The 228,381-nt window shown below is 59.6% G+C and carries 212 protein-coding genes, 7 pseudogenes and 1 riboswitch (1 of these 220 only partly in view); of the genes and pseudogenes, 114 read left to right on the forward strand and 105 right to left on the reverse strand.

The annotated features are described in order from the left end of the window. Positions 1-999 precede the first annotated feature (999 nt). The 6 genes from FQ182_RS00005 (at position 1,000) to FQ182_RS00030 (ending at position 8,427) form a co-directional block, all read left to right on the forward strand. Positions 1,000-1,485 (forward strand): hypothetical protein, encoded by a 486-nt coding sequence (locus FQ182_RS00005; protein WP_149413479.1) that lies wholly within the window; start codon positions 1,000-1,002, stop codon positions 1,483-1,485. Positions 1,486-1,553: 68 nt separating this feature from the next. Next, positions 1,554-2,888 (forward strand): metallophosphoesterase, encoded by a 1,335-nt coding sequence (locus FQ182_RS00010; protein WP_149413478.1) that lies wholly within the window; start codon positions 1,554-1,556, stop codon positions 2,886-2,888. Positions 2,889-2,897: 9 nt separating this feature from the next. Further along, positions 2,898-3,938, forward strand: coding sequence for a GTPase-associated system all-helical protein GASH (locus FQ182_RS00015; protein WP_149413477.1), 1,041 nt, complete (start codon positions 2,898-2,900; stop codon positions 3,936-3,938). Between the two features lie 204 nt (positions 3,939-4,142). Then, positions 4,143-4,937: a hypothetical protein gene (locus tag FQ182_RS00020; protein WP_149493968.1), complete on the forward strand. Its 795-nt coding sequence runs from the start codon at positions 4,143-4,145 to the stop codon at positions 4,935-4,937. Next, positions 4,934-5,809 carry a hypothetical protein gene (locus tag FQ182_RS00025; protein ID WP_149413475.1) on the forward strand — a complete coding sequence of 292 codons (876 nt, stop codon included), beginning with the start codon at positions 4,934-4,936 and terminating at the stop codon, positions 5,807-5,809. Before FQ182_RS00020 ends, FQ182_RS00025 begins: the two co-directional genes overlap by 4 nt. Then, complete coding sequence (locus FQ182_RS00030; protein WP_149413474.1) at positions 5,806-8,427, forward strand: hypothetical protein; 2,622 nt, start codon at positions 5,806-5,808, stop codon at positions 8,425-8,427. Before FQ182_RS00025 ends, FQ182_RS00030 begins: the two co-directional genes overlap by 4 nt. A 564-nt stretch (positions 8,428-8,991) precedes the next feature. On the opposite strand, the gene FQ182_RS00035 is transcribed toward FQ182_RS00030, so the two are convergent. The 4 genes from FQ182_RS00035 to FQ182_RS00050 all read right to left on the reverse strand — a co-directional run bounded on the left by FQ182_RS00035 (position 8,992) and on the right by FQ182_RS00050 (position 13,406). Continuing rightward, positions 8,992-9,354: a hypothetical protein gene (locus FQ182_RS00035; RefSeq protein ID WP_149413473.1), complete on the reverse strand. Its 363-nt coding sequence runs from the start codon at positions 9,352-9,354 to the stop codon at positions 8,992-8,994. A 565-nt stretch (positions 9,355-9,919) separates the two neighbouring features. Beyond that, a complete protein-coding gene (locus FQ182_RS00040) occupies positions 9,920-11,299 on the reverse strand; it encodes an NAD(P)-binding domain-containing protein (RefSeq protein ID WP_149413472.1) in 1,380 nt (459 codons plus the stop codon). 408 nt (positions 11,300-11,707) lie between these two features. Continuing rightward, the gene (locus FQ182_RS00045; RefSeq protein WP_149413471.1) at positions 11,708-12,970 is read right to left on the reverse strand and encodes an amidase; all 1,263 of its coding nucleotides are present in this window, start codon (positions 12,968-12,970) and stop codon (positions 11,708-11,710) included. Positions 12,971-12,980: 10 nt separating this feature from the next. Next, positions 12,981-13,406 (reverse strand): VOC family protein, encoded by a 426-nt coding sequence (locus FQ182_RS00050; protein ID WP_149413470.1) that lies wholly within the window; start codon positions 13,404-13,406, stop codon positions 12,981-12,983. Positions 13,407-13,519: 113 nt separating this feature from the next. Between FQ182_RS00050 and FQ182_RS00055 the strand changes: the two genes are divergently transcribed. From FQ182_RS00055 to pqqE, 10 genes are all read left to right on the forward strand, one after another. Then, positions 13,520-14,392, forward strand: a complete 873-nt coding sequence (locus FQ182_RS00055; protein ID WP_149413469.1) for a LysR family transcriptional regulator — start codon at positions 13,520-13,522, stop codon at positions 14,390-14,392. Between the two features lie 61 nt (positions 14,393-14,453). After that, the gene (locus FQ182_RS00060; protein ID WP_149413468.1) at positions 14,454-14,915 is read left to right on the forward strand and encodes an Lrp/AsnC family transcriptional regulator; all 462 of its coding nucleotides are present in this window, start codon (positions 14,454-14,456) and stop codon (positions 14,913-14,915) included. Positions 14,916-15,062: 147 nt separating this feature from the next. Continuing rightward, positions 15,063-16,754, forward strand: a complete 1,692-nt coding sequence (locus FQ182_RS00065; protein WP_149413467.1) for an NAD(P)/FAD-dependent oxidoreductase — start codon at positions 15,063-15,065, stop codon at positions 16,752-16,754. A gap of 11 nt (positions 16,755-16,765) precedes the next feature. After that, entirely contained in the window at positions 16,766-17,560 is a 795-nt protein-coding gene (locus FQ182_RS00070; RefSeq protein WP_149413466.1) for a carbon-nitrogen hydrolase family protein, read from the forward strand. Between the two features lie 50 nt (positions 17,561-17,610). After that, a complete protein-coding gene (gene pqqF, locus FQ182_RS00075; RefSeq protein WP_149413465.1) occupies positions 17,611-20,022 on the forward strand; it encodes a pyrroloquinoline quinone biosynthesis protein PqqF in 2,412 nt (803 codons plus the stop codon). A 160-nt stretch (positions 20,023-20,182) separates the two neighbouring features. Continuing rightward, positions 20,183-20,257 carry a pyrroloquinoline quinone precursor peptide PqqA gene (pqqA, locus tag FQ182_RS00080; RefSeq protein ID WP_003194766.1) on the forward strand — a complete coding sequence of 25 codons (75 nt, stop codon included), beginning with the start codon at positions 20,183-20,185 and terminating at the stop codon, positions 20,255-20,257. A gap of 75 nt (positions 20,258-20,332) precedes the next feature. Then, positions 20,333-21,244: a pyrroloquinoline quinone biosynthesis protein PqqB gene (gene pqqB, locus FQ182_RS00085; RefSeq protein WP_149413464.1), complete on the forward strand. Its 912-nt coding sequence runs from the start codon at positions 20,333-20,335 to the stop codon at positions 21,242-21,244. 10 nt (positions 21,245-21,254) lie between these two features. After that, on the forward strand, positions 21,255-22,007 hold the full coding sequence (gene pqqC / locus FQ182_RS00090; protein WP_149413463.1) for a pyrroloquinoline-quinone synthase PqqC: 753 nt from the start codon (positions 21,255-21,257) through the stop codon (positions 22,005-22,007). Continuing rightward, the gene (gene pqqD / locus FQ182_RS00095; protein ID WP_149413462.1) at positions 22,004-22,279 is read left to right on the forward strand and encodes a pyrroloquinoline quinone biosynthesis peptide chaperone PqqD; all 276 of its coding nucleotides are present in this window, start codon (positions 22,004-22,006) and stop codon (positions 22,277-22,279) included. The genes pqqC and pqqD overlap by 4 nt, the downstream gene beginning before the upstream one ends. Next, on the forward strand, positions 22,272-23,411 hold the full coding sequence (gene pqqE / locus FQ182_RS00100; RefSeq protein WP_371923846.1) for a pyrroloquinoline quinone biosynthesis protein PqqE: 1,140 nt from the start codon (positions 22,272-22,274) through the stop codon (positions 23,409-23,411). The genes pqqD and pqqE overlap by 8 nt, the downstream gene beginning before the upstream one ends. A gap of 8 nt (positions 23,412-23,419) precedes the next feature. Here the strand turns inward: pqqE and FQ182_RS00105 are convergent, their stop codons facing one another. The 3 genes from FQ182_RS00105 to FQ182_RS00115 form a co-directional block, all read right to left on the reverse strand. Then, positions 23,420-23,578 (reverse strand): YqaE/Pmp3 family membrane protein, encoded by a 159-nt coding sequence (locus FQ182_RS00105; RefSeq protein WP_003211049.1) that lies wholly within the window; start codon positions 23,576-23,578, stop codon positions 23,420-23,422. A 136-nt stretch (positions 23,579-23,714) separates the two neighbouring features. Then, entirely contained in the window at positions 23,715-23,966 is a 252-nt protein-coding gene (locus tag FQ182_RS00110; RefSeq protein WP_256666236.1) for a DNA-binding transcriptional regulator, read from the reverse strand. 96 nt (positions 23,967-24,062) lie between these two features. Further along, the gene (locus FQ182_RS00115) at positions 24,063-25,343 is read right to left on the reverse strand and encodes an aspartate aminotransferase family protein (RefSeq protein ID WP_149413461.1); all 1,281 of its coding nucleotides are present in this window, start codon (positions 25,341-25,343) and stop codon (positions 24,063-24,065) included. Positions 25,344-25,551: 208 nt separating this feature from the next. Between FQ182_RS00115 and FQ182_RS00120 the strand changes: the two genes are divergently transcribed. Then, the gene (locus FQ182_RS00120) at positions 25,552-26,472 is read left to right on the forward strand and encodes a LysR family transcriptional regulator (protein ID WP_149413460.1); all 921 of its coding nucleotides are present in this window, start codon (positions 25,552-25,554) and stop codon (positions 26,470-26,472) included. Positions 26,473-26,699: 227 nt separating this feature from the next. On the opposite strand, the gene FQ182_RS00125 is transcribed toward FQ182_RS00120, so the two are convergent. The 10 genes from FQ182_RS00125 to bioB all read right to left on the reverse strand — a co-directional run bounded on the left by FQ182_RS00125 (position 26,700) and on the right by bioB (position 38,957). After that, entirely contained in the window at positions 26,700-28,478 is a 1,779-nt protein-coding gene (locus tag FQ182_RS00125) for an acyl-CoA dehydrogenase C-terminal domain-containing protein (RefSeq protein ID WP_149413459.1), read from the reverse strand. A gap of 127 nt (positions 28,479-28,605) precedes the next feature. Then, positions 28,606-30,390 (reverse strand): acyl-CoA dehydrogenase C-terminal domain-containing protein, encoded by a 1,785-nt coding sequence (locus tag FQ182_RS00130; protein WP_149413458.1) that lies wholly within the window; start codon positions 30,388-30,390, stop codon positions 28,606-28,608. A 90-nt stretch (positions 30,391-30,480) separates the two neighbouring features. Next, a complete protein-coding gene (locus FQ182_RS00135; protein WP_149413457.1) occupies positions 30,481-31,770 on the reverse strand; it encodes a diguanylate cyclase in 1,290 nt (429 codons plus the stop codon). A gap of 206 nt (positions 31,771-31,976) precedes the next feature. Next, positions 31,977-33,782, reverse strand: a complete 1,806-nt coding sequence (locus FQ182_RS00140; RefSeq protein WP_149413456.1) for a phenylacyl-CoA dehydrogenase — start codon at positions 33,780-33,782, stop codon at positions 31,977-31,979. A 273-nt stretch (positions 33,783-34,055) separates the two neighbouring features. Next, positions 34,056-34,328, reverse strand: coding sequence for a pyrroloquinoline quinone biosynthesis protein PqqE (locus tag FQ182_RS00145; protein WP_149413455.1), 273 nt, complete (start codon positions 34,326-34,328; stop codon positions 34,056-34,058). Between the two features lie 106 nt (positions 34,329-34,434). Further along, positions 34,435-35,115 carry a dethiobiotin synthase gene (gene bioD / locus FQ182_RS00150; protein ID WP_149413454.1) on the reverse strand — a complete coding sequence of 227 codons (681 nt, stop codon included), beginning with the start codon at positions 35,113-35,115 and terminating at the stop codon, positions 34,435-34,437. Continuing rightward, positions 35,112-35,939, reverse strand: a complete 828-nt coding sequence (gene bioC / locus FQ182_RS00155; protein ID WP_149413453.1) for a malonyl-ACP O-methyltransferase BioC — start codon at positions 35,937-35,939, stop codon at positions 35,112-35,114. The genes bioD and bioC overlap by 4 nt, the downstream gene beginning before the upstream one ends. Continuing rightward, positions 35,932-36,663, reverse strand: coding sequence for an alpha/beta fold hydrolase (locus FQ182_RS00160; protein WP_149413452.1), 732 nt, complete (start codon positions 36,661-36,663; stop codon positions 35,932-35,934). The genes bioC and FQ182_RS00160 overlap by 8 nt, the downstream gene beginning before the upstream one ends. Further along, positions 36,656-37,834: an 8-amino-7-oxononanoate synthase gene (gene bioF, locus FQ182_RS00165; RefSeq protein WP_149413451.1), complete on the reverse strand. Its 1,179-nt coding sequence runs from the start codon at positions 37,832-37,834 to the stop codon at positions 36,656-36,658. The genes FQ182_RS00160 and bioF overlap by 8 nt, the downstream gene beginning before the upstream one ends. A 67-nt stretch (positions 37,835-37,901) precedes the next feature. Beyond that, positions 37,902-38,957, reverse strand: coding sequence for a biotin synthase BioB (gene bioB / locus FQ182_RS00170; RefSeq protein ID WP_149413450.1), 1,056 nt, complete (start codon positions 38,955-38,957; stop codon positions 37,902-37,904). 92 nt (positions 38,958-39,049) lie between these two features. On the opposite strand from bioB, the gene FQ182_RS00175 reads away from it, so the two are divergent. From FQ182_RS00175 to rarD, 5 genes are all read left to right on the forward strand, one after another. Continuing rightward, positions 39,050-39,787 (forward strand): ComF family protein, encoded by a 738-nt coding sequence (locus tag FQ182_RS00175; protein WP_149413449.1) that lies wholly within the window; start codon positions 39,050-39,052, stop codon positions 39,785-39,787. A 65-nt stretch (positions 39,788-39,852) separates the two neighbouring features. Then, positions 39,853-40,617: a TOBE domain-containing protein gene (locus tag FQ182_RS00180; RefSeq protein ID WP_149413448.1), complete on the forward strand. Its 765-nt coding sequence runs from the start codon at positions 39,853-39,855 to the stop codon at positions 40,615-40,617. Between the two features lie 81 nt (positions 40,618-40,698). After that, on the forward strand, positions 40,699-42,597 hold the full coding sequence (locus FQ182_RS00185) for a PhoX family phosphatase (RefSeq protein WP_149413447.1): 1,899 nt from the start codon (positions 40,699-40,701) through the stop codon (positions 42,595-42,597). Positions 42,598-42,845: 248 nt separating this feature from the next. After that, a complete protein-coding gene (locus tag FQ182_RS00190) occupies positions 42,846-43,820 on the forward strand; it encodes a serine/threonine protein kinase (protein WP_133102316.1) in 975 nt (324 codons plus the stop codon). Between the two features lie 201 nt (positions 43,821-44,021). Then, positions 44,022-44,906, forward strand: a complete 885-nt coding sequence (gene rarD, locus FQ182_RS00195) for an EamA family transporter RarD (protein WP_149413446.1) — start codon at positions 44,022-44,024, stop codon at positions 44,904-44,906. Between the two features lie 110 nt (positions 44,907-45,016). Here rarD and FQ182_RS00200 read toward each other — a convergent pair whose 3' ends face one another. Beyond that, complete coding sequence (locus FQ182_RS00200) at positions 45,017-45,535, reverse strand: glycine cleavage system protein R (protein ID WP_149413445.1); 519 nt, start codon at positions 45,533-45,535, stop codon at positions 45,017-45,019. 440 nt (positions 45,536-45,975) lie between these two features. Between FQ182_RS00200 and FQ182_RS00205 the strand changes: the two genes are divergently transcribed. Further along, positions 45,976-48,153, forward strand: a complete 2,178-nt coding sequence (locus FQ182_RS00205; protein WP_149413444.1) for a malate synthase G — start codon at positions 45,976-45,978, stop codon at positions 48,151-48,153. 74 nt (positions 48,154-48,227) lie between these two features. Here the strand turns inward: FQ182_RS00205 and FQ182_RS00210 are convergent, their stop codons facing one another. After that, positions 48,228-48,674 (reverse strand): response regulator, encoded by a 447-nt coding sequence (locus tag FQ182_RS00210; RefSeq protein ID WP_149413443.1) that lies wholly within the window; start codon positions 48,672-48,674, stop codon positions 48,228-48,230. A 256-nt stretch (positions 48,675-48,930) separates the two neighbouring features. Between FQ182_RS00210 and FQ182_RS00215 the strand changes: the two genes are divergently transcribed. From FQ182_RS00215 to FQ182_RS00245, 8 genes and pseudogenes are all read left to right on the forward strand, one after another. Continuing rightward, positions 48,931-50,865, forward strand: a complete 1,935-nt coding sequence (locus FQ182_RS00215; protein WP_306108721.1) for a putative nucleotidyltransferase substrate binding domain-containing protein — start codon at positions 48,931-48,933, stop codon at positions 50,863-50,865. Next, positions 50,862-51,569, forward strand: coding sequence for a PolC-type DNA polymerase III (locus FQ182_RS00220; protein ID WP_149413442.1), 708 nt, complete (start codon positions 50,862-50,864; stop codon positions 51,567-51,569). The genes FQ182_RS00215 and FQ182_RS00220 overlap by 4 nt, the downstream gene beginning before the upstream one ends. Positions 51,570-51,889: 320 nt before the next feature. Continuing rightward, a complete protein-coding gene (locus FQ182_RS00225) occupies positions 51,890-52,408 on the forward strand; it encodes an RNA polymerase sigma factor (RefSeq protein ID WP_149413441.1) in 519 nt (172 codons plus the stop codon). After that, positions 52,405-53,385 (forward strand): FecR domain-containing protein, encoded by a 981-nt coding sequence (locus FQ182_RS00230; protein ID WP_149413440.1) that lies wholly within the window; start codon positions 52,405-52,407, stop codon positions 53,383-53,385. The genes FQ182_RS00225 and FQ182_RS00230 overlap by 4 nt, the downstream gene beginning before the upstream one ends. Positions 53,386-53,598: 213 nt before the next feature. Beyond that, positions 53,599-56,024 (forward strand): annotated as a pseudogene (locus FQ182_RS00235) (TonB-dependent siderophore receptor). A gap of 63 nt (positions 56,025-56,087) precedes the next feature. Next, entirely contained in the window at positions 56,088-57,191 is a 1,104-nt protein-coding gene (locus tag FQ182_RS00240; protein WP_149413439.1) for a PepSY domain-containing protein, read from the forward strand. Continuing rightward, entirely contained in the window at positions 57,188-57,364 is a 177-nt protein-coding gene (locus FQ182_RS29680) for a hypothetical protein (protein WP_178114364.1), read from the forward strand. The genes FQ182_RS00240 and FQ182_RS29680 overlap by 4 nt, the downstream gene beginning before the upstream one ends. Positions 57,365-57,400: 36 nt before the next feature. Beyond that, positions 57,401-58,030, forward strand: coding sequence for a glutathione S-transferase family protein (locus FQ182_RS00245; protein ID WP_149413438.1), 630 nt, complete (start codon positions 57,401-57,403; stop codon positions 58,028-58,030). Positions 58,031-58,119: 89 nt separating this feature from the next. On the opposite strand, the gene creD is transcribed toward FQ182_RS00245, so the two are convergent. The 6 genes from creD to FQ182_RS00275 form a co-directional block, all read right to left on the reverse strand. Beyond that, positions 58,120-59,496, reverse strand: coding sequence for a cell envelope integrity protein CreD (gene creD / locus FQ182_RS00250; RefSeq protein WP_149413437.1), 1,377 nt, complete (start codon positions 59,494-59,496; stop codon positions 58,120-58,122). 99 nt (positions 59,497-59,595) lie between these two features. Then, the gene (locus FQ182_RS00255; protein ID WP_149413436.1) at positions 59,596-60,555 is read right to left on the reverse strand and encodes a C-terminal binding protein; all 960 of its coding nucleotides are present in this window, start codon (positions 60,553-60,555) and stop codon (positions 59,596-59,598) included. 105 nt (positions 60,556-60,660) lie between these two features. After that, positions 60,661-60,960, reverse strand: a complete 300-nt coding sequence (locus tag FQ182_RS00260) for an AzlD family protein (RefSeq protein ID WP_149413435.1) — start codon at positions 60,958-60,960, stop codon at positions 60,661-60,663. After that, on the reverse strand, positions 60,953-61,663 hold the full coding sequence (locus tag FQ182_RS00265; RefSeq protein WP_149413434.1) for an AzlC family ABC transporter permease: 711 nt from the start codon (positions 61,661-61,663) through the stop codon (positions 60,953-60,955). The genes FQ182_RS00260 and FQ182_RS00265 overlap by 8 nt, the downstream gene beginning before the upstream one ends. After that, positions 61,660-62,760 carry a histidinol-phosphate transaminase gene (locus FQ182_RS00270; RefSeq protein WP_178114365.1) on the reverse strand — a complete coding sequence of 367 codons (1,101 nt, stop codon included), beginning with the start codon at positions 62,758-62,760 and terminating at the stop codon, positions 61,660-61,662. The genes FQ182_RS00265 and FQ182_RS00270 overlap by 4 nt, the downstream gene beginning before the upstream one ends. Before the next feature lie 5 nt (positions 62,761-62,765). Beyond that, the gene (locus tag FQ182_RS00275) at positions 62,766-63,956 is read right to left on the reverse strand and encodes a KamA family radical SAM protein (RefSeq protein ID WP_149413432.1); all 1,191 of its coding nucleotides are present in this window, start codon (positions 63,954-63,956) and stop codon (positions 62,766-62,768) included. A 138-nt stretch (positions 63,957-64,094) separates the two neighbouring features. On the opposite strand from FQ182_RS00275, the gene FQ182_RS00280 reads away from it, so the two are divergent. Then, complete coding sequence (locus FQ182_RS00280) at positions 64,095-65,489, forward strand: PLP-dependent aminotransferase family protein (RefSeq protein WP_149413431.1); 1,395 nt, start codon at positions 64,095-64,097, stop codon at positions 65,487-65,489. On the opposite strand, the gene creC is transcribed toward FQ182_RS00280, so the two are convergent. The 4 genes from creC to FQ182_RS00300 all read right to left on the reverse strand — a co-directional run bounded on the left by creC (position 65,484) and on the right by FQ182_RS00300 (position 68,896). Next, complete coding sequence (gene creC, locus FQ182_RS00285) at positions 65,484-66,911, reverse strand: two-component system sensor histidine kinase CreC (protein ID WP_149413430.1); 1,428 nt, start codon at positions 66,909-66,911, stop codon at positions 65,484-65,486. The two genes, FQ182_RS00280 and creC, sit on opposite strands and share 6 nt — an antisense overlap. Next, positions 66,911-67,588 (reverse strand): two-component system response regulator CreB, encoded by a 678-nt coding sequence (gene creB / locus FQ182_RS00290; protein ID WP_149413483.1) that lies wholly within the window; start codon positions 67,586-67,588, stop codon positions 66,911-66,913. Before creB ends, creC begins: the two co-directional genes overlap by 1 nt. 58 nt (positions 67,589-67,646) lie before the next feature. Continuing rightward, positions 67,647-68,147 (reverse strand): ATP-dependent zinc protease, encoded by a 501-nt coding sequence (locus FQ182_RS00295; RefSeq protein WP_149413429.1) that lies wholly within the window; start codon positions 68,145-68,147, stop codon positions 67,647-67,649. Between the two features lie 179 nt (positions 68,148-68,326). Continuing rightward, complete coding sequence (locus FQ182_RS00300) at positions 68,327-68,896, reverse strand: DUF2780 domain-containing protein (RefSeq protein ID WP_149413428.1); 570 nt, start codon at positions 68,894-68,896, stop codon at positions 68,327-68,329. A 313-nt stretch (positions 68,897-69,209) separates the two neighbouring features. Between FQ182_RS00300 and FQ182_RS00305 the strand changes: the two genes are divergently transcribed. Further along, entirely contained in the window at positions 69,210-69,668 is a 459-nt protein-coding gene (locus FQ182_RS00305) for an anti-sigma factor domain-containing protein (RefSeq protein ID WP_149413427.1), read from the forward strand. A 98-nt stretch (positions 69,669-69,766) separates the two neighbouring features. Here FQ182_RS00305 and fdhA read toward each other — a convergent pair whose 3' ends face one another. The 9 genes and pseudogenes from fdhA to FQ182_RS00350 all read right to left on the reverse strand — a co-directional run bounded on the left by fdhA (position 69,767) and on the right by FQ182_RS00350 (position 79,619). Beyond that, a complete protein-coding gene (fdhA, locus tag FQ182_RS00310) occupies positions 69,767-70,966 on the reverse strand; it encodes a formaldehyde dehydrogenase, glutathione-independent (RefSeq protein ID WP_149413426.1) in 1,200 nt (399 codons plus the stop codon). Positions 70,967-71,060: 94 nt separating this feature from the next. Continuing rightward, a complete protein-coding gene (gene purU / locus FQ182_RS00315) occupies positions 71,061-71,918 on the reverse strand; it encodes a formyltetrahydrofolate deformylase (RefSeq protein ID WP_149413425.1) in 858 nt (285 codons plus the stop codon). A 188-nt stretch (positions 71,919-72,106) separates the two neighbouring features. Further along, positions 72,107-72,739 carry a sarcosine oxidase subunit gamma gene (locus FQ182_RS00325; protein ID WP_149413424.1) on the reverse strand — a complete coding sequence of 211 codons (633 nt, stop codon included), beginning with the start codon at positions 72,737-72,739 and terminating at the stop codon, positions 72,107-72,109. A 27-nt stretch (positions 72,740-72,766) separates the two neighbouring features. Next, the gene (locus FQ182_RS00330; RefSeq protein ID WP_149413423.1) at positions 72,767-75,784 is read right to left on the reverse strand and encodes a sarcosine oxidase subunit alpha; all 3,018 of its coding nucleotides are present in this window, start codon (positions 75,782-75,784) and stop codon (positions 72,767-72,769) included. After that, positions 75,781-76,083, reverse strand: coding sequence for a sarcosine oxidase subunit delta (locus tag FQ182_RS00335; RefSeq protein ID WP_149413422.1), 303 nt, complete (start codon positions 76,081-76,083; stop codon positions 75,781-75,783). The genes FQ182_RS00330 and FQ182_RS00335 overlap by 4 nt, the downstream gene beginning before the upstream one ends. 14 nt (positions 76,084-76,097) lie before the next feature. Beyond that, positions 76,098-77,348 (reverse strand): sarcosine oxidase subunit beta, encoded by a 1,251-nt coding sequence (locus FQ182_RS00340; RefSeq protein WP_133102516.1) that lies wholly within the window; start codon positions 77,346-77,348, stop codon positions 76,098-76,100. A 22-nt stretch (positions 77,349-77,370) separates the two neighbouring features. Beyond that, positions 77,371-78,624 (reverse strand): serine hydroxymethyltransferase, encoded by a 1,254-nt coding sequence (gene glyA / locus FQ182_RS00345; protein WP_133102345.1) that lies wholly within the window; start codon positions 78,622-78,624, stop codon positions 77,371-77,373. Between the two features lie 159 nt (positions 78,625-78,783). Further along, positions 78,784-78,873: pseudogene (locus FQ182_RS30640) on the reverse strand (outer membrane lipoprotein carrier protein LolA); the annotation flags it as partial. 17 nt (positions 78,874-78,890) lie between these two features. Further along, positions 78,891-79,619 (reverse strand): TraX family protein, encoded by a 729-nt coding sequence (locus FQ182_RS00350; protein ID WP_149413482.1) that lies wholly within the window; start codon positions 79,617-79,619, stop codon positions 78,891-78,893. Between the two features lie 90 nt (positions 79,620-79,709). Here FQ182_RS00350 and FQ182_RS00355 point away from each other — a divergent pair, with 90 nt between their 5' ends. After that, positions 79,710-80,750, forward strand: coding sequence for a low specificity L-threonine aldolase (locus tag FQ182_RS00355; protein ID WP_149413421.1), 1,041 nt, complete (start codon positions 79,710-79,712; stop codon positions 80,748-80,750). Positions 80,751-80,833: 83 nt separating this feature from the next. On the opposite strand, the gene gbcB is transcribed toward FQ182_RS00355, so the two are convergent. Next, positions 80,834-81,934, reverse strand: coding sequence for a glycine-betaine demethylase subunit GbcB (gbcB, locus tag FQ182_RS00360; RefSeq protein WP_149413420.1), 1,101 nt, complete (start codon positions 81,932-81,934; stop codon positions 80,834-80,836). 283 nt (positions 81,935-82,217) lie between these two features. Here gbcB and gbcA point away from each other — a divergent pair, with 283 nt between their 5' ends. Further along, positions 82,218-83,513, forward strand: coding sequence for a glycine-betaine demethylase subunit GbcA (gene gbcA / locus FQ182_RS00370; RefSeq protein WP_149413481.1), 1,296 nt, complete (start codon positions 82,218-82,220; stop codon positions 83,511-83,513). A gap of 857 nt (positions 83,514-84,370) precedes the next feature. On the opposite strand, the gene FQ182_RS00375 is transcribed toward gbcA, so the two are convergent. The 6 genes from FQ182_RS00375 to FQ182_RS00405 form a co-directional block, all read right to left on the reverse strand. Continuing rightward, the gene (locus FQ182_RS00375) at positions 84,371-85,141 is read right to left on the reverse strand and encodes an electron transfer flavoprotein subunit beta (protein WP_149413419.1); all 771 of its coding nucleotides are present in this window, start codon (positions 85,139-85,141) and stop codon (positions 84,371-84,373) included. A gap of 15 nt (positions 85,142-85,156) precedes the next feature. Further along, positions 85,157-86,377 carry an electron transfer flavoprotein subunit alpha/FixB family protein gene (locus FQ182_RS00380; protein WP_149413418.1) on the reverse strand — a complete coding sequence of 407 codons (1,221 nt, stop codon included), beginning with the start codon at positions 86,375-86,377 and terminating at the stop codon, positions 85,157-85,159. Beyond that, on the reverse strand, positions 86,377-88,320 hold the full coding sequence (gene dgcB / locus FQ182_RS00385) for a dimethylglycine demethylation protein DgcB (RefSeq protein WP_149413417.1): 1,944 nt from the start codon (positions 88,318-88,320) through the stop codon (positions 86,377-86,379). Before dgcB ends, FQ182_RS00380 begins: the two co-directional genes overlap by 1 nt. Positions 88,321-88,528: 208 nt before the next feature. After that, positions 88,529-90,589: a dimethylglycine demethylation protein DgcA gene (gene dgcA, locus FQ182_RS00395; protein ID WP_149413416.1), complete on the reverse strand. Its 2,061-nt coding sequence runs from the start codon at positions 90,587-90,589 to the stop codon at positions 88,529-88,531. A gap of 15 nt (positions 90,590-90,604) precedes the next feature. Beyond that, entirely contained in the window at positions 90,605-91,135 is a 531-nt protein-coding gene (locus FQ182_RS00400; protein WP_149413415.1) for a DUF5943 domain-containing protein, read from the reverse strand. 64 nt (positions 91,136-91,199) lie between these two features. After that, a complete protein-coding gene (locus tag FQ182_RS00405) occupies positions 91,200-92,177 on the reverse strand; it encodes a dipeptidase (RefSeq protein ID WP_133102352.1) in 978 nt (325 codons plus the stop codon). A gap of 221 nt (positions 92,178-92,398) precedes the next feature. Here FQ182_RS00405 and FQ182_RS00410 point away from each other — a divergent pair, with 221 nt between their 5' ends. The 4 genes and pseudogenes from FQ182_RS00410 to FQ182_RS00425 form a co-directional block, all read left to right on the forward strand. Further along, positions 92,399-92,803 carry a lysozyme inhibitor LprI family protein gene (locus FQ182_RS00410; RefSeq protein WP_133102353.1) on the forward strand — a complete coding sequence of 135 codons (405 nt, stop codon included), beginning with the start codon at positions 92,399-92,401 and terminating at the stop codon, positions 92,801-92,803. Positions 92,804-92,821: 18 nt separating this feature from the next. Then, positions 92,822-93,067 (forward strand): hypothetical protein, encoded by a 246-nt coding sequence (locus FQ182_RS00415; protein WP_149413414.1) that lies wholly within the window; start codon positions 92,822-92,824, stop codon positions 93,065-93,067. Between the two features lie 58 nt (positions 93,068-93,125). Next, entirely contained in the window at positions 93,126-93,542 is a 417-nt protein-coding gene (locus FQ182_RS00420) for a DUF3010 family protein (protein ID WP_149413413.1), read from the forward strand. A gap of 189 nt (positions 93,543-93,731) precedes the next feature. Then, positions 93,732-93,842 (forward strand): annotated as a pseudogene (locus FQ182_RS00425) (DUF3010 domain-containing protein); the annotation flags it as partial. Positions 93,843-94,069: 227 nt separating this feature from the next. Here FQ182_RS00425 and FQ182_RS00430 read toward each other — a convergent pair. Further along, positions 94,070-95,014 carry a GlxA family transcriptional regulator gene (locus FQ182_RS00430; protein WP_149413412.1) on the reverse strand — a complete coding sequence of 315 codons (945 nt, stop codon included), beginning with the start codon at positions 95,012-95,014 and terminating at the stop codon, positions 94,070-94,072. Positions 95,015-95,222: 208 nt separating this feature from the next. Here FQ182_RS00430 and choX point away from each other — a divergent pair, with 208 nt between their 5' ends. The 6 genes from choX to FQ182_RS00465 all read left to right on the forward strand — a co-directional run bounded on the left by choX (position 95,223) and on the right by FQ182_RS00465 (position 100,383). Beyond that, positions 95,223-96,167 carry a choline ABC transporter substrate-binding protein gene (choX, locus tag FQ182_RS00435; RefSeq protein WP_149413411.1) on the forward strand — a complete coding sequence of 315 codons (945 nt, stop codon included), beginning with the start codon at positions 95,223-95,225 and terminating at the stop codon, positions 96,165-96,167. A gap of 99 nt (positions 96,168-96,266) precedes the next feature. Continuing rightward, positions 96,267-97,154 carry a 3-keto-5-aminohexanoate cleavage protein gene (locus FQ182_RS00440; protein WP_149413410.1) on the forward strand — a complete coding sequence of 296 codons (888 nt, stop codon included), beginning with the start codon at positions 96,267-96,269 and terminating at the stop codon, positions 97,152-97,154. 73 nt (positions 97,155-97,227) lie between these two features. After that, a complete protein-coding gene (locus FQ182_RS00445; protein ID WP_149413409.1) occupies positions 97,228-98,193 on the forward strand; it encodes an L-carnitine dehydrogenase in 966 nt (321 codons plus the stop codon). A gap of 27 nt (positions 98,194-98,220) precedes the next feature. Continuing rightward, on the forward strand, positions 98,221-98,697 hold the full coding sequence (locus tag FQ182_RS00450) for a thioesterase family protein (protein WP_149413408.1): 477 nt from the start codon (positions 98,221-98,223) through the stop codon (positions 98,695-98,697). Between the two features lie 9 nt (positions 98,698-98,706). Then, positions 98,707-99,867 carry a gamma-butyrobetaine dioxygenase gene (locus tag FQ182_RS00455; RefSeq protein ID WP_149413407.1) on the forward strand — a complete coding sequence of 387 codons (1,161 nt, stop codon included), beginning with the start codon at positions 98,707-98,709 and terminating at the stop codon, positions 99,865-99,867. Between the two features lie 252 nt (positions 99,868-100,119). Then, a complete protein-coding gene (locus FQ182_RS00465; protein ID WP_149413406.1) occupies positions 100,120-100,383 on the forward strand; it encodes a hypothetical protein in 264 nt (87 codons plus the stop codon). A 123-nt stretch (positions 100,384-100,506) separates the two neighbouring features. Here the strand turns inward: FQ182_RS00465 and FQ182_RS00470 are convergent, their stop codons facing one another. The 3 genes and pseudogenes from FQ182_RS00470 to FQ182_RS00475 all read right to left on the reverse strand — a co-directional run bounded on the left by FQ182_RS00470 (position 100,507) and on the right by FQ182_RS00475 (position 103,505). Then, the gene (locus FQ182_RS00470; protein ID WP_133102362.1) at positions 100,507-101,610 is read right to left on the reverse strand and encodes a GlxA family transcriptional regulator; all 1,104 of its coding nucleotides are present in this window, start codon (positions 101,608-101,610) and stop codon (positions 100,507-100,509) included. 429 nt (positions 101,611-102,039) lie between these two features. Further along, positions 102,040-102,135 (reverse strand): annotated as a pseudogene (locus tag FQ182_RS30120) (outer membrane lipoprotein carrier protein LolA); the annotation flags it as partial. Beyond that, positions 102,129-103,505: an L-serine ammonia-lyase gene (locus FQ182_RS00475; protein WP_149413405.1), complete on the reverse strand. Its 1,377-nt coding sequence runs from the start codon at positions 103,503-103,505 to the stop codon at positions 102,129-102,131. The pseudogene FQ182_RS30120 and the gene FQ182_RS00475, both read right to left, overlap by 7 nt. Positions 103,506-103,942: 437 nt before the next feature. Between FQ182_RS00475 and FQ182_RS00480 the strand changes: the two genes are divergently transcribed. The 3 genes from FQ182_RS00480 to choV all read left to right on the forward strand — a co-directional run bounded on the left by FQ182_RS00480 (position 103,943) and on the right by choV (position 106,978). Further along, positions 103,943-104,890, forward strand: coding sequence for a choline ABC transporter substrate-binding protein (locus tag FQ182_RS00480; protein ID WP_149413404.1), 948 nt, complete (start codon positions 103,943-103,945; stop codon positions 104,888-104,890). A gap of 67 nt (positions 104,891-104,957) precedes the next feature. Next, positions 104,958-105,803 carry a choline ABC transporter permease subunit gene (choW, locus tag FQ182_RS00485; protein WP_133102365.1) on the forward strand — a complete coding sequence of 282 codons (846 nt, stop codon included), beginning with the start codon at positions 104,958-104,960 and terminating at the stop codon, positions 105,801-105,803. Beyond that, positions 105,800-106,978 (forward strand): choline ABC transporter ATP-binding protein, encoded by a 1,179-nt coding sequence (gene choV, locus FQ182_RS00490; protein WP_149413403.1) that lies wholly within the window; start codon positions 105,800-105,802, stop codon positions 106,976-106,978. The genes choW and choV overlap by 4 nt, the downstream gene beginning before the upstream one ends. 85 nt (positions 106,979-107,063) lie before the next feature. Here the strand turns inward: choV and betT are convergent, their stop codons facing one another. Then, positions 107,064-109,061, reverse strand: coding sequence for a choline BCCT transporter BetT (gene betT / locus FQ182_RS00495; protein ID WP_149413402.1), 1,998 nt, complete (start codon positions 109,059-109,061; stop codon positions 107,064-107,066). A 438-nt stretch (positions 109,062-109,499) separates the two neighbouring features. Between betT and betI the strand changes: the two genes are divergently transcribed. The 11 genes from betI (at position 109,500) to yccS (ending at position 125,177) form a co-directional block, all read left to right on the forward strand. Then, entirely contained in the window at positions 109,500-110,093 is a 594-nt protein-coding gene (gene betI, locus FQ182_RS00500; RefSeq protein ID WP_149413401.1) for a transcriptional regulator BetI, read from the forward strand. 112 nt (positions 110,094-110,205) lie between these two features. Then, positions 110,206-111,678, forward strand: coding sequence for a betaine-aldehyde dehydrogenase (betB, locus tag FQ182_RS00505; protein ID WP_149493969.1), 1,473 nt, complete (start codon positions 110,206-110,208; stop codon positions 111,676-111,678). A 121-nt stretch (positions 111,679-111,799) separates the two neighbouring features. Further along, complete coding sequence (gene betA / locus FQ182_RS00510; protein WP_149414460.1) at positions 111,800-113,500, forward strand: choline dehydrogenase; 1,701 nt, start codon at positions 111,800-111,802, stop codon at positions 113,498-113,500. Positions 113,501-113,701: 201 nt separating this feature from the next. Beyond that, the gene (locus tag FQ182_RS00515) at positions 113,702-114,397 is read left to right on the forward strand and encodes an RraA family protein (RefSeq protein WP_149414459.1); all 696 of its coding nucleotides are present in this window, start codon (positions 113,702-113,704) and stop codon (positions 114,395-114,397) included. Between the two features lie 123 nt (positions 114,398-114,520). After that, positions 114,521-115,963, forward strand: coding sequence for a TldD/PmbA family protein (locus FQ182_RS00520; protein ID WP_149414458.1), 1,443 nt, complete (start codon positions 114,521-114,523; stop codon positions 115,961-115,963). After that, positions 115,963-117,279, forward strand: a complete 1,317-nt coding sequence (locus FQ182_RS00525) for a TldD/PmbA family protein (RefSeq protein ID WP_149414457.1) — start codon at positions 115,963-115,965, stop codon at positions 117,277-117,279. The genes FQ182_RS00520 and FQ182_RS00525 overlap by 1 nt, the downstream gene beginning before the upstream one ends. Positions 117,280-117,628: 349 nt before the next feature. After that, a complete protein-coding gene (locus FQ182_RS00530) occupies positions 117,629-118,519 on the forward strand; it encodes an alpha/beta fold hydrolase (RefSeq protein WP_149414456.1) in 891 nt (296 codons plus the stop codon). A 35-nt stretch (positions 118,520-118,554) separates the two neighbouring features. Continuing rightward, a complete protein-coding gene (mdtD, locus tag FQ182_RS00535; protein ID WP_149414455.1) occupies positions 118,555-119,961 on the forward strand; it encodes a multidrug transporter subunit MdtD in 1,407 nt (468 codons plus the stop codon). A 187-nt stretch (positions 119,962-120,148) separates the two neighbouring features. After that, positions 120,149-121,486, forward strand: a complete 1,338-nt coding sequence (dbpA, locus tag FQ182_RS00540) for an ATP-dependent RNA helicase DbpA (protein ID WP_256666344.1) — start codon at positions 120,149-120,151, stop codon at positions 121,484-121,486. Positions 121,487-121,663: 177 nt separating this feature from the next. After that, positions 121,664-122,842 (forward strand): NAD(P)/FAD-dependent oxidoreductase, encoded by a 1,179-nt coding sequence (locus FQ182_RS00545; protein WP_149414463.1) that lies wholly within the window; start codon positions 121,664-121,666, stop codon positions 122,840-122,842. 151 nt (positions 122,843-122,993) lie between these two features. Next, on the forward strand, positions 122,994-125,177 hold the full coding sequence (gene yccS / locus FQ182_RS00550; RefSeq protein ID WP_149414454.1) for a YccS family putative transporter: 2,184 nt from the start codon (positions 122,994-122,996) through the stop codon (positions 125,175-125,177). A 4-nt stretch (positions 125,178-125,181) separates the two neighbouring features. Here the strand turns inward: yccS and FQ182_RS00555 are convergent, their stop codons facing one another. Beyond that, a complete protein-coding gene (locus FQ182_RS00555; protein ID WP_149414453.1) occupies positions 125,182-125,919 on the reverse strand; it encodes an ABC transporter substrate-binding protein in 738 nt (245 codons plus the stop codon). A gap of 267 nt (positions 125,920-126,186) precedes the next feature. Here FQ182_RS00555 and FQ182_RS00560 point away from each other — a divergent pair, with 267 nt between their 5' ends. Continuing rightward, entirely contained in the window at positions 126,187-126,639 is a 453-nt protein-coding gene (locus tag FQ182_RS00560; protein WP_149414452.1) for a GNAT family N-acetyltransferase, read from the forward strand. Here the strand turns inward: FQ182_RS00560 and FQ182_RS00565 are convergent. Genes FQ182_RS00565 through FQ182_RS00575 form a run of 3 tightly spaced genes read right to left on the reverse strand, consistent with a single transcriptional unit; the run spans position 126,636 to position 129,620 of the window. Then, the gene (locus tag FQ182_RS00565) at positions 126,636-126,932 is read right to left on the reverse strand and encodes a helix-turn-helix domain-containing protein (protein ID WP_149414451.1); all 297 of its coding nucleotides are present in this window, start codon (positions 126,930-126,932) and stop codon (positions 126,636-126,638) included. The two genes, FQ182_RS00560 and FQ182_RS00565, sit on opposite strands and share 4 nt — an antisense overlap. A 20-nt stretch (positions 126,933-126,952) precedes the next feature. Next, positions 126,953-127,453 (reverse strand): M48 family metallopeptidase, encoded by a 501-nt coding sequence (locus FQ182_RS00570; RefSeq protein ID WP_149414450.1) that lies wholly within the window; start codon positions 127,451-127,453, stop codon positions 126,953-126,955. A gap of 43 nt (positions 127,454-127,496) precedes the next feature. Continuing rightward, positions 127,497-129,620, reverse strand: coding sequence for a bifunctional diguanylate cyclase/phosphodiesterase (locus FQ182_RS00575; protein ID WP_149414449.1), 2,124 nt, complete (start codon positions 129,618-129,620; stop codon positions 127,497-127,499). Positions 129,621-129,929: 309 nt separating this feature from the next. Here FQ182_RS00575 and FQ182_RS00580 point away from each other — a divergent pair, with 309 nt between their 5' ends. Then, positions 129,930-130,595 carry a polysaccharide lyase family 7 protein gene (locus FQ182_RS00580; protein ID WP_149414448.1) on the forward strand — a complete coding sequence of 222 codons (666 nt, stop codon included), beginning with the start codon at positions 129,930-129,932 and terminating at the stop codon, positions 130,593-130,595. A gap of 130 nt (positions 130,596-130,725) precedes the next feature. Further along, positions 130,726-131,955, forward strand: coding sequence for an alanine racemase (gene alr / locus FQ182_RS00585; protein ID WP_149414447.1), 1,230 nt, complete (start codon positions 130,726-130,728; stop codon positions 131,953-131,955). 24 nt (positions 131,956-131,979) lie between these two features. Here the strand turns inward: alr and FQ182_RS00590 are convergent, their stop codons facing one another. From FQ182_RS00590 to tkt, 7 genes are all read right to left on the reverse strand, one after another. After that, positions 131,980-132,663 carry a pentapeptide repeat-containing protein gene (locus tag FQ182_RS00590; RefSeq protein WP_149414446.1) on the reverse strand — a complete coding sequence of 228 codons (684 nt, stop codon included), beginning with the start codon at positions 132,661-132,663 and terminating at the stop codon, positions 131,980-131,982. Positions 132,664-132,837: 174 nt separating this feature from the next. After that, positions 132,838-133,902: a class II fructose-bisphosphate aldolase gene (gene fba, locus FQ182_RS00595; protein WP_029297347.1), complete on the reverse strand. Its 1,065-nt coding sequence runs from the start codon at positions 133,900-133,902 to the stop codon at positions 132,838-132,840. Positions 133,903-134,027: 125 nt separating this feature from the next. Further along, the gene (locus FQ182_RS00600; RefSeq protein WP_149414445.1) at positions 134,028-134,363 is read right to left on the reverse strand and encodes an MliC family protein; all 336 of its coding nucleotides are present in this window, start codon (positions 134,361-134,363) and stop codon (positions 134,028-134,030) included. Between the two features lie 60 nt (positions 134,364-134,423). Further along, on the reverse strand, positions 134,424-134,645 hold the full coding sequence (locus tag FQ182_RS00605) for a hypothetical protein (protein WP_149414444.1): 222 nt from the start codon (positions 134,643-134,645) through the stop codon (positions 134,424-134,426). A gap of 31 nt (positions 134,646-134,676) precedes the next feature. Continuing rightward, a complete protein-coding gene (locus FQ182_RS00610; protein WP_149414443.1) occupies positions 134,677-135,840 on the reverse strand; it encodes a phosphoglycerate kinase in 1,164 nt (387 codons plus the stop codon). A gap of 25 nt (positions 135,841-135,865) precedes the next feature. Then, a complete protein-coding gene (gene epd, locus FQ182_RS00615; protein WP_149414442.1) occupies positions 135,866-136,927 on the reverse strand; it encodes an erythrose-4-phosphate dehydrogenase in 1,062 nt (353 codons plus the stop codon). Between the two features lie 183 nt (positions 136,928-137,110). Beyond that, on the reverse strand, positions 137,111-139,108 hold the full coding sequence (gene tkt / locus FQ182_RS00620) for a transketolase (RefSeq protein WP_133102389.1): 1,998 nt from the start codon (positions 139,106-139,108) through the stop codon (positions 137,111-137,113). Positions 139,109-139,368: 260 nt separating this feature from the next. On the opposite strand from tkt, the gene FQ182_RS00625 reads away from it, so the two are divergent. The 5 genes from FQ182_RS00625 (at position 139,369) to FQ182_RS00645 (ending at position 144,400) form a co-directional block, all read left to right on the forward strand. After that, the gene (locus FQ182_RS00625; RefSeq protein ID WP_149414441.1) at positions 139,369-140,364 is read left to right on the forward strand and encodes a metalloregulator ArsR/SmtB family transcription factor; all 996 of its coding nucleotides are present in this window, start codon (positions 139,369-139,371) and stop codon (positions 140,362-140,364) included. Between the two features lie 19 nt (positions 140,365-140,383). Continuing rightward, on the forward strand, positions 140,384-141,574 hold the full coding sequence (metK, locus tag FQ182_RS00630) for a methionine adenosyltransferase (RefSeq protein WP_133102391.1): 1,191 nt from the start codon (positions 140,384-140,386) through the stop codon (positions 141,572-141,574). Positions 141,575-141,797: 223 nt separating this feature from the next. Then, on the forward strand, positions 141,798-142,145 hold the full coding sequence (locus FQ182_RS00635; RefSeq protein WP_149414440.1) for a DUF1090 family protein: 348 nt from the start codon (positions 141,798-141,800) through the stop codon (positions 142,143-142,145). A gap of 101 nt (positions 142,146-142,246) precedes the next feature. Further along, entirely contained in the window at positions 142,247-143,923 is a 1,677-nt protein-coding gene (gene ligB / locus FQ182_RS00640) for an NAD-dependent DNA ligase LigB (protein ID WP_371923847.1), read from the forward strand. A gap of 81 nt (positions 143,924-144,004) precedes the next feature. After that, positions 144,005-144,400: a DUF1090 domain-containing protein gene (locus FQ182_RS00645; protein WP_149414438.1), complete on the forward strand. Its 396-nt coding sequence runs from the start codon at positions 144,005-144,007 to the stop codon at positions 144,398-144,400. A 30-nt stretch (positions 144,401-144,430) separates the two neighbouring features. Here FQ182_RS00645 and FQ182_RS00650 read toward each other — a convergent pair whose 3' ends face one another. Next, on the reverse strand, positions 144,431-144,880 hold the full coding sequence (locus tag FQ182_RS00650; RefSeq protein WP_149414437.1) for a cytochrome c: 450 nt from the start codon (positions 144,878-144,880) through the stop codon (positions 144,431-144,433). Positions 144,881-145,008: 128 nt separating this feature from the next. On the opposite strand from FQ182_RS00650, the gene FQ182_RS00655 reads away from it, so the two are divergent. Next, on the forward strand, positions 145,009-146,181 hold the full coding sequence (locus FQ182_RS00655) for a murein transglycosylase A (RefSeq protein WP_149414436.1): 1,173 nt from the start codon (positions 145,009-145,011) through the stop codon (positions 146,179-146,181). 60 nt (positions 146,182-146,241) lie between these two features. On the opposite strand, the gene FQ182_RS00660 is transcribed toward FQ182_RS00655, so the two are convergent. From FQ182_RS00660 to FQ182_RS00680, 5 genes and pseudogenes are all read right to left on the reverse strand, one after another. Then, positions 146,242-146,628, reverse strand: coding sequence for an MAPEG family protein (locus tag FQ182_RS00660; RefSeq protein ID WP_149414435.1), 387 nt, complete (start codon positions 146,626-146,628; stop codon positions 146,242-146,244). A gap of 44 nt (positions 146,629-146,672) precedes the next feature. Continuing rightward, positions 146,673-146,762: pseudogene (locus FQ182_RS00665) on the reverse strand (EamA family transporter); the annotation flags it as partial. A gap of 48 nt (positions 146,763-146,810) precedes the next feature. Continuing rightward, positions 146,811-147,650: a formate/nitrite transporter family protein gene (locus FQ182_RS00670; protein ID WP_149414434.1), complete on the reverse strand. Its 840-nt coding sequence runs from the start codon at positions 147,648-147,650 to the stop codon at positions 146,811-146,813. A gap of 56 nt (positions 147,651-147,706) precedes the next feature. Then, positions 147,707-147,925 carry a hypothetical protein gene (locus FQ182_RS00675; RefSeq protein ID WP_149414433.1) on the reverse strand — a complete coding sequence of 73 codons (219 nt, stop codon included), beginning with the start codon at positions 147,923-147,925 and terminating at the stop codon, positions 147,707-147,709. A 97-nt stretch (positions 147,926-148,022) separates the two neighbouring features. Next, complete coding sequence (locus tag FQ182_RS00680; RefSeq protein ID WP_149414432.1) at positions 148,023-148,427, reverse strand: acyl-CoA thioesterase; 405 nt, start codon at positions 148,425-148,427, stop codon at positions 148,023-148,025. Between the two features lie 24 nt (positions 148,428-148,451). Here FQ182_RS00680 and FQ182_RS30125 point away from each other — a divergent pair, with 24 nt between their 5' ends. The 6 genes and pseudogenes from FQ182_RS30125 to FQ182_RS00705 all read left to right on the forward strand — a co-directional run bounded on the left by FQ182_RS30125 (position 148,452) and on the right by FQ182_RS00705 (position 154,673). Beyond that, complete coding sequence (locus tag FQ182_RS30125) at positions 148,452-148,574, forward strand: hypothetical protein (RefSeq protein ID WP_256666342.1); 123 nt, start codon at positions 148,452-148,454, stop codon at positions 148,572-148,574. 51 nt (positions 148,575-148,625) lie between these two features. Next, positions 148,626-148,732, forward strand: a riboswitch (S-adenosyl-L-homocysteine riboswitch). 21 nt (positions 148,733-148,753) lie between these two features. Next, complete coding sequence (locus FQ182_RS00685; protein WP_149414431.1) at positions 148,754-150,163, forward strand: adenosylhomocysteinase; 1,410 nt, start codon at positions 148,754-148,756, stop codon at positions 150,161-150,163. Positions 150,164-150,334: 171 nt separating this feature from the next. Continuing rightward, entirely contained in the window at positions 150,335-151,180 is an 846-nt protein-coding gene (gene metF / locus FQ182_RS00690; protein ID WP_149414430.1) for a methylenetetrahydrofolate reductase [NAD(P)H], read from the forward strand. Between the two features lie 167 nt (positions 151,181-151,347). Beyond that, positions 151,348-151,671, forward strand: a pseudogene (locus tag FQ182_RS00695) (hypothetical protein); the annotation flags it as partial. A gap of 73 nt (positions 151,672-151,744) precedes the next feature. After that, a pseudogene (locus FQ182_RS00700) lies at positions 151,745-152,561 on the forward strand (substrate-binding periplasmic protein). A 222-nt stretch (positions 152,562-152,783) separates the two neighbouring features. Beyond that, entirely contained in the window at positions 152,784-154,673 is a 1,890-nt protein-coding gene (locus FQ182_RS00705) for a DEAD/DEAH box helicase (protein ID WP_149414428.1), read from the forward strand. Between the two features lie 64 nt (positions 154,674-154,737). Here the strand turns inward: FQ182_RS00705 and FQ182_RS00710 are convergent, their stop codons facing one another. Further along, positions 154,738-155,112, reverse strand: coding sequence for a nuclear transport factor 2 family protein (locus FQ182_RS00710; RefSeq protein WP_149414427.1), 375 nt, complete (start codon positions 155,110-155,112; stop codon positions 154,738-154,740). Positions 155,113-155,237: 125 nt separating this feature from the next. Between FQ182_RS00710 and FQ182_RS30645 the strand changes: the two genes are divergently transcribed. Continuing rightward, positions 155,238-155,423 carry a LysR family transcriptional regulator gene (locus tag FQ182_RS30645; protein ID WP_306108719.1) on the forward strand — a complete coding sequence of 62 codons (186 nt, stop codon included), beginning with the start codon at positions 155,238-155,240 and terminating at the stop codon, positions 155,421-155,423. After that, complete coding sequence (locus FQ182_RS00715) at positions 155,410-155,964, forward strand: LysR substrate-binding domain-containing protein (RefSeq protein WP_306108720.1); 555 nt, start codon at positions 155,410-155,412, stop codon at positions 155,962-155,964. Before FQ182_RS30645 ends, FQ182_RS00715 begins: the two co-directional genes overlap by 14 nt. Before the next feature lie 224 nt (positions 155,965-156,188). Here the strand turns inward: FQ182_RS00715 and FQ182_RS00720 are convergent, their stop codons facing one another. After that, entirely contained in the window at positions 156,189-156,785 is a 597-nt protein-coding gene (locus FQ182_RS00720) for a YceI family protein (RefSeq protein ID WP_149414426.1), read from the reverse strand. 32 nt (positions 156,786-156,817) lie between these two features. Beyond that, a complete protein-coding gene (locus FQ182_RS00725) occupies positions 156,818-157,369 on the reverse strand; it encodes a cytochrome b (protein WP_149414425.1) in 552 nt (183 codons plus the stop codon). A gap of 282 nt (positions 157,370-157,651) precedes the next feature. Here FQ182_RS00725 and FQ182_RS00730 point away from each other — a divergent pair, with 282 nt between their 5' ends. Further along, on the forward strand, positions 157,652-159,058 hold the full coding sequence (locus FQ182_RS00730) for an adenosylmethionine--8-amino-7-oxononanoate transaminase (RefSeq protein ID WP_149414424.1): 1,407 nt from the start codon (positions 157,652-157,654) through the stop codon (positions 159,056-159,058). 69 nt (positions 159,059-159,127) lie between these two features. After that, positions 159,128-159,847: a 16S rRNA (uracil(1498)-N(3))-methyltransferase gene (locus tag FQ182_RS00735; RefSeq protein WP_149414423.1), complete on the forward strand. Its 720-nt coding sequence runs from the start codon at positions 159,128-159,130 to the stop codon at positions 159,845-159,847. A gap of 85 nt (positions 159,848-159,932) precedes the next feature. Here the strand turns inward: FQ182_RS00735 and FQ182_RS00740 are convergent, their stop codons facing one another. The 3 genes from FQ182_RS00740 to FQ182_RS00750 are packed head-to-tail and all read right to left on the reverse strand — an operon-like array spanning position 159,933 to position 162,522. Next, positions 159,933-160,835, reverse strand: coding sequence for a transporter substrate-binding domain-containing protein (locus FQ182_RS00740; RefSeq protein ID WP_149414422.1), 903 nt, complete (start codon positions 160,833-160,835; stop codon positions 159,933-159,935). Positions 160,836-160,871: 36 nt separating this feature from the next. After that, the gene (locus tag FQ182_RS00745; protein WP_149414421.1) at positions 160,872-161,225 is read right to left on the reverse strand and encodes a RidA family protein; all 354 of its coding nucleotides are present in this window, start codon (positions 161,223-161,225) and stop codon (positions 160,872-160,874) included. Between the two features lie 10 nt (positions 161,226-161,235). Further along, complete coding sequence (locus FQ182_RS00750; RefSeq protein ID WP_178114372.1) at positions 161,236-162,522, reverse strand: D-amino acid dehydrogenase; 1,287 nt, start codon at positions 162,520-162,522, stop codon at positions 161,236-161,238. Between the two features lie 62 nt (positions 162,523-162,584). On the opposite strand from FQ182_RS00750, the gene FQ182_RS00755 reads away from it, so the two are divergent. Continuing rightward, the gene (locus FQ182_RS00755) at positions 162,585-163,487 is read left to right on the forward strand and encodes a LysR family transcriptional regulator (RefSeq protein ID WP_149414420.1); all 903 of its coding nucleotides are present in this window, start codon (positions 162,585-162,587) and stop codon (positions 163,485-163,487) included. A 5-nt stretch (positions 163,488-163,492) separates the two neighbouring features. Here FQ182_RS00755 and FQ182_RS00760 read toward each other — a convergent pair whose 3' ends face one another. Then, a complete protein-coding gene (locus FQ182_RS00760) occupies positions 163,493-164,110 on the reverse strand; it encodes a hemolysin III family protein (RefSeq protein WP_149414419.1) in 618 nt (205 codons plus the stop codon). A gap of 161 nt (positions 164,111-164,271) precedes the next feature. Between FQ182_RS00760 and FQ182_RS00765 the strand changes: the two genes are divergently transcribed. Beyond that, positions 164,272-165,186, forward strand: coding sequence for a LysR substrate-binding domain-containing protein (locus FQ182_RS00765; protein ID WP_149414418.1), 915 nt, complete (start codon positions 164,272-164,274; stop codon positions 165,184-165,186). A gap of 216 nt (positions 165,187-165,402) precedes the next feature. Here the strand turns inward: FQ182_RS00765 and madM are convergent, their stop codons facing one another. The 15 genes from madM to pilG all read right to left on the reverse strand — a co-directional run bounded on the left by madM (position 165,403) and on the right by pilG (position 182,576). Beyond that, positions 165,403-166,167: a malonate transporter subunit MadM gene (gene madM / locus FQ182_RS00770; protein WP_149412186.1), complete on the reverse strand. Its 765-nt coding sequence runs from the start codon at positions 166,165-166,167 to the stop codon at positions 165,403-165,405. A gap of 5 nt (positions 166,168-166,172) precedes the next feature. Then, positions 166,173-166,565 (reverse strand): malonate transporter subunit MadL, encoded by a 393-nt coding sequence (gene madL / locus FQ182_RS00775; RefSeq protein ID WP_149412187.1) that lies wholly within the window; start codon positions 166,563-166,565, stop codon positions 166,173-166,175. Between the two features lie 67 nt (positions 166,566-166,632). Further along, on the reverse strand, positions 166,633-167,538 hold the full coding sequence (mdcH, locus tag FQ182_RS00780) for a malonate decarboxylase subunit epsilon (RefSeq protein WP_149412188.1): 906 nt from the start codon (positions 167,536-167,538) through the stop codon (positions 166,633-166,635). Beyond that, entirely contained in the window at positions 167,535-168,134 is a 600-nt protein-coding gene (locus FQ182_RS00785) for a malonate decarboxylase holo-ACP synthase (RefSeq protein WP_149412350.1), read from the reverse strand. Before FQ182_RS00785 ends, mdcH begins: the two co-directional genes overlap by 4 nt. A 5-nt stretch (positions 168,135-168,139) precedes the next feature. Beyond that, a complete protein-coding gene (mdcE, locus tag FQ182_RS00790) occupies positions 168,140-168,916 on the reverse strand; it encodes a biotin-independent malonate decarboxylase subunit gamma (RefSeq protein WP_149412189.1) in 777 nt (258 codons plus the stop codon). After that, on the reverse strand, positions 168,913-169,755 hold the full coding sequence (locus FQ182_RS00795; RefSeq protein ID WP_149412190.1) for a biotin-independent malonate decarboxylase subunit beta: 843 nt from the start codon (positions 169,753-169,755) through the stop codon (positions 168,913-168,915). Before FQ182_RS00795 ends, mdcE begins: the two co-directional genes overlap by 4 nt. Continuing rightward, positions 169,748-170,047, reverse strand: a complete 300-nt coding sequence (locus FQ182_RS00800; protein ID WP_149412191.1) for a malonate decarboxylase subunit delta — start codon at positions 170,045-170,047, stop codon at positions 169,748-169,750. Before FQ182_RS00800 ends, FQ182_RS00795 begins: the two co-directional genes overlap by 8 nt. Next, positions 170,047-170,904: a triphosphoribosyl-dephospho-CoA synthase gene (locus tag FQ182_RS00805; protein WP_149412192.1), complete on the reverse strand. Its 858-nt coding sequence runs from the start codon at positions 170,902-170,904 to the stop codon at positions 170,047-170,049. Before FQ182_RS00805 ends, FQ182_RS00800 begins: the two co-directional genes overlap by 1 nt. Then, positions 170,905-172,575: a malonate decarboxylase subunit alpha gene (gene mdcA, locus FQ182_RS00810; protein WP_149412193.1), complete on the reverse strand. Its 1,671-nt coding sequence runs from the start codon at positions 172,573-172,575 to the stop codon at positions 170,905-170,907. Between the two features lie 238 nt (positions 172,576-172,813). After that, complete coding sequence (locus FQ182_RS00815; protein WP_149412194.1) at positions 172,814-173,269, reverse strand: chemotaxis protein CheW; 456 nt, start codon at positions 173,267-173,269, stop codon at positions 172,814-172,816. Next, entirely contained in the window at positions 173,262-179,111 is a 5,850-nt protein-coding gene (locus FQ182_RS00820) for an Hpt domain-containing protein (protein ID WP_149412195.1), read from the reverse strand. The genes FQ182_RS00815 and FQ182_RS00820 overlap by 8 nt, the downstream gene beginning before the upstream one ends. A gap of 42 nt (positions 179,112-179,153) precedes the next feature. Then, a complete protein-coding gene (locus FQ182_RS00825) occupies positions 179,154-181,208 on the reverse strand; it encodes a methyl-accepting chemotaxis protein (RefSeq protein WP_149412196.1) in 2,055 nt (684 codons plus the stop codon). Next, positions 181,205-181,744: a chemotaxis protein CheW gene (locus tag FQ182_RS00830; RefSeq protein ID WP_149412197.1), complete on the reverse strand. Its 540-nt coding sequence runs from the start codon at positions 181,742-181,744 to the stop codon at positions 181,205-181,207. The genes FQ182_RS00825 and FQ182_RS00830 overlap by 4 nt, the downstream gene beginning before the upstream one ends. 12 nt (positions 181,745-181,756) lie before the next feature. Further along, positions 181,757-182,122: a twitching motility response regulator PilH gene (pilH, locus tag FQ182_RS00835; protein WP_149412198.1), complete on the reverse strand. Its 366-nt coding sequence runs from the start codon at positions 182,120-182,122 to the stop codon at positions 181,757-181,759. 46 nt (positions 182,123-182,168) lie between these two features. Beyond that, positions 182,169-182,576: a twitching motility response regulator PilG gene (gene pilG, locus FQ182_RS00840; protein WP_149412199.1), complete on the reverse strand. Its 408-nt coding sequence runs from the start codon at positions 182,574-182,576 to the stop codon at positions 182,169-182,171. A 238-nt stretch (positions 182,577-182,814) separates the two neighbouring features. Between pilG and gshB the strand changes: the two genes are divergently transcribed. From gshB to FQ182_RS00875, 7 genes are all read left to right on the forward strand, one after another. Next, entirely contained in the window at positions 182,815-183,768 is a 954-nt protein-coding gene (gene gshB / locus FQ182_RS00845) for a glutathione synthase (RefSeq protein ID WP_149412200.1), read from the forward strand. A gap of 77 nt (positions 183,769-183,845) precedes the next feature. Next, complete coding sequence (locus FQ182_RS00850; protein WP_149412201.1) at positions 183,846-184,745, forward strand: energy transducer TonB; 900 nt, start codon at positions 183,846-183,848, stop codon at positions 184,743-184,745. Between the two features lie 67 nt (positions 184,746-184,812). Beyond that, positions 184,813-185,382, forward strand: a complete 570-nt coding sequence (locus tag FQ182_RS00855; protein ID WP_149412202.1) for a YqgE/AlgH family protein — start codon at positions 184,813-184,815, stop codon at positions 185,380-185,382. After that, positions 185,382-185,819, forward strand: coding sequence for a Holliday junction resolvase RuvX (gene ruvX, locus FQ182_RS00860; RefSeq protein WP_133102430.1), 438 nt, complete (start codon positions 185,382-185,384; stop codon positions 185,817-185,819). The genes FQ182_RS00855 and ruvX overlap by 1 nt, the downstream gene beginning before the upstream one ends. Before the next feature lie 82 nt (positions 185,820-185,901). Further along, positions 185,902-186,408 (forward strand): bifunctional pyr operon transcriptional regulator/uracil phosphoribosyltransferase PyrR, encoded by a 507-nt coding sequence (gene pyrR / locus FQ182_RS00865; RefSeq protein WP_149412203.1) that lies wholly within the window; start codon positions 185,902-185,904, stop codon positions 186,406-186,408. Between the two features lie 24 nt (positions 186,409-186,432). Further along, positions 186,433-187,437: an aspartate carbamoyltransferase catalytic subunit gene (locus FQ182_RS00870; RefSeq protein ID WP_149412204.1), complete on the forward strand. Its 1,005-nt coding sequence runs from the start codon at positions 186,433-186,435 to the stop codon at positions 187,435-187,437. After that, the gene (locus FQ182_RS00875; RefSeq protein WP_149412205.1) at positions 187,434-188,705 is read left to right on the forward strand and encodes a dihydroorotase; all 1,272 of its coding nucleotides are present in this window, start codon (positions 187,434-187,436) and stop codon (positions 188,703-188,705) included. Before FQ182_RS00870 ends, FQ182_RS00875 begins: the two co-directional genes overlap by 4 nt. Before the next feature lie 122 nt (positions 188,706-188,827). Here the strand turns inward: FQ182_RS00875 and FQ182_RS00880 are convergent, their stop codons facing one another. Next, positions 188,828-189,256 (reverse strand): TM2 domain-containing protein, encoded by a 429-nt coding sequence (locus FQ182_RS00880; RefSeq protein ID WP_149412206.1) that lies wholly within the window; start codon positions 189,254-189,256, stop codon positions 188,828-188,830. Positions 189,257-189,507: 251 nt separating this feature from the next. On the opposite strand from FQ182_RS00880, the gene FQ182_RS00885 reads away from it, so the two are divergent. Beyond that, a complete protein-coding gene (locus FQ182_RS00885) occupies positions 189,508-190,143 on the forward strand; it encodes a C40 family peptidase (RefSeq protein WP_149412207.1) in 636 nt (211 codons plus the stop codon). Between the two features lie 28 nt (positions 190,144-190,171). On the opposite strand, the gene FQ182_RS00890 is transcribed toward FQ182_RS00885, so the two are convergent. After that, positions 190,172-191,206 (reverse strand): type IV pilus twitching motility protein PilT, encoded by a 1,035-nt coding sequence (locus FQ182_RS00890; protein ID WP_149412208.1) that lies wholly within the window; start codon positions 191,204-191,206, stop codon positions 190,172-190,174. A 57-nt stretch (positions 191,207-191,263) separates the two neighbouring features. On the opposite strand from FQ182_RS00890, the gene FQ182_RS00895 reads away from it, so the two are divergent. The 10 genes from FQ182_RS00895 (at position 191,264) to FQ182_RS00945 (ending at position 198,118) form a co-directional block, all read left to right on the forward strand. Beyond that, positions 191,264-191,950, forward strand: a complete 687-nt coding sequence (locus FQ182_RS00895) for a YggS family pyridoxal phosphate-dependent enzyme (protein WP_149412209.1) — start codon at positions 191,264-191,266, stop codon at positions 191,948-191,950. A gap of 33 nt (positions 191,951-191,983) precedes the next feature. Further along, a complete protein-coding gene (proC, locus tag FQ182_RS00900; RefSeq protein ID WP_149412210.1) occupies positions 191,984-192,802 on the forward strand; it encodes a pyrroline-5-carboxylate reductase in 819 nt (272 codons plus the stop codon). A 9-nt stretch (positions 192,803-192,811) separates the two neighbouring features. Continuing rightward, positions 192,812-193,402, forward strand: a complete 591-nt coding sequence (locus FQ182_RS00905; RefSeq protein ID WP_149412211.1) for a YggT family protein — start codon at positions 192,812-192,814, stop codon at positions 193,400-193,402. Continuing rightward, positions 193,402-193,695 (forward strand): DUF167 domain-containing protein, encoded by a 294-nt coding sequence (locus FQ182_RS00910; protein ID WP_133102440.1) that lies wholly within the window; start codon positions 193,402-193,404, stop codon positions 193,693-193,695. Before FQ182_RS00905 ends, FQ182_RS00910 begins: the two co-directional genes overlap by 1 nt. A gap of 62 nt (positions 193,696-193,757) precedes the next feature. Next, complete coding sequence (locus tag FQ182_RS00920; RefSeq protein WP_149412212.1) at positions 193,758-194,897, forward strand: homoserine O-acetyltransferase; 1,140 nt, start codon at positions 193,758-193,760, stop codon at positions 194,895-194,897. Positions 194,898-194,904: 7 nt separating this feature from the next. Then, complete coding sequence (gene metW, locus FQ182_RS00925) at positions 194,905-195,525, forward strand: methionine biosynthesis protein MetW (protein ID WP_133102442.1); 621 nt, start codon at positions 194,905-194,907, stop codon at positions 195,523-195,525. Between the two features lie 24 nt (positions 195,526-195,549). Next, positions 195,550-195,984 (forward strand): DUF4426 domain-containing protein, encoded by a 435-nt coding sequence (locus tag FQ182_RS00930; protein WP_149412213.1) that lies wholly within the window; start codon positions 195,550-195,552, stop codon positions 195,982-195,984. Continuing rightward, positions 195,981-196,577, forward strand: coding sequence for an RdgB/HAM1 family non-canonical purine NTP pyrophosphatase (gene rdgB / locus FQ182_RS00935; protein WP_149412214.1), 597 nt, complete (start codon positions 195,981-195,983; stop codon positions 196,575-196,577). The genes FQ182_RS00930 and rdgB overlap by 4 nt, the downstream gene beginning before the upstream one ends. Next, complete coding sequence (hemW, locus tag FQ182_RS00940; protein WP_149412215.1) at positions 196,574-197,776, forward strand: radical SAM family heme chaperone HemW; 1,203 nt, start codon at positions 196,574-196,576, stop codon at positions 197,774-197,776. Before rdgB ends, hemW begins: the two co-directional genes overlap by 4 nt. Before the next feature lie 18 nt (positions 197,777-197,794). Then, positions 197,795-198,118: a DUF3392 domain-containing protein gene (locus FQ182_RS00945; protein ID WP_133102446.1), complete on the forward strand. Its 324-nt coding sequence runs from the start codon at positions 197,795-197,797 to the stop codon at positions 198,116-198,118. Between the two features lie 79 nt (positions 198,119-198,197). On the opposite strand, the gene trmB is transcribed toward FQ182_RS00945, so the two are convergent. The 4 genes from trmB to FQ182_RS00965 all read right to left on the reverse strand — a co-directional run bounded on the left by trmB (position 198,198) and on the right by FQ182_RS00965 (position 200,468). Further along, positions 198,198-198,923, reverse strand: coding sequence for a tRNA (guanosine(46)-N7)-methyltransferase TrmB (trmB, locus tag FQ182_RS00950; protein ID WP_149412216.1), 726 nt, complete (start codon positions 198,921-198,923; stop codon positions 198,198-198,200). 9 nt (positions 198,924-198,932) lie between these two features. Next, positions 198,933-199,727 carry a thiazole synthase gene (locus FQ182_RS00955; protein WP_149412217.1) on the reverse strand — a complete coding sequence of 265 codons (795 nt, stop codon included), beginning with the start codon at positions 199,725-199,727 and terminating at the stop codon, positions 198,933-198,935. A gap of 68 nt (positions 199,728-199,795) precedes the next feature. Beyond that, positions 199,796-199,996, reverse strand: a complete 201-nt coding sequence (gene thiS / locus FQ182_RS00960; RefSeq protein ID WP_178114366.1) for a sulfur carrier protein ThiS — start codon at positions 199,994-199,996, stop codon at positions 199,796-199,798. A 91-nt stretch (positions 199,997-200,087) separates the two neighbouring features. Continuing rightward, on the reverse strand, positions 200,088-200,468 hold the full coding sequence (locus FQ182_RS00965) for a DUF423 domain-containing protein (protein WP_133102450.1): 381 nt from the start codon (positions 200,466-200,468) through the stop codon (positions 200,088-200,090). Positions 200,469-200,542: 74 nt separating this feature from the next. Here FQ182_RS00965 and mtgA point away from each other — a divergent pair, with 74 nt between their 5' ends. After that, positions 200,543-201,265, forward strand: a complete 723-nt coding sequence (mtgA, locus tag FQ182_RS00970) for a monofunctional biosynthetic peptidoglycan transglycosylase (protein WP_149412219.1) — start codon at positions 200,543-200,545, stop codon at positions 201,263-201,265. 69 nt (positions 201,266-201,334) lie between these two features. Here the strand turns inward: mtgA and rpoH are convergent, their stop codons facing one another. The 4 genes from rpoH to ftsY all read right to left on the reverse strand — a co-directional run bounded on the left by rpoH (position 201,335) and on the right by ftsY (position 205,448). Beyond that, complete coding sequence (gene rpoH, locus FQ182_RS00975; protein ID WP_003176698.1) at positions 201,335-202,189, reverse strand: RNA polymerase sigma factor RpoH; 855 nt, start codon at positions 202,187-202,189, stop codon at positions 201,335-201,337. Between the two features lie 129 nt (positions 202,190-202,318). Further along, positions 202,319-203,344 (reverse strand): permease-like cell division protein FtsX, encoded by a 1,026-nt coding sequence (ftsX, locus tag FQ182_RS00980; protein WP_149412220.1) that lies wholly within the window; start codon positions 203,342-203,344, stop codon positions 202,319-202,321. Beyond that, positions 203,341-204,012, reverse strand: coding sequence for a cell division ATP-binding protein FtsE (gene ftsE / locus FQ182_RS00985; protein WP_149412221.1), 672 nt, complete (start codon positions 204,010-204,012; stop codon positions 203,341-203,343). Before ftsE ends, ftsX begins: the two co-directional genes overlap by 4 nt. Then, entirely contained in the window at positions 204,009-205,448 is a 1,440-nt protein-coding gene (ftsY, locus tag FQ182_RS00990) for a signal recognition particle-docking protein FtsY (protein ID WP_149412222.1), read from the reverse strand. The genes ftsE and ftsY overlap by 4 nt, the downstream gene beginning before the upstream one ends. Positions 205,449-205,801: 353 nt before the next feature. Between ftsY and FQ182_RS00995 the strand changes: the two genes are divergently transcribed. The 4 genes from FQ182_RS00995 to FQ182_RS01010 all read left to right on the forward strand — a co-directional run bounded on the left by FQ182_RS00995 (position 205,802) and on the right by FQ182_RS01010 (position 210,349). Beyond that, complete coding sequence (locus FQ182_RS00995) at positions 205,802-207,157, forward strand: pitrilysin family protein (protein ID WP_133102455.1); 1,356 nt, start codon at positions 205,802-205,804, stop codon at positions 207,155-207,157. Beyond that, positions 207,150-208,640, forward strand: coding sequence for a pitrilysin family protein (locus FQ182_RS01000; RefSeq protein WP_149412223.1), 1,491 nt, complete (start codon positions 207,150-207,152; stop codon positions 208,638-208,640). Before FQ182_RS00995 ends, FQ182_RS01000 begins: the two co-directional genes overlap by 8 nt. Beyond that, a complete protein-coding gene (rsmD, locus tag FQ182_RS01005; protein WP_149412224.1) occupies positions 208,640-209,254 on the forward strand; it encodes a 16S rRNA (guanine(966)-N(2))-methyltransferase RsmD in 615 nt (204 codons plus the stop codon). The genes FQ182_RS01000 and rsmD overlap by 1 nt, the downstream gene beginning before the upstream one ends. A gap of 78 nt (positions 209,255-209,332) precedes the next feature. Beyond that, on the forward strand, positions 209,333-210,349 hold the full coding sequence (locus FQ182_RS01010) for a hydrolase (protein ID WP_149412225.1): 1,017 nt from the start codon (positions 209,333-209,335) through the stop codon (positions 210,347-210,349). Here the strand turns inward: FQ182_RS01010 and FQ182_RS01015 are convergent. Both FQ182_RS01015 and FQ182_RS01020 read right to left on the reverse strand, forming a co-directional pair. Beyond that, the gene (locus FQ182_RS01015; protein ID WP_149412226.1) at positions 210,312-211,166 is read right to left on the reverse strand and encodes a sulfurtransferase; all 855 of its coding nucleotides are present in this window, start codon (positions 211,164-211,166) and stop codon (positions 210,312-210,314) included. The genes FQ182_RS01010 and FQ182_RS01015 overlap by 38 nt on opposite strands. Before the next feature lie 31 nt (positions 211,167-211,197). After that, positions 211,198-211,869, reverse strand: coding sequence for a TetR/AcrR family transcriptional regulator (locus tag FQ182_RS01020; RefSeq protein ID WP_149412227.1), 672 nt, complete (start codon positions 211,867-211,869; stop codon positions 211,198-211,200). 147 nt (positions 211,870-212,016) lie between these two features. Here FQ182_RS01020 and FQ182_RS01025 point away from each other — a divergent pair, with 147 nt between their 5' ends. The 5 genes from FQ182_RS01025 to FQ182_RS01045 all read left to right on the forward strand — a co-directional run bounded on the left by FQ182_RS01025 (position 212,017) and on the right by FQ182_RS01045 (position 216,671). After that, positions 212,017-213,444, forward strand: a complete 1,428-nt coding sequence (locus tag FQ182_RS01025; protein ID WP_149412228.1) for a coniferyl aldehyde dehydrogenase — start codon at positions 212,017-212,019, stop codon at positions 213,442-213,444. A 28-nt stretch (positions 213,445-213,472) separates the two neighbouring features. Beyond that, positions 213,473-214,018, forward strand: coding sequence for a twin-arginine translocation pathway signal protein (locus FQ182_RS01030; RefSeq protein WP_149412229.1), 546 nt, complete (start codon positions 213,473-213,475; stop codon positions 214,016-214,018). Between the two features lie 33 nt (positions 214,019-214,051). Further along, positions 214,052-215,647, forward strand: coding sequence for a GMC family oxidoreductase (locus tag FQ182_RS01035; RefSeq protein WP_149412230.1), 1,596 nt, complete (start codon positions 214,052-214,054; stop codon positions 215,645-215,647). A 114-nt stretch (positions 215,648-215,761) separates the two neighbouring features. After that, a complete protein-coding gene (gene coaD, locus FQ182_RS01040; RefSeq protein ID WP_049711086.1) occupies positions 215,762-216,241 on the forward strand; it encodes a pantetheine-phosphate adenylyltransferase in 480 nt (159 codons plus the stop codon). Positions 216,242-216,422: 181 nt separating this feature from the next. Continuing rightward, a complete protein-coding gene (locus tag FQ182_RS01045; RefSeq protein WP_149412231.1) occupies positions 216,423-216,671 on the forward strand; it encodes a YfhL family 4Fe-4S dicluster ferredoxin in 249 nt (82 codons plus the stop codon). Between the two features lie 32 nt (positions 216,672-216,703). On the opposite strand, the gene mutM is transcribed toward FQ182_RS01045, so the two are convergent. Then, a complete protein-coding gene (mutM, locus tag FQ182_RS01050; protein ID WP_149412232.1) occupies positions 216,704-217,516 on the reverse strand; it encodes a bifunctional DNA-formamidopyrimidine glycosylase/DNA-(apurinic or apyrimidinic site) lyase in 813 nt (270 codons plus the stop codon). A 36-nt stretch (positions 217,517-217,552) separates the two neighbouring features. Beyond that, the gene (locus tag FQ182_RS01055) at positions 217,553-218,419 is read right to left on the reverse strand and encodes an HDOD domain-containing protein (RefSeq protein ID WP_149412233.1); all 867 of its coding nucleotides are present in this window, start codon (positions 218,417-218,419) and stop codon (positions 217,553-217,555) included. Between the two features lie 133 nt (positions 218,420-218,552). On the opposite strand from FQ182_RS01055, the gene FQ182_RS01060 reads away from it, so the two are divergent. The 3 genes from FQ182_RS01060 to ilvD all read left to right on the forward strand — a co-directional run bounded on the left by FQ182_RS01060 (position 218,553) and on the right by ilvD (position 222,574). Continuing rightward, the gene (locus FQ182_RS01060; RefSeq protein WP_133102468.1) at positions 218,553-219,749 is read left to right on the forward strand and encodes a class I SAM-dependent rRNA methyltransferase; all 1,197 of its coding nucleotides are present in this window, start codon (positions 218,553-218,555) and stop codon (positions 219,747-219,749) included. Positions 219,750-219,977: 228 nt separating this feature from the next. Continuing rightward, a complete protein-coding gene (locus tag FQ182_RS01065; RefSeq protein WP_149412234.1) occupies positions 219,978-220,436 on the forward strand; it encodes a transposase in 459 nt (152 codons plus the stop codon). Between the two features lie 296 nt (positions 220,437-220,732). Then, the gene (ilvD, locus tag FQ182_RS01070) at positions 220,733-222,574 is read left to right on the forward strand and encodes a dihydroxy-acid dehydratase (RefSeq protein ID WP_149412235.1); all 1,842 of its coding nucleotides are present in this window, start codon (positions 220,733-220,735) and stop codon (positions 222,572-222,574) included. Between the two features lie 153 nt (positions 222,575-222,727). On the opposite strand, the gene FQ182_RS01075 is transcribed toward ilvD, so the two are convergent. After that, positions 222,728-223,786 carry a haloacid dehalogenase-like hydrolase gene (locus FQ182_RS01075; protein ID WP_149412236.1) on the reverse strand — a complete coding sequence of 353 codons (1,059 nt, stop codon included), beginning with the start codon at positions 223,784-223,786 and terminating at the stop codon, positions 222,728-222,730. A 242-nt stretch (positions 223,787-224,028) separates the two neighbouring features. On the opposite strand from FQ182_RS01075, the gene FQ182_RS01080 reads away from it, so the two are divergent. Next, complete coding sequence (locus tag FQ182_RS01080) at positions 224,029-225,420, forward strand: L-cystine transporter (RefSeq protein ID WP_149412237.1); 1,392 nt, start codon at positions 224,029-224,031, stop codon at positions 225,418-225,420. 54 nt (positions 225,421-225,474) lie between these two features. Here FQ182_RS01080 and FQ182_RS01085 read toward each other — a convergent pair whose 3' ends face one another. Further along, on the reverse strand, positions 225,475-225,987 hold the full coding sequence (locus FQ182_RS01085) for a dihydrofolate reductase (RefSeq protein ID WP_149412238.1): 513 nt from the start codon (positions 225,985-225,987) through the stop codon (positions 225,475-225,477). Positions 225,988-226,089: 102 nt separating this feature from the next. Here FQ182_RS01085 and FQ182_RS01090 point away from each other — a divergent pair, with 102 nt between their 5' ends. Together FQ182_RS01090 and FQ182_RS01095 are read left to right on the forward strand one after the other, a co-directional pair. Next, a complete protein-coding gene (locus tag FQ182_RS01090) occupies positions 226,090-227,469 on the forward strand; it encodes a DUF2868 domain-containing protein (RefSeq protein ID WP_149412239.1) in 1,380 nt (459 codons plus the stop codon). Next, on the forward strand, positions 227,462-228,381 hold the 5' portion of the coding sequence (locus FQ182_RS01095) for a DUF3482 domain-containing protein (RefSeq protein WP_149412240.1). The gene runs 454 nt beyond the window's last position; the window shows 920 of its 1,374 coding nt (coding positions 1-920); it begins with the start codon at positions 227,462-227,464; its stop codon lies off the right edge, out of view. Before FQ182_RS01090 ends, FQ182_RS01095 begins: the two co-directional genes overlap by 8 nt.

Raw genomic sequence — 228,381 nt, forward strand, 5'->3', positions numbered from 1 at the left:
TTGAACATTACAACGAGCAGCATCCGCACAGCGCTTTGAACTATCGCTCACCGAGGGAGTTCAGGCGCTTGGCGGCAGCACCAATTTAACAGGGAGTTGGTGTCCGGTTTTGTAGGGGCAAATCCAGACCATCACCATGAGCCGTATCCACTTCCATCAACCCCCTCAGTTTCGCGGGCGCGAAACTTGAGAAGGAATTCAAATTTTAACTGATCATAAAAACACATCGCGCACAGCCCGCAATTGGAAGCACAAAAACTGTACTTCCAAGCGAGCTGGTGAGAGCCAGAGTGACTTGTCGCGCAGGGTATCACCAGCAACCGTTGATTTTCGCGTCCACGAAAATGTGAGGCGCCTGTACAACGAGAATAGAAAGAGATCACGATGCAAAAAGTCCAAAGCTGCTTAGTCGGGAGGCAAAGAGTGTTCGCCGGTGACTCATTGCGAAAATACCGACGTAGTTGAGGCTCGCTTCAAGCGGTTTTCAATGTCTCAGGCCAAGTGCGATTTGCCTGACTATTTGAACCTGCGCTTTTCCATGTGTCGAAGCACTTCGAGTCTGTCGGTATGTACAAAAGAACACGCAGTGTAATCACCTTCCCATACAGCCGTCGCCCACTCTCCTTCTAGACCCTGCCCCCAAAATGCTCCCCATTCACCGCTCGGCAACTCAAGCAAGAGCCACTCAGGAAAAGGACATCTCCTGGCTAGACTTAAAACGTATTCGTCATGATGCGGTTCACTACTCTTGCCCATTATTTTCGCTACCTGATCTGTGGACACAAAAACCGTGTCTATTTACCAACCTGGCCCCGTGTTTAACAGCGAGACTGAATGTGAATAGCCTAGGGTTTTGAGGACACCTCCACGCAGCAGGGCACATCGCTAACGCTGCGCGCCTCTAAAGCGTCTAGACAGGAATACCCTGCGCGTGACATAACCCCAGCCTACGCTGGCGGCTGGCCAGCATCTCTATAACCTACCTTATGCCTGAAGCTTATGACCTTCGATTATAACGTGATTGCTACCGGCCTAGCGGCTCCAGTCGCCATCCTGCTGGTAAAAACGATTCTTGATTTCAGCCTAGCACATTACTTTGTGAAGTATTTTTCTTGGCTTCCGGTGCGAAGCCTATTCCGCGATCAACCACAATCGCTGGCAGGTAAATGGGAGCAAACCTGGGAGGCAGCCGGCAGCCCCAGCTTTGAGGATGCAACCGATCGGCATAGCTACGCAGAAATCAAACAGTTTGGTCGATACATTTATTCGGAATTCGAAGCCAAAGGCCGGACTTATTGCTTATTTGGAAAAATCAGAGGTGCTTATATTATCGGTGAGTGGTACGACAAAGCCGATAAGCATGCCTATTTCGGCACTGTTCAATTGCAAGTTTTGGGTTCAAAAAACTTAAAAGGTCTATATGTAGGCCACTCACATCGTACCGGAATGGTCGGTTACGATAATTGGGGCTGGAATAGGCATTGAGTAGGCCTCACAAATGTTTCTTCAAAGTTAGCGTGTGCTTTTGTGGAGTCTAAAGCTGGGAGGCTAGGATGGCAATTTCATTTATTCATCTTTCAGACATCCATTTCGGACAAGAAAAAGATGGCTCAGAGCTAATAATACATAACGATGTAAAAGAAGAGCTCATCAGGGATGCAGCTCTTCAAGTTCGTGAGCTTTGTCCTGAAGGCGCTACCGGCATAATTGTGACCGGTGATATCGCGTATGCAGGGAAGACAAATGAATATGATCAGGCTGGCAAGTGGCTCGATAGACTTTCAGAGGCTATCGGATGCCCGAGAACAGCGGTGCAAGTTGTTCCAGGCAACCATGATATAGATCGTGATGCAATTTCATCCGGATGCCGATTAATGCTCGAGCAAATTGTTGAAGTTGGAAAATTAAAACTTGATGAGTTTTTACGCAACGAGCTAGATCGTGAGGTTTTGTACGGCCGCTTCAGCGGATATAGACCTTTTGCTGAAGGATATGATTGCCCTTTAGACCGAAATGGTGGACATGCTAGTTATAGGAGCTTTGAATTAGCACCTTCCAGAACTTTACGATTCATTGGTTTAAATTCAGCATTAATATCCTCACCGGCAGACAAAAAAGGATTTATGCTCCTTGGGGCGCGTCAACATGTCCTTCCCAGAGTTGATGGTGAAGAACTTGTTATTTTAGCTCATCACCCACTTGACTGGCTGCGTGACTCAGACGAAACAATGCAATATGTTAAAAGTCGTGCGCGTGTTTTTATTTCAGGGCATGAACATAATCCAACGGTTAACTTAATTAACATCAAGGACGGGGTTGATTTGCTCATGCTCGCTGCCGGAGCAACAGTACCACCGATAGCAAGTGAAGGATTCAATTACTCATATAATTTATTGATTTTCGACTGGGACGAAGAGTCAGATGGGTTAAAGTTAAAAATCATACCTCGTGCATGGTCCAAGGAAGATACATGCTTTGATTCGGACAGAATCAGTCTAGGAGAAAGTACTTCTAACGTAATCTTAGGGTGTCCGAATTTTCGTCGAAAAGCTGCATCTGGAAACTTGAATCTTCCGGTAGCAATACCTCTAAAAGATGAAATCCCGGATGATGAATTCGATGAGCTAGAGCCTGCTCAGAACATAGCAGTGCAAGAAACCCAGGAATTAACACAATTCCGAATTATTCTCTTGAGATTTTTCCGTGACCTTACATCGGCGCAAAGACTAGCCGTGTTATTTCAGATGGAGGCGCTACCCGCTGAGTGGAGTCAACAGCTAACACATGCTATCGAGCGTCGTATAGTAAATGCAATTGTTAAGCAAGGGCGATTGAGAGCACTTGAAAGCGAAATCGAAAAAATCCAAGCATTACATTCGAATAATTAAGGACCTAAAATGGCAAGTATCGCATCTCACGTAAGAATTTTTGACGCAAATCCTGCAGATGATTTGGTTGCCAAACGAACATCGGCAGTGAAGGAACTCGCTACATTATTTCAAAGAAGTGTAGTTGTCGGTACGACTTTAAATTTCTGCGATGAATTGGTTGAGTCTTTAAATTTAAAAAGTGAGTTAGGTGAGCGCTTAGCTGAAGTCGTCGAAATAGCCATCTCAAATTCGGCCAAAGCGTTTATTGCTGATGGCAAAACTTTAGAGCTTCGAGTCTGCGGAATGCTTGGAGCACTTCAAGCTGTTACTGGTCAGAAGTCTCGGGGATCGGCTGTAACAACTTCCGATATTTTCTCGCTGGGGTTGTGGTGTGGCTTAACATTTCAATCCCCTATTCCTGAGCCAAGATTTGAAGCATTGCGGGTTGAAGTTTTAAAGAACTCTCAAGCGTATGCCTCTGCCAGAGCAGCCTTGAGTCGAGAAAGGGTTCCAGTGCCTAAAGTGCAAATCCAGGTTCCAGATATCTATGATCCTGTCCAGTTAAAGTCAGCATTAAAGGATGGAGTTGAAACTGCTAACTCTGCATTAAGGGCTAACGCGGCAGTTGATAGAGAAGAGATAGATCTTTTGTGGTGGGTTTTGACCGACTGGAGCGACATACTGAACCATAGATTCTCTACTGCTCAAAATCCGACAGCTTCAGCCATTGCAGCAGGCATTGAAGCTGGTTCAATGTTAAGAAGAATGCCAGAAGATACACACAGACACCTTGTTCTAAGGCATGTGAATGGTGCAAAACTCATGAGTCTTAATGAGTTAATCAAAGCGCTCGGCAAGGAGCGCGAATTAATCATATCCGCTATTGAAGACATTGAGCACATAAAAGGTTTTAATAATATTTTCCCGCTAATGAATGCAATTATTAGTGACGATAGCAAGCATCCAAACGCTAAGCAAAAACGTAGTCTGGAGGAGTGGGCAACGCGAGCTCTGCTAGAACGCACTCTTATAAGAATATGCACAAACTTACCCAGTGTAGGTATCTAAATGGCAGAGTGCACACAAGAAAACTGTACGGTAGCAGACACTGGGACTTGCTTATTAAACAACGAGCCTGCTAGCTGCCCTAACTGCAAATCAATAGATAGCATAATTGCATCTGACGGAGATATTGACAAATTAATACAACCTCTTGCAACGCCACTAGAGAGTACGCGTTTTCCACTGAGCTATACATTAAGCGCGGACAAAATGTCGCAAATGATGGGGCAACGGTATTGCCAAGTTATCGGGATAGTTGGTGCTCCTGATGCGGGTAAAACAGCAGCAATTGTAAGCCTTTACTTACTTGCAGCGAATGCAAAGCTGAAGGGTTATACTTATGCGCACAGCTATAGCTTGATGGCTTTAAATGAGATTAGCCAAGGAGCTAGGCGCTGGAATGAAGGTGAGATTCCGGATCAGCTAACCCTTCACACCGAGTTAGGCGATGAGAGATCGGCAGGATTTTTGCACCTTAGGCTGCGCCGGTTGGATCGGGATCATGTAGTGGATTTTTTTCTGCCTGATGTCCCAGGTGAATGGACAACGGCATTAATTGATAGTGCGCGAGCGGATCGACTTGAATTCCTCCAGCGCTCGGATGTTATCTGGATGATGGTTGACGGTAAGACTCTTACTGAGCACTCAACTCGTAGGCAAGCTACGCATCGAACTAAGTTATTGATTCAACGATTAGCGGACCTTCTGACAGATCCACCGCCTATTATTCTCGTGATAACCCGTCATGATGTAAGTACACCTCCTGAGGCCACTATTAGCGCCTTTAAACAAGAAGGATTGGAATGCGGCTTGAAGATCAGTGTCGCGTTTATTGCATCATTTGCTGATGCGGGAACAGTTGAACCAGGATTTGGTATCTCCGAACTTTTAACTGCAAGCCTGGGCGGTAGCGGGGAACCTCCGTGTTACTGGCCAGAAAAAACTAAAGCATTAGAAAACTTGCGTTCAATTATGCGATATACATATCCTGCGGAGGAATCATGAGCGAACACTCCATTATTTTGGTGGGAGGGCCGGACTCCGGCAAAACCAACTTCTTAGCCCCGTTCTGGGAATCCATCCGCTCTAAAAAGGGCGATTTAATTGCTAAAGAGTCACCAAAAAATATTAAGTATATTGAGGAGGCTTTAGCACATTTATTGAAAGGAGAGTTTGCACCACGATCAGAAATGGATTTGGAAGAAACCAACCTCAGCTTTTGCATCCCGGTTACATCAAAGTCTCGCCCTTCGGAATCTACTCATCTTGTGGTTCCGGATATACGTGGTGAAGTCTGGAAAGAGGCAGTTGAGACGTGTGAAATCCCCGAACAGTGGATGACAAATCTTAGAAACGCTTCTGGCGCTTTACTATTCATTCGGATTGGCTCACAGCAGAATGAAGCATCCCTTGATTGGGTGACAGCAGCAGGCCTACTGCGAATGCCGCTGATTGGAGACTCAGTAGGCCATTTGAAGATCCCTGCGCAAGTAGCTACTTGCGAGTTGATTAGGTTTTTGGAGCATAGCTTGGCTGCAGATCTGGATGGGGTAAAACCGACAGTAGCTATACTGATTACCGCTTGGGATTTGCTTGACGAAGAAGCGTCAGCGTTAGGGCCATTGGAATATCTAAAAAAAGAGTATCCTATGGTAGCAGGGAGAATCGACGACATAGAAAGTCTCAATATTGGAGTATTCGGAGTGAGCTCTGTCGGAGGTGATTTTGTCGATGACGACTTCAAACAGCGGTACTTAGAGGACGATTGCGAGTCGTTTGGCTATGTGATTCACGATGTAGATGGTAAAGTTGAACGGATAAAAGATATAACGTTACCTATAGGATGGATGGTGAATCAGTTGAAAAGGGTTGTATGAAAGCCAGCTACCTTGACCACCAAGACCACGCATACCGTGCCGGTCACGAGCTCGTTGCCTCTACGATAAAACTGGCCCGTGAAGATCAGGATGTGGTTGATAGACTTTCTGATATTTCAGGAGGACTAAGGCCTGGAGAAACATTTGCGCCTTATCTCACAACCTATCCACTTCCAAGTCGTGCTTATTATGTCGTTGCTAAGACGTGGCAAGACCTAAAAGCCCCGCGCGCGGGTTGTGTTCATACACGAAGCGTTATCATTCCCATGGATATTTGGAGTACTATCGATAGTTTCGATAGTATTGACTCTCTTTTTATTATCCCTGAGTTCACCTCCGATCCAGAAACGATGAGTAGTCTACCGCTTCCCATCGTGCATGATCCCCGAAGAATCGATATTGTAGAATCGTTGTTCCTTGAAACTCGTCAACCGTTAGTTATATTTGAATCAGAAGAAGCTGATGTAATACTCAGAAGGCTACTGCTCGCGATGTGGCCTGGGATAAGAAGTAGGTTTTCAGCGTGTACGTTCTCCCTATCCCCTCGCAGGCTTGAAGGCCGTGAATTTGATCTTCTGTTCGCACCTAATAACGCCCGTTCTAGATTCGCAGATTGGTCGGGAAGACGTATAAGCACTACTTCTAAAATGGCTGCGAGACATCGATGGTCTGCAGATTTAGCTAATGGTGTTTTTACATTTGAAAAGCCATCTTTAGTTACAAGAGATCCTTTTCAAATATTTACATCAATATCGAACTACAATGAATCGGTGTTACGGCTTTCGCTGCTTTGGAATGAATTATCTGCCAAATCACAAACTAGCCAAAGCGCTGTTTTAGGCATGGTCGACATATTAAATGCACAACCAAAACTAAGTGCTTCAGTGATCAATGAAGCATCTAGCGCGATCATTAGCTCCATCAATAAAATCTCTAGCAATCATGTACCTCAAGACTCATGGAGTTTCTTAAGTACATTAACCGAGAAAATGTCTCATCACATTTTCCCAGAGTCTGTTTACGCAAAAGTTAGCTATTCGGTTGCAACACTTACATCTAACGACACAACATCGGCTATCAATTTTTTAACGTCAGAAGACGCCGACAACAAATCAATTCCGCATGTGCTTTATGGAGCAATAGCGACAGGTTTTGCGATAAGCAACGATGACAACATTTCTGTAAGACTTTCATCATTGCCGAGCCTGACATTACTGGATCTAATGAGTTCCAGCCAGGATTTTGTGAGATTTATATTCAGTTTGGCGTCGCACGAGCCAGAGAGATGGGTAGTAAAAATCAAAGAAGTCTTGCGTCATGGCAACTGTCTTAAGTCAGTACCAATTCGTTTTATTGGCACCATATTCAATCATAAATCGCTTGCGCCTTTGCTTTCAATTTTCCTAGCAGATACAAATGCGGATGAGTTCTTAGTGTTTGTCGATGTGATTGGCGAACAATCTAATTTTGAAATTGTTGAGTTTGATGAAGCTCTAATTTCCGCCGCTAATAGACTGGATGTTATAATTCCACTTCGAGATCTGGCAATTAGGTTTTCTGGGGAATCTGACAGACTGCTTTTAGCTTCAATGTCTGTAAATGCTGAAGACCTTTCTTGGCTTCTTAAGTCAAATATCGGAACCTGCAGAACTTCAACTCTATTAATACTATTACTCGAGAACGCTTCCAGCCATGAGATCAACAAACTTTCCAATGATGGAGCGCTTTACCATTCTATTTTGAACATCATCATTTCAGCGTCCTCAAACCATCAGAGCTTAACATCCAGATTATTTGAAGCTCGATATATTGCTGCTGACGACAGTCTGAACTTTGGTCTTTTAGCGCTTCCTAAGCTAGCAACGATTTATCAAGCCAAGGTTGCCATAAGCATTCTAAAACACTCTTTGATATTTACTAGCATATCCGATACCAGGACTTTTCAAGTAGTTGGCTTTTTAGATTCTACCTTGAAGACACCAGACCTCATTGACATATTTTTCGACTCAAGATCTACAAATGATCGAATAGATGCCAACCTCAAGCTCCTTTCTAGCGCACCTAAAGCTATATGGGACGCAGTAATTGATAGCGTTGATTTAATTACAAGAGCATTAATAAGCCAGCATAGGGTTTCCATTTCAAAAAAATCTTATAAGATCTGGTCGCTAATTATAAGAGATGGATTTATTCGGGATGAACGAAAGGGTTTAGATGCCTCAATGGATGCTCTTGCTTTTTGTCTACAATCATTAAACGATCCGGTAAGCGAATTAATCAAGCAATCTTTTCCTGTAGTATACCGTCAGCTTCTTCGCTCTAAAGGCGATGATGATTTTAAATTTTTGCCATCTCTAAAATTTCTACCAAAATATTTTTTCTCAGACTGGGATCGAGCAAAATCCGCGCGAAAGCATCTTGTAGTCGCGTATATAAAATCGACTTGGCCCGCAATTGATCTTTTAGAAATATCTGTAACCGTTAATATCGAAAAGCAGGTAATGAGATATCTTGACAAAAGCAAGGAGGAGGAGGACTACCTAAGAAGATTAAACTTCTTGCAACTAACAGACAATGAAAAAAATATACTTTATACTTTTGTAAAAAATGCAAGCTGATTTGAAATCATATGGAGATATATAGCGATGTTAATTACTGAATGCAAACTTCAGCTTCTAAATCCCCCTACATTGAACAAATTGTCAAACGCCCTTAATCCTCAAGTTTTAGCTTTTATTTTTCAGGCGCCCCCTGAGAAACAAGGGTAAGGCACCTTAGATCTCCGTGCTGAACAACCAAATGAGCCAGGTATGACCTTGAATTTCCTTGCTATCAGGTAATTCTCCGTAGATCTGATACTGTTTTATCGGGGTGTGCTGGATCATCAATAGTGGTGATGTTACACCGGAGCTGTGCCGTAAAGGTGCATTGCGACTCGTGAAAGGTAAGCGCTCCATAAACTCCACATTCAAAGCACTTTGCTGATCCCGGATGCTGCTCTCCAGACTCCCTCAGGAGCCCGTTCGACCAAATATAAACAAGGGCGAGTCACAATCAAGGTCCTGATAGACCATTGGTCTGGTTGAAACGCCTGTCCGTGTGCAAGGTATTCTGCATGGTGCTTGGCTTGCTATACACTATTGGTAGTTCAGAACAACAGCTTTGAAGCATTGTTATAGGCATCAGGCGGATTGTTCATCCAAACGGTCGTACCTAACGGCACCATCGTGATAAACCACCAGGTTGAAATAGCGATTGAGCAACGCGTGATCCTCAACACCTAAGCAGCTTTCAACGGTTGCCGTAGCCAGTACAAGTTCGATAAGCGCTTTATCAATCGCATCCTCACTGCCGCCTGCTTTGACTACCTTGACCAACTGGCCGCCAAAGACAGGAATTGCTCCTTGCGCGAAATCAATGCCCTTCTCCATTAGAAGAGGCTTTCGTTCGGCGGCTAATTTCAAGATGTACTCACCAGGCAGCTCTCGGGAGCCGTCAAACCATGAGTCACCTTTTTCATCTAGTAGCGTGATCTCGCAACGCATTAGCCATTCCTTTGTAATTTAGTCTTCGAAGACCATTACTATGGACGCATGACTGTGATACGCAAACTTCACGAAGATTTCTATTGAAGAAACCATGCGAGGCTGTATGACTATTTCGCAGCCAGTTTCGAAGGTGCCAACGCTTTCACAGCATGTCGATAATTGGTCAAGGCCGGTACAGTGCCGGTACAGTCATAAGCTATCGCTACTTTCTTAAAGTTACGCCAAACCCGCTGTTCACGCTGCTTTCAGCTAGGTGTACCTATGCTACCCTATGACCGGTTTTACTAAGCTAGTAGCGTTGCTAGGCAACTCATAATCCCTTGGTCGTAGGTTCGAGTCCTACTGGGCCCACCATACTCAAAGCCGCGCATTGCGCGGCTTTTTCGTATCCGTCGTAAAAAACGCTAGACCAGTCCTGCAGTCCAAAGGTAAAAATTCAGGACGCTCCTCGCTTGGGAGAAAGTGCAACACAACACTCTGAAAAACACTTGGCGCAACGGCCGCGGATCGCGGCGGGCTTGCACGGCGACCTCAGGAAGCTCTCAGCCTGGCTGATGACTGCCTAGCGCTGATGTAGTGCATTAACGTCACCTTTGCCTGCGGTTTCGCGCAGGTACTCTCCCATCGAGTCATCGAGCGCCTGCAACCAGCGCGTGTGGTGCGGGACCGCAGCCGTACCGGTGATCACCGAACGATAGGATTTGTCGCGATAGCCCATGATGTCGTGCTTCTTGTCAGCCTTCCACTTGAGGAAAATCCGATTCACTGCGTCGATATCGAAGCTTGGATAGTCGGTCTGCCCAATCAGATGTTTGATGTAGCTGCCCTGAAATTCGTACATGGAGGCAGTGGACTCCAGGCTTTCTTCCTCGGCACGCCAGCGAGCGCTGTCGGCCTTCATGGCCGCCTGTTCGGGTAGGGTAATACGACCGAGCATATAGTCGCGGGCAAACCAGGCCTGGGCATCGAACAGGTTGAAGCTGTACCAAAGGTCCTGCATGCCGAGGTAGATCAATTGCGGGTTGTCCTCCCATATCACCCCTTGATAGAGGTCTGTGGGCCAGAGACGGTTAGCCGTCTGGAGTGTCAGTTCCTCAGACAGGAAGGGGAAGTGGTGCTTGTAGCCTGTGCAGAGAATAATCGCGTCCACCCGCTTGCTCGACCCGTCGACGAAATACACCAAGTCGCCGTCTACCTTGCTCAGTTGCGGACGTTCCTCCCAGTTCTTTGGCCACTTGTAGCCCATCGGCTGCGTGCGATAAGCGCTGGTTATCGAGCGCGCGCCGTACTTGTAGCACTGCGAGCCTATGTCTTCAGCAGAGTAGCTGCTTCCCACGATTAACAGATCCTTGCCCTTGAGCTCCGTTGCTTCGCGAAAATCGTGGGCGTGCAGGATTCGCCCCGAGAAACGGTCGAAGCCCTCGAAAGCAGGCACGTTCGGCGTCGAGAAATGTCCGCTGGCCACGACCACAAAGTCGAATACCTGTGTCACGTTTTGCTGGAGGCTATAGTCGTGGGCGGTGACGGTAAATTGCCGCGTAGCCTTGTCGAAACTGACGTGCTTGACCGCAGTATTGAAGCGAATGTAATCGCGCACACCGGCCTTGCTCACCCGGCCCTGGATGTAATCCCAAAGCACCTCACGGGGCGGGTAAGAGGAAATCGCTCGACCGAAATGCTCATCGAAGCTGTAATCAGCGAACTCCAGGCATTCTTTCGGACCGTTGGACCATAGGTAACGGTACATGCTCCCATGGACCGGCTCGCCGTGCTCATCTAGCCCGGTGCGCCAAGTGTAGTTCCACATTCCGCCCCAGTCGGCCTGCTTCTCGAAGCAAACCACTTCCGGCATGGGGGCGCCTTTGGCATGTGCGGATTGAAAGGCGCGCAGTTGCGCCAGGCCGGAAGGACCGGCACCAATAATAGCGACACGAATAGACATAGGATTCCCTCAACAGATTAAACGCGGCAAAAATAAAACATCCAACCCCAGACGGCTAAAGCCGCAGGCAACGGGAGAAAGAGTTCAGGCGTTAAGCTGCAGGTGGAGGGAACGAGCGCTTGCGTTTAAGAGCCACCAGGACGTCATGTGGCAGAATTGGCTGGTATTGAAACCGTCCCGAGAGCAGGGCAATCGCAGAAGGAAAAGCGGTGATCGGAGGGGATTTCTGGTTAGGCCCATACCCATCACTGCGGGGCGCAGGACGGGGGGCTAAAAAGCGAAAGATACGTGTGTTCTCATGCATGGGGGCTGATTTAGCCTCTTTTCGTTATGAATGCTTTTTAGCTATAAGGGATAAATACGATGATTACAAGAATAAGACAGAGACCTGCATCCCCATAGTGCCCCTCAGCTCGCCAGCGCATCAACAACGCCTTGCGCCGTGATCAGCAACTGCCCATCGCCTCTGAACGCCCCAATCACCTGTAACCCCGCCGGCAACTCTCCCTCCCCACGCGCCAGCGGCAGATTCACCTGCGGAAACCCAAACGCGCCCCAGAACTTGATGAAGTCAGAAGGTCCCGTGGTCTCCAGCCCCACCGGCGCCAGAATCGCGCAGGAAACACTCAACATCGCATCAAACGGCTGGCAGATCTGCGCGAGCTGCGGAGCCAGTTGTGCCAGGCGGGCCTTGGCTGCCGATTCCTGCTCCCAGCTCGTAGCTTTGGCGCGTTTGATCATGGCCAGTGTCGAATCACTGAGCAATTCAGGATGGGCCTGAAACTCCTTGGCCAATGACCGAGCGCCCTCGCAATCGTTGATCAGTTGGTGATCGTCGAATACTCCATCGAACGCCGTGGGTAGCACGACCTCACTTACGGGGTGCCCCTTGCCCGCCAATTGCGCCACCGCCTGCTCAATGGCGCGTGCCACCGGCGGCTGCACATCAGGCCAGCGGGATGTGCGGCAGAACCCAAGCCGTAAAGGGCGGCTCTCGGTTTCGAAGGCCGCAAAACCCGGAATTAACACTCGCGCCACCCGCTCAAGATCGCGCACCGAGCGTCCATACCAACCCACCGTATCGAAACTCGGCGCCAGGGGTTTAACGCCTTCCAGCGAAACCAGCCCCATCGAAGGTTTGAAGGCATACAGCCCGCAATAAGCTGCGGGCTTGAGCAACGAGCCTGCAGTCTGGGTGCCCAACGCCAACGGGAAAAACCCGGCCGCCATCCCCGCCGCAGAACCAGCGCTGGAGCTACCAGGCGTGCGGGACAGATCGAGTGGATTGCGCGTCGGCCCAGTGTGCATGTAGGCAAATTCAGTGGTGTGGGTCTTGCCCATGATGATCGCGCCAGCCTGGCGCAGCAGCGTCACCACATGAGCATCCCGCGACGGACGATTGCCTTGGTAAATCGGCGAATAGAACTCCGTGGGATGATCGGCCGTATCAAAGATGTCCTTGATCCCCACCGGCACTCCCGCCAGCGGACCAGCACAGCCTTCTAGCTGACCGGCCTGCTTGCGCACAGCCTCAGGGTCGAAGGAAACAAAGGCCTGAATGTCCGGCTCGCCGCGGCCTATCTGTGCAAGAAAATGTTCAGCGACAAGGCCAGGCGTCGTAGCGCCAGAGCTCACTGCCTCGGCAATACCGGTTGCGTCGAGGTGGTTCATGGTCGCTCCTTCACTTGGCAAACAACTGCCCAATGTCCCTGAATGCCTTGAACTCCAGCGCATTGCCACAGGGATCAAACAGAAACAGCGTCGCCTGCTCGCCCACCTGCCCCTTGAAGCGGATGTGCGGCTCCAGCACAAACTGCGTACCCCGCGATTGCAACCTTTGCGCCAGGGCGTGCCAATCGTCCCAACCCAGCACCACACCAAAATGCGGGACGGGCACGTCGTGACCATCCACCGCATTGGTGTGAGCGGATTTCTGGCTGGCGGTTTTCGGGTGTTCATGGATGACCAGTTGATGGCCAAAGAAGTTGAAGTCGACCCAGTGCTCGCTGGAGCGGCCCTCCTCCAGGCCAAAGACTTCGCCGTAGAACAGCCGCGCAGCGGACAAGTCGAATACCGGGATTGCCAGGTGAAAGGGTGCAAGGGTCATCAGGTCAAACCTCTATGGGCATTAGGTCTGCCCGAGTTTAGCCTTGCCTTTGGCGATGAAAAGACGATAATTTTTGCGCCGAGCACAAATTATTTTGATCAATCGAGAAGCCGATGCTGCGGGAACTGAAAACCTTTATCGCCGTTACCCGCCATGGCACGTTCGCGGCCGCCGGCATGCATATTGGCCTGACGCAGTCGGCCGTCAGTGCCCAGATCCGCCAGTTGGAACAGGTACTCGGCGTGCAGTTGTTCGACCGCACCGGGCGCCAGGCCAGCCTCAATGCGGCGGGCATCCGGGCCTTGCCGTTAGCCAGGGAGATTCTGGAGACGTTCAACCGCATGGCAGTGCCGGTGGATGCCAACGAGTATCGCGGCGAGTTGAAAGTCGGCGCCATCACCACTGCGCAGACTGGCCTGTTGCCGCAAGCCTTGGTCCGCTTGCGCCAAGCTGCGCCGACGGTGGAGTGCAAATTGGTACCTGGCGTGTCCCTGGAGTTGCTCAGCCGGGTGGACGCTGGGGAGCTGGACTCGGCGATCATCATTCGTCCGCCCTTTGACCTGCCCAAGGAGTTACACGTCCAGGTGCTGCGCAAAGAGCCGTTTGTGTTGATCGTCCCCGGCGACGTCAAAGGCGACGATCCACTTCAACTGCTCAACACTTACCCACACGTAAGGTATGACCGCGCTTCATTTGGCGGCCGGCTGGTCAGCCGCTTTCTGCGCGAGCAAAAGCTGGAGGTGCAAGTAGCGCTGGAGCTGGATGAACTGGAAGCCATCGTCAAAATGGTCGAGTGCGGCTTGGGCATTTCGCTGATCCCCCACGCGGGACTATGGCTGGACCGCGCGCCACAGGTACGCGTCATCCCCTTGGGCGGCCTGATATTTCACCGTGAAATCATCCTGCTGAGCCGCTACAGCCAACGCAACCTGCCGGTACCTCAGCTGTTTGCCCGGTGCCTGATGGCAGACGCCGACGTGACATGAGCCTTCAATGTGCATGAGCCTGTAACATGCCCACCCATTGCTGCCCGCGCCGGAGAACACCTTGCCCGCCACTCGCCCTCCCGTCCTCGATGAAATCGATCGCCAGTTGATCGCCGCCTTGCAGATCAACGCCCGCGAAAGCGTGGCCATGCTCGCTCGACAACTGGGCATCGCCCGCACCACGGTCACCTCGCGCCTGGCACGCCTGGAAAAAACCCAGGTAATTACCGGCTATGGCGTGCGCCTGGGGCAACGGGTAGTGGACGGCGGCCTGCAGGCCTATGTGGGCATTACTGTGCAACCGCGCTCCGGCAAGGAAGTGCTGCGCAGGATCAGCGCCATGGCGCAGGTTCAGCAACTGTGTGCGGTCAGTGGCGAATTCGATTATGTGGCCTGGCTGCGCACTGATTCGCCGGAACAGCTTGATCAACTCCTGGACCAGATCGGCAGTGTCGACGGAGTGGAAAAGACCACCACATCGATCATTCTCAGCAATAAACTGGATCGCGGGCAGCCAACCTGACCATCAATCTCGTCACTCTGACTAAAAACAATCCAATACGACGACACTTTGCGTCTTATTAACGAGCGCTACGCTCCCTAGAATGGCTGCCATCTTTTCCTATACTCAACGGGTCGTGCCCCGTTCGAGTCGCCAGCAAGGTCAGCCATGAACGATTCCCAGAAGAACAATCGCCACCCTGCAAATGGTAAAAAACCCATCACTATCTTCGGGCCGGACTTTCCGTTCGCCTTCGATGACTGGATCGAACACCCGGCAGGCCTGGGCAGCATCCCGGCCGCCAACCACGGCGCCGAAGTGGCAATCGTCGGCGCCGGCATTGCCGGGCTGGTGGCCGCCTATGAGCTGATGAAGCTGGGCCTCAAGCCGGTGGTGTACGAAGCCTCGAAAATGGGTGGGCGCCTGCGCTCCCAAGCCTTTGAAGGCGCCGAAGGCATCATCGCCGAACTGGGCGGCATGCGTTTCCCGGTGTCTTCCACCGCGTTCTATCACTATGTGGACAAGCTGGGCCTTGAGACCAAGCCCTTCCCCAACCCGCTGACGCCGGCCTCCGGCAGCACCGTGATCGACCTGGAAGGCCAGACCCACTACGCACAAAAACTCTCCGACCTTCCTGCACTGTTCCAGGAAGTGGCTGAGGCCTGGGCTGATGCCCTGGAATCTGGCTCACAGTTCGGCGATATCCAGCAAGCCATCCGCGACCGCGATGTGCCGCGTCTCAAAGAGCTGTGGAACACGTTGGTACCGCTGTGGGACGACCGCACATTCTACGAGTTCGTCGCCACTTCCAAGGCGTTCGCCAAGTTGTCGTTCCATCACCGCGAAGTGTTCGGCCAGGTCGGCTTCGGCACCGGCGGCTGGGATTCGGACTTCCCCAACTCGATGCTGGAAATCTTCCGCGTGGTGATGACCAACTGCGACGATCATCAGCACCTGGTGGTAGGCGGCGTCGCGCAAGTGCCCATGGGCATCTGGCGCCATGTGCCAGAGCGCTGCGCCCACTGGCCGGAAGGTACCAGCCTCAGTTCCCTGCACAACGGCGCAGCGCGCACCGGTGTGAAACGCATTGCCCACGCAGCCAACGGCCGCTTTGCCGTCACCGATAACTGGGGCGACACCCGGGAGTACGCGGCGGTGTTGACCACCTGCCAAAGCTGGCTGCTGACTACCCAGATCGAATGCGATGAAACCCTGTTCTCGCAAAAGATGTGGATGGCCCTGGACCGCACTCGCTACATGCAGTCGTCGAAAACCTTCGTGATGGTCGACCGGCCGTTCTGGAAGGACAAGGACCCGCAAACCGGTCGCGACCTGATGAGCATGACCTTGACCGACCGCCTGACTCGCGGCACCTACCTTTTCGACAACGGTGACGACAAGCCGGGGGTGATTTGCCTGTCCTACTCGTGGATGAGCGACGCCCTGAAAATGTTGCCGCAGCCCATCGAAAAACGCGTGAAGCTGGCCCTCGACGCATTGAAAAAAATCTACCCGAAAGTCGATATCGCAGCGCGCATCATTGGCGACCCAATCACCGTTTCCTGGGAAGCCGACCCTCATTTCCTTGGCGCGTTCAAAGGTGCGCTGCCAGGCCACTATCGCTATAACCAGCGGATGTACGCGCACTTCATGCAAAAGGACATGCCTGCCGAACAGCGAGGGATTTTCATCGCCGGCGATGACGTATCCTGGACCCCCGCCTGGGTCGAAGGCGCGGTACAGACTTCGCTGAACGCGGTGTGGGGCATCATGACCCACTTCGGCGGCAGCACCCACGCACAGAACCCGGGGCCGGGCGACGTGTTCGACGAAATCGGGCCAATCGCACTGCCCGAGTGAGGAGCACCACCATGCGTGTCGCCCTGTATCAATGCCCGCCGCTGCCACTGGACGTCGCCGGCAATCTCAAGCGCCTGCATCAAGTGGCGCTGGAAGCCACGGGCGCTGACCTGCTGGTACTGCCGGAAATGTTTCTCAGCGGCTACAACATCGGTGTCGAAGCGGTAGGTGCCCTGGCCGAATCCCAGGATGGCGAATCGGCACAAGCCATCGCCAACCTGGCGAAAATCTGTGGCCTGGCGATTCTCTACGGCTACCCGGAACGGGCTGACGACGGGCAGATCTACAACGCTGTGCAGTTGATTGACGCCAACGGCCAGCGCCTGTGCAATTACCGCAAGACCCACCTGTTCGGTGACCTCGACCACTCGATGTTCAGCGCCGGGGACGATGACTTTCCCATCGTGGAGTTGAACGGCTGGAAGCTGGGTTTCCTGATTTGCTACGACCTGGAGTTCCCGGAAAACGCACGACGCCTGGCCCTCGCCGGTGCCGAGCTGATTCTGGTGCCCACCGCCAACATGGTGCCCTACGACTTCATCGCCGACGTCACCGTGCGCGCTCGCGCCTTTGAAAACCAATGTTACGTGGCTTACGCCAATTACTGCGGGCATGAGGAAGACATTCACTACTGCGGGCAAAGCAGCATCGCCGCACCGGACGGCCAGCGAGTGGCCCAGGCTGGCCTCGACGAAGCCTTGATCGTCGGCACGCTGGACCGGCAGTTGATGCGGGATTCGCAAGCGGCCAATCGCTACCTGCTGGATCGGCGCCCCGAGCTTTACAGCACGCTGAACAAGCGCTGACCCACCAGCTTTACGCTAGCATAAGCACTTCCTACGTTTCGGAAGTGCTCATGCCTGCGCCGACCCACCCTCATTACCTTCAACTGAGCCTGGCCAATGGCTTGCGGGTTTCCCTGCGTCATGCGCCGCGTTTAAAGCGCTGTGCGGCGGCCCTGCGGGTTGCTGCCGGCAGTCATGACGTGCCTTTAGCCTGGCCGGGGCTGGCGCATTTTCTTGAGCACCTGTTGTTTCTCGGTACCCAGCGATTTCCCGCAAACGAAGGGCTGATGACCTACGTGCAACGCCACGGCGGCCAGCTCAACGCAAGTACCCGTGAGCGCACTACCGACTTTTTCTTTGAAGTGCCTGCGCAGGCCTTCGCCGATGCGCTGGAGCGCCTTGGCGATATGCTGGCTCATCCGCGCCTGGCCATGGACGACCAACGACGCGAGCGTGAAGTGCTGCATGCGGAGTTCATCGCTTGGTCTCGGGATGCCACGTCGCAGCAGCAACTGACCTTGCTGGGCGGCATTGCAACGGATCATCCGTTGCGGGCCTTCCATGCGGGTAATCGCTATAGCTTGCCGGTACCGCGTGAGGGTTTTCAGCAGGCGCTGCATGAATTCTACGAAAGCTTTTATCAGGCCGGACAAATGACCTTAAGCCTCGCCGGGCCGCAGTCGCTGGCCGAACTGCAAGCGCTGGCGCAGGGGTTCAGCACCCAACTCAAACCAGGATTGGCGCTACCACAAAGTGCGCCACCGGCATTGATGGCAGGCCATGAGCGCACCTATCTACACCCAGCCAATGACCATCTGCATCAGGTCATTGCTTGCGAAGGGCCCCGCGAAGCGTTGGACTTCCTCTGCACCTGGCTAAACGCCCCGGCCCCGGGTGGACTGCTCGCCGAACTCCAGGCGCGGCAATTGATCACCGCCCTGCACGCCGCCCCGTTGTATCAGTTCAACGGGCAGGCGCTGCTGGATATCGACTTCACCCTGGGTGCCGAAGGGGCGCAACAGACGGGACAAATTGAGGAAGTGCTCCGGGACTGGCTGAGCTTTTTCGCCCGCAGTGACTGGTCGCTGTTGCACGAAGAATACGCTTTGCTAATCGCCCGGCAACAGCAAATCAGTGGTGCCCTGGCGCTAGCCCGCCAAGACAGCGAAGGCCTGGAACCGGGCCTGTCCAAACAAAGCGCCGTTGCACTCAAGTCGCTGCTGGACTCACTGCAACTGGAGCCCAGCCGACACGCCTGGCTGCTCCCGCCGAGCAACCCGTTCCTGCGCCCGGTGGCCAAAGCTGAACAGCCGGGACTGATTCGTGGCCAAACCAGCGCCCATCGTGGCTTGCGCACCTTTGCCCAGGATCGCTCACGGGGTCGGCGGGATCTGTCGGCACTGGCTTTCAGCCAGGCCTTGGCGGACGACAGCAGCGAGGGCGCTCTTTACCTGCGCTGGCGCCTGGATTCACCGCTGCGTGCCAGCCTTTTCCCACGCATGGAAAGCAGTCTGCTCTCGGTACGGGAGAACGCCCGCCAGGCCGGTGTCGAAGTGACCTTCGAGGCAGTGGGCAATGACTGGCTACTGAAGCTGATCGGTCTTCACGAGCCGATGCCAGCGGTGCTGGAACAGCTGTCGCGGGTTCTGACACAGCCCGATGAGCGTGCCTGGCAAATGACACTGCACACCCCGGCCCCCTTGATAGCGATCAGGCAGTTGCTCAAGGTGTTTACCCATTCAGCAGCAGCATCGCTTCCTGTGAGCCTCTCAGACCTGCAAAGCCTATGGTCAACCGCCACCTGGGATGGCCTCGGCACCGGCATTCCCGAAGCCTGCCAGATAGCGATCAAAAGTGTGGCCGGCCGCCTGCCAGGACAGCCCGCAAGCATTGCCCAGCAAGCCGAATCGATCGCCGGCCAGTACTGCTGGCAGACAGTCGCTACCGACTCCAGCGAAGCCGCCTTGCTGCTGTTCTGCCCGACACCCACGCAATCCCTGGCCGATGAAGCCAACTGGCGCCTGCTGGCGTACTTGGCGCAGGCACCGTTCTATCAGCGCCTGCGGGTCGAACTGCAACTGGGCTACGCGGTATTCAGCGGCATCCGACAAATCAACGGACAAACCGGTCTGTTATTTGGCGTGCAATCACCCAGCGTTTGCGTGAAAGAAATACTCGACCATATCCAGACGTTTCTAACGCAACTGCCCACCTGGATCGATGCAAGTGATGATCTGCCCCAGCTCCTCGCGAGCCAATTTTCCCCGCAAGCATTGCCCACAGCCCAGGCGGGCGAACTACTCTGGCAAGCTCACTTGGCAGGCCATCCGTCGGATTACCTGAAACAATTGCACGCTTGCATCCAGACGCGAACGAAACAGGATCTGTTGGACGCTGCCCGACAACTGAATCAGGCCACAGGTGGCTGGCACTGCCTGGCCAGCAGGCCCGGCCCCGGCGAGCCCTGGCAGCCAACGCAATGATCATTACCAACCCTGCAATGAGCTTTCTCCGGCAAACCGGGGCGAGGTCGATGAAAAATTGAGTAACATAGCCACCTAAGCATCTGAACATCTCCGCCTGGAGGTGGACTATATGTATAACTTAGTAGTAATCGTCCCATCCATTCGTAGGAGTATGAACATGACTTGGTCCAAACCTGCTTACACTGATCTGCGTATCGGCTTTGAAGTCACCATGTACTTCGCAAGCCGTTAATACCTTTGTATCGCAGCGCAACGCCTCGGTTCGCCGGGGCGTTTTTATTTTTGAGTCTTGTGTGATGGAGCGGCCATGTTTGTCCAGATTCTAGGTTCCGCCGCTGGCGGTGGTTTCCCGCAGTGGAATTGCAACTGCGTGAACTGCGTGGGCTTTCGTGATGGCAGCCTGCGGGCCCAGGCGCGCACGCAATCGTCCATCGCGATTTCCGATGACGGTGTGAACTGGGTGCTGTGCAACGCCTCGCCGGACATCCGCGCCCAGCTGCAGGGCTTTGCCCCGATGCAGCCCGGCCGCGCCCTGCGGGATACCGGCATCAGCGCGATCATCCTGATGGACAGCCAGATCGACCACACCACCGGCCTGCTCAGCCTGCGGGAAGGTTGCCCGCATCAGGTCTGGTGCACCGATATGGTCCATGAGGACCTGAGCACCGGTTTCCCACTGTTCACCATGCTGACCCACTGGAACGGTGGCCTTAACTGGAACCGTATCGAACTGGACGCCAGCTTTACGATCCCCGCCTGCCCCAACCTGCGCTTCACCCCACTGCCGCTGCGCAGCGCTGCGCCACCCTATTCGCCCCATCGTTTCGACCCGCACCCTGGTGACAACATCGGCTTGATCGTCGAAGACCTGCGCACGGGCGGCAAGCTGTTCTATGCGCCCGGCCTGGGCAAAGTAGATGCGCCGCTGCTGGAGATCATGGCCGCCAGCGACTGCCTGCTGGTAGACGGCACGATGTGGGATGACGACGAAATGCAGCGACGTGGCGTTGGCACGCGCACCGGCCGCGAGATGGGCCACCTGGCGCAGAACGGACCCGGCGGCATGCTGCAAGTGCTGGAGCACTTGCCCAAGCAGCGCAAAGTACTTATCCACATCAACAACACCAACCCGATTCTTGATGAAGATTCGCCTGAGCGGGCCGAGTTGGTAAGGCGCAATGTCGAAGTGGCTTACGACGGCATGAGCATTGAATTGTAGGAGCGACCCAATGACCAACACACCGCTAACCACCGCCGAGTTTGAACAGGCCCTGCGGGCCAAGGGCGCCTTCTACCACATCTACCACCCCTACCACGTGGCGATGTACGAAGGCCGGGCCACCCGCGAGCAGATCCAGGGCTGGGTCGCCAATCGCTTCTATTATCAGGTCAACATTCCCCTCAAGGACGCCGCGATCCTGGCCAATTGCCCGGACCGGGAAATCCGCCGCGAATGGATTCAGCGCCTGCTGGACCACGACGGCGCCCCCGGCGAAGATGGCGGCATCGAAGCCTGGCTGCGCCTGGGCCAGGCTGTTGGCGTGGACCCGGACCAACTGCGCTCCCAGGAACTGGTGCTGCCCGGCGTGCGTTTTGCCGTCGACGCCTACGTCAACTTCGCCCGCCGTGCCAGTTGGCAGGAAGCCGCCAGCAGTTCTCTGACCGAGCTGTTCGCCCCGCAAATCCACCAGTCGCGCCTCGACAGCTGGCCTCAGCATTACCCGTGGATCGACCCTGCCGGCTACGAGTATTTCCGCACGCGTTTGGGCCAGGCCCGGCGTGATGTCGAGCACGGTTTGGCCATCACCTTGCAGCACTACACCACCCGCGACGGCCAGGAGCGCATGCTGGAAATTCTCCAGTTCAAACTGGACATCCTTTGGAGCATGCTCGATGCCATGAGCATGGCCTATGAACTGAACCGTGCGCCTTATCACAGCGTGACCGAGCAACGGGTCTGGCATAAGGGAATCGCACTATGAGTTTCGACCTCAGCAAAAAACCGGCATGGCGTACCGGTTACCGCTTCCAGTACGAACCGGCGCAAAAGGGCCATGTGCTGCTGTACCCCGAAGGCATGATCAAGCTCAATGACAGCGCTGCGCTGATCGGCGGTTTGATCGACGGTGAGCGGGATGTGGCCGCGATCATCAAGGCGCTGGACGCTCAGTTTCCCGGCGTGCCCGAACTCGCTGAAGACATCGAACAATTCATGGAGGTCGCCCGTGCAGAGCACTGGATCGAACTTGCCTGATCTGCCGCCCAAGCCTGAGATCGGTTTGCCACTCTGGCTGCTGGCCGAGCTGACTTATCGCTGCCCGCTGCAATGCCCGTACTGCTCCAATCCGCTTGATTTCGCCGAGCAGGGCAAGGAGCTGAGCACCGAACAGTGGATCAAGGTGTTTCGCGAAGCCCGAGAAATGGGCGCCGCACAACTGGGGTTTTCCGGCGGTGAGCCTCTGGTGCGCCAGGACCTTGCCGAACTAATCAGCGAGGCGCGCAAACTGGGGTTCTACACCAACCTCATCACCTCCGGCATCGGCCTGACCGAGCAGAAGATCAGCGACTTCAAGAAAGCCGGACTGGACCATATCCAGATCAGCTTCCAGGCCAGCGATGAACAGGTGAACAACCTGCTGGCCGGCTCAAAAAAGGCCTTTGCGCAAAAGCTGGAAATGGCCCGTGCAGTGAAAGCCCATGGCTACCCGATGGTGCTGAACTTCGTCACCCATCGCCACAACATCGACAAGATCGACCGCATCATCGAGCTTTGCATCGCTTTGGAAGCCGACTTTGTCGAGCTTGCCACTTGCCAGTTTTATGGCTGGGCCCAACTCAATCGCGTCGGGCTGTTACCGACCCAGGAGCAACTGACGCGCGCCGAGCGCATCACCAACGAATACCGTGCCAAGCTGGAAGCCGAAGGGCATCCGTGCAAGCTGATCTTCGTTACTCCGGATTATTACGAGGAACGGCCAAAGGCTTGTATGAACGGCTGGGGCAGTATTTTTCTGACGGTGACACCGGACGGAACCGCCTTGCCTTGCCATGGCGCCCGGCAGATGCCAGTACAGTTTCCCAACGTGCGCGACCACAGCATGCAGCACATCTGGTACGACTCGTTCGGCTTCAACCGCTTTCGCGGCTATGACTGGATGCCCGAGCCGTGCCGATCATGCGACGAGAAGGAAAAGGACTTCGGTGGCTGTCGCTGCCAGGCGTTCATGCTGACGGGGGATGCAAGCAACGCCGACCCGGTGTGCAGCAAGTCCGAGCACCACGGCATGATCCTTCAGGCCCGCGAGGAAGCCGAACACGCCACCCAGACGATCGAACAATTGGCCTTTCGCAATGAGCGAAACTCACGGCTGATTGCGAAAGGCTGAGTGAGGCTTCAGCGTTTGGCGATGATGTACACCGCATGCACGATGCCCGGGATGTAGCCGCATAAGGTCAGCAGGATATTCAGCCAGAACGCGCCAGCGAAACCCACTTGCAGGAACACACCCAGTGGTGGCAACAGAATGGCAATGATGATACGAATAATGTCCATGGGCTCAACTCCGGAAAATCGGCTCGTGTGAGCCGTACAGCTAATCGACCCTGGGCGTTCGTGAGGGTTCAGTGGGGGCCGGCACTGAACCATCTCCCTCAGGCTCCTCTCACGCCAAAATTTCCAGTCCATGCTTTTACACAATACTCAGCAACTTGAGCGCCATACCGCTGGGCTGCTTCTCACCAGACTCCCACTGTTTGACGGTGGAGGCGCTGGTGTTCAAGTAACGGGCAAACACCGGTTGGCTGACATGGCTGCACTCGCGGATCGGCTTGATTTGCTCAGCCGGGATTTGCGCCGGGACAGGTGCAAGACATGCCTCATCAAATTGACGAAGCGTGGTCTTGCTGATGGCACCTAGTGGTATAGAAATTAAAACATCCATCTATCAAATAAAATCGCGAGACAAAAAAAAGCCCCCAGCCAAAAAAATCAGGCCGGAGGCGTCGCGTATACCGCGAGACGGTTCAGAAATTCTGGATTACACGGCGATGCCCCTGCTGCATTGCAGTTGTGCGGTGCGCACGCGGGCGAAGGCGCGGGCCAGGCGCAGGAGCATTTCGTCGATGTTGCCCTGGCTGACGGTCAGCGCCGGGGTGAAGCGCAGGCAGTCGGATTGCGGGGCGTTGAGGATCAAGCCTTCGTACAGCGCAGCCTTTACCACGGCGTCTGCCGAATCATCCGACAAGCTCATCCCCCAGAGCAGGCCTTGGCCGCGCAGTTCTCCCTGGCCGTAGCGATGGGCCAGGCGAGCGAGGCCTTCGCCAAGGTAGTGGCCAGTTTCGCGCACGTGTTCAAGAAAGCCGCTGTCCAGCACGGTGTCGAGAACGGCGACCCCGGCTGCGGCCATCAGGGCGTTGCCGTGGTGGGTGCCTTCCAGTTCACCGATGTCGAAACAGCAGGCCTTGCCCCGGGCCAGTAAAGCAGCCAAAGGCACACCGCCGCCCAGGCCTTTGCCCAGGGTGATGATGTCGGCGCGTACGCCGTAGCGTTGTTCGGCGAGCAAGGTTCCGCAGCGGCCGATACCAGTCTGCACTTCGTCGAGAATCAGCAGTATCCCCAGTTCCCGGCATAGCCGCTCAACACCCTTGAGGTAATGTTCGGTCGCAGGGATAACGCCGGCCTCGCCCTGGATCGGCTCCAGCATGATCGCCACGGTTTGCGCATCTACCGCAGCATGCAGCGCTGGCAAATCGTTGAACGGTACGTGGCTGAAGCCGGGCAACTGCGGTTCGAAACGGTTTTCACGGGCGTCAGCCGACGCCGACATCGCGGCAAAACTGCGACCGTGGCAACCCTTGCTGGCCGTGATGATGCGGTAGGCTCCACCACGATGCAGCTGGCCCCATTTGCGCGCCAGCTTGATCGCCGCTTCGCAGGCTTCCGCGCCACTGTTGAGCAGATAGGCCTGGTCGCTGCCGGTGCTGTGGCACAGGCGATCTGCGATATTCAACTGGCCACGGTTATGCAGTCCGCTGCCAGGGTTGATCAGCGCCTGAGCCTGATCGGCCAGGGCGTGGACCAGCACCGAGGGGCTGTGGCCGAGGCTGTTGGCCGCGCCGCCCTGGGTGAAGTCCAAATAGGCGCGATCGTTGCTGTCCCACAGCCATGAACCCTGGCCACGAACGAACACCTGAGGCGGGCGGGCAACACTGGGCATCAGGCAATCGCTGGAAAGGTCATCGCGCAGCATCGGGGTGTTCGGGTCCAGTATCAGGTCATCAAGGCTAGGTGCAGGGCGACGCAGGTTAAACAGGTTCATAAATGCAGCCTGCTGGCAACTGGACGTTGGTCTATACCACCCAACAAACTCCGTCCGATGTTTTTTGCCTTGCCTATGTAAACAGCTTCGCCGTAAACGGTATTCATCGCGCGCTCTGGCCCTGTAAGCCCTGTTAATAGGCGTAGACTAGGCGCCTTGGGGGCAGACAGCCATTTCGATTTTCCAGCTTTTTCGATAAGCATTACTTATGGATTTCAAGCAACTGCGTTACTTCGTCGCGGTGTACGAAGAAGGCCATGTAGGCCGTGCGGCGGAGCGCCTGTCGATCTCCCAGCCAGCGCTGTCGCAACAGATCCGCCAACTTGAACAGAACCTCGATGTGAGCCTGTTCGAACGCAGCAGCAAACGCCTGCTGCCGACCCTCGCCGCCCACACCTTATACAACCATGCCCTGCCCTTGCTCGACGGCATGCAACAAGCGGTCGAGGCGCTGCGCCACTTCAAGGGTCAGGCCTTGCGCACCTTGGCCATCGGCGTACTACAAACCGTGCACACCAGTCTGGTGCCACAGATGCTGGAGCGGGTGCGCAAGGCCCAGCCGCATCTGGTGGTGCAGATCTACGAGCTGACCGGCCTTGAGATCGAGCGACGTCTGCTCAACGGTTCGCTGGATATTGGCATCAGTTACCTGCCGCCCCGCCAACCCGGTTTACATGGCGTACTGCTGTACGAAGATGAACTGAAGGTAGTGATTCAGGCCGACCACCCTCTGCGGGAATTCAAGAAGGTTTCCCTGAAGCAGGCGGCCGAATTGCCGATGTTGTTGCTGGGGGAGGAGTTTCAGGTGCGGCAGATCTGGCAGGCGCAACTGGCTAACCAGGGCCGTCGGCCGCAGGTGCAGGCGGAGTTGAATACGATGGTGGGTATTCTCGACAGCTTACCTCACACCAAACTGGCGACAGTGCTGCCCGGCCACTCCCAGGACGAACACAGCAACCCTGCTTTGCTGTGGAAGCCATTGAGTGAGCCACGGGTGCCGTTGAAGGTAGGGTTGGTGTGCCGAGATGTGCAGCGTCAACAGGCGACGCTTGAGCTGTTGCGCACATTGCTGGAGGACGTGATGAATGGCCCGCACGGACCTTCGGGACCACTGGATGGCCAGGCCTGAACTTTTTCACAGGCAAAAGAAAACCCCGCCGAAGCGGGGCTTTGCAGACTGTTTCCCTGACATCCATTTCACTCCGCCTTCCTGGCAGAATCCTACGTGTCCGTGTTGTTGCTTTGCGCTTCCTGCGCGACGTCCATGTGAAGTAGATTAGCCGTGGATCCAATCTGGCGATAGAGGACGAATAGCAGTACGCCATGTAAGAGAATGCTTACACGGCATCGCCTTGATCAGAACTGCGCTTCGTCCAGCAAAAACAGCGATTCACTGCCGGCCTTGACCGAAGCACTGAGGGACTTGATTCGCGGTAACAGGCGGGCGAAGTAAAAACGCGCCGTGCCCAGTTTGCTGGCGTAGAAGTCTTCCTGTGTCTCCTTGCCCAACGCAGCCTTGGCCATCAACGCCCACATGTAGGCGTACGCCATGTAACCGAATGCATGCAGATACTCCACCGACGCCGCGCCGATTTCATTCGGGTTGGACATGGCGCGGTCCAGCAACCAGTTAGTCAACTCATCGAGATCATCCACTGCTGCGTTCAGCGGCTTGGTGAACTCGGCCAGGTTGGCACTGGCGGTCGCGGTGAAATGGCGGATCTCGTCAGCAAACAAGGTGTAGAACGCGCCGCCGTTGCCGACGATCTTGCGCCCCACCAGGTCCAGGGCCTGAATGCCGTTGGCGCCTTCGTAGATCTGAGTGATGCGCACATCGCGCACCAGTTGCTCCTGGCCCCACTCGCGAATGTAGCCGTGGCCGCCGAAGATCTGCTGGCCGTGGACGGTGGTTTCCAGGCCCAGGTCGGTCAGGAAGGCCTTGGACACCGGCGTCAGCAAGGCCACCAGATCGTCCGCGCGTTTGCGGGTGGCCGCATCTTCGCTGAACTTGGCCGTGTCCAGTTGCATCGCCACATAGGTAGAGAATGCACGGCCGCCTTCGTTTGAGGCTTTCATGGTCAGCAGCATCCGTCGCACATCGGGGTGGACGATGATTGGGTCGGCGATTTTATCCTGGGCCTTGGGGCCGGTAGGCGAGCGGCTTTGCACGCGGTCGCGGGCGTATTCGATGGCGTTCTGGTAGGAACGCTCGCCGGACGCCAGGCCTTGGATGCCGACCCCCAGGCGCTCGTAGTTCATCATGGTGAACATTGCCGCCAACCCGCGGTTCGGCTCGCCCACTAGGTAACCAACAGCTTCGTCGAAGTTCATTACACAGGTGGAGGACGCCTGGATGCCCATCTTGTGCTCGATGGAACCGCAGGTCACCGGATTGCGTGCACCAAGGCTGCCATCGGTATTAACCATGAACTTGGGCACAAGGAACAGTGAGATACCCTTGGGACCGGCTGGCGCGTCCGGCAGTTTGGCCAGCACCAGGTGGATGATGTTTTCGGTGAGGTCGTGTTCGCCACCGGTGATAAATATCTTGGTGCCACTGATTTTGTAGGAATCGTCCGCCTGAGGCTCGGCCTTGGTCCGAATAATCCCCAGGTCCGTCCCGGCGTGGGACTCGGTCAGGCACATGGAACCCGCCCACGCGCCGGAGTACATGTTCGGCAGATAGGTAGCTTTCAGTTCGTCACTGGCGTGAGTGTTGATCGACACGCACGCACCGGAAGTCAGCATCGGATACAAGCCGAACGCCAGCCCCGCTGAGTTGATCATTTCCTCGACCTGGGCCGAGACCACCTTGGGCATGCCCATGCCGCCGTAGGCCGGGTCGCCACCAACGCCAACCCAGCCGCCTTCGGCATAGGCCTTATAGGCTTCCTGGAAACCGGCGGGCGTGCTGACCACGCCATTGTCCCAGCGGCAACCTTCCTCGTCGCCAGCACGGCTCAGGGGCGCGATGGTTTTGGCGGTGACTTTGCCGGCTTCCTCAAAGATCGCCTCAACGGTTTCTGCATCTACGGTGTCTGCCAGGGCCGGCAGCTGTGCCCACAGTTTGGCAACCTCGAAAACTTCGTTGAGGACGAAGCGCATATCGCGCAGCGGCGCTTTGTAGTCAGCCATGGCAAACCTCGTGAGAACTTTAAAGTGATTCGGTAGGATCGTTTTTACAGACCCCGAGTGTACCCGAACAACTTTTGCGACACATAGGGTCTACTCATGACTATTAAGTATTTTTTGGTCATTACCGCTATAGCGCAAACAGCTCCGCCGGCAAACTCATCAAACACTCACTCCCCGCCTCCACGGCCGCCCGATGAGCGGTGGTGCGCGGCAGCAGGCGCTTGAAATAGAACTCGCAGGTCGCCAGTTTGCCTCGGGCGTATTCGCTGTCGCCGCTGCCATCGTCCAGTTGCGCCTGGGCCACAAGAGCCATGCGCAGCCACAGGTAGGCAAGGATGATGTAACCGCTGTACATCAAGTAATCCAGGGCCGCCGCGCCGACTTCATCGGGGTTTTTCATGGCGGCCATGCCGACCTTGACTGTCAACTCACCCCATTGCTGGTTCAGCTCATTGAGCTGCGCCACATGAGCCTTGAGCTGCGGATGCTCGGCGTTGGCGGCGCAGAACTTGTGGACGATTTTGGTAAAGCCCCGCAGCAGTTTGCCCTGGCTGCCCAATACCTTGCGCCCCAGCAAATCCAGGGCCTGGATGCCGTTGGTGCCTTCATAGATCGGTGCAATCCGGCAATCACGCACCAGTTGCTCCATGCCCCACTCGCGAATAAAACCGTGGCCGCCAAACACCTGCATACCGTGATTGGTGACCTCCAGGCCGGTTTCAGTCATGAACGCCTTGCAGATCGGCGTAAGGAAAGCCAACAGGTCTTCGGCTTCCTGGCGCTGAGTGGCATCGCGGCTCAAATGCGCGGTGTCGAGCAACTGCGCGGTGAAGTAGGTCAACGCACGGTTGCCTTCGTTGAAGGCTTTCATGGTCAGCAGCATGCGCCGTACATCGGGGTGGACAATGATTGGGTCAGCGGCTTTTTCCGGGGCCTTGGCGCCGGTCAGCGAGCGCATCTGCAAGCGGTCGTTGGCGTACTTGATCGCGCCCTGGAAGCTTGCCTCGCCCAAACACAAGCCCTGCATGCCAGTGCCCAGGCGCGCGTGGTTCATCATGGTGAACATGCAGTTGAGGCCCTTGTTCGCCTCGCCTATCAAAAAGCCCTGGGCGCCGTCGAAGTTCAGCACGCAGGTGGCCGAAGCCTTGATGCCCATCTTGTGTTCAATGGAGCCGCAGCTCACGCCGTTGCGTTCACCTGAATCGGGCAAGAATTTAGGCACGATAAACAGCGAAATACCCTTGGTGCCAGCAGGAGCATCCGGCAGTTTGGCCAGCACCAGGTGGATGATATTTTCACTCATGTCGTGCTCGCCGGCCGAGATGAATATCTTGCTGCCGGTGACCGCGTAGCTGCCGTCGGCCTGGGGCACGGCGCGAGTCTTGATGATCCCCAGGTCGGTACCGCAATGGGCTTCGGTCAGGCACATCGTGCCGGTCCACTGACCAGCAGTGAGTTTGCTCAGATAAGTGTCTTTCTGTTCCTCGGTGCCGTGGGCGCGGATCGCCGACATCGCGCCGTGGGTCAGGCCAGGGTACATGCCCCACGAAGTGTTGCTTGAGCCAATCATCTCGCTGAGCACCAGGCCCAGGGACAACGGCAAGCCTTGGCCACCGTAGGCCGGGTCCGATGCGACGCCGTGCCAGCCACCTTCCACGTATTGGGCAAATGCCTCTTTGAAGCCTTTGGGCGTCGTCACCACACCATTGTCGAAATGGCAGCCTTCTTCATCACCCGAACGATTCAATGGTGCCAGGACGTTTTCGCAGAACTTCGCGCCTTCTTCAAGGATTGCGCTGACCATGTCCGGACTGGCGTCAGTGGCGCCCAGTTCGGCGTAGTGGCCGTGGAAGTCAAAGACGTGATCGATCAGAAAGCGCATGTCGCGCAGGGGAGCTTTATAGTCAGGCATGGTGATGTCTCCGGCAGCAGATGGCTTCACGCTACTGCCGCCCGCAGCCTCGGACAATCACTGTAGAGCCGCTGAATACACCACCATCACTCAACCGGCAGCGCTGCCCATGCGCACTGCGCCCCGGCGGTTCTGCCCCGCCGCCACCACGCAGTTGCGCCCGGCGCCCTTGGCGTTGTACAGCGCCTGGTCGGCGGACTTGAGCACCTCTTCCGGGGTGCGTTGCTCGGCCTGGCGCTCGGCCACACCGATACTCAGTGTCACCGAGACGCTGGTGGCACCGCTGCCCGCTCGACGTTGCCGGCCTTGATGGTTGTCTTGAGGCCTGTCGGGATTACGTAATCTGATGTTGTAGTTGGCGATAATCTGGCGGATTTCCTCTAGATGCGGCAGGCATTCATCCAGGGTCTTGCCGGCGAACACCACTGCAAACTCTTCGCCGCCATAACGATAAGCGCGGCCGCCGCCGCTGACCTTGGACAGCTTGCTGGCGACCAGCCGTAGCACCTGGTCTCCCACGTCGTGGCCGTGGGTGTCGTTAAAGCGCTTGAAGTGATCGACGTCGCCCATCGCCAGTACATAGCTGCGCCCCAGCCGCTGCATGCGCTCGTTTAGGGCGCGGCGGCCTGGCAGGCCGGTCAGCTCATCGCGGAAGGCCATTTGATAGGCCTCGTGGGAGACACCCGCGGCGATCATCAGCATCACCTGGCTGCACATGATGTTCAGGGTAAACGGCAGGATGAAGGTCTGGGGCAGCATCCAAAACAGCCCCAGCAACCCTACCAATTGCGCGGCGTGCAATGGCCGTGGCTGACGCCAGTACTGCACCCCCAACAGGATGAAGGCGAGAAAAAACATTGGGTAAGACAGCTGGATCAAACTCATCCATGTGCCATGCAACGCCGGCCAGCGAATCTCCGCCAGCCAGTTCAATAAAGGCTGCGGATAACTTTGCTCAAGGCCCAGCGCCACGCTGCCAATGGCCAGCAGCACCGCACAGCGCGCGACAAAGTCGCGAAACAAGTGGGTCCTCTCCTGCCACAGTGCATAGATGCCAAACAAAAGCGGCAACAGCAGGCAGCACAGATGAAACACCACCGCGGCGTCATCGCGGACCCAGCCGTTATCGCGGTAGAAATCGGTCTGGGTGTCCAGCAGGAAATAGGCGATGTACACCGTGATCATCAGGAACAACTCACGCTGACGACGGTACACCGCGCAATACGCACCGCCGAGCAGCAACACCAGCGTCGGCAGGACGTTGAACAGAGAGGTGAAGAAGACGTTGAGATCCTTGACGTACGCAGCCGACAACCCCGCCAGCAATAACAGCAGCGACGGTAGGAAATGACTGAAACGTACAGCAGACGCGCGCGGCAAGGGTAAAGCTCCGACCCATAATAAAGGATGGCACAGTGCCTTCACTTGAACACAGTTAAGCACAATCAATGTGACCTGTATCACATTGCCATCACTGTAACGGCAGCAAGCCATAATCCCTGAGCGCGCAACTCAGGTTTTTTATCGCTCAAAAAAAAGCCGCCGCTCCCGAAAGAGTGGCGGCTTCGCAGTGAACCCGATAAGGCTTAGTAGCCCAGGTCGAAGTTCTCTTCTTTCATGTCCATCAGGTTGTTGGCGCCCGACAGCATGGTGGCCACGTGAGTGCGGGTACGCGGCAGGATACGCTGGAAGTAGAAGCGCGCAGTCTGCAGCTTGGCGGTGTAGAAGCCTTCTTCGTTGGTGCCGGCAGCCAGTTTCTCGGCAGCCAGGCGCGCCATGTCGGCCCAGAAGTAAGCCAGGCAGGCGTAACCGGAGTACATCAAGTAGTCCACCGACGCGGCACCGACTTCTTCACGGTCCTTCATGGCTGCCATGCCGACCTTCATGGTCAACTCGCCCCATTCCTTGTTCAGTGCCGCCAACGGCGTCACGAATTCCTGGACGGCTGCGTTGCCTTCGTTGGCCTGGCAGAACTTGTGGACGATCTTGGTGAAACACTTGAGCGCTTCGCCTTGAGTCATCAACACTTTACGGCCGAGCAAGTCCAGAGCCTGGATACCGGTGGTGCCTTCGTACAGCATCGAGATACGGCTGTCGCGAACGTTCTGCTCCATGCCCCACTCGGCGATAAAGCCGTGGCCACCGTAGATTTGTACGCCGTGGTTGGCGGATTCAAAACCGACTTCGGTCATGAACGCCTTGGCAATCGGGGTCATAAAGGCCAGCAGCGCGTCAGCCTGTTTCTTGACTTCGTCGTCGATGCCGTACTTGACCACATCAACCTGCTTGGCGGTGAAGTAAACCATCGCGCGGTTGCCTTCGGCGAACGCTTTCATGGTCAACAGCATGCGGCGCACATCGGGGTGGACGATGATCGGGTCGGCGGCCTTGTCTGGCGCTTTCGGGCCAGTCAGCGAACGCATTTGCAGACGATCACGGGCGTATTTCAGACCACCCTGGAAACCGATTTCGGCGTGGGACAGGCCTTGCAGCGCGGTGCCCAGGCGAGCGGTGTTCATAAAGGTGAACATGCAGTTCAGGCCTTTGTTCGCCGGGCCAATCAGGAAACCGGTGGCCGCGTCGAAGTTCATCACACAGGTGGCGTTACCGTGGATGCCCATTTTGTGCTCCAGGGAGCCACAGGACACGGCGTTGCGCTCACCGAGCGAACCATCGGCGTTCGGCATGAACTTTGGAACGATAAACAGCGAAATACCTTTGGTGCCAGCCGGTGCGTCCGGCAGGCGGGCCAGCACGATGTGGACGATGTTATCGGCCATGTCGTGTTCACCGGCCGAGATGAAGATTTTGGTACCGGAAACTTTGTAGGAGCCGTCGGCCTGAGGTTCGGCCTTGGTGCGCAACATGCCCAGGTCGGTACCGCAATGTGACTCGGTCAGGCACATGGTGCCGGTCCATTCGCCCGACACCAGCTTGGTCAGGTAAGCGTCTTGCTGCTCGGCAGTGCCGTGCTCGGAAATGGTGTTCATCGCGCCATGTGACAGGCCTGGGTACATGCCCCACGACCAGTTGGCTTCGCCGACCATCTCGCTCACTGCCAGGCCCAGGGACTCCGGCAGGCCTTGGCCACCGTGTGCCACGTCATGGGCCAGGCTTGGCCAGCCGCCTTCGACGAATTGCTTGTAGGCTTCTTTGAAACCAGTAGGGGTTTTAACGCCTGACTCGCTCCAGGTGCATCCTTCGATGTCACCTACGCGGTTCAACGGAGCCAGCACTTGCTCACAAAACTTGGCGCCTTCTTCGAGAATGGCGTCAACCATGTCCGGGGTAGCGTCCTGGCAAGCCGGCAGACTCTGATAGTGCGCTTCGTAGCCGAGCAGTTCGTCACGAACGAAGCGAATATCACGCAAGGGGGCCTTGTAGTCAGGCATAGCGATAAACCTCTGCTGATGAATCTAGGATGAACAACCGCGTGGATTTGTTGTAGCGGTCAAACAGTTGTTTGAAACATACGTTTACGACCTATCCTTGTCAAGCGTCCCGCAGATGCCGTTTGTCCTGACGTGGGTCAACTGCAGGCACGGCTAGGCCTGCAGCGAAATGCCGCATGAAGTTTCAAAGTTTTAGAAAGTCAGGAAGGGGAGGCAAGGCAAACGTGTGAGCTGGCTTGCCAGCTCACACAGGAAAGCCGGCATGCACTAAATTCAGGCGTAGGTATCGATCAACGTGCCGAGCATTTCATCGGAAGCCTTGGCGATTTTCACGCCCAGCTCCACTTGGAATTTCCCCTCAGCCATCTCGACCATATTGCTCGCCGAATTCGAGGGATCTGCCGCCCGCAAACGGTCGTTTTGCGCGTCCGAAGGCTGGCTAGTGGCGGCACTGGCAATTTTGCCCGCGGCCTGGTCGACACGGTTCTGCCCGGACTGAATGCTGCTCAGCCCAGAATAAAACGCGCTGCTTCCAGAGATGTCCATGGCGTAAACCTGCCTTTACAGAATCATGAACAGTTATTGAAGCAGACATCCTCGGAAAAGGCCCGTCAAAAACACTAATGGCATAATGCCTTAGCTATAGGCAAAACTAGTCAAGCAGATCCAATTGCAGGTATTCAGCGACGGCTTCAGCGCTGGGGTGCTTGAGTTTCGGCACCCTTCCCAGGCATGGCGCCGGCAGTCGCTCGGCCAGCGTGGCGAGGTTTTCTTCCAGACGAGAGGTCTTGGGGTCGATGATATTGGCCACCCACCCCGCCAGCGGGAGGCCATCACGGGCGATGGCTTCAGCGGTCAGCAGCGCATGATTGATGCAGCCCAGACGCACGCCCACCACCAGGATCACTGGTAGCTGCAACGCCTTCGCCAGATCCGACAGGTTGTCCTGATCCGCCAACGGTACCCGCCAACCGCCCGCCCCCTCTATCAAAGTGAAATCCGCCTGTTTGGCAAGAATCTGCTGCATGGGCGTTAACAAGGACTGCACGGTGAGCGCTACTGCAGCTTCCCGGGCCGCCAGATGCGGTGCGATGGCCGGCTCGAATGCCACCGGATTGACCTCGGCATAGGTCAATGGCAACGAACACTCGTCCAACAAGGCCAGCGCATCAGCATTGCGCAAACCCTTGGGCGTCACTTCACAGCCCGAGGCCACCGGCTTGCCAGCTGCGGTGCTCTTGCCCGCTTGCCGCGCCGCACGCAACAGGCCCGCGGCGATGGTGGTCTTGCCGACGTCGGTATCGGTACCAGTGATGAAATAGGCGGTGCTCATAGAGGTTTCTCCAGTACGGCATACACCACTTGATAGGTCGCCGGCAGCCCTTGGGCCTGGCGAAACTGCTCGTATGCCTCAACCAGTGCAACAATCCGTGCACGGCCGGTCAAGCCACCAGGGCGTCCCGGATTAAGATTGTGCGCACCCAACGCTTTCAATTCATGGGTCAGGCTGCGCACATCCGGGTAGTGCAGCACATGGGGACGTTGCTCCAGGCTCACTACCTGCAACCCGCTGTTGTCGCACAGCTGTTGATAAGTACTGAACGGCCGGAAGCGATTAACGTGAACCAGGCCGTCCGCCGCCCGCCAGCTTTCCCGTAGTTCATCCAGCGTCCCGACGCACAGGCTGGCAAACGCCAGCACGCCACCGGGCTGCAACACTCGCCGGGCTTCGCCGAGCACCGCCGCGAAATCGGCGCACCATTGCACCGCAAGACTGGAAAAAATCAGCCCGCAACTGCTGTCCTGCAACGGCAGGCGTTCGGCATCACCGGCGATGAAATGCTCGGCACCGCCCAAGGGCCGGGCGTGATTGAGCATCCCTTCGGCGATATCCAGCGCCAGGCCTTGGCTGCCGGCAAATGTAGCGGCCAGCGCACGGCTGAAATAACCAGTGCCGCAGCCCAGGTCCAACCAGCGCTGGGGAGAAAACCCCTCGGGCAGACGCCGCAGCAGTTCGCCACCGACCGCACGCTGCAACTCGGCGACGCTGTCATAGCTGGCCGCCGCACGGGAAAAGGATGCTGCAACCTGACGCTTGTCGGGCAAGGTCCCTGGCACTGGAAAAGGGCGCAATAGAGGATGGGATAAATCAGTCATCACCGCACTCATGCAAAAAAGCCTGGATCGCCCCGGCTACGCCATGGGGGTCCTCCAGAAGAAAGGCGTGGCCGACCTGTTCAATCAGACCGATTTCAACATCCGGCAATAACTTCAACAGTTCACTGCCCGCCTCAGCGGGCACCAGGCCATCCAGCCCGGCAAACAAATGCAGTTGCGGACCGCGAAAGGCCTGCAAGGCGTCCCGAGTGTCCAACTGCGTCAACAACTCAAGGCCAGTCATCAGCACCTTGGACGGCGTATTCGGCGCACCGCTGACCAACAAGCGCGCCAGGCCCCGTGGATCTTGCGCGCCCTTGGCACAGAGCAGGCCGAAGCGTTTGAGGGTGACTTGGGAGTCGGCATGGCAACCGGCGAGGAAGGCGTCGAAGGTTTCTGCGGGCATTGCGCTCGGCCAACCGTCATGGGCGACGAAACATGGGTTGCAGGCCAAGGTCAGCAAACCGCAACAGCGGTCACCGCGACGGGCCGCCAGCTCCGAAGCAAGCATGCCACCCAGGGACCAACCGCCGAGCCAGGCGTTATCGGGCAGCGTCGCATCGAGTTCGTCGAGCCACTCGTCGAGGTCACTGGAGCCCAGTTCCGGCAAGGGCTCGATATCGACCCGCAGGCGCTCGTCCAACCCTCGCAACGCGGCGGCCAAAGGTTCCAGCGGCGACACGCCAAGGCCCCAGCCGGGCAGCAATATCAGTCGATCACGCATGGTCGGGCTCCTGGCCTAACAAGCGGAAACACTCTTCCAATGCGCTTAACAATAGCTGCACCTGCGTTTCACTGTGGGCCGCCGACAATGTCACCCGCAAACGGGCACTCCCGGCGGGCACTGTGGGCGGACGAATCGCAGTGACCATCAGCCCTCGCTCACGCAGCATCTGTGACAAGCGCACCGCCCGGCCACTGTCGCCGATCATGATCGGCTGGATCGGCGTGAAGCTGTCCATCAGCTCCAGGCCGATTTGCTGGGCGCCCTGGCGAAACTGGCGGATCAGCGTATTCAGATGCTCGCGTCGCCAGTGTTCTGTGCGCAGCAACTCAAGGCTTTTCAGGGTGGCGCACGCCAGCGCTGGCGGCTGGCTGGTGGTGTAGATGTACGGCCGGGCGAACTGGATCAGGCTTTCGATCAACTCCTCGCTGCCGGCGACAAACGCGCCAGCCGTGCCGAACGCCTTGCCCAGGGTGCCGACCAGCACCGGGACGTCTTCCTGGCTCAGGCCGAAATGCTCGACGATCCCGCCACCATTGGCGCCCAGCGGGCCGAAACCATGGGCGTCATCGACCATCAACCAGGCGCCTTTGGCCCGGGTTTCAAGGGCCAGCGCCGGCAGGTCGGCAAGGTCGCCGTCCATGCTGAACACGCCGTCGGTGACCACCAATGTGTTGCCGGTGGCTTTCTCCAGGCGCCTGGCCAGGCTGACAGCGTCGTTGTGCAGATAACGATTGAAGCGCGCCCCGCTGAGCAAGCCGGCATCCAGTAAGGAGGCGTGGTTGAGGCGGTCTTCCAGAACCGTATCGCCCTGCCCGACCAATGCAGTAACCGCACCGAGGTTAGCCATGTAGCCGGTGGTGAACAGCAGCGCCCGAGGGCGACCGGTGAGGTCGGCCAAGGCTTCTTCCAGTTCATGGTGCGGCGTGCTGTGGCCAATCACCAGGTGGGATGCGCCACCACCCACGCCCCAGCGAGAAGCACCGGCGCGCCAGGCTTCGATCACTTGCGGGTGATTGGCCAGGCCCAGATAGTCGTTGTTGCAGAAGGCGAGCAAAGGCTGGCCATCCACCACCACTTGCGGGCCTTGGGGGCTTTCCAGCAGTGGCCGTTGGCGATAAAGGTGTTCGGCACGACGGGCAGCGAGACGCGCGGCGAGATCGAAAGACATGCAGGCCTCGGGGATATCAGAAATTGAATGTAGCCGCTGCCGCAGCGGCTACAGGGTGAAGCCAGGATCAAACCGCGGCGTTATAAAACTGCTCGCTGCTCTTCTGTTCCACCAGCGCCTGCTCGATGGCCGCCTGGTGTACCTCATCGGCATGCTCCTCGCGAGCTTGCGGCAAGATTCCCAGGCGCGAGAACAACTGCATGTCCTTGTCCGCCTGCGGGTTGGCGGTGGTCAGCAGTTTGTCGCCGTAGAAAATCGAGTTGGCGCCGGCAAAAAACGCCAGGGCCTGCATTTGCTCGTTCATTGCTTCCCGACCAGCCGACAGGCGCACATGGGATTGCGGCATGAGAATGCGCGCCACCGCCAGCATGCGGATAAAGTCGAACGGGTCGATGTCCTCGGCGTTTTCCAGAGGCGTGCCAGCGACTTTGACCAGCATATTGATCGGCACCGACTCCGGATGCTCCGGCAGGTTGGCCAGTTGGATCAGCAGGTTGGCGCGATCATCGAGGGACTCGCCCATGCCGAGGATGCCGCCGGAGCAGATCTTCATCCCTGAATCACGCACGTAGGCCAGGGTTTGCAGGCGCTCACCGTAGGTGCGGGTGGTGATGATGGAGCCATAGAACTCCGGCGAGGTGTCGAGGTTATGGTTGTAATAATCCAGACCGGCCTGGGCCAGTGCTTCAGTCTGGTCCTGGTCGAGGCTGCCGAGGGTCATGCAGGTTTCCAGGCCCATGGCCTTGACGCCTTTGACCATCTGCAACACGTAGGGCATGTCCTTGGCCGACGGGTGTTTCCAGGCCGCGCCCATGCAGAAGCGGGTCGAGCCGATGGCTTTGGCGCGGGCGGCCTCTTCGAGGACTTTCTGCACTTCCATCAGTTTTTCTTTTTCCAGGCCAGTGTTGTAGTGGCCCGACTGCGGACAATATTTGCAATCTTCCGGGCAGGCGCCGGTCTTGATCGACAAAAGGGTAGAAACCTGGACCCGATTGGCATCGAAATGCGCGCGGTGCACGGTCTGCGCCTGGAACAACAAGTCATTGAATGGCTGCACGAAAAGCGCTTTGACTTCGGCTAAAGACCAATCGTGACGCAGGTTGGCAGTGATGCTGGCGCTCATGGGCGATTCCTTGTTTATGCTTTGGCAAGCGCTGCGGGAAAGGTAATACCCACAGGCACGACACGGATGCTCGGCATATTTAAGGAAGAATCATGCACTGTCAACCCAGACTCAAACACGAAGTCTACATCTGGTCGAAAAACAACCAGATCTGTTTAATTTGCGATGAGGCCACTGATACGGCCCATTCGATCTGTAACTTCTGCGAAACCGAACTGCCGTGGCTGATGGATCATTGCGAAGTGTGCGCCCTGCCCCTGCCCATGGCGGGCCTGACCTGCGGCCAATGCCAAAGGCAGCCACCCACGTTTAAACACGTAGCTACGCCCTTTACCTACAGCTTCCCGGTCGACACGCTGATCAGCCGCTTCAAGCACCAGGCCCGATGGCCGCTGGGCCATTTGCTGGCACACCTACTGGGACAATGCCTGCAAGATCGCTATGAAAACGCCGAACTGACACGCCCTGACTGCCTGTTCCCGGTTCCCATGGCCCGTAGACGCCTACGGGAAAGGGGCTATAATCAGGCGGCAATGCTCGCGCGATGGTTGAGCAAGGATTTGGACATTCCCTGCGATGAGCGGGTGTTACTACGCCCACATGAAACCGTGGCACAGCAAGACCTGGACGCGAAGAACCGCAAAAGCAATCTGCTCAAGGCATTTGCACTGGCACCCGGCGCTGCGGTCCAAGGCCTCCATCTGGCCCTGGTGGACGATGTACTGACCACCGGCGCCACCGCCAACAGCCTGGCCCGGCTGTTAATCGACGCTGGCGCGCGGCAGGTCGACGTGTACTGCCTGGCGCGTACGCCAAAACCTGGCACATGACTTGACGCCGGCGCGCCCTGCCCGCAACGTCCTGTGTATTCCATCGAAGCGTGTAACCGTTCGTCATGACTTTACCGACCCTGTTGAGCCAACACATCGTCCGTCGCCCCCAGCGCATTGCCTTGCTGCAGCACATCGCCGAACAGGGCTCCATCACCCGCGCGGCGAAAAGTGCCGGCCTAAGTTACAAAGCCGCCTGGGACGCCATTGATGAGCTGAACAACCTGGCGCAAAAGCCGCTGGTGGAACGCAGCGTCGGCGGCAAGGGCGGTGGTGGCGCGCGGTTATCCACAGAAGGTGAACGGGTGCTGCGTCTCTACCAACGCTTGCAAGCGCTGCAAGCCCAAGTGCTGGATGCCGCTGAAGATGCCAGCGACCTCGACTTGCTCGGCCGCCTGATGCTGCGCACCAGTGCCCGCAATCAGTTGCACGGCAAAATCATCGCCATCGATAGCCATGGCCGCAACGACCTGATCCGCCTGGAGCTGGCCGCTGGGCTCACCCTCGATGCGCAGATTACCCACGACAGTACCCTGCGCCTGGAGCTGGAAATCGGCACCGAGGTAGTGGCGTTGATCAAGGCTGGTTGGCTCGAAGTCGTCGCGGTCGAGGCAGCCACAACACTTGAACACAATTGCATGAGCGGTAATATCGACGCCATTCTCGACGCCGACGATGGCCCCAGCGAAGTGCGCATCGCCCTGCCCAATGGCCAGGTTTTATGCGCGCTGGCGCAACCCGAGCAGCTCAAGGCGTTGGGTGCCGTCAACGGAAAAACCATCCAGGTGCAGTTCGCGCCCAGCAATGTGCTGCTGGGTATCGCGGTGTAACTGACGCCCGTCGCAAAACTGCAACGGTTTCGTCACACCCGTTCCTTATGGTGTTTGCAAAAACCATAAAGGGAGCCTGATATGAACCTATTAGAAGAAAACCAAGCCACTGACCTTGAACAGATGGTCGGCCTTAGTCGCCGCCGCTTTATCGGTGCCGGCGCCCTGTGCGGTGCCGCGATGTTCCTGGGTGGCAACCTGCTGACCCGCAGCGCCCTGGCCGTCAATGCCGCGTCTTCAAGCCCCTTGCTGGGCTTTGCCAGCATCGCCGCCGCTACCAGCGACACCATCACCCTGCCGCCCGGCTACACCTCTTCGGTGCTGATCAGTTGGGGCCAGCCGCTGCATAAGGATGCACCCGCCTTTGACCCAACCGGCAACGGTACCGCCAAAGCCCAGGAGCTGCAGTTCGGCGACAACAACGATGGCATGAGCCTGTTCGCCTTCCCTGGTGACGACCGCAGGGCGCTGATGGCCATCAACAACGAATACACCAACTACCGCTACCTGTTCGCCCACGGTGGCATGCCGCAATCGACCGAAGACGTGCACAAGGCCCTGGCCAGCGAAGGTGTGTCGGTAATCGAGGTGCAGCGCAAAGGCGATACTTGGCAGTTCGTCCAGGACTCGCGCTACAACCGGCGCATCCACGGTAACTCGCCCCTGCGCTTCGGCGGTCCGGCTGCCGGGCACGCCTGGCTGCAAACCGAGGCTGACAAGAGCGGCAAAAAAGTCCTCGGCACGTTCCAGAACTGCGCCAACGGCATGACCCCGTGGGGCACTTACCTGACCTGCGAAGAAAACTTCACCGACTGTTTCGGTAGCAGCAACCCGCAGCAAGCGTTCGACGCCGGGCAGAAACGCTACGGCGTGGTAGCCGCCAGCAAGGACATCAACTGGCATCAGCACGACCCGCGCTTTGATATGGCAAAGAACCCCAACGAACTCAACCGCCATGGCTGGGTGGTGGAAATCGACCCGTTCGACCCACAATCCACACCGGTCAAGCGCACCGCACTGGGTCGCTTCAAGCACGAAAACGCCGCCCTCGCTGAAACACGCGACGGCCATGCCGTGGTTTACATGGGCGACGACGAACGTGGCGAATTTATCTACAAGTTCATCAGCCGCGACAAGATCAATCACAAAAATCCCAAGGCCAATAAAGATCTGCTGGACCACGGCACCTTGTACGTGGCGATTTTCGATGCAGGCGATGGCAATGCAGACCATCCCAAGGGTCAGGGCCAATGGGTCGAACTAACCTTCGGCAAAAACGGCATCGACGCCAGCTCAGGTTTCGCCAGCCAGGCCCAAGTGCTGATCCACGCACGCCTGGCCGCCAGCATCGTGAAGGCCACTCGCATGGATCGCCCGGAATGGATTGTCGTCAGCCCCAGCGACGGCCAGGTCTATTGCACCCTGACCAACAACGCCAAGCGCGGCGAAGACGGCCAACCAGTAGGCGGGCCCAACCCACGGGAGAAAAACGTCTACGGCCAAATCCTGCGCTGGAAGGCCAATGCCGATGACCACGGCGCGCCAAACTTCACCTGGGACTTGTTTGTGGTGGCGGGCAACCCCAGCGTGCATGCCGGCAAGCCCAAGGGCGGCTCGTCCAACATAAACCCGCAGAACATGTTCAACAGCCCCGACGGCCTGGGCTTCGACAAGGCTGGGCGCTTGTGGATTCTCACCGATGGCGACTACAGCAACAGCGGCGACTTTGCCGGCATGGGCAATAACCAGATGTTGTGCGCCGACCCGACGACGGGTGAGATTCGCCGGTTCATGGTCGGGCCGGTGGCATGCGAGGTGACAGGGATCAGCTTTTCGCCAGATCAGAAAACCCTGTTTGTGGGAATTCAGCATCCAGGGGAAACCGGTGGTTCGACGTTCCCAGAGTATTTGCCCAACGGCAAGCCACGGTCGTCGGTGATGGCGATTCGACGGGAGGATGGTGGGATCGTCGGTTCATAAAGAGCCAACACAGTTTTCTGTGGCGAGCGGGCTTGCCCGCGTTGGGCCGCGCAGCAGCCCCAAAACCAGCCACAGTGTTATGTCTGAAAGAATGCGGCGCTAATAAGAAGGGCTGCTTCGCAGCCCAACGCGGGCAAGCCCGCTCGCCACAACAAGCTCACTCACCCAACACAGCCGCCACCTATCCAGGCTGGTGTGCGATACCATACCGGGCCGGACGCGGCGCCCTGCTGCGCGCAGGAGTTCGCATGGCCCACCCGTTTGCAACACTTACCCCTGACTTGGTGCTCGATGCAGTAGAGAGCATCGGTTTTCTCAGTGACGCCCGCATCCTCGCGCTCAACAGTTATGAAAACCGCGTCTATCAGGTCGGCATCGAAGATTCCGAGCCGCTGATCGCCAAGTTCTATCGCCCTCAGCGCTGGACCAACGAAGCGATTCTCGAAGAACACCGCTTCACTTTCGAACTGGCCGAGTGCGAAGTGCCGGTGGTCGCGCCGATGATCCACAACGGCGAAAGCCTGTTCGAACACGCGGGTTTTCGCTTCACTCTGTTTCCCCGTCGCGGCGGCCGTGCGCCAGAGCCGGGCAATCTCGATCAGTTGCACCGCCTAGGGCAGTTGCTCGGTCGTTTACACGCGGTCGGCGCCACCCGCCCTTTCGAACACCGCGAAGCCCTGGGAGTGAAGAACTTCGGTCACGATTCCCTGACTACCTTGCTGGAAGGCAATTTCATTCCCAAGAGCCTGCTGCCCGCCTACGAGTCCGTGGCCCGCGACCTGCTCAAGCGTGTGGAAGAGGTCTACAAGGCCACACCCCACAAGAACATCCGCATGCACGGCGACTGCCACCCCGGCAACATGATGTGCCGCGACGAGATGTTCCACATCGTCGACCTCGATGACTGCCGCATGGGCCCGGCAGTGCAGGACTTGTGGATGATGCTCGCCGGTGATCGCCAGGAGTGCCTGGGGCAGTTGTCGGAATTGATGGACGGCTACCAGGAGTTCCACGACTTCGATCCTCGCGAGCTGGCGCTGATCGAACCCCTGCGCGCCCTGCGCCTGATGCACTACAGCGCCTGGCTGGCACGGCGTTGGGATGACCCGGCGTTCCCCCACAGCTTCCCGTGGTTCGGCAGCGAGCGGTACTGGGGCGACCAGGTGCTGGCATTGCGCGAGCAACTGTCGGCACTCAATGAAGAGCCGTTGAAACTGTTCTAGACGGGCCCGCTCCTCTGTAGGAGCGAGGGGGACGCCTAGTTCTTGCTCGCGAGAAACCCGAGGGCAACGCGTTCATTCAGGATGATCGCGTTATCGTTAACGGTCTTCGCGAGCAAGCCCGCTCTACAGAAAGCAAATCCCATTGCCCGACAAATCTCCTTACAATCACAGCTTTGTTAGCTGCCTAAGCAAGGATTCTGCATGCAAGCCGCCAACCCCCGTCGCGGGTACATATTGGGCCTGACTGCCTACGTCATCTGGGGAATGTTCCCGCTCTACTTCAAAGCAATCGCCAGCGTTCCCGCCGTAGAAATCATCGTGCACCGCGTGCTGTGGTCGGCGCTGTTCGGCGGCTTGCTGTTGATGGTCTGGAAACACCCTGGCTGGTGGCGCGAACTACGGGACAACCCAAAACGGCTGGCAATCCTGGCCTTGAGCGGGTCCTTGATCGCGGGCAACTGGCTGACCTACGTCTGGTCGGTAAACAGCGGCCGCATGCTGGAAGCCAGCCTGGGTTACTACATCAACCCGCTCGTGAATGTGCTGCTGGGCATGTTGCTCCTGGGCGAACGCCTGCGCCGCCTGCAATGGGTCGCCGTCGGGCTCGCCGCATTGGGCGTCGTGCAACAGGTGTGGCAAGTCGGCAGCCTGCCGTGGGTGTCCCTGGTGCTGGCGTTGACCTTTGGCTTCTACGGTTTGATCCGCAAACAAGCGCCGGTCAAGGCATTGCCGGGGCTGGTGGTGGAAACCTGGATGCTAGTGCCTATTGCCGTGGCCTGGTTGCTGCTCAACCCAAGCGCCCACAGCGCACAAATGGAGTTCTGGGGCACGTCCGAAGCCTGGTGGCTGGTGGCCGCCGGCCCAGTGACGCTGATCCCGCTGGTGTGTTTCAACGCTGCCGCGCGGCATTTGCCCTACACCACACTGGGTTTCCTGCAGTACCTGGCGCCAACGCTGGTGCTGTTGCAGGCGGTGCTGTTGTTCGATGAGCACCTGACTTCCAGCAGCCTGGTGGCGTTTCTGTTTATCTGGGCGGGTCTTGCGGTCTACAGCGTCGATGCCTGGCTCAGCCTACGCAAACGCTGATCAAATAACGCACATAACCCTGCAAGCCACAGCCCGACTGGCTTGCAGGGTTTCAACCCAAGGTTATCCACAGGCCCATGCAAGATTTCCATGCATAACCTTGTGGGCAGTTACTCCTCGCTGCGCAACGCCAACTCCACCATCAAATCGTCGGCCAGGGTTTCGAGCGCCACCTGCAACGTCTCCAGAGGCAGGGTCAGGGGCACCGCCAACAAGGCTTCAGCGTGAAACAGCGGATCGCTACTCATCGGGGCGGGGCGTACATCGGTGATCAGGCGTTCCAGGTTGACACCATGCTTGCTCAGTAACGCCGTGATATCACGCACAATGCCCGGTCGATCATTGCCCACCAGCTCCATGGCAATCGGCTTCCACTCGCAGGATTGCGCGATACCGCTTTCAGCGATCAGTACCCGAATGCCGTGGGCCGACAACCCCTGCAGCGCCCCCACCAATTCATCGTAGGCTTCAGCCGGCACACCGACCCGCAGTATCCCGGCAAACTGCCCGGCCATGCGCGCCATGCGACTTTCCAGCCAATTACCACCATGCTCGGCGATGCACTGGGCGACACGTTCAACCTGGCCGGGTTTGTCCGGCGCAATAACGGTGAGTACGAGATGGTCCATGGTGTCAGCCCTCTTGTGTTGGATTAGGTAGGAGCGAACCCGCTTCTACAGGGTGGACACGGATATCAATGAAGACAAATCGTGTACCATTTTTATATTTATATGGAACAATCCAATAGTTTTTTGAGACCATCCCGTACCCCGCTGTGACTGTACGACCAAAGTGGGTCGCTAAACGACGTATTTAGTCTAATTTTCACAACCGCAACTCATCATGTAGTATGCCGCAGCGCGCACTACATAACGTTAGGTCGATGTCTGCCCAAGCGCCGTCATAACCCCGAACACCCCGTCAGCAAGGTTTGCGCCGTTGATTGGAACCACCCAGCCGCCATCTATGGCATGTACTGGTGCCCAGGGTTTGTGGTTTAAATGGCCAGAGGCTTCATTGGTAAATTGAAAAGCTGAAAAGCGAATAGCTGAGCAGAGTGAGGCAAGCAATGACTGAACACGTTCAAGTCGGTGGCCTGCAGGTCGCCAAAGTCCTGTTCGACTTCGTGAATAACGAAGCCATTCCCGGTACCGGCCTCACCGCCGACCAATTCTGGGCGGGCGCCGACAAGGTCATCCATGACCTGGCCCCGAAGAACAAAGCCCTACTCGCCAAACGTGACGATTTCCAAGCGCGGATCGATGCCTGGCACCAGACACACGCCAGCCAGGCCCACGACCCGGTGGCCTACAAAGCCTTTTTGCAAGATATCGGATACCTGCTGCCAGAAGCGGCGGATTTCCAGGCTTCGACCCAAAACGTCGATGACGAAATTGCCCGCATGGCCGGCCCCCAGCTGGTTGTGCCGGTGATGAACGCCCGTTTCGCCCTCAACGCCTCCAATGCGCGCTGGGGTTCGCTGTACGACGCGCTGTATGGCACCGACGCCATCAGCGAAGCCGACGGCGCCGAGAAAGGCCAGGGCTACAACAAGGTCCGTGGCGACAAGGTCATCGCCTTCGCCCGTGCCTTCCTCGACGAAGCCACGCCGTTGACGGCTGGTAGCCACGTTGATGCCATCGGCTACAAGATCATTGACGGCAAGCTCGTCGTCAGCCTCAAGGGCGGCAGCAACAGCGGCCTGCGCAGCGATGCGCAATTGATCGGCTACCAGGGCGATGCCGCCACACCGACCGCAATCCTGCTGAAAAACAACGGCTTGCATTTCGAAATCCAGATCGACGCCAGCACCCCGGTCGGTCAGACCGATGCCGCCGGCGTCAAGGACGTGCTGATGGAAGCCGCCCTGACCACCATCATGGACTGCGAAGACTCCGTCGCCGCCGTCGATGCCGATGACAAAGTGGTGATCTACCGCAACTGGCTCGGCCTGATGAAGGGCGACCTGGCCGAAGAAGTGGCCAAGGGCGGCAAGACCTTCACCCGCACCATGAATGCCGACCGCCGCTACACCGGTGTCGACGGCAACCAAGTGAGCCTGCACGGCCGTTCGCTGTTGTTCGTGCGTAACGTCGGCCACTTGATGACCATCGACGCGATCCTCGACAGCCAAGGCAACGAAGTGCCGGAAGGCATTCTCGACGGCCTGCTCACCAGCCTGGGGGCGATCCACAGCCTCAATAGCAATAACAGCCGCAAGAACAGCCGCACCGGTTCGGTCTACATCGTTAAACCGAAGATGCACGGCCCTGAAGAAGCCGCGTTCACCAACGAGCTGTTTGGCCGCATCGAAGACGTGCTGAAGCTGCCGCGCAACACCCTGAAAGTCGGGATTATGGACGAGGAACGCCGTACCACGGTCAACCTCAAGGCGTGCATCAAGGCGGCCAGCGAACGAGTAGTGTTTATTAACACCGGCTTCCTAGACCGCACGGGCGACGAAATCCACACCTCCATGGAAGCCGGCGCGATGGTGCGCAAGGCGGCGATGAAGACTGAAAAATGGATCGGCGCCTACGAGAACTGGAACGTCGATATCGGCTTGAGTACCGGCCTGCAAGGTCGTGCGCAGATCGGTAAAGGCATGTGGGCCATGCCTGACCTGATGGCCGCCATGCTGGAGCAGAAAATCGCTCACCCGCTGGCTGGCGCCAACACTGCCTGGGTGCCGTCGCCGACGGCTGCTGCGCTGCACGCGCTGCATTACCACAAGGTCGACGTGTTCGCCCGCCAGGCCGAACTGGCCAAGCGCGAGCGCGCGTCGATAGACGACATCCTGACCATTCCATTGGCCAGCAACACCGATTGGTCCGCCTCCGAGGTCCGCAACGAACTGGACAACAACGCCCAGGGCATCCTCGGTTACGTGGTGCGCTGGATCGACCAGGGCGTGGGTTGTTCGAAAGTGCCGGACATCAACGACGTCGGCCTGATGGAGGACCGCGCCACCCTGCGCATCTCCAGCCAGCACATCGCCAACTGGTTGCGCCATGGCATCGTCAATGAAGCCCAGGTTCTGGAAAGCCTAAAGCGTATGGCGCCGGTGGTGGATCGGCAGAACGCCGGTGACGCGCTGTACCGTCCGCTGGCTCCGGATTTCGACAGCAACATTGCGTTTCAAGCAGCGGTTGAGCTGGTGATTGAAGGAACCAAGCAGCCAAATGGGTATACCGAGCCGGTATTGCACCGTCGGCGTCGTGAGTTCAAGGCCAAAAACGGTCTGTGAGTAAACGCTAGAAACAACAAAGCCCTGGTCGAGAGATCAGGGCTTTTTTGTGATGCTGCATTTTGAGTTCGAACCTAAGGCGCCATCCCCAACTCCCGCTTCACCAACTTTGCCAGCTTCACGCTATCAATCGGCTTGAGCAGAAAGTCCACCACACTCAAGTGCATGGCATCAATCACATCGGGGGCCTCGGCATCCCCGGACATGATGATGATCGGCAACGCGGCCCGGGTGGACCCCCGCACCTGGCGAATCAATTCCAACCCGTTACTCGGTGCCATGCGCAGGTCGGTGATCAGCAAACCGATGGAGCTGCTGGATTTCAATAAATCCCACGCGGCCTCGCCACTCTCAGCCGTCATACAGCGAATGCCATCCAGGCCAAGGATCTCCGCCAACAGTTCACGGGAGTCCTTGTCGTCGTCCACGATCAAGACCCGTTGTGGCGGCAAATTAGGCTCCTGCATTACGGCGCTCAGCGCCTCGCGCTCGGCATCACTCAAAATATCGTGGTCGGACATACGTTTCTCGGCAGTTCTGATCAATCTCCCAGCACAGAAGTCAGACATCACCAGAAGGGCGCTCAATGTGCACTTCGTCGGAAAGTTTGCCTAGTGGGCGTTCTACGGAGTTTGGACGATATTCATGTAAGGTTTTTCCCTAGTTGTGGAAGTCACATGTCTTGGTATAGCTACCTAGACTTACGTCCAATGGGCACTCGTAGCGCAGGAGTCGACCATGAAGGACGATAACGACAAAAAAACTGCGGTCATGTTTATGAGTAAAGCTGATGCTTTCACACAAGCGGGGAAAACTGCTGTGTTGCAGAACATCCACGGCACCCTGCAATTTCTGCAACGCTTCCCGCCGTTCAACCAAATGGAAAATGCCCACCTGGCGTTTCTGGTGGAACAGTGCCAATTGCGCTTCTACGGCCCCGGCGAGAGCATTCTCAAACCCTCGGGCGGGCCGGTAGAGCACTTCTATATCGTCAAGCAGGGGCGCGTGATCGGCGAACGGCCGCATTCGGCCAAGAGCGGCACCGAAACCACCTTCGAAATCACCACCGGCGAATGCTTCCCCCTGGCAGCGCTGCTAGGGGAACGGGCAACCCGCACCGAGCACAAGGCCGCCGAAGACACCTTCTGCCTGCAATTAAACAAACCGGCCTTCATCAAGCTGTTCGCACTGTCCAGCCCGTTTCGCGACTTCGCCTTGCGCGGGGTGAGCAGCCTTCTGGATCAGGTCAACCAACAAGTCCAGCAAAAAGCTGTGGAAACCCTCGGCACTCAATACTCGTTAAACACGCGCCTGGGCGAACTGGCCATGCGTCATCCGGTGACGTGCAGCCCACTAACGCCGCTGCGCGAGGCCGTGACGCTGATGCATGAGCAACAGGTCGGCAGTATTGTGGTGGTGAATGAGCACAAGGCGCCCCTGGGAATTTTCACCCTGCGGGACCTGCGCCAGGTGGTGGCCGACGGCACCAGCGATTTCACCCAGGGCATCGAGCGCCATATGACCCAGGCGCCGTTCTTCCTGACCCCGGACCACAGCGCCTTCGATGCGGCCATCGCCATGACTGAAAGGCATATTGCCCACGTGTGCCTGGTCAAGGATCAGCGTTTGTGTGGCGTGGTCTCCGAGCGCGACCTGTTTTCCCTGCAACGGGTCGACCTGGTGCACCTGGCCCGCACCATTCGCAACGCGCCACGGGTGGAAAACCTGGTGGCGATCCGTGGCGAAATCGGCCAGTTGGTGGAACGCATGCTGGCCCACGGCGCGTCGTCGGCCCAAATCACCCACATTATTACGCTGCTCAACGATCACACCGTATGCCGGGTCATCGAACTGACCCTGGCGGACAAGGGCGACCCCGGCGTGGCCTTCAGTTGGCTGTGTTTCGGTAGCGAAGGCCGACGCGAGCAAACGCTGTATACCGACCAGGACAACGGCATTCTGTTTGACGCCAAGGATGCTGCCGAAGCTGCCGAAATTCGCGGCCGCCTGTTGCCACTGGCGCAACAGATCAACCAGAGCCTGGCGCTGTGCGGTTTTACGCTATGCAAGGGCAATATCATGGCCGGCAACCCGGAACTGTGCCTGTCGCGCGGTGAGTGGGCGCGGCGCTTTGCCGGCTTTATTCGCCAAGCAACGCCGGAAAACCTGCTCAAATCCAGCATCTATTTCGACTTGCGGGTGGTCTGGGGCGACGAGACGGGTTGTGATCAACTGCGCCAGGGCATTCTCGACCAGGTGGCGGACAACCGCTTGTTCCAGCGCATGCTGGCCGAGAACGCGTTGCGCCAACGCCCGCCCGTGGGGCGTTTCCGAGATTTTGTGCTGACCCGTAAGGGTAATGACAAAGCCACCCTCGACCTCAAGGTTCAGGGGCTCACGCCTTTTGTCGACGGCGCGCGCCTGCTGGCCTTGGCTAATGGCATCAAAGCCAACAACACCCTGGAGCGCTTGCGCCAACTGGTGGACAAGGAAGTCATCGAACGGCTGGACGGCGCTGCCTACGAAGAGGCCTACCACTTTATCCAGCAAACCCGCATGCAGCAGCACCAACTGCAAACCCGCGAGAATCAGCCTTACTCCAATCGCGTCGACCCCGACAGCCTCAACCACCTCGACCGGCGCATCCTGCGCGAATCACTGCGCCAGGCCCAGCGCCTGCAAAGCAGCCTGACGCTACGGTATCAGCTGTGAGTCTGTTCAGTTGGCTGCGCGCGGCCAAGCCGGGACTGGATGCCGGGCAACACGCCCGTCTGGCGCAATTGCCGCCACCGCAAGCGCTTGGTGAAGGCTCATTGCGCGGGCAACGCTGGGTAGTGCTGGACCTGGAAACCAGCGGCCTGAACCTCAATCGCGATCAGGTACTGTCCATCGGTGCCGTGGTGATCGAAGACGGGGCCATCGACTTTTCCCAGCTGTTCGAACGTACCCTGCAACGGGCCGAAACCAAACTCAGCCCCAGCGTGTTGATCCACGGCCTGGGCCCCAGCGCCATCGCCGCCGGCAGCGACCCAGTCGAGGCGCTGCTGGACTTCATGGCGTTTGTCGGCGACAGCCCGTTGTTAGCGTTTCATGCACCGTTCGATCAACACATGCTGGGGCGGGCGCTCAAGGACAGCCTGGGCTATCGCCTGGCCCATACGTTTCTCGATGTCGCCGACATCGCCCCGTTTTTGTGCCCGCAGGCCAACATCCGCGAGGCCGGGCTGGATGACTGGATCGAGCACTTCAAGCTGCAGGTGGGCGAACGTCATCACGCCAGTGCCGATGCGTTGGCCACGGCGGAGCTGATGTTGATTTTGTTCAGCCGGGCACGGCGGCAGCAAATCGATAGCCCGCTGCTGTTGCAGCAGCGATTGAGCCAATGGAAGCGCCGCAAGCAGGCCCCGTCCTTTTAAGCTTGAACACAAAACCCTGTGGCGAGCGGGCTTGCCCGCGTTGGGGCGCGAAGCGGCCCTAAAACCTGAAATCACGGTTTAACTGGAAAAATGCGCTGGCCTGATTGGGGCTGCTGCGCAGCCCAACGCGGGCAAGCCCGCTCGCCACAGGGTAATGTTAGGCGCTCCATTTCCTTAACTTACCGGCATTAGGCAGAGCGGGCTTGCCACAAAGGGTGTCATAACGCCCCTACCCGACCAACGCCAATTGCACCCACCCTTCACCTCTGACACAATCGCGAATAATTCTCGTTAGTTTAAACTTCTCGATCGGTGTTGCCTTGTCGTCAGCCCAAAGTCCCCACAGTGAGCTTGTTGGCGCGTTATATCGCGACCATCGCGGCTGGCTGTTGGCGTGGCTGCGACGCAATGTGGCCTGCCCCAGCCGTGCCGAAGACCTGAGCCAGGACACCTTCATGCGCCTGCTGAGCCGTGAAGATTTGCGCGAACCCCGCGAACCCCGGGCATTCCTGGTGGCCATCGCCAAAGGCCTGCTGTTCGATTATTTCCGCCGCGCCGCCCTGGAGCAGGCCTACCTCACCGAACTGATGCTGATCCCGGAAAGCGAGCATCCCTCCCCGGAAGAACAGCAACTGATCCTCGAAGACCTCAAGGCCATCGACCGTTTGCTCGGCAAACTCTCCAGCAAGGCCCGCGCCGCCTTCCTCTATAACCGCCTCGATGGCATGGGCCACGCCGAAATCGCCCAGCGCCTGGGGGTCTCCGTGCCGCGCGTGCGGCAATACCTGGCCCAGGGCATCCGCCAGTGCTACATCGCCCTGTATGGCGAGCCGCTGTGAATCAGTTCAGCTCCAAACCAGTATCGGCGCGGGTGCTGGACGCAGCCATCGCCTGGCAACTGTCCCTGGACTCCGGGGACGGCAGTGCCGTGGAGCACGAAGAGTTCAGCAAGTGGCTGGCCAGCAATGAGGAACACGCCCGCGCCTGGCGCCAGCTGGGCATGCTCGATCAGCGTTTCAGCGTGGCATCGGGCCCGGCGCGCTCGGCCTTGTTGCAGTCGCGCGAAAGCATTCGTCGCCAGGTGCGCAAACTCGGCAGCGGCCTGGCCAGTGTGGTGTTGGTGCTGGGCCTTGCGCTGTTCACTGGGCAACGCTACGTGCCGATCAACTATTGGCTGGCCGACCAGCGCACCGCCACCGGCGAGCAGCGCACGCTGAAGCTGGCGGATGGCACCGTGATCAACCTCAACACCCATAGCGCCATTGATGTGCGCTTCGACGAAAAACGCCGGCTGATCGTGTTGCAGGAAGGCGAAATCCTCATCGAAACCGGCCACAACGACGCCCGCCCGTTCATCGTCGAAACCCGCGAGGGCAGCCTGCGGGCCCTGGGCACGCGGTTTATCGTCAAGCGCGAGGACGACGGCACGCGGCTCAGCGTCTTGCAGTCTGCCGTCGCCGCCCAGCCAGAAGCATTGCATCAGGAACAGATTTTCAAGCAAGGCCAGCAAGTGCTGATGCGCAGCGATGGCCTTGGCCCGCTGCTGGCCGTAGCCCCCGGCACCGACGCCTGGACCCGCGGCATGCTGGTGGTGGAAGACGCGCGGCTGGGGGATGTGGTTGAAGAGCTGGGGCGCTATCGCACCGGGCACTTGGGCGTGGACAAGCAAGTGGCAGACCTGCGGATCACCGGCAGCTTCCCGCTGCACGATACGGATCTGGCGTTGAATGCCCTGTTACCAACCTTGCCGGTGCAGATCCAGCAGCGCTCGCCGTGGTGGGTGACGGTAGTGGCCAAAACAGCGAACAACCCATAGTTGTCGAGCTTTAGCGAGGCTACGTCGGCTACATCACCGCCTTCAGATCAGCTCCCAGCACCGAGTCGCACCCGGCGCAGCCTCGCTAAAGCTCGACAGCTTGCTGCTATGGGGGAAAGCCAGATAGAAATTATTTTCATTCAGCCCTATCACTTTTTGAATCTCGCTCGGCACATAGGCAATTGAGAAATACTTTCATTCAGGAGCCGCCCCATGTCCCGCTCGCTAGACACCTTGTTGCGCCCCAGCCTGTTAGCCGTGGCCATTGCCTTCTGCTCCCCGCTGGCCAGCCCTCTGCTGATGGCTGCCGAACAGGCGTCCAGCGTGCGCTCCTACAACCTGCCGGCCGCACCGTTAGCCAGCACCCTGAACCAGATCGCCAGGCCGGCCTGGCGCTGACCCTCAACCCGTCGCTGGCTTCGGGCAAGACCTCGACGCCGGTCAAGGGACAGTACGATGCACAGGGCGCGTTGCGCGAGGCATTGCGTGGGACAGGTTTGCAGTTGGAGCAAAGCAGCGCCGGGACATTCAGTCTGGTAGCGACTCCTGAAGGCGTTGTGTCGCTGCCGGAGACCAACATTACCGGTCAGGCCAACTACGAAAGCGCCTGGGGGCCGGTGGAGGGTTATGTTGCTACTCGCACTGCGGCTGGTACCAAGACTGATACCGCACTAGTCGAAGCACCGCGCTCGATTTCTATCGCCACTCGCGAGCAAATGCAGGACCGCAACGTACAAAACCTTGATGACGCTGTTCGTTACATGCCCGGTATTGTTTCCGCCAGCTACGGCAGTGACACCCGCTACGACTGGATGCGTGTACGTGGCTTCGAACCTACGCAATTCCTCGACGGCCTGCCGCTGCCTAGAGGCGTTTACGCCAACCCGAAATCAGAAACCTGGAACCTCGATCGTATCGCGCTGCTGCGTGGCCCGGCCTCGTCGGTCTACGGCCAGACCCCGCCGGGCGGCCTGCTGGACATGGTCAGCAGGCGTCCCAGCTCTGAGTCGAGCAATGCCATCCAAGTACAGTACGGCAGCGACAACTATCGCCAGATCAACTTCGCCAGCACCGGCAAGATCGATGATGAAGGTCAGTTTCTCTACGGCGTCAGCGGCGTCGTGCGCGATGCCGGCACCCAGGTCGATCACATCGACAACAAGCGCTACAACATCGCCCCTAGCCTGACCTGGAACATCAATACCGACACCAAGCTGACCCTGCTCTCGCAGTTCACCCGCGACGATACCGGCACCACCAGCCAGTTCCTGCCGATTCAGGGCACCAAGATCAAGTCGCCACTTGGCGAGGTGTCACATCACAAGAACCTGGGCGACCCGGACTACGAGTTCTACGACCGCACCTACTACGCACTGGGCTACGCCTTCGAGCATCGCTTCAACGATACCTGGCAGTTCAAGCAGAACCTGCGCTATACCAAATCAGAGCTGTCCTTTCAGCAACTGACCGTGGGCTCCTATGGCTACTCCCCGGCTGATGCTGAGGGCAATATCAGCCGCTCGTCGACCAACGTTGACGAGAACATCGGTCAGTTCGCGGTCGATAACAATTTCCAGGCCGACTTCGCCACCGGTGACATCACCCACACCCTGCTGCTGGGCCTGGATCATCAACGCACAGACACTTCGTATCTGTCGATTTATGGCGACGGCGGGACCACCAACATCTTCAACCCGACCTACGGCCAGCCGATCGTGCGCCCGGCGCGCTCCGATGCGTACTACGACTACAACCAGAAAACCGTGCAGACTGGCCTCTACGTGCAGGACCAGATGGCCCTGGACAAGTGGCGCCTGACCCTGGGTGGTCGTGAAGACTGGGTGCACCAAAGCACCACTTACTTCAACAAGAACGATGCGACCAACACCGACCGCAGCAAGAACTTCAGTGGCAACGCCGCGCTGAGCTATGTGTTCGATTCGGGCTTTGTACCGTATATCTCCTACGCCGAATCGTTCCAGCCAGCGAGCAACGCCAGCGTAGACCCTGTCAAGTCGTATAAGCCCACCGAAGGCAAGCAATGGGAACTGGGGATCAAGTACCAGCCGCCCGGTTCAAACACGCTGCTCAGTGCTGCGGTCTACGACCTGACCCAAAAAAATGTGCTGGTCACCAGCTTCGGGGCGGGTGGTACCACAATCACCGACCAGACCGGCGAAGTGAAGGTCAAGGGCCTGGAACTGGAAGCGGTGTCTGACGTGACCGAGAACCTCAAGGTTATCGCCGCCTACACTCTGGCCAAGTCCGAGGTGCAAAAAGGCCAATACAAAGGCAATCGTCTGCAACTGATGCCAAATCAGCAAGCCTCCTTGTGGACTGACTACACCTGGCATACCGGCGTGCTCGACGGTTTCGGCATTGGCGCTGGTGCCCGCTACACCGGTAATACTTATGGCGACCAGGGCAATACCTGGCTAGGCAAAGCCGATGCATACACGGTGTTCGATGCCGCCGTGCATTACGACCTCGGCCGCCTGGACAACAGCCTCAAAGGTGCATCCTTGAAACTGAACGCCACCAATCTGTTCGACAAGGACTACATTTCCACCTGTGATGGTTCCTACTGCTACTACGGCGATCAACGCAGTGTGGTCGCCAGTGCCACCTATCAGTGGTAGTTGGCTGAGTTAATAACCAAGCCGTCCCAAGGGGGCGGCTTTGGTTTGTCTAAAGGCTATGAAATGAAAAGCAAAACCATCCGCCGCTGGTCCTTCATCCACACCTGGGCCAGCCTCATCTGCACTGTATTCCTGCTGATGCTGGCACTGACCGGCCTGCCGTTGATCTTTCACCACGAGATCGACCACCTGCTAGGCAACGAGCCCGAGTTGCAGCAGATGCCCGCCGACACGCCGCAACTGAACCTGGAACAACTGGTGACGGCGGCGCAGGCCCACCGTCCCGGCGAAGCCATGCAATACCTGGCCTGGGACGAGGATGACAAAAACGGCGTGATCGCCATCATGGCTGCCACCGCCGGTACCGAACCCAACTCGTCCCACACCTTCATGCTCGACGCCCGCACCGGCGAAGCCGTAGAAACGCCGTCAGCCAATGGCGGGCTAACGCTGTTCCTGCTGCGCCTGCACGTCGACATGTTCGCCGGCCTGCCGGGCAAGTTGCTGTTGGCGTTCATGGGCATCCTGTTTGTGCTGGCGATCATCTCCGGCACAGTGTTGTACCTGCCGTTCATGCGCCGGCTGAAGTTCGCCACGGTGCGCCAGGACAAATCAACCCGCCTGCGCTGGCTCGACCTGCACAACCTGATCGGCGTCGTCACCCTGACCTGGGCGCTGGTGGTGGGCGTAACCGGCGTGATCAGCGCCTGCGCCGACCTGATCATCGCTGCCTGGCGCAATGACAGCCTCAGCGCGATGATCGAGCCCTACAAAAATGCCCCGCCGCTGACCTTGCGCGCACCCGCCACGGACCTGCTGAAGATCGCCGAAAACGCCGCACCCGGCATGACGCCTGACTTTATCGCCTTCCCTGGCACGCGCTTTTCCAGCGAGCACCATTACGCGGTGTTCATGAAAGGCAGCACCCACCTGACTTCGCACTTGCTGACACCGGTACTGATCGACGCCAGCACGCTGCAAGTGAGCGCCATCGCCGAACGGCCGTGGTACATGGACGCCATGGGCATGTCCCAACCGCTGCATTTTGGTGACTACGGCGGCATGCCGATGAAAATCCTCTGGGCGGTGCTGGATGTGCTGACCATCATCGTCCTGGGCAGTGGCGTGTACTTATGGCAGGTACGGCGCAAGGCGGCCAAGCCATGAAGCCCCGGCAGTCGAGTTTCTGGAAGGTGTTCAGCGCTCCGCTGGGGATTGGCTTGCTCAGCGCGGCGGGTTTGTTCGCGGCGTTGCTGGGGGATGGCGCTTGGGACTCCTTGAGTTGGATCGGGCTGGGGATACCGGCGGTGATTGGAGCTTGGGCGTTGTTCAAGCGTTGAGATAGGCTAGGCCCTGCCCTATTCCGAGGAATTTCCATGTCCGCCCCAAGCATGACGTTGTTCCACAACCCCGCCTCACCCTTCGCTCGCAAGGTCCGGGTGCTGCTGTACGAGACCGGCCAGCAGGACCGTGTGGCCTTGCAGGCCGTGCTGGTCACACCGGTCAATCCTGCTGCTGAACTGAACCAGGGCAACCCGGTGGGCAAGATCCCGGCCTTGCGCCTGGCCGACGGCAATGTGTTGCACGACAGCCGGGTAATCCTCGATTATTTCGACCACCAGCACGTCGGCAACCCGTTGATCCCCCGCGAAGGCTCGGCCCGCTGGCGGCGTCTGACCCTTGCCTCGATGGCCGACGGGATCATGGATGCCGCCGTGCTGATGCGCTATGAAACCGCCCTGCGCCCGCCGGACAAGCACTGGGACCAGTGGCTGGAAGAGCAGCGCAACAAGATCCGCCGCACCCTCGCTGAACTGGAACGGGACGCCATTGCCGAACTGGCCAGCCATTTCGACGTAGCAGCCATCAGCGTGGCCTGTGCCTTGGGGTACCTGGATTTCCGCCACCCGGATATGCAGTGGCGGTTGGATAACCCAAGGCTGGCAGCCTGGTATGCCGAAGTCAGCCAGCGGCCGTCGATGCTGGAGACCCAGCCGCCGGTTTGACCGGTAATGTCGGTGGCGGGGGAAACAACGTAATAAGCCTCGCCACCAACTGCGCACCCACCCGCTGGTCTTCGCGCAACCCCAATGACCTACTCATGTACCGCCTCCAGATCAAACTCCAGCGGCTCGACCGTTTTGTGTTTGCCCACGCCATACCAGTCCAGTTTGCGCGTCAGCACCATCACCGTGCCCAGCAGGCCGAACAGCAACAGCGAGCCCATCAACAGCGCGTAATCCTCGGCACTCAGCAACCCGTACAACAAGCCATACAACGCCGCCAACCCCGCCGAAAAGCCCAAGCCGTGGGCCAGGCTGCGCAACACATGGCAGACATAAAAACCAATCAACAACACACAGGCACTGGCCGAGATCAGGTACGCCAGGGCAAAACCGATGTGCTCGGAGAGTGACAACAGCAGCAGGTAGAAAAACGCCAGGGCCACGCCCACCAGCGCGTACTGGATCGGGTGCACCGCCAGGCTTTTGAGCACCTCAAAGAGGAAGAAGCCGGCAAAGGTCAGGGCGATAAACAGCAGCGCATATTTGATCGCCCGATCGCTCTTGAGGTACTGGTCCACTGGGTCGATAAAGCTCACGCCAAAGCTGCGGCCGTTGAAGTCTTCACAGCCGCGCTCCGACAGACAACCGCGCAGGGCTTCTTCCAGGTTGGTGGAGAAAAACGAGGTCTGCCAATTGGCGGTGAAGCCTTCGGCGGAGATCTCCCGCTGGGCTGGCAGGAAGTTGCCGATAAAACTCGGATGCGGCCAGTTGGACGCCAGCTTGACCTGGCTGGTCTTGCCCACTGGCACCACTTGCAATTGCTCGGTGCCTTGCAAGCGCAGGTCGAAAGCGAAATCCAGGGGCGCCGGTTTCTTGCTGTCTTGCTGGGGCAACATCACATGCACCCCTTCCCCCAGCCAACCGACCTGGGTGCCCGGTGAAAACTCCAGGCGCTGAGTGCCCAGCTCCAGTTTCAGGGCATTTTCGATACCGCGAATATCGCTGATGCCCACCGCCAGAAATCCCTGGTCAAACTGGTAATCGGCAAAGTTTTCCTTGATGCCCAACTGCTCCGGCAAAACAAAGCGGCCACTGATGCGGTTGTCCGCATGGAACAGCCGCGCCTGATAAATACCCCGTGCCCGCAGTTCGGTTTGCACCTTGGCGTCGAGCTCAAAATGCTCCGGCAGGAAATACAGACGACCGCGCACTTCACGGGTTTCCTCGTAGCGCTTGTTAAGCTTTTCATTGAGCTTCCACTCGCGGACGGTCTTGCGATAAGGCACCACCAGCACCGGGCCACTTAGGCGCTGGCTGTAGCTGGAGCTGCGGGCAATGTCCATCAACACGCCGTCGCGCAGCTGCTGGCGGTCGTTGATGATGCTGTCGATCATCAGCAACGGAATCAGCAACAGCAGGATCAGCAGCGCGATGGCGCCCAGTTTGAATAGCAGGCTGCGGTTCATGGGTTTCTCCCTGTTTGAATGGGGAGAGTTTGTGGCGGGTATGTAGAGGCTTTGTGGAGGTGATGTGGAGAATCTGTGGAGACTCTCCAGCGGGGTCTGTCAGTTGACCACGTTACGGTGGCTACCCTTCTCCAGAATGCTCAACAGCACCTGCGCGGCCTTGGCCCGCAACTCCGCAAGTGCCGCCTCGGAGTAGAACGCAACGTGGGGTGACAGCAGCACATCATCACGGCCGAGGAACTGCTCCGGGATGCCCTGGCGCTCATCCTCGTAAACATCCAGCCCGACGCCGGCCAGCAGGCCGTCGACCACCGCGTCGCGCAAGGCCTGGCCGTCGATGATCGGCCCGCGTGCGGTATTGATCAGATATTTGCCACTGAGGGCCGCCAACTCACGAGGGCCGATCAGGTGATGGGTTTGCTCGTTGAGCGGTGCATGGATGCTTATCAGGTCGACCTTGTGCAACAGCTCGGCGAGGGTTTCACACCGCTGTATACCCAGGGACTTCTCCACGCCGCTGCACACATGGGGATCGAAAAAACTCACCTGACAGCCGAACGCCTTGAAGCGCAACGCCGCCGCCATGCCGATCCGCCCGCACCCGATGATCCCCACCTGCAACTGGCTCAGGCGCGGCAAGGCGCCCACTTCACGCCAGTCCCAACTGCCACGGGACACCACCGTATAACCGCGCGGCAACCGACGCAGCAGCGACAGAGCCATGGCCACCGCATGATCGGCGACCTCTTCGGTGCCGTAGTCCGGCACGTTGGCCACTTCGATATTGCGCTGGCGCGCAGCCACCAAGTCGATATTGTCAAAACCCACTGCCGCACGCACGATGCCCCGGCATTGCTCCAGCCGGTTGATAAACGGCGCTTGCAAAGGCACCAGATGCCAACTGATCAACCCGTCGCACTGCAACGCTGCTTGCGGCAGGTCATCGGCGCTGGCGGTCTGGAACAGCGAGACGGTAGCCCGCCCGCCAAACACCTCTTGTTCGATGTCGGCCTTGGTCACGTAGCGGTTGTGAAGCGAGTCGATGATTCCAATTTTCATGGTCTGTCCTTAGATGACACATTCTTTGAAAGTGCTGATACCTGTGGCAAGCCCGCTCGCCACAATAAGTCCAGAGTTCGTCTGTCTTCAGACGTTGTACTGTCCTTAGATAAGCCAACGAATCGCTGCGCAGGAAAACGTGCCCGCAGCGACGCCGAGCAAGGTGTTTTTGAATTTCCAGACCACCGCCACGGTGATTGCCGCTGCCAGCCAGATCGACACATCGCCGGTGGCCAGTTTCGGGCTGATCAGCGCCGCCAGCAGCGCGGCCGGAAGGTTCTTCAGGAAGCGTTCGGTAAAGCCGTTCAGGCTCGTGCGCTCGGCGGTCACCAGCAAGCCGCCGATACGGGTCAGGTAGGTGACCAGGGCCATGCCGATGATCGCGGCCAGTTCCAGTTCACTCATGGCCGGCCTCCAGTTGCCCGGACTGCGGGAGCGCGGCCACCAGGGCACTGGCGATAATCGCCGCAATCACCACCGACGCCTGGCCGATACCCGGCAATTGCGCGGCGTAGAAAGCAATCACGCCGGAGAGTAGCCAAGTGAAGAAGTCCAGCGAGCGACGCCACAGCAACACCATCAACGACAGGAACATCGCGACAAAGGTGAAGTCCAGGCCAAAGTCCGTCGGCCGTGGGATATGGCTGCCCAATTGCGTGCCCAACAGCGTGCCGCCGACCCAGCCGAAATAGATCAGCAAGCCCGCCTGCACGAAGTAACGCAGGGACGGCGCCGACTGCTTGAATCGATGCTCGGCCAGCGCCCAGGTTTCGTCGATCAGCAACAGGGCGAACGCCGGGATCAACTTGCGTTTGGGCTCGTTGCGAAAGGCCGGTCGCAGCGACAGGCTCATCAGCAAGTGTCGCAGGTTGACCAGTAACGTCGTCATCACAATCGCCACCACCGACAACTGCCCGGACTGCCACTGCTCCACCGCAACAAACTGCGAAGCCCCAGCGAACACCATCAGGCTCATGAAGGTGGCGGCCAGGGGCGACAGCCCGGCCTTGCTGGCCAACACCCCGAACACCAGGCCGAAGACGAAGCCGCTGATGACGATCGGCAAGGCATCCTGCAAGGCGTCGCGAAATTGCAGTTGAGGCTTCATTCCATGGCCCTCTCGAACAATTCCAGCACCCGCTCTTCCAGGGCGGCCTCGCACACTGTGACCCGGATCAAATTGGCGAACGCCGGGTGTGGCGGCCGGTGCACGGCGATCCGATGATCCAGCAAGTGCTCCTGCAAATGCTGCGCAGCAGCATTGGACGGCAACAACAGGCTGACGAAATTGGTTCCGGACGGCAGCACCCGATAACCCGCACGGCGCAAACGCTGGCTGAAGGCATCACGCAACAGGGCGTTATTGACCCGAATGGACTCGGCGTGTGGCCGGTCCGCCAACACGACTAGGGCGGCATGTTGCACCAGGCCGCCGACAGCGTAGTGAATGCGCACCTTGTTCAGCATGTCGATGATGGCCGTATCGGCCAGGGCAAATCCCAGGCGCAACCCGGCCAAGGCGTAAGCCTTGGACAGCGAGCGCACGCGGATGCAGCCTTCCACCGTCCGCTCGCTGTTCATCTGCAGGTCGGGGCAAAAATCCAGGTAGGCCTCGTCCAGCAACAAGATGCATTCCTCGGGCAATGACGCCGCCAGCTCCTCGATGGCCTCGGACGACCACCAACTGCCAGTGGGGTTGTCCGGGTTGGCCAGGTAAACCACCTTGGCCCTGGAGCGCACCGCTTCGAGCAACAAGCCGGGAATGTTCACTGCCAGGCTGGTGTCGGTGCGGTGGTACGGGGTTTCGATCACCTCGCACCCGGCGGCCCTGGCGAAATAAGCGAAGGTCGGATACGTACCGGCGCTGCACACCACGCGATCCCCCGGCACGCACAAGGCCCGCAGGCACAGGGCGAGGACGGCATCGGCGCCGCTGTCCAGGCACAATTGCGCCGGATTAAAACCGTGGGCCGTCGCCAGCGCCTGGCGCAGGGCAAAGGCTTGCGGATCGCCGTACAGCCGCGCGTGCTCACAGAAGTCATCGCCATATTGCTCGCGCAGGGCAGTCAGCGGTGCATCAAGGCATTCGTTGCCGCCCAGGCGCAGGTCGACCTGTATGCCGGTGCGCTGCTGGAAGGCGACCATGCCGGGAAACGGGTTGGGGTTATCCAGGTCCACCAGGTGGCTGGCAAAACGATTGAACATAGTGGTCATTCCGGGAATGTGCAGGATTGGCCCTGCCAATTGGTGTACTGCAGGTACTCACCATCACTGCGCCGCTCAAGGGTCGGCTGGCCGATGATCAAGTCCAGGGGCACCGTGTATTTGCCGGTCTTGTGGGGCAGCACGTATTCCGGCACGGCGATGTTGGACAGCCGGCGTTTCATGCGGCTGACCAGGGCGACGGCGGCGCTGATATCGGTGCGAAAAGCCTGAGAGCCTGGGGAGAACGGCATGAAGTGGTACAGGTAATGGGGCTGGATGCCGTGGCGATAGAGCTTGAGGCACAACTCCGCCATGGTCTCGTAATCGTCATTGATGCCACTGAGCAGCGGGATGTTGGCAAACAGGATCGGGCATACCGAGCGCAGGCGCTTGACCGCCACCAGGAAATCCTCGGTCACTTCACGGGGATGGACTATGTGCAGGCCGATGGCGGTGACGTCGTGGCGACCGAGGATCTCCACCAGTTGCGGGGTGATGCGGTACGGATTGAAGGTCAGCGCGCGGGTGTGCAGGCGAATGATCAGGTTCGGGCGAATGGCCCGCAGGTCACTGAGGTAGCCGTCTAGGTGCTTGTCGGAATGCATCAACGGCTCGCCGCCGCTGAGGATCACTTCGTCGAGTTGCGGGTTCTGGCGGATGTAGTCGAGGGTGTCGAGCCAGTCCTGCTTGCGCATCGAGCTTTTGACGGTTTGTTTTTCCAGGGTGCGCAGCGCTTCGTAGCAAAACTGGCAGTAGGCGTGGCAGACGTTGGCCAGGCGCAGGATGACGCGGTTGTCGTATTTGTGCTGGCAGATCGGTGTGACCATTTCATCGGGCAACTCCCAGTTTTCCGACTCGCCGTCATAGCCCAGCGCCTGGGTGATGGGGCTGCTGTTCCAGTCCGGAATCAGTTGGCGCCAGAACGGATCATTGGCCAGGGGCCGCATGTGCTCATCGACTTTGATCAGCCCCAGGGTGTAGGGCGTTACGGTGAGCTTGCGGTTTTCCAGGTGTTCGCCGATGCGTTGCAGCCAGCCATCCTGCTCCAGGCCAGGGAAGTAACTAAGCAACTCGTCGAGCTTGGTCACCGCATTGCGTTGCTGCCATTTCCAGTCGCCCCAATTGTCCAGGTTGGTCACGGCCAACTGGTGGGTGTGCTGGAGTGCCGATACCCACGGTGACAGGGCCTCAGTCATCTCTATTCCTCCTGAATTAAGCTGAACGTTGCCGCCCAGACTTACGCCAGAAATCCCGATAACCCAAAAACAGTACTGGCCCCACTGTGATAACTGTTAGAAAATTCGCCCTAACACTTCGCGGTACAGGTTACAGGGATGGAACTCATACTAGACCGCTCACCCAATGTTGCCGTTATCGAGCAGCTGGTGGGCGCCATCAAGGACGCAATCGGACGCGGCGAGATCAAGCCCGGGCAACGCTTGCCGTCGATTCGCAAACTCTGCGCCACACACGACCTGAGCTACCACACGGTGGTCAGCGCCTACGAGCGCCTGGAAATCAACGGTTTTATCAGCGCCAGCCAGGGCCGTGGTTTTTTCGTCGAGGCCCAGGCCAGCAAGCCACTGGCTGCGATCCGGCTGGAGCCTCTGGAAGCCGCTGACCAGGATAACCTGAACGCCTTCTGGCGGATTTTCCACGGTGATGCCTACAGCATGAAGCTGGGTTGCGGCTGGCTACCACCAACCTGGCGCGACACCCAGGCCCTGGCGCGGATCGTGCGGCGCACTGCCAACTTCGCCCACAGCTCGCTGATCGAATACGGCGACCCGCTCGGCCACCTGCCGCTGCGCCAGAACCTGGCCCAGCACCTGCACAACAAGTTGGCGCTGACGGTCAATCCTGATCAGGTGCTCACCACACTCGGCGCCACCCAGGCCCTGGATTTGGTGATCCGCAAGCTTATTGAACCGGGCGACTGTGTGCTGGTGGACGACCCGTGCAACAGCAACCTGGTGCAGTTGCTGGCCCTGCGTGGTGCAACCGTGGTCGGTATCCCACGCCTGCCAAACGGCCCGGATATCGAGACGCTGGAAAAGGTTCTGGCCAGTCGCCCGGTCAAGGCGTTCTTCATCAACTCACAATTTCACAACCCCACCGGTTCGTCATTGAGCCCACAGAACGCCTTCCAGATTTTGCAGCTGTCCTATCAGTACGACCTGCTGTTGGTGGAAGACGATGTCTACGGCGACCTGGCCGGTGAACACGGTACGCGCCTGGCGACCCTCGACGGTTTGCGCAAGGTGATTTATATCAGCAGCTTTTCCAAAACCCTGTCCGCCAGTTTGCGGGTGGGCTATCTGGTGGCGCCGACTCACCTGATCGCCGCGCTGGCGGATTTGAAACTGCTGACCAGCGTTGCCGTGCCGAGCTTCTGCGAGCGTTTTCTCAGCGCGATCCTGTCGGATGGGATTTATGAGCGGCACCTGAACCTGGTGCAGCGCAAGTTGCAGACCCACCAGGCGATTGCCCAGGCCAGTTTCCAGCGCTGGGGTTGGGAGATTTTTCATCTGCCTGATGGCGGCTTGTTCCTCTGGGTACGTCACCCCAGGCTGAACCAAATTGACGAGTTTCTGGAGCGCGCCTACAAACACGGCATCCTGCTGGCCCCCGGTCAATTGTTCAGCGCCGATGGCCACAAGAGCAACTGGCTACGGATCAACGTGGCGCACCTGGACCCGACCAAGGCTCAGTGGCTGTTCCAGCTATAAGTCAGCCGGCAGCCACAGCACCACTAACACTCCGCCGGCGACATTGCCGATCTGCAAGCGCCCGCCGTGCAACTGCATCACTTCTTCGACGAAGTTCAGCCCCAGGCCGGTGCTTTTGCGCCCGCTGGCGGGCCGTGGCAGCGAGTAGAAGCGCTCACTCAAGCGCGGCAAGGCGTAGTCGGGGATCGCTTCAGCCTGGTTGAACAGGCTCAGCTCAATCTGCTTGTCCTGGCGCTGAGCGGTGAAGCGCAAGGTGCCGCCGGGCGGGGTGAAATCCAGGGCGTTTTCCAGCAGGTTGCCCAAGGCCTGGCGTAGCAGGAAGGGTTCACCGAACAGTCTGAGGTGCGCCGCAATGCCCTGCTCCACCTGCAAGCCGGCACTTTCGATCCGCGCACATTGTGCCTTGAGCACTTCGTCCACCAACACCGCCAGCGGCAAGGCGCTTTGTTCTTCCAAGCCCTGGCGTTGCTCGACCTGGGCCAGGTTCAGCAAGCGTTCGATCAACTGCTGCAAGCGCGCACTTTCGCTGTCGATATTGCCGACAAACCGCTGCTGCTGGGCCTGGGACATTTCCCCCTGCAACAGCTCCGCCGCGCCGCGAATCGCCGCCAGCGGGCTTTTCAATTCATGGGTCAGGGTATGCACGTAGTGCTCGACGTAGGCCTTGCCTTCCAGTTGGGTGCGCATGTGTTCCACGGCGGTGGACAGTTGTTCCAGCTCACCACCCCGATAATGCGGCAACTCGGCGCGGCGCCCTTCGCTGACCGCCTGGGCGTAGGCCGTCAACCGCCGCAGCGCCGCACTCAGCCACCAGGACAATAACGCCCCGAGCAACAAACCCAGCGCCACCAGCCCGGCGCCGTACCACAGCAAACGGCACTCGGTGCGGTCGACATAGGGTTGCAGCGAGCTGTTGGGCTTGGCCACGGTGACCACACCGATGATCTGCCCGTTATCGCGGATCGGCGCACCCACGTGCATCACCGACGAAGCCGGGTCTTCGGCATCGCTGCGGGTCGAACGGGCACCGTACTCGCCACGCAGGGTCAGGTAGACGTCGTTCCATTTCGAGTAGTCCTGGCCCACCGCTTCGCCACTGGAATCGAGCAGCACGACGCCCTTGGCGTCGGTGACGTAGATGCGATGATTGACCTGGTTTTTCGCCAGGCCCCAGATGGTCGCACCGGGCTGACGGTCGCCGTAAGCCTTGAGCACCGTCGGCCAATGACTCTGCCCGAGGGTGCCCTGCTTGACGTCGTCTCGCAGGATTTCCGCCAGCAGGTTGGCGGTGTCCACCAAGGTTTCTTCAGTGGACTGGCGCACGCCTGGGCGAATTTCCTTCATCACGGTGCTAAGCACAAAGTAGCCGGTCAGGCCGATAAACAACGCATAAACCAGAAAAATCCGCAGTCCCAGGCGCATCAGCTGTGGCTCGGGCTGTAGCTGTAGCCCAGGCCGCGATGGGTCTGGATCGGCTCAGCCTCGGCGGCAACACTACGCAATTTGCTGCGCAGGCTTTTGATATGGCTGTCGATATTGCGCTCATAACCGGCGTCCGCCGGCACGCCCACGGCATCCAGCAATTGCTCGCGGCTGAACACCCGCTCGGGTTGCTCCAGCAGGCAGTTGAGCAAGCGAAATTCATGGCGGGTAAGGTTCAGGAGCTGGCCACCGTAGCTGATTTGCACCCGCTCCTGATCCACCTGGAACCGACTGCCGTTCGCCGATGCCGCGACAGGCGCCACGCGCTTGAGGATCGCCTTCACCCGCGCCGCGACTTCCCGTGGGCTGAAGGGTTTGACCACGTAGTCGTCAGCACCGATCTCCAGGCCCACCACCCGGTCGATCTCGCCGTCGCGGGCACTGAGGAACATCACCGGCACTTCGCTGAAGCGGCGCAATTGTTTGCAGGTTTCAAAGCCGGTGATATCCGGCAGGCCGATGTCCAGGATGATCAAATCGGCCGGGGTCTGGCGCTGATGGTCCAGCGCCGCCTGGCCGAGGGTCAGCCATGTAGTGGTGAAACCTTCGCCTTGCAGGACAAAAATCAGCGTGTCGGCTATCGCCGCTTCGTCTTCGACAATCAGGATATGAGGCATGGCGTCCGAGCACTGGGGAGCAAAGGTGAACGGTGCCGGATGCCTCATCCGGCGTCAATCAGCAGTCGGGTTTGTCGGCGGTATAACGTCGGGCCGGGTTCACGGCGGCACCGAACTCACGCAGGGCCTTGGCGCCGATCAGCAGCGGGTAGTTGAAGCTGCTGCGGTCGGTCAGGTTGACCTCGACGGTGCGCTTGACGTTGCCCAGGCACATTTCCAGGTCGACCACCGGGCGTTTGGCAACGCTGGCATCATCCTTGTCTTCATCCTCGTCGGCACGGCTCTTGATCTTGCTGATGCGCGCGACCTTGTGCTCATAGACCTTGTTGCTGGCGTCCTTGCCGCTGAGGCGGAAACGTACCCAGTCCTCGCCGTCGCGGGTAAAGGTCTCGATGTCCCGGGCCGACAGCGAAGCAGTGAGCGCGCCGGTGTCCATCTTGGCCTTGAAGGTTTCACCGATTTCCGGGAGTTTGATGTACTCGTAGCGCCCGTAGAGGGTGGGCTCGGCGGCCATGACCGGCAGGGCTACGAGGGCTAACAGGGCAAGGATGGCTTTCACGTAGGAGATTTCCTTGGATAGAGTAGGCAGTGGGGTTTAGACAGTAGCCGGGGAATTGGTTCGCTTTACGCAGCATACCCTGCCACTACCCTTGCGTTTCGCCAGACCGTCCAGAACTGGGTCAACCAGCTCTGGATGGAAAAGGATGCGCGTATCCAAGCATTACGCCGCGACAGTCGTTAGCTGCCAGCGCCCCAGATACCGCTCAGGTTTTGCAACAACGAACCGCCGATGCCCTGGTCACCCAGGTACTTGAGGATCACCGGGGCGAACTGGCCAACCATGCCACTGTCCATGCCCAGGGCGCTGAACGCGGTGTTCAGGTCATTGGTGTCTTTCACATTACCCAACACACCTTCCAGGCCTGAGGTCTTGCTGCCGCCGCTCTGGCCGAGCATGCCGCTCAGAGCGCCCAGGCTGCCCAGTGCGTTATTGCCCGAGAGCTTGTCCAGGCCCGGCACACTCTTGCCCAGTTGCGAGTAGTCAGTACCGCTCAGCTGATTCTTGGCCAGACCCAACATGGCGCCGGTACCACCGACAGCCTGCTCCGGGGTCACGTTCAATTGCGAGGTCAGGGCGCCCAGCAAACCGGCGGTTTGTGACGTCGGCGCTGCGGCAGCAGCCTTATCGCCACCCTGCATGCCGGAAATGGCGTTGGCCGCGTCGTTAAGGTTAAAGCCTGCTGCAAACACCGGGCTGGCAGCCAGGGTCAACAGGCAAGACAGGGCAACACCGTGTGAAATCTTCATCGAGACAACCTCTGGATTAGGAGCTGCACCCCCACATACGGGTGAGCCGAAAGCAGGCGTTTGACTGGGCACCCTCAGAATTGTTCCGCGCCGGGCAGTACCTGCAGATTTGTTCAGAATCGAGGCTTTTCGGGAGAATTACGTCAGACAAGGCCAAACGACATCATTGGAGCTAGTATTCATTGGAGCAAAGGCTGGAACCCCTCAGTCATATCAGGGTCAATCCAGTACTGAAAAAGTTCGTAACACCCAAAAGCAAAGAGCCATCATTGGCCGTCGCCCGTAGCACTCAACCACTGTCAGGAACAGCCTAATGACTCAGTCCTCCTCCACCGTGATTGACCACAACCCCTCTTTCTGGACTCGCTCACGTCTATTCGTCGGCGTCTGCGTCGTGGTGATTGCCGGCGTCGGTGGCGCGCTCTACACCCAGGACAGCGTCAAGTCCGCCGCCACCCTGGTCAGCACCACCCAGCAACCGGCCGCGCAAATCATGGCCCACAAGGACTACCTGGAAGTCCACCCGATTGCCTCGACGGCACCGGAACCGGACCGCAGCCTGGAGCTGTGGGCACTTCCCGCTGGCGGCACACCCGTCTCCCTTGGGCTGTTGCCGGAAGATGGCAAGGGCATCATTGGCCTCAACCCGCGCCAGCAGGAAACCATCAGCGGGCCGGTGGAGTTGATGGTGAGTTCGGAAACCAAGGGTGGGTCGGTGAGCAAGCAGCCTACCGGGCCTACGGTGTATCAGGGGGCGTTGGCCATTCGCTGAGCCCCTTTCCACTGGTTGTTCACCGAGTGGGAACGCTCATACAGTTACGTTGATGCAAAAAGGGCGACCCGCGGGTCGCCCTTTTCTTTGCCTTGCGTTTACGCCGCACTAAACAACTTGTGCGGATCAATCACAAACTTCTTCGGCACGCCCGCATCGAACTCGCCATAACCACGTGGCGCGTCATCCAGGCTGATGACTTCCACGCCCACGATGTCGGCAATCTTGATGCGATCCCACATGATCGCCTGCATCAACTGGCGGTTGTACTTCATCACCGGCGTCTGCCCGGTGTGGAAGCTGTGGGACTTGGCCCAACCCAGACCGAAGCGAATGCTCAGGCTGCCCATTTTCGCGGCGGCATCCACGGCCCCTGGATCTTCGGTGACGTACAAGCCGGGGATGCCGATTTTGCCGGCAACACGCACCACGCCCATCAACGAGTTGAGTACGGTGGCCGGGGCTTCGTGCTTGACGCCGTCATGGCCGTGGCCGCGAGCTTCAAAGCCCACCGCGTCCACCGCGCAATCGACTTCCGGCTCGCCCAGCAGTGCGGCGATCTGTTCGTGCAGCGGGGTGTCCTGGGACAGGTCGGCGATTTCGAAACCCTGGGCCTTGGCGTGGGCCAGGCGGACTGGGTTGACGTCGCCGATGATCACCACTGCCGCGCCCAACAGGCGGGCTGAAGCAGCTGCGGCCAGGCCGACAGGGCCGGCACCCGCCACGTAGACGGTGCTGCCTGGGCCGACACCGGCGGTGACTGCGCCGTGATAGCCGGTGGGGAGAATGTCGGAGAGGCAAGTCAGGTCGCGGATTTTCTCCATGGCCCGGTCGCGATCCGGCAGCTTCAGCAGGTTAAAGTCAGCGTATGGCACCAGGGCGTATTCGGCCTGGCCGCCGGTCCAGTCGCCCATGTCGACATAACCATAGGCGCCGCCTGGGCGGGCCGGGTTAACGCTGAGGCAGACACCCGTGTGCATTTCCTTGCAGGAGCGGCAACGGCCGCACGCGACGTTGAACGGTACGGAGACCAGATCGCCGATTTGCAGGTTTTCGACGTCGCGACCTTTTTCAATCACTTCACCCGTGATCTCGTGGCCCAGCACCAGGCCAGTCTGGGCCGTGGTGCGGCCGCGCACCATGTGTTGGTCGGAGCCGCAGATATTGGTGGAGACCACGCGCAGGATGACGGCATGTTCAATCTTCCTGCCACGGGGGTCCTGCATTTTGGGATAGTCGATTTTCTGTACTTCGACCTTGCCGTTGCCGAGATACACGACACCACGATTACCAGACATGCTTTCACCTCGCTGTTGTTGTTATGGAACCGCGTTGCCCAGGCAGGCAGCGCGTTAAATGCTCGGGTACAGATGCTGTTTCTTGTGTTGTTTGTCAGAGCACCACGGTGCGATTGGCGTTCAAGAACACCCGCCGTTCAATGTGATACCCCACCGCCCTGGCCAACGTCTGGCCTTCGATGTCCCGTCCCTTGGCGATCAAGTCTTCCGGGTAGTGACTATGGTCCACCACCTCGACGCCCTGAGCGATGATCGGGCCTTCGTCCAGGTCGTTATTGATGTAGTGCGCGGTGGCGCCCACCAGTTTCACGCCCTTGTTGTAGGCCTGGTGATAAGGCTTGGCGCCCTTGAAACCAGGTAGCAGGGAGTGATGGATGTTGATGGCTTTGCCATCGAGCTTGCGGCACAGCTCCGGTGACAGCACTTGCATGTAGCGAGCAAGAATCACCAGCTCGGCGCCGGACTCTTCGATCACCTGCCACACCTGACGCTCCTGCGACGGCTTGTCATTGGGGTCCAGGGGGAAGTGGTAATAGGGGATCTGGTGCCAGTCGGCCAGGGGCTTGAGGTCGGGGTGGTTGGAGACCACGGCGACCACATCCATGGACAACTGACCGATACGCTGGCGGTAGAGCAAGTCGTTAAGGCAGTGATCGGCCTTGGAGACCATGATCACCACTTTGGGCCGGTAGTTTGGCGCGGTGAGTTCGAAGATCATTCCGAAGGCTTCACCGCGCTCCACCAGGCCATCGCGAAAGCCTTGTTCATCGAAGCCGTCGGGCTGGCGGAACTCCACGCGGATGAAGAAGCGGCCCGAGAGCCGGTCATCGAAGGAGTGGTGTTCGGTGACGTAGCAGCCCTGCTCGAACAGATAGCGGGTCACCGCGTCCACCGTGCCGAGCACGCTGGGGCAATCGGCGGTCAAAATCCATGTATCGGGTACGCGGCTCATACTGGAATCCTCAGGCCTTTGTGGCGAGGGGGCTTGCCCCCGTTGGGCTGCGAAGCAGCCCTGAAATCAACCACGCGGTTCTTTCAGAAAAAATGCAGTGACCTTATTGGGACCGCTGCGCGCTCCAACGGGGGCAAGCCCCCTCGCCACAACAGCCCTCTCACCACAAACGTTATGCAGCCATGTGATCAGGCTTCGACGTTCAAGCCATACTCCGCCGCCGCATCCTGCAACCACAGCCACCAGTAATCCGAGAAGCTGCGACGAATCACCAACTCCCACGTGTCTTCAGCGGTATGGCGGATCACCAATTGCGACTTGGCGAACACCGTGCCAATTGCCTTGCCCACCGGAAAGTTGTCGGGATGCACGTCGTAGCTGGTGGATTTCATCAGCACGTCGCGCACATTCGGGCCGCTAAGCTCCAGAATTTGCTGGCCGCCGCTGACATTGACGATCTGGATATGCAACTCCCCCAATGCGTCACGCAAGCTTTTCTCGGCAGCGAACTCTTCACCGCTCGGCACCACCAGCAACCACTCATCCGGGCCGAGCCATTGCAGGCTGGCTTCACCCTTGACGATCACGGCCAGGGCACCTGGCAATTCGATGCCCAGGGCCTTGTGTACGCCAGCAGCGAAAGCGGCGTCATGGCCATCGCCACGAATGGTCAGGTGGCCGAGGAGTTTCTTTTCGCGGATGGTCACACCGGCGTTCTTGCGACCCTTGCCCACCTGGCTGGCGAGGTCGGCATGGTGCAGCGACGACTCGGCCTTGGCCCCGGTGGTGGGGCGTTGTTGGTATACGTTGACTGCGGTCATATGGAGCACCTGTCTTGAATTCATGCGTCAGATATTCTGACGATCACCCTTGGGATCAAAGAACACCGAAGAAACAATCTGCGCCTCGATCACGCTGCCATCCGCCAGCGGTGCAAAAACCCGCTCGCCGATACGCTTCAAGCCGCCCTTGACCACGCCCATGGCAAACGAATAGCCGAGGGAGTTGTGGGCATAACTTGAGGTGACGTGGCCGACCATCTTCATCGGGACCGCCTGCTTGGTGTCGAACACCAGCTGCGCGCCTTCCGGCAACCACACGTTCGGATCAATCGGCTTCAAACCCACCAGTTGCTTACGCTCTTCACGCACGCAATCTTCACGGTTCATCCCGCGCCAGCCGATCCACGAGAACGGTTTGGTGCGGCCGACACACCAGCCCATGTTCAGGTCGTCGGGGGTCATCGAACCGTCGGTGTCTTGCCCAACGATGATGAAACCCTTCTCGGCCCGCAGCACGTGCATGGTCTCGGTGCCGTACGGGGTCAGGTTGTACTGCTTGCCGGCTTCGACGATCTGCTCCAGCACGCCCATGGCGTAGTCGGCCTGCACGTTGATCTCGTAGGAGAGTTCACCGGTAAACGAGATACGAAACACCCGCGCTGGCACGCCGCCTACCAGGCCTTCCTTCCAGGTCATGAACGGGAAGCCGTCCTTGTCCAGGTCGATGTCAGTGACTTCAGCCAGCAGCTTGCGGCTGTTGGGCCCGGACAGGGTCATGGTCGCCCAGTGGTCGGTGACCGAAGTGAAGTACACCTTGAGGTCTGGCCACTCGGTCTGTTGGTAGATTTCCAGCCATTGCAGCACGCGCGCAGCGCCGCCGGTGGTGGTGGTCATCAGGAAGTGGTTGTCGGCGAGGCAGGCAGTAACGCCGTCATCGAAGACCATACCGTCTTCCTTGCACATCAGGCCGTAGCGGGCCTTACCCACGTCGAGCTTGGTCCAAGCGTTGCTGTAGATGCGGTTGAGGAACTCGCGGGCATCCGGGCCTTGAATGTCGATCTTGCCCAGCGTCGACGCGTCCAGCAGGCCGACGCTATCGCGCACGGCCAGGCATTCGCGTTTCACCGCTGCGTGCAGGTCTTCACCGTTGCGCGGGAAGTACCACGGGCGCTTCCACTGGCCGACGTCTTCAAACTCGGCGCCGTTTTTCACGTGCCAGGCTTGCAGCGCGGTGTAGCGCACCGGTTCAAAGATGTGCCCACAGTGACGGCCTGCTACCGCGCCGAAAGTCACCGGTGTGTAGTTGGGGCGGAACATCGTGGTGCCCATTTGCGCGATGGTCACATTCAGCGAGCGAGCGGCAATCGCCAGACCGTTGACGTTGCCCAGTTTGCCCTGGTCGGTGCCGAAACCCAGTGCGGTGTAGCGTTTTACGTGCTCTACCGACTCGAAACCTTCGCGGGTCGCCAGTTCGATGGCGGCGGCGGTCACATCGGTTTGCAGGTCGACGAATTGCTTCGGCGCCCGTGCGGTGGTTTTCTCATGAGGCACCTGAAACAGCGCCAACGTCGGTTCTTCCAGACGGGTCAGGGCTTTGGGCAACACGCCTTCCACCGGCTGGAAACCCTCTTCGCTGGCTGCGCGCACGCCGCCTTCAAAACCGTCCGCCAGGGAATCACCGAGGCCGTAGACACCGTTGATGCCGCCGACGCACACGCGTTTTTGCGGTGCTTCGCCCGGTACAAAGCCGAGGATATCTTCACGCCAGGTCGGCTTGCCACCCAGGTGCGAGGCCAGGTGAACCACCGGGCTGTAGCCGCCGGAACTGGCCACCAGGTCGCAATCCAGCCACTCGCCGGGGCTGGTAACTTTGTGGGCCTTGACGTCAATCGCCGCCACACGGACGCCAGTAACGTGCTTGCTGCCACGGGCTTCGATCACGGCGCTGCCGGTGAGGATGCGAATACCTTTGGCGCGTGCTTCTTCAACCAACGCGCCGCGTGGGTTGTGGCGAGCGTCGGCCACAGCCACCACTGCAAGGCCGGCATCAAGCCAGTCCAGCGCGACGCGGTAGGCGTGATCGTTGTTGGTGGACAGCACCAGCTTTTTGCCCGGTGCCACGCCGTAACGGCGCACGTAAGTCGAGACTGCACCTGCCAGCATATTGCCCGGCACATCGTTGTTGCCGTAGACCAGCGGACGCTCACAGGCACCCGTCGCCAGTACCACGCGCTTGGCGCGGATGCGGTGGATACGCTGGCGTACCTGGCCAATCGGTGCGCGGTCGCCGAGGTGATCGGTAAGGCGCTCGTGAATGGTCAGGAAGTTATGGTCGTGGTAGCCGTTGACCGTGGCGCGAGGCAGCAGCAGCACGTCCGGCAAGGATTTCAGTTCGGCGATCACGCTGGCAACCCATTCGGCCGCCGGCTTGCCGTCGAGGCTTTCGCGCGAATCCAGCAGCGTGCCGCCGAACTCTTCCTGCTCATCGGCAATGATCACACGGGCACCACTACGGGCGGCGGCCAAGGCAGCAGACAGACCCGCAGGGCCAGCGCCGACAATCAGCACGTCGCAGTGACGGTTCATGTAGTCGTAGGTGTCCGGATCGTTCTCGGTCGGCGAGCGACCAAGACCTGCCGCCTTACGAATGTACTTCTCGTAGGTCATCCAGAACGATTGCGGGTACATGAAGGTTTTGTAGTAGAAACCCGGCGGCATCAGCTTGCCGCCGACCTTGCCGAGAATGCCCATCACGTCGTTATTGACGCTCGGCCAGCCGTTGGTGCTGGTGGCGACCAGGCCTTGGTAAAGCGCCTGTTGCGTGGCACGCACGTTAGGGATTTGCGTGGCTTCGGTAGCGCCAATCTGCAGCACGGCGTTGGGCTCTTCCGCACCGGCAGCGAAGATGCCGCGCGGACGCGAATACTTGAAGCTGCGACCAATGACGTCGACGCCGTTGGCCAGCAGGGCTGCGGCCAGGGTATCGCCTTCAAAGCCTTTATAGCTCTGGCCGTTGAAGGTGAAGCTCAAGACTTTGTTGCGGTCGATCCGGCCACCGTTGGACAGGCGATTGATCTGGCTCATACCTTACCTCCAGAAGCCTTGGCGGTGAATTGCGGCTTGCTGCCAATCTTGTAGGTTTCAAGAATTTCGTAGGTGACGGTGTCGCGGGTGGCGTTGAAATACTGGCGGCAACCGGCGGCGTGAATCCACAACTCATGGTGCAGGCCACGGGGGTTATCGCGAAAGAACATGTAGTCGCCCCACTGCTCGTCGGTGCAGGTATTGGGGTCCAGCGGGCGCGGAATATGCGCTTGGCCGGAGGCGTGGAATTCCTCTTCGGAGCGCAGTTCGCCACAGTGAGGACAGAAGATATGCAACATAGGAATTTCTCCTGTTAGTGGGCGACGGCCGCAGCGCCGTGTTCGTCGATCAGCGCACCGTTGTGGAAACGGTCGATGGAGAATGGAGCCGCCAACGGGTGCATTTCACCCTTGGCGAGGCTGGCGGCAAATACGTTGCCCGAGCCTGGAGTCGCTTTAAAACCACCGGTGCCCCAACCGCAGTTGAAGAACATGTTCGGCACTGGCGTCTTGGAGATGATCGGGCAGGCGTCCGGCGTGGTGTCGACGATGCCGCCCCACTGACGGTTCATGCGCACGCGGGACAACACCGGGAACATCTCGACGATGGCCTGGATGGTGTGTTCGATCACTGGGTACGAACCGCGCTGGCCGTAGCCGTTGTAGCCGTCGATACCGGCGCCAATCACCAGGTCGCCCTTGTCGGACTGGCTGATGTAGCCGTGCACGGCGTTGGACATGATCACGCTGTCGATGATGGGCTTGATCGGCTCCGACACCAGCGCTTGCAGCGGGTGGGATTCGATCGGCAGGCGAAAACCCGCGAGGCCGGCCATGTGCCCGGAGTTACCGGCAGTCACTACGCCAACGCGCTTGGCGCCGATAAAGCCTTTGTTGGTTTCGACGCCAATGCACACACCGTTTTCCTTGCGAAAACCGATCACTTCGGTTTGCTGGATCAGGTCCACGCCGAGGGCATCAGCAGCACGGGCAAAGCCCCAGGCCACGGCATCGTGACGGGCCACGCCGCCGCGACGCTGGACGGTGGCGCCCAGTACCGGATAACGGGTGTTTTTTGAGCAATCGAGGTACGGGATCTCGTCCTCTACCTGTTTGGCATTGAGCAATTCACCGTCGACGCCGTTGAGGCGGTTGGCGCTGACGCGGCGCTCGGAATCACGGATGTCCTGCAAGGTATGGCACAGGTTGTAGACGCCGCGCTGGGAGAACATCACGTTGTAGTTCAGGTCCTGGGACAGGCCTTCCCACAGTTTCATCGCGTGTTCGTACAGGTGCGCCGACTCGTCCCACAGGTAGTTGGAGCGCACGATGGTGGTGTTGCGCGCGGTGTTACCACCGCCCAGCCAGCCTTTCTCGACCACGGCCACGTTGGTGATGCCGTGCTCTTTCGCCAAGTAATAGGCAGTCGCCAGACCATGCCCGCCACCGCCGACGATGACCACGTCGTAGACCTTTTTCGGGGTCGGTGTACGCCACATTTTCTGCCAGTTTTCGTGATGGCTGAGTGAGTGTTTGAAGAGGCCGAAGCCCGAGTAGCGTTGCATAGTCATTACTCCAAAACCGCGCTCAGCGATAAACCGGGAAATCAGCGCACAGGGCGGACACATGCTTGGCGACGTTGGCCTCGACATCGGCGTCGCCGAGGTTGTCGAGAATGTCGCAGATCCAGCCGGCAAGCGTGAGGCACTGGGTCACTTTGAAACCGCGAGTAGTCACCGCCGGGGTGCCGATGCGCAGGCCCGAGGTCACGAACGGCGACTGCGGGTCGTTAGGCACGGCGTTCTTGTTGACGGTGATGTGGGCACGACCGAGGGCGGCGTCCGCCTCTTTGCCGGTAAGGCCCTGACGGATCAGGCTGACCAGAAACAGGTGGTTATCGGTACCGCCGGACACGACATCGTAGCCGCGTTTGATAAACACACCGGCCATGGCCTGGGCGTTGTCGATCACTTGCTGTTGATAGGTCTTGAAGCCGGGCTCCAGGGCTTCCTTGAAGCACACGGCCTTGCCGGCGATCACGTGCATAAGCGGCCCACCCTGGCCACCGGGGAAAACGGCTGAGTTGAATTTCTTTTCCAGCTCTTCGTTGGCTTTGGCGAGGATCAGGCCGCCACGAGGACCGCGTAGGGTCTTGTGGGTGGTGGTGGTGACCACGTCGGCGTAAGGCAGCGGGTTCGGGTACAGGCCAGCAGCGACCAAACCGGCAACGTGGGCCATGTCGACGAACAGGTAGGCGCCCACCTTGTCAGCGATCTGGCGAAAGCGTGGGAAATCTAGGGTCTTCGAATAAGCGGAGAACCCGGCGATGATCATTTTCGGCTGATGCTCGACCGCCAGGCGTTCGACTTCGTCGTAGTTGATCAGCCCGGTGTCGGTATCGATGCCGTACTGCACGGCGTTGTAGAGCTTGCCGGAGAAGCTGACCTTGGCGCCGTGGGTCAAGTGGCCGCCATGGGCCAGGCTCATGCCCAGCACGGTGTCGCCGGCTTGCAGCAGGGCGAGGAACACTGCGGCGTTGGCCTGGCTGCCGGAGTGCGGCTGGACGTTGGCGTAATCGGCGCCGAACAGCTGCTTGGCGCGTTCGATGGCCAGGGCTTCGACCTTGTCCACATGCTCGCAGCCGCCGTAGTAGCGCTTGCCCGGATAACCTTCGGCGTATTTATTGGTCAGGCCGCTGCCCTGGGCTTGCATGACACGCTTGCTGGTGTAGTTCTCTGACGCGATCAGCTCGATATGATCTTCCTGACGCTGCTCCTCGGCATTCATGGCCGCCAGCAGTGCATCGTCATAACCCTGGATCTGGTCTTGCTTGCTGAACATCGCGTCTCTCCCAGCATTTCGTCTTGTTGAGGCCCGTGCACGCGGCAGCGCCCTTTGATGCGATGGTAGGGCTGGTGCAGACAGACCAAATGCCTACGGACGCCACGCAAAGGTGCGTTTACGACATGGGTTGAGCAAATGCTATTGGGGGGGCTGACAAACTGTAGGAGCGAGCTTGCTCGCGAAAAACCTGAGGGCGCCGCGTTCAATCAGGCAGCCCGCGTTATCGTTGACGTTTTTCGCGAGCAAGCTCGCGCCTACAGGGGTCAGGCGATGATCTGACGGACGAGTAATAACAGGAGGAAATGCAACGGATAGAGGGCATACGCCCAGCGCCGCATGGCGGGCGGTGAGACGTGTCCGGCATGTCGCAACAGGACAAGCCCGGCCAATGGCGCAATCAGGCATGTCGCCAATCCCGACAGGGCGACGACATTGCCGCTATTGAGCAGGATCTGCCATTGATTGGCCGCTAGACACACCAGCCCCGGCAGCACGCTGAAATACCAGGGCCGACGAAACACCAATAGCATCGCCAACGGCAGTAACACGCCAAAGAAGCCGAACATCAGTTGCGTCGAGAAAACAGCCGCCAAAACAAGAGCGATCAGCGCCAATCCTCTATCCATGATCGCCTTCTGCTGCCATCCTCGGGCAACCAGCAACCCCAGCGCCAGAGTCGGCAGCACGTTGAGAGTGTCCGCATCGACGATGAACATCCGATACGGCACCTCACTGATCACACTGAACAGCAACAACCAACCCAAGTATCGCCACTGCCCCGTCACCGGCGCATTCCCGACCCTATGCAAATTCACCGCAATCGCCAGGCAGAACCACGGGAACGCCAAGCGCCCTGGCACATACAGTCCATCCAGGTTCAAACCGACATACCGCAGGTGATCCAGCACCATACTCAGCAGCGCCAGCCACTTGAGCAGATCGAGAGCGCCATTGCGGACGCGGCTTACAGGAATCGTTTCAGTACCGTGCATAATTCCCCAAAGACTTTGCATTAACAGTGCGTGCGCACCCTCGACAATCTTGGTTAAAGTGCGCACCAACATCGACCACAGGAATGGGCCATGACCGACAAGAGCCAACAATTCGCCAGCGACAACTATTCCGGCATCTGCCCTGAAGCCTGGGCCGCGATGGAACTGGCCAACCAGGGCCATCAGCGCGCCTATGGCGATGATGAGTGGACCCACCGCGCCGCCGACGGTTTCCGCAAACTATTCGAAACCGACTGCGAAGTATTCTTCGCCTTCAACGGCACGGCGGCCAACTCCCTGGCGCTGTCTTCACTGTGCCAGAGCTACCATAGCGTGATTTGCTCGGAAACCGCCCACGTCGAAACCGACGAATGCGGCGCGCCGGAGTTTTTCTCCAACGGTTCCAAGCTGCTCACCGCCCGCACTGAAAACGGCAAGTTGACGCCTGAGTCGATCCGCGAGATCGCCCTCAAGCGCCAGGATATCCACTATCCAAAACCACGCGTTGTGACCCTCACCCAAGCCACCGAAGTCGGCAGCGTCTACACCCCGGAAGAAATCCGCGCCATCAGCGTCACCTGCAAGGAACTGGGGCTGAACCTGCACATGGACGGCGCGCGCTTCTCCAACGCCTGCGCGTTCCTCGGCTGCTCGCCTGCGGACCTGACCTGGAAAGCCGGCGTCGACGTGCTGTGCTTTGGCGGTACCAAGAACGGCATGGCCGTGGGTGAGGCTATCCTGTTCTTCAACCACAAACTGGCCGAAGACTTCGACTATCGCTGCAAACAGGCTGGGCAACTGGCGTCGAAGATGCGCTTCCTCTCCGCGCCATGGGTCGGCCTGCTGGAAAACGACGCCTGGCTCAAACACGCCCGCCATGCCAACCACTGCGCGCAACTGCTCAGCAGCCTGGTGGCGGACATTCCTGGCGTTGAATTGATGTTCCCGGTGCAGGCCAACGGCGTGTTCCTGCAACTCTCGGAGCCGGCCATCGCCGCGCTGACGGCCAAGGGCTGGCGTTTCTACACCTTTATCGGCAAGGGCGGCGCGCGGTTCATGTGCGCGTGGGATACCGAAGAAGATCGCGTGCGGGAACTGGCGGCGGATATTCGGGAAGTGATGGGCGCCTGAGACGCTGATACACAGGGTAAAACTGGCCTCTGTGGCGAGCGGGCTTGCCTGCTCGCCACAAGTGTTTGTGCACAACTTAGCGTTTAGAACTCGATACGTACGTCGCCTTTTGGCACGCTGCAGCACGACAGGATGTAGCCTTCAGCTTCATCTTCCTCGGTGATCCCGCCGTTGTGCTCCATCTCGACTTCGCCGCCCAGCTTCATCACCTTGCAGGTCCCGCAAATCCCCATGCCGCAAGCTTTGGGGATCAGCAGGCCGAGCTTGGCCGCAGCGGCGTGAACAGTCTCGCCCGGTGCCACGCGTATGCTCTTGCCGGAAGAAATGAACTCCACCTGATGCAGATCCGCCAGGGCGATTTCCGGTGCATCCGCCGCTTGTTCGGCTTGCTCCACCGCGTCGGCCCGGGCTTCCGGTGGCGTCGCACCGAAGGATTCCTCGTGGTAGCGGCTCATGTCGAAGCCGTTGACTTCCAGCAAGCGCTTGACTGCGTTCATGTACGGCGTGGGCCCGCAGCAGAAGACTTCCCGCTCCAGGAAGTCTGGCACCATCAGTTCGAGCATTTTCTGATTCAGGTAACCGCGATAGCCGGCCCAGGGCTCGCCCAATCCGTGTTTTTCGCAAATCAGATGCAGGCTGAAGTTGTCGATCCGCGACGCCATGTGCTCCAGCTCGCGGTGGTAAATGATGTCTTTCGGTGAACGGGCACTGTGGACAAACACCATGTCGACATTGGCGTTGGTGTCGTAATACCAGCGCGCCATGGACATCACCGGGGTGATACCCACGCCACCGCTCAGATACAGCACTTTCGGGTTGGTGAAATCGATGGCGTTGAACAGCCCGACCGGCCCGTGCACCGCCAGCTCCTGGCCTTCGTGCAGGGTATCGTGCAACCAGTTGGAAACCCTGCCGCCCGGTACGCGCTTGATGGTCACCGAAAAGCTGTAGGGCACCGACGGTGAACTGGAAATGGTGTAGGAGCGCATGATCGGCTGGCCGTCGATTTCCAACTCCAGGGTGACGAACTGCCCGGGCTTGAAAAAGAACAGGACCGGCTGGTCGGCCATAAAGCAGAAGGTGCGCACGTCCCAGGTTTCCTGGATGACTTTGACGCAACGGACGATGTGCCGACCATTGGCCCAGGTCTGGGTGGTGACCGGATTCAGGAAGCTGTTGGACATGCTTGTTCTCCTTAGCCGTGTGCTCGGCCTGATGGTGGCGATTCTGCGTAACGCGCGAACCACCCATTTACCTATCTGCGACATTCACATACTTATCGCGACCAGCCCCATACCACGGGGGTTGCACGTCGGGAACAGAGTGGGCCATGTCGCTAATGGATAAGGTTGCGGACAGCGCCGGCCCCACACTCGCTCCACATAAAGACGCTTTCTTTACGCCTTGCGCAGCACTAACCGTAGCCACTTTCGCCGGCCACCCAGAATGGCCATGAGGACACACACGATGGACGTCACCGCAACCTTAAGCTTGGGCGATCCGCTGGAACCCGCACGCAAGGCCACCGCGCACATGTTGCAAGAGCGCGAGCGCACCTTTTCGCTGCCGCAGCCGTTTTACTCTGATGAGCGGCTGTTCGATATCGATATGCAGGAGATCTTCCAGAAAGAGTGGTTGATCGCCGGCATGACCTGCGAAATCCCCAGCAAGGGCAACTACATCACCCTGCAAGTGGGCAAGAACCCGATCATCGTCATTCGCGGCGCCGACGGCGTGGTGCATGCCTTTCACAACGTCTGCCGCCACCGCGGTTCGCGCTTGTGCACCAGCGACAAGGGCAAGGTGGCCAAGCTGGTCTGCCATTACCACCAGTGGACCTATGAGCTGGACGGCCGCCTGCTGTTCGCTGGCACCGAGATGGGCGCCGACTTCGACATGAAGCAGTACGGCCTCAAGCCGGTAAGCGTGAAGACCGCTGGCGGTTATATCTTTATCAGCCTGTCGCAGAACCCACCGGCCATCGACGACTTCCTGTCGACCCTGAGCCATTACATGGAACCCTACGACATGGAAAACACCAAGGTGGCGATTACCACCACCTTGGTCGAAAAAGCCAACTGGAAGCTGGTGTTGGAAAACAACCGCGAGTGCTACCACTGCAACGCCTCGCACCCGGAACTGTTGAAAAGCCTGCTGGAATGGGACGACGTCACCGACCCACGGGCCGACCAAGCGTTCAAGGACCACGTTGCCGCCTCGGCCGCTGCCTGGGATGCCGAGAAGATCCCTTACGCCCACGCCAGCTTCGGCTTGCGTAACCGTATCGTGCGCATGCCGCTGCTCAAGGGCACCGTGTCCATGACCCTCGACGGCAAGCAAGGCTGCAAGAAGCTGATGGGCCGCATCCAGAACCCAGACCTCGGTTCGATGCGCATCCTGCACCTGCCCCACTCGTGGAACCACTGCATGGGCGATCACATCATCGTCTTCACCGTGTGGCCGATCAGTGCCCAGGAAACCATGGTCACCACCAAGTGGATCGTCCACAAGGATGCTGTGGAAGGCGTGGACTACGACGTCGACCGCATGCGCCAGGTGTGGGACGCCACCAACAACCAGGACCGTCGTCTGGCGGAAGAGAACCAACGCGGGATCAACTCCACGGCGTACCAGCCTGGGCCGTATTCCAAGACCTATGAGTTTGGTGTGGTGAACTTTGTGGATTGGTACAGCGAGCGGATGCTGAGCAACCTGGGGGCGGCGCCGGCGCCGTACTTGAAAGGCGTTGCTGTGCACGAATAAAACCGCTTGTAGGAGCGAGCTTGCTCGCGAAGGACTTGAGAGCGCCGCATTCACTCAGGATGCCCGCGTCATCGTTAGCGTCCATCGCGAGCAAGCTTGCTCCTACAGAAGCCCTCGCTGTACAAAAATCAACCGACAGCCTTGAAGCCCTTAACCGCCCCGCCCTCCAGCCATCCCCTAACAACTTATCCACAGAGCCACCCACAGTAATTGTGGGCAACTGCGCTTTTCTCTCGAAATAAACTCAAGAAAATCCGTGACTTATTCAAAGTTATGGATTTTATCCAATATTGATCATTTTTTGATCTAAAGCCTGAGCGCCACGTTTCATATGGCCTACAGAGGAACGCGAACACCTTATCCACAGAAGCGCCAACAGACTTTGGGGGCAACTTTGGTCTATCTGTGGAAAACCGTCCACTGCCTCGAAAAATCGAGGCGTTGAGAGGAGATTCAAGCTGAAATGACGATTTTGATCATATTTTGATCAGATCACTGAAAGCCTTTATCTATAAGGGCTGTAGTGGATAGCAAACATCTTATCCACAGAAGCACCAACAGACTTTGGGGCAACTCTGCGCTGGACATTTTCCTTATCCACAGAAAAACCCAAGGAAAAACCGTCAGTTAGGTTGGTTATTTTTCGTACAGAGGGCTACAGGGCTTGATTTACATGGGGTGCGGACAACCGCGAACAGGTTATCCACAGCTCGGCCAACAGAGATTGTGGGTAACCCCACAAATCTCCTGTAGGAGCGAGCTTGCTCGCGAAGAACGTCAACGATAACGCAGCGTGTCAGGTTTAACGCGCAGGTCTCAGGTTCTTCGCGAGCAAGCTCGCTCCTACAGAGGAGGGCTTAGCGAACGACTCCTTCCTCGATCAGCAGCTTGAGAATGGCTTGGGCGCCGTCTTCGGGGCTGACACCCTTGAGCACCTGCCCACCGCCACCGCTGGCCTTGGCCGTCGCCGCCTTCATGCGATCTGCACCGCTCTTGGCCTTGATCACCTTCAAGCGCTTGGGCCGAGGCTTCGCCGGTTGCAGCACAGCACCTGAGAATAACTCATCGTCCAGCACCTGCACCTCGTGAGCTTCCAGCAACCCGCGCTGGGCCGGGCCATAGGCACTTTGCCGTGGTTTGGGCGCAGCGTTATCCACCGTGGCAAGAAACGGCAAACGCACCTTCAGGCGCCGCCGCTGGCCACGGGGCAGCGCTTGCAGCACATGGGCCACGCCACCGTCGATGGACTCCACCAGGGCCAGGCCGACAATCAGCGGCCAGCCCAGTTGCTCGGCCAGCAGGAACGGCAACATCCCGGAACCTTCACCGGTCTCCGCCTGGCTGCCGGTCAGCACCACCTGGGCGCCAGCATCGCGCAGGTAATCGCTGAGGGCTGGCAGTGTGTCAGCGCCAGCGGGTTGTTCCAGCACATGCAGCTGTTCCAATCCCATGCCCAGGTAGGCGCGCAGGGTGGGTTCCGCAATATCACCGGCATGCAGCACTTGCAGGTTATTCCCAGCCAGCTGCAACCCCAGTTCCACGGCGCGGGCATCCTGTTCAGCCCGGCGTGGCCGGCCTGAAGTCGGGTGGGCGCCGATGGACACCAGGCTGATTACGTTGGTTGTCATGGCCATATCCTTTGCTTAAGCCGCATCGCGCTTGGCGCCGTTGCGGTAGGCCTCGACCGCAACGATCAAGGCTTGCAGAATCGCGGCGCTTTCGCCGATCACCGACAAGTCGGCACGCTTGATCATGTCGCAACCGGGGTCGAGATTGATCGCCACCACCTTGTCGCAGGCACCGATGCCTTGCAGGTGCTGGATCGCCCCGGAGATCCCCACGGCCACGTACACCCGCGCAGTGACCCAAGTGCCGCTGGCGCCAACCTGGCGATCACGGGCCATAAAGCCGTCGTCCACCGCCACCCGCGACGCGCCTTCGGTAGCGCCCAGAGCAGCTGCGGCCTGGTGGAACAGCGCCCAATCCTTGACCCCGTTGCCACCGGAGAAAATAAATTCTGCCTCAGCCATGGGAATCGCTGCCGGGTCCACCGCCACCGCGCCAAGATCTTCGATACGCGGCAAGCTGCGCGCCAGGCTTGCGGATAACTCCACGGGCAATACTTCGTGACGTGTTTCGCTGACGGGTTCGGCGCACTCCACTGCGGCCAAAATCATTCGTGGCAGTGGTCTCGCCAGGTCTTCCTGACCAGCTCCGGCGCGGCCGATACACTCCTGGCCCTTGATCTGCCACACGCGCGTTGCCGGGCGTTCCTTGAGGCTCGCGGCAAACCGTCGGCCCAGTTCACCGCCACCGGTTCGGCTGTCAGGCAGCAACCAATGGCGCGGGTTGAACTGGTTATCCACAGCCCGCAGGCCCTGGACCCTTTGCTCCGGTGAATAACCGTCGAATTCATGACCTTCCAGCACCAGTAGTCGGTCGACACCCGCTGTGGCAAAAGCGTTTTCCTTATGTTCGCCAAACACCACAGCCAACACCGCACCGTCGTTGCCGGCCAACTGCCGGGCCAGGCCCAGCAAGTCGCGGTCGTGGCTGCTCAGGCGGCCGCCGACCATGTCCGGCACCACGTTGATGTAGAACGCAGGTGCAGCCACCTGATGCAGCGGCAATTGCACTTGCACCGCCGCCGAACGCTTGGCCGCGCCGCCTTGCTGGGCGCCACTGCGGTCGATGCGCTTGATGCCGTTGGGGCCGATAAACCCGACGCCATGCACGTTCTTGCGGATGACCCCGTTGGGCCCCATCCAACTGTGTTGTACCGGCTGCATCGCCGCGTGCAGCGGGTGCAGGCGGTTACGGGCGATCCATTCGGCCCGTGGGTCGCGGCGGATAATGTCGCTCATCAATGCACCTCCACGGGTTCGCGCTTGATCGGTGATTTGGCAGGCGCAGCGTCTTCCAGCAAGGCGTCGGCCACCAGCTCGGCGATGTCTTTGATCAATGGGCGAGGTTCGACGACACCTTCAAACATCGCTGTGCACTGTGGACAACCCACGGCCACCAGCTCGGCGCCGGTTTCGCGGATGTCTTCCATGCGCATATCGGGAATCCGCTGTTTGCCGGGAATATCAGTAATCGGCGCACCGCCACCGCCACCGCAGCAGCGCGAACGAAAGCCCGAGCGTTGCATTTCCTTGACCTCGACCCCCAGCGCCCGCAGCACTTGGCGCGGCGCCTCGTACTCGCCGTTGTAGCGGCCCAGATAGCACGGGTCGTGATAGGTCACGCTGTTACCTTTGTGCTGGCCCAGGTTAAGGGCGCCAGCGTCAATCAGCTCGGCCATGTAGGTGCTGTGGTGCTGGACGAGGTAGTTGCCATCGAAGGCGCCGTATTCGTTTTTCAGCACATGAAAACTGTGGGGATCGCAGGTAACGATGCGCTTGAAGCTGTATTTGGCCAGGGTCTGGATATTGCGCGCGGCCAACAACTGGAAGGTCGCTTCATCGCCCAGACGACGGGCCACATCGCCGCTGTCGCGCTCTTCAAGGCCCAGCACCGCGAAGTCGACCTTGGCCGCTTTCAGCACTTTGACAAAGGCGCGCAGGGTGCGCTGGTTGCGCATGTCGAAGGCACCGTCGCCGACCCAAAACAGCACGTCGGTGGTTTTCTTGTCGCTGAGCAGCGGCAGGTTCAAATCCGCCGCCCAATTCATCCGCCCACCAGGGGCAAAGCCCCCAGGGTTGTCGGTGGCAATCAGGTTTTCCAGGACTTCGGCGCCCTTGTTCGGCGTCGCGCCCTTTTCCAGGGTGAGGTAGCGGCGCATGTCGACGATGGCGTCCACGTGCTCGATCATCATCGGGCACTCTTCCACGCAGGCGCGGCAGGTGGTGCAGGACCATAGGGTCTCAGCGTCCACCAGGCCATTGACGATCGGTTGATGGGGGTTGCCGCTGTGTACGCCTACTGGCTTGCCTGGGTACGGGCTGCCGGCGAACTTCGCGTCGGTGCCGCCGGCCAGGCCGACGACCATGTCTTGGATGAGTTTTTTCGGGTTCAACGGTTGGCCGGCGGCGAACGCCGGGCAGGCGGCTTCGCACTTGCCGCACTGCACGCAGGCATCGAAACCCAGCAGCTGGTTCCAGGTGAAATCCTTGGGTTTTTCCACGCCCAGCGGCGCGGTTTTATCGGTCAGATCCAAAGGTTTCAAGCCAGTGGAACGGCCACCGCCAAAGCGCTCGGCGCGACGGTGCCAGGCCAGGTGCAAGGCACCGGCGAAGGCATGTTTCATCGGCCCGCCCCAGGTCATGCCGAAGAACATTTCCGATACGCCCCACAGCACGCCCAGGCCGAGCAGAGCCGCCAGCAGCCAGCCGCCGAAATCGGCAGGCAGAATCCCGGCCACTGGCAGGGTCACCAGGAAGAAGCTCACCGAGAACGCCATCAGGCTTTTCGGCAAGCGCATCCACGGGCCTTTCGACAGGCGCGATGGCGGGTTGCGACGGCGCAGGTAGACAAAGCTCGCGCCGACGAACATCAACACCGAGGCCAGCAACAAGGCGTAGCCGAGGATACGGTTATGCAGGCCGAAACCATGCACCAGGATCGCCAGCAGCGCCGACAGCACAAAGCCCAACGCTGTGGCGACGTGGGTGTTGGCGATGTACTTATCGCGGGCGACCACATGGTGCAGGTCGACCATGTAGCGCTTGGGCATAGCCAGCAGGCCGCCGATCAAGTCGACCTTGGACGAACGGCCGCGTCGCCACATGTTCCCCCGCCGTAGCGCGCCGAGGACGGCAAGGCCCAGGGCAGCAAAGAGCAGGATGGGAAGAAGGGTGTTCAACATGGTGAAGCTCCCAAAGACCTCGGGGTCATGTGCAGGCCGGTGAAAGCCTGCACCTACTTGTGGCGAGGGGGCTTGCCCCCGTTGGGCTGCGAAGCGGCCCCAAATCAGCCAGCGCGGTGTATCAGGAAAACCGCATTGACCGGTTTACGACTGCTTCGCAGCCGAACGGGGGCAAGCCCCCTCGCCACAGGGTGAGCGTGGCAATCCTTTAGAAATCCTTGCACAGGCGCAGGGCATCGTAGATGGCGGCGTGGGTATTACGCTGGGCCACACAGTCACCAATGCGGAACAGCAAGTACCCCTCACCCGCCTCGCTCAGGCACGGTTGCGGCTTGATCGCGAACAAGGCTTCGATGTCCATCTGGCCCTTGTTGCGCGAGCCTGGCTTGAGTGCGTAGTAGATTTCTTCATCCGGGCGCACGCCGTTCTCGACCACCACCTGATCGACCACCCGCTCTTCCTTGGCGCCTGTGTATTCGTTCTCCAGTACCGCCACCAGCTTGTCGCCCTCGCGGTAGACCTTTTCCAGCATCATGTCGCCGGTCATGATCACTTCCTTGGGGTATAGGCTGCGGTAGTAAGTCGGGAACGACGTGCCACCGACGGCCACGCCCGGCTTGATATCGTCAGTGACAATCTCCACCTGGCTGCCCTTGTCGGCCAAGAAGTCCGCCACCGACAGACCGGTGAACTCGCAAATGGTGTCGTACACCAGCACGTTCTTGCCCGGCGCTACCTTGCCATCGAGCACGTCCCAACTGCTGACTACCAAGCCTTCGGCTGCGCCCCAATGTTCGTTCTGCTCCAGAAACGGATGACCGCCAACCGCCAACACCACCACGTCCGGATGCAGGTCGAGGATGGTCGCCGCATCCGCCGCAACGCCCAGGCGCAAGTCGACGTTCAGCCGCGCCAGTTCCAGCTGGAACCAGCGGGTGATCCCGGCAATCTGGTCCCGTTGCGGCGCTTTCGAGGCGGTGGTGATTTGCCCACCGATAAACTCTTTCTTCTCGAACAGGGTTACGTCGTGACCACGTTCAGCGGCAACGCGGGCGGCTTCCATCCCGGCAGGGCCGGCACCGACTACCACCACTTTGCGTTTCACTCCGGTGGATTTTTCGATGATATGCGGCACACCCATGTATTCACGGGAAGTGGCGGCGTTCTGGATGCACAACACGTCCAGGCCCTGATATTGGCGGTCGATGCAGTAGTTGGCGCCGACGCACTGTTTGATCTGGTCGACCTGGCCCATCTTGATCTTGGCGATCAAATGCGGGTCGGCGATGTGGGCGCGGGTCATGCCGACCATGTCCACGTAGCCGCCTTCCAGGATGCGGGTCGCCTGATTCGGGTCCTTGATGTTTTGCGCGTGCAGCACTGGAGCCTTGACCACTTCCTTGATCCCGGCCGCCAAGTGCAGGAATGGCTCCGGTGGATAACTCATGTTGGGGATAACGTTGGCCAGGGTGTTGTGGGTGTCGCAGCCCGAGCCGACCACACCGATAAAGTCGAGCATGCCGGTGTCGTCGTAGTACTTGGCGATCTGTTTCATGTCCTCGTGGGACAGGCCATCCGGGTGAAACTCATCGCCACACAAACGAATGCCGACGCAAAAATCCGGCCCTACTTCAGCGCGCACAGCCTTCAATACTTCAAGGCCGAAGCGCATGCGATTTTCAAAGCTGCCGCCCCATTCGTCGGTGCGCTTGTTAACCCGTGGGCTCCAGAACTGGTCGATCATGTGCTGGTGCACTGCCGACAGCTCCACGCCGTCCAGGCCACCGGCCTTGGCCCGTGCCGCAGCGCTGGCGTAGTTACCGATCACTCGCCAGATTTCTTCCGGCTCGATGGTTTTGCAGGTAGCGCGGTGCACCGGTTCACGGATGCCTGACGGCGACAGCAGCGTCGGCCAATGCTCGCCATCCCAACGCGAGCGACGGCCCATGTGGGTAATCTGGATCATGATCTTGGCGCCATGCTTGTGCATGGCATCGGCCAGGTTCTGGAAGTGCGGGATGATCCGGTCATCGGCCAGGTTCACCGACCTCCACCAGCCTTGTGGGCTGTCGATGGCGACACTGGAAGAACCGCCGCAGATCGCCAGGCCGATCCCGCCCTTGGCTTTCTCTTCGTAATACTTCACATAGCGGTCGGTGGTCATGCCGCCGTCGGTGGCATACACCTCGGCGTGGGCGGTACTGAGCACGCGGTTGCGGATGGTCAGTTTGCCGATCTGGATCGGCGCAAACATTGCTTCGAAAGCCATGGCAGGGTCCTCGACTTACAACGGCTTGACGGTGAACAGGCCGTCGTCGTGGCCCTCTTCGGAGCCGCCGTAGACCTGTTCAGCCACGGTGCGAATTTTGCTGCCGCGCGCTTGCAGGATCTGGTCCATGGCGCCGGCAAACCAGCCGGTGAACATGTAGTCGACCTTGCGCCCGACCTTGCCGTACACGTAGACAAACGCCGAGTGCGCAAGCGTTACGCTGGCGGTGCCCTTGTCGAGATCGATGTCCTGGATCTTGAACAAGCCCCAGCCGCGCTGCGACAGGCGTTTCATGTAATGCTCGAACACCGCAACACCTTCCAGGCCGTGGCATTCAGCTTCTTTTTCACACCAGTGCCAGGCAGATTTGTAGCCGGCCTTGTAGAGGATTTCGGCGTAAGCGTCAGCGCCCAGAACTTCTTCGATGCCCATGTGGTTGTTGACGAAAAAGTGCCGTGGCACGTAGAGCATCGGCAGGGCGTCAGAGGTCCAGACACCGGTTTCGCTGTCGACTTCGATAGGCAATTGAGGGGCGATCTTGGCCATGGAAACTTAACTCCAGAAAATTCGTTGTGTTGTCGTGCTACGGGATCGTTGTTTAGAGGCGGGCTTATTCGCCCCAGACATCCTTGAGGACGCTGACCCAGTTCTCGCCCATGATCTTGCGCACCACGCGCTCAGGATGGCCGCGCTTGAGCAATGTCTCGGTCAGGTTGGGGAACTCGCCCACGGTGCGGATGCCCAGCGGGTTGATGATCTTGCCGAAGCTGGTCAGGCGGCGGGCGTAGCCCTTGTCATGGGTCAGCATTTCAAAGAAATCCTGGCCATGACCCTGGGTGAAGTCGGTGCCAATGCCGATGGCGTCTTCGCCGACGATGTTCATGGTGTATTCGATGGCTTCGGCGTAATCGTCGATGGTCGAATCAATGCCCTTGGCCAGGAACGGCGCAAACATGGTCACGCCAACAAAGCCGCCATGGTCGGCAATGAACTTGAGTTCTTCATCGGACTTGTTGCGCGGGTGCTCTTTAAGGCCCGACGGCAGGCAGTGGGAGTAGCACACCGGTTTTTTCGACTCGAGGATAACCTCTTCGCTGGTCTTGGAGCCGACGTGAGACAGGTCGCACATGATGCCGACGCGGTTCATCTCGGCGACGATCTCACGACCAAAGCCCGACAGGCCGCCGTCGCGCTCGTAGCAGCCGGTGCCCACCAGATTCTGGGTGTTGTAGCACATCTGCACCACGCCAACGCCCAGCTGCTTGAAGATCTCGACGTAGCCGAGTTGGTCTTCAAAGGCATGGGCGTTCTGGAAGCCGAAAATGATGCCGGTCTTGCCCTGTTCCTTGGCGCGGCGGATATCGGCGGTGGTTTTCACCGGGATCACCAGGTCGCTGTTCTCGCGGATCAGGGTCTGGCTGGCGACGATGTTGTTGATCGTGGCCTGGAAGCCTTCCCACACCGAGACTGTGCAGTTGGCGGCGGTCAGGCCGCCCTTGCGCATGTCTTCGAACAGGTCGCGGTTCCACTTGGCAATGATCAGCCCGTCGATAACGATGCTGTCGGCGTGCAGTTCGGCTGGGCTCATCAGGCTGTCCCCTTTTTGGCGATTCATGCGCCGAATCGTCTGCCGGCGCTTTGGGGCCAGCATATGCCCAGGGGCTGACGGAGCCGGGTGCAAAAACGACAGGGGAATTGCCGAAAGCGTCAATCCACGACAAAGGGTGCTATGACATGTCTGACTGGCGACTGTTCTTTGTCTTACGCTTGAGCCAGAATTCCCCGCATCACCTGATATGAGACGGCGCAATGAAATCGATTTTCCTGGCTTTGGCACTCATCGCAACCGGCGTGCAGGCGGCAGAAGACCCCGACAGCACGCCCTGCGACGGCATAGAAAACGACCAGCAAACCCTGGAATGCGCCACCTACAACAAAACCACCGCCGAGCAACTGCTCAAGGACAACTACCAAAGCCTGCTGGAGGAGCGCATGCGTCCTCTGTATGGCAGCGACAAGGCAAAACTGGCCGACATCACCGCCCGCCTTGCCGACGCCCAGCAAAAATGGCAGAAGCTGCGGGACGCCGATTGCGCGGTGGACACCTTCCCGGCCGTGCCTGGGACCAAGGCTTATGCCATTGTGCAGAATGACTGCCTGGCCAGGATGAGCGACCAGCGGTCGGAGTTTTTGGAGTCGATCGGGCAGGAATAAGCAGGATATGCGACCCCCATGAACCCACGCATCTATCTGCTCGCCCTCGCTGCCTTCGTGGCCAGTATCGATGAAAACCTGGTAGGCGGAATTTTGCCGTTATTGTCCAGGGAGCTGGGCGTGGCCTTGGGCGCCGCGCTGGGTGGTGTGGTGATTGCCAAGGACAGACTGGAAATGACGCCGTTGATGGGTGCGCTGATGACGGCACTGGCCCTGGCGGCTGCGTGCCTGAGCCTGATGGCAGCCGCCCGTCGAAAGCTTTGACCCTGATCCCAAGGTGCGCGACCATTCGCGGCCTCTCCACCCTTTCCAAGGCGACTCCATGAACATCTGCGGCATCGAAATCAAAGGCAGCGAAGCCATCATCGCCGTCGCCTCCCTGGACAGCCAAACACTGAACCACATCGCCCTGGCCACCAAAAAAATTGCCCTCGAAGACGACGATGAAGCGGCCAACGTCAAAGCCTTCGCCACCCAAGTGGCCGCTTTTATCCGCGACAACGGCATCACCCGTATCGCCATCAAGAAGCGCAGCAAGAAAGGCGAGTTCGCCGGCGGCCCGACCACCTTCAAGATTGAAGGCATATTTCAGCTGCTGGAAGGCTGCGAGGTAACGTTGCTGTCGCCGCAGACTATCAACGCGCAAAACAAGAAACACGACTTCGCCCTGCCAGCGACCCTGAACAAGTATCAGCATGAAGCGTTTAAAACAGCGTGTTCAGCGCTGGTGAAGAAATAAGCCCCACCGCTATTTAGCGTGGGAGCGTGTTGTGGTGAACGGGCTTTCTGTGGCGAGCGGGCTTGCCCGCGTTGGGCCGCGAAGCGGCCCCAGTAAGAACAGCACATTCTTTCAGACAGAACGAAGGGGCATGTTTCAGGGCTGCTGCGCAGCCCAACGCGGGCAAGCCCGCTCGCCACAGGGAATCGGCAAACCATTAATGCGCAAAACAAGAAACACGATTTCGCCCTGCCAGCGACGCTGAACAAGTATCAGCATGAAGCGTTTAAAGCAGCGTGTTCAGCGCTGGTGAAGAAATAAGTCCCACCGCTATTTAGTGTAGGAGCGTGTTGTGGTGAACCGGCTTGCCACAGAAAACCCGCTGGGCACAACAAGCTCGATCACCACAGGGAATCCGCCAACCATCAAGCGTTGTGTAGATACCTATGCTGCGATAGCTGTGGGCCCGCCGGTGAAGTGTTGACTGTTGCATCGCAATCGCAGGCAAGCCAGTTATGGTCGTCGCTAGAATTGACTATAAATTGCGCTCAAACCACCTCCCGTCGCCGATCCTCTCTCGGACACTTGGCAAATCGCGCCCGGTAACTTCGAGTGAAATACGACGGTGACTCAAAGCCGCAGGCAATGCTCACTTCCAGCACGCTCATGTCCGTTTGGCGCAGCAACTGCCGGGCCTTTTCCAAGCGCAGGCCCAGGTAGAAGTTGCTCGGCGTGTCGTTGAGGTGCAACCGAAACAGCCGCTCCAACTGCCGCCGTGTGACCTTGATCGCCTCCGCCAGCGCCAGCGTGCTCAGCGGCGGCTCGGTGTGCTGTTCCATCTCACCAATCACCTGCACCAGTTTCTTGTTGTTGATGCCGTAGCGCGTGGCGATCTGCATGCGCTGGTGGTCTTTGCGTGGGCGGATGCGACCCAGTACGAACTGCTCGGACACCTGGATCGCCAGCTCCGGACCGTGGGCCTGGCTGATCAGGTCGAGCATCAGGTCGATAGAGGCGGTACCGCCCGCCGAGGTAATGCGTCGGCGGTCGATTTCGAACAGTTCCTGAATCACCGTCAGCTGTGGATAGGACTCCTTGAAGGCGTCGATGGCTTCCCAGTGCAGGGTCAGTCGGTGGCCGTCGAGCAGTCCTGCTTCAGCCAGGACAAAGCTGCCGGTGTCGATGGCGCCAAGGGTCACTCCGTCGTGGTCGAGACGGCGCAGCCAATATTCCAGGGCGGGCGTGGCGAACTTCAGCGGTTCGAAACCGGCCACCACCAGCAGGGTTGAACCCTTCTTCAGCGGTTCCAGCGCCGCGTCGGCATTGACCGACATGCCGTTGCTCGCCAGCACCGCGCCGCCATCCGCGCTCAGCACATGCCAACGGTACAGCTCACCACGAAAGCGATTGGCCACGCGCAACGGTTCGATGGCGGAAATAAAGCCGATGGCGGAGAAACCCGGCATCAGCAGAAAGTAGAAATCCTGGGACATGGAGCGCTCTCGTAGGACGGGCCGCGTGGGCACTGTGATACCCCAGTTCAATGGGGCATTCAAGCGGACAGGTCGCTGCAGTGCAAGAGCTGGTCGCCGCCGTGCGTTTTGTTTGCCCTCAAGCTGCGTAGCTTAAAACTGCACAACCTAGCTGCACGGCGCACAAAGACGCCGGAACCCACAATAACGACCTGCCGAGGGCTGCACCATGAACCGACTGATCAGCCGCTGTGTGCTTACACTCAGCGCCAGCGCCATCTTGAGCACCAACGTCATGGCAGCCGATGCGGCTTCTTGCCAGAACGTGCGCATGGGCGTGGTGAACTGGACCGACGTAATCGCCACCAGCGCCATGACCCAAGTATTGCTCGACGGCCTCGGCTACAAGACCAAACAGACCAGCGCGTCCCAGCAAATCATCTTCGCCGCAATCCGCGATCAGCGCCTGGATATGTTCCTCGGCTACTGGAACCCGCTGATGACCCAGACCATCACCCCGTTTGTCGACGCCAAGCAGGTCAGGGTCCTTGATGCGCCGAGCCTCAAGGACGCCCGCGCCACCCTGGCGGTGCCGACCTACCTGGCCGACAAGGGCCTGAAAACCTTCGCTGATATCGCCAGATTCGAAAAAGAGTTGGGCGCCAAGATCTATGGCATCGAACCCGGTTCAGGTGCCAACACCCAGATCAAGGCGATGATCGCCAAGAACCAGTTTGGCCTGGGCAAATTCCAGCTGGTGGAATCCAGCGAGGCCGGCATGCTTGCCGCAGTGGATCGCGCCGTGCGTCGCAATGAAGCCGTGGTGTTTTTCGGCTGGGCGCCGCACCCGATGAACGTCAACGTCAAGATGACTTACCTCACCGGCAGCGACGACGCCCTGGGCCCGAACGAGGGCACGGCCACAGTGTGGACCGTCACCTCGCCCACCTACGCCCAACAATGCCCCAACGTTAGCCGCCTGCTGAGCAACCTGACGTACACCGCCGAAGACGAGAGCCGGATGATGCAGCCGCTGCTCGATCACAAGGACGCTTTCGAATCGGCCAAGCAGTGGCTCAAGGATCACCCGCAAGACCAGCAGCGCTGGCTGGAAGGGGTGACCACCTTCGACGGCAAACCGGCTGCCGCCAACCTGCAATTGACCAGTAAATAACCTTTTTTGAATCACCGTTTCGCAGCCACCCTTGGCTGCGAACGGCATCACTACACCTTGAAACCACACCTCTAAATCACGCCTGCAAGGACCCGTCTCATGAACCACGACGTCATCATCACCTGCGCTCTCACCGGTGCTGGCGACACGACCGCCAGAAGCCCACATGTGCCGGTCACTCCCAAACAAATCGCGGCTGCGGCCGTGGAAGCCGCCAAGGCCGGCGCCACCGTCGTGCACTGCCACGTGCGTGATCCGCAAACCGGCAAGTTCAGCCGTGACGTGGCGCTGTACCGCGAAGTGATGGAGCGCATTCGCGAGGCGGACGTCGACATCATCGTCAACCTCACCGCCGGCATGGGCGGCGACCTGGAAATCGGTGGCGGCGAGAACCCCATGGAGTTCGGCCCCAACACTGATCTGGTCGGGCCGCTGACACGTCTGGCCCACGTTGAAGCGCTGCTGCCGGAAATCTGCACCCTGGACTGCGGCACCCTGAACTTCGGCGACGGCGACACCATTTACGTCTCCACCCCCGCGCAGTTGCGGGCTGGCGCCAAACGCATTCAAGAGCTGGGCGTGAAGGCCGAGCTGGAAATCTTCGACACCGGACACCTGTGGTTTGCCAAACAGATGATCAAGGAAGGCTTGCTCGATAACCCGCTGTTCCAGCTGTGCCTGGGCATTCCGTGGGGAGCACCGGCGGATACCACCACCATGAAAGCCATGGTCGATAACCTGCCGGCTGACGCGGTGTGGGCCGGGTTTGGTATCGGCCGCATGCAGATGCCAATGGCGGCGCAAGCGGTGCTGCTGGGTGGCAACGTGCGGGTCGGCCTGGAAGACAATCTGTGGCTGGACAAAGGCGTGCTGGCCACCAATGGGCAGTTGGTGGAACGTGCCAGCGAGATCCTCAGCCGACTGGGCGCGCGGGTCATGACCCCGGCAGAAGGCCGAATCAAGATGGGCTTGACCAAGCGCGGCTAATCACGATCACCGCCTCATCCTTTAGGCGTCCCCCTCGCGCCTACAGGAATTGCCCTCTCTTTAGGAAGTTGCCATGCGCTTTATCACCGAAATCAAAACCTTCGCAGCACTGGGCAGCGGTGTCATCGGCAGCGGGTGGGTATCGCGCGCCTTGGCCCACGGCCTCGATGTAGTGGCCTGGGACCCGGCACCCGGCGCCGAAGCAGCCTTGCGCAAACGCGTCGCCAACGCTTGGGGTGCCCTGGAAAAACAAGGCCTGGCACCCGGTGCGTCCCAGGACCGCCTGCGTTTTTTCGCAACCATTGAAGAGTGCGTCAAAGACGCTGACTTCATCCAGGAAAGCGCCCCGGAACGCCTGGAACTGAAGCTGCAATTACACGCCCAGATCAGCGCGGCGGCCAAGCCCAATGCGTTGATCGGCTCCAGCACTTCAGGGCTGTTGCCCAGCGAGTTTTACGAAGGTTCGACCCATCCTGAGCGTTGTGTGGTCGGCCACCCGTTCAACCCGGTGTACCTGCTGCCGCTGGTGGAAGTGGTAGGCGGCAAAAATACCGCGCCAGAAGCGGTGCAGGCCGCGATCAAGGTGTATGAATCCCTCGGCATGCGCCCGCTGCATGTACGCAAGGAAGTTCCAGGCTTTATCGCCGACCGCCTGCTGGAAGCGCTGTGGCGCGAGGCGCTGCACCTGGTCAACGATGGTGTGGCGACTACCGGCGAAATCGACGATGCAATTCGCTTTGGCGCGGGTTTGCGCTGGTCGTTCATGGGGACTTTCCTGACCTACACGCTGGCGGGTGGCGATGCCGGGATGCGCCACTTCATGGCGCAGTTTGGACCGGCGCTGCAGTTGCCGTGGACGTATCTGCCCGCCCCTGAATTGACCGACAAGCTGATTGACGATGTGGTCGATGGCACCCGCGATCAGTTGGGCAACCACAGCATTTCGGCCCTGGAGCGCTATCGTGATGATTGCCTGTTGGCGGTGTTGGAGGCGGTGAGAACCACCAAAGCCAAGCACGGCATGACCTTCAGTGAGTAACCGATCATCTCCCCTGGAACCGATGCCATGCCCGCTCTAACCACCTACACCACAAAAATTCTCCCCGACTGGGTCGACTACAACGACCACCTGCGCGATGCCTTCTACCTGCTGATTTTCAGCTACGCCACCGACGCGCTGATGGACACCCTGGGCCTGGACAGCGACAACCGCGAAGCCAGCGGCAACTCGCTGTTCACCCTGGAACTGCACCTCAACTACCTACACGAAGTGAAGCTGGGCGCCGAGGTTGAAGTTCGCACGCAACTGATCGCCCACGACCGCAAGCGCCTGCACCTCTATCACAGCCTGCATCTGGTGGGAGAAGAGCGGGAACTGGCCGGCAACGAACAAATGCTGCTCCACGTCGATCTCGCTGGGCCGCGTTCGGCACCGTTCACTGAGGCGATATTGGACAAGCTGGCGGCCATCACTGGCGAACAAACCGATCTGGCAAAACCCGCCCTCCTCGGCCGCGTCATTGGCCTGCCACCGGAAAAATAGGGAATCACCATGAACACCGTCGCCGCTGTTGCCGACTTCCGCACTTACCCGCTGATCAGCGCCCTCGCCAATGCTCAGGTGTTGGCCGATCAGGTGCGGGTGCAGTGGGCCGATGGCCGGGGCAGCCCGTTCCATCATCAATGGCTGCGGGACAACTGCCCGTGTCCGACCTGCGTGTACAGCGTGACCCGCGAGCAGCTGCTGGAGATTGTCGATGTCGACGAGAACCTCACGGCCCTAAGCGCACACATTGATCAGGGTTTCCTGCGTGTGGAATGGCACGGCGGCCACAGTAGCCGCTTCGATCCCGGCTGGCTGCGGGCCCATGCCTATGACGATGAATCCCGCGCCGAGCGCCGGGCCGCCAAGCCAACATCCAAGCTGTGGGACAGCCGTTTTGAACTGCCGGTTTTTGAATACGCAGCCTTGATGGAAGACCCGAAGGCACTGCTGCAATGGCTGCTGGCCCTGCGCGACAGCGGCCTGACCCAAGTGCGCGACGTACCTGTCGAACCAGGCTCCCTGGCACTTATCGCCAGGCGCATTTCGTTCATCCGCGAGAGTAATTTCGGCGTGCTGTTCAACGTGCAATCCAAGGCCGATGCCGACAGCAATGCCTACACCTCTTTCAACTTGCCGCTGCACAGCGACTTGCCCACCCGCGAGCTGCAACCGGGGCTGCAATTTCTGCATTGCCTGGTCAATGACGCCAACGGGGGCGAGAGTATTTTTGTCGACGGTTTTGCCATTGCTCGCGCCTTGCGAGAAGAAGATCCCGAAGCGTTTCGTGCACTGTGTGAAATCCCGGTGGAGTTTCGCAACAAGGACCGCCATAGCGACTATCGCCAGCTGGCGCCGATCATTGCGCTGGATGCCCTGGGTGAGGTCGCAGAGATCCGCATGGCCAACTTTCTGCGCGGGCCGTTTGAGACGTCGGTGGAGCAGATGCCGTTGGTGTACCGCGCCTATCGACGGTTTATCGCAATGACGCGCGAGGATCGGTTTCGCCTGGTCAAACGATTGAATCCCGGTGAGTTGTGGTGCTTCGATAATCGCCGCACGTTACATGCGCGCAATGCCTTTGACCCGGCTTCGGGGGCGCGGCATTTCCAGGGCTGCTATATCGATCGCGATGAGTTGTTGTCGCGAATCCTGGTGCTGCAGCGATAAGCAAAAAAAGCCCCGATCAAGCCGTGACAGGATCGGGGCAGAGTGCTTTGTGTGAGCTGCGCATCCCGAGGGTGACCAAACCTTCAAGCTGCTTGCTTGAGTCCAGTGTGCCCATTCCTTGGGCTGGCGAGTTAGCCGAAAACGACCTGTTCATAGGTATCAGAGCCATTCGCGCATTCAGCCCTTGCCGACATCCCGATCGCCTACCAGAATCGACCTCAATCCCCCGCTCCCCTAACAAGGATAAACGTCATGATGCACGCGGATTTGATTGACCAGGACGACCTGCTTGGCCAACTGCGGTCGTTGGGTTTCGAAGTGTCCAGCGGCGCCACCGCCGAGCAGGCCTGCGAATGTGCCGTGCGCGGTTTGAGTGAAGCGCGAGCCAAGGCGCTCAAGGGTATGGTCGAGCAGATGTACACCAGCAGCGCGACGATTTTACCGGCGGTAAGGCAGGCGATTGATAAGCAGTTGTTGCCGGCGCTGGTGCAGTTTCGGCAGAACTCCGGCGCCTGAAAATCACTGTCTCTGTAGGAGCGAGCTTGCTCGCGAAAAACCTGAGGACGACGTGTTCATCCAGGATGCCTGGCGTCATCGTTCACGACCTTCGCGAGCAAGCTCGCTCCTACAGTTAGAGCGTTAGAGCCTTACACTCGCGAAAGTCGACTCATTGCGAGCTTGGCTCAACGCCGACAACGGCCCGGACAGCGGTGACAACACCAACGCCTGCGGGATCGGCATCATTGCCACTTGCTGGGTGGTGTTGGAACCGACGCGCTCATCCCGTGGTGGAATGCCGAAGTATTCGCGGTAGCATTTGGAGAAGTGCGGCGTGGAGACAAACCCGCACACCGACGCCACTTCGATGATCGACATCGGCGTTTGCTTGAGCAACTGTCGTGCACGGATCAGGCGCAACTTGAGGTAGTAGCGCGACGGCGAACAGTGCAGGTATTTCTGGAACAGCCGCTCCAGCTGACGCCGGGAAACGGCGACATACACCGCCAGTTCATCGAGGTCGATGGGCTCTTCCAGATTAGCCTCCATCAGCGCGACGATTTCCTGCAGTTTCGGCTGATTGGTGCCGAGCATGTGCTTGAGCGGTACACGCTGGTGATCCTGCTCATTGCGGATACGTTCGTAGACAAACATCTCGGAGATCGCTGCCGACAATTCACGGCCGTGGTCGCGGCTGATCAGGTGCAGCATCATGTCCAGCGGCGCAGTGCCGCCGGAGCTGGTGAAGCGGTTGCGGTCCAGGGTGAACAGGCGTGTGCTCATGGCCACGCGCGGGAAAGCTTCCTGCATCGACGCCAGGCATTCCCAGTGCACGCTGCAATCAAAGCCATCCAACAGACCTGCGCAAGCCAAAGCCCAACTGCCGGTGCACACCGCACCGAGACGGCGCGACTGGCGCGCCTGGCTTTGCAGCCACGACACATGTTCACGGGTGACGGTGCGCTGGATACCCACGCCGCCGCAGACAATGATGGTGTCCAGGGCCGGGGCTTTGTGCATCGAGGCATCGGGGGTGATTTGCAGACCGTCGCTGGCCCACACATGGTTTCCGTCGACACTCAAGGTCGTCCAGCGGTACAGCTCGCGGCCGGACAATTGGTTGGCCATGCGCAGCGGTTCTACTGCGGAGGCCAGGGAAATCAGCGTGAAATTGTCCAGCAGCAAAAAGCCGATGGATTGAGGCGCACGGTTCTGGGGTTGAGCCCCGGAGTTGAACGACGTCATCGCGGTATCTCCTCACACAAAGCGGGTGATGGCCTCAGGCGAGGCTCTTGTTATTGCACTCTTCTTCCTCGGAAATATTCCCCGGGAGAGAGGCTTTGAGTTGATAGAGCAAATGCCATGCCTAAAGTTGAATGGCTATTCAATAACTCCTGAAAACGACCTACTGACGCGTCTATATAAGCCCGCGCACGGAGTGGGGAATATGACCCGAAAAAAACGCGATCGGAAGCAGGCTCAAGGGGTGTGAGCAGATCGGTAGCACTTGTGGGAAGCGGAAGAAACGACGTAGGAAAAGTCTGTCACCACAAGCACAGGTGACGGGTGGTCAGCGGCGGATTCGTTCGGGAGCTACTTATCTATTTGCGACGCGCTAAAAGGTAGCGTGACGAGAGGGTGTGCTCAATGTAGGAGCGAGGGGGACGCCTAGTTCTTGCTCGCGAAAAACCTGAGAGCGCCGCGTTCATTCAGGATGGGCGCGTTATCGTTCACGACCTTCGCGAGCAAGCTCGCTCCTACAGTCAACATTCAACGGCACTCACCGCCAACCCACCCCGCGAAGTCTCCTTGTACTTGTCATGCATATCCGCGCCGGTATCACGCATGGTGCGGATCACCCGGTCCAGGGAGATAAAGTGCTGACCATCGCCACGCAAGGCCATCTGCGCCGCATTGATCGCTTTCACCGCCGCAATGGCATTGCGCTCGATACACGGCACTTGCACCAGGCCGCCCACCGGGTCGCAGGTCAGGCCCAGATTGTGTTCCAGGCCAATCTCCGCCGCATTGCACAACTGTTCCGGCGTAGCGCCGAGAATCTCCGCCAGCCCGGCCGCCGCCATGGCGCAGGCCGAGCCGACTTCGCCCTGGCAACCGACTTCGGCGCCGGAGATCGATGCATTCTTTTTACACAGAATCCCTACCGCCGCCGCGCTGAGGAAGTAGTCCACCACGTTGGCTTCGGTGACCACCTCGCTGAATTTCATAAAGTAGTGCAATACCGCCGGAATGATCCCCGCCGCGCCGTTGGTCGGTGCCGTGACCATGCGCCCGCCAGCGGCGTTTTCCTCGTTCACGGCCAGGGCGAACAGGTTGACCCACTCCATGGCGCTCAAGGTCGAGCCGATCACGTTGGGCTTGCCCAGCTCCTGCAAACTGCGGTGCAACCTGGCCGCACGCCGCCGCACGTTCAGGCCGCCGGGGAGGATGCCTTCGTGTTTGAGGCCTTGTTCGACACAATCTTGCATCGCACGCCAGAGCTTCATCAGGCCACTGCGAATGTCCTCCTCCGAGCGCCAGACCTTTTCGTTGGCCAACATCAATTCGGCGACCCGCAGGTTGTGGGTCTTGCACAAGCTCAGCAATTGCACGGCGCTGGAAAAATCATAGGGCAGCTCAGTGCGATCCATGTCTGCCACACCACTGGCGGCCTGCGCTTGATCCACCACAAAGCCGCCGCCCACTGAATAGTAGGTGTCGCGGTGCAGCTCAGTGTCATCAGCGAACACCACCAGGGTCATGGCATTGGGGTGGAACGGCAGGTTTTCGTCGATCAGGCGCATGTCCCGCGACCACAGGAACGGCACCGGCAAACGCCCGTCCAGCAGCAAGGTGTTGGTCTCGCGCAGGGTCTCGATGCGCAGGCCAATCAGCGACGGATCAATCGCATCCGGCCACTCGCCCATCAGCCCCATGATCACGGCATTGTCGCTGCCGTGACCGATGCCCGTGGCCGATAAAGAGCCGTAAAGCTGAACTTCAACGCGCCGTACCTGTTCCAACAGACCACGTTCACGCAATCCTTGAACGAATAACGCCGCGGCGCGCATGGGGCCGACGGTGTGAGAACTGGAAGGGCCGATGCCGATCTTGAACAGGTCGAAAACGCTGATAGCCATTACCGTGAAACTCCTCGATGAGCACAGGCCAGGCATAGAAAACACCTGGTGACGGAGCTGCTACGCTCAAGCTGCTTTCCGCCGAGATGGGCGCATCATCAAGCTTTTGTTGCCCCGTTCGGCGTCTCACACCGACGTACCCATGCTTACCAGCGCCGCCCCCGTGCGATCACTCGTTTTGACCGTTTTTTTACGGTGCAGATCGACAAAAAGTGCAGTATTGCCTTGGAAAAATTCTGTAAGCGACGTCACCGACACTGGATACGACCATCCCTGTACTGGATACGACGCCCCCTGTAGGCGTCAGATTTTCACTGGTACATGATCAGTCACGACTCGTTTGCAAGGTACCGTGGCAGAGCTGTGTCGCACGCCCCAACCGCAACACTTATAAAGCGCGGCGAACGCCGCCAGAAAAACACCAGGAGTCCAAACCCATGAAAGGTTCCCCGTCGTTGTTGTTGGCCGCCATGCTGAGTCTGCCCCTTGCGGCACAAGCCGCAGAACCGGCGCAATGCAGTACCGTCAATTTCTCGGATGTCGGCTGGACTGACATCACCGTCACCACCGCCACCACCAGCGTGGTCCTCGAAGCCCTCGGCTACAAAACCCGCACCACGATGATTTCCGTTCCAGTGACCTACAAGTCCCTGGCCGACGGCAAGAATATGGACATCTTCCTCGGCAACTGGATGCCGACCATGGAAAACGACATCAAGCAGTACCGTGATGCCGGCACCGTGGAAACCGTGCGCGCCAACCTGGAAAACGCCAAGTACACCCTGGCGGTGCCCGAGGCGCTGTACAACAAGGGCCTGAAAGACTTCGCCGACATCGTCAAATTCAAGAAAGAACTGGACGGCAAGATCTACGGCATTGAGCCGGGTAACGACGGTAACCGCACCATCCAGAGTCTGATCGACAAAGACGCCTTCGGCTTGAAAACCGCAGGCTTCAAGGTGGTCGAGTCCAGCGAAGCCGGGATGTTGTCCCAGGTAGATCGCGCTCAGCGCCGTGGCACCGACGTGGTGTTCCTGGGCTGGGAGCCGCACCCGATGAACACCCGTTTCAAGATGAAGTACCTCACCGGCGGTGACGATTCCTTCGGCCCCGACTATGGCAAGGCGACCATCTACACCAACACCCGCAAAGGCTACGTCCAGGAATGCAGCAACGTCGGTCAGTTGCTGAAAAACCTGGCGTTCACCCTGGACATGGAAAGCACCCTGATGGGCAACGTCCTGGACGACAAAATGAAACCCGAAGCCGCCGCCAAGGCGTGGCTGAAGAAAAACCCGCAAGTGCTCGACACCTGGCTAGCCGGTGTTACCACCATCGATGGCAAACCAGGTTTGGAGGCCGTAAAAGCCAAGCTCGCCGAGTAACCGCTGACCCCGGGCCGGTACGCTGGCTCGGGATGTTTTCCCTCTTCGCATGTGGACACTCACTACCATGCTGACTGAACAGAAAATCCCCCTTGGCCAGTACATCGCTGCCTTCGTTGAGTGGTTGACGCAAAACGGCGCCGACTACTTCGACGCAATCGCATCGACACTGGAAACGATGATCCACGGCGTGACGTTTGCGCTGACCTGGTTCAATCCGCTGGCATTGATCGGTCTGATTGCGCTGCTTGCTCACTTTATTCAACGCAAATGGGGACTGACGGTTTTCGTCATCCTTTCCTTTCTGCTGATCCTCAACCTGGGGTACTGGCAGGAAACCATGGAGACCTTGGCGCAAGTGTTGTTCGCCACCCTGGTCTGCGTGGTCATCGGTGTGCCGCTGGGCATCGTCGCCGCACACAAACCGATGTTCTATACCCTGATGCGGCCGGTACTCGATCTGATGCAGACCGTACCGACCTTCGTCTACCTCATCCCTACCCTGACCCTCTTCGGGCTGGGTGTGGTGCCCGGCCTGATTTCCACGGTGGTGTTCGCGATTGCCGCGCCCATCCGTCTGACCTACCTGGGTATCCGTGATGTCCCGCAAGAGTTGCTGGACGCTGGCAAAGCCTTTGGCTGCTCACGCCGTCAATTGCTCTCGCGTATTGAACTGCCCCACGCCATGCCGAGCATCGCCGCCGGCATTACCCAATGCATCATGCTGTCGTTGTCGATGGTGGTAATCGCCGCCCTGGTGGGCGCCGACGGCCTCGGCAAACCGGTGGTCAACGCACTGAACACCGCCGACATTGCCCTAGGCTTCGAAGCCGGTCTGGCTATTGTGCTGCTGGCGATCATGCTCGACCGTATCTGCAAACAACCCGACGCCAAAGTAGGGGGTGACGCATGAGCATCATTCGCTTTGATCAGGTCGACGTGGTGTTCTCCAAGGACCCCCGTGAAGCCCTGAAACTGCTTGACCAAGGTATGACCCGCGACCAGATCCTGAAAAAAACCGGGCAAATTGTCGGCGTCGAAAAGGCCAGCCTCGACATCGAGAAAGGCGAGATCTGCGTGCTCATGGGCTTGTCCGGCTCCGGCAAGTCGAGCCTGCTGCGTTGCATCAACGGCTTGAACACCGTCAGCCGCGGGCAACTGTTTGTTGAGCATGAAGGCAAACAGATCGACATTGCGTCTTGCACGCCAGTCGAGCTGAAAATGATGCGCACCAAGCGCATCGCCATGGTCTTCCAGAAATTCGCCCTGATGCCGTGGCTGACGGTGCGCGAAAACATCAGCTTCGGCCTGGAGATGCAGGGCCGACCAGAGAAAGAACGCCGCAAGTTGGTGGACGAGAAGTTGGAGCTGGTGGGCCTGTCCCAGTGGCGCAACAAGAAACCCGATGAGTTGTCCGGCGGCATGCAGCAACGTGTGGGCCTAGCCCGCGCCCTGGCGATGGACGCCGATATCCTGCTGATGGACGAACCCTTCTCCGCCCTCGACCCGCTGATCCGCCAGGGTTTGCAGGATGAACTGCTGGAGCTGCAACGCAAGCTAAGCAAGACCATCGTATTCGTCAGCCATGACCTGGATGAGGCGCTGAAACTGGGCAGCCGCATCGCGATCATGAAAGACGGGCGGATCATCCAGTACAGCGTGCCGGAAGAGATCGTGCTGAACCCGGCGGATGACTATGTGCGCACCTTCGTCGCCCATACCAATCCGCTGAACGTGCTGTGCGGCCGCAGCCTGATGCGCACGCTGGACAACTGCAAGCGGGTCAACGGTTCGGTATGTCTCGATCCTGGCGACGACTCGTGGCTGGACCTGGCCGAAGGCAACACCATCAAGGGCGCACGCCAGAATGGTTCAGTGCTGAACCTGCAGAACTGGGCGCCTGGGCAAGCGGTGGAGGGGTTGGGCCGGGTACCGACGCTGGTGGATTCCAATATTGGTATGCGCGATGCGTTGCAGATTCGCTATCAGACAGGAAACAAGCTGGTGCTGCAGGACAACAACAAGGTGGTGGGGATTTTGGGTGACAGCGAGCTGTACCACGCGCTGTTAGGCAAGAACCTGGGCTGAAAAAAAGGGATCGCAGTGAGCGATCCCTTTTTGTCTTAGGCAGTTTGATCGTTCCCATGCGGGGGAACGATCACTGTCTCAACCTTCAGCTATAGACGCGGCCAAGGAGCTGGCGATGGCTTTCAAACTGATCGAGCACATCCCGGGTAATTTGTTCCGGGGTGAAGCCCATCAGGTCGTATTCCTGGCTGCCGTTGTGCAAATACACCTCGGCGCGGTAGTAGCGCGTGCGCTCTTCCTCACCCTGGAGCGACTCACTCGGCGCCGCCAGGTAGCCATCCAGGCTGACCTCGTAGACAAACGGGTTGCCCTCTTCCATCTCGATCCGCACGCCCATGCAGCACTTGGACTTACCGAGCACGGTCTGCACATCCAGCCCTTGAGCACGCAAGGCCACCGCCGCGTCTTCCAGCGCCGGCGTCACCTTTTTATCCATAAAGCGCTGCACCACGGCTTGGGTTGGTTGCAGGTCGAGGGCAGTCAAGCGCTCGCTGAAACCATGACGACCACGCTCAGCCAGTTGCGCTTGCTCCAGCTCGATCGCCACGTCCTGGCGCATGGCCTTGTGCAGACCGAACATAAACAGAATCAGCACCACCGAGAACGGCAGGCCGGCCAGCACCACCATGGTTTGCATGGCTTCAAAGTTACCGGCGAACAGCAAACCGATGGTCACCAGGGTGATCACCGCCGACCAGAAAATCCGCAGCCAGTGCGGCGCATCTTCGTCAACGTTGCCGCCCTTGCAAGACAGGTTCGCCATCATCACCGCGCCGGAATCCGCCGGGGTCAGGAACAGCACGAAGCCCACAAAAATCGACACACCAATGACGATTTTCGACGCGGGGTAATGCTCAAGCAGTTGGTAGATCGCCATGGACGGTTGTTCCAGGGCAGTTTTGCCCAACTCCACCGCGCCATGGTTAAGCACCAGGTCCAGCGCCGAGTTGCCGAAGATCGACAACCACGCCAGGGTGAAGCCCAACGGGATCAGCAATACGCCGGCCACCAGTTCACGCACGGTACGACCACGGGAAATACGCGCGATAAACATGCCCACGAAGGGTGCCCAGGAAATCCACCAGGCCCAGTAGAACAGGGTCCACAGGCCCATCCAGCGCTCGGACTTCTCGCCATCACCTTCGTATACATACAAGTCGAAGGTTTTCAGCACGATGCCGTTCAGGTAATCGCCGGTGTTCTGCACCAGGCCATTAAGCAAATGCAGGGTCGGGCCGAACAACAGCACGAAAATCAGCAAGCCGCTGAACAGCACAATGTTGAGGTTGGACAGGCGGCGAATGCCGTTTTCCACACCCGACACGGCGGCGATGGTCGCCACGGTGCTCATCACGATGATCACGATCAGCAGGTTGGTGTTGTTGTGCTCCATACCGAACAGGTTTTCCAGCCCCGACGATACTTGCAGCGAGCCAATGCCGAGGTTGGTCACCAGGCCCAGCAAGGTCACGAACATACCAAAACCGTCCACCGCGTGACCGGCAGCGCCTTTGACCCAACGCTCGCCCACCAGCGGGTACAGCGCCGAACGCAAGGCCAGCGGCTGGTTATGACGATAGGCAAAGTACGCCACGGCCAGGCCGACCAAGGCATAGATCGCCCAGCCGTGCAGGCCCCAGTGCAGGAAGGTCAACTGCAACGCCTGCCGTGCGGCCGTGCCAGTGGCGCCAGCGCCTTCAGGCGGATTGAAGTAGTGGTCCAACGGCTCCGAAGCACCGAAGTACAACAGCGAGATGCCGATCCCCGAAGAGAACAGCATGCCGGCCCAAGCGCCATAGCTGAAGTCTGGGGTGTCGTCCTTGCTGCCCAGTTTCAACTTGCCGTAGGACGAAAACGCCAGGCCCACCACAAATACCAGATAGGCGGCGATTACCACCATGTAGTACCAGCCAAAGCTTTTGGACAGCCAGGCCTGGGCTACACCAAGTACCCGGCCGGCCTCTTGCGGGGCGATGATCAAAATGGCAGTCAACAACAAAATCAGCGCGGTAGAGGTGTAGAACACCCAACCGTTGACCCGTACCTTTTCTGGCGGGGTCTTTATAAGAGAGGCAGAACTCATGGCACAGATGCTCCAGGCAGTGCGAGAGAGAAACACAAGGCAGCGCTTTACCCGATCCATCGATTTTTTGGCAGTCGACTGGTGGGTGATATAAAGACACCCCGAAAAACCCTGAACCCCACAAAAGCAACATTGTTGGCTGGCGGCGAAAGCCTTGGGCGAGCTCTTTTCAGTAAAAAAAGCGTCGCGTCATGACCTTAAGCGTCTTGCCCATTCAAACGTTCCGTCTTCGCCAGCTCGCGCTATGCCACGTGGTCGTTTCAGAGGTTTTTTTCAGATGTCTGGTGTCGCGCCTTGTCGGTAAAACACCTACAGGGCGTGACGATTTGTCGCAGATCTTATTCTTTGTTGATTGAACGTTCAATCAAAACAAAATAGACTGGCCCACAAGCCGACGGACGTTTATCGCTCGTCGGCAGGCCTAAGGAGAGGTGCACGATGCCCAAGGTCGGTATGCAACCCATACGCCGCCAGCAGTTGATCGAAGCCACGTTGACGGCCATCGATCAGGTCGGAATGGGAGATGCCAGCATTGCGCTGATCGCCCGCCTGGCCGGCGTCTCGAATGGCATCATCAGTCACTACTTTCAGGACAAGAACGGCCTGATTGCCGCCACGATGCGGTACCTGATGAACGTCTTGATCGAGAATGTCCACGCTCGTCGGCACGCGTTGAAGGATGACAGCCCACGGGCGCACCTGCAGGTGATCATCGAAGGCAACTTCGACGCCAGCCAGGTCAACGGCCCAGCAATGAAAACCTGGCTGGCCTTCTGGGCCTCCAGCATGCACCACCCGTCTTTGCACAGGTTGCAGCGGATCAACGATCACCGCCTGTATTCCAACCTGTGCTGCCAGTTCCGCCGTGCGATGCCACTGCCCGAGGCACGCAGCGCAGCCCGCGGGCTAGCGGCCCTGATCGACGGTTTGTGGTTGCGCGGCGCACTGTCGGGAGACGCTTTCGACACTGAGCAGGCGCAACGGATCGCTTACGAATATATGGATTTCCAATTGGCCAAACAGGTGAGTTAGAGCACACATAATCGCTCAACCCCTGAACTGCTGCTGATCGGTGTTGCCAGAACCTTAATGGCCCCACCTTTTAGTGGTTAACGCCAACCACTTATGCACTTGCGAGGACTTTATGGCCCGTTTCGAACTGCAAAAACTCTACATTGACGGCGGCTACTCCGACGCTGGCAGCGATGCCACCTTCGAAGCCATCAACCCGGCTAACGGTGAAGTTCTCGCCAACGTACAACGCGCCACCAAGGAAGACGTTGAACGTGCCGTGGTCAGCGCCGAAAAGGGCCAGAAAATCTGGGCCGCGATGACTGCCATGGAGCGTTCGCGCATCCTGCGTCGCGCCGTTGAAATCCTGCGCGAGCGCAACGATGAGTTGGCCGCCCTGGAAACCCTGGACACCGGCAAGCCGTACTCCGAAACCCAATACGTCGACATCGTCACCGGCGCCGACGTGCTGGAATACTACGCAGGCCTGGTGCCCGCCATCGAAGGCGAGCAAATCCCGCTGCGTACCACTTCGTTCGTCTACACCCGTCGCGAGCCCCTGGGCGTCGTGGCCGGTATCGGCGCGTGGAACTACCCGATCCAGATCGCCCTGTGGAAGTCCGCGCCAGCCCTGGCCGCCGGTAACGCGATGATCTTCAAACCAAGCGAAGTCACTTCGCTGACCACCCTGAAACTGGCCGAGATCTACACCGCGGCCGGCGTTCCAGACGGCGTGTTCAACGTCCTGACCGGCAGCGGCCGTGAAGTCGGCACTTGGCTGACCGAACACCCGCGCATCGAGAAAATCTCCTTCACTGGCGGCACCGACACCGGCAAGAAGGTCATGGCCAGCGCTTCCAGCTCTTCGCTCAAAGAAGTGACCATGGAACTGGGCGGCAAATCCCCGCTGATTATTTTCGACGACGCCGACCTCGATCGCGCCGCCGACATTGCGATGATGGCCAACTTCTACAGCTCGGGCCAGGTTTGCACCAACGGTACTCGCGTATTCGTTCCGACCGCCCTCAAAGGCGCGTTCGAAGCCAAGATTGCCGAGCGCGTAGCCCGCATCCGCATTGGCAGCCCGCAAGACGAAAACACCAACTTCGGCCCGCTGGTCAGCTTCGCTCATATGGAAAGCGTGCTCGGCTACATTGCCAAAGGTAAGGAAGAAGGCGCGCGCGTACTGTGCGGCGGCGACCGTCTGACCGACGGCGAATTCGCCAAGGGTGCCTACGTTGCCCCAACCGTGTTCACTGACTGCACCGACGAAATGACCATCGTCCGTGAAGAAATCTTCGGCCCGGTGATGAGCATCCTCACCTACGACACCGAAGAAGAAGTGATCCGCCGCGCCAACGACACCGACTTCGGCCTGGCCGCTGGCCTGGTAACCAAGGACCTGAACCGCGCGCACCGCGTGATTCATCAACTGGAAGCCGGTATCTGCTGGATCAACGCCTGGGGCGAGTCCGATGCCAAGATGCCGGTCGGTGGCTACAAACAGTCGGGCGTTGGCCGTGAGAACGGCATCACCTCGCTGAACAACTTCACACGCATCAAATCGGTACAGGTTGAGCTGGGCGACTACGCCTCGGTGTTCTAACCCGCCTGAAGTCTGGGATGCCCTTTGTGGCGAGGGGGCTTGCCCCCGCTGGGCTGCGCAGCAGCCCCATCCCAGGCACCACCATTCAGCAACCTGACCAAATTTAATGAGGGTGCATTCAATGTCCCAAGAATACGACTACATCATCGTGGGTGCCGGCTCCGCCGGTAACACCCTGGCGACCCGTCTTACCGAAGACGAAGGCGTCACCGTCCTGCTGCTGGAAGCAGGCGGCCCGGACTACCGTCTGGATTTCCGTACCCAAATGCCGGCCGCCCTGGCCTTCCCACTGCAGGGCCGCCGCTACAACTGGGCCTACGAAACCGATCCAGAGCCATACATGGACGGCCGCAAGATGGAATGCGGTCGTGGCAAGGGCCTGGGTGGCTCTTCCTTGATCAACGGCATGTGCTACATCCGTGGCAACGCCATGGACTACAACGGCTGGGCGAAAGCCCCAGGGCTGGAAGACTGGTCTTACCTGGACTGCCTGCCGTATTTCCGTAAAGCGGAAACCCGCGACATCGGCCCTAACGACTACCACGGTGGCGAAGGCCCGGTCAGCGTGACCACGCCAAAAGCCGGCAACAACCCACTGTTCGCCGCCATGGTCGAAGCCGGCGTGCAGGCCGGTTACCCGCGTACCGAAGACTTGAACGGTTACCAGCAGGAAGGCTTCGGCCCGATGGACCGTACCGTGACGCCGAACGGCCGTCGCGCCAGCACCGCCCGCGGTTACCTGGACACAGCCAAGAAGCGTTCGACGCTGACCATCGTCACCCATGCTCTGACCGACAAAGTGCTGTTTGAAGGCAAGCGTGCCGTGGGCGTGCGTTACCTGATCGGCGCCGCTGAAGAGCGCGTTGAAGCTCGTGCCCGCAAGGAAGTGCTGGTGTGCAGCGGCGCTATCGCCTCGCCGCAGATCCTGCAACGCTCCGGCGTTGGCCCGGCAAAACTGCTGGAAAGCCTCGACATCCCAGTGGTCCACGACCTGCCAGGCGTCGGCGAAAACCTGCAGGATCATCTGGAAATGTACCTGCAATATTCATGCACCCAGCCAGTCTCGCTGTACCCGTCGCTGCTCTGGTACAACCAGCCGGCCATCGGTGCCGAGTGGCTGTTCAACGGCACAGGTATTGGCGCCAGCAACCAGTTCGAAGCCGGCGGTTTCATCCGTTCGCGCGAAGAATTCGAATGGCCGAACATCCAATACCACTTCCTGCCGGTCGCGATTAACTACAACGGCAGCAACGGTGTGAAAGAGCACGGTTTCCAGGCCCACGTGGGTTCCATGCGTTCGCCGAGCCGTGGCCGCATCCAGCTGAAGTCGAAGAACCCACGGGAATACCCGAGCATCCTCTTCAACTACATGTCCAGCGAACAGGACTGGCAGGAATTTCGTGACGGCATCCGCCTGACCCGTGAAATCATGCAACAGCCAGCACTGGACGCCTTCCGTGGCCGCGAAATCAGCCCCGGCATTGAAGTGCAGACCGACGAGCAACTGGACAAGTTTATCCGGGAGCACGCCGAAACCGCGTTCCACCCGTCCTGCTCATGCAAGATGGGCACCGACGAGATGGCTGTGGTCGATGGCGAAGGTCGCGTACATGGCATGCAGGGCCTGCGTGTGGTCGATGCCTCGATCATGCCGCTGATCACCACCGGCAACCTGAATGCGCCAACGATCATGATCGCCGAGAAAATCGCCGACAAGATTCGTGGCCGCCAGCCGCTGGCGCGCAGCACGGCGGATTACTACGTGGCAGGTGACAAGCCTGCGCGTGGCAAGCCGCTGCGTGAAGTAAGCCGTACTGCGTAATAGCTAATACACCCCTGTGGCGAGGGGACAAGCTCTCTCGCCACAATGGATTACAGCCCTAGCCGCACAGGCTGTAAACCCGTCCCACACCGCACCGCCCTTGATCCCACCCCCCGCGCAGGCCTAATCTATTACCGCGCAAACGTTTCATCTTCCTGCCCTACCGATACGCCGGCACTTGCCTGGCCACGAGGCTTTCTCATGTTTGATGTCGTTTCTTCGAGCAAATGGCCTACCGGCTTCCTGATCAATCCAAACGTTGAACCACTGGACCCAAAATGGCTGAAGGAATTCAGCAAGATCCCGGCCGCTGCCGTCAGCGATTGCCTGGGTCGTAACGTCGGTGGCCTGGGACTCAAGTCCTTCCACGGCAATGCGCCGATGCTCGGCAGTGCACTGACTGTGCGCGTGCGTCCGGGTGACAACCTGATGATTCTCAAAGCCATGCAGATGGCCCGTCCGGGCGATGTGCTGGTGATCGACGGCAGCGCCGACCTGACCCGCGCGGTGTTCGGCGGCATCATGCGCGCCATGGCCCTGAAGGCCGGCATCGTCGGCGTGGTGATCAACGGCGCCCTGCGCGACCTCGACGAATGGCAAACCGGCGAACTGCCGGCCTACGCCATCGGCGGCGTACACCGTGGCCCGAGCACCGACGGCGGCGGCGAAATCAACGTGCCGATCTCTTGCGCTGGCATGCTGGTTGCTCCTGGCGACCTGATGATCGGCGACGGCGACGGCGTGGTCGCAGCTTCGCGAACTGAACTGCCGGAATTGCTGGTGCGCTGCCACGACCTGCTGGCCCGCGAGAAGGCTACACTGGCGGCTATCGAAGCCGGCACCCTGGACTCTGATCGTTTTGACGCCATCCTGCGCGCCAAGGGTTGCCCGGTCTAAAGCCAAAAGCATCGCAGGCAAGCCAGCTCCCACATTCTTGATTTGTGAATACATTCAAATGTGGGAGCTGGGCTTGCCCGCGATGAGGGCCTCAGGGCCTGCGCTGCCCACAAGGAAGGCCCCATGTTCGACAAGCACCCTATCCTCAAAAAACACTTCGCCGCCCTGCGCACTACCGCCGATTTTTTCTCCCTGCGCTACGTGCGCGAATCCGGCCAATACCTGTCGGTGCGCAAAAACGTCGCCGAGCCTCCACACCTGAACCGCGACGAAGGCGCGATGCTCACCGTGCGCCTCAACGGTGTCGAAGCCTACGCCGCGACCAACGATATTTCCCTGCCAGGCCTGCAAGCCGCCCTTGAGCGCGCCGAACAGCAGGCCCGGTTGATCAAGCCCCACGCCCTGCTCGACCTGCGCGACCAGCCAGTGTCCAGCGACGTTGCCGACTACCTGTCGCCCGACCTCGACCAGCCGTTCCCGTCCCTGAGCGATTGCTACCAACTGCTCGGCGCCGAATCCTTTGCGGTACCCAAGGACGAGCGCCTGGTGAACTGGGAAGTCAACCTGGGGCTGACCCACGTCGAACAGATCTACCTCAACAGCGTTGGTGCCGAACTGCGCCAGGCCCAGAGGTTTATTTTTCCGGGCCTGAGCGTCACCGCCTACGACGGCAGCGATAGCCAGACCCGCACCCTGGGCGGCACCAACTTCGGCCAGCAAGGCGGCTTCGATGTGATCAGCCGCTTCGGCCTGATCGGCGCTGCTGCGCAGATCGCCGACCAGGCCCTGCAACTGCTGTTGGCACCTAACACGCCGCAAGGCCCGCGCGACCTGTTGCTGATGCCCGACCAGATGATGTTGCAGATCCACGAATCCATCGGCCACCCGCTGGAACTGGACCGCATCCTCGGCGATGAGCGCAATTACGCTGGCACCAGCTTCGTCAAGGCCAGCGACTTTGGCAGCCTGCAATACGGCTCCAGGCTGCTCAATGTGACCTTCGATCCGGACATTCCCGAACAGCTCGCCAGCTACGGCCATGACGACGACGGAACCGCCGCCAGCAAGCAATTCCTGATCCGCGAAGGCCTGTTGCTCAAACCGTTGGGCGGCGCGCTGTCGCAATACCGCTCGGGCATGGGCGGCGTGGCCAACAGCCGCGCGTGCAGCTGGAACCGCCCGCCTATCGACCGCATGGCTAACCTCAATATCGAGGCGGGCGACCAGACCCAGGCGCAACTGATCGAAGGCATCGAGCACGGCATTCTCATGTCCACCAACCGCTCGTGGTCCATTGATGACGCTCGCAACAAGTTCCAGTTCGGCTGCGAATGGGGCCAGTTGATTGAAAACGGCGAACTCAAGGGTGTGGTAAAGAACCCCAACTACCGGGCCATTTCCGCGCAGTTCTGGCGCAAGCTCAGCGCCGTCGGCGACGCCAGTACCTTCAAGGTCCTGGGTACGCCGAACTGCGGCAAGGGCGAGCCCAACCAGGTAATCCGCGTCGGCCATGCATCTCCGGCGTGTGTGTTCAGCAATGTTGATGTGTTTGGGGGAGACGCCTGATGCAGACCTTCAAGGCCCTGGTCGATTGGCTCAAGCAGGCCATCACCGAAGAGGAACAGTTTCATCTGGGTTACGCGGCGGAATCGTCCGAGTTCGTGCGTTTCAATCACGCCAAGGTGCGTCAGGCCGGACAGGTGCAACAGGCTAGCCTGAACCTGAAACTGATCAATGACGGTCGCCATGCTGACCTGGGTATTACCTTGGCTGGCGAACCGGAGCTGGATCGCCAGCGCCTGGCCGATGGCCTGCAACAGCTGCGCGAGACCTTGGCGCTGGTGCCGCAAGATCCCTATCTTTTGCTCAACCACAACGCCTGGCAAAACAAGGACCAGCAGGCTCGACCGCTGCCAGGGCTGGCTCAGGTACTGGAAGAAATCAACCAGGCTGCACACGGCGTGGATATGGTCGGTTTCTACGCCGCTGGTCCCATTAGCCGCGGTTTTGCCAGTTCCTCGGGCGCCTTCGGTTGGCATCAGGCCAATAGCTTCAACTTCGATTTCAGCCTGTTCCACGCCAACGGCGAAGCCGTGAAGGCCAGCTACGCCGGAAACGACTGGGACAGTGCCGACTTCGCCCGTCGTTTCCAGCAGGCGCGCGAGCAACTGGAGTTTCTTGGCCGCCCGCTGCACACCTTGGCGCCGGGACAATACCGCGCCTATATCGCTCCGGCGGCGCTGGAAGAAATCATCGGCATGCTCACCTGGGGCGGTTTTTCCGCCCAGGCCATCGCCAGCAAAAGCAGCCCGTTGCAGCGCCTGTATAGCGGCGATCAAGCGTTGAGCCCCTTGGTGGGCATCGATGAACAGGTCAGCGATTCACTGAGTTCGGCGTTCTCTCGTGACGGCTATCCCCGCAGCGACGTGAAGCTGATCAGCGCGGGCAAGGCCGAAGGCCGGCTGGTCAACTCCCGTAGCGCCGCCGAGTACGGTTTGAGCGCCAACGGCGCCAGCGACGACGAATCCCCCAGCGCGTTGCAGATGGCCGCAGGTAGCCTGGCCCAGGCCGATATCCTCAAGCAGTTGGGCACCGGCCTGTACATCAGCAACCTGTGGTACCTGAACTACTCCGACCAGCCGGCGGCGCGCCTGACCGGCATGACTCGCTTCGCCACGTTCTGGGTGGAAGACGGCGAGATCAAGGCGCCGGTCAGCACCATGCGTTTTGATGACAGTGTCTACAACCTGCTGGGTTCGCAGCTGGAAGCGCTAACCGCTGATCGGGAACTGCTGCTGTCGGCCAGTACGTATAGCCAGCGCAATACCTCGTCCAACTTGTTACCGGGGGCACTGGTCAAGCGGTTGACCCTGACCCTGTAGACACGCATTCCCAATGCGACAACCATCCAATATGGGAGCCGGGCTTGCCTGCGATGCAGGCGACTGGGTGTATCAATTACACCGCGTGTGAGGTCATCGCAGGCGAGCAAGCTCCCACATTGGATCGCGTTATTCCCTCAAGACCGCATTGCGCCATACGCAAAATATCGCTTCAGACACCTGGCCATCCGACCTGTTGTCGCCTTTGAAAAACCTCGCTATAAAGGCCAGTGGCATCTAGCCACATCCGCGCGGTAAAAAACTCAAACGACCCCTGCGCAGCCCTCAACCCACTTGTCCCCAAGTGATGCATGACCTTGCCCGGGAAAGGGCAAGCTGGAGCGTTGACATGAACCATGGAAGTTTTGTCATTGAAAAGCTGTTCAAACACTACAACGTTCACGTAGAGCCGCTTGGTAACAACCCAGAGAAGAAAACCGTGCTGTTGGTCAATGGCGCGCTGTCCACTACCCGCTCGTTTGCCCGCACCAGCAAATGCCTGGCCGAGCATTTCAATGTGCTGATGTTCGATTTGCCGTTCTCGGGTTATTCGCGCCCTCACAACACCGACCTCGACCTGGTGACCAAGGACGACGAAGTGCAAATCCTCCGGGCCCTGGTGGAGCGCTTTGAGGTCAATCACCTTGTCTCGGCCTCTTGGGGCGGCATCTCCACGCTGTTGACCCTGGCCCACAACCCGCCCTCCATCGAAAGCTCGGTGGTTATGGCCCTGGCGCCCAATCTCAATCAGGCGATGCTCGAATACGTGGAGCGCGTCCGAGTGCTGATCGAGGCCGATGACAAGTCCGCCGTCGGCCATCTGCTCAACGAGACCGTCGGCAAGTTCCTGTCGTCACGGCTCAAGCGCAACAACCACCGTCACCTGTCGAATATGGCCACCACCGAATACCGCCAGGCGCGCTTTCATATCCACCAGGTGCTGCAAATGGGCGATGGCAATTACCTGCCGCAACTGCGCCAGATCGAAACCCCCGTGCACTTTCTCAATGGCACGCTGGACGAATACACGCCGGCCGAAGACGCCCAACTGTTCAAGCAATATGTCGGTCGTAGCAGCTTCGTCACTGCCGAATACACCGGCCATTTGCTCGACCTGGAGTCCCACGACGCTGCCCTGGCGGTGCATCGGGCGCTGATTGATTTCCTGGTGGGCAAGGACGTGGCGCTGTCAGATATCGACGAACCGCCAGTGGGAAAAGGGGCAGCCGATGGCGCATAATCGCCAAAACATAGCCTGCTAACAAAAGGGAACTCATGCCGAATCGCGCCCCTCTCGACGCCAAGACCGCCCGCTGGCTACCCTGGGTGGTAGCGATTGCCTTCTTCATGCAGTCGTTGGATGGGACGATTCTCAACACCGCATTACCCGCCATGGCTCAGGACCTGGCGGAAAACCCGCTGCGCATGCAAGGGGTGGTGATCGCCTACATGCTCACCGTGGCCCTGCTGATCCCAGCCTCGGGCTGGATCGCCGACCGCTTCGGCACCAAAAAAATCTTCTTCGGCGCGATCATGCTGTTCAGCATCGGCTCGTTGCTCTGCGCCCTGTCCAGCACATTGACCATGCTGATAGGCGCCCGCGTGATCCAGGGCTTGGGCGGCGCACTGATGCTGCCGGTCGGGCGACTGGTGGTGCTGCGCGCCTACCCCCGCTCGGAGCTGGTGCGAATCATGGGGTTCATCACCATTCCCGGCCTGCTTGGGCCCTTGCTCGGCCCGACTATGGGCGGCTGGATGGTGCAATACCTGACCTGGCACTGGATCTTCCTGATCAACTTGCCGGTGGGCATGATCGGCTGCTACGCCGTATGGAAGTTTATCCCCGACCTGCGCGGCAGCGAACGCACGCGTTTTGATGGCGTGGGCTTTCTGCTGTTTGGCGCAGCGATGGTGCTGATCACCGTCGCCATGGAAGGCCTGGGGGAATTGCACCTGCCGCACCTGCGGGTGATGTTGCTGCTGTTCGGCGGCCTAGCGTGCCTCGCGGCCTACTGGCTACGGGCCGGGCATATCGATAACCCGTTGTTCTCGCCGGCACTGTTCAAGACCCGCACCTTTGCGGTGGGTATCCTGGGCAACCTGTTTGCGCGCCTGGGCAGCGGTGCCTTGCCGTTTCTGGTGCCGTTGCTGCTGCAGGTGGCGTTGGGCTATTCACCGTCCCAAGCCGGGATGAGCATGCTGCCCCTGGCTGCGGCGGCGATGCTGGCCAAGTCCGTCGCCCGGCCGCTGATCGAGCGCCTGGGTTATCGCGTGGTGCTGACCGGCAACACCCTTGCACTCGGCTTGATGCTCGCAAGCATGGGCCTCGTCACCGAGAACACGCCCTACCCGCTGCTGCTGGGGATGCTGGCAGTGCTGGGGGCGATCAATTCCTTGCAGTTCACCGCAATGAACACCGTCACCCTGATCGACCTCGACGATGCCCAGGCCAGCAGCGGCAACAGTTTGCTCTCGGTGGTGGCGCAATTGTCCCTGAGCCTGGGGGTGGCCTGCGCCGGTGCATTGCTCGGCGGGTTTACTGCCGAAACCGGCAACGATGGCGTAGAAAGCGTGCTCGGCGCGTTCCAGTTGACCTTCCTCACCGTGGGCATCATGGCGATGCTGGCAGCGGCGATCTTCCTGCAGTTGTCGCCGAGGAGCAGCTTCAAGCCGCAAGCTTGAAGCCGCAAGAGAACCGCTCTGAACTTGTCGCTTGCCGCTCACAACTTGCCGCTGCCCGCCGCCCCCTTGTCCGGAACATGCGGGGAATTTCGCGGCGGGCTGCTACACTGCGCGACATTTTGTTTTGCAGGCCAGTCCCGTGACCACCATCGCCACCGCTTTTAATACTTTGCCGCTGTCCGCCGCCATGCTGGCTAACCTCGACTCTCTGGGTTATGTCGAGATGACGCCGATCCAGGCGCAAAGCTTGCCGGTGATCCTCAAGGGGCTGGACCTGATCGCCCAAGCCAAGACCGGCAGCGGCAAGACCGCGGCTTTCGGCATTGGCCTTTTGAACCCGATCAACCCGCGTTATTTTGGCTGCCAGGCCCTGGTGATGTGCCCAACTCGCGAGCTGGCCGACCAGGTTGCCAAGGAAATCCGCCGCCTGGCCCGCGCCGAAGACAACATCAAGGTGTTGACCCTGTGCGGCGGCGTGTCCCTGGGACCACAGATTGCTTCGCTGGAACACGGCGCGCACATCATCGTCGGCACCCCAGGCCGTATCCAGCAGCATCTGCGCAAGGGTTCGCTGGTACTCGACGGGTTGAACACGCTGATCCTCGATGAAGCCGACCGCATGCTCGACATGGGCTTCTACGATGCCATCGAAGACATCATCAGCAAGACCCCGGCCCGTCGCCAAACCCTGCTGTTCTCCGCAACCTACCCGGTGAGCATCAAGCAGCTGGCGTCCAAATTCATGCGCGCGCCGCAGCAAGTGAAAGCCGAAGCTTTCCACTCCGATTCGCAGATTGAGCAGCGCTTCTACGAAATTTCCCCGGAAGAGCGCATGGAAGCAGTGACCAAGGTCCTGGCGCACTTCCGTCCGGCCTCTTGCGTGGCCTTCTGCTTTACCAAGCAGCAAGTGCAGGAAACCGTCGACCACCTGACGTCCAAGGGCATTTCTGCCGTCGGCCTGCATGGCGACCTAGAGCAGCGTGACCGTGACCAAGTGCTGGCGATGTTCGCCAACCGCAGTACTTCGGTATTGGTGGCCACTGACGTCGCCGCCCGTGGCTTGGACATTGACGCGCTGGACATGGTGATCAACGTTGAGCTGGCCCGAGACTCGGAAATTCACATTCACCGTGTAGGCCGTACAGGTCGCGCCGGTGAGACAGGCATTGCTATCAGCCTGGTAGCACCGTCCGAAGCCCACCGCGCCCAGGCCATCGAACAACTGCAAAAAGCTCCACTGAACTGGGACCAACTGAGTAACCTCAAGTCCCAGGGTGGCGCGCCGCTCGTGCCGGTCATGAGCACCCTGTGCATTGGTGCCGGTCGCAAGGACAAGGTTCGTCCGGGCGACATCCTCGGCGCCCTGACCGGTGAAGCCGGGATTCCAGGCGCCCAGGTGGGCAAGATCGCGATCTTTGATTTCCAGGCGTTTGTGGCCGTGGAGCGCGGGGTCGCCAAGCAGGCGTTGCAGCGTTTGAATGACGGCAAGATCAAAGGCCGCTCGTTGCGCGTTCGCATTCTCTAAGAGCGCCGCGTAACCACTGTAGGAACCAGATCAATGTGGGAGCCGGGCTTGCCCGCGATGCAGACGACTCGGTCTAACAGACTGAGTTGATGCCATCGCAGGCAGGTCAGCTCCCACATTTCATTGCATTGCATATCAGGATTTGCAGTGAACCAGAATTTGCATGAGGACTGTATTTTGCGCTCTACCGAAGTCGTGATCATTGGCGCCGGCGCCGCGGGTTTGATGTGTGCACTGACCGCCGCCGGGCGTGGGCGCAAAGTGATGTTGGTCGATCATGCGAACAAGGCCGGCAAAAAAATCCTGATGTCCGGTGGTGGCCGCTGCAACTTCACCAACCTGTACACAGAACCTGCCAACTTCCTCTCCCACAACGCGCACTTCTGCAAGTCTGCCCTGGCCCGCTACACCCAGTGGGACTTCATTGGCATGGTGGCCAAGCACGGCGTGCCGTATCACGAGAAGAAGCTCGGCCAATTGTTCTGCGATAATAAATCCAGCGACATCCTCGGCATGCTGCTCGATGAGTGCGAGCAAGTGGGCGTGAGCCTGCACCTGGACACCTCGATCCAGCAGATCGAAAAACTCGACGCCGGGTATCAATTGCAAACCACCCTGGGCGAGTTGCGCTGCGAATCCCTGGTGATTGCCACGGGCGGGCTGTCGATCCCTACCTTGGGCGCCACCGGCTTCGGTTATCAGGTAGCCAAACAGTTCGGCCATGAACTGCTGCCAACCCGCGCCGGGCTGGTGCCATTCACCATCACCGATCAGCTCAAGGAGTTGTGCGGCGAGTTGTCCGGCACTTCGGTGGATTGCCTGGTGAGCTGTAACGACCAGAGCTTTCGCGAGAACATCCTGTTTACCCATCGCGGCCTGAGCGGGCCAGCGATTTTGCAGATTTCCTCATACTGGGAATCCGGCGATGCCGTGGAAATCAACCTGCTACCTGATCATGACGCCCACGCCTGGCTGCAACAGCAACAGGCCGAACGCCCAAACAGCGAGTTGAAAACCCTGCTGGGTGAGATCTTCACCAAGAAGATGGCCAACCTGTTGGCCGAGCAGTGGTTTATTTCCAAGCCGATGAAGCAGTACACCCACGCCGAACTGGCGGATATCGCGGCGAAGCTGGCAAGCTGGCAATTGGTCCCGGCGGGCACCGAAGGCTATCGCACGGCGGAAGTGACCTTGGGTGGCGTGGACACGCGGGAAGTGTCGTCCAAAACGATGGAGTCCCTGAAAAGCCCTGGGTTGTACTTCATCGGTGAAGTGCTGGATGTGACCGGGCACCTGGGCGGGTTCAATTTCCAGTGGGCGTGGGCATCCGGCTACGCTGCTGCGCAATACGCCTGAGATCCTCTAAAACCGTAGGAGCTGTCGAGTGAAACGAGGGTGTGCGTTTCAAGGCCGGAACATATTTTGCCCTCAGATGTGATCGCCACCCTTGCCGTGGCGTCATTACTGGCTCAATTTAGCGGCATCGTCCCGGAAGACCCCAGACTTCATGTCATCGACCTCGTTCAACCATTCCATGCGGCGCCTTTGGGCGCTGGATAAGTTCAGCTACAGCGTACGGGTATTCATCGCCCTCACCGGCAGCATGGCGCTGTGCTGGTACCAGGATGAGATGACGCTGCTGATCCCGCTGTTCCTGGGAATTATCGCCAGCGCCCTGGCCGAGACTGATGACAGCTGGCAAGGCCGCCTCAATGCGCTGGCGGTGACGCTGGTGTGTTTCAGTATTGCGGCGCTGTCGGTGGAGTTACTCTTCCCCTACCCGTGGTTTTTTGCCATCGCCCTGGCCCTGGCCAGTTTCGCCCTGACCATGCTCGGTGCGCTGGGGGAACGTTACGGCGCTATCGCCTCGGCGACCTTGATTCTGTCGGTCTACACCATGATCGCTGTTGACCAGCGCGGCGGAGCGGTCACCGATTTCTGGCACGAACCCTTGCTGCTGGTGGCCGGTGCCGCTTGGTACGGGGTGCTCTCGGTGCTGTGGCAGGCGCTGTTTTCCAACCAGCCGGTGCAACAGAGCCTGGCGCGGTTGTTCCGCGAACTGGGGCACTACCTCAAGCTCAAGTCGACCCTGTTCGAACCGATCCGCCAACTGGATGTAGAAGCGCGGCGCCTGGAACTGGCCCAGCAAAATGGTCGGGTGGTGGCGGCGCTGAACGCGGCCAAGGAGATCATCCTGCACCGGGTCGGCAATGGCCGACCGGGGTCCAAGGTCAGCCGCTACCTCAAGCTGTACTTCCTGGCACAAGACATCCACGAACGCGCAAGCTCATCACACTACCCCTACAACGCCTTGGCCGAAGCCTTCTTCCACAGTGACGTGCTGTTCCGCTGCCAGCGCCTGCTGCGCCAGCAAGGCAAGGCCTGCCAGGTTCTCGCCGAGTCGATCCAATTGCGCCAGCCCTTCGTCTATGACGCAAGCTTCGCCGAAGCCCTGGGCGACTTGCACGCCTCCCTGGAACACCTGCGTATCCAGAGCAACCCGGCCTGGCGCGGCCTGCTGCGCTCGCTGCGGGCGCTGTCGGCCAACCTGGCGACCCTCGACCGCTTGCTCAGCGACGCCAGCAACCCCGACAGCCTGGCGGATGCCACAGACAGCAACCTGCTGGACCGCTCGCCACGCAACCTCAAGGAAATGTGGACGCGCCTGCGTACCCAACTGACACCGACGTCCTTGTTGTTCCGCCACGCCCTGCGCCTGTCCCTGGCGCTGAGCATCGGCTACTTCATGGTGCATCTGATCCACCCTTCCCAAGGTTACTGGATCATCCTCACCACCCTGTTCGTGTGCCAGCCGAACTACGGCGCCACCCGGCGCAAGCTCGGCCAGCGAATCATCGGCACCGCCATCGGCCTGACCGTGGCCTGGGCGCTGTTCGACCTGTTCCCAAGCCCACTGGTGCAATCGATGTTCGCCATCGCCGCCGGCCTGGTGTTCTTTATCAACCGCACCACCCGCTACACCCTGGCGACGGCGGCGATCACCCTGATGGTGCTGTTCTGCTTCAACCAGGTGGGCGATGGCTACGGGCTGTTCCTGCCGCGACTGTTCGATACCTTGCTCGGCAGCCTGATTGCCGGGTTGGCGGTGTTCCTGTTCCTGCCGGACTGGCAGGGCCGACGCCTGAACAAAGTGCTGGCCAACACCCTGACCTGCAACAGCATCTACCTGCGGCAAATCATGCAGCAATATGGCGCAGGCAAAAGCGACGACCTCGCTTACCGCCTGGCCCGCCGTAACGCCCACAACGCCGATGCGGCACTGTCCACCACCCTGGCCAATATGCTGATGGAGCCGGGGCATTTCCGTAAGGAAGCCGACGTGGGCTTTCGCTTCCTGGTGCTGTCTCACACCTTGCTCAGCTACCTGTCGGGGCTGGGTGCACACCGCGAAACCCAGTTACCGGCCGAGGTGCGCGCACACTTGATCGAAGGCGCTGGCAAAACCCTGGCGGCGAGCATCGACGAGATCGCCACGGGGCTGGCCAACAAACAGCCGATCGCAATTCAGAGCGATACCGAGGAAGCACTGGCGGTTGAGCTGGAACAGATGCCCGATGAGATCGACGAAGGGCAGCGGTTGGTGCAGACGCAGTTGGCGTTGATTTGTCGACAGCTGGGGCCGTTGCGGACGTTGGCAACGCATCTGATCAAGGACACCAGCGCCGCGTGAACCGCTACATCCCGTGCTGCTTCAACAACTTTGCATAACTGCCATCGGCCTTCATCCTGGCAATCTCCCGATCAAACCCGGCAACGATTTGCTTGTGCTGCGGATTTTTCAGGCTGACCAGGATATGCAGGCTGTTTTCACTCAACGGCTTGGGCAGAAACTCCACCGCATTGCGCACCCTGGCTGACTCACGGGCCAGGTAGTAGCGGGCGACAAACTCATCTTCCACCGTCAGCCGAACCCGTTGTGCCGCCAGCATGCGCACGGCCATGGCGAAGTTATGCACAGGGACCTTCTGAAATTGCAGGTCGCGGTCGAAGTCCGCCGAATAGGCATAGCCGCGCACCACGGCGACAGGATAGTCGTGCAGTTGCTGCAGGTTCTGGAACTCGATGGGGTCGTCTCGGCGCTTGAGAAATCGCACCCTGTTAAGCAAATACTCGTCGGAAAACTGCCCCAACTGCGTACGCGCTTCGTCGTACCAGGCGTTGACCAGCACGTCATAGCGCCCGTCACCTACGCCCATCAACGCCCTAGCCCAGGGCACCTGTTCAAAATTACTGGGATAGCCCGCACGGGCCAGCGCGGTGCTGACGATGTCGGTGGCCAATCCGCCATTGACCAGCGTGGCGTCGGTAAACGGCGGCCAGGCATCTGCCACCAGGCGCAAGCGTTCTGCGATGGCCGTCTGAGCCAGCAACAGCAATCCGAGCAAAGCAACGGCACGAGACAATCGCGGCATGCTTGAGGTCCTTGCGCAGCGAGCAAATGCTTACGGGGGATGGCGCCTGGCAGGCAGTGATCCGCATCACGCCCAGGCCCTGACTGTAGCTCATCACTCGCGCTGTACAGCAGATTACACAAAGAAGTCAGCGGCTGGAGCACTCAATGATGGCGATTTGACGCCACTCGAAATATAGCTGGCTTTTCAGGGGTTTGCACAACCCATAAAGACAGTTGCCAGCCACGGGATTACTATCCCAGGCCGGTACTTATTCGAGATATAACAATGACTGTCGATTGGGTCTGCAAACACCACAATGATCTGGGCAAGGAACAGTTGTACGCAATTTTGCGCCTGCGGGTGGAGGTCTTCGTTGTCGAGCAACAGTGCGTTTATCAGGACCTCGACGGCCAGGACCTGGAAGGTGATACCCATCACCTGATGGCCTGGAACGACGATCAATTGGTAGCCTACCTGCGCCTGCTGGACCCGGACCTCCACGGCGGTGACCTGATAATAGGCCGCGTGATCGTCGCACCGAGTGCACGGGGTACCGGTCTTGGTCATCAGATGATGGATGAAGCGCTCAGGCAGGCGCACAAGAACTGGCCTGAAGTACCGATCTATCTGTCGGCCCAGGCGCATTTGCAGGGGTATTACGGGCGGTACGGGTTTGTGGTGGTCGGGGAGGAATATCTTGAAGATGATATTCCTCATATCGGGATGCGCCGGGCCTAGGGGTATCCCAACACTTGCTTGATCGGCGACAGATTTGCCTCGATCCACCGCCGATCAATCGCACCCCAACTGCGAATCCGATAGTGCCCAGCATGATTGCGGGCGCCGTCTTCCTGTTCAAACTCACAGACGATATCCAGATCCGCCAACGCCGCAATCGTATCCTGGGCCGTGCGCCGGGGCATACCCGTCACCTCGGTCAGCGCCGGGACGCTGCTGGCCAACTTGCTGTCGATCAGATACGCCACATACAGGCGGCGATAGAAGCTGCTTTTGGTCTTGCTGACATCCATGCTCGGTAGCCTTTTGGAAGTTAGGTCTTGACCTGCAAATCGCGCCAAGTCAGGTATACCCGCAGGTCAAACTCCACCTGATGGTAGCCGGGCAGCATATGTTCGCAGAGCTTGTAAAATGCCTTGTTGTGGTCCGACTCCTTGAAGTGTGCCAGTTCGTGGACGACGATCATTCGCAAGAACTCGGGCGCTGCGTCCTTGAACAACGAAGCGATGCGGATTTCTTTCTTGGACTTGAGGTTACCGCCCTGCACCCGGGAAATAGTGGTGTGCAGGCCCAGTGCGCGATGGGTCAGGTCCAGGCGGTTGTCGAACAATACTTTGTCGATGGCCGGCGCGTTACGCAGATGGTCCTGCTTCAAGGCCTGCGCATAGCTGTACAAGGCCTTGTCGCTCTGTACACCGTGGCGCTCGGGATAACGCTGGCTCAGGTAGTCGCTCAACTGATCCTTGGCGATCAATTGACGTACTTGGTCTTGCAGGGAAGCCGGGTAGGCCTGGAGGTATTTCAGCGCGGTCATGGCGTCAACAACGGGGATTTGAAAGGTCGCCAGTGTAGCGAATTCAGCGGGGCGCCGCGCGCAAGGCGAAAGGTTGCGGCCAGTCGGCAACCTCTTCGGCCGTCAGCGGTTGAGCCACCAGTGACCCCTGAATAAACTGGCAGCCATTGGCTTTGAGCCATTGGCACTGCTCCTGGGTCTCGACTCCCTCGGCAATCACCAGCAAATCGAAATGCCGGCACAGCTCGATAATACTGCGGGCCATGGCGGCATCCCGTGGCGAGTCCGGTAGGCGGGCAATCAATTGCGGATCGAGTTTCAAGGTATCGAACTCAAGATCACGCAAGTGCGCCAGGGAACAGGCGCCCAAACCAAAATCATCCAGGGCGATACGTACCCCGACCATCCTCAACAACCTGAGTTGCTTGGCCGACTCCTCGGCGTTGTGCATCAAGCTTTCTTCACTGATTTCCACCTCCAACTGCCGCCCTTGCAACCCATGTCGCTCCAGCACCTGCTGCAGTTGAACGGCGAGGTTGGGCATATTGAACTGGCTGCTGCTCAGGCTCACGCTTAGTACCAACTCATCGCTGAACGCCTGGGTCCAGGCCTTTCGCTGGATCGCCACCTGCTGGTAGATCCAGTTACTGAGCTGGCTGATCAGCCGCGCCTCTTCCAGCAACGGCAGAAACAACCCAGGCGGTACGTCGCCAACGCTGGGGTGCTGCCAGCGCAACAGCGCCTCGACCCCACGCAAATGACCATCGCCCAGAGATACCTGCGGCTGGTACACCAGGGTGAACTCCTTGTTGTCGATGGCGGTGCGCACACTGTCTTCGAGCATCAAGCGCGAGCGCGCCCGGCCGTTCATTTCCTGATCGTAATAGCGGTATTGCTGACGCCCTGCGCGCTTGGCTTCATACATGGCGATGTCCGCCGCGCGCAGCAGGCCGTCCAGGTCGGAGCCGCAGTCAGGAAACGTGGCAATGCCAATACTGACGCCGAGCATCACATCCAGCCCCTCGACCTGCTGACAGATCGACACCCGCTCAATCAGCTTCTCGGCGATCTTCGCTGCCTGCTCCGGGAACTCCAGCTCCAGCAGCACGGTGAACTCATCACCGCCCATGCGTCCGAGAATGTCGTATGAACGCAAGCATGCCTTCAATTGCTCCGAGACCCAGCACAGCACCCTGTCACCGGCGTCGTGCCCCAGGGAATCGTTGACCCGCTTGAAGCCGTCCAGGTCCAGATACAGCAAGACCAGGGAGTGCTCGCTGCGCTCACCGCGCAACAGGATGGTCTCCACAGCCTGATGGAACCCGCGCCGATTGAGCAGGCCGGTTAGCGGGTCAGTAACCGCCTGGAACTCCAGTTGCTGGTGCAAATGGCGCACCTCAGACATGTCCAGCACCGTGACCACCATGGCCTTCTGCTCGGCGGGCAAGGGTGCGCAAGACATCGCCACCGGTAGTTGCTGACCAGGGGCGGTGCGCAGGATGGCGTCGTGCAGGCGCCAGGTCTCGCCTCGGCGATAGCCGGCGTACAGCTCGGAGTCGGACCAGCCGGGCACCTGGGGCTTTTGCAGGAAGCTGAGGAATTCCTTGCCCTGCAACTCATTGACCGAGGCATTGAGCAGACGCGAAATTGCCGGGTTGGCGTAGCTGATCACACCGTCTTCGCCTACCACCAGAATGCCCTCGGCGGCGTTGTCCAGCACCGAGGCATTGAAGGCACGAGCTGACTCCAGGTCATGACTCAAGCGCTGCAGGGCCCGGCGGCCGCTCTGATGCTCCAGCAGGGCCTGGACCTTGGGCTTGAGGATATGGGGGTCGAAGGGTTTGAACAGGTAATCGATCGCGCCGCTGGCATAGCCTTCCAGCACCGCCGCCGGCGATTGCGCATTGGCGCTTAGGAAAATGATCGGTGTCATCCGGGTGCGTTGGCTGCCACGCATCAGTCGGGCGACTTCAAAGCCGTCCATGCCGGGCATCCGTACATCCAGCAGTACCAGGTCGACATCGTGCTCCAGCAACAACTCAAGGGCTTCAAGACCCGAGCCGGCAGTCACGACCTGCCAATCCTCACGCTGCAAAAGCGCGCGCATGCTGATCAGGTTTTCAGGGTAGTCATCGACCACCAAGAGAACTGAAGTGCCTTCGCCGGGCTTGATTGAAGCGCATGCCATGTTGCATCTCTTCCTTGAGGAGCCACTCCGGTCACTTTTGAGAAAAAGCCGGACAAACATTGAGGACTCACTCTAGCCCTGGATCCAATAAAGCAGAAGTGACGACAGTGCCATCATTGCGCCAACGGCCATACAACCGACTAACGGTAAGTGCCCACAGCCCCCGCTTTATGGGGAACATGGCTTTTTGACATTCTACTGACGTCAATAACCCGCCACAAAATCATTAACAATCTATTACCAGGCGCTTATAAAGAATCCGCGAACCCTCGGGCCACGGCCTTCTTCCTCCTATTAAAGGCGTACTCAATGATTGATCTGTCCACCTGGAACCTGAGCATTCCCGTTGGCTCCCCGCCCACCACCATCGACACCCCCAAACTGCTCAGCGGTTTCAAGGACCAATACTTCCAGGCCGAAGACAGCAGCGTGCAGTTCTGGTCCCCGGTCACCGGGACGCGCACCGAAAACGCCATTTACCCTCGCAGTGAACTGCGGGAAACCTACGCCGACGGTCGCCTGCGCAACTGGATGTATCCGGACGCCGACAATTACCTGCGCGCCACCCTGGCCATCAATCAGGTGCCGTCTTCCGGCAAGATCGTCATCGGCCAGATCCACGCCTATGACAGCCAGAAACCGCTGATAAAAGTCGAATACCAGTACAAGGAAAAAACCCAGACCGGCAACATCGTCGCCAAAGTCCGCATGCGCCCGGATGACAGCGAAGGCCGGGTGATCATCGTCGCCGAGAATGTGCCATTGGAGCGTAACTTCACCTACGTCATCCACTTGAACCGCGCAGGCCTGTTGAGCGTCGAAGCCGCCAACGGCCAATGGAACGAACGCATCGGTGCCGCCTGGGGGAAAAAGCCGCTGTACTTCAAGGCCGGGGTCTACGTGCAAGACAACAGCGGCGAGAGCAAGGAAGGCGGCAAAGTGACCTTTGCCAAGCTGGATATCGATCACGACTAACACTCTGATCATTCTCACGACGCTTTAGGACAGAACCGCGACCCAGGGTCTCGACTTTTTTGTAGGACGATCCGAGTATGGCGCCGCACACGCGCAATACCCCCTACAAGAAAGTCATGGAGACTCGCCAATGCCATTTACTCGCACATTGCTCGCCCTCTCACTGGGCATGGTTCTGCTGCAAAACCCAACCTTCGCCGCCCCGCCACTGTCGATGACCGACGGGGTGGCGCAGGTCAATATCCAGGACAGCAACGCCTGGGTCGAAATCAACAAAGCCGCCTTCGAACACAACATCCGCACCCTGCAAACCACTCTCGCCGACAAGTCGAAAATCTGCGCCGTGCTCAAGGCTGATGCCTACGGCCATGGCATTGGTTTGCTGATGCCGTCGGTGATCAAGCTGGGTGTGCCCTGCGTCGGCATCGCCAGCAACGAAGAAGCCCGCGTGGTACGCGAAAGCGGCTTCAAGGGCCAACTGATCCGCGTACGCACAGCCGCCTTGAGCGAGCTGGAAGCGGCACTGCCCTATAACGTCGAAGAGTTGGTGGGCAATCTGGATTTCGCGGTGCGCGCCAGCCTGATCGCCGAACACCACGGCCGCCCACTGGTGGTCCACCTGGGCCTGAACTCCAGCGGTATGAGCCGCAACGGCGTGGAAATGACCACCGCCCAAGGCCGCCGCGATGCCGTCGCCATCACCAAAGTGCCGAACCTTGAAGTGAAGGCGATCATGACCCACTTCGCCGTTGAAGACGCCGCCGACGTACGCACCGGCCTCAAGTCCTTCAACGAACAGGCCAACTGGCTGATCAACGTCGCCCAACTGGACCGCAGCAAAATCACCCTGCACGCCGCCAACTCCTTCGCCACCCTGGAAGTGCCCGAGTCGCGCCTGGACATGGTTCGCCCAGGCGGCCTGCTGTTTGGCGACACCGTACCGGCGTTTACCGAATACAAGCGGGTGATGCAGTTCAAGTCCCATGTGGCGTCGGTCAACAGCTACCCAAAGGGCAACACCGTTGGCTATGACCGCACCTACACCCTGGCGCGGGATTCGAAACTGGCTAACATTACCGTGGGTTATTCCGATGGCTATCGCCGCGCGTTCACCAACAAAGGCATCGTGCTGATCAATGGCCATCGCGTGCCGGTGGTGGGCAAAGTGTCGATGAATACGTTGATGGTCGATGTCACCGATGTGCCGACCGTAAAGAGTGGGGATGAGGTGGTGTTGTTTGGCAAGCAGGGCAATGCGCAGATTGCCCAAGCGGAAGTCGAGGACATCAACGGGGCATTGTTGGCAGACTTGTATACGGTTTGGGGTAACTCCAACCCGAAAGTCCTAGTCGACAAATAACCTTTAAAGGGGACGCCCATTACCTCAAGCGACGGACAAGCCCAACTCGGATAACAACATCGACGCCTGGGCTTTGGAAATCACGGCGCCTTTGAAAAGTTTGGCATCACTGAGCCTGAACCCACTCAAGTCCGCACCCCGCAGGTCGGCACCGGCGAAATTGGCGCCGTTGATACGGGTATGGGCCAGGCTGCAGTCGATCAATTCGGCTTTACGAAAATCTGCGTCCGACAGGTCACTGTCGGAGAAATCCAGGGTATCGAGGGTGGTTCGGGCAAAGGACAGCCCGGACAAAAAAGCACTGTTGAGCAGCGTCTCAGTGAACGTCAAACCCAGGGAGGCGCAATGGGTGAAGTTGGCACCGGTCAGCTTGCAGTTGGAGAAACTGGCCTGAGACAGCTTGCTGCGCTGCCAGCGAGTGTTGTTCAGGTCGCACCCGGTGAACACCGCTTCCAGCAGATTGGCCGCCTCGAAAACCGCGTGGGCTGCCCGGCAACTTTTCCACTGCGTGCCCTCAAGCCGCGCCCCGAGAAAGCACGTCTGGACCAGGATACAGCGCTCAAACACCCAATGATCCAGCACCAAGCGCGACAAGTCGGTACCGCTCAAGTCGACACCGATCAAGCGCAATGGCCCGCCGTGGGCGCCCATCAAGGCTTCCAGCTCCTCGCGTTGCAAGGTGCCTCCTTCGATATCGGTATGCTGCATGGGGCCTCCGGGCAATGGCCGAACCAAATTGAGGCGCGAGTTTAACCCGACGCTGCCTATCGACATATATTTAAGGGGACGGATCTATTTAGCAGTTAAATCGATCGCCCTTTCAATGAATAACTCGGCAAAAAAAACCCGCATCACTGCGGGTTTTTTATAAACGCTTGAGGCTTAGTTAACCTTAGCGTTCAACTCACCTTTCAAATACCGCTGGTACATCGCTTCCAGGGAGACCGGCTTGATCTTCGAAGCATTGCCCGCAGTACCAAACGCTTCATAACGCGCGATACACACATCACGCATTGCGGTCACGGTAGCGCCGAAGAATTTACGCGGATCAAACTCGCTCGGGTTGGTCGCCATCAGGCGACGCATCGCACCGGTGGATGCCAGACGCAGGTCGGTGTCGATGTTGACCTTGCGCACGCCGTGCTTGATGCCTTCGACGATTTCTTCAACCGGTACGCCGTAGGTTTCTTTGATGTCGCCGCCGTACTGGTTGATGATCGCCAGCCACTCTTGCGGTACCGAGGAAGAACCGTGCATCACCAGGTGGGTGTTGGGGATGCGTTTGTGGATTTCCTTGATGCGGTCGATGGCCAGCACGTCACCGGTCGGTGGCTTGGTGAACTTGTAGGCGCCGTGGCTGGTGCCGATGGCGATAGCCAGGGCGTCGACTTGGGTGCGCTTGACGAAGTCGGCGGCTTCTTCCGGGTCGGTCAGCATTTGGCTGTGATCCAACACGCCTTCAGCGCCGATGCCGTCTTCTTCGCCGGCCATGCCGGTTTCCAACGAACCCAGGCAGCCCAGCTCACCTTCAACCGATACGCCGCAGGCGTGAGCCAGGGCCACAGTTTGTTGGGTGACACGGACGTTGTAGTCGTAGTCAGTCGGAGTCTTGCCGTCTTCGCCCAGGGAGCCGTCCATCATCACCGAGCTGAAGCCCAGTTGAATGGAGCGCTGGCACACGTCAGGGCTGGTACCGTGGTCCTGGTGCATGCACACCGGGATGTGCGGGAACTCTTCGATGGCGGCAAGGATCAGGTGACGCAGGAACGGGGCACCGGCATATTTGCGGGCGCCGGCCGAAGCCTGGACAATCACTGGAGAGTCAGTCTTGTCAGCGGCTTCCATAATGGCGCGCATCTGCTCAAGGTTGTTGACGTTGAAGGCTGGAACGCCATAGCCGAATTCGGCTGCGTGGTCCAACATCTGGCGCATGCTGATAAGTGCCATTGTGAGTCTCTCTCCCGGTCGAGGGTCGTTAATCGTGCAAGCCTGCCGTAGCGGCGGCTGCTATTCAAGTTATTGCAGATCGGGGGTTTGAAGGCCGATTTGCTGAATCGTTATTGCACTAAGGCTTACGGCGCTTTGCAGCCGCGGCCGATCAAGTCGTCGGTGGCAACCCAGTAAACCAGGCCTTCCTCACCTTTTGTGTGAAACGCCAACTGGTCATTGCTGTACAGCACGCCCGAAGCCGCCACATCCTGCTTGAGGCGATAAACCCGGTCCGAACCGCCAAGGCGTATATCCACCTGGCTGTGGGCCTGATCGGTAAACCGCCAAACCACTTGTGCCTGGCTGTCGCAGGTCCAGGTGGTCCATTTGTCCTGTTGCGGTTCTGCCTTGTTGAACATGTTCAGGTTGGCGCAACCAGCCAATAAGGCCAGTGCTGCCAGGGCGAAAACGCCTTTCATTGCCAATCCTCGAACGGCGACCGGAGGCCGCCACTGCTGTCGGTTAGTGAATCAGACCCGTCAAGGGCAGCCCTGTTCCTTACCTTTGGGCGGGGAATCGTACTTCTCCAGCCCATCCGGCCCGATACGCTTGCTGATCACCGGCAGGGTTTCAGCTTGCCAGTCGGCCTGGTAGCAGCCTTTGTCCGGTACGGCTTTCCCGGTTTCGGGCACCGCAGGCGGCGCGCTGCTACACCCGGCCAACAAGCCTGCGGCGATTACCAGCGCTATCGACTTGACCATGGGAATACTCCTTTTCTCAGGTCTTCAGGCCTCAGCCCTTGGCCCGGCTTTCCAGCACTTCGACAGCTGGTAATACCTTGCCTTCGACGAACTCAAGGAAAGCACCACCACCGGTAGAAATGTAGGAGATCTGGTCAGTAACGCCATATTTATCGATGGCCGCCAAGGTATCGCCACCGCCCGCAATGGAGAACGCCGAGCTTTCAGCAATGGCCTTGGCCAGCACCTTGGTGCCGTTACCGAACTGATCGAACTCGAACACACCTACCGGGCCGTTCCACAAAATAGTGCGGGACGACTTCAGCAGCTCGGCGAAGTTGGCAGCCGTTTGTGGGCCAATATCCAGGATCATGTCGTCAGCAGCGACGTCAGCGATCAGTTTGACGGTGGCTTCTGCGCTTTCAGAGAACTCCTTGGCCACCACCACATCCACTGGCAGCGGTACGCTGACCTTGGCGGCGATGGCGCGGGCGGTGTCCAGCAGGTCCGGCTCGTACAGCGATTTACCGACCGGGTGACCGGCAGCAGCGAGGAAGGTGTTGGCGATGCCGCCGCCGACGATCAACTGGTTGCAGATCTGGCTCAGGCTGTTGAGCACGTCGAGCTTGGTCGAGACCTTGGAGCCAGCAACGATGGCGGCCATTGGTTGAGCCGGCGCACCGAGGGCTTTGCCCAAGGCGTCCAGTTCAGCAGCCAGCAACGGGCCAGCCGCAGCGACTTTGGCGAACTTGGCCACGCCGTGGGTAGAACCCTCGGCGCGGTGAGCGGTACCAAAGGCGTCCATCACGAACACGTCGCACAGGGCAGCGTATTGTTGGGCCAGTTCGTCGCTGTTCTTTTTCTCGCCCTTGTTAAAACGCACGTTTTCGAACAGCACAATGTCGCCGGCCTTGACGTCGACGCCACCCAGGTAATCAGCCACCAGCGGCACGTCGCGGCCCAGGGCCTTGCTCAGGTACTCGGCGACAGGCTTGAGGCTGTTTTCGGCAGAGAACGCACCTTCGGTCGGACGACCCAGGTGGGAGCAGACCATTACGGCCGCGCCTTTTTCCAGGGCCAGCTTGATGGTCGGCAGCGAAGCCAGGATTCGCGCATCGCTGGTGACAACACCGTCCTTGACTGGGACGTTGAGGTCTTCGCGGATCAGTACGCGCTTACCTTGCAGATCGAGATCGGTCATCTTCAACACGGTCATGGGTCGCAGTTCCTGTGTTACTGAATTAGAGAGCAGGTTTAGGTAATGGAGAAGCTGTTTGCAGGTAATGCTCTGCAACGTCCAGCATTCGGTTGGCAAAACCCCATTCGTTGTCAAACCAGGCCAGGATGTTAACCAGCCTTGGGCCGGAAACGCGGGTCTGGCTGGCATCAACGATGGCCGAATGCGGATCATGGTTAAAATCACAACTGGCGTGGGGCAACTCGGTGTAGGCCAAAAGTCCTTTGAGCGGGCCACTGGTAGAGGCCTCGCGCAGAATCCTGTTGACCTCGTCGGCGTCGGTGTCGCTGACGGTTTGCATGGTGATGTCCAGGCAGGACACGTTCACCGTCGGCACCCGAACTGCTTTGGCCTGGATTCGCCCGGCAAGTTCCGGCAGCAGGCGTTCGATGCCTCTTGCCAGACCGGTGGACACCGGAATCACTGACTGGAACGCCGAACGCGTGCGACGCAGGTCTTCGTGATGGTAGGCATCGATCACCGGCTGATCATTCATCGCCGAGTGAATAGTGGTGATCGACACGTATTCCAGCCCGATGGCCTGATCCAGCAGGCGCAACAACGGCACGCCGCAGTTGGTGGTGCAGGAGGCGTTGGACACCAGCAACTCGGCGCCGGTCAGGCAATCCTGGTTGACGCCGTAGACGATGGTGGCGTCGACATCCGCCTCGCTGGCCATCGGCTGGGAAAACAGCACACGCGGCGCACCGGCGTCGAGGAAACGCTGGCCATCGGTGCGAGTGTGGTAGGCACCGGAACATTCCAGCACCAGGTCAACGCCCAGCGACGCCCAGTCGATGCCCTCGGGGGTGGCACTGCGCAGGACCTTCACGCAGTCGCCATTAATATGCAGACAATCGCCGTCGACCCGCACTTCGCCGGGGAACCGACCGTGGGTGGAGTCAAAGCGTGTCAGGTATTCGATGCTGGCCATGTCGGCCAGATCGTTGATCGCAACAATTTCAAACCCGGCAGCCGGCCCTCGCTCGAACAGAGCACGCAAGACGCAACGACCAATCCGGCCGTAGCCGTTGAGTGCAACTTTGTAGGGGCGCGGTTGGGACATGGGGTTCTCGATGGCGGACAACTTCTTATGAGCGACACAAAACCATTGTAAGAGCGAGCTTGCTCGCGATGAACTTGAGGACAACGCGTTTATCCAGACAGCCAGCGTTATCGTTAACGACCATCGCGAGCAAGCTCGCTCCTACAAGGGATGCGGTGACCATCGGCCACCGCGTTCGCGCTTTTAGTCTTCCAGCAGCTCTTCAGCCTGACCCAGGATGTTTTCCAGGGTGAAGCCGAACTCTTCGAACAACGCTGGCGCTGGCGCCGACTCACCGTAGGTAGTCATGCCAATGACGCGGCCTTCCAGGCCCACGTACTTGTACCAGTAGTCGGCGTGAGCCGCTTCGATGGCGATACGGGCGCTGACCTGCAACGGCAGTACCGATTGTTTGTAGTCGGCATCCTGGGCTTCAAAGACGCTGGTGCATGGCATCGAAACCACGCGCACGTTGCGGCCCTGTTCGGTCAGTTTGTCGTAGGCTTGAACCGTCAGACCCACTTCTGAACCGGTAGAGATCAGGATCAGCTCCGGCTCGCCGATGCAGTCCTTGAGCACGTAGCCACCACGGCTGATGCCTTCGATCTGCGCCGCATCACGGGTTTGGTGCTGCAGGTTCTGACGGGAGAAGATCAGCGCCGAAGGACCGTCCTTGCGCTCGATAGCGTGCTTCCAGGCCACGGCCGATTCGACCGCATCCGATGGACGCCAGGTGTCCAGGTTCGGCGTGGTGCGCAGGCTGGTCATTTGCTCGACCGGCTGGTGCGTCGGGCCGTCTTCGCCCAGACCGATGGAGTCGTGGGTGTAGACGAAGATCACACGTTTCTTCATCAGCGAAGCCATGCGTACCGCGTTGCGGGCGTATTCCATGAACATCAGGAAGGTCGCGCCGTAAGGCACCAGGCCGCCGTGCAGGGCAACGCCGTTCATGATGGCGCTCATGCCGAACTCGCGAACGCCGTAGTACATGTAGTTGCCGCTGGCGTCTTCAGCCGAGACACCTTTGCAACCTTTCCACAGAGTCAGGTTGGAACCGGCCAGGTCAGCCGAGCCGCCGAGGAACTCAGGCAGCAGCGGACCAAAGGCATTCAGGGCGTTTTGGCTGGCTTTGCGGCTGGCAATGGTTTCGCCCTTGGCGGCGACTTCGGCGATGTAGGCCGACGCTTTTTCAGCGAAGTCAGCTGGCAGGTCACCGGCCAGGCGACGCACCAGTTCGCTGGCCAACTCAGGGAATTGAGCAGAGTAGGCAGCAAAACGCTGGTCCCACTCAGCTTCGGCAGCACGGCCGGTTTCCTTGGCGTCCCACTCGGCATAGATATCAGCCGGGATTTCGAACGGGCCGTGGTTCCACTTCAGCGCAGCGCGGGTCAGCGCGATTTCCGCGTCACCCAGTGGAGCGCCGTGGCAGTCTTCCTTGCCTTGTTTGTTCGGCGAGCCGAAGCCGATGGTGGTTTTGCAGCAGATCAGCGTCGGCTGGTCGCTCTTGCGGGCGGTGTCGATGGCGGTCTTGATCTCTTCCGGATCGTGGCCATCAACATTGCGGATCACCTGCCAGTTATAGGCTTCAAAACGCTTTGGCGTGTCGTCGGTGAACCAGCCTTCGACTTCGCCGTCGATGGAGATGCCGTTGTCATCGTAGAAGGCGATCAGTTTGCCCAGGCCCAGGGTACCGGCCAGGGAGCTGACTTCGTGGGAGATGCCTTCCATCATGCAGCCATCACCCAGGAACACATAGGTGTGGTGATCGACAACGTTGTGGCCAGGACGGTTGAACTGCGCCGCTAGGACTTTTTCGGCGAGGGCGAAACCGACCGCGTTAGCCAGGCCTTGGCCCAGGGGCCCGGTGGTGGTTTCAACGCCAGCGGTGTAGCCGTATTCCGGATGGCCCGGGGTGCGGCTGTGGATCTGGCGGAAGTTTTTCAGGTCGTCGATGGACAGATCGTAACCGGTCAGGTGCAGCAACGAGTAGATCAGCATCGAGCCGTGGCCGTTGGACAGGATGAAGCGGTCACGGTCGGCGAACGACGGGTTGCTCGGGTTGTGTTTCAGGTAGTCACGCCAAAGTACCTCGGCGATATCCGCCATGCCCATCGGGGCACCGGGATGGCCGCTGTTGGCTTTTTGCACGGCATCCATGCTGAGGGCACGAATGGCGTTGGCACGCTCACGACGGCTGGGCATCGCTGTTCTCCTGGGGCTTGAATAAAAGAAACGGAAAAAAGGACCGGCATTTTCCCTCAGCCACGGCCTTCGGGGCAATGACAGATAGTCACTTGAGGGGGTTTTTCCTGTGGATTGGCCTGCATTGGCCTGGAGAAACCTTTCACCCCTTCGTCTAAAGGTTACAGAGCCTGCTTATAGCCACCACTTATCGACCAATATCAAAACTTTTTGATATTGGCCTTGCGAGGATTTATCCCCGTCACTAGACTGCTGGCCCTATGAACTTACGCGCGCCTTCCCTTCGTCATGACGACTGCGATGAGCTGGCGGCCTTGTGCAAGGCCGGCGGTGATCCCTTGCGCCTGAATGTGTTGCGCGCGCTGGCCAACGACTCATTCGGCGTGCTGGAACTGGCACAGATCTTCGCCATCGGTCAGTCCGGTATGAGCCACCATCTGAAGGTGCTGGCACAGGCCGACCTCGTGGCCACGCGCCGCGAAGGCAATGCGATTTTTTACCGGCGCGCGCTGCCGCACACCGACCATTTGGGTGGCAAGCTGCATGCCGCGCTCCTGGAAGAAGTGGATAACCTGGCGCTGCCGGCTGACGTACAGTCGCGAATCGGCCAGGTCCACGGGCAACGCGCTGCGGCCAGCCAGGATTTTTTCTCGCGGGTGGCGGAGAAGTTTCGCGCGCAGCAGGACTTGATCGCCGGGCTGGCGCAATACCGCGAAAGCGTGCTGGCACTTCTCGACAAGCTGAGCTTCAGTGATGAGGCCACGGCGCTCGAAGTCGGCCCTGGCGACGGCGGCTTTCTGCCGGAACTGGCGCGCCGCTTCCACCAGGTCACGGCGCTGGACAACAGCCCCGCGATGCTTGAACTGGCGCGCCAGGTGTGTGAACGCGATAACTTGAGCAACGTCAGTCTGCAACTGGCCGATGCCTTGAATAATGTAAGCCTGCGGGCCGACTGCGTGGTGTTGAACATGGTCTTGCACCATTTCGCCGCCCCGGCTGAAGCCCTCAAGCAAATGGCCGGTTTGCTGCAACCCGGCGGCAGCCTGCTAGTGACAGATTTATGCAGCCACAACCAGAGTTGGGCCAGGGAGGCCTGCGGTGATCTCTGGCTGGGCTTTGAACAGGACGATCTGGCCCGTTGGGCCACCGCTGCGGGACTCGTTCCCGGGGAAAGTCTCTATGTAGGCTTACGTAATGGTTTCCAGATTCAGGTCCGCCATTTTCAGCGGCCATCTGGCGACACTCACCATCGGTAAATATCAGGAAAACATCGAGATGAGCGAATACTCCCTTTTCACCTCCGAGTCCGTGTCTGAAGGGCATCCGGACAAAATCGCCGACCAGATTTCTGATGCGGTGCTGGACGCCATCATTACTGAAGACAAGTTCGCCCGTGTGGCGTGCGAGACTCTGGTGAAAACCGGCGTGGCGATCATCGCTGGCGAAGTCACCACCTCGGCCTGGGTCGACCTGGAAGACATCGTTCGCAAGGTGATCCTTGATATCGGCTACAACAGCTCCGACGTGGGCTTCGACGGGGCGACCTGCGGCGTGATGAACATCATCGGCAAGCAGTCGGTGGACATCGCCCAGGGCGTTGACCGCAGCAAGCCGGAAGACCAGGGCGCCGGCGACCAGGGCCTGATGTTCGGCTACGCCAGTAACGAGACCGACGTGCTGATGCCTGCGCCGATCACCTTCTCCCACCAGTTGGTGAAGCGCCAGGCCGAAGCCCGCAAGTCCGGCCAGCTGCCGTGGCTGCGTCCGGATGCCAAGTCCCAGGTGACCTGCCGCTACGAAGGCGGCAAAGTAGTGGGCATCGACGCCGTGGTGCTGTCGACCCAGCACAATCCGGAAGTCTCCTACAAAGACCTGCGCGAAGGCGTGATGGAGCTGATCGTCAAGCACGTGCTGCCTGCCGAACTGCTGCACAAGGACACCCAGTTCCACATCAACCCCACCGGCAACTTCATTATCGGTGGCCCGGTGGGCGATTGCGGCCTGACTGGTCGCAAGATTATCGTCGACACCTACGGCGGCATGGCCCGTCACGGTGGCGGTGCGTTCTCCGGCAAGGACCCATCGAAGGTTGACCGCTCCGCCGCCTATGCCGGTCGTTACGTGGCCAAGAACATCGTTGCCGCCGGTCTGGCCGAGCGTTGCGAGATTCAGGTGTCCTACGCCATTGGTGTCGCCCAGCCGACGTCGATCTCGCTGAACACCTTCGGCACCGGCAAGATCAGCGATGACAAGATCATCAAGCTGGTGCGCGAAGTGTTCGACCTGCGTCCGTACGCGATCACCACCATGCTCGACCTGCTGCACCCGATGTACCAGGAAACTGCGGCCTACGGCCACTTCGGTCGCACCCCTGAACAGAAGACCGTCGGCGACGACACCTTCACCACGTTCACCTGGGAAAAAACCGACCGCGCCAACGACCTGCTTACCGCTGCAGGCCTGTAATCGCTGCCCGTTGTACCCAAGGCCCCACCGGGTTTACTCGGCGGGGCTTTTTGTTGCGCGCTGATTGGCGCGATGACGTTCACATTTGTTCAGCAGGGGCCTTGCAGGCCAAATAATGGCCCACTAGAATCCGCGCCCTCCCGAGCCCTTCACCTACTTGGATATTGCACTGCGCCTGCTCGGGATCCTTTTGTGCGCAGGCAATCGAACATTGAGGTTTTTCATGCGTATTTCCACGCTCGCTCCTGCCGCCCTTCTGCTCAGCCTGTTCGCCCTGCCAGTGCAAGCCGTCGACCTCGGCGCACTGGGCGGTGCTCTGACGCCTCAACTGGGTGGCACTTCTGGCGACTGCGAAAAACAAGGCAAAGACCTGCAAGCCAAGGTCGACGCGGCCAAGACCAATGGCGAAGAATTGAAAGTGAAGGCCATGCAGACCGCACTGGACCAGGTAAACAAAGGTTGCAAAAAAGTCAGCGAGTCCCAGGACAAGCTGGACTCCACCCAACAAAAGCAACAGGCCAAGGCCGACGGCAACGACACAGTGAAAGCCTTGGGTGGTTTGTTCAAGTAAGTAGAAATACCCGGTAAAAAGCCTCGCGCCTGCGGGGCTTTTTTGTGGGTGCTCCGATGCCTTAGGCTGGGCGTCCCTTCGGAGCAAGGATGCTCATGATGATGCCGCGCCTGCTGGTCTGCCTGCTGTTGATCCTCTTCCCCATAACGGCCTGGAGCCAAGACTGTCCTGACTGGCACTCCGACAAGGCCAGGGATGAAATGGCCGCACTGCAACAACAAATCAGCCTTTGGGACGACAGTTACCACCGACTTGGCCAATCCTTGATCAGCGATGAACTCTACGACCAGGCACGTCTGCGCCTTGACCAATGGCGCACCTGCCTTGCACAGAACGCACCGCGCCCCGACAACCCGTTGGCCAGTTCCAGGGGCACTCTGACCCATCCGACACCACACACCGGGCTGGAAAAACTGATCAGTGACCGGGCCGTCGAAGACTGGATCACTACCCGGCACGACCTGTGGATTCAACCCAAAGTCGACGGAGTCGCCGTAACGCTGATCTATCAAAAAGGTCGCCTGGTTCAGGTCATCAGCCGCGGTGACGGGGTTCTCGGGCAAGACTGGTCAGCCTCGGCACGCAAGATCCCTGGCATCGTGCAGCAACTGCCCGAACCCATTGATCTGCTGCTGCAGGGTGAACTCTATTGGCACCTGAACGAACACCTCCAATCCGAACGGGGCGGTATTAATGCCCGCAGTAAAGTCGCCGGGCTGATGAACCGCCAACAGCTGAGCGATACCGATGCCGCCGGTATCGGCCTGTTTGTCTGGGCGTGGCCACATGGGCCGGCCAACTTGAATGAGCAACTGGACACGCTGGAACGATGGGGCTTTACCGACAGCAAGCGTTACAGCCAACCCATCAGTGACCTCGACGACGCTCGTCACTGGCGTACCTTCTGGTACAACAACCCACTGCCGTTCGCCAGCGATGGCGTGGTACTGCACCAAAGCCAGCGCGCACCGGCTAACCGTTGGCAGGCCAGCACACCCTACTGGGCGGCGGCCTGGAAATATCCGGTAATCAAAGCGCTGGCCCAGGTACGCAAGGTGCATTTCAAGATCGGACGCACCGGGCGTATCACGCCTATTCTGGAACTGGACCCGGTGTTGCTCGATGATCGGCAGATCAGGCGCGTCAGCGTCGGCTCGCTGAAGCGCTGGCAAGAACTGGATATCCGCCCCGGTGACCAAGTCGCCATCAGCCTCGCCGGCCAAGTCATTCCCAGGCTCGATCAGGTCATCCTGCGCAGCCAGCCACGAACCCACATCGAGGTGCCAGCGGCCAGCGCCTTCCATCATTTGAGCTGCTGGCAATTGGTCCCTGGTTGTGAGGAACAACTGCTTGCCCGCCTGACCTGGCTCAGTGGCAACCAAGGCCTGGCCCTGCCACATATCGGCCGTGAAACCTGGAATACGCTAATCCAGGCAGGCCTAATCAGCGGTCTGCTCGATTGGTTGAAGCTGGATGAAGCAGAGCTTGCTAACATTGACGGATTCGGTGATCGCAGCAGTGCGCGCCTGCTCGGCAGTTTGCGCAGTGCCCGGCAGCGACCATTCGCACAATGGCTGATGGCTTTGGGTGTTCCGCCCACTGCCCGCAATAACCTGGAAGGTGGCTGGCAAACCCTGGCCGCCAGAAACACTCAAGCCTGGCAGGCTGAAGCTGGAATCGGCCCGGGACGCGCAGCGCAATTGAGCGCTTTTTTTCGCGACCCGCACGTCCTGGCCATGAGTGAAACATTACGCGCTGCCGGGATAGACGGTTTTTAGCCCGGCCCCTGCAGTATTAACCGGTGCCAGCAGAACTCATCCTGCCCACCAGATTGCAACCTTGTTTACCCTGGAGCCCTTATGAAATTTCTTGCACCGTTCGCCCTCTTGACCGTCGCAAGCTTCATGACCACCCCGTTGCTGGCGGCCGAAGAAGCACAGGAACTCACCGGCTGCGCCGCCAAGCGTCAGGCCCTCAGCGCCCAGGTCGAACAGGCCAAGGCCCACGGCAACAGCGAGCAGCAAGCCGGCCTGGAAAAAGCACTGAGCGAAGTCACCGCCCATTGCACCGACGCCGCCCTGAAAAAGGAGCGGGAAAACAAGGTGCTCGACGCCAAGCACGAAGTCAGCCGCCGCCAGGCCGACCTCGACAAGGCCATGAAGAAAGGTGATTCCGAGAGGATCAACAAGCGCAAAGACAAACTCGCCGAATCACGCAAAGAGTTGCAGGAAGCCTTGGACGAATTGGACAAGTAAGGCGCTTACCGCCCCCTTGCCCAGGCAGGCTCAATGATCACGAAACTGTTTATGGCAGGCGCTGCAGGCATCTTCGACTTTCTGCACCGCAGGCCCCAGGTTGCTGGCCTTGTAAGGCTGCACCTGGCTGGCGATCACCAAATCACCGGTGGCCGCTTCAAGGTTTCTGGCCATCTCCTGAAAACGGGCCTGTTTTTGCCAGACATCATCCTTGGCGCTGGTGTGGTCTTCTTCGCGCACGGTTGGGAAATGCTTCCAAGGCTCATGGGACAGACTGTCGAGCTTGACCGCGCCCTCGGCGAATTTCGCGCCGTCAAACGGTATGCGCCCACGCAGCATGCCGCCCAGGTCTTCGCTGGTCTTGAGCATCTGCTTGAAAATGGCCTTGCGCTGGCCCAACGGCGAATTCGGATCAACGCCGCCGCACGCAGACAGTGTCAGGCAGGCCAGCAATACAACGGTCAGTTTTTTAAGAATCATGGTGGCTCAGGGTCACGGGAAACGGCGGCCAGTATCCTCGCCCCGCTCGCAAAGACCAATAGCCCTATTAATAATACGGATTGCTTGAGCGCCAACAGGCTCGGGCAATCGCCTCAGGAATTGCTTGCATGAATGTTACATTGAAACCCTGGAGCCGCCGCCTCGCGTGGACTTTACCGATGATTGCGCTGCTCGCCGGCTGCAACGCCAGCAAGCAGGAGCCAGAAAAACCCCACGCAATTGCCACCTATGTCAGTGCCACCTGGGAAGCCTTGCCGACGGTTTCAGATAGCGATTTGCAGGCAGGATTCGAATCCTGGCGCAGCGCTTGCCAACGTCTCAAGAGCGATCCGATATGGGGCGCGACCTGCGCCTCGGCCGTCAGCGTTCCGGCAACTGCCGTCGCCATTCGCGGTTTTCTTAAAGAACACCTCGACGTCTATGGCTTGCGCTCGGCGGACAACACTCCGCACGGTTTGATCACCGGCTACTACGAACCGGTTTACCCAGGCAGCCTCTCCGAAACCAAAACGGCTCATGTGCCGGTGTTCGGTGTGCCGGACGACCTGATCATCGTCAACCTGGAAAGCATCTACCCGGAACTCAAGGGCAAACGCCTGCGCGGTCGCTTGGAAGGTCGCGTGCTCAAGCCTTATGACGACGCCAGCGCCATCAATCAACAAGGCTCTACTGCCAAGCCCATCGCCTGGCTAACCAACCCGATGGACCTGCAATTCCTGCAAATCCAGGGTTCGGGCCGCATCCAACTGGCCGACGGACGTCAACTGCGCGTGGGTTATGCTGATCAAAACGGCTTCCCATATCGCCCCATCGGCCGCTGGCTGGTGGAACAAGGCGAACTGAAGAAAGAAGACGTGACCATGGGCGCCATCAGCACCTGGGCCAAGGCCCATCCCGAGCGGATTTCGGAGCTCCTGGCGAGCAACCCCAGCTATGTTTTTTTCAGCACTCGCCCCGACAGTAACGAAGGCCCGCGCGGTTCTCTTAATGTGCCGTTGACCGCCGGCTACAGCGTGGCAGTGGATCGCAAGGTAATTCCGTTGGGCAGCCTGTTGTGGCTGTCGACGACACGTCCCGATGGCGCGCCGATCGTACGCCCGGTGGCTGCCCAGGACACTGGCGGCGCGATTACCGGTGAAGTGCGGGCCGACCTGTTCTGGGGTACCGGCGATGCGGCGGGTGAGTTGGCGGGCAATATGAAACAGCAGGGGCAGATCTGGATGCTGTGGCCCAAAGGCGCGGTGCTGCCAAAAGTGCCGGATGCGCCGACTGGGACCTAGCGATCATTGTGGCGAGCGGGCTTGCCCGCTCGCCACATAGAGCCGACCCACAGGCGAGCCTTATATCGATACAAAAAAGAAACTCGCAATCAACCCCACCCCCACAAACCACACCAGCGAACGCAGCATTGCCCAATCCGCCAGGTAGCAAATGATGTAGAGCAATCGGCTGGTAATAAACAACACCGCCAGCACGTTGATAGTCACCAATTCCGCGTTGCCAGCCAGGTGGGCAATGATCACCGCAGCAGCAAACGCCGGGGTCACTTCAAAGCTGTTGAGCTGCGCGCTGTGGGCGCGCTTGGCAAAACCCTCCAGGGTTTCCAGGAAGGCCCGAGGATCGTGGTTCTGACGGGGCCCGAACTTGCCACCGCTGAACTTGGCCACACCGATACACAGGTAAGGCAGAGCGATAGCGATCAACACACACCAGAAAGCGACTGTCATAACTCATTCCTTTGTTAGCGTTTTATTTAGAGTTTCATCACGAACATGCCGAACAACACCACCAGAATCACACTGACTTCCCGCAGCGCAACGGCCTCGGCAATCGAGCCCGATTGCATGGCCCAAAGCACCAGAGCGCGCTGATAAATTGCAGCATGAGTTGCTCATGCGGTATCTGTCTATTACTTAGGCAAACTGCTTTCACTGCGAATCTGCGCATGACTGATCAAGGCAAAAATAAAGCTGCCGCCGATGATGTTGCCGGCCAGGGTCGGCCCGGCAAACACCAGCCAGAAATCCTTCCACGGCAACTCGCCGGCAAACACCAGGTAAGACACTTCCGCCGAGCCAACGACGATGTGGGTGAAGTCCCCCAGGGACATCAGGTAAGTGATCAGGATAATGATCCAGATCTTGGCGCTTTCCATCGACGGAATCATCCACACCATGGTGGCGATCATCCAGCCGGAGACGATGCCCTTGGCAAACATCTGGCTGCTGTCGTTTTCCATGACCTTGCGCCCGATATCGAGGAAAGCCAGGTCAGTCTTGGCATCGAAGATCGGCAGATGCAACATCACGTACGCCACCAGCAAGGTGCCGCACAAGTTGCCCACCAGCACCACCGTCCATAAACGCAGCAGCCGCCCGGCGTTGGCCAGGGTCGGCTTGCTCATCACCGGCAGCACGGCGGTCAGGGTGTTTTCGGTAAACAATTGCTGGCGTGCCAGAATGACCGCCAGAAACCCCGCGCAGTAGCCGAAGCTGGCAATGACCTTGAACCCTTCACCGCCCGGCAGGCGCGAGTTGAGCAAGCCCATGGCCATCAGCGAGAGGCCCATGGTCAGGCCCGCAGCCAATGCTGACCACCAAAGTGCGGCAACGGTACGCTCCAGCTCCTGATCGCCCTGGGTACGGATGATTTCATGCAAAACCGCCGCACGAGGCGGTTGGTTCTTGTCCACGTCCTGCTGTTCTTCCTGCGACAGGTTGGGGGTCTTGCCGTCTTTTTGCGTGGCCATAGTGCTCCTCAATTCAAGGCGTGCCTGTAACTACGACACGCTGGATTCAGGGCTGTTCAGTGGCTGGATAACTTGACCGGCAGGCGCCAGGCCGGGGGCGGCGATAACTCCACCTTGATCCGGCCATCGGGGGCTCGCCATAGGATCATCTTGCGTTCGCCCGCGCCCTCTTCCACGGGCGCAGCCACACCTTCGGATTGCGCCGCAGAGGCCAGGGGGCTTGTGATGATCGGCGCCACAGTAGCGTGGCGTGGCACAGATTCGAGCAGTTTCATACGCGGACTATCCCTACAGGATGCAGTCCTGAATGACGAGAGAGCCTGGGAAATATCCATCCGGACTGATTTGACTAAAAATCAAACCGGCGCTGAGTTATTCGCTGATGCCGTCATCCTGAAACTGATCCTTTACGTACTTGATTTCGGTACGACCGTGGGGGGCCGGCAAACCGTCTTCACCCAGGTTGACGAAAACCATCTTTTCCACCGTCAGGATGCTCTTGCGCGTGATCTTGTTACGCACTTCACAGGTCAGGGTGATGGAGGTGCGACCAAACGCGGTGGCCGTGATGCCCAGTTCGATGATGTCGCCCTGGCGCGAGGCGCTGACAAAGTTGATTTCGGAGATGTACTTGGTCACCACCCGCTGGTTGCCCAACTGGACAATCGCGTAGATGGCAGCTTCTTCGTCGATCCAGCGCAGCAGGCTGCCACCGAACAGGGTGCCGTTGGGGTTGAGGTCTTCGGGTTTTACCCATTTGCGGGTGTGGAAGTTCATGGTCACTCCAAAGCGTCTTGCCAAATGATGGGCAACATCATGGCAGAGCAGCGCAGCAAGCTCTATGAACCATTGCCTATCAACCCCATGAGCGATCTTCATGCTGCCGACAGAAAGGCTTGGGAAGTCAGCCGCAGCCCGCTATAATCCCCACCGTTTCAAAACGGTCATCTTCAGTTGATACCGTTCTCCCGCCACCTGTCCGAGGGGCGCTGCAGCAGGCTCGACCTGTCAGGCTCGGATGGGGCGTTGTCTGGCCTGGTTGTCCTGGCCTGATACTAAACGCACAACGGCGCCCATTCGCACACTACGAATGGAGGCTCTTCATGAGCGCTGTAATCACGCCTGCAGATTTTAACGACTACAAAGTCGCCGACATGTCCCTCGCCGCCTGGGGCCGTCGCGAAACCTTTATCGCCGAATCCGAAATGCCAGCCCTGATGGGTCTGCGCCGAAAGTACGCCGCTGAGCAACCGCTCAAGGGCGCGAAGATTCTCGGCTGCATCCACATGACCATCCAGACTGCCGTGCTGATCGAAACCCTGGTTGCCCTGGGCGCCGAAGTACGCTGGTCGTCCTGCAACATTTTCTCGACTCAGGATCAGGCCGCTGCCGCTATCGCCGCTGCCGGCATTCCGGTTTTCGCCTGGAAAGGCGAGACCGAAGTAGAGTACGAGTGGTGCCTGGAGCAAACCATCCTTAAGGATGGCGCGCCATGGGATGCCAACATGATCCTCGATGACGGCGGCGACCTGACCGAGTTGCTGCACAAGAAATACCCGGCCATCCTCGACCGCGTCCACGGCGTGACCGAAGAAACCACCACCGGCGTACACCGCCTGCTGGACATGCTGGCCAAGGGCGAACTGAAAATCCCGGCCATCAACGTCAACGACTCGGTGACCAAGAGCAAGAACGACAACAAGTACGGCTGCCGTCACAGCCTGAACGACGCGATCAAGCGCGGCACTGACCACCTGCTGTCCGGCAAGCAAGCGCTGGTTATCGGCTACGGTGACGTGGGCAAGGGTTCGTCCCAGTCCCTGCGTCAGGAAGGCATGATCGTCAAGGTTTCCGAAGTTGACCCTATCTGCGCCATGCAAGCCTGCATGGACGGTTTCGAGCTGGTTTCGCCGTTCATCGACGGCATCAACACCGGGACCGAAGCAAGCATCGATAAAGCCCTGCTGGGCAAGATCGACCTGATCGTTACCACCACCGGCAACGTCAATGTTTGCGACTCGAACATGCTCAAGGCCCTGAAGAAGCGTGCCGTGGTCTGCAACATCGGTCACTTCGACAACGAGATCGACACCGCTTTCATGCGCAAGAACTGGGCATGGGAAGAAGTGAAGCCGCAGGTGCACAAGGTTCACCGCACAGGCGCAGCTGGCTTCGATCCACAGAACGACGACTACCTGATCCTGCTGGCCGAAGGCCGTCTGGTGAACCTGGGCAACGCCACCGGCCACCCAAGCCGCATCATGGACGGTTCGTTCGCCAACCAGGTACTAGCGCAAATCCTCCTGTTCGGCCAGAAGTACGCCGACCTGTCGCCTGCCCAGAAGGCCGAGCGCTTGACCGTAGAAGTACTGCCGAAGAAACTCGACGAAGAAGTGGCCCTGGAAATGGTCCGCGGCTTCGGCGGCGTGGTGACTCAACTGACCAAGACCCAGGCCGACTATATCGGCGTGACCGTTGAAGGTCCGTTCAAGCCGCACGCATATCGCTACTAAGTAACCGGCGCCACCTGCTCTACCTGTAGGAGCGAGCTTGCTCGCGAAAAGCCCAAAGGCACCGCGCATATCCTGTTTACACGCGTTATCGTTGCGGTTCTTCGCGAGCAAGCTCGCTCCTACAGTACAGATGGATGCACAGTCGGTTTTCGAGTTCCCAAGGGTATTACCATGTCCCAAGACCGTCGCTACAGCTTCGAGTTCTTCCCCACCAAGACCGATGCTGGGCATGAAAAACTGCTCGCCACTGCCCGTCAGTTGGCCAGCTATAACCCCGATTTCTTCTCCTGCACCTACGGTGCCGGCGGTTCCACCCGTGATCGCACGATCAACACCGTGCTGCAGCTGGAAAGCGAAGTCAAAGTACCGGCCGCCCCGCATTTGTCCTGCGTTGGCGACAGCAAGGCCGACCTGCATAGCCTGCTGACACAATACAAAAGTGCGGGCATCAAGCGCATCGTCGCTCTGCGCGGCGACTTACCGTCCGGCATGGGCATGGCCAGCGGCGAGCTGCGCTACGCCAATGACCTGGTGAGTTTCATCCGCGAAGAGACCGGTGATCACTTCCACATCGAAGTGGCTGCTTACCCGGAAATGCACCCCCAGGCGCGCAACTTCGAAGACGATCTGCGCAACTTCGTGCGCAAGGCCAATGCCGGTGCCGACAGTGCGATCACCCAGTACTTCTTCAACGCCGACAGCTATTTCTACTTCGTCGAGCGTGTACGGGCGTTGGGTGTGAACATTCCAATCGTCCCGGGCATCATGCCAATCACCAACTACAGCAAACTGGCGCGGTTCTCTGACGCCTGCGGCGCGGAAATCCCCCGCTTCATTCGCAAACAACTGGAATCCTATGGCGATGACGTCAAAAGCATCCAGGCGTTCGGCGAGCAGGTCATCAGCGAAATGTGTGAACGTTTGTTGCAAGGTGGCGCGCCAGGGTTGCACTTCTATACCCTGAACCAGGCTGAACCAAGCTTGGCCGTCTGGAACAACCTCAAGCTACCTCGCTAAGGTTCGTTTCAAAGTGCCCTGGCCCTCTTAATACGAGGGCCTTTGCCGTTTTAAATGCCCACGAAAACCTGCAGTCCATGAATACAGCCGCCCCGACTCCGCGCCCGCAACTGGTTTACCTGATATTTGGCTCCGAGACTTACCATCAGGAAGCGGTATTCAGCATCGCCAGCGCCCTGGACGATACGCGCCAGGTCTCCGCTCACCTGCAGCGCTTGATGTACAAGCTGATCACCCTGGTGCTGCCCAAGCATCAGCAGCAGTTCATCCGGGAAATCCTCTACGGCTGCTACGAACACCCCAACGAATTCGACCAGGCCTGTGGCCCGGTTTGGTGGGACAAGGCGCGGCAGAATCAGGAAGAACGCCAAGGCCGTCCTATTGATGCCAGCCTTCTGGAGCACTGGTTCGCCAACCCCGTTGTGCGCCTGATCCTCGACGAGCGCCGCGAAGCCATTTACGAACACCTGATGAAGTCTTCGCCAAAATAAAAATTCAGTATCAGCACCCGCAGATACCTGTTCCAGAGCTTCTATTTAAGCGGAGACAGTCGTAACCTCAGGTATGCCAGCCATTTTCCAGTTGTTGACAGCTGTTCTTCTCACTTGCCTGAGCCTGACCGCCCGAGGCGAGAAACTGCGTATTGTCACCGAACCCTGGGCGCCCTATGTGTACGAGGAAAACGGCAGCATGCGCGGCCTCGACTACGAGACCACGGTAATTGTCTTTCAGCGCCTGGGGATTGATGTGCAATGGCAGTTCCTACCCTGGAAGCGTTGCCTGGCCATGCTCGACCAGGGCCAGGCCGACGGCGCGCTGGACATTTTCCACAGCAACGAACGGGACAATGTGCTGCTGTACCCCAGTGAACCGCTGTCCCGAGTGGAGTTCGTAATGTTCTATGCCAACGAGCGCCCTCACCCGTTCCAGACCCTTGATGACCTGCGCGGCCTGACCATCGGCACTTCGCCGGGCTACCTTTACGGCGCTGAATTCAGCGAATCCACCCTCTTCAACCGCGAACCGGCCCCCAGCCATGAAGCCAACTTCGGCAAATTGGCCCGTGGACGGATCGACTTGCTGATCACCGATCGCCGAGTCGGCCAGCATGCACTCAAGGAATTGGGCCTTGAAGACCAGATCACCCAGGCGCCGAACGTGATCAGCAGCCAACAGCAATTTCTCGCCGTGCGCCGTGGCGCGGGGATGGACTTGCTGGTCCAGCGCTTCGGCGCCGAGCTCAAGCGCTTCAAGCAAGAGCCTGCCTACGCGGCCTTGAGCGCCAAATACGCAGGCGCCAGCGCTGAAACGACCTCATTGCTGCTTCCAGCGCCACCCCCCGGACAAAACCGTTGAGCAGCAGGAAAGCAGCGCATACTGATTGCTCTGTTATACTCCGGCCTTTCCGCCAGGCTTACGCCCGGACGCTTGGGTCTATAAAAGACACCCCGATGCAGCTACTGCGCAGCTTTGCAGCCCGCGCGAGCCGTCGAAGTGCCTGCCAGCCCCAGCAGGACCGGACGGGATTGCGTTCATCTAAACGCCATTCGCGCCAGGCAAGACTATCCCTCTGGGCCAAGCCCTAACTAAAACAGGATTACTCATGTCCTTTGCTTCCCTCGGTCTCTCCGAGGCTTTAGTCCGTGCCATCGAGGCAGCGGGCTATACCGAGCCTACTCCGGTGCAACAGCGGGCCATTCCCGCCGTGTTGCAAGGTCGCGACCTAATGGTTGCGGCACAGACAGGTACTGGTAAAACCGGCGGCTTCGCCCTTCCGATTCTGGAACGGCTGTTTCCCAATGGTCACCCGGACAAATCCCAGCGTCACGGCCCGCGCCAACCGCGCGTATTGGTCCTGACCCCTACCCGCGAACTCGCAGCCCAAGTGCACGAGAGCTTCAAGCTCTATGCCCGCGACTTGAAGTTCGTCAGCGCCTGCATCTTCGGCGGCGTCGGCATGAACCCACAGGTTCAGGCCATGGCCCGTGGTGTCGACGTACTGGTTGCCTGCCCAGGTCGCTTGCTCGACCTGTGCGGCCAAGGCAGCGTCGACCTGTCCCACGTGGAAATCCTCGTGCTGGACGAAGCCGACCGCATGCTCGACATGGGCTTTGTCCATGACGTGAAGAAAGTCCTCGCCCGCCTGCCAGCCAAACGCCAGAACCTGCTGTTCTCGGCGACCTTCTCCAATGACATCACGTCCTTGGCCGGCAAGCTGCTGCACAACCCCGAGCGCATCGAAGTCACGCCGCCGAACACCACCGTCGAGCGTATCGAGCAACGGGTGTTCCGCCTGGCCGCAAGCCACAAGCGTGCGCTGCTGGCCCACTTGATCACCGCCGGCGCCTGGGAACAGGTCCTGGTGTTCACCCGCACCAAGCACGGCGCCAACCGCCTGGCCGAGTACCTGGACAAGCACGGCCTCACCTCCGTCGCCATCCACGGCAACAAGAGCCAGAACGCACGGACCAAAGCCCTGGCCGACTTCAAGGCCGGTGAAGTGCGCATCCTGGTGGCCACCGACATCGCCGCGCGCGGCCTGGACATCGATCAGTTGCCCCACGTGGTCAACTTCGAGCTGCCAAACGTCGACGAAGACTATGTGCACCGTATCGGCCGTACCGGCCGTGCCGGTCGTTCGGGCGAGGCCATTTCCCTGGTCGCGCCGGACGAAGAAAAGCTGCTCAAAAGCATCGAACGCATGACCAAGCAGAAAATTGCCGACGGCAACCTGATGGGCTTCGATGCCAGTGCAGTGGAAGCCGAGAAGCCGGAAGTGCGCGAGCGTCCGGACGTGCGCAACCCACGCAACAACCCACGCGGTCCGAAGGGCGATGGCCCGAACGGCGGCGGTGGCGGCGGTGGTCGCAAGGACAAGGGCAAGGACAAGGGCGCCAAGGAAAAACCTGCAGCCAGCAGCCGCGGCGAACGTCCAGCCCGCGAGCAGAAGCCTCGTGAAAGCACCCCGGCCCGCGAACAGCGCCAGCCGAGCCAACCACCACGTGCTGCCGCTGACCGCGCCCCGGACGAGTTCCTCGACGACGACGTGGATAACTTCGGTAACCGCGCTGACTACGTGCCCCAGGCCAAACCAGCCCAGGGCCGTGGTCGTCGTCCAGGTGCTCCGGCACAGGGTGCAGGCACAGGAACTGGTGCTCCACGCACCGGCCAGCCGCAGGGTCGCCAGAGCACTCCGCGCAGCAGCAACGGCGCAACCACTGGCACCCCGCCAGCCAAGCGCAACGGCCCACGCAACGGTGCTCCCCGTGACGGTCAGGCCCGTCGCGAAGAGGCGCCACGCAACCGCCGGCCAGCTCGTGACGAGCAGCCACAGTCGTCGGAACCGGCTGTGCAAAACCCGCGTGGCGGCCCTGCGCCGAAGATCATCCACAAGGAGTCGAAAAGCGATCGCTCCCTGACACCTGAGCAGCTGGATCAACTGCCAGGCCGTCCTCGTGGTGAAAAACCAGCGCTGCTGACCCGCAACCGCTGAGTTTTCAGCTGTAAAAAAGCGCCCCGACTGGTTCGGGGCGTTTTTGTATCTGGCACTTTTCTTATTAATCGACAGCCGTACCAACCTTATGAAAAAGCTTGGCAAAAATAGTCCAGCGACCGTCCACTTTCATCAGGTTCAAGTAATCCACCATGATGTTATCGAACAGGCGCAGGCGAACCTTGACCATGGCCATTTCCGGTGACATCACATCAATCATCAGCACTTCGTCCAATCGCGCAAACCCACCTTCCTGCGGCGACTTACGGCCCTGGACCATGGCGCGATACTCAGCGAAAGGGCGCACGGTCACTTGCCCATCCTGAGCGGCATACAGCACACAACCCGGATGAAAAACCTGATCGAACGTGTTTAAGTCTTGGGTTTGCAACACATCAAAGTACTCTTTCAACATGCTTTGAATTTCATGACTAACCATACTGGGTCCCCTGATGATTTAACTGTGTGCCATTTCAATAAGTAACATGCAGCCAATTATCAGCAAGGCACCGGACTCGGGTATAGCGGCTATTATTCGTCCTTTATGTGAACGGAATTCACCTATTGAAACTGCCTCCCCTCGCTGCCTTGCGTGCTTTCGAAGCACTCGCCCGATTGGGCAAGGTGAACCTGGCAGCGCTGGAGTTGCATGTCACCCACAGCGCCGTCAGCCATCAAATCCGCTCCCTGGTGGAATACCTCGACGTGGCGCTGGTCGCGCGCTGGGCGTTCATTGGTGTTGACCGATGAAGTCCAGATCTACGCCTATCAAATCCGCCAAGCGCTGGGAGAGATTGCTGGGGTCACCGAAAAGTTTCTGGCGAAGACCAAGCATCCACAACTGACGCTGTCGGTCCTGCCCTCGTATGGCCTTTTTTGGCTATTGCCCAGGCTCAAAGGCTTCATGTGCGCCCACCCCGACTTGCACCTCAAGCTGGCCTCCACCATGGAGTTCGTCAGTTTTGAGCAGGGGCTGGTAGATTGCGCAATCCGCTTCGGCCACGGCCAATGGCCCGACGTGCATTGCGAACCCCTGATGGCGGACTCATTGCTGGTGGTCGCCGCTGCAAACTTCAACGGCGGCGCGCTGCCAATCACCCCGCAGGCCGTACTGGAACAGCCGCTGCTACATGCCAGTGAAAGCTGGCCAGTCTGGCTCAGCGCGGCTGGAATCGAGGGGCAACGCCCTCCCGCCACACTAGAGTTCACCGACTCCACGCTACTGCTTGAGGCCGTCAGGCTGGGATACGGCATTGCGCTGAGACCCGACGTTCGATTGCCCATTCCCTGATAGAGCGCGGGGAGTTGGTCAAACTGACGGATATCGAACCCGTGCATTCATCACGCTACTTTCTGGTCTGGCCCAACGGCAGCAAACGTTCGGCGCAAATATCATCACTGCTTAAGTGGCTCAAAGAGCAGGTCGTGCAGTATCAGGGCAGCCTATAAGCTTACAACTGACAGACAGCAAAACGCCGACCCTGAGGTCGGCGCTTAGGGTTGACGCAGCAAAAATTACTTCGCTTTGACACCTTCAAACGTGATGTACAACTCGACCGCGTCGGAGGACGGGCCCAGATCCTTCTGCTTGCCGAAATCAGAGCGCTTGATGCTGGTGGTACCTTCGAAGCCAGCACGGTATCCGCCCCATGGATCCTTGCCTTCACCCAGGAAAGTAGCCTTGACCACGATCGGCTTGGTCACACCCAGCAAAGTCAGGTCGCCGGCGACATCAGCCGTGTCTTTACCATCAGCATTTTTGCCGGTGGACTTGACGCTGGTGGAGACGAACTTGGCGTCGGCGAACTTGCCAACGTTCAGGAAGTCGGCACTGGCGATGTGCTTGTCACGTTCAGCGTGGTTAGTGAACAGGCTGGCAGTGCGAACATTAAATTCGATCTTGCTGTCTTCAGGCTTCGCAGCGTCGAAGCTGAACTTGCCATCGATATCCTTGAAGGTACCGGTGATGTAGCTGTAGCCCAAGTGGCTGATCTTGAAATCGACGAAGGCGTGCTGGCCTTCCTTGTCGACCACATAATCAGCCGCCATCACCTGACCGGCAGACAGCAAAGCAGAACCGATTGCCAGAGCAGCGAGAGTCTTTTTCAACATGCTTTATATTCCTTGTGAGTCGAGGTTGAACATCAGGCTTTGCGCCCCAGCATACGAACCAGGGTCGCATCACGATCAATAAAGTGGTGTTTCAGTGCAGCCACACCATGCAGGCCAGCGAACACAACCAGTACCCAGGCCAGGTAAAAATGCACCAAGCCGGCTACGTCTGCCTGGTCCGGTAAACCGGAAACCAGCGCAGGAATTTCAAACAGGCCAAACACCGGAATCCCGACACCGTCTGCGGTGGAAATCAGGTAACCGGCAATCATCACGGCAAACAGCCCGAGATAAAGGAAGGCATGACCAAACCTGGCACCCAAGCGGGTCAAGCGGCTGTAGCTGGCCAGTGACGGCGGCGGGGGGCTGATAAAGCGCCACATCACCCGCAACAGCATGATGGCGAACAACGTGATGCCGATGCTCTTGTGCAGGTCCGGCGCGTCTTTGCGCCACATGCTGTAGTAGTCAAGACCGACCATCCACAGCCCAAGAGCGAACAGACCGAACACCACCAAGGCCACGCCCCAGTGGATAACAATACTGACCCAGCCGTAGCGGGCCGATGAATTTCGTAGTTGCATTACCCAAATCCCGTAAGAGCTGCGCCCAAGACTAGCGTTTTACCTATCGAATTAAAGCGGAAAATTTCGCTTTGAAATATCGAGAAATATGATGTTAAGCGTAGGAACAATAAATTAACCGGGGATTAAGGATTATTCAGAAGAAACGTGACAGACCGTCCTGCTACAGGCACCAATTCGATTTTCAAAGCACGCAATGGGTTGTGACACTGCCCGGCATTGCATAGGCTTGCGCGATTGTTTCGCCCGCGCACGTCGCGAGCCGCTTCGAGGAGACTGAAGATGGGATTGAATAACCAGTGGATGCAACGCGATCTTGCGGTGCTGTGGCATCCCTGCACCCAGATGAAAGACCATCAGCAACTTCCGCTGATTCCCATCAAGCGCGGTGAAGGCGTGTGGCTGGAAGACTTCGAAGGCAAGCGCTACCTGGACGCCGTCAGTTCCTGGTGGGTCAACGTGTTCGGCCACGCCAACCCACGCATCAACCAGCGCATCAAGGATCAGGTGGATCAGCTGGAGCATGTGATCCTCGCCGGTTTCAGCCACCAGCCAGTGATCGAGCTGTCCGAGCGCCTGGTGAAGATGACGCCCGAAGGCCTGACCCGTTGCTTCTACGCCGACAATGGTTCGTCGTGCATAGAAGTCGCGCTGAAGATGAGCTTTCACTACTGGCTCAACCGTGGCCAGCCTGCCAAGAAGCGCTTCGTCACCCTGACCAACAGTTACCACGGTGAAACCATCGCGGCGATGTCGGTGGGCGATGTGCCGCTGTTCACCGAAACCTACAAGGCCCTGCTGCTGGACACCATCAAGGTGCCGAGCCCGGACTGCTACCTGCGCCCCGAGGGCATGAGCTGGGAAGAACACTCACGCAACATGTTCCTGGCCATGGAACAAACCCTGGCCGAGAACCATGACAGCGTCGCCGCCGTGATCGTCGAACCGCTGATCCAGGGCGCCGGTGGCATGCGCATGTACCACCCGGTGTACCTCCAGTTGCTGCGCGACGCTTGCGACCGCTACGGCGTACACCTGATCCACGACGAAATTGCCGTCGGCTTCGGACGCACCGGCACTATGTTCGCCTGTGAACAGGCCGGCATCCGCCCGGACTTCCTCTGCCTGTCCAAGGCCCTGACCGGCGGTTATTTGCCGCTGGCGGCCGTGGTCACTACAGAGGATGTCTACAGCGCCTTCTACGACGACTACCCGACTCTGCGTGCCTTCCTGCATTCCCACAGCTACACCGGCAATCCTCTGGCGTGTGCGGCGGCGCTGGCGACCCTGGATATTTTCGAAGAAGACAACGTCATCGAGAACAACAAGGCCCTGGCCCAGCGCATGACCACGGCCACCGCGCACCTGGTGGATCATCCCCACGTCTCGGAAGTGCGTCAGACCGGCATGGTCCTGGCCATCGAGATGGTCCAGGACAAGGCCACCAAGACCGCCTACCCGTGGCAGGAACGCCGTGGGCTCAAGGTCTTCGAACATGCTCTTGAGCGCGGTGCGTTGCTGCGCCCGTTAGGCAGCGTGGTGTATTTCTTGCCGCCTTATGTGATTACCCCGGAGCAGATCGACTTCCTCGCAGAAGTGGCCAGTGAAGGCATTGATATTGCCACCAACAGTAAAGTCAGCGTGGCAGTGCCCAAGGACTTTCACCCAGGGTTTCGTGATCCAGGCTGATTGCCCACCCCCTTGTTGATCGCTCCCACGCTCCGCGTCTGCCCTGCACACTATTTCCAGAGAACAGAAATGAGACTGTCCCGCTTTTTTATCGACGCCCCCCTGAGCATTGGCGACCACGAGTTGCCCGAAGCCCAGGCGCATTACATCAGCCGCGTGTTGCGCATGAACGAAAGCGATCCCGTGCAGTTGTTCGACGGCTCCGGCCAGGAGTTTCTCGGCACGTTGCTGGAAGTCGGTAAAAAACGCGTGGTGGTGCAACTGACCGAAGCCTTCGCCGGGCAGGTCGAATCACCGTTACAGATCCACCTCGGCCAGGGCTTGTCCCGTGGCGAACGGATGGACTGGGCGATCCAGAAAGCCACTGAGCTGGGGGTCAACGAAATCACCCCTATTTTCAGCGAGCGCTGCGAAGTACGCCTCAAGGACGAACGGGCCGACAAGCGCCTTCAGCACTGGCGCCAAGTGGCGAGCAGTGCGTGCGAGCAGTGCGGTCGTTCGCGGGTGCCGGTGATTCATCCACCGCTGTTGCTGGCGGATTGGCTGAAGCAGACCGAGGCGGACTTGAAACTGGTCTTGCACCCGGTGGCCGAACCATTGGTCAGCCATGCCAAGCCTGCAAGCCTGGCGTTTCTGATCGGGCCAGAGGGCGGTTTGACCGATGGGGAAGTGGACACCGCGCAGAATGCCGGATTCCACTCGGCGCGACTGGGGCCGCGAGTGCTGCGCACCGAAACAGCGCCAGTCGTGGCGCTGGCGGTGGCCCAGCAGCTGTGGGGCGATTTCTAAACCAACGCAACTCACCCCATGAAAACCCAATCAAATGTGGAAGCTGGCTTGCCTGCTCCCACATTTTGATCGGGCTACCACTCCATCACTCCACCGGATCACTCACCGGCTTGGCAATAATCGCCTTCAACTCGCTGGTCATCGGAAACTCCAGGTTCAAGCCCTTGGGCGGGATCGGCTGTTCAAACCAGCGCTGGTAAATCCCGTTGATCTCCCCCGAGCTGTACAGACCCGCCAACGTCTCGTTGACCACCGCGAGAAACTGCGGATCGTCCTTGCGCACCATGCAGCTGTAGATTTCCCGCGACTGCTCCTCACCCACCACTACCCACTTATGGGGGTCCTTGGCCTTGGCGCGCTCGCCGTAGAGCAAGGCGTCGTCCATGTAGAACGCCACTGCCCGGCCCGACTGCAGCATCTGGAACGCTTCGCCGTGGTCCTTGGCGCTGATCACCGACATGTTCAGCTTGTGGTCGGCGTTATAGCTCTTGATAAAGCGCTCGTTGGTGGTTCCCGCGGTGGTCACTACGTTCTTGCCTTTGAGGTCAGCGAAGCTGTTGATGCCGCTGTCCCTGGAGGTCAGCAACTGACCCTTCACGTAGATAAAGCCGTAGGAAAACGCCACCTGTTTCTGCCGCTCGGCAGTCACGCCGGTAGAGCCACACTCCAGGTCCACAGTGCCGTTCTGCACCAGCGCGATGCGGGTCTGGGACGTCACCAGGTTGTACTTAACATTGAGTTTGGGCACACCGGTTTTCTGTTGAATGCGCTCGACAATCTTGCTCGCCAGATCCACCGAGTAGCCCATGGGTTTACCGGTGTGATCACCGACGTAGGAAAACGGCACCGAGGCATCGCGATAACCCAGGGTGATGCTCTTGGCGTTGGCGATCTTGCTCAACGTGCCTTGCAAGGGTGCTTCAGTGGCGTGGGCCTGAGCCCCAAGCAACAGCCCCAGGGTGCAGCCGATCAACGTGATTTTTTGCATTGTTATTCTCCGTTGGTTTTCTTGTTATGCAGATCGTTAAGGGCGGCGAGCAGCGATGACGCTGATCTCTACCAGCACGTCAGGACGTGCCAGCTCCGCTTGCAGGGTGGTGCGGGTTGGCGCCTGGCCGGGCGACAGCCAGGCTGACCAGACGTCATTCATCGGCGCAAAACCGTCCTGGATATTCTTCAGGTAAATGGTTGCGTTGAGTAGATGATCCTTGTCGCTGCCAGCGTCGCGCAGCAGCGCATCTATCTTGGCCAGGACTTCCTGGGTTTGCGTCGTCACATCCTGGCCCTCGCCGGGCACCTGGCCGGACAAAAACACCAGGCCCTGAAAGGTCACTGCGCCGGACAGACGGCTGTTGCTGTTGATTCGGGTGATGCTCATCGGTGCATCCTCAGGCGGCGCGGGGAGCGAGGCCCTGCATATCAATGGAAGTCGTGTGTTGGCCGATCAATTCGGCGAGCAATTGGCCGCTGCCACAGGCCAGGGTAAACCCCAGGGCACCATGGCCGAGGTTAAGCCACAGGTTGCGATAGGCACTGGCGCCGATCAGCGGCACGCCGCTGGGCGTGGCCGGACGCATACCGGCCCATTCGATGGCCTGTGCGTAATCACCGGCCAGCGGGAACGTTTCACAGGCCTGGCGCTTGATCAGCGCCAGACGCTTGGGTTCAATACGGGTGTCGAAGCCTACGATATCCACCATCGCCGCCACCCGCAGTTGCTCGCCGATACGGGCGTAGACGATCTTACGGTCGTAATCGGTGATGCTGATATTCGGCGCTTGATGCTGTTCGCCAATCGGCACGCTCAGGCTGTAGCCCTTGAGTGGATACAGCGGCAACGACACGCCAGGCAGAGCCAGCTCGGGGCTGCGATGACCCGCCGCCAGCACCAGGTGTTCGACCGCCAGCACCTCGCCGCCCATCTCGATCGCCTGCACGGCGCCATCCGCGTGACGAATGCCGGTGACTTTACGGCCCAGCATGAACGTGCAACGCCCCGAAGCTTGAAGGCGCGCTGCCAGTTGCTGGCAGAAGCCATGACAGTCCGCCACTTCTTCGTTGGGCGTGTAGATCCCACCAACAAAATCCCCAGCGCCCAGGGTCGGCTCCAGCCGCGCACAATCAGCCGCCGACAACACTTGTTGTTGCAGGCGATCAGTCACTTTGCCCCGCGCATGCTCAAACGTATTGTGGCTGCGAAACGTCACCAGCTTGCCGTTGCGCCGCCAGTCGAAGCCGTCCAGGCCGTCTTCGTCACGCCACTGCTGCAAGGTGCTCTGACTCAAAGACGCCAGGCGTAACAAATGCCCGGCATTGCGCTTGTTGACCGAGGCGCGACAGGCGCCGAGAAAGGACGCCATCCAGCGCCATTGCGCTGGGTCCAGGCGCGGGCGCAGCTTCAATGGCGAGTCACCACGCAGCATCCAGCCGATGGCTTGCAGTGGCACCCCGGCATCCGCCAGGGGGGCGACGTAGCGATAGGACAGTTGGCCGCCGTTGGCAAAGCTGGTTTCGCTGCCAAGGGTTTCCTGTGCTTCGACCACCGTCACGTCCATGCCGGCGCGCACCAGGGCGTAAGCACTCGCCAGGCCGATGACCCCACCGCCAATGATGCAAACCTGCTGAGCCATATCAGTCCTTAGCCGTTGATTGTCAGAGCTGAAGGTTAGGGCCAGGTGACAGACGCCGGACAATGAATAAAGATGGGGCACCCATAAACAAAGGTTATGGATCTTCCATGCGCTTACGCCATATCGAAATCTTCCAGGCGATCCGCCAGACCGGCTCCGTCAGCGCCGCCGCGCAGTTGCTGCACGTCTCGCAACCGGCGGTGAGCAAAGTGTTGCAGCACGCCGAGTTGCAACTGGGCTTCCCGCTGTTTTTGCGCATACGCGGCAAACTGCTGCCCACGCCCGAGGCGCTGGCCCTTGAGCGGGAAGTCGACAAGGTCACCGAAAGCCTGCAAGGCGTGCGGCGCCTGGCGCAGAACCTGCGCCGCGAGCCGGGTCAAAGCCTGCGCATCGGCGCCACACCAGCCCTGGCGTTATCGCTGCTGCCGCCGGCCATTCGCGAGTGGACTCAGCGCTACCCGGACATCGCCTGCGAACTGTCCAGCGCCCACAGCCGCGAGCTGGTGCAGAACCTGTTGATGCGCGAGATGGATGTGGCGCTGACGCTCAAGTCCCCCGATCACCCAGGGTTGAAGGCCCAGGCGTTGGCCCATGGCGTGCTGGTCGCCCTGGCGCCGCGAGGTTACTGGCCCGAGGCAGAACATGGGAAACCCTTGCCACTGATGGCGTTGGCCGATGCGCCGTTGATTGGCCTGTCCAGCGCCGACCCATTGTCGGCGAAACTCGACAGTTACCTGGAAGCCGTCGACCCGCCACCGCGTGTAAGCATCGCAGTGCAGACTTACTCCCTGGCCAGGGCCATGGTCGAGTCCGGTGCAGGGCTGGCGGTGATTGATCCGTTTACGGCCCTGGGTGCGTCAACGTCCACCACCTGCATCCGTCCGCTGGCACCACCACTGCCGATCACCTTGTATGCCCTGACCCGCGCCGATGAACCGCCGCCACATATGCTGGCGAGCCTACTGGAGATTTTCAGCAACCGGGCCCAGGAACAACTCGACCGCCTGTAGGAGCGTCACAGTACATAGCGCATGATTGCCACGAAATGCAGCAAACTCCCGCCAATCACGAACAAATGCCAGATCCCATGGGAGTGCCGCAGACGGTGCTCCAGAGCAAAGAAAATAATACCCACGGTGTACAACACCCCGCCCGACGCCAGCCAGATAAACCCCGCCGTGCCCAACGCCGCAATCAGCGGTTTGACCGCCACCAGCACAATCCAGCCCATCACCGCATAGATCACGATCGACAGAATCCGCGCCTCCGAGCGTGGTTTGATCTCTTGCAGGATGCCAATCACTGCCAGCCCCCAGACAATCCCGAACAGCGTCCAGCCCCACGGCCCGCGCAGGGTCACCAGGCAAAACGGCGTGTAGCTGCCGGCGATCAGCAGGTAGATCGAAAAGTGATCGACCTTCTGCATGATCTCTTTTTTGCGCCCACGCACGCTGTGATAAACCGTTGACGCGCTGTACAGCACCAACAGCGTGAAACCATAAATCGCCACGCTGACAATCTTCCAGGGGCTGCCATCGAGACTTGCAACCACCAACATCCACACCGCGCCAACAAAGGCCGCGACCGCCCCAAGCAAATGGCTCCAGGCGTTAAATCGTTCCCCGTGATACATGTGTCACTGACCTCCAATAGCCTGTGTTGCCAACAAGGCTCATGCCTGGCGAGTGATAGTGCAAGGCCGTTCTGACGTCCGCGCCTCAAGCTGCGCTACATGCCTGGGAGCGCGCATGTTTTAGGGGCACAATCGAGCGCATTCGAACAAGAGTCACGGCCATGCTGATCGACGAAGAACTCACCCTCAAAAAACTGGAAATCTTCCTGGCGTTCATGCGCACCGGCAACCTGGCCCGGGCCGCGGCCGAGTTGCAGACCAGCAACGTTAGCGTGCACCGGGCGATCCACTCCCTGGAAAACGCCCTGCGCTGCCCGCTGTTCAAGCATGAAGGTCGCAACCTCACACCGCTGGAAAGCGCCTATGTGCTGGAGGAACGCGCACAAAAGCTGATCCAGGACGTGGTCGACAGCGTACGCCTGACCCGCGAAGCCGCCGGGTTCTCCGCCGAGCGTTTCAAGCTGGGTTCCCTGTATTCCCTGACGGTGAAGACCGTGCCGCAGCTGATCATGGGCCTGAAAATCCGCCGCAGCGAGCTGAATATCGACCTGATCCTGGGCTCCAATTTCGACCTGCTGTACAAGCTCAAGAACATGGAAGTGGACGCGATCCTGATCTCCCTGGACGACAACGCCTGCGACTCGGACTGTGAGCAAATCGCGTTGTTTTCCGATGACATATTCCTCGCCACGCCTGCCGATTCGCCCTTGGACCGCGAACAGGAAATCGACCTGGCCGATGTGCGCGACGCCACCTTCATCACCCTGACCCAAGGCTTCGCCACTCACCAGGATGGCAATCGGGTGTTCAAGCAGGCTGGCTTCGAGCCCAAGGTGGCGATGCAGGTCAACGACATCTTCACGCTGCTGAGCATGGTCAGTTCAGGGGTGGGGTATGCGCTACTGCCGGGGAGGATTGCGGCGGTGTATGAGAATCGGGTGAAGCTGATTCCGTTGCAGCCGCGCTATCGGTTACAGCAGCGCATCGGCGTGATGTTCTTGAAGGCCAAGGAACGCGACCCGAACTTGCTAGCGCTGCTGGCAGAGTGTCGGATGTATGCCAATCGGCAGACCTGACACCCCACGGGCCGTTGTGGCGAGCGGGCTTATTGTGGCGAGCGGGCTTGCCCGCGTTGGAGTGCGGAGCACTCCCTGGCCGGTCGCTATGATTTATCAGAAAGACCGCAGTGATTGGTTTTAGGGCCGCTTCGCGGCCCAACGCGGGCAAGCCCGCTCGCCACAACAAGGGGGTTTTCCACAACAAGTCGCGCTCATATCACAGCAGTCAGGGCTTTAGCCCACCAACCCGCGCATGATCAGAAACAGCAACGACGGCCCCAGCAAACACCCCAGCGCCGTATAAAAAGCCGCTGTCAGGCAACCGTAAGGCACCAGCTTCGGATCGGTCGCCGCCAACCCGCCGGCCACACCGCTGGAGGTGCCCATCAACCCGCCGAAGATCACCGCGCTACGCGGACTGTTAAGGCCAATCAGGGGAGCTACGAACGGCGTCATCACCATCACCAGAATGGCCTTGATCAACCCAGCGGCAATGGACAACGCCATAACCTCGGAACTGGCACCAATCGCCGCACCGGTCACCGGCCCAACGATATAGGTCACGGCGCCAGCACCGATGGTGGTCAGGCTTACTGCATCGGTGTACCCAAACGCCATGGCCACCCCCACCCCGGCGATAAACGATGAGCCAACGCCGACAAACAGCGCCAACACACCGACGTACCCTGCCCGCTTGAGTTCATCGACACTGACGCCAAACGCCGTGGCGACGATGGCAAAGTCCCGCAGCATCGCCCCGCCCAGCAGGCCGATGCCCGACAGCAACGGGATATCCACCACGCCTTTTGAGCCACCAGTAAAGGCACCGCCGACATAGGACAGGACTAACCCCAGCAAAATGGCGATGGCCGAGCCATGCAGACGGCCCTTGGTGAAGGTGTCGGAGATCCAGTAGGAGACCCACATCGTCAGGCCAATCACCGCAAAACCGCTGATCAGGCCGTAGCCGCTGATCACTTTCATCATGGATTCATACATGGCAATCACCCAGCTTCTTTGGTGGGGACAACGGCACTCGGCTCACGGTTTCCGATGCGCACCAGCACCGGTACCAGGGCAAAGGCCACGACCACGGCAGCGGTTCCGGCAAGAATGGCCATGGGGCCGCCACTGATGGCTCCGTAGACGTTTTGCTGGGCAGCCATGGCCACCACAATCGGAATATAAACCGCCGCCCAGAAGCTCACGCCCTGTTCCGACTTGCCGGTAAACAAGCCGCGCTTGCCCAGATAGCTGCCCAGGCCGATCAACAGCAACATGGCAATCCCCACCCCGCCGACGTTGGCCGGGATGCCCATCCATTTCCCCAGCAGCTCGCCGACAAACAGGCCCGCCAGGGTACACAGCGCCAAAAACGCCACACCGTAAATAATCATGCTGGTTGTCCTCAAAGTGCTTCATCGAAATTGTTGTTTTTGTGCTTCGAAAGCCTCGGGTGCTGCTTTATTGGTGGCGGCGGCCCTCCTCTCGCAACAGGGCCTGCAAGGTGTCCAGACGAGCACCTTCGAAGGCGATCACCGTGCCTTGCTCAAACACTCGCCGCGCCAGGCCGCTGAGCACCGCGCCCGGGGGCAACTCGATCTGCAGGCGTACGCCGCGCTCGTAGGCGCTTTGCACGGTGCCGCGCCAGTCGACGATGCGGCACATGTTGAAAGCCAGGTCGTCGCGCAGGTGTTCGATATCGCGGATCGGCCGGGCACGGGTGCTGCTCAGATAAGTGATGGTTGGGGCTTTCAACGTAACGCTGGCAAATGCCTCGGCCAGGGCGTGGGCCGGTTTTTCCAGCAGCGGGCAATGGGACGGCACGCTGACGGCCAGGCGCTTGGCGACACCCGTGCCTCGTAGCAGTGCCGCGACCGCCTTCATTGCATCATCGCTGCCGGCGATCACGGTTTGATTGTCGGCGTTGATATTGGCCAGGTAGACCGGTGTTTGTGGGCTGTGGACTTGAACGAGGAGTGCTTCGACGGCGGGTAATTGCAGGCCGATGATCGCGGTCATTCCATAGCCCTGTGGATAAGCCTGTTGCATCAACTCACCGCGCAGGCTGACCAGTTTCAACGCGTCGCTAAACGCCAGGGAGCCCGCAATCACCGCTGCCGGGTAGGCGCCGATGGACAGACCCCCGACGTAGTCCGGTGTTTGCTCAAGCATCCGCGCACTGGCGACGCCTGCGATCAACAGGCATAGCTGGACCGCGCGAGTCGAAGACAGCGCCTGGGCCGAATCAAGATTGCGCACCTCTTCGCCCAAGGCGTCGCTCGCCTGCTGCAGCACCACTGCGGGCAAATGCTGGAGCATGCCCGGACGCTGGGCGCCCTGCCCTGGGAACACCAAAAGGCTGCTCATGCCACTGTCTGCCAGGGATCAAGGACCAGATGCGCACCGCTGGCGCTTTTCAACAACACGCGCCGCGACGGACCGGCCCACTCACGCAAGGCGACCGCTCCTTGCGGTGCTTGCAACTGCAGGTCTACCGGGCACACAGCGGTATCCAGTAACGCCAATAGTTCACGGGCGGCATTGCGCTCCAAGGGTTGCGGCATGCGCAGAATCAGGTCCAGATCACTGCGTGCATGCAGCGCTTCAACACTGCTGGCCAATTCAAACCCGGCACTGCCGCTGACGCCCCAATCCAGCCCGAGCTGTTCCAGCAATGGCCGCAGTTGATCGAGCGCCTGCAACGCCGGTAAGTCACGTGGCGACTGCACGCTGCGCAATTGCTCCGGACTTGTCCGGCGCTGAATAGCAGACACCGGCATGACCGCACCATAACGCTGTTCTCGCAACGGCCCGCGCACGCCCACCGACACCTGACCTACAGCGGTCATGGCGCGGCGCACCACCACGGGGTGCCCAGCGCTCAGCGTATCCAACACCCACGACGGCGCATCGACAGCAAGGTGCTCTGGCATCATCCCCCAGAGCAAGTCATGGGGCAGCACACCGTTCACCACTGCTCACGCAACAGCTGACGAACATGGGCGGAAGCGGCGCGATTGCTGGCGCCCAGGCGACCGCTCAAGTTACGACCGCCGGCCTGCACGTCCTTGATCGCCTGCACCAGGCAGTCGCTCACCCGAGCCAGATCGTCCGCCGTCGGCTGCTCGATCTGGCTGACCGACAAGGTCTCCCACAGCAAACCGAGGCTGGCAAAGCTGTCGATGTCATAGGCCATGGGCGGAACGCTGGCAGCCAAGGCTTCCAACTCCTCGACGCTGCGCAGGGTCACCCGCGCCGCCGAGGCCTTGCCCATGGCGTGAACCATCACACCGGGATCGCGCAGGGCGATCAAGCGGTTGGCCTGGTAACCATGAGCGAGAAACGCGCCGGACATGGCCTTGCCCACCAGCAGCGCAATCACCGGATGCCCGGCCAGCCGAGCGCGAGCGTAACTGGCAGCGGCAGCGGCCAGGGCTTGATGGATGCCCAGGGCTTCTTCGCGACGACCGTAGGCCTGGCTAGGCACGTCGACGATGGCGATCAGCGGGCGCTTGTCGCCCGTGTTGATAGCTTCATCGATGGCCTTGGCCAAGCCCCAGCCTTCCAGCAAACCGACTTCACCATTGCGTGCACGGGGGAAGCGGTTTTGCGGGTCGGTGACGACAGCGATGAAGCGCACCTGTTGATCACCGAGCGTGCCATCGGCGACTTTCAGCGAATTCGGCAAACCGTTTACAGGAATGGCGCCGGTGCTCAATGCATTGAACCACTGCAAACCTCTCATGACCTTTCTCCCTGATACAGGTCGCGAACCGTTGCCGGGTCGATTTGCGATTCCGCGTCCAGGCGCGCGAGGCGTTCAAGGTAGTGATCGGCCTGACGGCTGCGTTGAATACTGGGCAAACCTTGCTGCAACAACTCAGTGACTTGTTGCTGAATCTGCGCCACATCGTCCGCTACATAGCGGTCGGCCAGGCCGCTGGCAAAGCGCTGTTCGCCACCGGTCAGGCTCCAGATAAAGGGCCGGTCGCGGGAGTCGTATTCCTCAAGGCCAGCTTCCTGTTCGATCACTTGCGGGCCGTTCAGACCCAGCCGTGCTTCGCGGGTGACTACCAGATAACTGCACAAGCCTGCGGCAATGGACATGCCGCCAAAGCAGCCAACGCTGCCCGCCACCACACCGATCACCGGCTGGTACTGGCGCAGGTCGACAATCGCGGCGTGGATATCGGCAATCGCCGCCAGCCCCAGGTTGGCTTCCTGTAAACGCACGCCACCGGTTTCCAGCAGCAACACGGCGCGAGTGGAAATGCCATTGCGGTTGTCTTCAGCAGCCAGTTCCAGGGCCCCGGCGATTTTCGCCCCGCCCACTTCACCGAGGCTGCCGCCCTGGAAATTGCCTTCGATAGCGGCGATCACCACCGGCAAACCACCGATGCTGCCCTTGGCAATCACCACGCCGTCGTCGGCTTGCGGGACAACGCCCTGGCGAGCCAGCCACGGCGACATCACCCGCTGGAACGGGTCGATCAGTTCACGAAAACTGCCTTGGTCGAGCAAGGCCTTGGCCCGCTGCCGGGCGCCGAGTTCGACGAAGCTGTGTTTGCTGAGCAAGTCATTCATGACCGATCTCCTCGAAGCCTTGCTCCAGGCGTAAGCGCACCACGCCGGGGGTGGCGCCGAAGTCGTGGATATCAATGCTCAGGGCCGGTGGCGTCTGCTCCTGGAAGATCCGTTCGAACAGATGCTGCCAGCGTTGTTCGGCGCCATTGACCGAGGTTTGCACCTGGATCGTCAGGGTGCCCGCCGTGCCCGGCTCCAGCAGCACTTCCAGGTCACCGGAACCGACGCAACCCACCAGCGCACGACCTTTGGCGGGCTGCCCGGCGGGGAATTCAAAGGACAAGGTTTCCATCAAAACGCTCCGTCGCAAGACTCGATGCGGTCGATAAACAGGCAGGCAGCCAACAGGTCGGCGGCGCCGCCTGGGGAGGCATTCAAGACGAGCAGTTGTTGATCCAGTTCATGCAGGCGGCGACGCCCTGCAAGGCTCGCGCTACCACCGGCATCCAGCACGGCTTGGGCGCCTTGCTGCATGGTGTTTAAACCTTCGGTACCGGCGCGGTAGAGCACGCAGGTGTCGACCAGATCGGTCATGATCGCCAGCAACGCGTCGAGGCGGGCGTTCTGTTCGCCGTGCTGTTGCAGGCGGCTTTTTTGCAGTTGCGGCAGGCCGCGTTGCAGGAGCGATGGGAAGCCCAGTTGCGCTTCTTCACGGGCACCGCGAGCGCCGTAGCGTTGGGCGACCAGGGCGCCGTGGCTCAGCGGCTGGGGCGCATGGCGGTCGTTGAGCAAAGCCAGGCGGGCAGCGCGCAAGGTCAGCTCGCTGGCTTGGCTGGATTCAGGTTCCAGCGCGGCAGCGGCCACCAACAACCCCAACGCCCAGATCGCCCCGCGATGCGTGTTCACTCCGTGCGTGGTGGTGAGCATCGACTGTTCACCTTCGCGGCCAATACGCCCAAGGGCTTCGCGCAGGGGTAAACCAACTTCGCCGAACTCGATGGCCGCTTCAGCCATTGCCTTGAACGCCGGCCACAGGGACAACGCCGAGACGTGCATCAGGCCCAGGTGCAAATCACTGTGGGCGCCATTGCCACGGCGGTCCACCAGGGCCGGTTTCGGAGACAGGTCAGCCTCATCGATCAACGCATCTACGGCCAGGTCGGCCAAGTGTTCAGCCAATGTCAGCTTATGCAATTTGAGTGCGTTCATTTACCAGCTCCTGAACTTGGCGGGCGGGTTGTACAAACCACCGGACCACTCCACCAAATCGGCCACGCTTTTCGCCGCGAGCAACTCGCGGGTGGCGTCGGTGCGGCGGATACCGAGGTCTTCGGGCAGCGCAATCAGGCCTTCGCGCCGCATGCGCGCAGTGTCCTTGGGGTTGTGGCGCATACCGATGGCAGTCACCCCGGCGACCGCGGCGATCATCGCCTGGCGCTGTTCCAGGGAGCGGGCCTTGTACAGGTAGGCGATGCCTTCTTCGGTGAGCAAGTGGGTCACGTCGTCGCCGTAGATCATGATCGGCGCCAGGAGCATGCCGCTTTTGCGCGCCACTTCCACCGAGTCCAGCGTTTCAACGAAGGTCGGTTTGCCGCCCTCCTGGAAGGTCTCGACCATTTGTACCACCAACTTCTTGCCGCGTTCGAGCAAGGCTTCGGGGGCGTCATCGTGGCGCATGTCGAGCCAGGCTGGGGTGCCGTGGCGGCGACCGCGCGGGTCATGGCCCATGTTCGGCGCCCCGCCAAAACCGGCGAGGCGACCACGGGTCACGGTAGATGAATGGCCGTCGCCATCCACTTGCAAAGTGGCACCTATAAACAGGTCCACGGCGTATTGGCCGGCCAGTTGACAGAACATCCGGTTGGAACGCATCGAACCATCTCGCCCGGTGAAAAACACATCCGGGCGGGCGGCGATGTAGTTTTCCATGCCCAGTTCGGTGCCGAAGCAATGCACACTTTGCACCCAGCCGCTTTCGATAGCGGGGATCAGGGTTGGGTGCGGGTTGAGGGTCCAGTTACGGCAGATCTTGCCCTTCAGGCCCAGGGATTCACCGTAGGTCGGCAGGATCAACTCGATGGCGGCGGTGTTGAAACCAATGCCGTGGTTCAGGGACTGGACGTTGTGTTTCTCATAGATGCCACGGATCGCCATCATCGCCATCAACACATGCACCGGCTTGATGTGCCGTGGGTCACGGGTGAACAGCGGTTCGATGTAGAAAGGTTTGTCGGCCACCACCACGAAGTCGACCCAACTTGCCGGAATGTCGACACGGGGCAAGTCGCTGACGTCATCCACCAACTGGTTGACCTGGACGATGACAATGCCATCGCTGAAGGCCGCCGGCTCGATCAGCGCCGGGGTGTCTTCGGTACTGGCCCCGGTGTAGATATTGCCGGCGCGGTCGGCCATGAAGCCGGCGGCAAGGACCACGTTGGGAATCAGATCCACCACCAGCCGCGCATAGAGTTCGATGTAGGTATGAATCGCACCGATTTCCAGCAGGCCGTCTTCCAGCAACTGGCTGATGCGCAGGGATTGGGTGCCGGCGAAGGAGAAGTCCAGCTTGCGGGCGATGCCCTTTTCAAACAGGTCCAGGTGCTCGGAGCGGCCGACACTGGGCATGATCATGTGCAAATCGTGGAGCTTGGCCGGGTCGGTCTTGGCCAGCGAGCGAGAGAGAAAATCGGCCTGCTTCTGGTTGTTGCCTTCGAGGACTACGCGGTCGCCGGGGAGGATTAAGGCTTCCAGGGCTTCGATGATTCGCTCGCTGGGGAGGACGGCGCCGTCGGCGAAAGACTTTACCAGCGCCAGCCGCCGCTGCTTCTCATCGCGCCGCCGCGTCCAGCGCGAGCCGGGGGTTATTGTTGTTGTCATGGTCACTCCACGAGGGTTGTGTCGTGGGCTGTACCTTAGGAGTGAATCAGGGGGGTATCAATCAAGCTCGGCGGTGGATTGTTACGGCTGGAGTAACGGTTCTACAGTAAACGCAGGGCTCGAATTCAAAGAAAATCAAATGTGACTCGAAGGGAAGGTTTTGGGGCCGCTTCGCGGTCCAACGGGACCAAGCTCCCTCGCCACTGGGGTAATTAATTGCCCATAAAAAATGTGTAGCTCAGGCTAATCCAGACTCCACCAACAACGCTTCCAACCCCATCAAATCCGGCACCTTTGCCACATGCTCCCCCACCTGCACCGCCGCTAGTTCCAGCGGACACAGCGGCACATCGACATAGCTTAACTGGCTGTCGAGTTTGTAAGAGCGCGGAATCCCCTGAATCACCAGCGCAATAAACTTCAACGTCGGCCGCCCGCCCAAGGTATTGAGCACCACGATCCGCGCTCGCTCCCCCACGACACTGGCGCTACCGCAAGCCGCCTCAAAGCTGATCAACGGCAACTGCCGATCCCGCCACGTAACCTGGCGCAAATACCACGGCGGCGCATCGCTGGCCGGCTCACCACGCTGGAAGTCGATCAGCTCGGCAACCGCAACATTGGGCAGCAGCAAATGGCGGTCGGCTAAAGGCAGCAGCAACCCGGTGAGTTGGCTGGCGCGGTGGTCAAGCATGATTGGGGCTCCAGTAGGCGATGCTTTCCAGCAACACCGACTCTTGGTAAGGCTTGCCGAGGTAGTCGTTGACGCCGATGGCCATGGCGCGATCGCGGTGTTTCTGCCCGGTGCGGGAGGTGATCATGATGATCGGCAGGTCTTTTAGCCGTGGGTCGTTACGTACCTGAAGGGCCACTTCGAAGCCATCCATGCGCGGCATTTCGATGTCCAACAGCATCAGGTCCGGAGTGTGCTCTTCCAGCAGGGCAATGGCGTCAATGCCGTCCTTGGCGGTGAGTACATTCATGCCGTTACGCTCCAGCAGGCGGCTGGTGACTTTGCGCACGGTGACCGAGTCGTCCACCACCAGCACCAGCAGAGGGCGTTTTTGCTGGGGTTCGTTGACCGCCAATTGACTGTCCGTCCTCAGGGATGGCTGCGCCGGTTGCAGCGCGCGAATGTGCGCCAGCAGGTCGATGATCAGCACCACCCGGCCATCGCCGAGAATGGTCGCACCGGACAAGCCCTTGACCCCGGCGAATTGTGGGCCCAGGCCCTTGACCACAATCTCCCGGGTGCCGGCCATGGCGTCCACCTGCACGGCGATGCGCCGCTCGTTGCATTGCACCAGCAGCACCGGCAGTGGCAGGCTCTGGCCCAGTAGTTTCGGCCGGGCGACGGTGTGCAGCAACTCGCCCAGGTAGTACAACTCGTAACGCTGCCCGGCGTATTCATAGACAGGCGGATCGAGCTGGTAATGACCTTCCAGCTCATTGGGCAACACCCGCACCAGGCCTTCGATGGTGTTGAGCGGGATCGCATATTGATCGTCCGCGCACTGCACCATCAACGCCCGGTTGACGGACACGGTGAACGGCAAGCGAATGCGAAAATGCACGCCCTGCCCCGGCGTGGAATCGATGACCATGGAGCCGCCGAGCTGACGCACTTCTTCGTGCACCACGTCCATGCCGACGCCACGCCCGGAAATCTGGGTGATTTTTTCCGCAGTAGAGAACCCCGGTTGCAGGATGAACTGCAAGACATCGCGGTCGCTGATCTCCAGCGCAGGGTCGAGCAAACCGCGCTTGATTGCCTTGCGCCGCACTGCCTCCAGGGGCACACCGGCGCCGTCGTCGCGCATGTCGAAGACGATGTCGCCGCCCTCATGGGTCAGGTCCAGGGTAATCCGGCCTTTTTCCGGTTTGCCCGCCAACAGCCTCGCATCACGGGACTCCAGGCCATGGTCGACGGCGTTGCGCAGCATGTGTTCCAGGGGTGCGACCATGCGCTCCAGCACGTTGCGGTCCATCTCACCTTCGGCATTGCCGACGATAAACTCAACGTCTTTGCTCAGCTCGCCAGCCACTTGCCGCACGATACGCTTGAGCCTTGGCAGCATGCGCTCAAATGGCACCATGCGCGTGCGCATCAGGCCTTCCTGCAATTCGGTATTGATCCGCGCCTGTTGCTGCAACAGGTTCTGTGCATCCTGATTGCGCTGGTCGAGGGTTTCCTTGAGGTCCAGCAGGTCGGAAGCCGATTCGAACAAGGCGCGGGATAATTGTTGCAACTGGGAATGACGGTCCATTTCCAGCGGATCGAATTCTTCATAACCCAAGCGCTCGGCTTCGGCCTGCTGGCGGCTGAGAATCCGCCCCTGGGTTTCGGTATCCAGCCTTCGCAGCTGGTCGCGCATGCGCTCGATGGTGGTTTCCACCTCGTGAAGGGCGCTGCGTGCATCGTTGACTTGCTGCTCGATACGCCCGCGAAAGATCGAGGTTTCGCCGGCCAGGTTGACCAAGTCGTCCAGCAACTCGGCGGAGATTTTCACCATGTCGGCGGCCGGCTCATTGACCGGTACGGCCTCGGCCTTGATTGCTGGCAGCGTCACAGGCACCACCTGATCTGCGGCTGGACGCATCAGGCTTCTGATCCGCTCGATCAGTTGATCCACCGAGCCCACCGGCATGCCCGCCGTCACCGCTTCAACCATCTGCGCCAGGCGGTCGTGACAACCTTGCAGCAGCGCGAACAGTTCCGCGGACGGCGCCAGCAACCCTGCCGACAAGCCTTCGTAGAGAAACTCCAGCTCGTGGGCCAGGTCGCCAATGGGCCCGATCTCGACCATGCGCGCGCCGCCCTTGAGGGTGTGCAGATCGCGCAGCAGGGTTTCCACTTCCTGGCGATTGTGTGGATCAGCCTGCCAGCGCAGCAACGCGGCGCCGGAGCTGTCGAGGATGTCGGCGGCTTCTTCGAGGAAGATCTCCAGCAACTCGGGATCACTGCCAGCCGACTCGACCTCGGGCGCCACGGGCGTCGGCACAAGCCCGGTGTTCTGACGAAGCTCATGCAAATTGCTGATCAGGGCGCTGGAATCACTCAGCGGTTGCTGGTGTTGCAATTGCTCCAACAGCAGCGCCAGTCGCTCGTGGCTGGCCATCAGCACCTGAGCCAGGTCGCCAGAGTAGCTGTAACGACGATCCACCAGCCCTTCGTAAAGGTTTTCCAGCTCCAGAGCCAGGTCGCCCACGGGGCCGATGTCGGCCATGCGCGCGCCGCCCTTGAGGGTGTACATATCTCGTTGCAAGGACGAAAGCGGCGCCATGCTATCGGGGTCCAGCAGCCAACGCTTGAGGGACTGCCCGGCGCTGTCGAGGATATCCACCGCTTCCTCAAGGAATATCTCGACGATTTCGTCGTCCACCGCCGAGTCTTGCCCCAACTGCGCCGTCGCGGCGCCGAGTTCAGAAATACTCAGGGCGCGGCTGCCGTCGCTCTTGATCAGCCCGGTGGCGGATGGATCGAGGCCTTCATCCAGCAGCTCGCGCAAGGCTCGCACCCGTGCCGACGCAGGGCTGACTTCCTGGCCGGCGGCCAGTTGGTCAAGCATGTTGATCAGCGCTTCGTGGGCCTGCTCAGCCTCATGAAAAAATCGCTCGCTGACCGCCAGGCTGCTCTCTTCAACCGCGCCATACAGGTCGAGCAAGGCTTCGCACAACTGGTCCATTGGGTGCAGATCAGCCAGGTGCGCGCCCTCCCCCAACGTCGTCAATTCGTCCAGCAGCGCACTGAGTTCCTGACGCTCGCCGGGATGTTGCTGCCAGCGACGCAGGAGGTTTTCCGCGTCCAGCAAAATGTCCATGCCCTGGGCCAGGAAGTTGGCGATCAGGTGTGGATCGCGCTTGACCCGCAGGTCGGTGCTGGGGGCGTTGAGCAGCGCTTCCAGTTGGCTGTTGAGGCGATTTTGCGTGCGCTCGATCAAGGAAGCGGCGCCGTTGATCGGTGTCAGCGGATCACCCTCCAACTGGCGTAAGCCGCGCTGGAACAAGGCTTCGGCTTCCAGCAGCAATTCGATTTCATCCAGGTCCAGCGCCAGGCGGTGGGCCTTGTACTCGCGAGTCAGGTGATCCAGTGGCCGCGCCAGTTCGGCGATGGGCAACACGCCAGCCATATGGGCGCTGCCCTTGAGCGTATGCAACGCCCGTTGCAGTTCGTCACTGACTTGCAACGGCACATGCTCGGTGGCCTGGTGCAGAAAATGGTTGAGGCTGTCCAGGTGGCTCTGGGCTTCATTGCGGAAGATTTCCAGCAACTGCGGGTCGAAGGCCGTCGCATCCTCTTGCACCGCGCCCGGCAGCTCGACACCGCTGGCCAGCGCATGGGCACGGGCCGCCAGGTGGTCGACATCGTCCCTTTGGCGCTGGGCATCGACGGCGAAATCGGCGATCAACTCCGGCAGCAGTGCCACCACGTCATTGAGGACCGCCTGCACCTGCGGTCCCGGCGCGACACTGCGTTCGAGCACACGATTGAGCAGGTTTTCCAGCGCCCAGGCCAACTCCGCCAACACCAGCGCACGAACCATGCGACCACTGCCTTTCAAGGTGTGGAAGGCACGGCGCATTTCGCTCAAGACGGCCTTGTCTTCCAGGCTCGCCGTACCATTTGGCACATAGCGATGTAGCACCTCAAGCACTTCCCCCGTTTCTTCGAGAAAGACCTCGCGCAACTCATCATCCACCGGTTCTTCCCCGGCAGGCGGTGGCAGCAAGCTACCGGGACGCTGCAGCGCCGGAGGGTTAAGGCGCGAAGTTGGGTTGGCCAGTACCTCGGCCAAGGACTGCACCTGTGGCGGATCGTTGGGCGCGGGCAGTTCCTGGCGCCACGGCAGTTGGGTCTCGGCCGGCGCATAGCCAAGCACCGTCAGACCCTTGGCGGCAACTTCAAGCACCCGCTCGCCGGGGGCGTCATGGTCCTGGAGCATTCGCTCCAGGTAGTACTCCAGGCTGGTGAGCACATCAGCAAAATGGTCGAGCTGCGCCTCTGAAGGCGCGCTTTCGTTGACCATCAATTGCTCTTGGGCGTAATCATTGCAGCCGCGCATCAGGCTCGCCGCGCGCGGCAGCGGGATCATCGCCAGGGCGCCGCGCACCTGGGTCAGCAGCTCTGGCAGGGACTCCAGGCGCTGCTTGTCCCAACCAGCTTCGAGACAGTCAACAATTAGCTCCTTGGCCTGTTTCAGGCACTGGCACGACTCCTTGATGACAAGCTGGTGGATCTGGGTCAGGTCGGTGGTCGGCAGGCGGCTTTCTTCGCGCCTTTCCGGTTCGACGGTGCCCACCATGCCGGCCAATGTTGCTTCGACGTAGAGCAAGGCGCCGGCGACATCCATCAACACCGCATCGTTAGGCTCACGCTGCCCCTGGGCCAGGCCTTGCACCACGGCCAGTTGGTCGATGATCACTTTGCGCGGCTGACCGAAGCCCAGCACCGCCAGGGTGTCGGCAATCTGGCGCAGGGGCGACAGCAGGCTGTCGAGATTAGAGGTGTGTTGGCGGTCGCTGCGCACGAACAAATCCAGACGTTCCTTAACCCGTACCAGCTCTTCGCACAGGGCGCCGAGCACCGAGCCCATGGCATCGCGGTCGGGTCCCGCCAGGCGCGCGCGCTCGGCGTCCACCACGGCACTGTCAGGCAGCGCTTCGTCCAGGCCATAGCGTTCTTTCAGGCTTTGCATGCGCGGCGTCGGACGGGTGACTTTGGCGATGTAGAACAGCAAGCTCTTGAGCAATTCATCGGGCGCCGCCGTGTTGATCCCGGCGATGCCCTGGGCCAGCAGTCGCTTGAGTTCCTTGTCACAGGCCTTGAGCAAACTGCGCAGGGCCGGACTGTTGGCGATGACGCCGGTGAGCATGCCTTCGGCCAGCGCCGAGGTCACTTGCCACAAGGGCAGCAACGGCGCGCCGTGGCACAGGGCTTCGAGCCGGGCGAAGACCCGCGCCATGTCTTCCAGGTTGCTGGGGCCGTGGTCTTCGCGCAACAAACCCGCCAAGGCCTGTTGCAGCATTTGCCGCCACTGGCGCAGCAGCTCGGGAAAATCCTCTGGCGTGCGCTGGGCCAGAGCATCATCGGGCAGCGGCGCAATCACCAGCAGTTGTGGGCTGAACAGGCTGGTTTCCGACAATAGGCTTTCGCCGCGCACGCTGCGCAGATCATTGAGCAGCGGCAACACCACCAGCGGCAGGTCGCGACGGGCGCTGTGCACTCGATCCAGATACAGCGGCAATTGCCCCAGGGCCTGTTGCAACAAGCGGATGCCTTCATCGCGTTGGCTGACGCGTTCAGCCTGCAACGCCAGCGCCAGGTGCTCCACTTCTTCGGCGAGCAGGGCCGCGCCGTAGAATTCGACCATCAGCAAACTGCCATGGACCTGGTGAATGCACTCAAGGCAGCCCGAAATCGCCTCGCGGCTCGAATCGTCGACAAAGGCGTCCAGCGCCGAACGGGCCTGCTTCAGGGTTTCGGCAATTTCGCCCTTGACCCATTCGAGGGCTACGTAGTCGTGCCGGTCAACCATAACGACTCCCGTCAGAATTCATGAATTGCAGTGTCGCTGGCATCAATCTTCATCCACCTGCCGAGCCGGCGGCAAGGTGAACCCCGACACCGAGCGCCGCAACTGACTGGCCATTTTCGCCAGGTTGCCGATGCTTTCGGCCGTGGCCGTAGAGCCCGACGAGGTCTGGCTGGTGATCTGCTGGATCACGTTCATGGTCAGGGATATCTGCCCCGCCGACGAGGTCTGCTGTTGCGCCGCATTGGAAATGCTCTGGATCAGCGCGGCGAGGGTTTTCGACACGCCTTCGATCTCTTCCAGCGCTACCCCAGCGTCCTGGGCCAACCGGGCACCGCGTACCACTTCGGTGGTGGTTTGCTCCATGGAAATAACCGCTTCGTTGGTGTCGGTCTGAATCGCCCGCACCAAGGTTTCGATCTGTCGGGTAGCGGCCGAAGAACGCTCCGCCAGACGCTGTACTTCGTCGGCCACCACCGCGAAACCGCGCCCGGCATCACCGGCCATGCTGGCCTGGATCGCGGCGTTGAGGGCGAGGATGTTGGTCTGCTCGGCGATGTCGTCGATCAGGCTGACGATGTCGCCAATTTCCTGGGACGATTCCCCCAGGCGCTTGATGCGCTTGGCGGTGTCCTGGATCTGTTCGCGGATGTTGTCCATGCCATGGATGGTGTTGTGCACCACCTCGTTGCCCTTGTTGGCGATTTCCACCGAGCGCTCTGCCACGGCCGAGGATTCGGCGGCGTTGGCCGATACTTGATCAATGGACTGGGCCATCTGATTGATCGCCGTGGAAGCTTCGGCGATCTGCTGGGCCTGGTGCTCCGAGGCTTGGGCCAGGTGCATGGCGGTGGCCTGGGTGTCCTGCACCGCGCCGGCGACCTGGCCGGCGGTGAGGTTGATAGTTGCCACCAGGTCGCGCAGTTGATCTACGGAATAGTTGATGGAGTCAGCGATGGTGCCGGTAAAGTCTTCGGTCACCGAGGCCGTGACGGTGAGGTCGCCGTCGGCCAGGTCTTCGATTTCGTCCAGCAAGCGCATGATCGCGTTCTGGTTGCGCTCGTTCTTTTCGGCGGTTTCGCGCAGTTGGCGATTGGTCTCGCGCACCATCACCAAGCCGATCAGGATGATTGAGGCCAGCGCCAGCAAACCCAGCACGTAACCGCCGATGGTGTCGAAGGTGCGACCGTCCGCCAGGTTTTCAAAACCGGTAGCCAGGTGCGAGGCTTCATCGAGCAGGGTTTGCGACAGGCTGAAAATATTGCTCGCCGAGGCGCGTACCTGAAACAGTTGCGGCGAGGTCTCGAGGATTTCATCCACAGAGCCTGAGACGAATTCGAACAGCTCCGCAATTTCTGCCAGGCGGGCACGGGCATCGGGGTCTTGCACTTCGGTGATCTTCAGGCCGGCGTTGCCCTGGAGCATGCCGTTGAGTACCAGGCCAAAACGGTTGGCATCGCGGCCAAAGGCATCGGCGGCCTTGACGGCGGTTTCATCGCCGGCGAGCACGGTGTTGACCGCTCCCAGGATTCGCTCGGCCAGCAACGATTGCCGCTGGGCCACGGCCACCTGGCTGGCTGGCGCGCCGCGTTGCAGGAGAATCTCCACGACCTTTTCCGACTCCAGCTGCAATTGCGGCACGGTTTCAGCCAGGGTCGCGGCCACCTGATGCAAGGACAGCACCGTCTGTTCGCTGGCCAGGATCGCGTCGGTGTTCTTCAGCAGCGCTTCCCAGTCATGCTGCACCGCACGCATCTCGCCGCGTACAGCACTGGGTGCAGCAGGCAAGCCGGTGGCCGGGTCACCCTTTTTGAGGTAACCCCAGCGCAGGGCAAAATCGTTGCGCGCCTCGCTCAGCAGCTTGAACGCGGCGCCCTTGCCGGCTGCGGCTTCGGTGGCGTTCTTACCGATACGCTGGGACAGCACCCGCAACTCGCCGGCATGGCCGATGTACTGCTTGTCGTAGGTGGACTGGGTATTGAGGTAGGCGAAGTTGGCGAACAGCAGCATGATGAAAATGATCAGTGCGATAAACAGCACAATGATCTGCGAACGGCTACGGGAGGCTTCCTGGGGTTTGGCGGGAGTGACGGTGGTCATGCGGCGACATCCATGAAGCCTGGTGCCTGGGCCAGGGCGAAGGGGCTGAAGACCTGCCACAGCTGGTCGCTGCTGAACTGGCCTTGGATAAACGGCGCACTGGCCGCTTCATCCATCGACAGCTCGGCGCGTTCCAGCAGGTCCTGGGCAAAATGCTGCAAGCCGACTACCTCATCTACCAGCAGGCCGACAAAGATATCTTCGTGCTCGATCACCAATACCCGCCTCTGTTTGCGCCGCGCAGACAACCCGTGACCGAAGAACCCGCACAGGTCAATGACCGGCAACAGGCGCCCGCGCAGGTTGGCCACGCCCTTGACCCAAGGCTTGACCCCCGGCATCAAGGTGCAGCGCGGCTCGTGCAGCACTTCGGCGACTTCGCCCATGGGCGCCACGTACCAGTGATCACCCAATCGAAAACCGATCCCGCTCCAGCTGTGCAGCCGGGTTTCCTGGGACGGCAGATCGGCGGCCAACAGGCGGCAGCGGCGGTCGATGTCCAGCAGCAGCTCGAAGGCGGTTTGCGACTCGGTCATGGGAGCGTGCCGTCAGCCGACCAACACTTTGTTCAGGGTGGCGATCAGGGTCTCTTCATCCACCGGCTTGGTCAGGTAATCCTTGGCGCCTTGGCGTGTGCCCCAGACCTTGTCAGTTTCCTGATCCTTGGTGGTAATGATGATCACCGGGATATGGCCGGTTTCCGGGTCCTTGGTCAACTGGCGCGTCGCCTGGAAGCCGTTGAGACCCGGCATGACGATATCCATCAGCACCGCATCTGGCTTTTCCTGGCGGGCAAGCGCTACGCCATCACCACCGTTTACGGCCTTGAGGACCTCGTGACCGTGCTTCTCCAGCATGCCGGTCAGTTTGTACATTTCAGTCGGCGAATCGTCGACGATCAGAATACGTGCCATGGTTTTCCCCACTACATTGGTCGATGCAAGCCCATATGGGCCTGCGTCAATGTGCTTGTTCTACTGCAGCGAAACCCGGCACATACGCCTTGATCGCGCTCAGCAGTTCTTCCTTGCTGAAAGGCTTGGTCAAAAACTGATCAGAGCCGACGATGCGTCCCTTGGCCTTGTCGAACAGACCGTCCTTGGAAGACAGCATGATCACCGGTATCGCCTTGAACGACGGGTGATTCTTGACCAACGCGCAGGTCTGATAGCCATCCAGGCGCGGCATCATGATGTCGACAAAGATAATGTGCGGGTGATGATCAACGATCTTGGCCAAGGCATCGAAACCGTCGATGGCCGTGATGACTTCGCACCCTACGTTCTTCAACAGTGTTTCAGCGGTGCGGCGAATCGTCTTCGAATCGTCGATCACCATCACTTTCAAGGCGTTGGAATGCTGTTCCATATCTGCTCTACCCTCGCCACAGCAAATCGGTTTCGGTGTGCACTGCCTGATGTTGCAAGGGACGAGCGCCAAAACCCTTGCGGTTCAAGGGCCAACACGCCATGGCAGCCTTTTTAGCACAGACTGGGGAGGCAATCTATCAGCCGACCGGCAAGGTGGTTTTTCCTTGACCCGCAACAGCCGCAGCGCCACTCTGACGCCACTTTTATGCGCCCTTATTTGCTAGAGGAAACCCCCCATGAGCGTTCGCGTCGGCATTGTCATGGACCCTATCGCCAGCATCTCCTATAAAAAGGATAGCTCGCTGGCCATGCTGCTGGCCGCCCAGGCCCGCGGCTGGACCCTGTTCTATATGGAACAGCGTGATCTTTATCAGGCCCAAGGGGAAGCTCGGGCACGGATGCGCCCGCTGCAGGTGTTTGCCAACCCTGAGAAGTGGTTCGAACTGGACGCCGAAATTGACAGCCCCCTGAGCGACCTGGACGTGATCCTGATGCGCAAGGACCCGCCGTTCGACATGGAGTTCGTCTACTCCACCTACCTGCTGGAGCAGGCCGAACGTGCCGGTGTGCTGATCGTCAACAAGCCCCAGAGCCTGCGCGACTGCAACGAAAAGCTGTTCGCCACGCTGTTCCCGCAGTGCACGCCGCCCACCGTAGTCAGCCGTCGCGCCGATGTACTGCGTGAGTTTGCCGCCAAGCACGGCGATGTGATCCTTAAACCCCTGGACGGTATGGGCGGCACCTCGATCTTCCGGCATCGAGCCGGCGACCCGAACCTGTCAGTGATCCTGGAAACCCTGACCGCGCTGGGCAGCCAGCAGATCATGGCCCAGGCCTATATCCCGGCGATCAAGGACGGCGACAAGCGCATCCTGATGATCGACGGTGAACCGGTGGACTATTGCCTGGCGCGGATTCCGGCAGCGGGTGAGACCCGTGGCAACCTGGCCGCCGGCGGTCGCGGTGAAGCCCGTCCTTTGACGGACAAGGATCGCTGGATTGCCGCCCAAGTCGGCCCGACCCTGCGCGAAAAAGGCCTGCTGTTTGTTGGCCTTGACGTGATTGGCGAGAACCTCACGGAAATCAACGTCACCAGCCCGACCTGCATTCGTGAAATCGACAATGCCTTTGGCACCAATATCGGTGAAATGCTGATGGCGGCTATCGACCAAAAGCTAAAAACCAAGTGACATAGAACAGCCAGACACAAACCGACATTGCGTTATCATGCCCCACCTGTGAAATGCGCGATGTTGGTTTTCCTGTTATGACGCTCCCCCCCGAACTGCCCCCCGAACTCTCCCGCAGTGGCGTGCGCCCGGCTGATCGGCTCGGATTTACCCTGTTTCTGGCGGCGTTGATTCATTTAGCCCTGATCCTCGGCCTGGGCTTCACCTTCGCCGAACCCAAGCAGATCAGCAAAACCCTGGAAATCACCCTCGCCACCTTCAAAAGCGAAAAGAAGCCGGAAAAGGCTGACTTCCTCGCCCAGGACAATCAGCAAGGCAGCGGCACCCTGGACAAGAAGGCGGTGCCCAAGACCACCGAAGTCGCGCCGTTCCAGGACAACAAGGTCAATAAGGTCACTCCACCGCCGGCCCCCAAGCCTGAGGTCAAGCAGGCCGCGCCGAAGGCCGCCGTTGCCACCGTCGCTCCTAAACCGCAAAAAGCCGTGACCCAGCGCGAAACGGTGAAGACCGAGCCGGCTCCCAGCAAACCAGCTCCAACCTTCGACAGCTCCCAACTCTCCAGCGAAATCTCCAGCCTGGAAGCAGAATTGGCCGCCGAGCAGCAGTTGTACGCCAAGCGCCCACGTATTTATCGCCTGAACGCCGCCTCGACCATGCGCGATAAAGGCGCCTGGTATAAGGACGAATGGCGCAAGAAGGTCGAGCGCATCGGCAACCTGAACTACCCGGACGAAGCCAGGCGCCAGCAGATCTACGGCAATTTGCGCCTGCTGGTGTCGATCAATCGCGACGGCTCTTTATATGAAGTGCTGGTGTTGGAGTCGTCCGGCCAGCCGATGCTGGACCAGGCGGCGCAACGGATTGTCCGTCTGGCAGCACCGTTTGCCCCCTTTACCGGAGACCTCGCGGACATTGATCGACTGGAAATCATCCGCACCTGGCGCTTTGCCAAGGGTGATCGGTTGTCCAGCAATTGACTGCCATGCTGATTTCCTACACATCCTCAGCTTGTCAGTTCGCCCCTCCAACGCCACACTAGCGAACATGAAAAATGTCAGCCCGACCTACCTCAAGCACCAATTCCTGATCGCCATGCCCCATATGGCCGACCCGAACTTTGCGCAGACCTTGACCTATATCGTCGAGCACACGGCCAATGGTGCCATGGGGCTGGTGGTCAATCGCCCACAGCACCTGAGCCTGGCCGACATCCTTGAGCAGTTGCGCCCGGACATTGAGCCGCCAGCCAACAGCCAGGGCGTGCCGATCTACATCGGCGGGCCGGTGCAAACTGACCGGGGGTTCGTGCTGCACCCTACGGGTCCCAAATTCCAGGCCACTGTGGATCTCGACGGGCTGTCCCTGTCCACCTCCCTGGACGTGCTGTTCGCCATCGCCGACGGCGTCGGGCCGCCGCAGAGCCTGATTACTCTGGGTTACGCCGGCTGGGACGCAGGGCAACTGGAAGACGAACTGGCCAACAACGCCTGGCTGACCTGCCCGTTCGATGCTGACATTCTGTTCAATACCGCCAGCGAACTGCGCCTTGAAGCCGCGGCGGCAAGGCTGGGCGTCAATCTCAGCCTATTGACCAGCCAGGCGGGGCACGCCTGATGGCCCTGCGTCTTATCCTCGGTTTTGACTACGGCACCAAACAGATCGGCGTCGCCGTCGGCCAGGTAATCACCGGCCAGGCCCGCGAGCTGTGTACCTTGAAAGCCCAGAACGGCATACCTGACTGGAACCAGGTCGAAGCCCTGATCAAGGAATGGAAACCCGACGCCGTGGTGGTGGGCTTGCCGCTGAACATGGACGGCACCCCGAGCGACATGTGCCTGCGGGCCGAAAAATTCGCCCGGCGCCTCAATGGCCGCTACAACCTGCCCTTCTATACCCACGACGAACGCCTGACCACCTTCGAAGCCAAGGGCGAACGCCTGGCCCGTGGCGGGCAAAAAGGCAGCTACCGCGACAACCCGGTGGACGCCATTGCGGCCGCCCTGCTGCTGCAAGGCTGGCTGGACGAAAATACCGCTTTATTTGAATCCTGACTGACGCGGCTTGCCGCGTCTTCTTACATTTGAGCCCGGACCTTGCCGACACCTTGCCGTGCAAGGCCTTGAAGGAGCCACCATGAGCCTGCCCAATCCCGCCGAACTGATCCGCCAAATGGCGTCAAGCCTTACGGCACACTTGGAACACCGCGCCATCCGCGAGCCGCGCTTTATCGGCATTCGCACCGGCGGCATCTGGGTGGCCCAGGCGTTGCTGGAAGAGTTGGGCAGCGACTCCCCCCTTGGCACCCTGGACGTGTCCTTCTATCGCGACGACTTCAGCCAGAACGGCCTGCACCCGCAAGTGCGCCCTTCGGCCCTGCCCTTCGAGATCGAAGGCCAGCACCTGGTGCTGATCGATGATGTGCTGATGAGCGGCCGCACCATCCGCGCCGCCCTTAACGAACTGTTCGACTACGGCCGCCCGGCCAGCGTGACCCTGGTCTGCCTACTGGACCTGGACGCCGGCGAGTTGCCCATCAGCCCGGACGTGGTCGGCGCCACCCTGTCGCTGGGCGCTCAGCAACGGGTGAAATTGTCCGGCCCTGCGCCGCTCAAACTCGAACTGCAAGAGCTTGCCCTTTAACCCTCCTTGTAAAGAGTCCCCGCGATGACGCCTCCAGATACCAAGCGCCCGCTGCAGCTCAATGCTCAGGGCCAGCTGCGCCACTTTTTGTCCCTCGACGGTTTGCCCCGCAAACTGCTCACCGAAATCCTCGACACCGCCGACTCGTTCCTTGAAGTCGGCGGCCGGGCAGTGAAAAAGGTCCCGCTGCTGCGGGGCAAGACCCTATGCAACGTGTTCTTCGAGAATTCCACCCGCACCCGCACCACCTTTGAACTGGCGGCCCAGCGCTTGTCGGCGGATGTCATCACGCTGAACATCTCCACATCGTCGGCAAGCAAGGGCGAAACCCTGCTCGACACCCTGCGCAACCTCGAAGCCATGGCCGCCGACATGTTCGTCGTGCGTCACGGTGACTCGGGCGCGGCGCACTTCATCGCCGAACACGTGTGCCCGCAGGTGGCGATCATCAACGGCGGCGATGGCCGTCACGCCCACCCAACCCAGGGCATGCTCGACATGCTGACCATCCGTCGACACAAGGGCGGCTTCGAAAATCTCTCGGTGGCCATCGTCGGCGACATCCTGCACTCGCGGGTAGCGCGCTCGAACATGCTGGCCCTGAAAACCCTTGGCTGCCCGGATATCAGGGTGATCGCGCCAAAAACCCTGCTGCCCATTGGCATCGAGCAATATGGCGTTAAGGTCTACACCGACATGGTCGAAGGCCTGAAAGACGTCGATGTGGTGATCATGCTGCGCCTGCAACGCGAACGCATGTCCGGCGGCCTGCTGCCCAGCGAAGGTGAGTTCTACCGCCTGTTCGGCCTGACCAGCGCGCGCCTGGCCGGCGCCAAACCGGATGCCATTGTCATGCACCCTGGCCCGATCAACCGTGGTGTGGAGATTGAGTCGGCAGTGGCCGACGGGCCGCAGTCGGTGATTCTCAACCAGGTCACCTACGGCATCGCCGTACGCATGGCGGTATTGTCCATGGCCATGAGCGGGCAAACCGCACAACGTCAATTCGAGCAGGAGAACGCCCAGTGAAGATCAGCATCCTCGGCGCCCGCGTCATCGATCCCGCCAGTGGCCTGGATCAAGTCAGCGATTTACACCTGGAAGCCGGCAAGATCATTGCCATCGGCGCCGCACCCACCGACTTCAGCGCCGTCGAGACCATCGACGCCAAAGGCTTGGTCGCCGCACCTGGGTTGGTGGATCTGAGTGTCGCCCTGCGCGAGCCGGGTTACAGCCGCAAAGGCAGCATCGCCAGTGAAACCCGCGCAGCCGCCGCCGGTGGCGTCACCAGCCTGTGCTGCCCGCCGCACACCAAGCCGGTGCTGGACACCTCGGCCGTGACCGAGCTGATCCTCGATCGCGCCCGCGAAGCCGGCAACTGCAAGGTCTTCCCCATCGGCGCCCTGAGCAAAGGCCTAGACGGCGAACGGCTGGCCGAGCTGATCGCCCTGCGCGACGCCGGTTGCGTGGCCTTCGGCAATGGCCTGGAGAGCTTTCGCAGCACCCGCACCCTGTGCCGCGCCCTGGAATATGCAGCCACCTTCGACCTGACGGTGATTTTCCACTCCCAAGACCGCGACCTGGCCGAAGGCGGCCTGGCCCACGAAGGCCCCACCGCCAGCTTCCTCGGCCTGGCGGGCATCCCGGAAACCGCAGAAACCGTGGCCTTGGCCCGGGACCTGCTGCTGGTGGAACAAAGCGGCGTGCGGGCGCACTTCAGCCAGTTGACCAGTGCACGGGGCGTGGCACTGATCGCCCAGGCACAAACTCGCGGTTTGCCGGTGACGGCGGATGTGGCGCTGTATCAGCTGATTTTGACGGATGAAGCACTGATCGACTTTTCCAGCCTGTACCACGTACAGCCGCCACTGCGCACTCGTGCTGATCGTGATGGTTTGCGGGCGGCGGTAAAATCCGGGGTGATTTCGGCGATTTCCAGCCATCACCAGCCTCACGAGCGGGATGCCAAGATGGCGCCGTTCGGCGCGACAGAGCCTGGGATCAGCAGTGTTGAATTGCTGCTGCCGTTGGCGATGACGTTGGTGGAGGATGGCTTGCTGGACTTGCCAACGCTGTTGGCGCGCTTGAGCTCAGGCCCTGCGCAAGCGTTGCGCCTGCCGGCGGGTAAGCTGGAAGTGGGTTCGGCGGCGGATCTGGTGCTGTTTGATCCGGCCAGCTCCACGGTTGCCGGGGAGCACTGGCTGTCCAAAGGCGAAAACTGCCCGTTCATCGGTCACAGTTTGCCGGCGAATGTGCGGTACACCTTCATGGATGGGCGGATCAGCTACCAGGCTTGATGACCTACTCGGTCAATGTGGGAGCGCGATAGCGGAGTGTCAGATACCCAAAATATCGACTGACACACTGCTATCGCACCATACGTATCTACATATTTTGAAGACAGAAACCGCTGTAGCTGTTATCGACCGCCAAGCCGCTCGGCATTGCGAATCGAAATCTGCGTATTCAGCGTCCAGAAGTCATACAGCACGCCAATCAGGAACAAACCACCGGTCAGCAGATAAAGGAGACCGGTAAGCCATTTGCCCTGATACATCCTGTGCAAACCAAACACCCCGAGGAACGCCAACAAGATCCAGGCGACATTATATTCAATGGGGCCAGCGGTAAAACGCAGGTCCGCTTCCCGGTCCATGGCCGGAATCAGGAACAGGTCGATCAACCAGCCAATCCCCAACAGGCCCAAGGTGAAAAACCAGATCGTGCCGGTCACCGGTTTGCCGTAATAGAAACGGTGAGCACCCGTAAAGCCCAAAATCCAGAGCAGGTAACCGATCACCTTGCTGTGGGTGTCTTGCTGCGAAACATCCTGTCGATAGGTGTTCATAAATGACCTCTTTTGTCTCGATAGATAAATATTTCTGGTTTCTTTGTGACTTTTTTACAGGCACCCGACGTATGGCAAATGGTATCGTCGCTTCCCTCAAAGCCCTGTACCACCTGACTTGTGTAGGACAATTGCGGCAGTTCGTCGCGCTTTTCCTGAGTTTGACCCCAAGGTTCAGTCGACAGACGGCCTGAGAACGACACAAAAAGCTGTTATAAAGTTGCGCGCAAACCCATATAGAGCCTTGCCTAATGCGACCATTTTTCAAGACATGGCTAACCATTTGCCTATTAATGCCACTGGCCGCCCACGCCACCAATCGTGAGCAACGACTTCCGAACGTTAACGGTTTCACCCCTAAAGTTCATGCCACTACCAGCTCCGCCAAATCGGTAAAGCTGACCGTCAAGCGCCCGACTCAACTGAGCAAGGCCCACGGTAAAGCAACACCCGGCCTGATAGCGGTCAATACCAAGCAAAGCAGTACCGTCTTGAGCCGCGCCGTCAACGTGCTCGGCACTCCTTATCGTTGGGGCGGCAGCAGCCCAAGTAAAGGGTTCGACTGCAGCGGCTTGGTGAAATATGCATTTAATGATGTTGCCGCGGTTGATTTGCCGCGCACCTCCAATGCCATGGCCAATGGCCACGGGCAAAAGGTTGATCGCAAGGACCTGAAACCGGGCGACCTGCTGTTCTTCAAGCTCAAGAGCCGCCAGGTCAATCATGTTGCCATCTACCTGGGCAACGACCGCTTCATCCACGCACCACGCCGTGGCAAGTCGGTCAGCATCGACACGCTGAAAAAACCGTTCTGGGACAAGAACTACGTGATTGCCAAGCGCGTGCTGCCTAAAGAACAAAACAATCTGCGGATTGTGCAGCGCTGATCGGCTTACTGTAGGAGCAAGCTCGCTCCTACAGTTCCCCAGGCACCCTCGCCTTCTCCCGCGCATCCTCGCGGCGGATCAGACCCTGGCTGACCAAAGCCTTCAAGCTCATGTCCAACGTCTTCATTCCCAACGTCCCACCCGTCTGAATCGCCGAATACAGCTGCGCCCCCTTGTCCTCGCGGATCAGGTTACGGATCGCCGGTGTGCCGAGCATGATTTCATGGGCCGCCACCCGTCCGCCGCCGATCTTCTTGATCAACACTTGTGACACCACCGCCTGCAATGACTCCGAGAGCATTGAGCGAACCATGGCCTTTTCCCCGCCCGGAAACACATCCACCACCCGGTCCACGGTTTTCGCCGCCGACGAGGTGTGCAGGGTGCCAAACACCAAATGCCCGGTTTCCGCCGCGGTCAGCGCCAGGCGGATGGTTTCCAGGTCGCGCATCTCGCCCACCAGGATGACGTCAGGGTCTTCGCGCAGTGCCGAGCGCAAGGCTGTCGAAAAGCTATGGGTATCGCGATGCATCTGCCGCTGGTTGATCAGGGCGTTTTTCGGCTGGTGGACAAATTCGATGGGGTCTTCAAGGGTAAGGATGTGTTGATGACGGTGGTTGTTGAGGTAATCGATCATCGCCGCCAGGGTGGTGGATTTCCCGGAGCCGGTAGGGCCGGTGACCAATACCAGCCCCCTGGGTAGATCGGCGATCCGCCGAAACACCTCGCCCAACCCCAGGCTTTCCAGGCTCTGGACCTTTGACGCAATAGTGCGGAACACCGCCCCAACGCCCCGATGCTGCTGAAAGACATTCACCCGAAAGCGCCCCACGTCGGGCAACTCGAAGGCGAAATCCGTTTCAAGAGATATTTCGAAATCCTTTTGCTGGTGTTTGTTGAGTAAAGGGCTGAGCAGATCCGCAACTTGCGTAGAGCTCAGCACCGGCCAGTCGAGCGCACGAACCTCGCCATCGACCCGCACCATCGGCGCCAGCCCGGCCGACAGATGCAGGTCGGACGCGCCCTGGCTGACGCTTGCAGCCAGCAATTGAGTGATATCCATAGGGCTTTCCATTTCCAGTAGAATGCCGCGGACTCCATATCCACGGGCGCATCTTGAATGTCGACGATAGCAGACAACATCGGCCTGGTTAGTGACCGGATCCGCGCGGCGGCCCAGGCCGTACAGCGCGACGAACACAGCATCCACCTGCTGGCCGTCAGCAAGACCAAACCCGCGCAAGCCGTGCGCGAAGCCTATGCCGCCGGGATGTGCGACTTTGGCGAGAACTATCTGCAGGAAGCGCTCGGCAAACAGCTGGAATTAACCGACCTACCCTTGAGTTGGCACTTCATTGGCCCCATTCAATCGAACAAGACTCGTGCGATCGCCGAGAATTTCGCTTGGGTGCATTCCGTGGACCGCCTGAAAATCGCACAACGCCTGTCCGAGCAACGTCCGGCCAACCTACCGCCGCTCAATATCTGCATTCAGGTCAACGTCAGTGGCGAAGACAGTAAATCCGGCTGTACACCCGCAGATTTGCCGGCACTGGCCGAAGCAATAAGCGCCCTGCCACGCTTGAAGCTGCGCGGTTTGATGGCGATTCCCGAACCGTCTGAAGATCGGGCAGCCCAGGACGCCGCGTTCTCAGCTGTACGCGATCTGCAAGCAAGCCTGAACCTGCCACTGGACACACTTTCCATGGGCATGAGCCACGACCTTGAGTCGGCCATCGCCCAAGGCGCCACCTGGGTGCGGATCGGTACCGCCCTGTTTGGCGCCCGCGACTACGGCCAGCCGTGAAATGGCTGACTTCCATCTGAGTAAGGACCTGTCATGAGCAACACGCGTATTGCCTTTGTCGGCGCTGGTAACATGGCGGCCAGCCTGATCGGCGGCCTGCGGGCCAAGGGCCTGGAAGCGGACCGGATTCGCGCTAGCGACCCCGGCGCCGAGACCCGCGCCCGCGTCAGCGCTGAACACGGCATCGAAGTCTTCGCCGACAACGCCGAGGCCATTCAAGGCGTCGACGTGATCGTGTTGGCGGTCAAGCCACAGGCCATGAAAGCCGTGTGCGAAAGCCTGCGCCCGAGCCTCAAACCCCATCAACTGGTGGTGTCCATCGCCGCCGGCATCACGTGTGCCAGCATGAACAACTGGCTCGGGGCCCAGCCGATTGTGCGCTGCATGCCCAATACCCCGGCGCTGCTGCGTCAGGGTGTGAGCGGGTTGTATGCCACCAGCGAAGTTAACGCGGCACAACGTGATCAGGCGCAAGAGCTGTTGTCGGCTGTCGGCATCGCCCTGTGGCTGGAACAAGAGCAACAACTGGACGCCGTCACCGCCGTATCCGGCAGTGGTCCTGCGTACTTCTTCCTGCTGATTGAAGCGATGACCGCCGCCGGCGTGAAGCTTGGCCTGCCTCGGGAAACTGCCGAGCAACTGACCCTTCAAACCGCGCTGGGCGCCGCGCACATGGCGGTGGCGAGTGATGTCGATGCCGCCGAACTGCGCCATCGCGTGACCTCGCCGGGTGGTACCACACAAGCTGCGATCGAATCGTTCCAGGCCGGGGGCTTTGAAGCCCTGGTGGAAAAAGCATTGGGCGCCGCCGCGCACCGCTCGGCCGAGATGGCCGAACAACTAGGTCAATAAGGAGCCAACATGATTGGTTTGAACACCGCAGCCGTCTACGTGCTGCAAACCCTCGGCAGTCTGTACTTGCTGATCGTGCTGTTGCGCTTTGTCCTGCAACTGGTACGGGCAAACTTCTACAACCCACTCTGCCAATTCGCCGTGAAGGCTACGCAGCCGCTGCTCAAGCCATTGCGCCGAGTGATCCCGAGCCTGTTCGGCCTGGACATGTCCTCGCTGGTACTGGCGATTCTGGTGCAGTTGGCGTTGATGGCCCTGACGTTGCTGCTGACCTACGGCACTACCGGCAATTTCCTGCAGTTGGTGGCCTGGTCCCTGATCGGTGTGACCGCGCTGTTTCTGAAGATCTTCTTCTTTGCCCTGATCATCAGTGTGATCCTGTCCTGGGTCGCACCGGGCAGCCATAACCCTGGCGCCGAACTGGTCAACCAGATCTGCGAGCCTGCCCTGGCGCCGTTCCGCAAGATTCTGCCGAACCTGGGCGGCCTGGATATTTCGCCGATCCTCGCCTTCATGACGCTCAAGCTGCTGGATATGCTGGTGATCAACAATCTGGCGGCCATGACCCAAATGCCGGACATCCTGCGCCTGCTTATCTGATGAGCTATTTCCGCTGGGACGGTGACGATCTGATTCTGGATTGTCACCTGCAACCTGCAGCCCGCAGCAACGAGTTCGCGGGCCTGCACGGCGAACGCCTGAAAATCCGCCTCACCGCCCCGCCGGTGGAGGGCAAGGCCAATGCCTACCTGATGGCGTTTCTGGGCAAGGCCTTTGGCATCCCTAAAAGCCAGGTCAGCCTGATCAGCGGAGAGCTGAATCGGCAGAAACGGGTTCGGCTGAAGGCGCCTAAAAAGCTTCCTGACTTACCGGGGTTGGTGCGCCCGGCCTGATCGCTTGCCGCTGAGGCCCCCGCTCTTTAGACTTACGCCTCATTTAAACGAGAGCAGGGTCGATGCCAACTGCCTTTCCCCCCGATTCTGTTGGACTGGTCGTGCCACAAGTGGCGCACTTCAGCGAACCGCTGGCCCTGGCCTGCGGCCGTTCGCTGCCAGCCTACGACCTGATCTACGAAACCTATGGCGAACTGAACGTCACGGCCAGCAACGCCGTGCTGATCTGCCATGCCCTGTCCGGCCACCATCACGCAGCCGGTTTCCACAACGTCGACGAGCGCAAGCCCGGCTGGTGGGACAGCTGCATCGGCCCTGGCAAGCCTATCGACACCAACAAGTTCTTCGTGGTCAGCCTGAACAACCTCGGCGGTTGCAACGGTTCAACCGGCCCCAGCAGCCTCAATCCGGAGACTGGCCGACCGTTCGGCGCCGACTTCCCGGTACTGACCGTGGAAGATTGGGTCCACAGCCAGGCGCGCCTCGCTGATCTGCTGGGCATCGGCCAATGGGCAGCGGTGATCGGCGGCAGCCTGGGGGGCATGCAAGCCCTGCAATGGACCATCACTTATCCGGATCGGGTGCGCCATTGCCTGGCCATTGCCTCAGCGCCCAAGTTGTCGGCGCAGAACATCGCCTTCAACGAAGTGGCACGCCAGGCGATCCTCACCGACCCCGAGTTCCATGGCGGTTCGTTCCAGGAAGCTGGCGTGATCCCCAAGCGCGGGCTGATGCTGGCGCGGATGGTGGGACACATCACTTACCTGTCGGATGACTCCATGGGCGAGAAATTCGGCCGTGGCTTGAAGAGCGAGAAGCTCAACTACGACTTCCACAGCGTCGAGTTCCAGGTCGAAAGTTACTTGCGCTATCAGGGTGAAGAGTTTTCCGGGCGTTTCGACGCCAACACCTACCTGCTGATGACCAAGGCCCTGGACTACTTCGACCCGGCGGCGAACTTCGACGATGACCTGGCGAAAACCTTCGCCAATGCCACATCCAAGTTCTGCGTAATGTCGTTCACCACCGACTGGCGCTTCTCCCCGGCCCGTTCGCGGGAGCTGGTAGATGCACTGATGGCTGCGAAGAAAGACGTCTGCTACCTGGAGATCGACGCACCGCAGGGCCACGACGCCTTCCTGATCCCGATCCCGCGCTACCTGCAAGCGTTCACCCACTACATGAACCGCATAAAACTGTGAGAACGCCATGAGAGCCGACCTGGAAATTATCCAAGACTGGATCCCCGCCGGCAGCCGCGTGCTCGACCTGGGTTGCGGCGATGGCGAACTGCTGAGCTGGCTGCGGGACAACAAGCAAGTCACCGGCTATGGCCTGGAAAACGACCCGGACAACATTGCCCAGTGCGTGGCCAAGGGTATCAACGTCATCGAGCAGGACCTGGACAAGGGGCTGGGCAACTTCGCCAGCAACAGTTTCGATATCGTCGTCATGACTCAGGCCCTGCAAGCCGTGCACTACCCGGACCGGATTCTCGACGAAATGTTGCGGGTAGGCCGCCAGTGCATCATCACCTTCCCCAATTTCGGCCACTGGCGCTGCCGCTGGTACCTGGCCAGCAAGGGCCGGATGCCGGTGTCAGATTTCCTGCCGTACACTTGGTACAACACGCCGAACATCCACTTCTGCACCTTCGAGGATTTCGAAGCGCTGTGCAGTGAGCGCGAAGCCAAAGTCATCAACCGCCTTGCTGTCGACCAACAGCACCGCCACGGGTGGGCCAGTAAGCTATGGCCTAATCTGTTGGGTGAGATCGGGATTTACCGGGTCAGCAGTCCAGGCCTGACAGACCATCAGATTGCCATCTAACAACCCTATTTAAGGAGGACGATCATGAGTCGCCTGGCTGTTTTTCTACTCACCGCGTGCCTAAGCGTCACGGCCATGGCCGCCGATGTTATCAAGGGTGAGCGCAAGGAAGTGTTTGGTGATATCACCGTTCACTACAGCACCTTCAATTCCACCTTTTTGCAACCCGATGTGGCCCAGGCGGTTGAGCTGGTGCGCAGCAAGCAGCAGGGCGTGATCAACGTTTCTGTGATCAAGGGCGGCACTCCGTTAACCGCGCAGGTCAGCGGTACGATCAAAGAGTTGAGCGGCAAGAGCGTGCCTCTGAGCTTCAAGCAGATTACTGAAAGGGGGGCGATTTATTACCTCGCCCAATACCCGGTGCCCCAGCAAGAAATCCGGGTTTTTACCATCAACGTTGAAACCGGCGGCAAAGCCCACGGTTTCAGTTTCAACCAAGAACTGTTTCCGGCCGAATAATGAACCTCACGCAACTCGTACTGGCCAGCCATAACGCCGGCAAACTCAAAGAACTCCAGGCCATGCTCGGCGAGTCGGTGCAACTGCGCTCGATTGGCGAGTTCAGCACCGTCGAGCCGGAAGAGACCGGCCTGTCATTCGTCGAGAACGCCATCCTCAAGGCCCGCAATGCTTCGCGCATCTCGGGCCTGCCGGCCCTGGCAGACGATTCGGGGCTGGCGGTGGACTTTCTTGGCGGTGCGCCGGGCATTTATTCAGCCCGTTATGCCGATGGCCAAGGCGATGCGGCGAACAACGCCAAGCTGCTGGACGTACTCAAGCACGTGCCCGACGCTGAGCGCGGCGCACAGTTCGTCTGTGTGCTGGCCTTGGTGCGTCACGCTGACGACCCGTTGCCGATCCTCTGCGAAGGCCTGTGGCACGGGCGTATCCTGCATACAGCCAGCGGAGCCCACGGTTTTGGTTATGACCCGCTGTTCTGGGTACCAGAGCGCGACTGCTCAAGTGCCGAGCTGAGTCCGGCAGACAAGAACCAGATCAGCCACCGCGCCCGTGCAATGGATTTGCTGCGCCAGCGTCTGGGCCTGAAATGATCCAGAACACCTCTGCGCAGCCACTGATCCTCGGTGGCGCGCAAACACCTCGGGCGGCCCTGCCTCACCTGCCGCCCCTGGCGCTGTACATCCACATCCCGTGGTGCGTGCGTAAATGTCCCTATTGCGACTTCAACTCCCACACCGCCAGCCCCGTGTTGCCGGAAGAAGAGTACGTCGATGCCTTGCTGGCTGACCTTGATCAGGACCTGCACGCCGTTTACGGCCGCGAACTGAGTTCGATCTTCTTCGGCGGCGGCACCCCCAGCCTGTTCAGCGCAACCGCGCTGGGCCGACTGCTCAAGGGCGTGGAACAACGTATCCCGTTTGCCTGCGACATCGAGATTACCCTGGAAGCCAATCCCGGAACCTTCGAGCAAGAGAAGTTCGTGGCTTATCGCAAGCTGGGAATCAATCGACTGTCCATTGGCATCCAGAGCTTCCAGCAGGAAAAACTCAAGGCCCTGGGCCGAATCCACAATGGTGACGAAGCCATACGTGCCGCCGGTATGGCGCGTCAGGCAGGGTTCGACAACTTCAACCTGGACCTGATGCACGGCTTGCCCGATCAGTCCCTGGATGACGCCCTGGACGACCTGCGCCAGGCCATTGCCCTCAAGCCCACACACCTGTCGTGGTATCAACTGACCCTGGAACCCAACACGGTGTTCTGGAACCAGCCGCCGACACTGCCGGAAGACGACACCTTGTGGGATATCCAGGAGGCAGGCCAAGCCCTGCTGGCCGAACACGGTTACGCCCAGTATGAAGTCTCGGCCTACGCCCAGACGGGCCGGCCGGCGCGGCACAACCTCAATTACTGGAGTTTCGGCGACTTTATCGGCATCGGCGCCGGCGCCCACGGCAAGCTCAGCCATCCAGACGGGCGCATCGTGCGCACCTGGAAAACCCGCCTGCCCAAGGACTACCTCAACCCGGCAAAGAACTTCCAGGCCGGCTCGAAAGAACTGACCAATGATGAGTTGCCGTTCGAGTTCCTGATGAACGCCCTGCGCCTCACCGACGGCGTCGAAGCCAGGCTCTACACCGAGCGCACCGGCCTGGACCTGGCCAGCCTCAGTGAAGCCCGCCGCGAGGCAGAACAAAGTGGCTTATTGCAGGTCGAACCGTCACGCCTGGCGGCCACCGACCGCGGGCAACTCTTTCTCAATGACCTGCTGCAGAAGTTTTTGAGCTGATAGCTCTAAGGAAATCGAATGGATTTGGTACTCGACCTGCTCGCCACCGTATCCCGCTGGAGCCGCAGCAACCTGTCGGAAATCTCCCTGGCCCTCGTCGGCTGCCTGCTGGTGGTGTTTGGCGCCGACATCAAGGGCTGGGTCGACGCCCGCATGGGCAGCATCGCAGGCGCGTTGCGCGTACCGCTGATGGCCCTGGTGTGCATGATCGGCAGTGGCGCCGCGTTGATCTACGCCACACCGTGGATTGTTCGGGGGCTGAGCCAGTTCAACAACTACAGCCTGGCGCCAGTGTTGTTGGTGGTGCTGGTGTTGATTGGGGTTGTAGCGGATCGACGCTGACCTCAAACCCAACACAAAAAAAATGTGGGAGCTGGCTTGCCTGCTCCCACATTTGATTGCATTTCAGCTTTCTAGCTGATTAAGACAGCTTCTCGAACTTCATATCCCAAACCCCATGCCCCAGTCGCTCGCCGCGACGCTCGAACTTGGTGATCGGCCGTTCGGTCGGACGCGGGACGCATTTGCCGTCTTCGGCCAGGTTGCGGTAGCCGGGGGCGACGTCCATGACTTCCAGCATGTACTCGGTGTACGGTTCCCAGTCGGTGGCCATATGCAGGATGCCGCCGACCTTGAGCTTGCTGCGTACCAGCTCCGCGAAGGAAGCCTGGACGATGCGGCGCTTGTGGTGACGGCTCTTGTGCCATGGGTCGGGGAAAAATAGCATCAGGCGGTCGAGACTATTGTCAGCGATGCAACGGTTGAGCACTTCAATGGCGTCGCAGTCGTAGACCCGCAGGTTGGTCAGGCCCTGGGTGAGCACGCCGTTGAGCAGCGCACCGACACCCGGACGGTGCACTTCGACACCGATAAAGTCCTGTTCCGGCGAGGCCGCGGCCATTTCCAGCAGGGAGTGGCCCATGCCGAAGCCGATTTCCAGGGAGCGCGGGGCCGAACGGCCAAACACTTGGTCGAAGTCCACCGGCGCGTCGGCCAGGGGCAGGACGAACAGCGGCGTGCCCTGCTCCAGGCCCTTTTGCTGGCCTTCAGTCATGCGCCCAGCGCGCATCACGAAGCTCTTGATGCGGCGGTGCTGGCGCTCTTCGCCTTCTTCCACAGGGTTCGGCGTTTCGTTTGATTCAGTCATCAATGGCTCTTACTTGATCAGACCATCCAGCGGCGAGGAGGCGCTGGCGTAAAGTTTTTTCGGCATACGCCCGGCGAGGTACGCCAGGCGACCGGCGACAATGGCGTGCTTCATGGCTTGCGCCATCATGATCGGTTGCTGCGCGTTGGCGATGGCCGAATTCATCAGCACCGCTTCGCAGCCCAGCTCCATGGCGATGGTGGCGTCGGAGGCGGTACCGACACCGGCGTCCACCAGCACAGGAATCTTGGCTTCTTCGAGGATGATCTGCAGGTTGTAAGGGTTGCAGATCCCCAGGCCAGTGCCGATCAGGCCAGCCAGCGGCATCACGGCGATACAGCCGATTTCCGCCAGTTGACGGGCGATGATCGGGTCATCGCTGGTGTAGACCATCACGTCGAAGCCTTCCTTGACCAGGATTTCAGCGGCCTTGAGGGTTTCGATCACGTTGGGAAACAGGGTTTTCTGGTCGGCCAGGACTTCCAGCTTCACCAGGTTGTGGCCGTCGAGCAGTTCACGGGCCAGGCGGCAAGTGCGCACGGCCTCGATAGCGTCGTAGCAACCGGCGGTGTTCGGCAGGATGGTGTAGCGATCCGGCGGCAGGATATCCAACAGGTTCGGTTCGCCCGGGTTCTGGCCGATATTGGTGCGGCGCACGGCAACCGTGACGATCTCGGCGCCCGAGGCTTCGATGGCCAGGCGGGTTTCTTCCATGTCGCGATACTTGCCGGTGCCTACCAGCAAACGCGACTGGTAGGTACGACCGGCCAGGACGAAGGGCTTGTCGCTACGAACGATGCTCATGGGAAATCCTCTGTTGGGGTGAGGTTCTGCAGAATGCGGGGTGGCGCGCTTACGCGCCGGGCGAACGGCTAGCCGCCGCCGATAGCGTGGACCACTTCGACCTGGTCACCCTCGGTGAGCGCGGTCTCGGCGTGCTGGCTACGCAGGACGATATCCTGATTGAGCTCCACTGCGACGCGGCGTCCGGTCAAGTCCAGACGGGTCAGCAGGGTCGCAACGGTTTCACCGTCGGGCAGTTCAAAGGGTTCGCCGTTCAACTGAATGCGCATGCCGCAGGCCGCCATCGTTTTTAGGGGCCAGCATTCTAGCTCGATCGGCCTTGCCGACCCAAGGCCCTTCGTCAGCTGCAAGCGGCAAGCTTTAAGCCGAGAGTTGCAAGCGCCAGGCAGCCAGGCCAAGGCACAGCCAACCAATCAGGAACGCCAAGCCGCCGAACGGCGTAATGATCCCAAGTTTGCTGATGCCGGTCAGCGTCAGCAGGTACAGGCTGCCGGAGAACAGCAGGATGCCGACGACAAACGACATGCCCGCCCAGGTGACCAGCCGACCGGGAATGTGCGCGGCCAGCAGAGCCACGCCGAACAGTGCCAGGGTATGTACCAGTTGGTAGGTCACGCCGGTGTGGAAAATCGCCAGATAGTCGGCGCTCAGTCGGTTTTTCAGGCCGTGGGCGGCAAACGCACCAAGGGCGACACCGGTGAAACCAAAAAAGGCAGCCAGTAACAGAAAGCCACGCAGCATGAGGAACTCCAGTCAGACTCATTGGGCAGGGTCTGTATAATGGCCCGCTCAAACGGTTCGGCCAAGCCATCTCTATGCTGCGTCTCCTCTTCAGTCGTTTCCTCAAAGCCGTGAAATGGTTTGCCATCGGCAGCGTTTTGCTGGTGCTGCTGTTTCGCGCGGTACCGCCACCGGGAACCGCGTTGATGGTCGAGCGCAAGGTCGAGTCCTGGTTCGACGGCGAACCCATTGACCTGCAGCGCAGCTGGGTGCCGTGGGATGAAATCTCCGAGGATCTGAAAGTAGCGGTGATGGCTGGCGAGGATCAGCGCTTTCCCCAGCATTGGGGCTTTGATTTTGGTGCGATCCAGGCCGCCTTGCTGCATAACGAGCGCGGCGGTTCGCTTCGCGGTGCCAGCACCTTGAGCCAGCAAGTGTCGAAGAACTTGTTCCTGTGGGCCGGGCGCAGTTGGCTGCGCAAGGGGCTGGAGGCGTGGTTTACCGGGCTGATCGAGACTCTTTGGCCCAAGCAGCGAATTCTTGAGGTGTACCTCAACAGCGTGGAGTGGGATGAAGGGGTATTTGGCGCGGAGGCGGCGGCACGGCATCACTTTGGCGTGAGCGCGAAGTCCCTGAGCCGTCAGCAGGCCAGTTATCTGGCGGCGGTGCTGCCTAACCCACGGGTTTGGAGCGCCAGTCATCCGACTGCTTATGTAGCCCGACGGGCCGCCTGGATTCGCCAGCAGATGAGTCAGTTGGGTGGCGACAGTTACCTGAATGAACTGAGCAATTCGCGTAAGGCGCCATGGGCCGACTGATTGTTTCCAGCACCAAAAAAAATGCCCCGATCTTTCGATCGGGGCATTTTTTATGTCTTTCGCAGCGTTTTAAGCGGCGATCGACAGTTTCAGCTTATTCATCGCGCTTTTCTCAAGCTGACGAATCCGCTCGGCCGACACGTTGTACTTCTGCGCCAAGTCGTGCAGCGTGGCTTTTTCTTCTGCCAGCCAGCGCTGGTAGAGGATGTCACGGCTGCGGTCGTCCAGCACTTCCAGTGCTTCGTGCAGGTTGTGGTTGGAGTTATCGCTCCAGTCGGCATCTTCCAGTTGACGTGCCGGGTCATACCGGTGGTCTTCCAGGTAGTTGGCCGGCGATTGGAAGGCGCTGTCGTCGTCCGCTTCCGCGGCCGGGTCAAAGGCCATGTCATGGCCGGTCAAGCGACTTTCCATCTCGCGCACTTCCCGAGGCTCCACACCGAGGCTTTCCGCCACGCGATGGACTTCCTCGTTATTCAGCCACGCCAGGCGTTTCTTCTGGCTGCGCAGGTTGAAGAACAGCTTGCGCTGGGCCTTGGTGGTCGCCACTTTCACGATGCGCCAGTTGCGCAGGATGAACTCGTGGATTTCCGCCTTGATCCAGTGCACGGCAAACGACACCAAACGCACACCCATCTCAGGGTTGAAGCGCTTTACCGCCTTCATCAGGCCGACGTTGCCTTCCTGGATCAGGTCAGCCTGGGCCAGGCCGTAGCCGCTATAGCTACGGGCAATATGTACAACAAAACGCAGGTGGGCGAGCACCATCTGCCGAGCCGCCCCCAAATCCTGCTCATAGTAGAGACTCTCGGCCAGTTCACGCTCCTGCTCGGGCGTCAGCAATGGAATGCTGTTGACCGTGTGCACATAAGCTTCCAGGTTCGCACCCGGGACCAAGGCATAAGCAGGTTGCAAAGAAGTGGTCATACGAAAAAACCTCCGACTCACATAACTCGTGCAGTTCAGCACTGCGAAAATTGACCGGGAACCGTAGGACAAGTTCCCTAAACCGCTGATACGGTCAATACAAACAAAACCACGTTAATCTGACATTAACTACTTCGGTGCCAGCTCACGTAAATGCCGTGCGACCGCAATCCAAGCACCGATATACCCCAACAATACCGCGCCAAGCAAGAGCGACAGACCATCGGCTGCCGGCACGCCGGCCAGCGCAAAATCGCTGCCGTACAAACCAGCCAGGCCGACCACCGCATCGTTCAGCCAATCCAGGCCAAACGCAAGGACGCCCCAGGACAGAATCCCGGCACCAAAGCCATACAACGCCCCCATATACAGAAATGGACGACGCACATAGCTGTCCGTGCCGCCGACCAGTTTAATCACTTCTATCTCTGTGCGACGGTTTTCAATATGAAGACGAATGGTATTACCTATCACCAAAAGTAATGCAGAAACCAAAAGTACCGTCAAACCGAAGACAAACCGGTCACCCAGCTTGAGAATTGCCGCCAGGCGCTCGACCCAGACGAGATCAAGCTGCGCCTGTTGCACCTTGGGCAGCTCGGACAGTTTTTGTCGCAAGGCTTCAAGGGTCGGCTTGTCGACTTCATTAGGCGTCACCAGCACCACGCCCGGCAGCGGATTTTGCGGCAATTCTTTCAATGCCTCACCCAAACCGGTTTGCTGCTGGAACTCTTCCAGAGCCTGATCGCGGCTGATGTACTCGGCATCAGCCACACCCGGCATGTTCTTGATCTGCTCGCGCAGAGCCTCGCCTTCAGCGGGACTGGCGTCCAATTGCAAGTACAGGGAAATCTGCGCCGCCCGCTGCCAGGAACCGCCGAGGCGCTCGACATTATTAAGCAGCAGCGACAAACCCATCGGCAGGCTCAAGGCTACGGCCATCACCAGGCAGGTAAAAAAACTACCCACCGGCTGCTTGCCCAGACGGCGCAGGCTGTCCAGCAGGCTGGCGCGGTGGTTTTCGACCCAGGCATGCAGCAAGGTGCTGAAGTCTGGGCCGTCGTCCTCGTCGTGTTTCTTTTTCTTCTGCGGTTGCGGGTCGGCCGGTTTCGGCGCGACACGTTCGGAAACCTTAGGGCTGCGTGTAGCACTCATACGCCAGCCTCCCCGTCACCGATCAAGCGGCCGCGTTGCAGGGTCAGCATGCGATGGCGCATGCGGGCGATCAGCGCCAGGTCGTGACTGGCGATCAGCACACTGGTGCCCAGGCGGTTGATGTCTTCGAAAACACCCATGATTTCTGCTGCCAGACGTGGGTCGAGGTTACCGGTGGGCTCATCCGCCAGCAGCAAGGCCGGGCGATGGACGATGGCGCGGGCGATGCCGACGCGCTGCTGCTGGCCGGTAGACAGGTCGCCGGGATAAAGATCGGTCTTGTCCGACAGCGCCACACGCTCCAGGGCCGAATCCACACGCTTGACGATTTCCGCCTTGGACAGCCCGAGAATCTGTAACGGCAAGGCAATGTTGTTGAACACCGTGCGATCAAACAGCAACTGGTGATTCTGGAACACCACGCCAATCTGACGGCGCAAGAACGGGATCTGCGAGTTACTGATGGTCGCCAGGTCCTGGCCCGCCAGCAACAGCTTGCCAGTGGTTGGGCGCTCCATGGCCAGCAGCAACCGCAACAAGGTACTTTTGCCAGCACCGGAATGACCGGTGACGAACAAGAATTCGCCGCGACGCACTCTAAAACTCAGCTCATGCAAGCCGACATGCCCGTTAGCGTAGCGTTTACCGACTTGTTCGAAACGAATCATGAACTCTCCCGCTCGGCAAACAGTGCCTGGACAAAGGGTTCGGCTTCAAAAGTTCGCAGATCATCGATGCCTTCACCAACACCGATATAACGAATGGGCAGCCCGAATTGTTTAGCCAGGGCGAAAATCACGCCGCCCTTGGCCGTGCCGTCGAGCTTAGTCAATGCCAGGCCAGTCAGTTGGACCGTCTGATGGAATTGTTTGGCCTGGCTGATGGCGTTCTGGCCAGTACCCGCATCCAGCACCAGCAAAACCTCATGGGGAGCGTCAGCGTCCAGCTTGCCCATGACCCGGCGCACCTTCTTCAACTCTTCCATCAGATTATCTTTGGTGTGCAGGCGACCGGCGGTATCAGCAATCAGCACATCAATGTTGCGGGCCTTGGCAGCCTGCACGGCATCGAAAATCACAGAAGCCGAATCGGCACCGGTGTGCTGGGCGATCACCGGGATCTTGTTGCGCTCACCCCAGACCTGCAGTTGCTCCACGGCGGCGGCGCGGAAGGTGTCACCGGCGGCGAGCATGACTTTCTTGCCTTCCAGTTGCAGCTTCTTCGCCAGCTTGCCGATGGTAGTGGTCTTGCCGGCGCCATTGACGCCCACCACCAGGATCACGAACGGCTTGTTCGGGGTGATGACCAGTGGTTGTTCCACCGGTTTGAGCATAGCGGTCAACTCGGCCTGCAACGACTTGTAGAGCGCATCCGCGTCGGTGAGTTGCTTGCGCGCGACCTTCTGGGTCAGGCTCTGGATGATAACGGCGGTGGCTTCGACGCCCACGTCGGCGGTCAGCAGGCGGGTTTCGATGTCTTCGAGCAGTTCGTCATCAATGATTTTCTTGCCCAGGAACAGGCTAGCCATGCCTTCGCCAATGCTCGCGCTGGTTTTGCTCAGGCCTTGCTTCAGACGGGCGAAGAAGCCGGTTTTGCTGGCTACGGTGACAGCGACTGGCTCCGGATCGGCGGCGAGCTCGATGACAGCTGGCGCCGCGACCACAACTGGGGCGACGACTGGCACAGGGGCAGGCTCGGCGACAACAAGGGCAGGCACTTCAACGACCGGCACCTCTTCAATCACAACCTGAACGGGCTCCAACGCCGGAATCGGCGGCACCACATGTTCAGCCTGCTCGTCTTCGACCAAGGCTACGGGCTCTTCCGCCACCGGCAAGACCAGCCAGGGTTTGTGCTCTGGCTCGGGCTCAGGTTTCGGCACGGCTTCAACAACCGGCTGCAATACCGGCTCAGCCATGGGCAACACCACCGGCACCAGCGTTTCGGCAATCGGCTCGGCTTCTACCGGCTCAGGGATCGGCTCAGGCTGAACTTGCGGCTGTTCGACGGCGGTTTCCTGCGGCTTTTTGCGCAGCCATCCGAACAGGCCTTTTTTCTCGCCAGCCGCAGCTGGGGTCTTCTTGTCGTCGTTGGAACCAAACATGGAGGACGGCTATCTCAAGGTAGCGACGCGCCAAGGTGGCGCTTCGGTAAATAATATTCGATGCGTAACAGACTGTTTTTTAGCCAGCTTGTTCATGCGCAACATTTTGTAAGGCGTAAACACGGCCTCAACAAATCGATTCAATATAGATCTTAAGCAATAAAATCGGCGAAAAAACAAAGATCGTCGGGGAAAACTACCGCCAACTCCATTATTCCTACGACTGAATCCGAAACGGTTTGGATGCCTCGCGCCTTATAGCCGTGGCCGCCAGTAAAACGGATCAGTATCCTAGCACCTCCTCGCCCGCCGACGCTAAGACCAAGCGGGCAGCCCAACAGGTTTAAAAACGAATGAATGCTCTAGCCCGCCGCGCCGCAGGCCTGCTGCTCAGCACAGTTTGTCTGCCCCTTTCAGCCTTGGCTGCCGACCCACAACCCACCCATGAGTTCACCCTGGACAACGGCCTCAAGGTCGTCGTGCGCGAAGACCATCGTGCGCCAGTGGTGGTTTCGCAGGTTTGGTACAAAGTCGGTTCCAGCTATGAAACCCCGGGCCAGACCGGTTTGTCCCACGCCCTGGAACACATGATGTTCAAGGGCAGCTCCAAGACCGGCCCCGGTGAAGCATCGTTGATCCTGCGCGACCTCGGCGCCGAAGAAAACGCCTTCACCAGCGATGACTACACCGCTTATTACCAGGTCCTGGCCCGTGACCGCCTGGGCGTCGCCTTCGAACTGGAAGCCGACCGCATGGCCACCCTGCGCCTGCCGGCCGACGAGTTCAGCCGCGAAATCGAGGTAATCAAGGAGGAGCGCCGCCTGCGCACCGACGACAACCCGATGTCCAAGGCCTACGAGCGCTTCAAGGCGATGGCCTACCCGGCCAGCGGCTACCACACGCCAACCATCGGCTGGATGGCTGACCTGGATCGCATGAAGGTCGAAGAGCTGCGCCACTGGTACCAATCCTGGTACGTGCCGAACAACGCCACCCTGGTGGTGGTCGGCGACGTGACCCCGGATGAAGTTAAAACCCTGGCGCAACGCTATTTCGGCCCAATTCCCAAACGCGACGTGCCACCGGCGAAAATCCCTCTGGAACTGGCCGAGCCTGGCGAGCGCCTGTTGACCATGCATGTGCAGACCCAACTGCCGAGCGTGATCCTCGGGTTCAACGTACCAAGCATCGCCACCGCCGAAGACAAACGCTCGGTCAACGCCCTGCGCCTGATCTCGGCGTTGCTGGACGGCGGCTACAGCGCGCGCATCCCAACACAGTTGGAGCGCGGCGAAGAACTGGTGTCCGGCGCCTCGACCAACTACGACGCCTACACCCGCGGCGACAGCCTGTTCACCCTCAGCGCCACGCCGAACCAGCAGAAGAACAAGACCGTTGCCCAGGCCGAAGCCGGCCTCTGGCGCTTGCTGGATGAGTTGAAGGCCAAACCGCCGACCGCTGAGGAGCTGGAGCGTATCCGCGCCCAAGTGATTGCCGGCGTGGTCTATGAGCGCGACTCCATCACCAGCCAGGCCACGGCCATTGGCTCCCTGGAAACCGTCGGCCTGTCCTGGAAGCTCATGGACACCGAGCTTGCCGAGTTGCAAAGCGTGACCGTCGACGACATCCAGAAAGCCGCCCGCACCTATTTCACCCGCGAACGTCTCAGCGTCGCCCATGTTTTGCCCGAGGAGACCGCTCATGAGTGACCGCAAAAATAGCCGCTTGGTTATTCCCGGCCTGATCGTTGTCACCCTGGTCGCCGCTGTTGCGGTGTATTTCGGCCGCCCGGACGAATCCGTCGCCAGTGAGGCGCTGGAAAAGGCCAAGGCTGCCAACACCCTGCAATCCCTGGCGGAACTGGACGGCAAGAACCCGACCAACCGCCAGCTCAACGTACAGACCTGGAACACCGCCGAAGGCGCCAAGGTGCTGTTCGTCGAAGCCCATGAACTACCGATGTTCGACATTCGCATTCTGTTCGCCGCCGGCAGTAGCCAGGACGGCAATGCACCAGGCCTGGCCCTGCTGACCAACGCCATGCTCAATGAAGGCGTACCGGGCAAGGACGTCGGCCAGATTGCCGCTGGTTTTGAAGGCCTGGGCGCTGATTTCAGCAATGGCGCCTACCGCGACATGGCCCTGGTTTCGTTACGCAGCCTAAGTACTGCCGACAAACGGGATGCCGCGCTGACGCTGTTTGATGACGTGATCGGTAAACCAACCTTCCCTGCTGATTCCCTGGCGCGGATCAAAAACCAGTTGCTGGCCGGCTTCGAATACCAGAAACAGAACCCCGCCAAACTGGCGAGTATCGAGCTGTTCAAGCGCCTGTATGGCGATCATCCCTACGCGCACCCGAGCGAAGGCAACGCCCAGAGCGTTCCTGCCATCACCCTCGCACAACTGCGTGAGTTCCATGCCAAGGCCTACGCCGCCGGCAACGCGGTGATTGCAGTGGTGGGCGACTTGTCCCGTGCCGACGCCGAAGCGATGGCCGCCAAGGTGTCCGCGTCGCTGCCAAAGGGCCCGGCGCTGGCGAAAATCGCTCAACCGGTCGACCCCAAGGCAGGTCTCAGCCACATTGAGTTCCCCTCCAAACAGACACACTTGCTGTTCGCCCAATTGGGCATCGACCGCGCCGACCCGGATTACGCTGCCTTGTCCCTGGGCAACCAGATCCTCGGTGGTGGTGGCTTCGGCACCCGCTTGATGAGTGAAGTGCGCGAGAAACGCGGCCTGACCTACGGCGTTTACTCTGGCTTCTCGCCGATGCAGGTGCGTGGTCCGTTCATGATCAACCTGCAAACCCGCGCCGAAATGAGCGGCGGCACCTTGCGACTGGTCGAGGAAGTCCTCGCCGATTACCTCAAGACCGGCCCGACGCAAAAGGAACTGGACGACGCCAAGCGTGAACTGGCCGGCAGCTTCCCGCTATCCACCGCCAGTAACGCTGATATCGTCGGGCAATTGGGTGCCATGGGGTTCTATAATCTGCCGCTCAACTACCTGGAAGACTTCATGAAGCAGTCCCAGGCCCTGACGGTAGAACAAGTCAAAACCGCGCTGAATAAACACCTGAGCAGCGACAAAATGGTCATCGTCACCGCCGGCCCGACCACCGCGCAAAAGCCACTACCGCCCCCCACTGATAAACCTGCCGAGCAACCGCTCGGGGTTCCGGAGCATTAATGGCTAGTCCATCGCGTCCCAAAAAACCTGTCCACAACGTCCACAACGGTGTGGGCCAACTGCGCATCATCGGCGGAGAGTGGGGCAGCCGCAAGCTGAGCTTCCCCGACGTAGTAGGCCTGCGCCCGACGCCGGACCGCGTGCGCGAAACCTTGTTCAACTGGCTCGCGCCGTATATTGCAGGCGCCAAGGTGCTGGATCCGTTTGCCGGCAGCGGCGCGCTGTTCCTGGAGTCCCTGTCCCGTGGCGCCGCCCTGGGCCAGGCGCTGGACGCCAGTAACGTAGCGGTCGCCAGCCTCAAGGAGCACCTGGGCACCTTGCGCTGCACCACCGGGCAAGTGCAGACCGCCGATGCCCTGCGCTACCTGGAAACCCAGGAAGCTCGTGAGTTCGACGTGGTGTTCCTCGACCCGCCGTTCAACCAGAACCTGCTGCCGACCGTTTGCGCGCTACTGGAAGAGCGTCAGTGGCTGGCCGAGAACGCCTGGATCTACACCGAAAGCGAAACCGCGCCGTCTACCCTCGGCCTGCCCGGCACCTGGCGCCTGCACCGGGAGCAAAGATCCGGGCGGGTGTATTACGCGTTGTGGCAACGTACGGCTGAGAGCGCTTAATACGCACGGTGCGCCCTCTTTTGTGGCGAGGGGGCTTGCCCGCTCGCCGCAACAAGCCCGCTCGGCATAGAGATTTGCATGACCCATTCTCCCGACCGCTTCACCCCAGCCTTCGGCCTCGGCAACCCGCACCTGCAAACGTTGTGGGGGCCGCTGTGGCGCCCGACTACTCATATCGAACGTCAGCGTGAACGGCTGTGGCTAGAGGACGGCGATTTTCTCGACCTCGACTGGCACGGCCCGCACGATCCGCACGCGCCCTTGGTGTTGGTACTGCACGGGCTGACCGGCTCTTCCAATTCGCCCTACGTGGCTGGCCTGCAAAAAGCCCTGGCGTCCCAAGGGTGGGCCAGCGTGGCGCTGAATTGGCGCGGCTGTTCCGGCGAGCCTAATCTGTTGGCCCGCAGTTACCATTCCGGTGCCAGCGAAGATTTGGCCGCCGCCATTACGCACCTGCGAAGCAAGCGCCCGTTAGCACGGTTGTATGCAGTGGGCTATTCCCTGGGTGGCAACGTGCTGCTCAAGCATTTGGGAGAAACCGGCGAAGACTCCGGCCTGCAAGGCGCAGCGGCGGTATCGGTGCCATTTCGCCTGGATCAGTGCGCAGACCGCATTGGCCTGGGATTCTCTCGTGTGTACCAAAAGCATTTCATGCGCGAGATGCTGGCTTACATCCGCGTCAAGGAGCGCCAGTTCCTCCAGGATGGCCGTGAAGAAGGACTGAAAGCCATCGCCGCCCTAGGCTCATTGGAAAAGATGCGCACCTTCTGGGACTTCGATGGCCGGGTCACTGCGCCATTGCATGGCTACCTGAGCGCCGAGGATTATTACCGTCGGGCCTCCAGCCGGTATTTCCTGGGCGCGATCCGCACGCCGACCCTGATTATCCAGGCCGCCGACGATCCCTTCGTATTCGCCCACAGCCTTCCCGAGGCCAGCGAACTGTCGGCTTGCACCGAGTTCGAGTTGCTAGCCAAGGGCGGCCATGTGGGGTTTGTCGATGGCACGCTGAAGCGGCCGGGGTACTACCTAGAGCGGCGGATTCCGGCCTGGCTGCTCAGTCGCCCGTCGCAACAATCCGCTTTGGATCGGTAATCCACTCACTCCACGACCCGGCATACAGCTTGCCCAACGGATAACCCGCCAGGCTCAGGGCGAACAGGTTGTGGCAGGCCGTCACCCCGGAGCCGCAATACGCCACCAGTTCATCCGCAGAGCGCCCATCAAGCTTGTCAGCAAAGCGCTGCTTGAGTTGATCGACCGGCAGAAAGCGGCCATCGCTGCCCAGGTTTTCGTTGAACGCGGCACATTGCGCACCGGGAATGTGCCCGGCCACCGGATCAAGGGGTTCCACATCACCGCGAAAACGCGGCTGGGCGCGGGCGTCGATCAAGGTCAGGCCCGGCTCGCCAAGACGCTTTTGCAGGTGCTCGGCGTCCAGCAGCAAGCGATTGTCAGGCGCACCCGTAAACGTCCCGACTTCAATCACCGGTGCATCCAGGCTCAGCGGTAAACCGGCGGCATGCCAGGCTTTCAGGCCGCCATCGAGGATAAACACGCCATCGCGCTTGCCCAGCCAGGCCAGCAACCACCAACCACGGGCGGCAAATGCACCGGGGCCGTCGTCGTACAGCACCACATCGCTGTCACCATTAACGCCCCAAGCCCGCAACTGCCCGACCAACGTGTCTGGCGCCGGCAGCGGATGGCGCCCGGTCACGCCCTTGGTCACCGGCCCGCTGAAGTCTCGTTCCAAGTCAGCAAAGCTGGCGCCTTCGATATGCCCTTCGGCATAGCTGCAAAGACCGTAATCCGGGTCTTCCAGGGCAAAGCGGCAATCCAGGATCACCAGTGCACCGGTCTTCTGGCGTTCGGCCAGTTGCTGGGGGCTGATCAATTGGGCAAGCGGCATAGTGGACTCCCATGAATAGGTCAGAAAGGTTCTACTTCACGTCTTCCAGTGCCTGGCTCAGCGGCACGTAAAACTCCTTGAACAGTGCATCCACCGCATCCAAAGCCTGCGGCGTGACAAACCCGGCTTCCAGCACCAGCACCTGATACACCCCGCGCTTAATCGCCTCGGCGCTCAGGTGCGCTGAGTTTTCGTTGGTGGTGCACAAAAAACGCACCCAGGAGGTAAGGATGATCCAGGCATTGAGGGTCAGGGCCTCCGTCTGCACCGGGTTCATGTTCAGGATGCCGGCGTCGACAAAACCCTTGTAGATAGCGCCGCCCTGAATCAGGCAACGCTGAGAAAAACGCCGGTAGCCGGTAGCCAGTTCCGGATCGCTTTCCAGCAGATGTTCCAGGTCGCGGTGCAAAAAGCGGTAGCGCCACATGCCGGCCAGCACCGCTTGCAGGTAGAAACGCTTGTCTTCGACGGTCACGGCACGGCCTTGAGGTGGGCGCAGGAAACTGTCGACCAGGGCTTCGTACTCGCGAAACAGCACGGCGATAATCGCCTGCTTATTGGGGAAGTGGTAGTACAGGTTACCCGGAGAAATCTCCATGTGGGCGGCGATATGGTTGGTGCTGACACTGCGCTCGCCTTGCTGGTTGAACAGTTCCAGGCTGGTTTGCACGATGCGCTCGCTGGTCTTTACTCGTGGTGCCATGGGGGATCAGCTTCGATTACCAGTGGTGCGGGCATCTTACGACCTATCCTTGTCTGGATAAATCCAAGTGTTACTGCAATGTTATTTGACAACTTAGAGTAACAACTCTAAAAACTCATTCATTCCAATAAAAAGTCGGGAACTGCCATGTCTGCCAACGTTGCCTACCTGCAAGATTCCCAAGCGCTGGATCAGCTACAGGGGCTGTTCGACATCCAGCGCCGGGCCTACGCCGCCAACCCCATGCCGCCGGCCGCACAACGCCAGCAATGGCTCAAGGCCTTGCGAGATCTGCTCAGCGATGAGCGCCAGGCTCTGATCGACGCCATCAGCAGTGATTTCAGCCATCGCAGCGCCGACGAAACCCTGTTCGCCGAGTTAATGCCCAGCCTGCACGGCATTCATTACGCCAGCAAACACCTCAAGGGCTGGATGAAACCGTCCCGTCGCGCTGTAGGCATTGCCTTCCAGCCCGCCTCGGCCAAGGTTATTTATCAACCGTTGGGCGTGGTCGGGATTATCGTGCCCTGGAACTACCCGTTGTACCTAGCCATCGGCCCGCTTGTCGGCGCTCTGGCGGCCGGTAATCGGGTGATGCTCAAGCTCAGCGAATCCACCCCCGCCACCGGGCAGTTGCTCAAGACCCTGCTGGCGAAGATCTTTCCCGAAGACTTGGTCTGCGTGGTGCTCGGTGAAGCCGAAGTGGGCATTGCGTTTTCCAGGCTGCGTTTCGATCACCTGCTGTTCACTGGCGCCACCAGCATCGGTAAGCATGTAATGCGTGCGGCGGCCGAGCACCTGACGCCTGTCACGCTGGAGCTGGGTGGCAAGTCGCCGGCAATCGTTTCAGCAGATGTACCGCTCAAGGACGCCGCCGAGCGGATCGCCTTCGGCAAGACGTTGAATGCCGGACAAACCTGCGTGGCGCCGGACTACGTACTGGTGCCGGAAGACCGTGTCGACGGTTTCGTCGAAGCCTACAGCAAGGCGGTTCGCGGGTTTTATCCGACCCTGGCCGACAACCCGGACTACACAGCGATCATCAACGAACGGCAATTGGCCCGGCTCAACGGTTACGTCAAGGACGCTACCGACAAGGGCGCGACTCTGATCCCGCTGTATGACCAAGGCCAGGGACGGCGTATGGCCCACAGCCTGCTGCTGAATGTCAGCGACGAGATGACGGTGATGCAGGACGAAATCTTCGGCCCAGTGCTGCCCATCGTCCCGTATCGCGGCCTCGATCAAGCCTTTGCCTACATCAACCAGCGCCCTCGCCCACTGGCTTTGTATTACTTCGGCTACAACAAGACCGAACAGAATCGCGTGCTCCATGAAACCCACTCCGGCGGCGTGTGTCTGAACGACACCCTGTTACATGTGGCCCAGGACGATATGCCTTTTGGCGGCATCGGCCCCTCAGGCATGGGCCATTACCACGGCCACGAAGGTTTCCTGACGTTCAGCAAGGCCAAGGGCGTGTTGGTGAAGCAACGCCTGAACGCGGCGAAATTGATTTATCCGCCCTATGGCAAATCGATCCAGAAGTTGATCCAGAAGCTGTTTGTCCGCTAACAAACCCATCACCGGGATAACAATAAGAATGAACCCTAGCCTGATTGAAACACCTGGGCTGTCGCGGCGCGGCGTCCTGAAAATAGGCCTGTGGGCCAGTGCGTTCCTGGCAACCGCAGGCGCAGGCGCCAGCCTTAGCGGTTGCTCCAGCAGTATCCCGGCCAGCGGCTTTGCCATGTTGCGCAGCAGTGACCTACCGTTTTTACGGGCGGTGATTCCAGTGCTGCTGGAAGGCGTGGCCAGCACCCAGGAAGTGGCAGCTGGAATTGAAGACACGCTGAAAAAACTCGATTACAGCTTGCAACACCTGTCACCGGAGATGTTCAAGCTGACCCAGCAGTTATTTGACGTGCTGGGCATGGCCATCACCCGCGGGCCATTGACCGGCGTGTGGGGCAGTTGGGAAAACGCCAGCAGCGAGCAGATCCGCAACTTCCTGCACCGCTGGGAGAACAGCTACCTGAACCTGCTGCGCATGGGCCAGGGCTCGCTGCTCAAGCTGGTGATCATGGCCTGGTATTTCCGAGCCCAATCCTGGGCCCATTGCGGGTATCCCGGCCCGCCCAATATCTGATCTGCATCCCTATAAAAACAAGAGAAGACACTGATGCCCGTACCTGATCTGTTCCGCGACGGCATGGCCCGCGGCTGGAAAACCCACAACGGCGCCGCCCTCGACCAGGACCTGACCCTGGAAGCCGATGTCGCGATCATCGGCAGCGGCGCGGGCGGTGGCACCACTGCTGAAATCCTCAGCGCCGCCGGCTACAAGGTGCTGTTGATCGAGGAAGGCCCGCTCAAGACCAGCAGCGACTTCAAGATGCTTGAGGACGAGGCCTACGCCAGCCTGTACCAGGAAGGCATCGGCCGGATGAGCAAGGACGGTGCCATCACCATCCTCCAGGGCCGCGCAGTGGGCGGCACCACGTTGATCAACTGGACCTCCAGTTTCCGCACGCCCGACCCGACGCTCACCCACTGGGCCAGCGAATACGCGGTCAAAGGCCACAGCAGCGCCGAAATGGCGCCCTGGTTCGAGAAAATGGAACAGCGCCTGGGTATCGCGCCCTGGGCTATCCCACCCAACGCCAACAACGATGTGATCCGCAAAGGCTGCGAAACGCTCGGCTACAGTTGGCATGTGATCCCGCGCAACGTGCGCGGCTGTTTCAACCTGGGTTATTGCGGCATGGGCTGCCCGGTCAACGCCAAGCAATCGATGCTGGTGACGACCATCCCGTCGACTTTGGAGCAAGGCGGCGAGCTGCTGTACCTGGCCCGCGCCGAACGCCTGAAGTTCAGCGGCGACACCATCACCAGCCTGGAATGCGTGGCGATGGACTCGCGCTGCGTGGCGCCCACAGGCCGAAAAATTACGGTGAAGGCCAAGCATTACGTGCTGGCGGGAGGCGGCATCAATAGCCCGGCGCTGCTGCTGCGTTCGGACGCGCCCGATCCCCATTCACGGCTGGGCAAGCGGACCTTCCTGCACCTGGTGAATTTCTCCGCTGGGCTGTTCGACGAGGTCATCAACCCGTTCTATGGCGCGCCGCAGTCGATCTATTCCGACCACTTCCAATGGCAGGACGGCACCGCCGGCAAAATGTCCTACAAGCTTGAAGTACCTCCGCTGCACCCCGGATTGGCCAGCACCTTGTTCGGTGGTTATGGCACGCAAAACGCCCTGGACATGGGCCAATTACCCAATACCCACGCCATGCTCGCGCTACTGCGGGACGGATTTCACCCCGATAGCCAAGGCGGCAGTGTCGAACTACGCGGCGACGGCACGCCAGTGCTCGACTATCAAGTCTCGCCCTACGCCTGGGACGGCTTGCGCCGCGCCTTCCACAGCATGGCCGAGATCCAGTTTGCCGGCGGTGCCAAGTCGGTGATGCCGCTGCACGGTGATGCGCGCTACGTGAACACTCTGGCCCAGGCGCGCAGCATGATCGATGGCCTGAACCTGGAATTACACCGCACACGGCTGGGCAGCGCCCACGTGATGGGTGGTTGTGCCATGGGCGAAGAGCCGAAAAACGCCGTAGCTGACAGCCTCGGCCGCCATCATCAGTTGCGCAATCTATCGATCCACGATGGCTCTTTATTCCCCACCAGCATCGGCGCCAACCCACAGCTTTCGGTGTATGGGCTGACGGCGCAACTGGCAACAGCACTGGCAGAACGTCTGAAAACAGCCTGAAAAAACAGACTATTCGCGGTGTCTATAGTGCTTTCTTCTGAATAAGTTGACTTGGCCGACCGGGATGGCTGCGATACCATCCGGTTCCCCAACGGACTCCGCCAGGACGACGCGATGAACCGAGTGTTGTACCCAGGTACCTTCGACCCTATTACCAAGGGCCATGGTGATCTGGTCGAACGCGCCTCGCGCTTGTTCGACCATGTGATCATCGCGGTCGCCGCCAGCCCCAAGAAAAATCCGCTGTTTCCCCTGGAACAGCGCGTGGAGCTGGCCCGTGAGGTCACCAAGCATCTGCCCAACGTCGAAGTCGTCGGCTTCGCCACGCTGCTGGCGCATTTCGCGAAGGAACAGAACGCCAATGTATTCCTGCGCGGCCTGCGAGCGGTGTCGGACTTCGAATATGAATTTCAGCTGGCCAATATGAACCGTCAATTGGCGCCGGACGTGGAAAGCCTGTTTCTTACGCCGTCGGAGCGTTATTCGTTCATTTCCTCGACCCTGGTCCGGGAAATCGCCGCGCTGGGCGGTGACATCACCAAGTTTGTCCACCCTGCGGTAGCCGATGCGCTGACCCTACGCTTCAAGAAATAAAGTAATTGTAGCGAGTGGGTTTACCCGCGGTGGACTGCACAGCAGTCCCATTTTTGGGGCCGCTTCGCAGCCCACCGCGGGCAAGCCCGCTCGCCACAGCTCGCACTGCGGGCGCCAATGCGGCACAATTGCGCGCATTAGTTTTCAGATGCCTTGGCCATGTGCCCTGGCAGGAGTTCCCATGTCCCTGATCATCACCGACGATTGCATCAACTGCGACGTTTGCGAACCCGAGTGCCCGAACGCCGCCATTTCCCAAGGCGAAGAGATCTATGTGATCGACCCGAACCTGTGCACCCAATGCGTCGGCCACTACGACGAACCCCAGTGCCAGCAGGTTTGCCCGGTGGATTGCATTCCGCTGGACGAGGCTCATCCAGAGACGCAAGAGCAGTTGATGGAGAAGTACCTGGTGATTACCAAGGCTTAAGGATTTGCTCGGCCCAAGTGCTTCCCCTTCAATCAGCTCTGGCACCTGGGGCAAAACACGCTCGCCCGCTGCCCCAGCTTCACTTCGCGCAACTCGGTTCCGCAGACCTTACAGCCCGCCCCGCCCCGGCCATAGACGAACAATTGCTGCTGGAAATACCCCGGCTGCCCGTCGCCGCCGATAAAGTCCCTCAGCGTGGTGCCGCCGCGCTCGATGGCGGCGGCGAGAATGCGCTTGATCTCAATCGCCAGCTTCAAATAGCGCCCACGGGAAATGCCTCCGGCCGCACGGCGCGGGTCGATCCCGGCAGCGAACAACGCTTCAGTCGCGTAGATATTGCCCACCCCCACCACCACCGCGTTATCCATGATGAATGGCTTCACCGCTATGGACCGCCCACGGGACATCTGGAACAGGCGCTCGCCATCAAACAGGTCGGTCAACGGCTCCGGCCCCAGGCGAATCAGCAGTTCATGGTTGAGCGGGTCCAGGCTCCAGAGCATCGCACCGAAACGTCGAGGGTCGGTGTAACGCAGGGCCAGGCCCGACTCCAGCTCGATGTCCACATGCTCATGCTTGGCCGCCGGCAGGCCGACCTCCACCAGCCGCAGATTGCCCGACATACCCAAATGGCTGATCAAGGTACCCACTTCGGCATTGATCAACAGGTACTTGGCCCGCCGCTCCACCAGCACGATGCGTTGCCCGGAAAGCCGCACATCCAGGTCTTCGGGGATCGGCCAGCGCAGGCGCCGGTCACGCACCACCACGCGGCTGACCCGCTGGCCTTCCAGGTGCGGCGCAATACCGCGCCGGGTGGTTTCGACTTCAGGTAACTCGGGCATGTTTACCTCTTGTATGACGGGGCCGTGAATAAAAGATCAGTGCGCACCCAGCTCGCGAATCGACAACTTCAGGCTCTCGAAGTCGTAATCCGACAAACCGACGTAATCGAGCACCAGATGGCCGATGCTGTTCCATTCGTGGTCATCCACCTGATTGCCCAGCACCCGGTAAGAGGCGCAAATATGCTCGGCCATTTTCAGGATCGCCAGCAGGTTTTTCAACGGGCTGTTGCGCGCAGATTCGTCGCTGAAAATCGCCAGGACGTTGTGATGGTTGGCGATAGCGTTGGTCACGTGCTCCGGCAAGCGCCAGGATTTGGCCGTGTAATAGCCGACTACTGCATGATTGGTGTTGAACGCCCGATTTTCGGTATCGACCACGCGGCACTCCGGGCCAGCGCAGGCGTAGGACTCTTCCAGCACCGCCATGTAATCAGGAAAGCGCTTGAGCATCAGCGGTACGCCACAATCGTGAAACAGCCCCAGGGCGTAAGCTTCGTCCACAGCCTGGGAGCCTGTGCGCTTGGCCAGGGTCAGGCACGTCATGGCGACGTCCTGGGCGGTGTCCCAGAACCGGTTTAGGGTGACGATGGTGTCGTCGCTCATCTCGCCCTTGATCGACTGGGCGTTGATCAGGTTGATGATCGAGCGGCTGCCCAGCAGGTTTACCGCCCGTTGGATCGAAGCAATCTTGTTGCTCAGGCCGTAATACGGCGAGTTGACGATCTTCAGCAACGAGCCGGAAAGGCCCGGGTCCTGGGAGATCAGCCGGGCAATCACTTCCAGGTCCGGGTCGGGCATGTACTGCTCCATCTGCAAATCCACCATGATTTGCGGTTGAGGCGGTACGCTGATGCCTTGCAGGGCCTGCTGGATCTGTTCGGCGGAAAGCTCTTGGGACATAAGTTCATACTCTGGGCTAAGCGGCGATTCTAACCCTTATAAAGGATGGGCCGACACCTTCCCGCACATCCGACGGCGCGATCAATTACTGCACAACAGGGTATACTCCCGCTCTTTTTTCCGGAGCGACGTCATGTCCCTGCCAAGCCTGCGTCTCAAAGCCAACGCCGATCGTCGTTTGCGCAACGGCCACCTGTGGGTCTACAGCAACGAAATCGACGTGGCCGCCACCCCACTTCATGGCTTCAAGGCAGGCGACCAGGCGATTCTGGAAGCGGCCGGCGGCAAGCCGCTGGGCATCGTGGCCATGAGCCCGAACAACCTGATCTGCGCCCGCCTGTTGTCCCGCGACGTCAAGTTGCCCCTGGACAAATCCCTGTTGGTCCACCGCATCAACGTCGCCCTGTCCCTGCGCGATCGCCTGTTCGACAAGCCGTTCTACCGTCTGGTGTACGGCGATTCCGACTTGCTGCCGGGCCTGGTGGTCGACCGTTTCGGCGACATCCTGGTGGTACAGATCGCCTCGGCGACCATGGAAGCCCATAAAGACGACGTGATCGCCGCGCTGACCCAAGTACTCAAGCCCAGCGGCATCTTGTTCAAGAACGACTCCGCCGCCCGCGACGCCGAAGGCCTCAACCGCTACGTCGAAACCGTATTCGGCCTGGTGCCGGAATGGGTTGCCCTGGAAGAAAACGGCGTGAAGTTCGAAGCGCCGGTCATCCAAGGCCAGAAAACCGGCTGGTTCTACGACCACCGCATGAACCGCGCCCGCCTGGCCCCTTACGCCAAAGGCAAACGCGTCCTGGACCTGTACAGCTACATCGGCGGCTGGGGCGTGCAAGCCGCCGCGTTCGGTGCCAGTGAAGTGTTCTGCGTTGACTCTTCGGCCTTCGCCCTCGACGGCGTCGAGCGCAACGCAGCGCTGAACGGTGTTGCCGAGAAAATGACCTGCGTCGAAGGCGACGTCTTCGAAGCCCTGAAAGAACTGAAAGCCAGCGAAGAACGCTTCGACGTGATCGTCGCCGATCCTCCTGCCTTCATCAAACGCAAGAAAGACATGAAAAACGGCGAAGGCGCCTACCGCCGTCTCAACGAGCAAGCCATGCGCCTGCTCAGCAAGGACGGCATCCTGATCAGCGCCTCGTGCTCCATGCATTTGCCGGAAGATGACCTGCAGAACATCCTGCTGACCAGCGCCCGTCACCTGGATCGCAATATCCAGATGCTGGAACGTGGCAGTCAGGGTCCGGATCATCCGGTGCACCCGGCGATTGCCGAGACTCGGTACATCAAGAGCATTACTTGCCGGTTGTTGCCCAATAGCTAAGGCCAGGACCGATTTCAAATTGAAACCGGCCCCACTGTAGGAGCGAGCTTGCTCGCGAAAAACGCAAGGGCACCGCGGGCTACCTGATAGCGCTGCGTTATCGTTGACATTCTTCGCGAGCAAGCTCGCTCCTACAGGAAACGAGACACATCCTGACCCACTGTCGAAACGACAACCTCCCGCTCCACGCCTACCGTTTCTCTTCCTATCACGGAAGAGGACGAAGGAATGTCCAACGCACCACATGCACATCATTTACGCACCGGGCGCTACTCGGAACCTGGGCGTTTCTACTTATTAACTGCCGTTACCCATCAACGACAACCGGCCTTCAAGGATTGGCGCATGGGTCGACTGGTGGTGAACGAATTCAGAAGAGCTGAGGAAGACGGCAAGGCCACTTCCGTGGCGTGGGTGGTCATGCCTGATCACTTCCACTGGCTGATTGAGCTACATAACGGTGACTTGCCGAAGCTGATGCAAGCCACCAAGTCGCGAAGCGCACGAGCCATCAATAAGGCGAGAGGTCTGCACGAGACGCTGTGGCAAAAAGGTTATTTCGACCGAGCACTGCGTCGCGAAGAGGATCTGAAAGCGATGGCTCGGTACATCGTCGGCAATCCATTGCGAGCCGGGATAGTCGACCATATCGGCGAATACTCGCTGTGGGACGCAATGTGGCTCTGAAATGCACACCACTGTAGGAGCGAGCTTGCTCCTACAGTTATTGCATTTTACGCACCCACACGTCTCGTAAGCGCTACCTCCACGCTTCTCGCCATTCCCTCCAGCCGCCAGCGGTGTAGAATCGGCCTATTCATCGCCAGTCATCCCCCGGCGGGTTTATGAGCTCAAGGCCAATGCGCACGGCGATCCCGTAACGTTTGAGGCAACTTCCGGACACACGGCCATTTCTGATGTGTTCCAGACGTCAATAGAAGCTCACTCCCCTTTGATACCTGATTAGCCGCCCGGAGTGCTCCATGCCAGATTACCGCTCGAAAACATCCACCCACGGCCGCAACATGGCCGGCGCCCGAGCACTGTGGCGCGCCACGGGGATGAAAGATGACGACTTCAAAAAGCCGATCATCGCCATTTCCAACTCGTTCACCCAGTTCGTACCAGGCCACGTCCACCTCAAGGACCTGGGGCAACTGGTGGCCCGTGAGATTGAACGCGCTGGCGGCGTAGCGAAAGAATTCAACACCATCGCCGTGGACGACGGCATCGCCATGGGCCATGACGGCATGCTGTATTCCCTGCCGAGCCGCGAGATTATCGCCGACTCCGTGGAATACATGGTCAACGCCCACTGCGCCGACGCCATCGTGTGCATTTCCAACTGCGACAAAATCACCCCTGGCATGCTGATGGCCGCCCTGCGCCTGAACATTCCGGTGATTTTCGTCTCCGGCGGTCCGATGGAAGCCGGCAAGACCAAACTCGCCAGCCACGGCCTGGACCTAGTAGACGCCATGGTCATCGCCGCCGATTCCAGCGCTTCTGACGAGAAGGTCGCGGAATACGAGCGTAGCGCCTGCCCAACCTGCGGTTCGTGCTCCGGCATGTTCACCGCCAACTCGATGAACTGCCTGGTGGAAGCCCTGGGCCTTGCCTTGCCGGGCAACGGTTCGACACTGGCCACCCACAGCGACCGCGAGCAGCTGTTCCTGCAGGCCGGGCGCACCATCGTCGAGCTGTGCAAGCGTTACTACACCGACAACGATGAGTCGGTGTTGCCGCGCAACATCGCCAACTTCAAGGCGTTCGAAAACGCCATGACCCTGGACATCGCCATGGGCGGTTCCACCAACACCATCCTGCACTTGCTGGCCGCCGCCCAAGAAGCCGAGATCGACTTCGACCTGCGCGACATCGACCGTCTCTCGCGCCATGTGCCGCAATTGTGCAAGGTCGCGCCGAACATCCAGAAGTACCACATGGAAGACGTGCACCGTGCCGGTGGGATTTTCTCGATCCTCGGCTCCCTGGCCCGTGGTGGCCTGCTGCACACCGACCTGCCGACCGTACACAGCAAGTCCCTCGCCGAGGGTATCGCCAAATGGGACATCACCCAGACTGACGATGAAGCCGTGCACACTTTCTTCAAGGCAGGCCCGGCCGGCATCCCGACCCAGACCGCATTCAGCCAGTCGACCCGCTGGGAAACCCTGGACGACGACCGTGAAAACGGCTGCATCCGCAGCGTCGAACACGCCTACTCCCAGGAAGGCGGCCTGGCCGTGCTGTACGGCAACATCGCCATCGATGGCTGCGTGGTAAAAACCGCCGGTGTGGATGAGTCGATCCATGTGTTCGAAGGTCGCGCCAAGATCTATGAAAGCCAGGACAGCTCTGTGCGCGGCATCCTCGCTGACGAAGTGAAGGCTGGCGACATCGTGATCATCCGTTACGAAGGCCCGAAAGGCGGCCCGGGCATGCAGGAAATGCTCTATCCGACCTCATACCTGAAGTCCAAGGGCCTGGGCAAAGCCTGCGCCTTACTGACCGATGGTCGTTTCTCCGGCGGCACTTCCGGCCTGTCCATCGGCCACGCTTCCCCGGAAGCCGCAGCCGGTGGCGCGATTGGCCTGGTGCAAGACGGCGACAAGGTGCTGATCGACATTCCGAACCGCTCGATCAACCTGTTGATCAGCGATGAAGAACTGGCGGCTCGCCGGGTCGAGCAGGACAAGAAAGGCTGGAAGCCAGTGGAGAAGCGTCCACGCAAAGTCACCACCGCGTTGAAGGCTTACGCCCTGCTGGCTACCAGTGCCGACAAGGGTGCCGTGCGTAACAAGGCGATGTTGGACGGGCTGTAAGCCTGCCCTTACCCATAAAAGCCGTCGCCCATAAAAATGCCCCGCCAAGTGCGGGGCATTTTTTTGTCTGGGTTAACCCAAAAACACTGGGTTCTACTGTGCGGTTGACCTTCTGTGGCGAGCGGGATTTTCCGCTCGCCACAACAGTTGGGGCTATTGAATCTCATCCGGCTTGACGATCACCCAATTCTTGTCCGCCGTGACCGGCAAGCCTTCCTTGGCCTGGGCCGCAGCGTGCTTGGCCATCATGCCGTTGAGCTGGGTCATGTATTTGTCCTTGCGGTTGACCCACAGGTGGATGCCGCCCTTAGCCACGTCAACATCGTGGAACAGCATGTAGCCGTCACTGGTCGGGGTGTCGCCGCCTACCAGCACCGGTTTTTTCCATTCGTCGATATAGGTCAGGATCGCCGCGTGTTTACCGGCCATCCAGGTCGCCGGGGTCCACAGGTAGGGAGTCAGTTCCAGGCCGAGGTTGGCCTTTTCGTCATACTTGCCTGCGGTGATTTGCTTACGGGCGGTGGTCAGCTCGCCGGTCTTGCGATCCTTGAGCAAAGTGGTGACGCCGATGACGTTCTGCGGTTTGACGTTGTAGCCGTACTTCGGGTCGGCGGCGACCATGCGCACCAGCTCTTCAGAGGCGGCGGTCATCACGTAGACCTCGATGCCGTTTTCCATCAATTTGTTGAACAGTTCAGCCTGGCCGGTAAAGATTTTCGGCGGCTGGACCTCCATGTTCTTCACCACGTCACCCTCGTAGTAGGTAGCCGGGACCGGCTTGCCGGAAGCCATCAACTCATCGACGTAGCCCTTGAGTTCCTTGAGGGTGAAACCGGAAAAAACCTGGGCAACCCACGGATAGCAGACCATGTCGTCGACTTCGCAAAGGCGATAGTAGTAACTGAACAGGCTTTCCTTGTGGTCAGCGGTGTCCTTGAACGGCATCAGCTTCAGCGAAGGATCGAGAGTGTCGCGGGTGATCAGGCCCTTGTTTTCCATGAACGGCAGCAAGGACTCTTCGAGGTCGTAGCGGTAACTGGTGTTGTCCATGTCGAACACCGCGAAGTTACCCTTATTGGCGTTGGCGGCGATCATTTCGTTCAGTTGCTTGGCGGCAGGTGCAGGCCAGTGCTTCAACTCGGTGGCGGCAAACGCCTGACTGGCGAGCCCCAGGCAAAGTGCGGCGGCAAATAATCTTGGCGCGAGCTTCATGTGCGTTTTCTCCCTGAGTGAAAGACATCGACGCTAACAAATCCCCGTGATGCTTCCCACCACGGGCACGACCGACTGCGTCCTGATCCCGCCACGGGCATACTCCTGAGCGCCAAGCCCTTATGCCAAAACCGACAGTCACCATTCCAACTCGGTATTAAATCAATAAATATCAAGCTGTTAGGATTTCCGGTTCGCAATCGCAGGCTCGCGCGATTGGCTGCCCTCTACATGGAGCTTCAATGAATCTGCCTCTGATTCTCAATTTACTGGTGTTTCTCGCCCTGTTGCTGGGCCTGGCACAAACCCGTCGCACCCACTGGAGCCTGGCCAAAAAGGTCTTGCTCGCCCTAGTGCTCGGCGTGGTTTTCGGTGTGATCCTGCACACCATTTATGGTGCCGGTCACCCGGTGCTCAAGGCGTCGATCGGTTGGTTTGACCTGGTAGGCAATGGTTATGTGCAGTTGCTGCAGATGATCGTGATCCCGCTGGTGTTCGCCTCGATCCTCAGCGCCGTAGCGCGGCTGCACAACGCCACGGCCCTGGGCAAGATCAGCTTCCTGACCATCGGCACGCTGCTGTTCACCACGGCTATCGCGGCGCTGATCGGTATTGGCCTGACCAACCTCTTCGGCCTCACCGCCGAAGGCCTGGTTGCCGGCACCCAGGAAATGGCCCGCCTGCAAGTGATCCAGAGCGACTACGCCGGCAAGGTCGCCGACCTGAATGTGCCGCAACTGCTGCTGTCGTTCATCCCGCAAAACCCGTTTGCCGACCTGGCGCGAGCCAAGCCAACGTCGATTATCAGCGTGGTGATTTTCGCTGCATTCCTGGGGGTTGCCGCGCTGCAATTGCTCAAGGATGACGTGGCGAAAGGTCAGAAAGTGATCAACGCCATCGACACCCTGCAAGCCTGGGTGATGCGCCTGGTGCGCCTGGTGATGAAGCTGACCCCTTACGGCGTACTGGCGCTAATGACCAAGGTGGTCGCCAGCTCCAACCTGCAAGACATCGTCAAGCTGGGCAGTTTCGTGGCGGTGTCCTACCTGGCCCTGGGGCTGATGTTTGTGGTCCACGGCCTGCTGCTGTCCCTGTCCGGGATCAACCCGCTGCGGTTTTTCCGCAAGGTCTGGCCGGTGCTGACCTTTGCCTTCACTAGCCGCTCCAGCGCCGCAAGCATCCCGCTGAGCATTGAAGCGCAGACCCGCCGCCTGGGCATCCCGCAATCCATCGCCAGTTTTGCTGCCTCGTTTGGTGCGACCATCGGCCAGAACGGTTGCGCCGGCCTGTACCCGGCCATGTTGGCGGTAATGGTGGCGCCGACCGTGGGCATCAACCCGCTGGACCCGCTGTGGATTGCCACGCTGGTGGCGATTGTGACCTTGAGTTCGGCGGGCGTGGCCGGCGTGGGTGGCGGTGCGACGTTTGCCGCGCTAATCGTGCTACCAGCCATGGGCTTGCCGGTGTCACTGGTGGCGTTGCTGATTTCGGTTGAGCCATTGATCGACATGGGCCGTACGGCGTTGAACGTCAATGGTTCGATGACAGCGGGGGCAATTACCAGCCAGATCATGCAGCAGACCGATAAAGAGCTGCTCAATGCCGATAAGCATGCCGAGTTGGCGCAGGCTTAGAATGAACCCTTAACCTGTCGAGATCGTTCCCGCGCGCGTGGGAACGATCTGTCGTCAGATCTTTTCCCAAACCTCAAAGTTGAACGCCGGCTTATCGCCTTCGGCCGGATTCTCGACATTCGATACCAGTTTCCACTGGTTCAAATCAAACTCGGGAAACCACGCATCCCCTTCAGGGCTCAACGCCACTCGCGTCAGATACAGGCGATCCGCCTGCGCAAGGCCCTGCGCATAAAGCTGCGCGCCACCGATCAGCATCAGCTCATCAACACCCTGCGCCAAAGCCCATTCTTCAGCTCGCGCCACCGCAGCATCAAGGGACGGATAAACTTGCGCACCTTCAAGCACCAGATCGGTCTGACGGCTGACCACGATATTCAAGCGACCCGGCAACGGCCGACCGAGGGAATCCCAGGTCTTGCGCCCCATGATGATCGGCTTGCCCAGCGTGGTGGCCTTGAAATACTTGAAATCCCCCGGCAAGTGCCAGGGCATGCTGTTGTCGACACCGATCACACGGTTTTCACCGAGAGCTGCGATCAGGCTTAAAGGGAGAGTTTTTTTCATGCTGGCGAGAATACCAGAGGCACACGCCGACAAACGAGCGGCATACCCCAACCCACGCCACAGCGGTTATGCTCCAACCTCACTTGCACAACAGGACGGCGCGTGACTGCTCTGACTCCCCTGCACCAACTCTGGCTAACGGAAACCGTGCGCCTGCGTGAAGAACACGCGGGCCCTTTGGAAGACCAAGAAGCCAATCGCCTGGCCCGTAGCACTGGCGGCGACTTGCCGACGCGCATTCAAAACCGCGCCCTGTGGCTGGCCGAACGTGATGGCCTGACCGCCGCCCTGCAGCATTGGCTGCAAGGCGCACGGCTGGCGCTGATGGTATTGGCCGTGATCGCCATCATCAGCGGCGCCGGCCTGGCATTCGCCGCGCTGGGCAACGGCCTGACGCCGGTCAATGTGTTCTGGGCCCTGGGCAGCCTGCTGGGCTTGAACCTGATCCTGCTCTTGAGCTGGGCCTTGGGCCTGTTGTTTGCCGGCGAGCATGGTGCCAGCCTCGGGCGCCTGTGGTTGTGGCTCAGCGAAAAACTCGCCCGTGACGCCAAGGCCGCGCAACTGGCGCCGGCACTGTTGCTCCTGTTGCAGCGCAAGAAACTCAATCGCTGGGCAGTGGGAGTGCTGGTCAATGGCTTGTGGCTGCTGGCCCTGTTCAGCGCGCTGGTGATCCTGCTGACTTTGATGGCGACCCGGCGCTACGGTTTTGTCTGGGAAACCACTATTCTGCGGGCCGATACCTTTGTCAGCGTGACCCAAACCCTCGGCGCCCTGCCCGCACTGCTGGGTTTCAGCGTGCCCACCGTCGAGATGATCCGCGCCAGCGGCGATTCGGCACTGAACATCGAAAGCGCCCGCCAAGCCTGGGCCGCCTGGCTGGTCGGCGTACTGCTGATCTACGGCATCCTGCCCCGACTGATCCTCGCATTGCTGTGCCTATGGCGCTGGAAACACGGACGCACCGCCTTGCGCCTGGACCTCAACCTGCCTGGCTACAGCCCATTGCGTGAGCGTTTGATGCCCAGCAGCGAGCGCCTTGGGGTCAACGACGCCGCGCCCGAACAGCTGCATCACGTGACCGGTGGCGTCAGCACCCTGGAAAGCGATGGCGCTCTGCTGGTGGCCATCGAGCTTGATGATCAACGCCCATGGCCGCCAAAACTGCCCGCCAACGTCAAGGACGCCGGCATCCTCGACAGCCGCGAATCGCGGCACAAGCTGCTGGAGCAATTGACCCGTTTCCCGCCCGCGCGCCTGGCCATCGCCTGCGACCCGCGCCGTTCGCCAGATCGCGGCAGCCTGGCGCTGATCGCCGAACTGGCCCGCAGTGCCACGGCCACCCGTGTCTGGCTGCTACAAGCGCCGCCGGGCCAGGCCCTGGATGCTGAACGCCTTGGCGATTGGCATACAGCCTTGCAGCAGTTGCAATTGCCATTCGCCGACTGCGCGCCGCTCAATTGGCTGGAGACAGGTCATGACTAAACCGCTGAAACTTGCCGTGGTCGGCCACACCAATGTCGGCAAGACCTCGCTTCTGCGCACCCTGACTCGGGATGTGGGCTTTGGTGAAGTCTCCCATCGCCCGAGCACCACCCGCCATGTCGAAGGCGCGCGCCTGTCGGTGAACGGCGAAGCTCTGCTGGAGCTGTACGACACCCCCGGACTGGAAGATGCCATCGCCCTGCTCGACTACCTCGAACGTCTGGACCGCCCCGGCGAACGCCTCGACGGCCCGGCCAGACTGGCGCGCTTTCTGGACGGCAGCGAAGCCCGGCAGCGTTTCGAACAGGAAGCCAAGGTCCTGCGCCAGTTGCTGGCCTGCGACGCCGGGCTCTACGTAATCGACGCCCGCGAACCGGTGCTGGCCAAATACCGCGACGAACTGCAAGTGCTGGCCAGCTGCGGCAAACCGTTGTTGCCGGTGCTCAATTTTGTCAGCAGCGCTGAACACCGCGAGCCAGACTGGCGCGAAGCCCTGGCCCGCCTCGGCCTGCATGCGCTGGTGCGCTTCGACAGCGTGGCGCCACCGGAAGACGGCGAGCGGCGACTGTATGAAAGCCTGGCCCTGTTGCTGGAGCATTCACGGCCACAACTGGAGCGGCTGATTATTGATCAAGAGGCCCAGCGCCAGGCCCGTCAGCAAAGCGCCGCCCGGCTGATCGCCGAGCTGCTGATCGACTGCGCCGCCTGCCGGCGTAGCGTGGTCAGCGAGGCCGATATCGAACAGCAAGCCATCAGCGAACTGCGCAAAACCGTACGCCAGCGCGAACAACGTTGCGTAGAAGCCCTGCTCAAGCTGTTCGGCTTTCGCCCACAAGATGCCGCCGCCAGTGATTTGCCGCTGCTGGATGGCCGCTGGGGCGACGACCTGTTCAACCCCGAAACGCTCAAGCA

Source organism: Pseudomonas sp. ANT_H4 (assembly GCF_008369295.1).
Taxonomy (GTDB): domain Bacteria; phylum Pseudomonadota; class Gammaproteobacteria; order Pseudomonadales; family Pseudomonadaceae; genus Aquipseudomonas.

Excerpts from the sequence above, each read along its gene's own strand:
- FQ182_RS00005 (WP_149413479.1), top strand. The coding sequence starts at position 1,000 with ATGACCTTCGATTATAACGTGATTGCTACCGGCCTAGCGGCTCCAGTC.
- FQ182_RS00010 (WP_149413478.1), top strand. The coding sequence starts at position 1,554 with ATGGCAATTTCATTTATTCATCTTTCAGACATCCATTTCGGACAAGAA.
- FQ182_RS00015 (WP_149413477.1), top strand. The coding sequence starts at position 2,898 with ATGGCAAGTATCGCATCTCACGTAAGAATTTTTGACGCAAATCCTGCA.
- FQ182_RS00020 (WP_149493968.1), top strand. The coding sequence starts at position 4,143 with ATGTCGCAAATGATGGGGCAACGGTATTGCCAAGTTATCGGGATAGTT.
- FQ182_RS00025 (WP_149413475.1), top strand. The coding sequence starts at position 4,934 with ATGAGCGAACACTCCATTATTTTGGTGGGAGGGCCGGACTCCGGCAAA.
- FQ182_RS00030 (WP_149413474.1), top strand. The coding sequence starts at position 5,806 with ATGAAAGCCAGCTACCTTGACCACCAAGACCACGCATACCGTGCCGGT.
- FQ182_RS00035 (WP_149413473.1), bottom strand. The coding sequence starts at position 9,354 with ATGCGTTGCGAGATCACGCTACTAGATGAAAAAGGTGACTCATGGTTT.
- FQ182_RS00040 (WP_149413472.1), bottom strand. The coding sequence starts at position 11,299 with ATGTCTATTCGTGTCGCTATTATTGGTGCCGGTCCTTCCGGCCTGGCG.
- FQ182_RS00045 (WP_149413471.1), bottom strand. The coding sequence starts at position 12,970 with ATGAACCACCTCGACGCAACCGGTATTGCCGAGGCAGTGAGCTCTGGC.
- FQ182_RS00050 (WP_149413470.1), bottom strand. The coding sequence starts at position 13,406 with ATGACCCTTGCACCCTTTCACCTGGCAATCCCGGTATTCGACTTGTCC.
- FQ182_RS00055 (WP_149413469.1), top strand. The coding sequence starts at position 13,520 with ATGCTGCGGGAACTGAAAACCTTTATCGCCGTTACCCGCCATGGCACG.
- FQ182_RS00065 (WP_149413467.1), top strand. The coding sequence starts at position 15,063 with ATGAACGATTCCCAGAAGAACAATCGCCACCCTGCAAATGGTAAAAAA.
- FQ182_RS00070 (WP_149413466.1), top strand. The coding sequence starts at position 16,766 with ATGCGTGTCGCCCTGTATCAATGCCCGCCGCTGCCACTGGACGTCGCC.
- pqqF (WP_149413465.1), top strand. The coding sequence starts at position 17,611 with ATGCCTGCGCCGACCCACCCTCATTACCTTCAACTGAGCCTGGCCAAT.
- pqqB (WP_149413464.1), top strand. The coding sequence starts at position 20,333 with ATGTTTGTCCAGATTCTAGGTTCCGCCGCTGGCGGTGGTTTCCCGCAG.
- pqqC (WP_149413463.1), top strand. The coding sequence starts at position 21,255 with ATGACCAACACACCGCTAACCACCGCCGAGTTTGAACAGGCCCTGCGG.
- pqqD (WP_149413462.1), top strand. The coding sequence starts at position 22,004 with ATGAGTTTCGACCTCAGCAAAAAACCGGCATGGCGTACCGGTTACCGC.
- FQ182_RS00105 (WP_003211049.1), bottom strand. The coding sequence starts at position 23,578 with ATGGACATTATTCGTATCATCATTGCCATTCTGTTGCCACCACTGGGT.
- FQ182_RS00110 (WP_256666236.1), bottom strand. The coding sequence starts at position 23,966 with ATGGATGTTTTAATTTCTATACCACTAGGTGCCATCAGCAAGACCACG.
- FQ182_RS00115 (WP_149413461.1), bottom strand. The coding sequence starts at position 25,343 with ATGAACCTGTTTAACCTGCGTCGCCCTGCACCTAGCCTTGATGACCTG.
- FQ182_RS00120 (WP_149413460.1), top strand. The coding sequence starts at position 25,552 with ATGGATTTCAAGCAACTGCGTTACTTCGTCGCGGTGTACGAAGAAGGC.
- FQ182_RS00125 (WP_149413459.1), bottom strand. The coding sequence starts at position 28,478 with ATGGCTGACTACAAAGCGCCGCTGCGCGATATGCGCTTCGTCCTCAAC.
- FQ182_RS00130 (WP_149413458.1), bottom strand. The coding sequence starts at position 30,390 with ATGCCTGACTATAAAGCTCCCCTGCGCGACATGCGCTTTCTGATCGAT.
- FQ182_RS00140 (WP_149413456.1), bottom strand. The coding sequence starts at position 33,782 with ATGCCTGACTACAAGGCCCCCTTGCGTGATATTCGCTTCGTTCGTGAC.
- FQ182_RS00145 (WP_149413455.1), bottom strand. The coding sequence starts at position 34,328 with ATGGACATCTCTGGAAGCAGCGCGTTTTATTCTGGGCTGAGCAGCATT.
- bioD (WP_149413454.1), bottom strand. The coding sequence starts at position 35,115 with ATGAGCACCGCCTATTTCATCACTGGTACCGATACCGACGTCGGCAAG.
- bioC (WP_149413453.1), bottom strand. The coding sequence starts at position 35,939 with ATGACTGATTTATCCCATCCTCTATTGCGCCCTTTTCCAGTGCCAGGG.
- FQ182_RS00160 (WP_149413452.1), bottom strand. The coding sequence starts at position 36,663 with ATGCGTGATCGACTGATATTGCTGCCCGGCTGGGGCCTTGGCGTGTCG.
- bioF (WP_149413451.1), bottom strand. The coding sequence starts at position 37,834 with ATGTCTTTCGATCTCGCCGCGCGTCTCGCTGCCCGTCGTGCCGAACAC.
- bioB (WP_149413450.1), bottom strand. The coding sequence starts at position 38,957 with ATGAGCGCCAGCATCACTGCCAACCTGCGTCACGATTGGTCTTTAGCC.
- FQ182_RS00175 (WP_149413449.1), top strand. The coding sequence starts at position 39,050 with ATGCACTGTCAACCCAGACTCAAACACGAAGTCTACATCTGGTCGAAA.
- FQ182_RS00180 (WP_149413448.1), top strand. The coding sequence starts at position 39,853 with ATGACTTTACCGACCCTGTTGAGCCAACACATCGTCCGTCGCCCCCAG.
- FQ182_RS00185 (WP_149413447.1), top strand. The coding sequence starts at position 40,699 with ATGAACCTATTAGAAGAAAACCAAGCCACTGACCTTGAACAGATGGTC.
- FQ182_RS00190 (WP_133102316.1), top strand. The coding sequence starts at position 42,846 with ATGGCCCACCCGTTTGCAACACTTACCCCTGACTTGGTGCTCGATGCA.
- rarD (WP_149413446.1), top strand. The coding sequence starts at position 44,022 with ATGCAAGCCGCCAACCCCCGTCGCGGGTACATATTGGGCCTGACTGCC.
- FQ182_RS00200 (WP_149413445.1), bottom strand. The coding sequence starts at position 45,535 with ATGGACCATCTCGTACTCACCGTTATTGCGCCGGACAAACCCGGCCAG.
- FQ182_RS00205 (WP_149413444.1), top strand. The coding sequence starts at position 45,976 with ATGACTGAACACGTTCAAGTCGGTGGCCTGCAGGTCGCCAAAGTCCTG.
- FQ182_RS00210 (WP_149413443.1), bottom strand. The coding sequence starts at position 48,674 with ATGTCCGACCACGATATTTTGAGTGATGCCGAGCGCGAGGCGCTGAGC.
- FQ182_RS00215 (WP_306108721.1), top strand. The coding sequence starts at position 48,931 with ATGAGTAAAGCTGATGCTTTCACACAAGCGGGGAAAACTGCTGTGTTG.
- FQ182_RS00240 (WP_149413439.1), top strand. The coding sequence starts at position 56,088 with ATGAAAAGCAAAACCATCCGCCGCTGGTCCTTCATCCACACCTGGGCC.
- FQ182_RS29680 (WP_178114364.1), top strand. The coding sequence starts at position 57,188 with ATGAAGCCCCGGCAGTCGAGTTTCTGGAAGGTGTTCAGCGCTCCGCTG.
- FQ182_RS00245 (WP_149413438.1), top strand. The coding sequence starts at position 57,401 with ATGTCCGCCCCAAGCATGACGTTGTTCCACAACCCCGCCTCACCCTTC.
- creD (WP_149413437.1), bottom strand. The coding sequence starts at position 59,496 with ATGAACCGCAGCCTGCTATTCAAACTGGGCGCCATCGCGCTGCTGATC.
- FQ182_RS00255 (WP_149413436.1), bottom strand. The coding sequence starts at position 60,555 with ATGAAAATTGGAATCATCGACTCGCTTCACAACCGCTACGTGACCAAG.
- FQ182_RS00260 (WP_149413435.1), bottom strand. The coding sequence starts at position 60,960 with ATGAGTGAACTGGAACTGGCCGCGATCATCGGCATGGCCCTGGTCACC.
- FQ182_RS00265 (WP_149413434.1), bottom strand. The coding sequence starts at position 61,663 with ATGAAGCCTCAACTGCAATTTCGCGACGCCTTGCAGGATGCCTTGCCG.
- FQ182_RS00270 (WP_178114365.1), bottom strand. The coding sequence starts at position 62,760 with ATGTTCAATCGTTTTGCCAGCCACCTGGTGGACCTGGATAACCCCAAC.
- FQ182_RS00275 (WP_149413432.1), bottom strand. The coding sequence starts at position 63,956 with ATGACTGAGGCCCTGTCACCGTGGGTATCGGCACTCCAGCACACCCAC.
- FQ182_RS00280 (WP_149413431.1), top strand. The coding sequence starts at position 64,095 with ATGGAACTCATACTAGACCGCTCACCCAATGTTGCCGTTATCGAGCAG.
- creC (WP_149413430.1), bottom strand. The coding sequence starts at position 66,911 with ATGCGCCTGGGACTGCGGATTTTTCTGGTTTATGCGTTGTTTATCGGC.
- creB (WP_149413483.1), bottom strand. The coding sequence starts at position 67,588 with ATGCCTCATATCCTGATTGTCGAAGACGAAGCGGCGATAGCCGACACG.
- FQ182_RS00300 (WP_149413428.1), bottom strand. The coding sequence starts at position 68,896 with ATGAAGATTTCACACGGTGTTGCCCTGTCTTGCCTGTTGACCCTGGCT.
- FQ182_RS00305 (WP_149413427.1), top strand. The coding sequence starts at position 69,210 with ATGACTCAGTCCTCCTCCACCGTGATTGACCACAACCCCTCTTTCTGG.
- fdhA (WP_149413426.1), bottom strand. The coding sequence starts at position 70,966 with ATGTCTGGTAATCGTGGTGTCGTGTATCTCGGCAACGGCAAGGTCGAA.
- purU (WP_149413425.1), bottom strand. The coding sequence starts at position 71,918 with ATGAGCCGCGTACCCGATACATGGATTTTGACCGCCGATTGCCCCAGC.
- FQ182_RS00325 (WP_149413424.1), bottom strand. The coding sequence starts at position 72,739 with ATGACCGCAGTCAACGTATACCAACAACGCCCCACCACCGGGGCCAAG.
- FQ182_RS00330 (WP_149413423.1), bottom strand. The coding sequence starts at position 75,784 with ATGAGCCAGATCAATCGCCTGTCCAACGGTGGCCGGATCGACCGCAAC.
- FQ182_RS00335 (WP_149413422.1), bottom strand. The coding sequence starts at position 76,083 with ATGTTGCATATCTTCTGTCCTCACTGTGGCGAACTGCGCTCCGAAGAG.
- FQ182_RS00340 (WP_133102516.1), bottom strand. The coding sequence starts at position 77,348 with ATGCAACGCTACTCGGGCTTCGGCCTCTTCAAACACTCACTCAGCCAT.
- glyA (WP_133102345.1), bottom strand. The coding sequence starts at position 78,624 with ATGTTCAGCAAGCAAGACCAGATCCAGGGTTATGACGATGCACTGCTG.
- FQ182_RS00350 (WP_149413482.1), bottom strand. The coding sequence starts at position 79,619 with ATGCACGGTACTGAAACGATTCCTGTAAGCCGCGTCCGCAATGGCGCT.
- FQ182_RS00355 (WP_149413421.1), top strand. The coding sequence starts at position 79,710 with ATGACCGACAAGAGCCAACAATTCGCCAGCGACAACTATTCCGGCATC.
- gbcB (WP_149413420.1), bottom strand. The coding sequence starts at position 81,934 with ATGTCCAACAGCTTCCTGAATCCGGTCACCACCCAGACCTGGGCCAAT.
- gbcA (WP_149413481.1), top strand. The coding sequence starts at position 82,218 with ATGGACGTCACCGCAACCTTAAGCTTGGGCGATCCGCTGGAACCCGCA.
- FQ182_RS00375 (WP_149413419.1), bottom strand. The coding sequence starts at position 85,141 with ATGACAACCAACGTAATCAGCCTGGTGTCCATCGGCGCCCACCCGACT.
- FQ182_RS00380 (WP_149413418.1), bottom strand. The coding sequence starts at position 86,377 with ATGAGCGACATTATCCGCCGCGACCCACGGGCCGAATGGATCGCCCGT.
- dgcB (WP_149413417.1), bottom strand. The coding sequence starts at position 88,320 with ATGTTGAACACCCTTCTTCCCATCCTGCTCTTTGCTGCCCTGGGCCTT.
- dgcA (WP_149413416.1), bottom strand. The coding sequence starts at position 90,589 with ATGGCTTTCGAAGCAATGTTTGCGCCGATCCAGATCGGCAAACTGACC.
- FQ182_RS00400 (WP_149413415.1), bottom strand. The coding sequence starts at position 91,135 with ATGGCCAAGATCGCCCCTCAATTGCCTATCGAAGTCGACAGCGAAACC.
- FQ182_RS00405 (WP_133102352.1), bottom strand. The coding sequence starts at position 92,177 with ATGAGCCCAGCCGAACTGCACGCCGACAGCATCGTTATCGACGGGCTG.
- FQ182_RS00410 (WP_133102353.1), top strand. The coding sequence starts at position 92,399 with ATGAAATCGATTTTCCTGGCTTTGGCACTCATCGCAACCGGCGTGCAG.
- FQ182_RS00415 (WP_149413414.1), top strand. The coding sequence starts at position 92,822 with ATGAACCCACGCATCTATCTGCTCGCCCTCGCTGCCTTCGTGGCCAGT.
- FQ182_RS00420 (WP_149413413.1), top strand. The coding sequence starts at position 93,126 with ATGAACATCTGCGGCATCGAAATCAAAGGCAGCGAAGCCATCATCGCC.
- FQ182_RS00430 (WP_149413412.1), bottom strand. The coding sequence starts at position 95,014 with ATGTCCCAGGATTTCTACTTTCTGCTGATGCCGGGTTTCTCCGCCATC.
- choX (WP_149413411.1), top strand. The coding sequence starts at position 95,223 with ATGAACCGACTGATCAGCCGCTGTGTGCTTACACTCAGCGCCAGCGCC.
- FQ182_RS00440 (WP_149413410.1), top strand. The coding sequence starts at position 96,267 with ATGAACCACGACGTCATCATCACCTGCGCTCTCACCGGTGCTGGCGAC.
- FQ182_RS00445 (WP_149413409.1), top strand. The coding sequence starts at position 97,228 with ATGCGCTTTATCACCGAAATCAAAACCTTCGCAGCACTGGGCAGCGGT.
- FQ182_RS00450 (WP_149413408.1), top strand. The coding sequence starts at position 98,221 with ATGCCCGCTCTAACCACCTACACCACAAAAATTCTCCCCGACTGGGTC.
- FQ182_RS00455 (WP_149413407.1), top strand. The coding sequence starts at position 98,707 with ATGAACACCGTCGCCGCTGTTGCCGACTTCCGCACTTACCCGCTGATC.
- FQ182_RS00465 (WP_149413406.1), top strand. The coding sequence starts at position 100,120 with ATGATGCACGCGGATTTGATTGACCAGGACGACCTGCTTGGCCAACTG.
- FQ182_RS00470 (WP_133102362.1), bottom strand. The coding sequence starts at position 101,610 with ATGACGTCGTTCAACTCCGGGGCTCAACCCCAGAACCGTGCGCCTCAA.
- FQ182_RS00475 (WP_149413405.1), bottom strand. The coding sequence starts at position 103,505 with ATGGCTATCAGCGTTTTCGACCTGTTCAAGATCGGCATCGGCCCTTCC.
- FQ182_RS00480 (WP_149413404.1), top strand. The coding sequence starts at position 103,943 with ATGAAAGGTTCCCCGTCGTTGTTGTTGGCCGCCATGCTGAGTCTGCCC.
- choW (WP_133102365.1), top strand. The coding sequence starts at position 104,958 with ATGCTGACTGAACAGAAAATCCCCCTTGGCCAGTACATCGCTGCCTTC.
- choV (WP_149413403.1), top strand. The coding sequence starts at position 105,800 with ATGAGCATCATTCGCTTTGATCAGGTCGACGTGGTGTTCTCCAAGGAC.
- betT (WP_149413402.1), bottom strand. The coding sequence starts at position 109,061 with ATGAGTTCTGCCTCTCTTATAAAGACCCCGCCAGAAAAGGTACGGGTC.
- betI (WP_149413401.1), top strand. The coding sequence starts at position 109,500 with ATGCCCAAGGTCGGTATGCAACCCATACGCCGCCAGCAGTTGATCGAA.
- betB (WP_149493969.1), top strand. The coding sequence starts at position 110,206 with ATGGCCCGTTTCGAACTGCAAAAACTCTACATTGACGGCGGCTACTCC.
- betA (WP_149414460.1), top strand. The coding sequence starts at position 111,800 with ATGTCCCAAGAATACGACTACATCATCGTGGGTGCCGGCTCCGCCGGT.
- FQ182_RS00515 (WP_149414459.1), top strand. The coding sequence starts at position 113,702 with ATGTTTGATGTCGTTTCTTCGAGCAAATGGCCTACCGGCTTCCTGATC.
- FQ182_RS00520 (WP_149414458.1), top strand. The coding sequence starts at position 114,521 with ATGTTCGACAAGCACCCTATCCTCAAAAAACACTTCGCCGCCCTGCGC.
- FQ182_RS00525 (WP_149414457.1), top strand. The coding sequence starts at position 115,963 with ATGCAGACCTTCAAGGCCCTGGTCGATTGGCTCAAGCAGGCCATCACC.
- FQ182_RS00530 (WP_149414456.1), top strand. The coding sequence starts at position 117,629 with ATGAACCATGGAAGTTTTGTCATTGAAAAGCTGTTCAAACACTACAAC.
- mdtD (WP_149414455.1), top strand. The coding sequence starts at position 118,555 with ATGCCGAATCGCGCCCCTCTCGACGCCAAGACCGCCCGCTGGCTACCC.
- dbpA (WP_256666344.1), top strand. The coding sequence starts at position 120,149 with ATGCTGGCTAACCTCGACTCTCTGGGTTATGTCGAGATGACGCCGATC.
- yccS (WP_149414454.1), top strand. The coding sequence starts at position 122,994 with ATGTCATCGACCTCGTTCAACCATTCCATGCGGCGCCTTTGGGCGCTG.
- FQ182_RS00555 (WP_149414453.1), bottom strand. The coding sequence starts at position 125,919 with ATGCCGCGATTGTCTCGTGCCGTTGCTTTGCTCGGATTGCTGTTGCTG.
- FQ182_RS00560 (WP_149414452.1), top strand. The coding sequence starts at position 126,187 with ATGACTGTCGATTGGGTCTGCAAACACCACAATGATCTGGGCAAGGAA.
- FQ182_RS00565 (WP_149414451.1), bottom strand. The coding sequence starts at position 126,932 with ATGGATGTCAGCAAGACCAAAAGCAGCTTCTATCGCCGCCTGTATGTG.
- FQ182_RS00570 (WP_149414450.1), bottom strand. The coding sequence starts at position 127,453 with ATGACCGCGCTGAAATACCTCCAGGCCTACCCGGCTTCCCTGCAAGAC.
- FQ182_RS00575 (WP_149414449.1), bottom strand. The coding sequence starts at position 129,620 with ATGGCATGCGCTTCAATCAAGCCCGGCGAAGGCACTTCAGTTCTCTTG.
- FQ182_RS00580 (WP_149414448.1), top strand. The coding sequence starts at position 129,930 with ATGATTGATCTGTCCACCTGGAACCTGAGCATTCCCGTTGGCTCCCCG.
- alr (WP_149414447.1), top strand. The coding sequence starts at position 130,726 with ATGCCATTTACTCGCACATTGCTCGCCCTCTCACTGGGCATGGTTCTG.
- FQ182_RS00590 (WP_149414446.1), bottom strand. The coding sequence starts at position 132,663 with ATGCAGCATACCGATATCGAAGGAGGCACCTTGCAACGCGAGGAGCTG.
- fba (WP_029297347.1), bottom strand. The coding sequence starts at position 133,902 with ATGGCACTTATCAGCATGCGCCAGATGTTGGACCACGCAGCCGAATTC.
- FQ182_RS00600 (WP_149414445.1), bottom strand. The coding sequence starts at position 134,363 with ATGAAAGGCGTTTTCGCCCTGGCAGCACTGGCCTTATTGGCTGGTTGC.
- FQ182_RS00605 (WP_149414444.1), bottom strand. The coding sequence starts at position 134,645 with ATGGTCAAGTCGATAGCGCTGGTAATCGCCGCAGGCTTGTTGGCCGGG.
- FQ182_RS00610 (WP_149414443.1), bottom strand. The coding sequence starts at position 135,840 with ATGACCGTGTTGAAGATGACCGATCTCGATCTGCAAGGTAAGCGCGTA.
- epd (WP_149414442.1), bottom strand. The coding sequence starts at position 136,927 with ATGTCCCAACCGCGCCCCTACAAAGTTGCACTCAACGGCTACGGCCGG.
- tkt (WP_133102389.1), bottom strand. The coding sequence starts at position 139,108 with ATGCCCAGCCGTCGTGAGCGTGCCAACGCCATTCGTGCCCTCAGCATG.
- FQ182_RS00625 (WP_149414441.1), top strand. The coding sequence starts at position 139,369 with ATGAACTTACGCGCGCCTTCCCTTCGTCATGACGACTGCGATGAGCTG.
- metK (WP_133102391.1), top strand. The coding sequence starts at position 140,384 with ATGAGCGAATACTCCCTTTTCACCTCCGAGTCCGTGTCTGAAGGGCAT.
- FQ182_RS00635 (WP_149414440.1), top strand. The coding sequence starts at position 141,798 with ATGCGTATTTCCACGCTCGCTCCTGCCGCCCTTCTGCTCAGCCTGTTC.
- ligB (WP_371923847.1), top strand. The coding sequence starts at position 142,247 with ATGCCGCGCCTGCTGGTCTGCCTGCTGTTGATCCTCTTCCCCATAACG.
- FQ182_RS00645 (WP_149414438.1), top strand. The coding sequence starts at position 144,005 with ATGAAATTTCTTGCACCGTTCGCCCTCTTGACCGTCGCAAGCTTCATG.
- FQ182_RS00650 (WP_149414437.1), bottom strand. The coding sequence starts at position 144,880 with ATGATTCTTAAAAAACTGACCGTTGTATTGCTGGCCTGCCTGACACTG.
- FQ182_RS00655 (WP_149414436.1), top strand. The coding sequence starts at position 145,009 with ATGAATGTTACATTGAAACCCTGGAGCCGCCGCCTCGCGTGGACTTTA.
- FQ182_RS00660 (WP_149414435.1), bottom strand. The coding sequence starts at position 146,628 with ATGACAGTCGCTTTCTGGTGTGTGTTGATCGCTATCGCTCTGCCTTAC.
- FQ182_RS00670 (WP_149414434.1), bottom strand. The coding sequence starts at position 147,650 with ATGGCCACGCAAAAAGACGGCAAGACCCCCAACCTGTCGCAGGAAGAA.
- FQ182_RS00675 (WP_149414433.1), bottom strand. The coding sequence starts at position 147,925 with ATGAAACTGCTCGAATCTGTGCCACGCCACGCTACTGTGGCGCCGATC.
- FQ182_RS00680 (WP_149414432.1), bottom strand. The coding sequence starts at position 148,427 with ATGAACTTCCACACCCGCAAATGGGTAAAACCCGAAGACCTCAACCCC.
- FQ182_RS30125 (WP_256666342.1), top strand. The coding sequence starts at position 148,452 with ATGATGGGCAACATCATGGCAGAGCAGCGCAGCAAGCTCTATGAACCA.
- FQ182_RS00685 (WP_149414431.1), top strand. The coding sequence starts at position 148,754 with ATGAGCGCTGTAATCACGCCTGCAGATTTTAACGACTACAAAGTCGCC.
- metF (WP_149414430.1), top strand. The coding sequence starts at position 150,335 with ATGTCCCAAGACCGTCGCTACAGCTTCGAGTTCTTCCCCACCAAGACC.
- FQ182_RS00705 (WP_149414428.1), top strand. The coding sequence starts at position 152,784 with ATGTCCTTTGCTTCCCTCGGTCTCTCCGAGGCTTTAGTCCGTGCCATC.
- FQ182_RS00710 (WP_149414427.1), bottom strand. The coding sequence starts at position 155,112 with ATGGTTAGTCATGAAATTCAAAGCATGTTGAAAGAGTACTTTGATGTG.
- FQ182_RS00720 (WP_149414426.1), bottom strand. The coding sequence starts at position 156,785 with ATGTTGAAAAAGACTCTCGCTGCTCTGGCAATCGGTTCTGCTTTGCTG.
- FQ182_RS00725 (WP_149414425.1), bottom strand. The coding sequence starts at position 157,369 with ATGCAACTACGAAATTCATCGGCCCGCTACGGCTGGGTCAGTATTGTT.
- FQ182_RS00730 (WP_149414424.1), top strand. The coding sequence starts at position 157,652 with ATGGGATTGAATAACCAGTGGATGCAACGCGATCTTGCGGTGCTGTGG.
- FQ182_RS00735 (WP_149414423.1), top strand. The coding sequence starts at position 159,128 with ATGAGACTGTCCCGCTTTTTTATCGACGCCCCCCTGAGCATTGGCGAC.
- FQ182_RS00740 (WP_149414422.1), bottom strand. The coding sequence starts at position 160,835 with ATGCAAAAAATCACGTTGATCGGCTGCACCCTGGGGCTGTTGCTTGGG.
- FQ182_RS00745 (WP_149414421.1), bottom strand. The coding sequence starts at position 161,225 with ATGAGCATCACCCGAATCAACAGCAACAGCCGTCTGTCCGGCGCAGTG.
- FQ182_RS00755 (WP_149414420.1), top strand. The coding sequence starts at position 162,585 with ATGCGCTTACGCCATATCGAAATCTTCCAGGCGATCCGCCAGACCGGC.
- FQ182_RS00760 (WP_149414419.1), bottom strand. The coding sequence starts at position 164,110 with ATGTATCACGGGGAACGATTTAACGCCTGGAGCCATTTGCTTGGGGCG.
- FQ182_RS00765 (WP_149414418.1), top strand. The coding sequence starts at position 164,272 with ATGCTGATCGACGAAGAACTCACCCTCAAAAAACTGGAAATCTTCCTG.
- madM (WP_149412186.1), bottom strand. The coding sequence starts at position 166,167 with ATGTATGAATCCATGATGAAAGTGATCAGCGGCTACGGCCTGATCAGC.
- madL (WP_149412187.1), bottom strand. The coding sequence starts at position 166,565 with ATGATTATTTACGGTGTGGCGTTTTTGGCGCTGTGTACCCTGGCGGGC.
- mdcH (WP_149412188.1), bottom strand. The coding sequence starts at position 167,538 with ATGAGCAGCCTTTTGGTGTTCCCAGGGCAGGGCGCCCAGCGTCCGGGC.
- mdcE (WP_149412189.1), bottom strand. The coding sequence starts at position 168,916 with ATGAGAGGTTTGCAGTGGTTCAATGCATTGAGCACCGGCGCCATTCCT.
- FQ182_RS00795 (WP_149412190.1), bottom strand. The coding sequence starts at position 169,755 with ATGAATGACTTGCTCAGCAAACACAGCTTCGTCGAACTCGGCGCCCGG.
- FQ182_RS00800 (WP_149412191.1), bottom strand. The coding sequence starts at position 170,047 with ATGGAAACCTTGTCCTTTGAATTCCCCGCCGGGCAGCCCGCCAAAGGT.
- FQ182_RS00805 (WP_149412192.1), bottom strand. The coding sequence starts at position 170,904 with ATGAACGCACTCAAATTGCATAAGCTGACATTGGCTGAACACTTGGCC.
- mdcA (WP_149412193.1), bottom strand. The coding sequence starts at position 172,575 with ATGACAACAACAATAACCCCCGGCTCGCGCTGGACGCGGCGGCGCGAT.
- FQ182_RS00815 (WP_149412194.1), bottom strand. The coding sequence starts at position 173,269 with ATGCTTGACCACCGCGCCAGCCAACTCACCGGGTTGCTGCTGCCTTTA.
- FQ182_RS00820 (WP_149412195.1), bottom strand. The coding sequence starts at position 179,111 with ATGGTTGACCGGCACGACTACGTAGCCCTCGAATGGGTCAAGGGCGAA.
- FQ182_RS00825 (WP_149412196.1), bottom strand. The coding sequence starts at position 181,208 with ATGACCACCGTCACTCCCGCCAAACCCCAGGAAGCCTCCCGTAGCCGT.
- FQ182_RS00830 (WP_149412197.1), bottom strand. The coding sequence starts at position 181,744 with ATGACCGAGTCGCAAACCGCCTTCGAGCTGCTGCTGGACATCGACCGC.
- pilH (WP_149412198.1), bottom strand. The coding sequence starts at position 182,122 with ATGGCACGTATTCTGATCGTCGACGATTCGCCGACTGAAATGTACAAA.
- pilG (WP_149412199.1), bottom strand. The coding sequence starts at position 182,576 with ATGGAACAGCATTCCAACGCCTTGAAAGTGATGGTGATCGACGATTCG.
- gshB (WP_149412200.1), top strand. The coding sequence starts at position 182,815 with ATGAGCGTTCGCGTCGGCATTGTCATGGACCCTATCGCCAGCATCTCC.
- FQ182_RS00850 (WP_149412201.1), top strand. The coding sequence starts at position 183,846 with ATGACGCTCCCCCCCGAACTGCCCCCCGAACTCTCCCGCAGTGGCGTG.
- FQ182_RS00855 (WP_149412202.1), top strand. The coding sequence starts at position 184,813 with ATGAAAAATGTCAGCCCGACCTACCTCAAGCACCAATTCCTGATCGCC.
- ruvX (WP_133102430.1), top strand. The coding sequence starts at position 185,382 with ATGGCCCTGCGTCTTATCCTCGGTTTTGACTACGGCACCAAACAGATC.
- pyrR (WP_149412203.1), top strand. The coding sequence starts at position 185,902 with ATGAGCCTGCCCAATCCCGCCGAACTGATCCGCCAAATGGCGTCAAGC.
- FQ182_RS00870 (WP_149412204.1), top strand. The coding sequence starts at position 186,433 with ATGACGCCTCCAGATACCAAGCGCCCGCTGCAGCTCAATGCTCAGGGC.
- FQ182_RS00880 (WP_149412206.1), bottom strand. The coding sequence starts at position 189,256 with ATGAACACCTATCGACAGGATGTTTCGCAGCAAGACACCCACAGCAAG.
- FQ182_RS00885 (WP_149412207.1), top strand. The coding sequence starts at position 189,508 with ATGCGACCATTTTTCAAGACATGGCTAACCATTTGCCTATTAATGCCA.
- FQ182_RS00890 (WP_149412208.1), bottom strand. The coding sequence starts at position 191,206 with ATGGATATCACTCAATTGCTGGCTGCAAGCGTCAGCCAGGGCGCGTCC.
- FQ182_RS00895 (WP_149412209.1), top strand. The coding sequence starts at position 191,264 with ATGTCGACGATAGCAGACAACATCGGCCTGGTTAGTGACCGGATCCGC.
- proC (WP_149412210.1), top strand. The coding sequence starts at position 191,984 with ATGAGCAACACGCGTATTGCCTTTGTCGGCGCTGGTAACATGGCGGCC.
- FQ182_RS00905 (WP_149412211.1), top strand. The coding sequence starts at position 192,812 with ATGATTGGTTTGAACACCGCAGCCGTCTACGTGCTGCAAACCCTCGGC.
- FQ182_RS00910 (WP_133102440.1), top strand. The coding sequence starts at position 193,402 with ATGAGCTATTTCCGCTGGGACGGTGACGATCTGATTCTGGATTGTCAC.
- FQ182_RS00920 (WP_149412212.1), top strand. The coding sequence starts at position 193,758 with ATGCCAACTGCCTTTCCCCCCGATTCTGTTGGACTGGTCGTGCCACAA.
- metW (WP_133102442.1), top strand. The coding sequence starts at position 194,905 with ATGAGAGCCGACCTGGAAATTATCCAAGACTGGATCCCCGCCGGCAGC.
- FQ182_RS00930 (WP_149412213.1), top strand. The coding sequence starts at position 195,550 with ATGAGTCGCCTGGCTGTTTTTCTACTCACCGCGTGCCTAAGCGTCACG.
- hemW (WP_149412215.1), top strand. The coding sequence starts at position 196,574 with ATGATCCAGAACACCTCTGCGCAGCCACTGATCCTCGGTGGCGCGCAA.
- FQ182_RS00945 (WP_133102446.1), top strand. The coding sequence starts at position 197,795 with ATGGATTTGGTACTCGACCTGCTCGCCACCGTATCCCGCTGGAGCCGC.
- trmB (WP_149412216.1), bottom strand. The coding sequence starts at position 198,923 with ATGACTGAATCAAACGAAACGCCGAACCCTGTGGAAGAAGGCGAAGAG.
- FQ182_RS00955 (WP_149412217.1), bottom strand. The coding sequence starts at position 199,727 with ATGAGCATCGTTCGTAGCGACAAGCCCTTCGTCCTGGCCGGTCGTACC.
- thiS (WP_178114366.1), bottom strand. The coding sequence starts at position 199,996 with ATGCGCATTCAGTTGAACGGCGAACCCTTTGAACTGCCCGACGGTGAA.
- FQ182_RS00965 (WP_133102450.1), bottom strand. The coding sequence starts at position 200,468 with ATGCTGCGTGGCTTTCTGTTACTGGCTGCCTTTTTTGGTTTCACCGGT.
- mtgA (WP_149412219.1), top strand. The coding sequence starts at position 200,543 with ATGCTGCGTCTCCTCTTCAGTCGTTTCCTCAAAGCCGTGAAATGGTTT.
- rpoH (WP_003176698.1), bottom strand. The coding sequence starts at position 202,189 with ATGACCACTTCTTTGCAACCTGCTTATGCCTTGGTCCCGGGTGCGAAC.
- ftsX (WP_149412220.1), bottom strand. The coding sequence starts at position 203,344 with ATGAGTGCTACACGCAGCCCTAAGGTTTCCGAACGTGTCGCGCCGAAA.
- ftsE (WP_149412221.1), bottom strand. The coding sequence starts at position 204,012 with ATGATTCGTTTCGAACAAGTCGGTAAACGCTACGCTAACGGGCATGTC.
- ftsY (WP_149412222.1), bottom strand. The coding sequence starts at position 205,448 with ATGTTTGGTTCCAACGACGACAAGAAGACCCCAGCTGCGGCTGGCGAG.
- FQ182_RS00995 (WP_133102455.1), top strand. The coding sequence starts at position 205,802 with ATGAATGCTCTAGCCCGCCGCGCCGCAGGCCTGCTGCTCAGCACAGTT.
- FQ182_RS01000 (WP_149412223.1), top strand. The coding sequence starts at position 207,150 with ATGAGTGACCGCAAAAATAGCCGCTTGGTTATTCCCGGCCTGATCGTT.
- rsmD (WP_149412224.1), top strand. The coding sequence starts at position 208,640 with ATGGCTAGTCCATCGCGTCCCAAAAAACCTGTCCACAACGTCCACAAC.
- FQ182_RS01010 (WP_149412225.1), top strand. The coding sequence starts at position 209,333 with ATGACCCATTCTCCCGACCGCTTCACCCCAGCCTTCGGCCTCGGCAAC.
- FQ182_RS01015 (WP_149412226.1), bottom strand. The coding sequence starts at position 211,166 with ATGCCGCTTGCCCAATTGATCAGCCCCCAGCAACTGGCCGAACGCCAG.
- FQ182_RS01020 (WP_149412227.1), bottom strand. The coding sequence starts at position 211,869 with ATGGCACCACGAGTAAAGACCAGCGAGCGCATCGTGCAAACCAGCCTG.
- FQ182_RS01025 (WP_149412228.1), top strand. The coding sequence starts at position 212,017 with ATGTCTGCCAACGTTGCCTACCTGCAAGATTCCCAAGCGCTGGATCAG.
- FQ182_RS01030 (WP_149412229.1), top strand. The coding sequence starts at position 213,473 with ATGAACCCTAGCCTGATTGAAACACCTGGGCTGTCGCGGCGCGGCGTC.
- FQ182_RS01035 (WP_149412230.1), top strand. The coding sequence starts at position 214,052 with ATGCCCGTACCTGATCTGTTCCGCGACGGCATGGCCCGCGGCTGGAAA.
- coaD (WP_049711086.1), top strand. The coding sequence starts at position 215,762 with ATGAACCGAGTGTTGTACCCAGGTACCTTCGACCCTATTACCAAGGGC.
- FQ182_RS01045 (WP_149412231.1), top strand. The coding sequence starts at position 216,423 with ATGTCCCTGATCATCACCGACGATTGCATCAACTGCGACGTTTGCGAA.
- mutM (WP_149412232.1), bottom strand. The coding sequence starts at position 217,516 with ATGCCCGAGTTACCTGAAGTCGAAACCACCCGGCGCGGTATTGCGCCG.
- FQ182_RS01055 (WP_149412233.1), bottom strand. The coding sequence starts at position 218,419 with ATGTCCCAAGAGCTTTCCGCCGAACAGATCCAGCAGGCCCTGCAAGGC.
- FQ182_RS01060 (WP_133102468.1), top strand. The coding sequence starts at position 218,553 with ATGTCCCTGCCAAGCCTGCGTCTCAAAGCCAACGCCGATCGTCGTTTG.
- FQ182_RS01065 (WP_149412234.1), top strand. The coding sequence starts at position 219,978 with ATGTCCAACGCACCACATGCACATCATTTACGCACCGGGCGCTACTCG.
- ilvD (WP_149412235.1), top strand. The coding sequence starts at position 220,733 with ATGCCAGATTACCGCTCGAAAACATCCACCCACGGCCGCAACATGGCC.
- FQ182_RS01075 (WP_149412236.1), bottom strand. The coding sequence starts at position 223,786 with ATGAAGCTCGCGCCAAGATTATTTGCCGCCGCACTTTGCCTGGGGCTC.
- FQ182_RS01080 (WP_149412237.1), top strand. The coding sequence starts at position 224,029 with ATGAATCTGCCTCTGATTCTCAATTTACTGGTGTTTCTCGCCCTGTTG.
- FQ182_RS01085 (WP_149412238.1), bottom strand. The coding sequence starts at position 225,987 with ATGAAAAAAACTCTCCCTTTAAGCCTGATCGCAGCTCTCGGTGAAAAC.